This window comes from Pseudoalteromonas sp. T1lg22 (assembly GCF_002964645.1).
Taxonomy (GTDB): Bacteria; Pseudomonadota; Gammaproteobacteria; order Enterobacterales; family Alteromonadaceae; genus Pseudoalteromonas.
In genome coordinates, this window is the sequence record NZ_PQBY01000006.1 from 349,908 (window position 1) to 580,593 (window position 230,686).

A 230,686-nucleotide genomic window follows, 5' to 3' on the forward strand; every position below is an offset into this window, starting at 1 on the left:
ATGTTACTCGCTATGAACATAGAATGACTATGCATCATAACGAGCGTCGTGATCAGAATGCGTTTAGATTGAACATAAAGTAAACCGCAAAGATAAACAGACCCTCGGTAGGAGGCCCAAGCTTAGCATGGGCTCTAAGACAAACCACCGAACAGGGTAAGTAAAGCGATAAGGGCTAAGAAGAAGAGTACATTACGCTTAACCAAACGCATCATGCATTGGGCTTCAATGGTGCAGCCATAATGTTCTATTTCAATTTGTTCCGCGGCCAAGGCAGTTTCTGTGATCACCTGACGGTTTGACACCGAAAAATCAAGCACGTGGCGCAGCCAGCACTGAGTGCCCTTGGAAAAGTTACCTATCACCAGGTAGCCTAGGCTGGCCACCCGCGCCACCGGCCACTCAAGCCAGTAGATAATCTTGCCCAGAGCCTGATGCCAGGATGACAATTCATGTTCGGTTTCTTCACTGAAATCGAGGAAACTGCGCACCAAAGAATAAAACAAGGCGCCCGCCGCACCTAAAAATACAAACCAAAAAATAACCGTACAATAAAAACGAAAGTTTACCCAAGCCAGGGTTTGCGCAAAGGTTTCGCCCCCTTCTTCATCTTCGGTGCGTTTTTGTCCCATTTGCAAGGCATAGAGGGTGGCGGCTTCGCCGTCATCCCGAGTCAGGGCGTTCAAATACCCTTTGTAATAACCGCGCAGGGTGGCACAACCAAAGCAGGTCAAAACCACAGTGGTATTAATAAGCAGTTGCCACAGAACAAAGTCACTGAGATTAGCGAGCGCAAAAACCAACAGACTGGGGATCAGTAACCAGAGGATCATCCCGGCTTCTTTGCCTAGGCCGCTAAAGCGTTTTAACAGCGTCAAACTTTGCCCTTGATACCAGTGGGCATAGGTGGCGATTTGCCAGGTTTTAGAGCGCGCTCCGAGGCGTTCGGCAATAAGCGCAAAAATTATGGCGATCAGGGTCATAGTGGCAAATAAATTAACTTAGATTTCCTTTAGTCTATCGCAATTACTGGTAAATGTAAGGTCAAAAAAGTATGTCCAATCAAACGCTTCCCCCGGATCAGTTTTACGACCTGGGGCAATATCACTGTGCCCAACAATGCGCTCACGGGTGATCTCTGGGTAGCGTTCCATGATGGCCAGGGTCAGTTGCGCCAGGCTCTGATATTGAGCTTGAGTGTACTCACTGCGGTCTGTGCCTTCGAGCTCAATCCCTATGCTGAAATCGTTACAACGCTCGCGCCCGGCAAATTGTGATAACCCGGCATGCCAGGCGCGCTCACTGAAGGGCACGTATTGGCGTACTAGGCCTTCGCGGTCAATTAAGCAATGGGCTGACACCCGAACCCCTTGCAATGAACTAAAGCTAGGATGAGCATCGCAATCGAGGCACCCGGCAAACAAGTCATCGATATAAGGGGTGCCGTAGTGCCCCTCGGGCAAGGAAATGCAGTGGATCACCAGCAGTGAAACTTCCTGCTGTGGTCGCGCATCGAAATGAGGGCAGGAATACTGCTGCGCGCCGGCGTAAATCCCTTGATCATTAATTGCCATAAGCTCTCCCATCACTTTGCCGTCATGTTAAAAGCCTAGGACTGATGGCGCAAGGGCACTTCGGGATAAAAGTCACATTCACCCTGAGCGTCGATAGCCACGAGTTCATGGTTGCGGTGCAATACCGCCAACCGGGGTGGCGGACAATGGGTACGCACAAAATCCAGCTCGTAACCTAATTTTGTCAGGCTGTACACCTTGTCGACCTGCTCACCTGTCAGCCTGGCATAATGTTGGTTGAAAGTCCTTTGGCCGTGGCGGCGCTCAGTGTCCACCTGCTTTGTTGATGCCATGATATCCACCCTTTAGGTATTATACCAATTCACTTAAATAGCTAATCACTCTAGCGGGCTAAATATCATGCTCACTGTGTTGGAGTTTTTCTATGTAGAATAACTACATAAGAAAAATTCCGCCTTGTGATCATATCATTTATCCAGCGCTATCTCTGATCACATACTTAACAGAATTGGTATTCTCCGGATCTTACAGCTTAGAGCATAAAAAAAGCACGGGCAAAAACCGTGCTTTTTTGTGACTGACAGAGCTTGCTCACAAGCTTACTCGGCGCGCTGTTCGCGCCCCAGTAGTGCCATGGCGGCCTCTTTCACGTCTTTGTTTTCATACAGCACCTTATAGATTTGCTCGGTGATCGGCATCTCTATACCACTGCGTTTAGCCAGCATATAGACTTCTTTGGTGTTTCTGTAGCCTTCAACCACCTGGCCAATCTGTTGCTGCGCCGCTTCCACGTCCAGTCCCTGCCCCAAGGCTAAGCCAAAACGGCGGTTACGTGACTGGTTATCGGTGCAGGTGAGGATCAAATCGCCCAGTCCGGCCATCCCCATAAAGGTTTCCGACTTGGCGCCCAGGGCACAGCCCAGGCGACACAATTCCGCCAAACCTCGGGTGATAAGCGCGGTACGGGCATTGGCACCAAAGCCAAAACCATCTGAGATACCAGCGCCTATGGCGATGACGTTCTTAACCGCTCCACCGAGTTGAATACCAATAAAGTCATTATTGCGATACACCCTAAATGAGCGGCCGCAATGAAGCAGACTAGATAAGCGCTCACAGAAGCTGTCGCTGGTCGCCGACACCGAAATTGCTGTCGGTAATCCCGCCGCCATTTCTTTGGCAAAGGTCGGGCCCGACAATACCGCCAGTTCCACCTTATCGCCCAGTTTTTGCGTCGCCACATCCTGTAATAAGCGCCCAGTTTCCGGCTCTAAGCCCTTGGTTGCCCACGCCACCTTGGCATCGCTGCGCAACATGGGTGCAATCGTTTCCAATAGCCCGGCAAAAGCATGGCTCGGCACCACCACTAAAATGATGTCGCTGCTTTGTACCGCTTTTTCTAGCGAGCTTTCCAGGGTCAGGGTTTCGGGAAAAGGAATATCGCCGAGGTACTGTTCGTTTTTGCGTTCGCGAGCGAGCTTTTCTACTTGCTCGGCATCGCGACCCCATAAGGTTACCGGGTGGCCGTTACGGGCGAAACAAATAGCAAGGGCGGTGCCATACGACCCCGCCCCCAGAACAGTTACAGCTGAAGGTGCTGTTGTGCTCATAACTTATGCGTCAGCTTGCTGTGCTTGCTCTGCAGCGCGTTGCTGCATGTATTGGGCAAATAGCGCGTCAAAGTTAACCGGAGCCAGGTTCAACTGCGGGAAAGTACCACGGTTAACCAGGTTAGATACGGCTTCACGAGCGTAAGGGAAAAGTACGTTCGGGCAGAAAGCACCTAGCATATGCGCCGTTTGTAACTCTTCTAGTTCACCGATAGTGAAGATACCAGCCTGTTGGATTTCGCATAGGAAAGCCGTTTCTTCGCCGATAGTCGCGGTTACTGTTAGTGCCAGCACTACTTCGTAGATGCCGTTTTCTAGCTTGTTTGAACGCGTATCTATGTCTAGTTTAACTTCCGGCTTCCACTCTTTTTGGAAAATAGCCGGCGAGTTTGGCGTCTCGAAAGACACATCTTTAGTGTAGATACGTTGAATTGAGAATTGCGCTTGTTGTTGCTCTTGTGCTGCGCCTTGATTTTGCTCTTCCATTGTCGTTCCTTTCAATCTGTTGATGGTAACGAGCCACAGTCGCTGCGGCCCGATACCTAATAAGTTGTTATACGTTAAGTAACGCGTTTAATTCGCCACGAGCTTCGAGTGCCATCATATCGTCGCAGCCACCTATGTGCTGGTCGCCGATAAAGATTTGCGGCACGGTGTAACCACCATTGGCACGCTTGATCATTTCATCGCGTAGCTCAGGCTGAAGGCCGATATCATACTCGGTATAAGTTACACCTTTTTTATCCAGCAATGCCTTGGCACGCTGACAAAAGGGACAATAATCTTTGCTGTATAAAACTACATCGCTCATAACTTGCTCTTACTATTAATTAGCGGCCCGATACCTGAGGTAGACCGGCACTTTGCCAAGACTGCATACCACCAGAAAGGATAAAGACACTCTCAAACCCAGCTTTACCTAGGTTGTTGGCAATACCCGAGGCCGTCATACCCGTAGCGCATACCAATATAATGGGTTGGCTTTTATGCTTTTCAAGCTCTGCAAAGTCACTTTGTTTCGCTTTTTCCGCGCTTAGGTGAACGGCATTGGCAATACGCCCCGCCGTAAAATCTTTCTGGGCGCGAATATCAACCACTACAGCGTTTTCACGATTCACTAACAAGGTGAGTTGTTGTGGATTGATCTGCTTAATGGCCGAAAACTTACTTTTAAACCATCCCGAAATAAGCATAAACACGATAACCAACCAGATAATGCTTAAAATCGGATGATTACCGATAAATTCTATGTATTGTTCCATACGTTTTACTTTGTTAATTCAAACCTTGAGGGCGGCACAAGTATACACATTTGCCTTGCACTTACCAATTAGTGAGATATTTTCTACTGCGATATTGTGCAAAAAACGGTAGGATATTAACAGCACGTGCACATTACCCAGGAGATACAATGACACAGCCCAAAAAGCCGCTCGTTTTGATGATTCTAGACGGATGGGGTTATCGTGAAGAAAGCGAAAGTAACGCCATTTTAGCCGCTAACACCCCGGTTTTAGACAAACTTTGGCAACAATGCCCACATACGTTAATTTCCGGTTCCGGTATGGACGTAGGTCTTCCCGATGGGCAAATGGGTAACTCCGAAGTGGGTCATGTGAATCTCGGTGCCGGTCGCGTTGTGTACCAGGACTTTACCCGTATCACCAAGGCTATTGAAGATGGCACCTTTGCCACCAACCCTGCCCTGGTTAACGCCATTGATGCCGCCGTAAATGCAGGCAAGGCAGTACACCTAATGGGCCTGATGAGCCCAGGCGGCGTACACAGCCATGAAGACCATATTATTGCCGCCATCGAGCTTGCAGCTGAGCGCGGCGCACAAGAAATTTATGTTCATGCCTTCTTAGATGGCCGCGATACGCCGCCACGCAGCGCCGAAGCCACTTTGAAGAATATCGACGCCGCCTTTGCGCGCGTAGGTAAAGGCCGCATTGCCAGTCTGATCGGCCGCTACTATGCCATGGACCGAGACAACCGTTGGGAGCGCATCGAAAGCGCCTATGACTTGATGGTCTTGGGCGAAGCCGAATATCACGCCGCCGATGCCGTAAGCGGATTACAGGCCGCCTATGAGCGCGGTGAAAACGACGAATTCGTAAAAGCGACCGTGATTGGCAATACCGCCGCCACCATTAATGATGGCGATGCTGTGTTGTTTATGAACTTCCGCGCCGACCGTGCCCGTCAAATGACCCGCACCTTTGTCGATGCCGACTTTAAGGGGTTCAACAAAAAGAAAACGCCACAACTGGCCGCCTTTGTTATGCTTACCGAATATGCAGCGGATATCGATGCGCCTGTGGCCTTCCCGCCTGAGCCGCTTAACAATGTACTCGGTGAATGGCTGGCCAAGCATAATAAAACTCAGCTGCGTATTTCCGAAACCGAAAAATATGCACACGTTACCTTCTTCTTCAGTGGTGGTCGCGAGCAGGAATTTGCAGGTGAGAGTCGCGAGCTTATTCCTTCTCCGGATGTAGCCACCTATGACTTACAACCGGAAATGAACTCTGAGCTTCTGACCGACAAGCTGGTTGAAGCCATTCACAGCGGCAAGTATGACGTGATCATCTGTAACTACCCTAATGGCGACATGGTGGGTCACTCGGGTGTATTCGAAGCGGCTGTGAAGGCCTGTGAAGCGGTTGACCATTGTATTGGCCGAGTGCTTGAAGCCCTTGAGCAAAGCGGTGGCGAAGCACTGATCACCGCCGACCATGGTAATGCCGAGCAGATGCAAAATGCACAAACCGGTCAGGCCCATACCGCCCACACCAGTGAGCCGGTGCCCTTTATCTATATCGGCCGCGATGCCGAGCCGGTAGCGGGTAAAACCTTGAGCGACGTGGCGCCGACCATGTTGCATCTACTAGGCATGGAGCAGCCTGCGGAAATGACAGGCTCGCCAATCATGCTGCTGCGTTAATCATTGCATATGTTTAGGTTTATCCACCTAGGCTCGCAAACAAGAGTGTCGCTGCTAAGCGCGGCGCTCTTGTCCTTGTGTGCCCTGCCCGCCAGCAGCAATGAAAACCGCACCAAGCAAGACTTAACCGAGGTTCAGCAGGAGATAAAGAAAAACCAGAATAACCTCTCAAGCCAGAAACAATCTCTGGGCTCGCTGCAACAGCAATTAAAAAAATCAGAGAAGGCCATTGCCAACAACGCCAAAAAGTTAAGAGAACTCGATGGCCAAATAAATACCAACCGCCAGCAACACAACGAATTACAAACGCAGGCGCAGGAATTAGAGCAACACAGAAAAACCTTAGACACAGCTTTGGCGGCGCAGCTTAAAAGCGCCTACATGGTCGGCGGTCACGATTACTCCAAGTTGTTACTCAATCAGCAAAACACCGCAAAATTAGAACGCACCATCAGTTATTACGATTACCTCAATAAGGCGCGTTTAGAACAACTTGATGAGCTTAGAGAAACCCTAGAAGAAATAGAACAAAACCAATTGGCGCTGGCGCAAAACCGCGAACAGCTTGAGCAACTGCGGAGCCAGGAAGAAGAGCAAAGACAGCAATTATTGGCCGCCAAGACCGAGCGTCAGTCTCAGGTAAAGGCGCTGCAAGGCGAATTGAATCAACTGCAAAGCTCCATTGCTTACCTCAAAGACAACGAACAAACCCTGATCACCACCCTAGAAGAGCTTGAAGACTCCAAGGCTCGACAGGTGGCTATGCTTGGCCTGGCCAGCAGCAAGGGCAAACTGGCCTGGCCGACACGAGGGTCGTTAAAACACCGTTTTGGCACCCGCAAACGCCCTGGCTTTAATTGGAAAGGCGTGGTGATCGATGCTAAAGAAGGCAGCAATATTAATAGCATCGAAGACGGTCAGGTGGTATTTGCCGACTGGCTTAAGGGCTTTGGCTGGGTCATGGTGGTTGACCACGGCAAAGGTTATATGAGTCTTTACGGTCACGCCCAAGCCCTGCTTAAGGAAGTGGGCGATCAGGTTTACCAAGGCGAAGCAATAGCCCTGGTTGGTCAGAGCGGCGGCCAGGTTGATCCTGGTCTATACTTCGAGATACGTCACAAAGGACGTGCCGTTAATCCAACCACTTGGTGCAGGTCCTCATAATTGAATAGCGGCTGCGCCACAAGGGGCAGCCTATGTTTGCATATAACGCACTCATTTTTAGGCACTTTTTAAACTGGTGCCTAGCCATAGCGCTAAGCATTTGCAGTGCTTCAGCAGCGGCGCAGGAAAGCCAGCTCGAAGAAGTTTTATTTCATATAAACCACTTTTATGTCGAGGAAGTGGACCGTGCCAAGCTGGATCAACATGTGCTGAGCAGCCTGCTTAGCGAGCTTGACCCCTACAGCGAATACCTGGATGAGCAGGAATTAAAACGCCTGTTTGATGTTACCAATGGCGAATATAAGGGCCTGGGGATCGAGGTCGAAAAACGCCAGGATCATGTGGTCATCGTCTCAGCACTGCCCAATTCTCCGGCTCAGGCTGCCGGCTTGTTAGGCGGTGATATTTTACTGGCTATCAACAATGTAGCTGTGATAGATAAGTCCCTGGAAGATGTCTCCAAGCTGATCAACAGCCGCGAAAATGGTGAAGTGACTTTGGCCATTGCCCGTGCCGGCCATTCACAACGACTCGATTTTCACCTCACCCGCCAACCCATACATATAGAAAGCGTTAAAAGCGAGCTGCAAGCCAATCGCACCGGATACCTGCGCATCAACAGCTTTAATAACCACAGTTTTCATGATGTCGCCCACCATATTACCAAGATGCAGCAGCAAAGCGGCACGGCACTCAAAGGCCTGCTCATTGATTTGCGCGATAATCCGGGCGGCACCTTCGACAGTGCCATCAATATTGCCGACCTGTTTCTCTCCACCGGCACCATAGTCTCGACCCGAGGACGCTTTATCGAAGCCAATCAAAGGTTTGACGCCCAGCCAGGGGATATCTTAGCAGGCGCGCCCATAGTGGTGTTGATCAACCAAGGTTCGGCGTCGGCGGCAGAAATTGTAGCCGGTGCCTTAAAAGACAACCACAGAGCCAAGGTGGTGGGAACCCGCTCTTACGGCAAGGGCTCGGTGCAATCGCTTATCCCATTAGGCGATGGTCGCAGCGCCTTAAAACTGACTACTGCTAAATACTATACGCCGGCCGGTATCTCTATCGAGGGAACTGGGATCACCCCGGATGTCGCTATTTTGCAACCAGACCTTTCCCAATCAAATAAAGAGGTTATAATCAATTTAGCGGCTGGGAAAAGCGCCAATAGTAATTTGACTGCATTATTGGACACGCAGTTAATAAAAGCTCAGCAACTGCTAGAAGAATATTAAAAAATAATAATAGTGAGCCAGTGCGCAAAACATTGGCTCGAATAAAACCAATAGCATTAATGCCTTGGTTAATAACATCAACAGAAGAATAAATATTACTGTGCACATACTAAAATGGATTGCTGTGGTTGTGCTCTTGGCTTGTCTGCTGGCAAGTCCATCGGTACAAGCAAAACAGGTGGCCATCGTTATCGACGATATTGGTTATCAACGTAATGATTTGTCCGCCTTAAACATACCTGGACAGCTTACGTTTGCCATCTTGCCCTTCACTCCCTATGCCGCGCGCTTTGCGACTCAAGCCAATGAGCAACAAAAAGAAATTATGCTTCATGCGCCCATGCAATCGCTCAATGATCTAGCCCTTGGACCCGGCGCCCTGACCATGGATATGCCCAAAGAAGACTTCCAGAGCAGATTAAAAGAAGCCTTGAGCAGCTTGCCCAATATTAAGGGCGTAAATAACCACATGGGCTCACTGCTGACCCAGCAAAATATGCCGATGAATTGGACCATGGAAGTGCTCAAGGAGCAGAAGCTGTATTTTCTCGACAGCAAAACCACGCCGCACTCCAAGGCACAAAGCATAGCCAGCCTCTATGGCGTCGAGAATATAGCGCGACATGTATTTTTAGATAATATCACCAGCGAAAAACAACTGCGTTTTCGTTTTGATCAGCTTAAACGCATTGCCAAGAAGCATGACTATGCGGTGGCCATAGCTCACCCCTACCCAGAAACCTTTGCCTTTTTGCAAAGTGCCCTAGATGAGCTGAAAGCGGAAGGCATTGAGTTGGTGCCCCTGTCACAGCTGGTACAAGAGCGCACCTTACGTTTGGCTCAAGCTAAAAGCACCAAGACCAGCGAATAACAATAGCTCGTTTTTCTAAGGACATAAAAAAACCGCGCCATGCGCGGTTTTTTCTTATGTCTTTAAACAAGCGATTAGAATTGGCTGTTAGCCGCTGCTACCACATTGTCCACGGTGAAACCGAACAGCTTGAACAGCTCATCCGCCGGCGCCGACTCACCAAAGGTAGTCATGCCGATCACCTTGCCGTTAAGGCCTACATACTTGTACCAGAAGTCGGCAATACCAGCTTCAACGGCAACGCGACGAGTCACAGCAGCCGGTAGTACAGATTCTTTATAAGCCGCATCTTGCTCATCGAATAGATCCGTTGACGGCATAGAGACCACACGTACCTGTTTGCCTTGAGCACGTAATTCAGCGGCTGCATCCATGGTCAGTTGAACTTCTGAACCGGTAGCGATCAGGATCACTTCAGGGTTGCCGTCACAGCTTAGTACATAGCCGCCTTTCTTAACGTTGGCCAACTGCTCTGCAGTACGCGCTTGCTGCGCCAGACCCTGACGGGTAAAGACCAGTGACGTTGGACCGTCTTTGCGCTCGATAGCTTGTTGCCAGGCGATAGCCGACTCAACCTGATCACAAGGACGCCAGTTAACTAGGTTAGGGGTATAACGCAAGCTCGCCATTTGCTCTACCGGCTGGTGCGTTGGGCCATCTTCACCCAGACCGATTGAGTCATGGGTATAAACGAAGATGCTTGGCGTTTTCATCAGCGCCGCCATACGTACCGCGTTACGGGCATATTCCATAAACATCAGGAAGGTGGCACCGTAAGGGATAAAGCCCTTGTGCAGCGCGATACCGTTCATGATCGCAGACATACCGAACTCACGCACACCGTAGAAGATGTAGTTACCGTTGGCATCATCGCTGGTCAAGCCTTTAGAACCACTCCAAAGCGTTAGGTTTGAGCCAGCCAGGTCCGCAGAACCACCCATAAACTCAGGCAGCATAGGGCCAAAGGCATTCAGGGCATTTTGTGATGCTTTACGCGTTGCCGGGTTATCCGGGTTTGCTTGTAACTGCTCGATATAGGCTTGTGATTTTTCCGCCCAATCCGCAGGTAGTTCATTGTTTGACGACGCTCAAATTCCGCCGCTAGTTCAGGAAACTCCGCTTTATAAGCAGCGAACTTGTCTTTCCAGCTTTGCTCTTTTTGCTGACCCGCTTCTTTAGCATCCCACTGGCTGTAAACCTCTTGTGGAATTACGAAAGCGTCATGGCTCCAGCCCAGGAATTCACGTGCCGCTTTGATTTCTTCATCACCTAGAGGCGCGCCGTGACAGTCATGGCTGCCCGATTTATTCGGTGAGCCGTAACCGATAACGGTTTTACAACAGATAAGGGTTGGCTTGTCGCCATTGGCACGGCCTTCTTCGATGGCCGCACGAATCGCTTCGCTGTCGTGACCATCAACGCCACGAACTACGTGCCAGCCGTATGCTTCGAAACGAGCAGGCGTATCATCGCTGAACCAGCCTTCTACTTCACCGTCGATTGAAATGCCGTTGTCATCCCAAAACGCGATCAACTTACCAAGACCTAAAGTGCCGGCCAATGAACAGGCTTCGTGTGAGATACCTTCCATCAAGCAGCCATCACCCAAGAAGGTATAAGTGTAGTGATCAACGATATCGTGACCGTCACGGTTAAATTGTGCCGCCAAGGCTTTCTCGGCGATAGCCATACCCACGGCATTGGTAATACCTTGGCCTAGTGGGCCGGTAGTGGTTTCTACGCCCGGCGCATAACCATACTCAGGGTGACCCGGTGTTTTTGAATGCAATTGACGGAAGTTTTTGATTTCTTCCATAGGCAGGTCATAGCCGCTTAGGTGTAACAGCGAATAAATCAGCATTGAACCGTGGCCATTGGACAGGATAAATCGGTCGCGATCAGCCCAATCAGGATTCGTTGGGTTGTGCTTCAAATAGTCGCGCCAAAGGACTTCGGCGATATCGGCCATGCCCATAGGGGCACCCGGGTGACCTGATTTAGCTTGTTGAACGGCGTCCATAGACAAGACGCGAATGGCGTTAGCGAGTTCTTTGCGAGATGGCATGAATTCTCCTACCTTTATATGTATTTGCGCTGGAAGATTCGCCTTTGCTCAAGCTAGCGAAGGCAAAATAGGTGCCCATTTTTACTTATTCATACGCCCCCTGCAAATAAAACTTGCGGCCAAAGTGAGCGACTTTAGAATTACTCATCAACTAGAGTAATTACTTCAGCTGATTTCGGGCAGTTGACGAGTTTGGCGAGTGAAAAGAAGTATTTTGGACGTCTAGGCGTAAAATTGCTATGCAAGGTGTGATCATTTAGCTAGAATATGCGCCTTATTTTTATGCTGCGCTGCGCCCAGAGGTTGGTGACGAGTTTGGGAAGCGCGAGACTTGTGAGAAGAAGCCAATGGCAAAACATTTATTTACTTCTGAGTCAGTATCTGAGGGACACCCGGATAAAATCGCTGACCAAATTTCAGATGCGGTATTAGATGCTATTTTGGAGCAAGACCCGCACGCCCGTGTCGCTTGTGAAACCTATGTAAAGACCGGCATGGTTATGGTTGGCGGTGAGATCACCACCAGCGCTTGGGTTGATATCGAAGAGCTTACGCGTAAAACAGTACGTGAAATTGGCTACACCCACTCAGACATGGGTTTCGATGCCGATTCATGTGCCATCCTAAACACCATTGGTAAACAGTCTCCTGACATCAACCAAGGTGTTGACCGTGCTCGCCCTGAAGATCAAGGCGCCGGTGACCAGGGTCTAATGTTCGGTTACGCGTGTAACGAAACAGACGTATTGATGCCTGCTCCTATTACCTATTCACACCGCCTGGTACAGCGTCAAGCGCACGTACGTAAAAACGGCGAGCTTCCTTGGCTTCGTCCGGATGCAAAATCTCAGGTAACTTTTGCTTATGAAAATGGCAAAGCAGTTGGTATCGACGCAGTTGTACTATCAACGCAGCACTGTGACACCATTTCACAGGACGCTTTAGTAGAAGCCGTGATGGAAACCATCATCAAACCAACGCTTCCGGCTGAGCTTATCACTTCAGCGACTAAGTTCTTTATCAACCCAACAGGCCGTTTCGTAATCGGTGGCCCTATGGGTGACTGTGGTCTGACTGGTCGTAAGATCATCGTTGATACATACGGTGGTATGGCTCGTCACGGTGGTGGTGCCTTCTCTGGTAAGGATCCATCAAAGGTTGACCGTTCAGCAGCCTACGCAGCTCGTTATGTTGCTAAGAACATTGTTGCTGCCGGTCTTGCAGATCGTTGTGAAATCCAAGTTTCTTACGCTATCGGTGTGGCCGAGCCTACCTCTATCAGCGTTGAAACCTTCGGCACAGGTAAACTGGACGAAGAGCACCTAATTGCACTTATCCGCAAGCACTTCGACCTACGTCCTTACGGCCTGATCCAGATGCTTGACCTTGAGCGTCCTATTTATCAGCCTACCGCTGCTTACGGTCACTTCGGTCGCGACGAATTCCCATGGGAAGCGACAGACAAAGTAGAAGCATTAAAAGCAGACGCAGGTTTTTAAGACTGCAACAGCTTAGAAAAAAGCGCTCATTGAGCGCTTTTTTTATGCCTGTCTAAAAGGAGGAGCAATCGCCCTCTTGCAATGGCAAGGGCGACATGACCTGGGTCTTAGGCAGCACTCGGCGTAAATTCATTAGCGTCTTATACACGCTTTTTAACGACACCTTATTACTGAGCCAAGTAGGAATGGCGCCACCGGGGTCGGCCTCGACCTGATATTCCAACACCAAACCATCTGTTCGTGACGTTAGTACCCACAGCGCTTCTAATTCCTTTATCCTTACTCTTCCCTTGCCCACATCCCTATCCGGGTCAACACTGCGAATTAATAATCGCGAACTTTGTTCGTCGAGGGCTTCATAGCAGGACTCGGTATACAGCTCCCTGTCGGCCACCGGCCAGGGCGAATTCAGGTGAGTAAAAACCAGGGTGCGATTGGCGCTGGGACTGTCTAGCAGATTGACCCGCTTAACGCCCTCAAGCCAATCGGACGCATGCTCGGTATCGTGCAACAGGCTGATAAATTGCGCCTTAGTGGCCTTAGCAACAAACAACTTGGCCTTAATAGCATAGTGACCTTGCGCCGTTTGATAATACTGCACCTGGTATTGCTGCGAGTGCTTCCAGGTGCGCCAATTTTCTTGCGCGGCAAAGGCATATGCTTGCGCGCTAAAGAGGCTAATCGCGCCAATAAGGCTGAATATTACGGGTCGCTTCACGACTTTGCTCCATGGCACCGAGTAGACTGTCCGTTTTCTGTGCGAGCCAGGCCTGGATTTTTGCCAGCTCTTCGCTGTCCTTGCCCTGACATAACTGGCCAAGATAATTAAGGGTAAACAGTTCGAAGGTGCCGTGGATGATATCCAGCCAGGGAGCACGGAAATTCATGCGTGCGTTTTCATCGAACAAGGCCCCTAAACAGCACCCGCTCAATAAGTTACGCTCAAGACGGTGTTTTAGGCTTAAGTATTCATCGCTCGACAACTGTGAGTCATTGTCGACCAGGGCGCGCATTTCATGCCAGTCAAACTCCAGCAAGTGAGCAGCGATATCATGGATATTTTTCTCCGCCGCCTGGAACTGAGACTGCCCCCATGACTGTCGCCAGCCGCGCTCGGTCAGCCAAATGGTCAGATCCAGCAGCAAGAGGTTATAGCGCTTGCTGGTAAAGACCTTTTGCACTTCGTCTATGCTCGGCTGAACCGCTTTTAAATCTTCAATCACCTGCGCCAGCTCTGGCGCTGCATTGATTTTTTTGTAGTAGGCGTGCTTTTTCGAGGTAAAGGTTTTCAGTTGGATGGCCGTTTCCACCCAGCTTAATTCGCTTAGTAGCCACTTCAGTTCCGAGCGCAAACGCTCTGTGTCCTGCTTTTCAACGATGTCGCTAAACAACCACAGGCTGTGACGAATAAGGCTGACACCATCGGTAATACGCTTCAGGGTTTTTAAGCTCGGCTTTTGGAAATAGCACTCTTCGTGCTTTTGCACAAAGGTAATGCCATGGTTTAAACACTTCTCCAGCGCCCGCTCCTGCGAGTCGGCGTTGCTCAGTGCAACCATATCGATTTCCTTGCTCGCCACCAGCGGTTGGTCATCGGCCAAGCGATAACCGCGCGCCGCCTTTGAGTAGAGCCCCATGCGCAACGGCAGGTTTTCGATCAGCTTTTCCGCCAGGGAAAAGAGCTCGCTGCGCTCGCCTTTAACCAGCTCGATTTCCAATTCGCAAATAGTCTCAACGCTGGCATTAGCGGCCACCTCTCCTTTATCCAACACCACTTCAATCAAGGTGCCGGCTTGAGTCTCTAACAGCCAGGTACGGCGAATAAAGTTAGTGCTAAACAGTGGATATAAATTGTCGGCAATGGCTTCAACCTGCACCCCGTGCGGCCAAATACTGGCGTCGAATTGACTGAGCTCGGGGCGGTTGCCTTCGATGGGCAAATTATACTCTGGACGCTGATGCAGCCCCCCGACATTCTCGCCGGCAAGCTTAATGGTTTGCTCGCATTGACCATCGCTGCAGCGCGTGCGCAAACCTATATCCAGGGCCCGTAATTCACGGCTGGGAGTATCAAAATAGGCATTTTGCAGATTACGCGAAGGCTTGTTGGTAACGGTTTTTGCAAACTGTGTGATAAGTGCTGGAATCGACGGGATGACCGCCTCAGAAACTAAAAATTTCAGCTCTATTTCAGTGTCCATACGTTCTAGAAGACCAATGAAATTGACAAGAAGACAACATAAACAAAGCCATCAATGAATGCAAACTTTTTGCATTCATTTCCCAGTAATTTAAGCCCTTAGCCGCGGGGTTGGGTTACAAAATCGGCCTTGCCATTCGCCACGCCAGCCAATAATATGCCCCAATCAACATCTTATTTACGTAAACAAGGTTTAGTTGCATGCTAAAACACCTGTGTGTTGCGCTGCTTTTTATTTCCAGCGCACTAATCACCAAAATGGCCATTGCCGCCCCCAGCACCGCTTATATCAGTGATGATCTCTATATTTTCATGCACTCGGGGGCAGGTAAAAACTACCGCATTATCGGCTCAGTAAACGCTGGCACCGAAATCAAGCTGGTTACCGGCACTGAAAATAACGGCTTTTTTGAGGTTGTTGACGACAAAGAACGCCAAGGCTGGGTAGAAAGCAAGTTTATTAATCAGGAGCAAAGCCTCAAGGTTAAACACGAAAACCTTGCCGAAGAGCTGGCCAGCACCCAACAAAAACTACGTGATGTGCAGGCACAGGTGCCACAGCTGCAAAGCATGAACAGCGATTTGAGCACACAAACCGAGCAGTTGCAGGCCCAGCTTGATCAAGCCATTGCCGAACGCGATGCCATTCAAACCAAACAGCAGAATCTGCGGGCAAAAGAAAAGCGCCAGTTACTGACCTATGGCGGTGCCATTGCCTTTATCGGTTTATTCTTAGGTATTATTTTGACCATCTTTCTGTCGCGCCGAAAGCGCTACGATGGTTGGGCGTAAACTCACTTTTACATGAGTTATCGAAAAAAGAGCGCCTAGGCGCTCTTTTTTGTAGCAAAGGGAAGCTGTTATAAGTCGATACGCAGACCGGTATCTTCTTTCACCTTTTCAATCACCATATAGGTATGGTGCGTGCCCACCCCGGGTATATCGACCAGATCACCAAGCACCTGACGGTACTCGTTCATATCACTTACACGCACCTTGAGCAGGTAATCATAGCCCCCGGCCACCATATCGCACTCCACCACTTGTGGGGTTTTAACTATGTGCTCTTTAAATGTTTTAAATACAGAGGTGTTAGAAGTGACCAGTGACACCTGTACATGGGCCAAGAGGCTCTGGTTGAGCTTCTGCTCACTGAGCTTAGCAAAATAGCCTTCGATAAACCCCTCAGCTTCAAGGCGTTTAACCCTGTCCAGGCAGGGGCTTGGACTCAGGTTTACCTGTTTAGCCAGGTTTACATTGGAGATGCGACCATTTTTTTGCAGCTCATCAAGGATGGCTAAATCTATCCTATCTAGGACACGAGACTTGGCTATTAGAGACATAACAGAATTTTATACGGGCAAGCTACAAATATACCCTGTAAATTATCGTAATTGCCAAAATTAAACCAGCATATTCTGCGGTATTTTCTTTAGAATGCCCGCGAATGTGTAGTCATTAAGAGCACAATCTTAACCACATACTGAATATCCACGTAGGTAAAAATCTACACTCTCGCAGTTAGAACCTACAATGTAGTAATTGTCGTAACCGAGGCCCCACCATCCCACCTTATGGTGTTGGGTACAGTTGCTATGTTTAGACTCCGTTATTTTGAGGGTTGCTTATGTTATTTGAAGGCAATTTGATTACAGAATGCCCCATCCGCCAGAAGATCCGTGACTTCTATCGCATTGACGAAAATGAAGTAATTGATCACATTCTTCCATTGGCTGAAGTAGGTGTTACGGCACGAAGCCGCGCATGGGAGCGCGCCCGTCAAATGGTATTGAATATCCGTAAAGACCAAGATGGTCAAAGCGGTGTTGATGCCCTATTAAACGAATTCTCTCTGTCCAGTGAAGAAGGCGTGGTGTTAATGTGTTTGGCCGAAGCGCTACTGCGCGTGCCAGATAAAGCAACACAAGAACAACTTATTCGCGACAAACTAGCCAAGGGCGACTGGAGCTCACACTTAGGTGCAAGTGACTCACTGTTTGTAAATGCATCTTCTTGGGGCCTATTAGTAACCGGTAAAATGGTTAACTACAGTGACAAGAATAAAGAAGACCAGTTCGGCCTGCTAAAGCGTACCGTAGGTCGCCTGGGTGAACCGGTTATTCGTAAGTCTGTAAACTTCGCCATGAAGATCATGGGTAAGCAGTTCGTTATGGGTCAAACCATTGACGAAGCGATTGAGCGTGCTGCAGAAGCTGAAAGCAAGGGTTACGTTTACTCTTACGACATGCTAGGTGAAGGCGCACGCACCATGCGTGATGCTGAACGTTACTACAACAGCTACGTTATGGCGATTCATGCCATAGGCAAAGCGGCCAATGGCCGTGGCCCGGTGAAAAGCCCTGGTATCTCGGTAAAACTTTCGGCTATCCACCCGCGCTATGAGTTCACTCACCGTGACCGCGTCATGGAAGAGATTGTACCTAAGCTAAAAGACCTGGCACTACTTGCCAAGCAATACGACATCGGCCTGACCGTTGATGCCGAAGAAGCAGACCGTCTTGATATCTCACTAGACATTATCGAAGCCGTATTCAGCGACGCCGAGCTTGGCGACTGGCAAGGTTTTGGTCTGGCGGTTCAGGCTTACCAAAAACGTGCAATTTTCGTTATTGAATGGCTAACCAACCTGGCTCGCCGCGTTGGCCGCAAGCTAATGGTACGTTTGGTTAAAGGTGCCTACTGGGATACCGAAATCAAAACCACACAGCAAGATGGTTTAAGCCACTTCCCGGTATTTACCCGTAAAGCGACCACAGACGTATCTTACAAAGCCTGTGCCATTAAATTAATGGATGCACGCGATGCGATTTACCCACAGTTTGCAACGCACAATGCCTACACGGCTGCAACCATTCTGGAAGTAGCCAAGGGTGACAACCAGGGCTTTGAATTCCAGCGTCTTCACGGCATGGGTGAGTCACTGTTCGATCAGGTTGTAACTCAAGAAAAGATTCAGTGTCGTGTGTATGCGCCTGTTGGTCAACACGAAGACCTGCTTGCTTACTTGGTACGTCGCCTGCTTGAAAACGGTGCTAACTCATCGTTTGTTAACGCCATCGTTGATACCACTAAGCCTGTTGAAGAGTTACTGCCGGATCCGGTAGAAACCCTGCAAGGTCTGCGTAACAAATATAACAAGCAAATTAAGCTCCCGATTGAGCTTTATGGTGACGAGCGTCCAAACTCAAAGGGTATGGACTTAACCGACATCAATGTGATCACCCCACTAAAAGCCAATATGGATGCCTGGTTTGCCGAGCACCTTATCTCGGAAGAGCAAGTTGCTGAAGGTAACCTGGCGGTACGCAACCCTGCGAACCACAAAGAGATTATCGGTCAGCACCGCCTACACACAGGCGATGAGATGCAAACCCTGCTGGCAAACGCAGAAAATGCCTTTACCTCTTGGTCGGCAACGCCTGTTAAAGAGCGTGCGGATCTATTACGTCGCATCGCAGATATCCTAGAGCGTCATAATGACGAACTAGTGGCTCTTTGTATTAAAGAAGCCGGTAAGATCACTCAAGACGGTATCGATGAAGTACGTGAAGCGGTGGATTTCTGTCGTTACTATGCCGCACGTGCAGAAGAGTTATCACAGGACGAGCGTTTTGAAGCCCGCGGTGTGGTGCTATGTATCAGCCCGTGGAACTTCCCTCTTGCCATCTTCCTAGGTCAGGTTGTAGCTGCCATTGTGACCGGTAACACGGTTATCGCCAAGCCAGCTGAGCAAACCAGTCTTATCGCATTACGCGCCATCGAGCTAATGCAATATGTAGGTCTGCCTGAGCACGTAGTGCAGCCGGTTATCGCTCGCGGTAGCGAAGTAGGTAAGCACATAGTGCCTGATGAGCGCATTCAAGCAGTGATGTTCACCGGTTCAACGGAAACAGGTACGCTTATTTCACAAACTCTGGCCGCTCGTAACGACATCCAGGTTCCGCTTATCGCCGAAACCGGTGGTCAGAACTGTATGATCGTGGACTCTACCGCTCTGCCTGAGCAGGTAGTAGACGATGTGGTTAAGTCTGGCTTCCAAAGTGCCGGTCAACGCTGTTCTGCACTGCGCGTATTGTTCCTACAAGACGACGTAGCCGACGGCATTATCGAGATGCTTAAAGGTGCTATGGCCGAGCTTCACATTGGCGATCCGGCTTACTTGTCTACGGATATAGGTCCGGTAATCGACGAAAAAGCACTGAAAGCGCTGACGGCTCACGTTGAATACCTAAAAGGCAATGGCACCTTACATTATCAATGTGATATCCCTGACAACAGCGAAAATGGTGCCTTCTTCTTTGCACCGCGCCTGTATGAAATCAAAGACTTGTCTGTGCTTAAGCGCGAAGTATTTGGCCCTATCGTGCATATCGTTCGCTTTAAAGCGGGTGAACTTGATAACGTGATTGATCAAATCAATAACACGGGTTACGGCCTGACTATGGGTGTTCACTCACGTATTGAAGAGCGTTGCGAGTACGTTGCCCGTCAATCTCGTGCCGGTAACGTCTACGTTAACCGTAATATGATCGGTGCTATCGTTGGTGTGCAGCCGTTCGGTGGTCGTGGTCTTTCTGGTACTGGCCCTAAAGCAGGTGGTCCTAACTACCTACTTCGCCTGGTTAAAGAGAAAGCCTCTCCAGAGAACGTGCAGATGACCAACTTACCAGCGGATGAAGCGGATCAACACCACTACTCGGGTGCTGCTGAAAAGGTAGAAGCACTGATGAGTGCCTCAATGCGCGATGAGAAGATCTGGCGTGCAACGGCGCTGAATGACCGTGTATCGGCACTTCGTCAGCTATTGGCGAAAGTGGCTACGGTTGAGATCATCGACGAACTAGCCGATGACCTGGCCAAGACCCTGAGCGATGCGCGTACTCAGCTTAACCGCATTGAAAAGCGTATGAAGCGTCCTAAGGTATTGCCTGGGCCAACGGGTGAATCAAACATCCTGTATCTTGAGCCACGCGGCTGTGTGGTTTGTTACGCAGATAAGAGTACCTCGTTCAACTTCTGGGCGATTTCTATTATCACTGCGCTGGCAGCGGGTAACACGGTTATCACAGTTGCCTCTGAGCTATTCTATGAAGAAGCTCTGGCGTTCCGCGATAAATTCATTGCTACCGGTGTAGCCGAGGGCGTATTACAGGTGGCTAAGCCGAACCAGCTACAAGCCATCTTGGCACACTCTCACCTTGCCGGTGCGGTTGTTGCTGCTCGCTCTTCTCGCTTGGGCTACTTCGCACAGCAGTTAGCAAACCGTAAGGGTGCTATCCTGCCGGTGATCAGTGCCGAGTACTACGATACCCTGATCAACCGTCTATTGACGGAAAAGACCATCAGTATCGATACCACGGCATCCGGTGGTAACACCTCATTGATGACCCTGGTAGAAGACGAAGAATAAGTCGTAAGCTACTGAAAAAGGCGCCAATTGGCGCCTTTTTTTATTACTCTCTCAACGTCTAAACGCCGATAAACCTATGCCTCTTATTAAGGCCAGTCTTGCATTGCCTCAAGGGAAAATTCATAGTTATCAATGCTTAAAATTGTCTGCTCCGGGGTGATCTCCACAACCCGTATGCGACCCACATTATCACCCTCATACAGCTCATAACCATTGAGTTTAATCCAACGTCTATCCTGCGCGGTGGCATAAATATGGGCTTGATAGACCAAGGATGGAATGCGGCTCTGAATCGCCTCCGGCAATAATTCGATGGGCTCTACCATGGCACTGCTGCGCGATGCGGTAGTGACGGAATCTTCATTCTGCATGCCTGCGGTAGCGGCTACGGCATCGGCAAAGGCACGTTTTAAGTCGCTGGAAACTCCTTGTAACTCAGCATCGTTATAACCAGGTGTCGAAGAGTAACCCTGCTGAGGTTGCTGATAAGCATTGTTGCCCTGCTCCATTGGCTTACCCACCACCTTATATTGACTGGTATCGACCGGCTGCGCCCCTGGATTAAAGCCCTGCGGATATTGGCCGGCACTGGCCATCATAGGATTACCATAAGCGGGAACCCATTGCATATAGGTGCCAGGGCCATAGGCCTGGGGCATTTGTCCCATCACATAAACGGGCACCATTTGTTGATAAGGCTGGGCAAATTGCACCGGCACCTGCAGAGCATTCAAGTTAACCTGCCCCTGCGGTAGCCCCTGCGCTACGGATTGACCAACCTGCTGGCCTGTCACTTGATTCTGCGGATTATTAACTGGCTGTGCTTGATTTGAAGCCAGCTCGGCATTCACCTGAGCCGGTGAAGCAGTTTGGGTGGCGGTCACGTTTACCTTGGTAGACTGCTGCTCCTGTGCTTGCATCTGCGCTTGCATCTGGGCCTTGGCCTGTACTAACAATTCATTGCTATTATCCTGCCACCATTTACCGGCGAAATAGCCCACCACCAGAACCACGGCAATCACCACCAGGGCGACTAGGCCCCAGCTTAGGCGGCGATAAAAGTCTAACGCCTCTTGCTGCGATGTATCGGGCTCAGATTCTAGGGCACTCGATTGATTTTGTGATTGTTTTAATGCGTCTAATAACAGCGACATAGTAGAGCCCTAAATAAAGTAAGATAAGCCAATGCCCACGGCGAACAGCATCATAACCCCGCCCAGGGTAAAAACAAAACGTTTGCCTCGGCTCTCTGTGCCGTTATTTTTTTGACTCGGTAAGGTTTCAGGCAAGGCTTCTTTGGCCGCCTGAGTCACTAATTTTTTGCTGACCTGATTAACCTGGGCCGAATAGGCACCGAGTAAGGCGCGTTCGCATAAGAGGTTAATCAAGCGCGGGATACCGCCGGTCAGTTGGTGAATTTGCTTTACCGCAGCACGATCAAAGAGGATCTGCCTGCCACCGGCAATTTTTAAGCGGTGCTTAACGTACGCATCGACCTGGGCCAGCGTCAGTGGCAACAGGTGATAGCGGGCGGTAATACGCTGTGCAAGCTGGCGCAGCTCATTGCGACGCAGTAAGGCCTGCAATTCCGGCTGGCCAACCAAAATAATCTGCAACAGCTTTTTATGGTTGGTTTCTAAGTTGGTAAGTAAACGCAGCTGTTCCAATACCTGAGGCGCCAAATGCTGTGCCTCATCGATGATCAGCATGGTATGACGACCATTAACATGGTTGCTTAGCAAACGCCCCTTAATGCGGTCGGTCAGCGTCTTCAAGGTGGCGTTTTGGTGATCATACTCGATCTCCAGCTCATCGCAGATACTCGCCAACAATTCCAACTCGGACAAGGTGGGATTAAGAATAAAGGCCACCTGGGTCGAATCTGGTACTTGCTCAAGCATGCACCGGGTTACCGTGGTTTTGCCGGTGCCCACCTCGCCGGTTAGCAACACAAAGCCGCCGGACTCACCCAACCCATGCGTCAGGTGTGCCAAGGCTTCATTATGGCGTTCACTGAGATAAAGGTACTCGGGGTTCGGGGCGATGGAAAAGGGTTTTTCGGTTAAGCCAAAGTAATCTAGATACACAAATAGGTCCTTAGTTTTTGCCACAGGCCTTACCCGGAAAACTTCCCTGGTAGGCACTAAGCGCTGCGGTTTAATTAAATTATCACTCGCACTTCTTATAATGGCAAAAAAACCGCCATGATAAAACTCTGTTACAATCATCTTTTTAGCCGCTCGGGAAAACGGATGCAAACATATTTAGTCGGTGGCGCGGTACGCGACCAGTTATTAGGGCGAGTCATCAAAGAGCGCGACTACGTGGTGGTGGGCGCGACAATAGAAGAAATGAAGCGACTTGGTTACACCCAGGTTGGCAAGGATTTCCCGGTATTTTTGCATCCACGCAGCAAGGAAGAATACGCCCTGGCGCGTACCGAGCGCAAACAAGGCCAGGGTTACACCGGCTTTATTTGCGACTTTAATCCGGATATTACCCTAGAGCAGGATTTAGAACGCCGCGACCTGACCGTCAACGCCATAGCCCAAGGTGAAGATGGCCAGCTTATCGACCCTTTTTGTGGCCAGGACGATATTGAAAAACGTTTGTTGCGCCATGTTAGCGCCGCCTTTAGCGAAGACCCTCTGCGGGTATTACGCGTAGCCCGCTTCCGCGCCCGCTATCACTATCTCGGCTTTCATATAGCCGAAGAAACTCTGGCCCTGATGCGCGACATAGCCCACAGCGGTGAGCTTCAGGCACTGACCCCGGAACGTGTTTGGATGGAATGGCAAAAGGCTCTGGATGACGGTTATATTCATATCTTTGTCGATGCGCTGGCTAAGTGCGATGCCCTGAGCGTACTCTGCCCCGAATTAGCAAACATATGGGCGAATGAAAAGCAGGGCCTGGAAGCGAAAATCGACTATGGCCGCAGCCATGATTACACCCCTCCTTGTCAGTTTGCACAGGTGATGCAAGCGCTCGATACCAAGGCGCGCCAGACGTTTTATCAGCACTACCGGGTGCCAAAGCAATATATGGAGATCAGCGAAGCGCTGGCCAAGCATGGCGCCCTTCTCAGCCAAGAGAACTGGCAGGCCAAGGAACTGGTGACGCTTTTTAATGAGTTGGATATTTGGCGTCGCCCACAACGACTGGACGATTTGGTACAGGCTTATACGTGCGCCCAGCTCGGTGATTTTAGCCGCCACGCCCTATTGCTTAAGGCTGCCGAGGCGGCGCAACAGGTGAACGCGCAAACCTATATTGGTCAGGGTATAGAAGGGGCAGCCATTAAAACGGCACTGGCCCAGGGGCGACTTGAAGCTATTGAAAATGTCTTGGCCCCATGAAAGTAGGGGCCAAGTTTATTTCTCACTTTACGAGAAGATAAGAGAAAAGCGCGGGCTATTGATAAAGCAAAAACGCCAGTAAGCCGAAGCCCAGAAGTAAGCGGTAAATCACAAAGGGGAACATGCCCATGCGCTCGATAAACTTAAGGAATAAGAAGATACAGGCATAAGCGGCCATAAAGGATAAACCGGCGCCAAGGATCAGAGCTTGCCAGTCTACCGCTTGCTCACCCGTGGCCAGCTCTATAGTTTTAATAAGCCCCATGCCGCCAATCACGGGCACAGACAGCAAAAACGAAAAACGCGCCGCACTTTCCTTAGTCAAACCTAAAAATAAACCTGCCGTCATGGTGATACCCGAACGTGAAGTACCGGGAATAAGCGCAACGGCCTGGGCACAGCCGATCAGCAAGGCCGATTTCCAATTCAGTTGATAGATGTTCTTTGTTTGTTTGGCCTTAATATCCGCCAGCCATAGCACTAGGCCAAAAAAGATGGTGGTAATGGCGATCACTATGGCCGCGCGTAGATGCTGCTCAATCAGATCTTCAAAGAGCTTGCCGGCCAGGCCTGCAGGAATGGTTGCCAATAAGATATACCAGCCCAGTTTGCTGTCGTCGGTGGCGCCCTGAGAACCGAAGGATTTAAACCAGGCCACCAGGATATCGCCTATTTCCCTGCGAAAATAAATCATCACCGCCATTAAGGAGCCGACATGCACGGCCACATCAAAGGCCAGACCCTGATCCTGCCAGCCCAACAGCTGCGAAGGTAAAATCAGGTGGGCGGAGCTCGAAATGGGGAGAAATTCTGTCAGTCCTTGAATCACTGCCAATACAACAATAGCGAGAATACTCATTCGATAGTGACCTTCCATAGGTTTTGTTTTGATTTATCATAATCTTGCCAGAGTGTGGCAATGGTGGTTTGAGTAACCGGGTGCACCAGCTCTGGAGCCAGTTCAAACAAGGGCCAGAGCACAAAGGCATTTTTGGTGATCTCATCACGGGGCAACTGCGCCGGAGAGTCACAGATCACGTCATCATAAAACAACAGATCCAGATCCAGAGTACGGGGGCTAAACTTTTTATCGTCGGGGGTGCGGCCGTTATCACGCTCAATCTGCTTGAGCAGGCTACAGACCTGAGCCAGGCTCATATCCGTGTCAGCCCCAGCCACAGAATTATAAAAATTACTGCCGTTAAAACCCACGGCTTCGCTTTCATACACATTGGAGTGTTGCAGCACGCCGAAATGTTGGCGCAGCGCACTTAACCCATTCAGAAGGTTTTCGCGCTTATTGATATTGGAGCCTAGGCTAATATAAATGCGGGCCATAACTAGTTTTTACTACGTACGATTTTAACGCCAACGGTTTGCGCCGCAGGCACCGCAGCGGGCTTGCTGACGGTAATGGCCACCTTGGGCGTGTTGAATTCATTAAGAATAAGCGCCGCCAATTGCTCTACCAGAGTCTCCAGCAATTCCACCGGTTTTGCCAAGCAATGCTCGGTGACGCGCTGACTGACCAAGGCATAGTCTATAGTATAAGAGAGATCGTCACTCTGGGCGGCCTGGCGTAAATCGCAGTCCATTTCGATATCGAAATAAAGGCTTTGTTTACTTTCTTTCTCAAAGTCGTACACTCCAATAATGGTGTCCACTCTAAGCTGTGATATATAGACTTTGTCCATGTTTGAAGCTCCAATGTCAGCTGGTCGGATACCCAAAAAGGATTAGAATAAGTACCCTGACCTGGCGTAACCGCGATTTACCTCGCTGCGCCCGGCATGAAATAGCTCGGCGCACACTTATAATGAGCGGCGATAATAGCTTAAAACGTACAATTAAAAAATAAGGATGACAGTGTTAGCGGCGTTAATGTGCATTTTTGCCTACCTTCTCGGTTCGGTCTCTTCGGCAGTACTGATCTGCCACCTTTTTGCGCTGCCCGATCCTCGCCAAGCCGGCTCGAAAAACCCCGGCGCCACCAACGTCTTGCGCATTGGCGGTAAGCTTCCCGCGATCCTGGTACTAGTATTCGATATTCTCAAAGGCACCATCCCGGTGTGGAGCGCCTATTTTATGGGCATAGATCCTATTCACCTGGGACTGGTCGCCGTGGCCGCCTGCTTAGGGCATATCTATCCGCTGTTTTTCGGTTTTAAGGGCGGCAAGGCCGTGGCCACAGCCTTTGGAGCCTTATTACCCATAGGTTTATCCCTTGGCGGCTTGCTGATCCTCACCTGGGCCTGCGTTGTCGCCCTGACCCGCTATTCATCCCTGGCCGCCTTGGTAACCGTTTCCCTGGCTCCTTTGTATACTTGGTGGATCAAGCCCTTGTACACTGAGCCAGTGCTGTTTTTAACCGTGCTGATCATCTTTCGCCATCGCACCAACATGGTACGCTTGCTCAAGGGCAAAGAGCCTAAGGTAGGGAAAAAGAGAGAAAAAGAAGAGGTAGCGCCAGAGAAATAATCGCCGGCGCTTTAGGACCTACTAGCGAATGCTAGGCAAGGTATCTATAGGCCAGCGAGGCTGAACTCGGGTATCCAAGGTAGCCGTTTGCCCCGCCTTAAGACGCTGCATACCCGCATAAGCGATCATCGCGCCGTTATCCGTACAAAATGCCGGACGCGGATAAAATACTTCACCCTGCATGCCCTGCATCACCTGCTCTAATTGCTCACGCAAATAGGTATTGGCACTTACACCACCGGCAATAACTAAACGCTTGATACCGGTTTCCTTAAGGGCGCGCTTACACTTGATAGCCAGGGTGTCGATCACCGCGGTTTGGAAAGCATGGGCAATGTCCGCCTTGGTTTGCAGATCGTCGCCTTCGCTGCGAATGGTATTGGCGGCAAAGGTTTTCAAACCACTGAAGCTAAAGTCCAGACCCGGCCTGTCGGTCATGGGACGGGGGAATTTAAAACGATCCGGGGTGCCCTGCTCGGCCAGTTTCGCCAACAAAGGGCCACCTGGGTAATCCAGGCCCAGTAATTTAGCGGTCTTATCGAAGGCCTCACCGGCGGCGTCATCCACCGACTCACCTAATACTTCGTACTCGCCAATGGCGCTTACCTTGACCAGCAAGGTATGGCCGCCAGAAACCAGCAAGGCCACGAATGGAAATTCGGGTACCTTTTCTTCCAGCATAGGCGCAAGCAGGTGACCTTCCATATGGTGTACGGCCACGGTGGGCAGCTTCCAGCCATAAGCCAGGGATCGTGCGATCGACGATCCTACCAATAATGCACCCACCAAGCCGGGGCCCGCAGTATAGGCCACACCATCGAGATCCTCTGGGCCACAGTTCGCCTCGGCAAAGGCCGCTTCAATCAGGGGCAGAGTCTTACGCACATGATCTCGCGACGCCAGCTCAGGCACCACACCACCGTAGTCGGCGTGCATTTTTACTTGGCTATAGAGTTGGTGGGCCAACAAACCTTGTTCGTCATCATAGATGGCGATCCCGGTCTCGTCACAGGATGATTCAATCCCCAAAATGCGCAATGTCTGTCTCCTCGCAGGGCGATGTGGCTGATAAGGCCGCATATTCTACTCCCTTGCTGCAATTTTACCAGTATTGTGATATTTATTCTTTACACACCGGGGTAACTCGGATTACAATGCCGCACCATTTTTGAACCACATGATCATTATTTGATCGAATGAGTGCAGCTCATTAAGTTAGGTAGGTGAGATTTTAATGCCAGTAATTAAAGTAAGAGAAAACGAGCCGTTTGACGTAGCCCTACGCCGCTTCAAGCGTTCATGTGAAAAAGCAGGTATCCTTTCAGAAGTTCGTCGTCGCGAGCACTATGAAAAGCCAACCGCTGCGCGTAAGCGTAAAAAAGCGGCTGCTGTTAAGCGTCACATGAAAAAGCTTTCTCGCGAAAACGCACGTCGCGTTAAATTATACTAATCACTGTCCGGTCTTGTTGTCATGAGTCTATTAGATTCGTTAAAAGATGCACAAAAAGACGCGATGCGTGCCAAGGACAAATTACGCCTTGGTGCTATTCGTTCAGTACTCGCTGCAGTTAAACAGCGTGAGATCGACGAGCAAATCACGTTAAACGAAGCCGATATTACGTCGGTTGTAGTTAAACTAGTGAAGCAACGCCGCGATTCTTATACTCAGTATAAGGATGCCGGTCGTGACGATCTTGCCGATGTAGAAGCAGCGGAAATGAGTGTTTTGGAAGAGTTTCTACCAAAGCAGCTGAGCGAAGATGAAATCAGTCAACTGATTGATAAAGCCATCGCCGATACTGGTGCACAAGGCATGCAGGACATGGGTAAAGTGATGGGCGTAATTAAGAGTCAAGCTGAAGGCCGTGCCGATATGGGCAAACTCTCAGGCCTTATTAAACAGCGTCTTAACGCCTAATTCGCGAAAGCAAATTCAAGCAAACCGAGCCTAGTGCTCGGTTTCTTCGTTTTTAGAGTCTGTAAAAATCAAGGCGTAAATTTATAACCCCTTTTCCCATCGCCCTTGATATACTAGTGTGATTCTCTTTTCTTCTTAGGTGTTGCGAATGGCAGGTAAGATCCCCCGACAATTTATCGACGATCTTTTAGCGCGTACCGACATAGTCGAGTTGATCGACTCGCGCGTAAACCTGAAAAAAGCAGGCAAGGATTACCAGGCTTGCTGCCCATTTCACAATGAAAAGAGCCCATCCTTCACCGTTTCCCAGGATAAGCAGTTTTATCACTGCTTTGGCTGTGGTGCCAACGGCAACGCCATCAGCTTTGTAATGGAGTACGACAAACTCGACTTTGTTGACGCCATCGAAGAGCTGGCCAGCCTGTTGCACCTGGAAGTTCCCAGAGAGCAAGGCAACCCCAACCAAAGCGATCGTCCGCCGGTCTCCCAGGAGCAAAAGCGATCCGACTACGATTTAATGGAGCAAACCGCGCGCTATTATCAGCAGCAACTGCGCCATCATGCCAATGCTCAACTGGTGATTGACTACCTTAAAGGCCGAGGCTTAAGCGGACAAACGGTAAAAGACTTCGGTATCGGCTATGCGCCCAGCGAATGGGAAGCCCTGTGCCAAACCTTGGGGAAAAATCCGAAACAAAAGCAACAGCTGATCGAGCTCAAGCTGGCAACGCAAAAAGACAATGGCCGCACCTTTGATTTCTTTCGCGATCGTCTTATGTTTCCTATTCGCGATCGTCGTGGCCGTGTTATCGCCTTTGGCGGACGCATTATGGGCCAGGACGATAATGGTCCTAAATACCTGAACTCGCCGGAAACCAGAATCTTCCATAAGGGTTTTGAGTTATATGGCTTTTATGAAGCCAAACAGGCCCATAAAAAGCTTGAGCAACTACTGATTGTTGAAGGCTATATGGATGTGGTGGCGCTGGCGGAGCATGATATTAAATACGCGGTAGCGGCCCTAGGTACGGCGACCACCAACGAACATATGCAGATGCTGCTGCGGGCAACCGACAAGGTCGTGTGTTGCTACGATGGCGACCGCGCCGGTCGCGATGCCGCCTGGCGAGCCTTAGAAAATGCCCTGCCCCATTTAAAAGACGGTAAGGCACTGAAGTTTGTATTTCTGCCCGATGGCGAAGACCCGGATTCCTTGGTGCAGCAAGAAGGCAAGGCCGCGTTTGAACAACGCCTGGTCGATGCCAGAGATTTTAGCGACGTCTTCTTTAGCCGTTTGAGTGACGACATAGATCTTACTCAGGATGCCGGCAAAGCCAAACTGCTGAGCCTGGCTCTGCCTCTGATTGAGAAGATCCCCAGTGAATTCTATCAGGAAAACCTGCTGGAGCGTCTGGCCCGCTTTATCGGTCGCACCCGAGAGCAACTTAATGCCAAGCTTAAAACTCCGCGCCAACAGCACAGGGTGGAAAGCCAATTTAAGATGACGCCAATGCGCACCGCCATCGCCCTCATGCTGCAGCACCCGCAACTGGCGGCCAGCGTTGACTATATGCCAGAGCTGGCCAGCCTCGGCCTGCCCGGTCTGGAATTATTTTTGACCATACAAAAGCATTGTCTCGATAACCCAGGAGCGCGTACCGCGCACCTGCTGGAACACTACCGCGATCGCCCGGAATACGGCGCTTTGACCAAGCTAGCCGCTTGGCCTCACCAAATAAACGATGAGGTGTTGGAACCACATTTCCAACAAACGGTCAAATTCATTGAAGATCAGTGTTTAAATCACCGTTTAGAGTCCTTATTAATAAAGGACAAGACTCAAGGTCTAAGCGTGACAGAGCGGCGTGAATACGCCCTGCTGACTCAAGCACTTAAAGGCAGTGAAGTGCTCGAAAGCTAGCCAGAAATTTCACGGTCTGTTATACTACGCTATTCACCGCGTCAAACCGGCTTGGGGCACCCAGCTTAGGTACTTAAGCTGACGCCTGTTGTATTAATTTATCAGGGTGGAAGAGCAAATCTCTATGGATCCAACTCCTCAGTCACAACTAAAACTTCTGATTCAGAAAGGTAAAGAGCAAGGTTATCTGACATTCGCTGAAGTGAATGATCACCTTCCACAAGACATCATAGATTCGGATCAGGTCGAAGATATCATTAGCATGATCAATGACATGGGTATCAAGGTTTGCGAAAGCGCACCAGATGCTGATGAATTGATGATGGCCGAGACCACCACCGATGAGGATGCGGCAGAAGCTGCCGCTGCGGCACTTGCCACCGTAGAAAAAGAAATCGGCCGTACCACGGATCCGGTGCGCATGTATATGCGCGAAATGGGCACAGTCGAGCTTTTAACGCGCGAAGGTGAGATCGATATCGCCAAGCGTATCGAAGAAGGTATCAACCAGGTACAGATTTCTGTAGCCGAATATCCGGAAGCCATTTCTCACCTGCTTGAGCAATGGGATATGTTTGAAGCGGAAGAGATCCGCCTGAGCGACATTATTACCGGCTTTTTCGATCCTAACGAAGAAGATACACAGATCTCAGCCACCCATATCGGTTCAGAACTAAGTGACGATGACTTAGATGACGAAGACGATGATGGCGATGACAGCGACGACGATAGCTCGGAAGAAGAAACGGATAACGGTCCAGATCCGGAAGAAGCACGTATCCACTTCGAAAATCTACGTACCCTGTACAACGGTGCTCGTGTAATTTTCGAAGAAAAAGGTCGCTCACACCCAGACGCGAAAGCAGCTATTGTTGAGATCGGTGAGCTATTCCGCACCTTTAAACTAGTGCCTAAGCAATTCGACCGCATGGTTAATAACATGCGCGATATGATGGATAAAGTGCGTGTACAAGAGCGCATCATCATGAAGCAGGCGGTACAGGTTGCGAAGATGCCGAAGAAAACCTTCGTTAAGCACTTTGCTAACAATGAAACCGACAGCGCCTGGCTAGACCTTGAAATCGCAGCCGGTGAAAACTACTCAACTATGCTGGCCGAATTGAAGCCAGAAATTGAGCGCTGCATCAATAAGCTTAAGCATATTGAGCAAAGCACAGGTTTATCAATCGAGCGTATTAAAGACATCAACCGTCGCATGAGTATCGGTGAAGCGAAAGCCCGCCGTGCCAAGAAAGAGATGGTTGAAGCCAACTTACGTCTTGTAATTTCAATCGCCAAAAAATACACCAACCGTGGTCTGCAGTTCTTGGATCTAATCCAGGAAGGTAACATAGGTCTGATGAAGGCGGTTGATAAGTTTGAATACCGTCGTGGTTACAAGTTCTCGACTTACGCGACTTGGTGGATCCGTCAGGCTATCACGCGTTCAATCGCTGACCAAGCCCGTACCATACGTATTCCGGTACACATGATTGAGACCATCAACAAGCTAAACCGTATTTCTCGCCAAATGTTGCAGGAAATGGGTCGTGAACCGAATCCGGAAGAACTTGCCGAGCGCATGATGATGCCGGAAGATAAGATCCGCAAGGTACTGAAAATTGCCAAAGAGCCGATCTCGATGGAAACCCCAATCGGTGACGATGAAGATTCGCATCTTGGTGATTTCATTGAGGATACCACCATTGAATCGCCAATCGACTCGGCGACCATGGAAAGCCTCAAGGGTGCAACCCACGAAGTGCTTGCTGGCCTAACTGCTCGTGAAGCGAAAGTACTACGTATGCGTTTTGGTATCGATATGAACACCGACCACACCTTGGAAGAGGTAGGTAAACAGTTCGACGTAACCCGTGAGCGTATCCGTCAGATCGAAGCCAAGGCTCTGCGCAAATTGCGCCACCCTTCACGCTCTGATCTACTGAAAAGCTTCCTAGACGCGAACAAATAACAGGCGTCTTATTAAAGCATTACAAAGGCCGCTTTTTAGCGGCCTTTGCGTATCATTTACAATATTCATCCAACATGGGGACTAACATGGCTTGGATTCAAATTCGCATTCGTGCCACCGAATCAACGGCGGACGCAATCAGTGACCATCTTATGGATGTCGGCTGCCCATCGGTCACCTTTATGGACACCAAAGACACACCCATCTTCGAACCGCAACCAGGCGAAGTAAGATACTGGGCAGAAACCACAGTGATCGGCCTGTTTGAAGCCACACATGATATGCAGGCGGTGGTCGACTACCTTAAGGTTCAGCCCGAGCTACAAGAGCAGTTCCACTACAAAATAGAACAGCTAGAAGATAAAGATTGGGAACGGGAATGGATGAAAAATTTCCAGCCGATTCAGTTTGGCGAACGCCTATGGATTTGCCCAAGCTGGTTAGATGTTCCAGATCCATCTGCGGTCAACGTCATGCTCGACCCGGGTCTGGCCTTCGGTACCGGCACGCATGCCACTACGGCCTTGTGTTTACGTTGGCTTGAGAGCCTGGATTTAAGCGGTAAAACCGTGGTCGACTTCGGCTGTGGTTCAGGCATTTTAGGTATCGCCGCCATTAAACTTGGCGCCGCACGCGTTATAGGTATAGATATCGATCAGCAAGCACTCGATGCCAGTATCGATAATGCCGAGCGCAATGGCGTTGCCGACCAACTTGAAGTTTACCTGCCAGAGAATCAGCCGAGCTTTGAAGCCGATGTGGTCGTTGCTAATATTCTTGCCCAGCCGCTACGCGAGTTAAACGAGGTGATTCTTGGCCTGTTGAAATCAGGAGGCGAGCTTGCTCTTTCCGGAGTACTTGAAGAACAAGCCGAATCCGTGGCCGCTTGCTACGAGCATCAAGTGACTCTAGATCCCATAGCCCAGGAAGGTGAATGGGTGCGGATCAGCGGGATTAAAAAGTAACCGCTTTTGATCCTACCCTGCACAGTGGACAAAAGTCTCTGTGCAGGCCATTTCTCACTCTTTTTACACTGTTTACGCTCCATCAACACCCCGCCATATAAGCCCTGTCAAGCAGGTGTTCATAAAACAGGCAAAAACCTTATTGCCCTCACTCGTTATAAAATGTCAATACAAAAAGTTTAAAAAAAAAGCACTTTTGTTCAATTTCTAGCCTTTGATTTTGCCTCAAAAAACCGTAAACTTAGCGCCCCTTGAAACGAGGTAAATTGTAACGCTGTGCAAATTGGTCCTTACCAGTTAGAAAACAATTTGATGGTTGCACCGATGGCGGGGATCACAGATCGCCCCTTTCGGCAGTTGTGTCGTCGCTTAGGCGCCGGACTGGCCGTCTCTGAAATGTTGTCTTGCAATCCCAAGGTATGGCAAACCGCCAAATCCATGGGACGTATGGATCATAGCGGCGAATCGGGTATTCGCTCCGTGCAAATTGCGGGGGCTGACCCTGAGCTAATGGCGCAAGCGGCGCAGTTTAACGTTTCCAACGGCGCGCAGATCATAGATATAAATATGGGCTGCCCTGCCAAAAAAGTGAATAAAAAGCTCGCAGGCTCTGCCTTGTTGCAGTATCCGGACTTAGTCGAAGCCATAGTGAAAGCTGTGGTGGAAGCGGTAGATGTGCCCGTCACATTAAAAATCCGTACCGGCTGGGATGTGGACAACCGCAACGGCGTCGAGATTGCAGCGATTGCTGAACACAATGGTATTCAGTCATTAGCCGTACATGGGCGTACTCGCGCCTGTATGTACAAAGGCTATGCCGAATACGACACGATCAAAGCGATCAAGAGTTCAGTGTCGATTCCTGTGGTTGCCAACGGTGATATCAGCTCACCGCAAAAGGCGAAACAGGTATTAGAGTATACGGGCGCAGATGCCATCATGATTGGACGAGCCGCTCAAGGTCGCCCCTGGATTTTCCGGGAAATTGACCATTATTTAAAAACTGGAGAAATACTCCCGCCCCCGGCCATTACCGAGGTGCGCAGTATTCTGATGGAGCATTTAATCAATCTCCATCAATTCTACGGTGAGGCCATGGGGCCGCGGATTGCTCGAAAGCATGTTGGATGGTATTTGCAAGCCCACGACGAAGACCGTCAGTTTAGGCGAGTATTTAATGCGCTAGAAACACCTGAGACTCAGGTGGATGCACTGAATGAATACTTTGAAACTTATTGCTAATCCAGAAAGAAAGAGACAATACAACGATGTTTGAACAAAATGTGACTTCTCCTTTTATTACTAACGCTCACGTTCAGTCACAAGAGAAACCACAGCCTCTTCGCGACGCTGTTAAAAAAGCTGTTCACCACTACCTTAAGCAGCTTAACGGCCAGGACGTACAAGACGTTTATGAACTTGTTCTTTCTGAGCTGGAAGCGCCGCTTCTAGAAGAAGTAATGACCTATACACGCGGTAACCAAACCCGTGCAGCCATCTTACTGGGTATCAACCGTGGTACTTTACGTAAGAAGCTGAAAAAGTACGGCATGAACTAATTTATTCGCAGCCTTGAGCTGCACCGAAAAGCACCCTAGGGTGCTTTTTTATTTTCGCCCATACGCGAAAATGACCGATGCGTCGGTCACTGTGTTATACAAAAACATCATCATTGTTTAAAATAGGGTTTCTAAGCAAACCCCTTGTCTAACCCCTAGGTCGAATTCACCAATAACTGGTGCCACCTAAGACAAGATTATCTACTCAACTGAGGTAACAAAAACTACCATGGATACACATCGTCCAATTCGTCGCGCGCTCCTGAGCGTATCTGATAAAACGGGTATCGTTGACTGCGCTCGTGAGCTAGCCGCTCAAGGCGTCGAAATTCTTTCTACCGGTGGCACCTGCAAGCTACTTGCAGACAACGGCATCAAGGTAACTGAAGTATCTGATCACACCGGTCACCCTGAGATCATGGATGGCCGCGTTAAAACATTGCATCCAAAAATTCACGGCGGCATCCTAGCCCGTCGCGGCCAGGACGAAGGCGTTATGGCTGAAAACAACATAGATGCAATCGACATGGTAGTTGTAAACCTATACCCATTCGCACAAACGGTCGCAAAAGAAGACTGCTCGCTTGAAGACGCGATTGAGAACATAGATATCGGTGGCCCAACCATGGTTCGTGCCGCGGCGAAAAACCACAAAGACGTGACCATTATCGTCAATGCCGCCGACTACGGCCGCGTTATCGACGAAATGAAGGCCAATGAAGGTTCTACCTCACACGCCACCCGTTTTGACCTGGCCATTGCCGCATTCGAGCATACGGCTCAGTACGACGGCATGATCGCCAACTACTTCGGTAAAATGGTGCCTGACTACACCGCAGAAGCGGCAACCGATACTAAGTTTCCACGCACAATCAACATGCAGTTCACCAAGAAGCAAGACATGCGCTACGGTGAGAACTCGCACCAGGATGCGGCCTTCTATGTTGAAAACGACATTGAAGAAGCCTCGGTTGCAACGGCTAAGCAAATTCAAGGTAAGGCGCTGTCTTACAACAATATCGCCGACACCGATGCAGCCCTTGAGTGCGTAAAAGAATTCGATGCGCCGGCCTGTGTTATTGTTAAGCACGCAAACCCATGTGGTGTGTCTGTGGGTGAAAACATCCTTGAAGCCTATGACCGTGCCTTTAAAACCGACCCAACGTCGGCATTTGGCGGCATTATCGCCTTCAACCGTGAATTGGATGCGGATACCGCAGAAGCCATCATCGCCCGTCAGTTCGTAGAAGTGATCATCGCCCCTAGCATCAGCGAAGAAGCGGCACAAATCGTCTCTGCTAAACAAAACGTGCGCCTACTTGAGTGTGGTCAATGGCAAGCGCAAACTACAGGCGTTGATATCAAGCGCGTAAACGGCGGTATCCTAGTACAAGACCGTGACCAAGGCATGGTAAGCATGGGCGACCTTAAAGTGGTTTCTAAGCGTCAACCGACCGAGCAAGAACTGAAAGATCTTATGTTCTGCTGGAAAGTAGCCAAGTTTGTTAAATCAAACGCCATCGTATACGCCAAAGACGGCATGACTATCGGTGTGGGCGCCGGCCAAATGAGCCGCGTATACTCGGCGAAAATCGCCGGTATTAAAGCCGCCGATGAGAACCTTGAGGTTAAAGGTTCGGTTATGGCTTCTGATGCCTTCTTCCCATTCCGTGACGGTATCGATGCTGCGGCCGAAGCTGGCATTACTGCGGTGATCCAGCCGGGTGGTTCAATGCGTGATGAAGAAGTAATTGCTGCCGCTGACGAAGCTGGCATGGCAATGGTCTTCACCGGTATGCGCCATTTCCGCCACTAAGAAACTCACCGCCAGGGCCATTTAGGCTCTGGCGTGTTTTCGTAGACTATTCAAATCAATCTGCTATTTTGTGTTAACACATAATAAATATCACAAGGATTCGATTATGAAATTTGGCTTTAAAACCGCGCTAACCGCGGCCATCGCGCTTTCACTAAGCGCCTGCGTAAGCACCAGCACCAGTGAACAACTGACTGAAGCCAGCCAAGGCGAGCTAAGAAGTGCACAAGCACAAGCCAGAGATCAATATCGTCACCCGGTAGAAACTCTGACCTTTTTCGGCATCGAGCCGAATATGACAGTGGTTGAAGTCTCTCCAGGCGGTGGTTGGTACACGGATATTCTCGCTCCTTTACTTAAAGACGAAGGCACCTTGTATGCCGCCCACTTCCCGGCCGACTCGGACGTGAAGTATTACCAGCGCTCATTGGCTGGCTTTAAGGAAAAGATGGCCAATACTCGTGCCTATTCCGACATCCGACTCACCGAGTTCTACCCCGGCACCCACCATAATATCGCCCCGGAAGGCAGTGCCGATATGGTGCTGACATTCCGTAATCTGCATAACTGGTATATGAATGCCGACGAGCAAGGTGTTAAAGATGCCATGCGCGCCTTTTATACCGCCCTTAAACCCGGTGGCGTACTAGGTATAGTGGATCACCGTTTGCCGGAAACCCGTGATAGCGGTAAGGCCAAACGTTCGGGTTATGTTAAAGAGAGCTGGGTGATTGCGCTGGCACAAGAAGCTGGATTTGAACTGGTTGCGAAAAGTGAAATCAATGCCAATCCGAAAGACTTCGCCAACCATCCAAAAGGCGTGTGGACATTGCCACCAAGCCTGAGCTTGGGTGAAGAAGATCGCGCTAAATACGAAGCGATCGGCGAAAGTGACCGGATGACGCTGAAATTCATCAAACCCCTATAGGATTTATAAGCCATGAATGTACTAGTCATTGGCAGTGGCGGCCGCGAACACGCACTTGCGTTTAAGGCCGCTCAATCAAACAAAGTAGAAAAAGTATTTGTTGCTCCGGGTAACGCCGGCACCGCACTTGAGCCAAAGTTAGAAAACGTGGCCATTGGTGTTGAAGACATTGATGCACTTATCACGTTCGCGAAAGAAAATAACGTTGAACTGACTATTGTTGGCCCTGAAGCACCGCTGGTTATTGGTGTTGTTGATGCCTTCCGCGAGCAGGGCCTGGCAATTTTCGGCCCAACGCAAGGTGCGGCGCAACTTGAAGGCTCTAAGTCATTTACTAAGGACTTCTTGGCACGCCACGATATCCCCACTGCGTTTTACAAAACCTTTGAGCAAATTGAGCCAGCGCTTGAGTACATCAAAGAGCAAGGCGCTCCTATCGTAGTTAAGGCCGATGGCCTGGCGGCAGGTAAAGGCGTGATCGTGGCCATGACCGAAGCGGAAGCGGAAGAAGCGGTACGCGATATGCTAGCCGGTAATGCCTTTGGTGAAGCCGGTAGCCGCGTGGTTATCGAAGAGTTCCTTGAGGGTGAAGAAGCCTCTTTCATCGTTATGGTCGACGGTAAGAATGTATTGCCATTTGCCACCAGTCAGGATCATAAGCGCGCCTACAACGGCGATCAGGGCCCTAATACCGGTGGTATGGGTGCCTACTCTCCGGCGCCTGTGGTGACTGCGGAAATTCATGAGCGCATCATGAATGAAGTGATCAACCCGACCGTTGCTGGCATGGCCGCGGAAGGTCACCCTTACACGGGTTTCCTATACGCCGGTCTTATGATTGCTGCAGACGGCACGCCTAAGGTAATTGAGTACAACTGCCGCTTTGGCGACCCTGAAACTCAGCCTATAATGCTGCGTCTACAGTCGGACTTGGTTGAGCTGATTGAAGCCGCTAACCGTGAAGAGCTGGATAAGACAGACATTCAGTTCGACCCGCGTGCAGCGGTAGGTGTCGTTCTTGCAGCCAAAGGCTACCCAGGCTCCTACCCTAAAGGCGACGCCATCTCGGGCCTGCTTGTTGAGTACCCGGAAGGTGAGAAAGTCTTCCACGCTGGTACCAAGCAAGACGGTGACAAGGTAGTGACCGCAGGTGGTCGCGTACTCTGTGCCACCGCCTTAGGTGAAACCGTGACCGCGGCACAACAACGTGCCTACGAGCTGGTCAAAGCCATAGATTGGGACGGTGTTGAATACCGTACCGATATCGCTTATCGCGCCATTGCTCGCGAAAGCTAGTCAGGCCACAAGGCCCATTGAGAAAGCGAAGCTCCGGCTTCGCTTTTTTATTGCCTGAAGTTTATCCGCCCAATAGCTGCAAACCCAGCTAGCCGAAGACAGTGCCGCGGTGGTCTGATACCATAAGCCCATACTTTTGCCATTGGGACGCAATATGCAAGGCACACTAAAGAAAATGAAAACCCAGCTCGGTGATGAGCACAACCCGGCGGTGCAATACCAGCTTCCCGTTGGCGACGAACTATTACCGCTAAATGAGCTGATAGGCAAAACCCTGACCCTGACCTACAGCGGTAACATCTTCTGTTCCAGCTGCGGCAAGAAAACCAAAAAGAGCTACTCTCAGGGCCATTGCTTTGTCTGTATGCGTAAGCTTGCCAGCTGCGATATGTGCATTATGAAACCGGAAACCTGCCACTACGACCAAGGCACCTGTCGCGAGCCGCAGTGGGGCGAAGAAAACTGCATGATCCCCCACTATGTGTATCTGGCAAACACCTCTGGGCTAAAGGTAGGCATTACCCGTCATACTCAGATCCCAACCCGTTGGATAGATCAGGGCGCCACGGCGGCCTTGCCTATTATCAGGGTGCAGACTCGTCTGCAATCCGGCCTGGTGGAAGTCGCCCTGGCGGAGTTTATTGCCGATAAAACCAATTGGCGCAATATGCTCAAGGGCACTCAGGTTGAAGTGGACTTGCTTGCCGCCCGCGATGAACTCTTGCCGCAGATCCAGGCTAAACTGGATGAACTGGCCGAACTGTTTGGCGCCACCGCGGTGGAAGTGCTGGACGAAAAAGTGGTCGAGATCAACTACCCAGTGGACACCTACCCAAGCAAAATCAGCTCCTTTAATTTTGATAAAGAGCCCAAGGTCAGCGGTGTGCTGCTCGGCATCAAGGGGCAATACCTGATCTTTGATACCGGCGTAATCAACATTCGTAAGTTTGGAGCTTATGAGGTTGAGGTAGACTATAGCGCCTAGCAAATTCGTCGCTGCTGCTTGTAACCTAAAGATACTAATGAGTACCGGCCTTATCCTGCTGACCTAGGACAAAATATGCCCAACTTAGATTTTCCGGTACTGGCCGTTGAGTCAGACTTTATCACCCTGTGCAGCGATGCCAGTGAGCTTAAGGCCGCGGATAACGGCCACCTGCTCTTTGTCCTCGATAGCCGTCATCACTACTTTGATGCCGAGGGCCAGCCCATTGATCGTCAATGGTCGCTGCTGTGTACCGCCCTGCAAGATTATTTAAGCGCCGAGGGACATTGCTGTGTGGCTAAGTTACAGCTTCAGGATGAGAGTCAGATCTGGCCTTTGCTCAACGACTAAATGGGTAACGGGCTGCTATTGCCCTTCATACGCCGCCAGTTGCCCACGCAGATAATGCTCAACACCGCGGGCCAGGGCCGATAAATGGTAGCCCCCTTCTAAAAATGACACTATGCCCAGCACCCCATGGGCCTTGGCAAATTCGCCGAGGCGCTGACTAAACCAGGCATAATCCTGCTCAACAAATTTGAGCGCCGACATATCGTCTTCCAGATGCCCGTCAAAGCCGGCAGATACAAATATCAATTGTGGAGCAAAATGGGTCAATGCCGGTAACCATTGGCTTTCAACCAGACGGCGTAAGTCATTACCATCGCTGGCCGGTGGCAGGGGTGATTGGATCAGGTTGGCTCTGTCGACCGGCTCAGGGTTGGGATAAAGAGGATTTTGAAACAAGGAGCACAGCAAGACATTGCGCTCATCGGCAAAGATGCTTTGGGTGCCATCGCCATGGTGTACGTCTATATCCAAAATGGCAATGCGCTGTATCCCTTGCTGCTGCGCATAACGCACGGCGATAGCGAGATTGTTATAAACGCAGAAACCGGCGCTGTGCTCTCGGCTGGCATGGTGACCGGGCGGGCGCACCGCACAAAAGCCAGCGTCTATGTTTCCCGCTAACACCTCATCCACGGCCGTTAAACCGGCACCAACAGCACGCTCTATAGCCTGCAGTGACTCGGGGCACAAACGCGTATCACCATCGAGATCCGCATAGCCAATATCCGGAATGCGTTGCTCCACCAAGGACACCAGCTGTTCACTGTGAGCACTGAGAAAGTCCTTTCGTTCGGCCTTGCGCGCCTGTAATTGTGCTAGCTCTAAATCTAAGCCACTGGCAAGCAGGCGGTCTTGAATTACATCCAGGCGAGCGGGCGAGTCTGGATGATCGCTGCCCATTTGGTGGCGGCGACAGGCGGGGTGAGTGATAACGGCGATACGGGACATAAGCTGGCTGCATTAAACACTTTAATCAAGAGCTTAACAAAGTCGCAGTGCCTTGACCCTGCGACTTTGGTGTTAGCTTGTATGCTTTCAGGACTGGCCTACTTCTTCGGACGTAAATCCAGGTTGCGGAAATCGAAGCTGAAATCTGTGACCTCGGTGGAAACGGCATGCATCCTGGCGCTGCTTACCTTATTTTGCTCATTCAGGGTAAAGTGGATAAAGGCATCCGCTTCGAGCATGGGCTCATCCCACTTAACAATAAAGCTGTTGCCACTGTGATGCTGCAGTTCGCCCTTTAAGCGCTTGGTGTGAGTAAAATCAATACGCAGCTTGCCATCAAGTTGCTCGATAACCACGTCGCCATACCAGGCATCATGAAGCGTGCCGGTATAGTAGATAGGCGGTAAGGCGCTTTGATAATCTTCGACTAAACCCGGCTTGGCATTGGCGTAGGCCTGCTCCTTGTTTTTAAAATGACGCTCGGCAAAACGCTCAACATAATCTTGATCCTCAAGCTCCAGCGCCTGCTCAAAGATTTCTTCGGTCACCGCCGAAAGCGCCGCAAAGGCCTGCTGATTCGACAGCACCACTACACCGAGCTTTTTCTCCGGCAGCAGAGAAACCTGAGACACCATGCCAAGAATACCGCCGCCGTGGCCGACGCGTTTATAGCCATGGTAATCAACAATAGACCAGCCTAAGCCGTAGCCACTGAACTGTTGTCTGGTCGCCGTAAAGGCCGCTTTAGAAACGGCGCGATTAATATGCGGCTGCCACATTTGCTCTTGCTGCTTGGCGCTAAACAGGGTCTCGCCATTGGCCATAACCCCGGCGTTAAGCTGGGTATTCAACCACAGACTCATTTCCTTCACGTTCGAGGCAATGGCACCGGCACCACGGAAGTCTTCAAGATAATTGACGAAGAAGGGGTTCAGCTTGCCGTTAAAGGGAATATGGCCGGTGGCATAGTTATTATTGTCTTCAGCGATACGGGAAAAACCGGCGCGTGACTGCTCCATGCCCAAAGGCATTAGCATCTTTTGCTCGATAAAGTCCTGCCAACTCATGCCGCTGACACGGGCGACCACCTCACCGGCGGTGACAAACATCAGGTTATTGTAGGCATAGGTACTGCGGAAACTGGACTGAGGCTTTAGATACTGCAGGCTCTGGATGATATCGTCCACCGATTTATCCGTGTCCGGCCAAATCATCAGATCGCCCTGTCCTAACCCCAGACCACTGCGATGGCTAAGCAGATCGCGGATGGTCATCTCGCGCGTGGCGTACGCGTCATACAGGCGAAACTCCGGAAGATGGTCAATGACCTTGTCATCCCAGTTTAACTTGCCTTGATCCACCAGCATGGCCAAGGCCGCACTGGTAAAGGCCTTGGTATTTGAAGCTATCCCAAACAGAGTGTCGGCGGTTACCGGCTCCTTGGTATCGAGGTGACGCACACCAAAACCCTTGGCATAAACGATGTCACCCTCGGCAACCACGGCGACGGCCATACCGGGCACATCGAAACGGGCCATGGATTGCTCAATGGCAGCGGTAATTTTTTGTTCTTCCAGCTTGGCTTGCGCCGGGCTATTTAATCCCAGCAGCACGGCGCTGCACAGCAGCAGCGTTTTAAATTTCATTGTTATTATTCCTTTTGAGTTACTTCTAAATCCTGATCTTCCAGCAGCGCCGATTATGCCCTAACAGTCACCCTTCTGGGATTGGCCGGCGTGGATCTGCATCTCCCTCAGGTGCCGCTCGCGATTGAGATCTTCAATACTGGCTTGGCGGGCGATTTCAGCAATATAGTGCTGTGGCAAGCTCGCCTCTTGGGCACCGCGATACACATGCTGGACATACCAATCGAACGGCAAGGCCACCCGATCTAGGGTATTGGCGATATAACAATAGGCTCGGACCTGCTCTTGCTGGTCGACTAAGGTCACCTCAATATGCGCGACGTCATAACGCGGCCCCTCGATTTTATGCAGGTATTCCTGCTGCTCAACATCGAGTATCCACACCACGCCATACACGCTGGCACCAGTTTCACGGTGAATGGTGCACTTTCCCGAGCCGTCGAGGCTAAGCATATCGAAGCTCAGACGATAGTCGGGTAAATGGGCCACCCCGACGCGCCGACATTGGGCAAGCGCTCGCCAAGACGATGCGCCGACATATTGGAGCCGAAAGCAAAATAATATTGTGTCATAACAACACCACCTGAATCGCTAATACTATTAACACCACGCCGATGGCGCGGTCAAACCAGAACCCCTTGGCATTAAAAAAGCCCCGAACCTGCTGCTTAGAAAGCAACAGCGACAACAGAGAAAACCAGGCCCAGGTTGCCAAGGCCATATAGAGACCATAGCCTAATTGCACCATTTTTGGCGTTTGTACCGATACTACCAGGGTAAAGAGCGAGAGAAAAAACAAGGTCGCCTTGGGGTTCAGGGCATTGGTTAAAAAGCCGCGGCGAAAGGCCACCAGCAAGTTCTGATGCAGCTGCGGTTGCGGCTGGGCCTGCTCAAACTCTCCCGCCGCGGGCTTGCTACGCAGCGCCTGCACGCCTAAATAACCAAGGTAGAGAGCGGCCAAGTATTTCAGCACCATAAACAGGGTCGGGGCCTGAGAGATCAATAAGGCAACACCGAGCAAACAATAAAAGATATGCACCAGAATCCCGGCGCCCACGCCGGCACTGGTGGCCAAACCATTAGCGCGACCATAACTGACGCTGTGTTTAAGTACCACGGCAAAGTCCGGGCCTGGGCTGGCAACGGCAAAAAAGTGGGCAATGGCTATGGCGGCAAACTCAGGCCAATAACTCATGCCTGCTCCTTGGTGAGCAGAGAGAGTAACAAGGGGTCGGCACTGGTTTGTCCTAAGGCGCGCAATGTTTTTGTCGCCTTTTTAAAATAGCTGCGCAGGTGCCCTTTTAGATGCGCCGCCCCTTTGTCTATGCCCTTAATATGACAAAACAGCGCCAATAGAAACACCTGTTGCTGCTCGGACAGCTCACTGGAGCGATTGGCATAGGGGTTATAACACTTGCCGCAACCGCCGCGGAATTGATACACGGTGTTACTCAGCATCACGCCAAAACCAAAGAAGCTGGCCACCACCTCAGTGGCGGCATCCAGGTATTGTTCACCACCAGGAGGCAAGTGACCGCCCTGATAAATCATGACCCGCGCCATACCCTGCGCAAAGCTGGCAATCAGATCCTGTGGCTGATTGATCTGTTGCGGGTTGTATGAGAGTTGTACCTGGCCATCACTACTCAGTAATTGAGCCTCTGGGCCGCGTAAACAATTCGCAAACTCCATACGCGGGAAGCGCTGCGGCTGACTCAGCTCAGGTGCGACCAACACCAGGGGCCATTTTTCAAGACCAGCGTACTGTTTTACCTGGGTAAAAACCTGTTCCGCCATTTGCGCCACGCTATGGCTCTGACCGGCAAAAAACGCGTTGGTGGGCAGGACCAATTGGCTTTGCTGGCGAAAATAATCACCATCAAAGTGTTCATAGGCCCATAAAAAAGTATCCAGCAGCCATTGCTGCTCTTGCTCTTCAAGTAAAGGCGAAGGTTTTAACCAGCTTAACATAGTCATTTTTATTGCAACTTAGGTTCTTACCGCCAAGCATACCAATTCAAATAGAAAATAACAGCCGGGTGCGACGACACACGCTCGGTGAACAAGGCACCAAGACTTGGCTCTATAGGCTTTGCGCAGAGGAACTGGCATTTTTCTAAAAATGTGCTAAACCAGATATACCAATTACATTAAAAAGTGCTCGTTAGTTTGAGCATGGTTTTAATAAAATTGGTCTTTTTACTCACTGGCGCTACTTATGTAATGTTAACGAGTGTGACCATGCCCCATATCATCATAGAACATTCCGAAGACCTGCCGGTGTTACCACAAGTATTAGTGGACAAGGTGCACCAGGCCACCTATGCCAGCGGCCTATTCGAACTAGCCACCATTAAGACACGTGCCATTGCCTACCAACATTATGAATTGGGGGATGGTAAGGACGGCTTTATCCATATATGCGCCTACATTATGGCCGGGCGCACTCGCGAGCAAAAGCAGCAACTGAGCAGCCAACTGCTGGAGTGCCTTAGCACCTACTGCCGCCGTTCAGATTGTTTAAGCGTGGATGTGCGTGATTTAGATCCAGAGATCTATCTGAAGTGCTAAGCGTCGGGAGTCCGTGTCTCGGTGCCATATAGACGCTGCGCATTGTCGCAGGCTAAAGAGCTAAAATGGGGTAAATCCATGGCTTGATAGTCCAGCCACAGCTGCTGATAGCTGGTTTTAAATAAGCATAAGGGGAAATTGCTGGCGAGCATTACCCGTTGGAAGCCCAAGTGCAATATTGCTGTGCGGATCACCTTTTGCTGCCAGTTTATATCGCCATCCGGGTGAGTTATTTCCCAGCCGCAACATTTAAGATGAATATTGTCGCACCCTGCGCACAAGCTTAAACCCTCCAACCAGGTATCCCAGGTAGCAGGGGTCACCAAGCCGGCATGATTGATCACTATATCCAGCCTTGGATTGGCCTTGGCATGGGCCACCACAGCGGCCGCTAGCTCGGGCTCACACAGACTAAACTGGGCCTCAAAAAGCAAGCCCTGCTCACAAAGCAAGGTAAGATTTTTTCCTACATTAGGGCTTAACAGGCGCTCTCCATCAAGGCCTTCGGTGATATCGCGAATTCCGCGTAACAAGGGGAATTTTAACCGCTGCAAAGAAGCGGCGAACTGCTCAGGTGCTTGGTCTATGGCCGCATAACTGATTGCCGGGCCTCTAAAGCCCAGCTCTTGCAGCCAGTCCAACTCTTTGGCTGGGTGTTGATTGTCAAACCCCGCCTCAATATGGGCAACGCCTTTTAACTCTAGGCCGTGCCCGAGTATCAGGTCGGCCATGGAGAAGTCACGCTGAATGCACCGCTTTTGTGGCCAAAACGGCGGCCCTTGCTGCTTAAGCCAATAATAATCCCCACGACCATAAGCGAAAAAATGCACATGGGGATCAAACACGGGCGTAGTCATGGACTTAGCCATGGGTGTTGCCAAAGGCTTCTCCATTAAGACTGCCACGGACTCATTACTGCGCCGTATAACCACCATCAATCACCTGCAGGGAGCCGGTGATAAAGCTGGCTTCTTCACTGACCAAAAAGGCCACCAGATTGGCCACATCTTCAGGCTGCCCTAAGCGACCAAGAGGCTGTAGTGCCGACTCCTCGGCCACCACGGTATCCTTATCGGCACCTGTATTGGCGCAGAAGTTGTCGATTGCACTGTGGAACAATGGCGTTTCTATGGTACCCGGACACACGGCATTGGCACGAATGCCAAACTCGGCATAATCCAGCGCTGTGGTTTTCGTCATTGAGGCCAGTGCCGCCTTCGACAGGTTATAGGCGAAGGAATTGCGTTTACCCACCAAGGCCTGATCGGAAGAAATATACACAATAGAACCTCGTTTGGCCTCACGCATCAAGGGCAACACGGATTGCGTCGCGGCAAAGGCACCCTTGATGTTCAGGGCAATCACTTCATCGAGCATGGCCTCAGAGGTTTGCTCAATATTGGCACTGCGGTGAATACCGGCGTTGCAGACCAAGACATCCACACGCTCTTCGCGCTCACAGATGTCGGCGATCACCCGCTGCACACTGGCCACATCGCGCACATCACAATGGCGATACTCGCCTATATCGGAAGTGACAATATCCAAGTTGTAAACTTTATATCCCTGGTTTGCTAACTTTTCTACAATGGCCAGACCAATTCCCTTGCTGCCACCCGTTACAATAGCGACTTCACTCATATTCATTTACGCCTTGATGTACATATCAGCTAATACTAGCATCAGCGCTAAATAAAAATATAGGATTAAAAATAATGACATTTCGTCTTGATATGAAAGTGCGCGACTACGAATGCGATTTGCAAGGGATAGTTAATAACAGCGTGTACTTCAACTACTTGGAACATGCCCGCCATGAGTACCTGTTAGAGCAGAATGTTGACTTTGTGGCTTTGGCCAAAGAGGGTATCAACCTGGTGGTAGTGCGCAGCGAAATGGATTATAAGGCTTCCTTGGTACCCGGCGATAAGTTTTATATTGGCGTTGAGATGGTGCGCGAAAGCCGCCTTAAGTTTGCCTTTATTCAGAATATTTACCGCGCCAGCGACGACAAACTGGTGCTTAAAGCCAAAGTTATCGGCACCTCAGTCAATGCCGAAGGACGCCCCTTCTTGCCAGCGCAGTTAGAGCGTTTATTTGCGGCCTAGGACTCAGGTTCCAGGCGCAACACCAACGACAAAGGTAAGGGTATGAGCCCCTGTTAAGGTCAGGGTCTCTTTATCCATCTGTAGCAGTGGCGATGACTTTAGGGTGCTTAACAAGGCACTTTCATTGCGCTGCACTTCCCCCTCACAGACCCTGTAAGTCATGCCCAGATTAGTGACCTGCAACCTTTGTTCTTCCACCTTGCTGCTGGCGAAAAAGTGATTGCAACCGGTGTGGCCGTTTAACTGCAGTGCGTCGATAAAACCCACATAGGTATTATCGGTTTTTACCGCTTGTCCATCTATGCTGGTTAAATACCAGTGTTGAAATTTGAGTGCATCGGCTGTGCGCTGATCTTGTGCGGCACAAGCCGTTAATCCGGTTATTAACACCATCGCCAATATTAAATTCTTTCTCACCCTTGTGACCTTGAACTCACAGCTGCTAATGCCCTCAATGCTAAAGCAAAGACAGTAAATTTGCACCGATAACGACTTAATAAAGTGCCATAAAACTTAACTTTTAACTTCCTTTTTACACCCACATACGCTTTAGTATAGAGTTAGTAACAGAGCACCTAAAAAATGGATTTCGACATGACGACCCAGCTTATAAAACCTTTACTTATTAGCGCCCTGAGCGCTTCGCTTCTGGCCTGTGGTGGTGGTAGCACAGATGACAATGGTGGCGACACCCCATCCAGTTGGACCCAAGGCGTTTTTGCGCCGTCTAGTCAGTTCAAAGGACAATGCAGCGCCATCAACGAGAAAAACTGGCTGCGTTCTTGGAGCAATGAAACCTATTTATGGTATGACGAAATCATCGACCGAAACCCGGCTTCCGTTGCCGGAGTTATCGACTACTTTAATACCTTAAAGACCAATGCCACTACCGCCTCCGGCGCGGCTAAGGATAACTTTCACTTCAGCTTGCCCACCGACGAATACCAGAAAATGCAGGAAAGCGGCGCCGTGATGGGCTATGGCTTTAATTTCAAGTTAATTCGCAGTGCACCACCTCGCGAAGTGGTGGTTAGCTACACCGACCCTGGCACCCCTGCAAGTGCAGCGGGAGTGAGACGCGGCTGGGAAATCATTGCCGTAAATGGCGTCGATATGATCAACAGCGATGACGTAGAGACGCTCAATAGCGCCCTATTCCCAAGTGTTAAGGGCGTACAAAACACCTTTACGTTTAAATTGGTCGGTTCAAACGAGGAGCGCAACATCACCCTGACCACAGGTGAATTTATCCAAGATCCTGTGATGAATGTGAGCACCATAGCCACCAACAGTGGCAATGTCGGTTATGTTCAGTTTAACGATCACAATGCCCCGGCGGAGCGCCAATTGTATGATGCCTTTAATCAGTTGGCAGGAAGCAACATTAGCGATCTGGTAATCGATATGCGCTATAACGGCGGCGGCTATTTAAACATGGCGGCGCAGCTGGGTTATATGGTCGCGGGGCCATATAATACAGACGGCCTTATTTTTGAAAAAACCATTTTCAACGACAAATACCCAAACACCAACCCTGTGACCGGCAGAGCGCTCACGCCCATCCCCTTTATTGATGAGTACCTGGCTTTCGATCCCGACTCAGGGATCCGCAAGGGTACCAAGTTACCCAGCCTCAACCTGGATCGCGTCTTTGTCCTGTCATCCAGCAGTACCTGCTCGGCCAGTGAGGCGCTGATCAACGGCTTAAACGGCATCCCTGCCGCGCGCGGTTTTGAAGTTATCCTCATTGGCGGTAATACCTGTGGTAAGCCCTACGGCTTTTACCCCACTGATAACTGTGACACCACCTTCTTCACCATTCAGTTTACCGGCGTAAACCATGCCGGCTTTGGTGAGTACTCCGATGGTTTTGCTCCAGAAAACACACCGTACGTCGAACTGGCCCCCGTCTATGTAAAAGGGTGTGCGGTGGCCGATGACTTCACCCACCTCTTGGGTGATCAAAACGAAGCCATGCTGGCAGCGGCGTTAAACTACCGCACTACAGGCTTTTGCCCGGCCCCCACTACGGCAGCAGGCTTAAAAGGTTATGCAGTGCAAAGCACTGTTTCAGAGGTGGGACTGAGTATTAGCGACAACCGCTGGCAAACCCAGTTGAAAAACAACCGCGTAGTAACCCCCTTACCCAAGGAGCTTAACTAATGCGTAAGTTTTGGTCTCACAGCCTGCTGGCGGCGCTCACACTGGCCACCAGCAGTGGCTGTAACAGTACGGTGAATCAGGACGACTTGCGTCCGGCGCTGCTGAGCGAACCAAACCAGCAAGAGGTTGCAACCCTGGTTGCCCAGGCCCTTAACATCAAGGAAGTGAAGGTGCGCGAAGACGTGTTTATGCAAAAAAGCTCATTGGTATTGGAATCACCGCCCTTTAGCGATGCGCAAGGAAACCCCTTAATGGGCAAGCAACTGGAAATGCCACAGCGCTTTATGCTGCTCACCGATGGTCAGTTGTGCTACTTGCAGCACCTTAATAGCGAGCAGATATTGCCCGCCCCGACCCTGACTTGTCGTTAACAAAAAAAGCGCCGGCTAATGTCGGCGCTTTTTTCTTACCCATTTATTAATATCTATTTTATCTCTACCCGAGCCGAGCGCATCACCACCTCATCGTTAAGCTCGATACCTATACCCGGCTCCTCACTGACCTTAAACTTGCCGTTGACCGGCTGCGGATCTTGAATACACAACTCGCGGTTCCATTTTTTAATGGCATAGGTGTGGTGTTCATGGATTAAGAAGTTGGGGATCGCCGTCTCCAGATGCAATGACGCCGCGGTCGCTACCGGGCCGCCGCAGACATGAGCCTGAATGCGTACATCGAAAATATCGGCGTAATCACACACCTTTTTGGTTTCGGTAAAACCGCCACACAGGCCGATATCCGGCTGTAATACGTCGATACTCTGATCTTCCAGATAAGGGCGTACGCCCCAACGGTTATACAAGCGCTCGCCACCGGCAATGGGCACGGCAACCTTGTCGGCCACCTTGGCATGCAAGGAATGATTCAAGTAATTCACCGGCTCTTCGTAATACATGCAGTCGAATTCCTCGGCAATTTCACCGATTTGAATCGCAGACGTAGCACCGGGCAGGCTATGACATTCAAAAATAATATCTACCTCATCGCCCACGGCTTCGCGGATTGCCTGCATACGAGCGCGATACAGTTTCATTTCCGCGCGGGAAATTATCTTGGTGCGATCATAATAGGTGTTGCCGTGCTTATCGTATTGAATGGGATCCACCTTCACCGCATCATAGCCTTCGGCTATGGCCTTAAGTGCTGCCTCGGCATATTCTTGCGGCTGCACCAGGGCTTTAAACTCGCTGTCCCAGTCAAACTGCAGTTGCGACGCATAGGTACGCAGCTCATCGTTTACCTTACCACCGAGCAGCTGATACACAGGTAAGCCCAAGGCCTTGCCCTTGATATCCCAAAGCGCCGTATCTATGGCGCTCATGGCTGCATAGACTACCGGGCCGCCGCCCAAGCCCCAGAAGCTCTCACGCAACATGCGCGACCACAGTAGCTCAGTTTGAAACGGGTCGTGACCGATCAAAAAGGCCTCGGCCATTTCCTTAATCATGGCCGCCGCAGCGCTGTGGCCTAGATCATAAGCTAGACCAGCCTCACCGACACCACTGATCCCTTCATCGGTGTGAATACGAACAAAAACGGGTGTCCAGGCAGGACGGTCTGGGCAGTGAATGTCGAAAACTTCAACGCGATTAACTTTCATATTCTTTCCTTCTTACTCGGCAAAACCCGGGTCTAAACGATACGCTTTGCGTAACATTGCAGGCCATGCTAACTGCCCGCCAGTACTGCCGCTGTGTACCACATTGGCTTGATGATAAATGTTGTCGATAATGGCTTGCGGCACCCGAATCGGGTTCTGCTTCATGCTTTGCATCGCCACCTGAATTTCACAGGCACGTTGCAAGTCATAAAAACGCATAAAAGCATCCCCCACCGTAGGGCCGACGGTTAAGCCGCCATGATTCACCAGCAGCATATGGTTGGTGGTGCCTAAATCACGCTGCAAACGAGCCTTTTCATCCTCGTTCACCGCTAACCCTTCATAGTCGTGATACGACAAGGATGGCAGGGAGAACATAGAGTGTTGTGAATAAGGCTGAAGCCCGCCTTCAACGCTGGCCACGGCAATGGTTTCCTTGGTGTGCAGATGGATCACGCAATGGGCATCGTCACGCACTTCATGAATGGCGCTGTGAATGGTAAAGCCGGCAGGGTTAATCTCATGCGGGGTATCATCTAAGATCTCGCCGTTAAGATTTACCTTCACCAGATTCGAGGCGGTCACCTCATCAAAACTCAGCCCAAAGGCATTAACCAGATACTCGTCGGTGCCAGCAATACGCGCCGACATATGAGTGTAAATCAGATCGCCCCAACGCATATGGTCAACCAAGCGGTAACAGGCCGCCAGGTCGACGCGCAGGCGCCATTCTTGTTCGCTGACCTTATCTTTAAGGTTTAATTTAGGTAACTGGGGGATCAGGGTCATGCACTACTCCGCACACTTTATAGATGGATAGAAGTCTAAACACTTATCAACTGCCATTCAACAAAAAACCACCGCAGAGTAAAACTCATACGGTGGTTTTTTATCTAAATTTGTACCTGACGTTATTTAACGCCAGCAAGGTACTCGGCAATCGCAGCAAATTCTTCGTCAGAAACGGTCGCTACCATGGCTTTCATCGCCATTGACATGCCGTTGGCACGAGCGCCAGACTTGATGTCTTTCATTTGCGCCACTAGGTATTCTTTGTTCTGGCCAGCCAGCTTAGGATAAAGCGGCATAATTGGCGCGTTGCCGTCGGCACCATGACAGGTGTGACAGTTTTTCTCTGTGTATAACGCCTTGCCGTCTGCCGCTTGCGCATTCATCGCCATTGCAGAAACAGCAATCGCACCGGCTCCCATAAGTACTTTAGTGAACTTTTTCATAATATTTACTCTTATAATTGACGGTAAAATTTGGGGAGGTTCCCCCCCACTAGCAATGAGTGTAGACCCTTGTTCTTTACTGTAGCAACTAAGAATTAACAGACGCTGAGCATCCGGCAATCAAAAAATGGCGTCTTACCACATCAGATCATCAGGAACTTCGTAGCCTGCATAAGGATCGTCCTCATCGACATCTTTATCATCGCTTTCAACATGGAAAACAATATATTTTTCATCTACTTCAGCAATCTTACGCGCAGGCTCGTCCTGCAATACATAAAATTTTCCTTCCAGCACACAAATGGCCAAGCGACCATTGGCCAGGGCTTTTTGCGTTTGTGCATTCACCTCAATTTCCTTCACCTTGTTTTCATAGGTGAAGTTAAAGGTCAGTGGACCGCGAATTTCGTCCTGGTTGTGATGCTCTAAAATCTGCTTCACACGGGCTACCTGTTCACGCTCTTTGAGCTCTTCCTGGCGTTGCTCATTAAGTTGCGTCGCTTTTTCCTGCTGCGCCTTTTTGGTTTGCTCGATATGCTTTTGCAAATCGCTTTGATCGCTCGTGGCACCTTTTTTCTTCTTTTTCTTTTGCGCTTTGCGCTTTTCTGTTTTTGCCACCTTGGCCTTGTGCTCGGTGGTTAAGCCTGCTTTTAGCAGTTGATCTTGTAAAGAACCCATAATTGTCACTTTCAACAAACTAACTTAATAAGGTTATTTTACCCATCCTTTGACGAAATGACAGTAGCATGGCCGAACTGATGCCACTTTGATTAATCGCAAGCTTTATCCCTCTCTTTGAGGCTATGATACACTCCCTCGCGCCTGGTCTCTGACGTCCGTTATTATGCCCTATTGGTTGTTGCTCTGTTGCTCTGTGGTGATATTTTTTGTGCTGTATGGGGTGCAGCCTCTGCTTGCGCTTTTTGCCCAGCAATATCAGGTCAGCCCCGCCAGTGCCGGGTCGCTAATGACCTTAACCATGCTTCCCTTGGCCATAGCCCCTTTGTTTTATGGCGTTTTTCTCAATCGTCGTAACCTCTATCGGGTGCTGCAAATTGTGATGCTGGTGCTGGCCGTTAGCAATGCCCTGGTCCCCCTGTGCACCGAGTTTTGGCAGTTACAATCCCTGCGCCTGTTACAAGGCCTGGCACTACCCGCCGCCCTCACGGCCATGACCGCCAGCATAGCTTTGCGCTTTAAAGGGGAAGATATCAACACCAAAATGAGTGGCTATATCGGCAGTACCATAGCCGGCGGCTTTTTAGGTCGCGCCCTGGCGGCGGGTTTTGCCGAATACCTGAGCTGGCAGAGCTTCTTTTGGCTAAATTCCTTCCTCTTGATCTTGTTGGCTTTACTGATTCGCGCCAAGACCGAGCCAGTCTATCAGGCCCACACGCCTTGGCGGGGCAATATTAAGGCGCTGGCCACAACGCGTATTCTCAGCCTCTATGGGGCGGTGTTTTGCATGTTCTTTTGCTTTGCCGCACTGCTGAATTACCTGCCCTTTATTCTGCGCAGCACCTATGCCATGAGCAGCACCAAAAATATTGGCTTAGTCTATAGCGGCTATTTACTTGGCGCCTTAGCGACCTTGATCACCCCCTATCTGCACAGGCGCTTTAGGAATGTGTTTGCCTTGCTCGGCGGCGTATTTATATTCTATTGCGCCACCATAGTACTGATGTTCTATCAGCACCTGAGCGTGTTCCTTATCGCCTTTACCTGCTTCTGCGCCGCCATGTTTATTATTCATGCCAGTGCCGCACCGCTGGTGAATCGCCTCAGTAGCGCCAGTGCCAGTCTGACCAATGGTGTCTATGTGTCGTTTTATTACAGCGGCGGCGCCCTGGGCTCATTTTTACCCGGGCTGCTTTATCAGGAATATGGCGAGTATGCGTTTTTGACCTGTATTTTGCTTGTCTGCTTAATGGGTTATGGCTTGATAGTGTTGCCGCAACGCTTAGCCACGGGCAACACCAAGGGCTGACGCTGCCAGTGCTTAAACAAACTGTTGAGCCCGGCCTTGGGCATAAGCCAGGTTTGTTCATTATCGAAGGGGTGACAATGGTACAAGGTTTCGTCTTGGTTAATGTTTTGGGAATCATCCCAAATAGCCGCATCCAGCCATAACTCCACCTCCTGCTGAGGGTCGTTCATCAGGGCCAGCATGGACACACAACCGGGGCGCACACCCAAATAGCGCAGTAAGCGATCATCGGAAGCAAAACCCAAACGAGACACCTGCTGCGCCTTCGACAGCGCCTTAAGATCCACCAGCGCATCATGGGCGGTGATCAGCAAAAAGTGACGACGGCCGTAATTGTCGCGCAAAAACAGGTTTTTCAAACGCACGCCGGGTCGGTGCAGGGCTATTTCATCGGCGGCACTGGCGGTGGCCAGCGGCGGATGGGTGACCTTTTCACAATCGATATTCAGCTGCGACAACAGCGCAGCCAACTCTTCTATACTTGCCGCCATTACAAACAAACGCCACGCAACTGCACGCTAAAGTCGCGCCAGAGAACCTGGTTTATCTCATAGGCATCGGGGCAATAATCGCGCTCTTTTAACTCTTTTTTCAGCGCCGCTGCTGCTTCATCTTCAAGTTGTAACTTAAGCACCCTGGATTCATCAAAATGCTCGCGTTCGATATAAGTTTTCATTTGCTTGCGACTGATGGGCTTGTTGAGATCCAAGGCGGCACGCTTACTGGCTTTAACCGTCATCACATAGGCAAAAATCTTGCGCCCCTGATCATCAAGCTTGGCGTAAAAATCCTGACTATGAATTTCATATTGACGCTCATCCGGGGCGGACGAGCAGCCCAGTAACAAGGCGGTAAATAATAAAAGGGGCAGAGCGCTTTTCATAACTTCGACTATTGTTCTTATACTTACCAGCTACTGTAACAAAGCCCGCACACATTTGGTCAATTTATCGCAGTTTTTTCTGTTCCCATGCTTGACCAGCATCTAATAATTTATAAAATGATCAGCATTCCTTCGGGAGTCCACCTAAGAAGTGGGGCTATAGCTCAGCTGGGAGAGCGCCTGCCTTGCACGCAGGAGGTCAGCAGTTCGATCCTGCTTAGCTCCACCACTTTCTTTCTATATCTAATTTATTGGTTAGCATCCCTGCGACCACCCAGCTCGGTATCCTTACCTCGCGTTCAAAACTAAAAAAGCAGTGCTTTTTTCGAGCGTTTTTCACCCTGCTTAGCTCCACCACTTTCTTTCTATATCTAATTTATTGGTTAGCATCCCTGCGACCACCCAGCTCGGTATCCTTACCTCGCGTTCAAAACTAAAAAAGCTGTGCTTTTTTCGGGCGTTTTTCACCCTGCTTAGCTCCACCACTTTCTTTCTAAATAGACTTTTGTGTTAGCCTGGCATCCAAGCCCATCCCTAGCTAATTATCCCCCTAGATTAGCCCTTGGTCGCATTTACACGAAAATGCCCGACTCCTTCATTTCTCTGCCTTAATTGCCATGATATGCTGAAAAAAAATTCAGCCTTGCCGTTATGAATCCCCATAAACAAAGCCTTATTTATCTGCACGTTGCCGTACTCTTATTTGGCGGCACCGCCCTGTTTGCCAAGTTGATCAATCTCTCGGCCTTAGACATCACCGTCTATCGCACCGCGGTGGCCGCAGCCGTCCTGGCCTTGCTGCTTGGTTTTCAGGGTCAGCGTATACGTTTAAGTAACCGTAAAGATTATGCTATTGCCATTGGGCTAGGCATGATAGTTGGCATACATTGGGTCACTTACTTTGCCGGCATGCAGCTGGCGGGGATCACCATAGGCATAATCGCGTTTTTCAGTTATCCGGTACTGACCGTCTTAATAGAACCCTTGTTTCATCGCCAGTGGCCAAAAGCCAAGGATATAGTCAGCGCCTTAGTGGTGAGTGGGGGCATTTATCTCCTGGTGCCCGAAGCGAATTTAGGCAACGATATTACTTTGGGAATAGTTACCGGGGTGTTTTCGGCGCTGTGCTTTGCCCTGCGCAATATTTTCCAAAAGCGTTATTTCACCCATTACAGTGGCCCGCAAACCATGTTTTACCAAACCCTGGTTGCGGCGCTGATGCTGTGCGCTTTTGTCGAGGTGCCGGTGACAGACATCCCCGAGCGTGACATTGCCCTCTTGCTCCTAGTAGCCATTGTTTTTACCGCCGCGCCCCATGCCTTATTTGCAGCTTCTCTGCGAGGGCTCAGCGCCACCACCGCCGGGCTTATCTCTTGTTTACAGCCCTTGTACGCAACCATTTTGGCGTTTATGCTGCTGCAAGAGCGTCCCGATACGGCGACGTTAATCGGCGGTCTGATGATAGTCAGCGCTGCCCTTTTTGAAACCTGGTCAGTCTCGAGGCAACCAAAATGAAGGTTTTTGCACACCGCGGAGCCAGCGGCAACCACCCGGAAAACACCGAAATCGCCATTAACTCGGCGTTAGACATAGGTGTCGATGGCATTGAAGTAGATCTGCAAAGCTGTTTGGATGACTACGTTATCATCCACGACTCCTGGTTGGACAGAACCACCTCGGGGCAAGGCAAGGTTAATGCCACCGCCTTTGCCGATATTAGGCGGGTGGATGCCGGAAATGGACAAAAGGTGCCGGGCTTACAAGATGTGATTGACTGGGTAGGCAATAAGACCCTGCTGAACCTGGAGTTAAAACACACCTTTTCCCTCGATAAGCTGGTCAGCACCTTGGAGCACAATGTCGACCAAGGCCGACTCAACCGCGATCAACTTATTGTTTCTTCTTTTGATCACCACCAACTGCAATGGTTGAAGCAACATCTGCCCTGGGTCAAAATTGGCGCATTAACATCGTCTATTCCCTTAGGCTATGCGGAATTTGCGCAGCGTCTTAATGCCTATAGCCTGCACTTGGATAAAAACTTTGTTAATCATCAGTTTGTCGCCGATGCAAAGGCGCGGGGGCTGGAGGTCTATGCCTACACGGTAGATAAAGACGAAGATATTTTAACCATGCAGGCACTGGGGGTAGATGGCGTCTTTACCAACTTCCCATGCAATACCAAGAAAGTCTTGGCACAGCATGGAGATAACCAAGCAGGCATGGCTTAAAGCGCTTTGTCAGCTAAGCTTTGTCAGCCGAGTCGCAACACGCATAAAAAAAGCCGCTATCAAGCGGCTTCTTATTTAAGAGGAATCCTTATTAGTCACGCACCTGACCAATACCATTGACCAGGTATTTTTCCGTGGTAAGGGATTCCAGCCCCATAGGACCGTAGGCATGCAACTTGGTAGTGGCAATACCAATTTCGGCACCTAAGCCTAACTGTGAACCATCTGAGAAGCGTGATGATGCATTCACCATAACCACAGACGCATCCACACTGCGTTGGAACAGCGCCGCCGTTTGCTCATTTTGGGTGCAGATCACCTCGGTATGAAAGCTGCCAAAACGATCTATATGGGCCACCGCAGCGTTAAAGTCTTCTACCATGCGCACGGCAATTTCTAAGTCCAGGTATTCCTCACCGAACTCGTCTTCACCTATCACCTTGGCGCCATCAAAGTACTGTGCCGCCTGGCTGTCGGCGTTAATACGCACGCCTTTTTCGGCCAAGGCCTTGGCAGCCATAGGTAAAAATTGCGGGGCAATAGCCTGATGCACCACTAGACCTTCTAGGGCATTACATACCCCAGTGCGCTGCGTTTTACCGTTCAACAGCAGATTTAGGGCAATATCCAAATCTGCGTCCTTATCCACATAAAGGTGACATACGCCCTTAAAGTGCTGGATCACCGGAATGGTGCTGTTCTCGGTGACAAAGTTAATCAGGCCTTCACCACCGCGAGGAATAATAAGGTCAATGGTCTCGCGCTGGCGCATCAGCTCCATCAGCAGACCACGGTCTGGATCTGGGATCACCGAGATCAACGCCGTTGGTAAATTATGCTGCTCTAATACCTGATGCAGCACCTCGGCGATGGCCATGCTTGAGGCCAGTGCCTCTTTACCACCACGTAAAATTACCGCGTTACCTGATTTAAAACACAAGGCACCGGCATCGGCGGTGACGTTCGGGCGCGCCTCATAAATCATGCAGATTACCCCAAGCGGCACCCGCATCTTAGTAATTTTGATGCCATTGGGACGCTCGCCTAACGAGCGTAATTGACCCACAGGATCGTCAAGCTCGGCAATGGTTTCAATACCAACGGCCATATCTTCGATACGGGCATCGGTCAGGGTCAGACGGTCAACCATGGCCGGGGCCAGGTTATTGTCACGGGCCTGGGCAAGGTCTTGTTCATTGCGCGTTTTAATCTGCTCTTTATTGTCGCGCAACGCCTTGGCCATATCGCGCAATACGGTATTTTTACTCTCGGTATCAAGCAAGGCCAGTACCTTGGCGGCCTTGGCTGCTTGGGCGGAAATATCCTTAACTAAACTCATGATTTCTCCAATACTGCGATGTCTTCATCTGAAATAATCGGGCCGATTGAATCTTGCACCTCATCGCTGAATTCTGTGCTTTCGTTCTCGGCTATAAAGTTCAGCAAACAACTGCTGTAGTTAGCCCTGGCCTTGGCCAGCTTAGTGCCATCGTCGCTGCGCACTAAAATGGTGTCGCCGACCGCAAACTCGCCCCGCACCTCAACTATCTCATGGGGATTAAGCTGTTTGCTATTTTTATCCAGAGGCTCGGTAAAATTCCCTTCAACTACAAGTTCACCCTGCTCGCTGGCGGTGTGTGTGCGCCAGTGAATCGCTTCCTGCATCGGCTTTTCATACGGCATAAAGATAGTGCCCGGATTCTCCCCCTCAAGCAAACGATTAAAAGTTTGTTCCTTAAAACCATTTAGAATAAAGGTGGTGATCCCGTGCGACGTTGCCTTCTCTGCCGCTTCAATTTTGGTTTTCATGCCACCTGTGCCCACGGCACTGGTTGCGCATCCGGCCATGGCATAAATCGAATCGTCGATCTTGTCTATCTCGGGCAACAACACAGCATCACTGTGTAAATTCGGGTTTTTATCGAATAAGCCATCGACGTCGGAGCAAATCATCAGGGCATCCGCATCGGCGGCCCCCGCAACCATGGCGGACAGGTTATCGTTGTCGCCCACCCTAAGGTCATCCGTGGTCACAGTGTCGTTTTCATTAATAATCGGCAGTACACCGTGATCAAGCAGGGTGAAAATGGTTTCACGAATACTCTTATAACGCTCACGGTCACGTAAGTCACCATGAGTCAGTAAGATTTGCGCCGAAGGAAAATCGAAAAATCGGTCCCAGGCCGCCATCATCTCAGTTTGTCCCGCCGCGGCCATGGCTTTTTTCATCGCCACTGAGCGCGCTTTATCGGCCGGAAACAGGTGTGAGCCGGCGGCTACCGAGCCGGAGGAGACCAAGATCACCTCAATGCCTTGCGCCCGACAACGAACAATAAACTGCGCAATGCTGAGCAGATAGCGGGAGCTGCAACCATTTTGCTCCGGCGCAATTAAGGCGCTGCCCACTTTAAGTACGATACGTTGCCATTTAAACGTTTGCATGTGCTTCACATCCTTACCAACAGGGTTTTAGGTGATAAACCAACTCATAGCCTCGCCTATCGCCGTGGCGATATCACGAAGAAAAAAGGGCCTAATTTAAACAATAAAAAAGCCGCTATGGAGCGGACCGTGATTAACTAGGGTTGGCCAGCACAGCGACTGACGCATAAGGCTTAGCCACAACCCAAGGGAGTTAAGAAAAAGCACTAACAGTTGTGGTTTGCTTGGCTCCATAAAGCACAAAACCACAATTAATTAGCACTCTAATATTTTATGTACGAAGGTTATTATGCGGATCTGTCACTAAATATCAAGGATAAAGGGGTAATAAAGAACATAAAGCCTATTTATATTACGTACAACCACCACTTTACAATGAAAGGGTAGAATTTAAAACCAAAACAAAAACATTAGACCTGATACTAATTTTCAATCAGACGATAAACAGCTGGAAAGGCTCAGCTGAAGGTTAGGATTTTGCCGAGCGACATTGTCATCGATGCTCACTTACCTCATACTTAAATTTCACGGATAGATTAAAAGGGTTTTTATGTCAGCTGTTTATATTGCAGGAATTGCGCTATGCAGCGTTATTGCACAGTGGCTCGCCTGGGCCTTTCGCGTTCCCGCGATTTTATTCCTCCTTCTTACCGGTCTTCTACTCGGACCTGCCACTTCCTTACTCAAACCCGATGAGCTATTGGGTGAACTGCTTTTCCCCGTGGTCTCCTTATCGGTGGCGGTGATCCTGTTCGAAGGCGCATTAACCCTGCACTTTCGAGAGCTAAAAGGCATAGGCAAAGTAGTACGAAACCTGTGCTCTGTGGGCATGCTGGTGACCTTTGCGGTGATCAGCACCAGCGCTTACTTACTGCTTGAGCTGGACTGGCGGGTGGCCGCGGTACTGGGTGCCGTATTAGTGGTAACCGGGCCGACCGTGATTGCGCCGCTGCTCAATGCCATGCGCCCAACCCAGGATATTGACCGAGTGCTGCGCTGGGAAGGCATAGTGATTGACCCCATTGGCGCCTTATTTGCTGTCTTGGTGTTTGAGGCCGTAATGCTGGTAGGTCAAAGCGATGTCTTTAGCCATACTTTGGGCGCCCTGGTGACCACCTTAGGCGTTGGCTTCTCACTTGGCGCCGCCGCAGGTTGGATCACCACTCAGCTTATTCGTCGTGAATGGCTGCCCTACGATCTACATAAATTCTTTACCCTTGCTTTGGTGCTGATCAGCTTCACCGTATCCAATCATCTCAGTCATGAGTCGGGCCTGCTGGCAGTGACAGTATTTGGGATCTGGTTAGCAAATCAGGATGACTTGGAAATAGACTCGGTGCTGGAGTTTAAAGAAGATTTGTCCATGATCCTTATCTCCACCCTGTTTATCCTCTTGGCGGCGCGCCTGGAGTTATCAGATTTACTGGCTCTGGATGCGCAGGTGTTTTTCTTCCTCGCCATAGTGCTGTTTGTAGCGCGTCCTTTGAATATCTTGCTTTCCACCTATGGCAGCGACTTGCCGATAAAGTCCCGTATTATGCTGGCCTGGATAGCACCACGAGGCATAGTCGCCGCAGCCGTGGGCTCGGTATTCGCCCTCAGTATGGCCGAAGCCGGTATCCTCGATGCCGATAAAATGGTGCCGCTGATCTTTACCGTGATCATAGTGACAGTCGTGCTTAACAGTCTCAGTGCCGTACCCTTAGCAAAACTGCTGGAAGTGCGCCAACCGGCGCCATCAACCCTGCTGTTTATTGGTGCCAACCATGTTTCTCGCGCCATTGCCCGTGGCCTAAAAGATCAGGACATAGATGTGCATCTCTCCGATCCGGCCTGGGAAAACTGCAAAATGGCACGCATGGATGGCCTGCCCTGCTACTACGGCAACCCGCAATCCGAGCATGCCGAGCGTTACCTCCCTCTTGGCAATCTCAATAAGGTATTGGCCCTGTCGCCAAACCGCCATCACAATGCCTTGGGTATTCAATACTTTAGCCATTTGCTGGGGGAGAATAAGGTGTTCTCTTTAAAGTCTTCGCAAAACCACGCCAAAGCCAATAAAGACAGTGCAACCTTCTTATCACGGCAGATCCTCTTTGGCGATAATGGCTCCTACGCCAAGCTCAGCAGCCTGATAGCCAAGGGCGGCAAGGTCAGTGCAACACGCTTAAGTGAAGAATTTGACTGGCAGCAATACCAGGAATTTAATGCCGAGGCCATTCCCTTATTTATTATTGGTGCCGAGAAATCTGTGCGTATCATTACCGAGGATATGGAGCGACCGCCGGAGCAAGGGGAGAAAATTGTCGCGTTGCAGCCGCCGAAAATGTCGCTGATCAAAGATGCTCAACAAAACGGTTCAAGCAAAAATCCGCAGTTGCAGGCAACGAAGAATCCGAATTAAAGGAATAAAAATCAGGCAACAAAAAACCCGACATAAAGTCGGGTTTTTTAGCATATGCTGTAAAAGCTAAGAATCAAATTACTTGATTTTCGCTTCTTTGAAGATCACGTGCTTACGAACTTTAGGATCGTATTTTTTGATCTCCATTTTTTCAGGCATGTTACGCTTGTTTTTGTCGGTAGTGTAGAAGTAACCAGTACCGGCAGTTGAAACTAGACGAATCTTATCGCGCATGACTTAGGTTCCTTAAACTTTTTCGCCGCGAGCACGGACTTCTGCTAGAACCGCGTCGATGCCTTTCTTATCGATAATACGCATACCTTTAGTAGTAGTACGTAGTGATACAAAGCGTTTTTCGCTTTCAACCCAAAAACGGTGAGTTTGTAGGTTAGGTAGGAAACGACGCTTAGTCGCATTGCGCGCGTGTGAGCGGTGATTACCTACCACTGGGCGCTTACCTGTAACTTGACAGACTTTAGACATGTCTATTTATCTCCAATAACTTCGCTCGAGCTTAATTTTCCCTTATGGCCTTTTTGTATACTGCCCCGGGATAAATCGAAGGGCGCTCTTTATACAGCATAGACAGGCAAAGATCAAGAAACCTGATCTCAGAATCAGCTCATGTATGAATTTTGATAGCGGCCAATTATAGAGATCTAGGCGGCAAAGGGAAAGCAAAAACTGCATTTAAATTGCACTAAAGGCGTTTATTTTTGCGCTTTACTCTGAGCACCATCTAAACGCCTTCTGCTCGCGGTGTGAACTAAGTACATACTCTGAAAGGAACAACAAATAACGGAAAGCGTTTAGAGCAGTCCCTGCTCGGCAAAAGACACGCATTGACTGCCGCCTACAACCAGGTGATCCAGCACCCGAATATCCACCAGCGCCAACCCCTGAGTGAGTTTATGGGTGATCAGTTTATCCGCCTGGCTGGGCTCGGCCACGCCGCTGGGATGATTATGAGCCAAGATCACCGCTGCCGCATTGTGTTTAAGCGCCGCCTTTACCACCTCGCGAGGATAGACGGACGCTGCATCTATGGTGCCCTGAAACAAGACTTCCCTGGTGATTAAGCGGTGCTGCGCATCTAAAAACAGCACTAAAAACTGCTCCCGCTGCTGAGTTTTTAGCTCAAGCAGCAAAAAATCACGCACCGCCTGCGGCGAATCAAACAAGGTGTCGCGCTCTAAGGCGCTGAGCAAATGTCGTCTTGCCAACTCGATGGCCGCCTGTAATTGCACATACTTAGCCGTGCCCATACCGCGCCAGCGGCAAAAATCATCATGCTCGGCGCTCAACAAGGGCGACAGCCCCTGGCTGTGGCTTAACACCTGCTGCGCCAGCTCCACGGCATTGGCGCCGGGCACACCGGTACGAAAGAAAATGGCCAGTAATTCGGCATCGGATAAGCTGTGAGCGCCGCTGGCAAGCAGCTTCTCACGCGGCCTTTGCGCCTGGGGGATGTCGGTGATACGCATAAGCACTCCTTGCTTTGCTAATTGCTAAACTATAGTGCAAGGGGCCGACATCTGGTATCTTTTACCCCAGTTTGGGGCGTTATACCCGTTTAAATATCAACTGAATTATTGTTCGCTATGCAAAACAAAAAAGTGGTCCTTGGGATCAGCGGCGGCATTGCCGCCTACAAATGTGCCGAGTTAACACGTCGCCTTAAAGAGCGCGGTTGTGAGGTTAAAGTGGTGATGACCGACAGTGCCAAACACTTTATCACGCCACTGACCATGCAGGCGGTGTCCGGTGAAATGGTGTCGGACTCCCTGCTCGACCCTCAAGCCGAAGCGGCCATGGGCCATATCGAATTTGCCAAATGGGCGGATCTGATTTTAGTTGCCCCAGCAACGGCGAACATCATTGCCAAAATGGCTGCCGGCATTGCCGATGATCTTCTCACCACCTTATTGCTGGCCACGGATGCCGACGTTGCCATCGCTCCAGCGATGAATCAACAAATGTATGCCCACCCGGCCACCAAAGCGAATTTAACCACCTTGGCTCAACGCGGTGTCGCCATTTGGGGCCCGGGCAGCGGCGAGCAGGCCTGTGGCGATGTGGGTGCCGGACGTATGCTGGAGCCAATGGAATTGGTAGAGCTTATCTGCACACCCGCCCACGAGCCGGTGTTGGCGGGCAAAACCGTCACCATCACCGCCGGACCAACCCGCGAGGCGCTCGATCCGGTGCGCTATATTACCAATCACAGCTCGGGGAAAATGGGCTATGCCCTGGCCGAAGCGGCACTGGCTCTGGGCGCTAAGGTGAATTTGATCTCCGGCCCGGTGAGCCTGACGCCACCGGCGCAATGCCAGGTGTATGGTGTTCAAAGCGCACTGGAAATGCACCAACAAGCATTGGCCTTGGCGCCGCAGTCGGATATTTTTATTGGCTGTGCCGCGGTTGCAGATTATCGCGCCGCCGATATCGCCGAACAAAAAATGAAGAAACAAGGGGAGGAGCTGACCCTGACTTTGGTGAAAAACCCGGACATTATTGCCGACGTGGCCGCCTTAACAAAGCAGCGTCCGTTTACCGTAGGTTTTGCCGCCGAAACTCAGGATGTTGCTACTTATGCCAAGGGCAAATTGCGCAATAAAAACCTGGATATGATCTGTGCCAACGACGTGGCGAAACAGGGACAAGGCTTTAACAGCGACAGCAATGCTCTGACCTTGTTTAGCGCCGACAGCGAACTAAGCCTGCCATTAACCGACAAGCATAAGTTAGCGCTCACTGTCATGGAAAATATTGCTGCAAAGTTGATTTAAAGCATGCAAAAGACTGGAAAGGGATTTCAGAAAGCATTAAGATGGCGTTCATAATAAAGGTCAAAGACCACTAAAGAGCTTTAAAAAGGAACGCCATGGCTGCCACACGCCGCACTAATCGCAAAGAGCAGATTCTCCAATCACTAGCGCAAATGTTAGAGACTAGCCCGGGTCAACGTATTACCACCGCCAAGCTGGCAGCTGAGGTGGGGGTATCGGAAGCGGCGCTGTATCGTCACTTTCCAAGCAAGGCACGTATGTTCGAAGGCTTAATCGAGTTTATCGAAGACACCCTGCTCTCACGCATCAACATCATTTTAGAAAACGAAAAAGAAACGCAAAGCCGCGTGTATAACATGCTGATGCTGGTGTTGGCTTTTGCCGAGAAGAATCCGGGCATCACCCGCATCCTGACCGGCGACGCCCTGCAAGGGGAAAATGAGCGTCTGCGCGAGCGCATCCAAAGCCTGTTTGAAAAGCTGGAAACCCAGTTTAAGCAAGTTCTACGTGAACGTAAGCTGCGCGAAGGTAAGGCTTTTGCCAGCGACGAAGCCACATTAGCCAACCTGTTCCTTGCCTATGTGGAAGGCAAGATGAACCAGTTTGTGCGCTCTAACTTTACCGCCAAGCCCAGTTCTCAGTTTGAGAAGCAGTGGCAAGAGCTGCAAAAGATCTGGTTGTAGCTCCTCCCCTCGCACCTTATAGGTCGGTGCTTTGCGCCGACATATCAAAAAATGGTGCATCTTTGTCGGGGTGAACCCCGACCTACAGGGGTAATGGCCAGCGCTGCATCTCGATCAAACGCGACTGGGTACGGGCAAATTCAAACGCCAAACGCTCACCCTGGTATAAATGCGTCAGCCCTCCTTGAGCGGCAATGACAATCAACTTACCCGTGTCGTAGAACTCGTCCACCAGCGCGATAAACCTTCTTGCCTCATCGTCAAACAGAGCATGGCTGATCTGCTCCCGCTCACGAATGTAGCCCTCTTCAATGCCTTGAGCGGTAAAGTGTTGTACTTTTTCCACGCCCATCAAGGGTACCTTATCCACGTAGAGCACATCGAAACGCCGGGCGAGAAACATATAATCGGCACTGGAGCGCCCCAACCCACATAGCTCAAGGAAATCGATACAGGCGGCGCGCTCACCGAGGGCTTGAAAACGCACGGCCCTATGGTGGATAAATAAGGCCTGGCTGTGGGCAGCTTGTTTTTGCTCCTTGCTAAAACGCTGCAACAGGCGCTCCGGCTGATACTCGATAAAATGCCGAAAGCCGTTAAACCCGTGCAGACGATAATCTTGCTCGCCGCTGACATCACAGACCTGACAATGCGCTTCAATTAAGGCAATTGTCGGCTCAAAACGGGCGCGCTGCAGGCCATTGCGGTATAACTCACGGGGCTGGCAGTTACTGGTTGCCACCAGTACCACGCCTTCGGCAAACAGGGCTTCGAACAGGCGTGCCATGATCATGGCATCACCGATATCGCTGACAAAGAATTCATCAAAGCAGAGCAAGCGTGTCTGCGACGCATAGTCATTGGCAAGTTGTCGCATGGGATTTTTAGTCCCTTGCAATGCCCGCAAGCGCTCATGCACCCAGGCCATAAAGTGATGAAAGTGTAGGCGCTGTTTATTTGCTATCGCTATCTGCTCATAAAATAAGTCCATCAGCATGGACTTGCCCCGCCCTACCGGACCATGTAAATAAAGCCCGTGAATAAGGCGTTTGCGCTGCCAGAAAAAGCGAGGGGATGCTTGGTCTACCTCCAGTTCCGCAGCCAGCTTTGCCAACGCCTTGATCGCACGCAACTGCACGGGATCGGCGAGGATCTCTTTATTGCCAATAAGCTGGCTGTATTGGTCGAGGATTTTACTCAAGGTGGCTGTTTTCACTATGCGGCATGGGCTATACTCGCGCCATTGTAACCAAGTTTAAGCCCGTCCCCAATGAAGTTCCCCTGCCGATTAGACAAGTTTATTAGCAACCTGGCGGAAATTCCGCGCACTCACGCCAAAGCCGCCATTAAGAAAAAGCGTGTCACCGTCAACGGAGAAGTCACAAGGCAGCTTGATCAAGCAGTGACTGAACAAGATGAAATTATGCTCGATGGTGAGATTCTCACCTATCAAGGGATACGCTACTTTATGCTCAATAAGCCGGAAGGTTATGTGTGCGCCAATAGCGATGAGCTTCACGCCACTGTGTTTGAACTGCTCGATGAGCCCAACCTGAGCGAGTTACACATTGCCGGACGCTTGGACATAGACACCACGGGTCTGGTGTTGATCAGCAATGATGGTCAATGGAGCCACCAGATCACCAGCCCGAAAAAGCAAAAATTCAAAACCTATCTGGTCGAGCTGGCTGAGCCGCTTTCAGAGCAAGCGGTTAGCGAGCTAGAGCAAGGCGTACAGCTCCATGGTGAGCGCGACCTCACCCTGCCGGCCAAGGTGGAAGTGTTGGCGCCATACCAAATTCGCCTGCATATAGTCGAAGGCAAATACCATCAGGTTAAGCGCATGCTGGCCGCGGTTGGTAACAAGGTGGTGACCTTGCACCGCGAAGCCATTGCCGGCATAGAGCTTGACCCTAATCTGGCGCCGGGTGAGTATCGCCTCCTGAGCGAAGAGGAAATCGCACTCTAGCGCTAAGTGTTCGATAGATAAGCCCATTGCACTGGTGTGCGGTTCACCTATAGTAATAGGTATGTACCGATTAAGCCTATGAGTAGCAATGGAAATCATTCACCACGGAGCGGTAAATGGCGTGACCGGCTCTTGCCACCAGTTGAAGGTGAGCGAGAGCGAGTCCTTATTGGTCGACTGCGGCCTGTTTCAAGGGCTTGAAGCGCGCCAGGATCTCGGCATCGAATTTGATATCAGTACGGTGCGGGCACTCCTAGTAACCCACTGCCATATCGACCATGTGGGTCGTATCCCCTATATACTTGCCGCCGGTTTTAGCGGCCCGATTTACGCCTCCGAAGCCACCGCAGCCCTGCTTCCCCTCGTCATAGAAGATGCTCTCAAACTTGGCGTCACCGAAGATGAGCAACTGGTTGCCACCTGCCTGCGCCTTATTCACCAGCAACTGGTACCCATCCCCTTTAAACAGTGGCAGATGCTGGACCAATTTAAGACCCCAGTTCGCTTTCGCCTGCAACGGGCCGGACATATTCTCGGCTCCGCCTATATCGAAATCGACGTAGGCCAAGGAAAGCAGGCACAACGAGTGGTGTTTTCCGGAGACTTAGGCGCGCCTCACACGCCCTTGCTGCCAGCACCTAAACCACCCTATAAGGCCGACACCCTGGTGATTGAGTCTACCTATGGCGATACCCTGCATCAGGGGCGGAAAAACCGCAGTAAACGACTTAAGGAAGTGATTGAAAAGGCGGTACGCGATAACGGCGTGGTGCTTATTCCCGCCTTTAGCATAGGCCGAACTCAGGAGCTGCTGTATGAGCTGGAGCAGATCATCCACAGCGCTCCAAGACGCTCTTTTTGGCGGGATATTGAGGTGATAATCGACTCCCCAATGGCCGCCAATTTCACCAGCGAATATAGACACTTTAAATCGCTCTGGGATAAAGAAGCCAAGGCACGTGTGGCCAAGGGCCGCCATCCTCTTAACTTTGAACACCTGTATACCCTGGATAGTCATCAGGAGCATGTGCAAACCCTGAATTATCTTAAGCAGAGGCAAAAACCGGCAATTGTGATTGCCGCCAGTGGCATGTGCAGCGGCGGGCGCATAGTGAATTATCTGGAAGCCTTTTTAGAGGACCCCCGTACCGATGTGATCTTTGTCGGCTATCAGGGCCAGGGAACTCCCGGACGTGATATTCAAAAATACGGCCCGCGCGGTGGTTATGTGGTGTTAAATAAGCAAAGGATCGATATTAAAGCACAGATACATACCATTAGCGGTTACAGCGCCCATGCGGATCAGGCCAATTTAGTGCGATTTGTTAGCGGCATGACGAAGAAGCCCGAGCATATCAAAATAGTGCATGGCGATACAGAGGCAAAGCAAGCGCTGGCGGATAAACTAAAAGAAAGCCTCAAAGGCGAAGTGAAGATAGAAATCGCGACCTAAGGCGTTGTAGGTCGGCCTTTAGGCCGACAAATATGCACATAATTAGTTTTGTCGGCGCATAGCACCAACCTACAAAGGGGGCGCAAATGCACGTTGTAGGTCGGCCTTTAGGCCGACAAATATGCACATAGTTAGCTTTGTCGGCGCAGAGCACCGACCTACAGGTTATTACTCATAACCATTGGGGTTTTGGCTTTGCCAGCGCCAAGCATCCTGCATCATTTGCATTAAGCCGCGCTCTGCCTGCCATCCCAGCTCATTCAAAGCTTTTTGCGCACTGGCATAACAGGTGGCGATATCGCCATCGCGACGCGGGGCGATTTGATAGGGTACGGGTTTATCCGCCGCCTGCTCAAAGGCCTGCACCATTTCCAATACCGAGTAACCGTTGCCGGTTCCCAGGTTATAAATATGCACACCGCTGTGTTCAGCAAGCCAGTCCAGGGCTTTAAGGTGACCCAAGGCCAGGTCGACAACATGAATGTAATCGCGCACTCCAGTGCCGTCTTTGGTTGGGTAATCATCCCCAAATACCGCCAGTTTCTCCAGCTTACCTACGGCTACCTGAGAGATATAAGGCAAGAGGTTATTGGGAATGCCGTTAGGGTCTTCACCTATTTGCCCACTGTGGTGGGCGCCAACCGGGTTAAAGTAGCGCAAGATAGCAAAACGCCAACGAGGGTCGGACTTGGCTACATCTTCTAGAATCTGCTCCACCATCAATTTAGAGGTGCCGTAAGGGTTGGTGGTACCGCCTACCGGAGCGTTTTCATCTATGGGTAAGGTTTGCGGGTCGCCATAAACCGTGGCGGATGAGCTAAATACCAAAGAGAACACTCCGGCATCACGCATCGCTTCAATCAGGGTAAGCGACCCTTGAACATTATTTTGATAATACATCACCGGCTTGCTCACCGACTCGCCCACAGCCTTAAGGCCGGCAAAATGTACCACGGCGGTGATATGATGATCGCTAAACACCTTATCCAAGGCCGCTTTATCGCGAATATCGCCCTGAACAAAGGTCACCGCCTTACCAGTAAGCGCCTCGACGCGAAGCAGCGACTCCTGCGAGCTGTTGCTCAGGTTATCAAAGACCACCACTTCGCTGCCCTGTTCGAGCAGCTCAAGTACCGTGTGTGAGCCGATATAGCCAGCTCCTCCGGTGACCAAGATAGCCATACCTTTCCCTGCTTTAAATTAGGCGTAAAAGCCTTTGTACCATTTAACCAACTGCTTCACCCCGGAGGTAACATCGACCTCTGGACGATAACCGGTCGCAGAAAAAAGGTCTTCGGTATCGGCATAGGTTTTATACACATCGCCCGGCTGCATTTCGCGGAAGTTTTTCACCGCTTCGATACCCAGCTCGTCTTCAATGGCCTTTATAAAGTCCATCAAATTAATCGGGCTACCGTGGCCGATATTGTAAACCTTGTAAGGAGCAGAGCTAGTGGCCGGTGAGCCAGACTCAACCTTCCATTCTAGGTTCGGCTCGGGCACCACATCGGCAATACGCACCACACCTTCGACAATATCGTCGATATAGGTGAAGTCGCGCCACATATCACCGTGGTTATTCACATCTATGGTTTCGCCGTTGAGGATTTTCTTGGTAAAAATATAAGGCGCCATATCCGGGCGACCCCAGGGGCCATACACGGTAAAGAAGCGCAGCCCGGTAGTTGGCAACGCATATAAATGAGAATAGCTATGAGCCATGACTTCGTTGGACTTTTTGGTGGCCGCATAGAGTGAAACCGGGTGGTCAACGGAATCACTGGTAGAAAAAGGCGTGGTTTCATTTAAACCATAGACAGAGCTGGATGACGCATATACTAAGTGCCCAATCCGGTTATGACGGCAAGCTTCCAAGATATTGAGGTGGCCAACCAGGTTACTCTCGGCATAGGCATGCGGATTATCAATGGAATAACGCACACCGGCCTGTGCCGCCAAATGAATAACGCGGTCAAACTTTTCCTGCTCGAACAGTTGCGCCAGCGCCTGCTGCTGAACAAGATCCAACTCAACAAAGTTAAAACGTTCGTGCTTTATGTGCTCAAGGCGCGCCGTTTTTAAGGCAACATCATAATAATCATTAAGGTTATCTATACCAACAACCTCATGGCCCTGTGCCAATAGCTTGTCACTTACCGCGGCGCCGATAAAACCCGCGGCGCCCGTTACTAAATACTTCATAGCTACCCTTATTAATCACTGCCAAATAAGTCGCGAGTGTACACCTTATCCGCGACATCACTCAATTCATCGGTCATACGATTGGAGATTATGACATCAGAGCACTGCTTGAGTTCCTCAAGCGAGGTGGTGACCTTAGAATGGAAAAAGGTGTCCGACTCGAGTGTAGGCTCATATATCAGCACTTCGATACCCTTGGCTTTAATACGCTTCATTACGCCTTGAATCGCCGATGCCCTGAAATTATCCGATCCGGCCTTCATTACCAGGCGATACACACCCACAACCTTAGGTGCGCGTTTAATGATTGAATCGGCGATAAAATCCTTACGGGTAGTGTTGGCATCTACTATGGCGCGGATCATGTTATTCGGCACATCTTTATAGTTGGCCAATAGCTGCTTGGTATCTTTTGGCAAGCAGTAACCGCCGTAGCCAAACGAAGGATTATTATAATGACTGCCGATACGCGGGTCTAAACCCACCCCTTCAATAACCTGACGGGCATCCAAACCATGAGACTCAGCATAGCTGTCCAGCTCATTAAAATAGGCCACACGCATGGCAAGGTAAGTGTTGGAGAATAGCTTTATGGCTTCCGCTTCGGTGGAATTTGTCAGTAATACATCCACATCGGGCTTTTCTGCACCTTGCTGTAAAAGAGCCGCAAACTTAGCTGCACGCTCGCTTTGCTCACCAACAATAATACGCGATGGATATAGGTTGTCGTGTAGCGCCTTGCCCTCACGCAGAAACTCAGGCGAAAAGAGAATATTATCGACGCCAAACCTTTCCTTGATACTTTTAGTGTAACCCACGGGCACGGTTGATTTGATAACAATCAGCGCGGCCGGGTTAATGTGCAGCACATCTTCAATCACCTTTTCCACGGTTTGAGTGTTAAAGTAATTGGTCTCTGGGTCATAGTCGGTGGGCGTGGCTATCACTACGAACTCAGCCCCCTGCAGTGCCATTTCTTTATCCGTGGTGGCAACCAGGTTAAGCGGTTTATTTTGCAAAAAGTGGCTTATTTCGTTATCGACTATGGGGGATTCTTGCTTATTCAGCAGGTCAACTTTTTTACTGTCGATATCCAGGGCAACCACTTCATTGTGTTGCGCCAAAAGTACTGCATTAGACAGACCGACGTAGCCGGTACCAACTATAGTAATTTTCATAACAATCTTCTGCGAAAACTAGGTTCAAAAATAATTTCGTATTAGGTAAACACTATCGTATAGATATGAATGTTAGATTAAGTTCTGCGAAGGGAAGCTTATGAGGTATAAGCTATCTAAGCCGGCTGTAAGCTTAGCCTACAGCCCATGCCTTAGAGGCTTTTTAGATGCGCGGTAAACGCATCACCTAAATCTGGGTGCTGCTGTGCGTAACGTACAAACGCCTTGAGATAACCCAGCTTATCGCCGCAATCATGAGATATACCGCTCATGCGAAACGCCTCAACCGGCTCTTGCTCGATCAGCATATCGATGGCGTCGGTAAGTTGAATCTCTCCACCCGCACCTATGGGCGTTTTCTTCAATAGCGGCCAGATATTATGAGATAGCACATAGCGACCTACCACGGCCAGGTTTGAAGGTGCTTCTTCCACCTTAGGCTTTTCCACCATGTGTTTAATTACAGCGCTTTCACCTGGTTCAATTTGCGCACCATTAATATCAGCAATACCGTATTTGCTTACGTCCTGCGTAGCTACCGCCTCAAGCATGATTTGGCTGGTCTGAGTGTCTTTAAAGCGCTTGATCATGGCGGCCAGGTTTTCACTGCGTTGATCGGCGCTAAATTCATCGAGGATTACATCCGGCAAAATCACCGCAAAGGGGTTATCGCCGACAATTGGTCTGGCACACATAATGGCATGGCCCAAACCTTTTGCTTCACCCTGACGCACATGCATAACAGTCACATCTTCTGGGCAAATAGAGCGCACCTCATCAAGCAACTGGCGCTTCACCCGCTTCTCTAGGGTTGCCTCAAGCTCGAAGCTGGTATCAAAATGGTTTTCAATGGCATTTTTAGAAGAGTGAGTTACCAGCACTATCTCTTTAATGCCCGCCCGTACACACTCGCTCACTATATATTGAATCAGTGGCTTATCAACGAGGGGAAGCATTTCTTTAGGAATGGCTTTGGTCGCCGGCAACATGCGTGTACCAAGACCGGCTACAGGGATAACAGCTTTCATATGATTTTTACGTAAGTATTTGAGCAACCTTGATAGCTAGCATACAAACTCGCTACCAAGATTACTATGACAAGTTTATTAACGTTTAATTTTAACGATATCCGCCATCGGCGATTGCTGTTTTTGTCGCTCTAACCAAACGAGATCGCAAATGCCGTCTGTGGGGGTAAAGGCGGTAGGCGCTTTTAATAACGTTTCTCGGATTTGTTTGTGATCAAAGTTATGGCAAGCCTCGTCTAAGCGCTTAATAATGACTTCTAACTCGCTCCAATCCAGCATAACTTCTTGTGCCGTCATGATGCGCTCATGAGTAGTGCCTTCAACGTTATCACCAATCAACAGCTCCTCGTAAAGCTTTTCACCCGGGCGCAAACCGGTACAGATAACTTCAATATCACCTTCTGGGTTAGAATCCGAGCGCACCGTCAGGCCGGATAAACGGATCATCTTGGTAGCAAGATCCTTAATTTTAACGGGCTCTCCCATATCCAACACAAACACATCGCCACCACAGCCCATGGCACCGGCTTGAATCACCAACTGTGCAGCTTCCGGAATGGTCATAAAATAGCGAGTGATATCGGGATGCGTCAGGGTGACTGGACCGCCTTGCTTAATCTGCTTGCGAAACAGCGGCACAACGGAGCCTGAAGAACCTAATACATTACCAAAACGAACCATGCAAAAACGAGTGTCAGACTGCTTTTTAGCTAGTGCCTGCAGTACCAACTCAGCCATACGTTTACTGGTACCCATCACATTGGTTGGTCGTACAGCCTTGTCCGTAGAGATAAGCACAAAGGTTTCCACACCACACTTGATTGCCGCTTGGGCACAATAAAGAGTACCAAAGACGTTATTACGTACACCTTCAACAACATTGTGCTCAACTAAGGGCACATGCTTGTATGCCGCAGCGTGATACACGGTTTGTACACCAAAGCTTTCCATAACCGCCTCTACACGGTTTTGCCTTTGCACCGAGCCCATAATAGGCAGCAATTCTAAAAGAAGATCATTCTCTTCAATATATTGGCGCAGCTCTCTTTCAATTGCATAAAGGCCGAATTCCGAAAGCTCGAATAAGATTAACTTACTAGGCTTGTTGCGGACAATTTGTCGGCACAACTCTGAACCGATAGAGCCGCCAGCGCCGGTTACCATGACCACCTTTTCGGTAATGTCCGCCTGCATTAACATGGGCTTCGGAGCAACTGGGTCACGACCAAGTAAATCCTCCACCGCCACATCCTGAACTTGCTCCAAAATAGTGCTTCCAGAAACCAGATCAGCCATCCCTGGAATAGACTGAACCTCAACGGCCAAGGGCTCAAGCTGATTTAAAATACGCTTACGCACCGAAATAGGAGAACTGGGTAAGGCCAGCAATACCTTTTCTATATGTTCATTACTAAGCAGGGTTTGTAATTGCGCGGGAGGAAAAACAGGGTAACCCTGAATAAGAGTTTCTTGTTTGTGAGAGTCATCATCAAGAAAGCCCACGACACGATATTCTGGACCATGGGTCAACGCGGTTGCCAACTGACGCCCGGCTGAGCCGGCACCATAAATAAGTACTGGAGTTTTACGATAGCCATTAAAACGACCTACAAGCGCCCTAACCACAACGCGACTTCCGCCAACCAGTAATAAGGCAAAGGTACCGTAAATAACGGGTACAGTACGAGGAAGGCTAACCCCAGTGAAGAAAGCTAAAGCGACTAAGGCGATACAGGACAACAACACGCCGCCAATAATGGCCCCAAGCGCCTGCACCGACATATAACGCAATACAGCCCTATAAAGACCAAGCTTAACAAAGGCAAAAATGCTGATAGGCGCTAGAAGTGCTAATACCCCCCACAATCCCCCTTCTGAGATAGGGCTCAAAGTATCTAAACGTATTAGAATTGATGCCCAAAAAGCGACAGCAATAAAAACAGCGTCAATCGTAAGAGTAACAAGCCGCTTCTGCGGACGAGGCAAGGAAAAAATGTAATTTAAAAATTTGCTCACTGATTGGCCTTTGTTTATTCCTTTATAAAGCGCTTATATTGTATCAGTAATCGGGGCCACAATTATTTAAAATTGTAACCCCGATTAATTTAGGCCTGTGCTTGTTCAAGAGTTGTCATTATCGCTTTAGTCGTTAATTCCATTTCGTCCTCTGTTAAGGTTGGGTGAACTAAAAACATTAACGAGGTTTCGCCAAGCAACTGAGCTTTAGTTAAGCGCTTTTCTGGACGCCAAGGCGTGTTATCAAAAGCTTTCTCCATGTAAACCTCTGAACAACTTCCCTGCATACAGGGAACACCTTGCTTCGCAATATCTTCGAAATCCGATCTCGCGACCAATCAGCTTTTAGGTGTTCAGGTTCAACAAACAAATAGTGTTTATACTCGGCATGTTCACTATATTCGGGCACTACTACTGTTCGCACACAACTAAATTGCTTTGCTACCTGATCGATCATGGCACCGTATTGCTGGCGCTTAGCTGTCCATTCAGGCATGCGCTTCAGCTGAATTCGCCCTATTACTGCCTGCATTTCTGTCATGCGCCAGTTGGTACCAAAGCTCTCGTGCAGCCATCTAAAACCTGGAGGATGTTCACGATTGTAAATAGCATCAAAGCTCTTACCGTGATCCTTGTAGCTCCACATCTTTTGCCACAACTCTTCACTGTTGCTAGTAACCATACCGCCTTCACCGCCCGTGGTCATAATCTTGTCCTGACAAAAACTCCAGGCTCCAATATGACCAATGCTGCCAACCGATTTGCCTTTATACTTAGCACCATGAGCCTGAGCACAGTCTTCTATCACATAGAAGCCATGCTTCTCACTCAAAGCCATAATTTCATCCATTTCTGCTGGCATACCAGCCAAATGAACAACGATGACCGCTTTAGTGCTAGGAGTTAGGACTTTTTCTATCGATTCGGCAGTAATTGCTTGGCTGTTCAAATCAACATCAGCAAATACAGGATCTGCCCCTGCTGTGACAATACTCGATGCAGAAGCCAAGAAAGTACGCGGAGTAGTGATCACTTGATCACCTGTTCCAATTCCTAGTGCTTTCAGTGCAACGTCTAATGCAAGGGTTCCATTAGCAAGTGCAACTGCATACTCAGCGCCACACCAAGCAGCAAACTCATTCTCAAATTCACGACACTGGGTTCCAGTCCAATAATTAACTTTATTAGAGAGTAGTACTTTACTAACGGCATCAGCTTCTTCTTGAGTGAAGCTCGGCCAAGGAGAAAAAGAGGTATTTAACATAGTTTCCTTTAATCTTTAATAACGGCGGGGACACCATAAGCAATAACGTTAGAAGGAAGATCACGCACAACAACACTTCCTGCGCCCACTACCGTATTATCACCTATTTTAATCAATTGCCTTACAGATGTCCCTAAGCCGACCCAAGATTTGGTTCCAACAACAACTCCACCGGCCAAAGATGCATTTGGTGATATATGAGCAAAGTCTGAAATTCCACAATCGTGTTCAATAACAGCACAGGTATTAACGATACAACCTTCCCCCAACGAAGCGAAGGGGTTAATAACAGCGTTAGCCATAACCACTGTCCCTGGCTTTAATGTGGCATAGCGACTAACAACTCCCGCTGGGTGGATTAGAGTTGCAATTTTACAGCCTTTCTTTTGAAGATCTAGCTGAATACGCTCTCGAATATTATTATTACCGATAGAGACAAATACAGACTCAAAATTATCCAAGTTAGAATTTAAGGATTTAACTGAGCCTCTTATTTCCCAGGGCCCTAAATTACCACCATCTGGATAAGCGTCATCGTAAAATACAACCGAATAACTATTCAGCTCTGCTATTTCAGCAACCACTTCACCATGACCACTGGCGCCAATAAGAGCGATTTTTTTCAACGTTTATTTCCTTTGAATGGCTCGATAGTGACATGGTCACTGGCGCTAATCCCTTCCCGTACAAAAACCTTTTTAATAGTTAAAAATAGAATTTTTATATCAAGCCACATGGAATGATTATCCACATACCATACATCTAACTTGAACTTATCTTCCCAACCAATAGCATTGCGGCCATTCACTTGGGCCCAACCCGTTATCCCCGGACGCACATTATGTCTTCTAGCCTGCTCATCATTATACAGAGGCAAATATTGAACGAGAAGAGGACGCGGACCAACCAAGCTCATATCTCCCTTTAAGACATTTAGTAACCCGGGTAATTCATCTAAGCTGGTAGAACGAAGAAAAGCTCCAAACTTTGTCATCCGCTGATCATCGGGTAGTAAGTTACCGTATTTGTCTTTGGCATCTAACATAGTGCGAAACTTCATCATTCTGAAAATTGTCCCATTAAGACCCGGCCTATCCTGCTTAAATAAAACTGGAGATCCTAATTTCAATCTGATGAGTACGGCTACAATCAAAATAATTGGGAATAAAACGACAAGAACAGTAAAGCTTAGCGTCAAATCAAACACTCTTTTCACGGAACCAACCCCATTATTTTAATAATTTCGGCGTTAACTTTGTGTACATCAAACTTTTCTTTGACTAGTTCAAGACTTTTAGTTGCCATTTTTTCAATTTGCTTTGGGTGTTCAATCATCCAAATCATTTTTTCAGCCAATTGCCATGCATTAGCTTTTTCAACCAACCAACCATTTTCACCATTGACTACCGTTTCGCGACAACCAGGAACATCTGTAGTTAATATTGGTCTTTGCATGGCCATTGCTTCAAGCACTGTGCGGGGTACTCCTTCATGATACGAAGGTAGGACAAAAAAACGTGAAGCGGCTATTGAAGGCCGAACATCAGATAAAGCACCTCGATAATTAATAACCCCTTCAATAACCCACTGATTAACTTCAGTTAGTTGAATACCGTTAGGAGATGGATCTTCTGGACCAACCAACGTGAACGTAGCATGAGGATATTTATCTTTAACGATTTTCGCCGCTTCATAATACTCTCGTATTCCTTTGTCACCCAACAACCTCGCAATAAGTAAAAAATGGTTGGTGTTAGGCAAAGAAACGGGAGTAAATTTGTCTAAATTCACTCCAGAACCATTTACAAGGTGACACTTTTCCAGAGGCACAATACCGCAATCAACGAAAACTTTCATGTTATCAGGATTTTGAAAAATAACTGCTTTTGAGTCCCTTAAAGCTGCTTTATACAGGGTCTTCACTAACATAGCCAAAGAGTTTCTTAGCACTCCTCCGGATTGGAATGCATAACCCAAACCGGTTACCATGGCATAATGCTCTACATTTTTACCTCTAGAAGCAAGCCCCCCCCAAATAATGGGCTTTATAGTGTAACTAAGCACCTTTAATGGCTCTATTTGCGTAAGCAAACTTTTCAAGTCCTTCAGCGTTTTTAAATCCTCTATTGGATCCAAGCCATTTCTAGATACTCTGTAATCTAAGCTTGTACAACCTAATGAACTTATTTTTACAACTTCCTCATCTGTAGCTCCACTAGATAAAGCAAAAACGTGCTCAACCTTAGAAGAAAGCTCTTTCAACAAATCACCACGAAAATTTGTCAATGATGATGGGAGAACCCCTATTACGAAAATTTTCATTTAATTCTTCGCTCTCGAGATTTATCTGCATCAAACCAAGCTTGAACCATCAAAACATCCCATAACTTTGCAGAGTTATTTTCTTCGTTTGATATATGTTTCTCAAGAGATTTATTAATCACGCTTGGGTTGTAGATGCCCTGCCGTTTTATCCGTTCATAAGATAAAAGATCCTGAGCCCACTCTTTCAGTTCATCTTTAAGCCACTCATGTATTGGTACCCCAAAGCCCATTTTGGGCCTATCCATGAGTTCTCGAGGCAAATATTTATACATGACTTGTTTTAGAGGCCATTTACCCATAGAGCCCTTTTGCTTCATGCTATATGGCATTCTCCAAGCTAACTCAAAAACATTGTGATCAAGCATTGGGATACGCCCCTCGAGACTGACATGCATGGCGGTACGATCAACTTTGGTAAGAATATCGCCTGGTAAATAATTTATTGTATCTAAATACAACATAAATTCCCCAAACTCCAAAGCTATCTCTATGTCTTTCTTATATGCACATTTATCACTTGTGGTAAAATCGTCTAAGAACAAGTCGTCATGCAATTTCCAATGCGTAATCGATGCCTCATAAAAATCGGTAATTGACGATGCATCTAACCACCCAGCAAAGTTTTTAATTTTCGGACCAACCGCACCTTGTCGCCCGTACTCTTCAGCTCTAGAGCTTAAAAAGAAAAATAACTTATTAAGTATAGAAGTAGGTGTATTTTTTATGAGCGCTGAGATTCCTTTTTTTGCTGGTATTTTAGAAATTTTTGACCACATATCGACAGTTGCAATGTAACGTTTATAACCGCTAAACAACTCATCCCCACCATCACCGCTAAGTGCGACCGTCACTTTTTCTTTGGCCATTCTACTGACAAGTAATGTTGGTATTTGAGATGCGTCTGAAAAAGGTTCGTCAAATATACCGGCGATTGTAGGCACTATATCTAATACGTCCTCCCTAGAAAAATATCTCTCATGGTGTGTCGTACCTAAATAATTAGCAACTTCTTTTGCAAATTCAGCCTCGTTGTAGCCTGGCACATTAAAGCCTATAGAAAATGTATTGATAGGTTTATCTGACTGAGACTGCATTAACGCAACAACTGTACTGGAATCAACCCCTCCCGATAAAAAAGCTCCTAAAGGAACATCTGCAGCCATTCTCAACTTCACTGCCTTTTTTAATGCTTCATCTAAGAGATTTACAGCTTCTTTTTCGTCTGTAACCAGATCCTGTCGAGATTCAGCTATGACGGACTCAACTTTCCAATAAGAAATTGATTTACTTAGCGAGTGCCCGCGAAGCTTCACAAAGCAACCAGGCTCAATTTTTTTTATTTCATTATATATAGACAAAGGAGCTGGGATATAGGAAAAGGACGCTTGCTCGCTCAGCGCATTAGCGTCAACTGATAAGTAATCTCCAAATCCCGACTCAATAGATGTTAGTTCAGATGCGAATACAAATTGACCGTTTACATACCCATAATATAATGGCTTTTCCCCAAATCGATCTCTAGCCAATGTGAGGGATTGCTCGATGTTATCCCAAAGAGCAAAAGCAAACATGCCATTAAATTGCTTAAGAGCCTCTTTTAGTCCCAACTTTTCAATGGCATGTAACATAACTTCTGTGTCTGAGTGACCTCTCCAGCTTACTGATGGTAAAACCTCTCTTAGTTCTTCAAAATTATAAATTTCACCGTTAAATACTATTGTATAGCGGCCTGAGTTGCTATGCATGGGTTGGTGACCTGCACCTGAAAGGTCATGTATAGCAAGGCGACGATGACCTAAATAAACTCCCGTCATACTGGACCACACACCAAAATCATCGGGACCCCTATGGGAGATCCTATCAAGCATTTTTAAAAGAGTAGGTTCACCATAACTCTCATGTTTAGAAATAAAACCCGCAAACCCACACATACTTAACCTCGTAACAACCTGTTATAACTTTGAGCAACTTTATCGATAGAATAGTTGTTTCTTACATGATTCATTTGTTGCTTTGTGATATTCAATTTATCTTCTACGCTTAAATTAAGAAAACGCATTACGGCTTGCTCAAGCTTTTCACTAGAGCAAGCAGGAACAACCCAAGAGTGATCTACCACAATTTCTTTTGCATCACCGACATCAGTACTAATGACAGCACAGCCATAGGCTGAAGCTTCAGCCAATACATTTGGGAACCCCTCTGTTTTAGAGCTTAAGAGGAACAAATCAATAATCCCATAAAACTGACTCATATCAGATACCTCTCCTAACAGATCAATTCTATTCAGAGGAAACCTAGCTTGCTCTAAAATACCTATCAGATCACTATTGTCTGGTGACATTCCTCGGCCACACACCTTCAGTGTTAATGAGGCATTAGAACTGACTATAGGTGCTAGAGCGCTAAATAAGTTCAGGTAATCCTTAGATGGGTGAAACCGCCCAGCAGCTCCAATTACAATCGATTGACTGGAAAAAGTACGAACCTCTGAGTGTTCAAATAAATAACCATTAGGAATATAGTGAGAGCCAAGAGCTGTGTTATAACCAAAAGCTAAATGCTGCTTTTGACTACGCTTAGAACAGTGGACAACGCTATCAGGGGTGGATTTTAAAAGGCCCCCCAAGCGAATAGCTAATCGAGTACTAAAGCTTTCACCTTCAAAGTCATCTAGGGAGTGACGAACCCCCCATATCAAATTTAGCCTACCTAGATGAGCGCACTTCAATAATGAGCCAACTACATTAGCGTGATACATCCAACAATATAGATTTGAATAAGAAGGAATTATTGAACGCAATTTTAAAACAGCCACTAACATTCCCGCGGCAGTTTTGACATTTAACGCAATAACTCTGACATTTGACGGTAGACGATCGATTAGGTTTGATGAAGCCCCCATTAAAGATATTACGATTATTTCACTATTTAAATCCTGATTGAGAAGCCTTATCAGCATTGACTCAGCTCCGCCGAGCTCAGAAAAATTAGTAATTAAGTGGAAAATTTTCATTAATTCAAAGCTCTCTTACTTGCCTCGCAGGGACTCCAGCGTAAACACCTGGCGAGTCTATACTTTTTGTCACCACAGCTCCCGATGCAATGACAACTCTGCTACAAATCTTCACTCCAGGCAAAATAACCGCACGCGCTCCAATCCAACAATCATTGCCAATTTCAACTGGAGCTATAGTTATTTTCTGCTCCCTGAGCAATAAGTCCGGCCGCTGATACTCATGCCCCCCGGTAAGAATCATAACTTGGGGAGCGATCATAACATCGTTACCAATTACAACCTCATCCATTGCCACAATATATGAGTCTTCACCTATACCCGAATTATTTCCAATATGCACTTTGCTTCCCAAACCAAACCTAACTCCGGAAGCCACATTGACATTATATCCAACACTAGCGAATATATACCTTAAAATTAAACACCTCATTTTAACACAAAAAGAACACATAGAATTTGATGGTAAATGTTTAAAAAAAGAGTAATAAAGCAGCAAAGAAAAATATTTTAAAATTTTATTTTTCATCAAAAAACAACTCCTTTACATAAGCTTCCGCGTCAATACTATTGGTATACTTTCTCATAGCCCTTACACTACTTAGAAAATCACGCTTACTTTGTTTCAAAGAACAAAGGATAGCCGCACACAACTCGTCACTAGATTCAGTTTTACACGTAACTACCCCCGGCAAAGACCGAATGCCATCAGCACACTCAGTTGAAACAACTCGCCTCCCTACAGCCATCATTTCGAGTAAAGTGTTAGGAAATCCTTCTATTTTGGAAGAAACAACACACGCACATGCGCCTTTCATATAAGGTATGGGATTTGGACTGAAACCGTGAAATATTACTTTGTCACCGAGCTCGAGCTGAGATACAAGCCCCTCTAAATATAGTTTTTCGGGTCCGTCACCAATCAATCTCAAAGTTAGATTGCTGTGTACCTTTACCAACTCGGAAAAAGCTGTTATTAAATTGCCAAAATCCTTTTCTTTTACCAAGCGACCCACAGCTACAATCTCATCGCCAGAAGGGCTAAAACTAAACTCTAGCAACCCTCTCTTCAGACTGTTTTTATCTATACAGTTAGGAACTACATTGATATTTACCGCAGGGAGGTTTGGCACAATTCCGTATTAACTCCTCTTTCATTTCATTGGTCTGGCAAACAAGAACTTTTGGGTGATTATAAAACTTATACATCACCTTAAAGGAAAACAACCTAGCGCCTTTATACCAATCAAATGGAATTGTCGACTCTCTATATACTGACTCATTACACTGCAATAACTTTACCATTCGAGCCAACCCTACAAAGGCATTACAATGAATATGTGAAGTAAAACTGTAGCGAAATCGTTTTCCACTAATTCTCCACCAAATTAACAAAAAAATACTCTTTAAAAAGCCTAAAGCTTCTCGGGAGGAATTTAAAAAAAACATTTCCTCACCATCAAACTCAGCCCATAGACCATTATCACCTTTGGACAAAACGACAATATGAACTTTTAGCCCTTGCCGCTTCAGCTCTAACGCAACTTTTTTTACTGTAGATTCAGCACCTGACAAAGTCGCCGTTGGAGTTATGAGCAAAACATTACCTTTCATCATACCCTCTCTCGCTTCAAAAGTAATAGCGACATAAAAACATAAAAAACATAAAAATATTTAAAAATAAAAGGCTCTTTTACCTCAATAAAGAAAGTCAAAAATATAATAAAAAAGGCGAACTTTTCGTCATTACATCCTTTAGCATAAGATGAAAGGAAACAAAAAAGTAAAGAGTAGAATAAACAAGAGATTATCAACCCAAGAGAGAAGATAGATTGGACATATCCAATATCGCTACCCGAAGCATTTAATCCAGTTGGCAGTACTACAGAACCAGTACCAAGAAGCAATTGTGAGATACTCATTTTGGGCAATCCCATTGCTAACAAGGCCGAAGCCGTACCATCTCCAGACAAACCAGAAAGTGCCCACTTCAATGTATATTGTAAAAATTGTTCGTTTTGAATCAAAAAATCAGCAATAAATAACCAAAAAACGAATGCTAATAATAAAAACATAAGCATTGATCGCATATTAACTCGCGAACGAGTAAAAAACATCATTAGAGCAAAAAGTGATAATATCAAGCCCGTGCGACCCACAATAATATTAGAAAAGCAGATAAGAATAAGCACGGGAAGATGCCAAGAACTCATGCCAAACTTTGCCAATCGAACTATAGAAAAAGCTCCTAGTGAAATAATGACTGACAAGGTAGCCCCGCCAGAACTTGATAGCCCAGGAGCTCTTCCTAAACTTTCACCAAAATTATTATTAGCGAGTACAACTGAAAAAAGTACGTCATTAAAGCTCCTACTTGTATAAGTAAGAAAAACGAAAAAAATTTGAGCAATAGTTGCGAATACAACAGCCAAATGGAACTCATATTCGTTATTAAGCATCCTAAAAAGCATCAATGGCGCTAAAATAGAGAACAAAGCGAAATGAAACAACCTGCTAAACTGAGTGGTATCTCCAATGTTTAAAACAGAAACAACCATGGAGTAACAAGCAAGAGAAAGCAAAAAGAACAACAATAAAATCTCTTTTTGCTTAAAAACAAAGCGATATCTAAGTATAAAAAAAATAGTTAGAGCCAGAAAAGCTAAGCGATTCGTGGTAAAACTCGGGAAAAAATTGAAAGATATCGCATTGATAAAAAGGAAAACCCACAAAACCTTGAGGGGCAACGCTGATAGTAGATTCATTATTATAATTATCTATTAAATTCAAGCTATTTTAAGGCTTGCATTTCCATTTTCTGCCGGAAGAGTCTGTCACAGTATTCATGTTGAGGAGCATCGTCTTCTTCTCCTCTTCCCCCAAATGACCGGTTTCAGAACTCCTTTCTAGCAGCTTATTTTCAAAGTCTTGAGTAGTGGTTATAACTTTTGCTGGATTTCCTGCTATGACACTCCCACTTGGAACTGAGCGCGTGACCACCGACATAGCACCGACTATACAATTATCTCCTATTTTAACTCCCGGCATAATTATAGAGTTCATTCCAATAAAAGTGTTATTCCCTATAGTCACAGGACCCATTACATCAATCTTCGGGTGTTTTTGTCTAAATAAGAAGGTGCTACCGTCATGTGTGATTATACGAACTCCGGCAGTAATAGTGACGTCATCACCTATCTCAACTAAATAAGGCTCTGAACCGAACGCCCCTGGGTGTAATGAATAAAATCTGCAGCGTTTACCAACTTTTACGCCTAACCCTTCCAGGTATCCTGCAGGGTTAACTCTTACATTGACATGTCTAACTATTTGCTTTATTAAACTAAAAATCATCTTAAAAACCTATGAACCTGCCTGATAAATTTAAGAACTCGATTATTTTCACTCAATTGCGCCAACAAGAAATGGGTAGCGCTTGCATACTTATTTTTGTAATTCTTTTTTATATAAAATCGAAATGAATCAAAGTCAGATTTCAATAAAAAAGATATAGCCAACTTCTTATTTCTCAACAGCTTAGCCCGTTCAACGGTATCTACGTCGGCACCGAGCTCTTTGGCTCTATCATAGGCTCTATCATAGCAACTCTGGATTTGCTCAAAAAACCTACTATCCTTTGATATTCCAGCTTCATGTATTCTGTACATACCTAAAACGTCGTCGCAAAGGTAAATTTTTCCGACAGCACTTAGCTCAATAAACCTATTAAAATCGACGACCTCCATCTCACAATTATTATTAAGCGAACCATTCCTATACATCGTACTTGAATTAACAAAGTAAGGTCCAAACATTAGCAAATCGTCAATCGTTCCAACTTTTGGATAGTTTTTTGAGGCACCAATCAATAACTCTTGCCCAATTACCCTTACAGGATGAGCCACGAGAGAAATATCAGCGAACTTATCAAGAATTCTGACCTGACTTTTTAGCTTGTTAGGCAACATCACATCATCGCCGTCAATATGGCAAACATATTCTCCTTCTGCTAAGTCATGAGTCATAACAAAATTTTTAAGGGGTCCCAAGTTTGACTCTCGGAGTACCGGTCTAATATTGTTGTAATCTTTAGCAAATGATTTGATAATATCTCTTGTCCCATCAGTTGACATATCATCACTAACTATAATTTCAAAATCAAAGTCAACATCCTGCTCTAAAATACTTACCAAGCAATCTGATATGAAATCCTGCTGATTATATGTAACAACACAAACACTAACCTTGAATTTACTAAACATTAAGAACAAACCTTTTTCTTCTTAGAAAAAAATTCAAACTGAACTCACTCGACAAAGCTACTGAAGAAAACAAAACGAAAGAGAACATTAAAAAAACCTTCACCATTAGAAAAATGCGCCCATCAATAAACAAAAAACTCAACAAGTAATCCACTAAAAAAGCCAACAATAACGTCGGAACTATAATTCTTAAAACATCATTAAAAACCCACTTTACATGTAGGTTTGGCTCAAGCTTTTTATGTATGAATGCGACCCACAACATTAAAAAAGCAAGGTTCGTCGTCAGCCACACCACACCTGCACCCACGCTACCGTATTTTGTTGTGAAAATATAAATCGCAGGAATTAGAATCAAGACAATTGCGATACTGCCGATCAAGTGATATTTCAATACCCCTTTGGCATACTGTAAATAATAAGAAAAAGACGCAATGCTCAAAAAAAGATTACCTATTGCGTACAATCCTAAAATTGGCGAAGCATGATTTGCCAACTCTTCGCTTCCAGTCCAAGCCAATATTAACTCATATGAGGAAACTGCCATAGTAATTGAAATAGCTCCACCTATGATTGCAACTAATTGGGTTGAAGAGCGATAAAGCCCAATAAAGCTTTCCTTGTTTCCTTCGGCGAAAAGCTTTGTTAGTCTGGGAAGAATTGCCTGGCTAATCGGATTGGTGACTATAATAATTCCATTAGCTAAGAGAACAGCTAGTGTAAAATAGCCGTATTCATTAAGAGGCAAAATCCCAGAAAGAATAAGCTTATCCGTTTGGGTGACAAATACCCACACTGACGATGTAAAACCTATAGTAATCGAAAATCTAAGCAGTGGCTTGATTGGCTTTATCGACCAACTAACCCCCCTTCGTAAATTCAAGCGCTTGGGCAATATCGAATTGGATTTAAACATTAAAGTCGCATTTTCAACAAGAGACACAATTAGTTGATGTATAAAGAAAACCTTTAAAGTGAAGCCGAACAAGAACATGCTTAAAAGGACACCAGCAAATTTAGAAGTTGCAACTAGTGCATTAAACGCCCCCAGCCAAACAAGCTTTTCAGCCCCCATCACTAAACCACGATAAAGCCCAGTAACCCATCTAAGAGGGACCAGCAACGCCATTAAAGCCAAAGAGAATGATAAGTCCTCTTGCGAAAGTGAGTTTTGTGTCAGCCAATGCTCTGCAATCCAATTTGTACCCATGCTCAAAAAAACATAGCCAATAACTGCGATACCATAAAACAAGACTCTGAGGAATCTAAAAAGAGAGTAGAAATTATGAGGGGCGATTGCACCAGCCCTATACCTTGCAGTCTCTCGTGCAATTGTTGGTGTCAGCCCCATATCCAGTATAGCAAACCACGCCTGAAGCATAGCAAAAAAGCCTATTATCCCATAAGCTTCAGCGCCTAAAAAATCAATGTAAAATGGGATAAAAAAAATCCCGATAACAGCCACATACGCTTGGCTCATATAATTGGCAATAATATTACCTCTTAAATTTGCCATCAAAAAAATCCATTTTCCAAACATATACTTACGTATATCTTTTCCCCAGCCTTACTTTTAAAAAAAGCATTTTTATATTCACCATGGGTTAAGGCCCTAAGTAAGTCTATGTGCTCACCCAAAGTCCCCTCTCTATTTAAATCCAGCTCGCACAGCATTTTGAAATCATCGATGCTGTTATAATTACCTTCATCACTCATAGGACTTGAAGAATAGTCACCCTCAACGAGCTGATTAAGGTATTTACCAATTAGCTCTTTTTCAGCCTGTTGAACACGATTATATACACTTTGACTATCATCAGACTGGTATATATCAACTTCTTTTTGGTAGATGACTTTCCCATGATCAATATCCTCATCTATTTCATGAATGGTACAACCAACTGGCTGTTTGTTGATAATTGAAAAAACCTGAGGATACCAACCTCTATTATGGGGGTTTAGTCCTGGATGGATATTTACACAACGGACAGATTCCACCAATTTTTTCGGGAATATCTGCTTACAATGTGCCGAGATTACTAGATCAAAAGAACTAATGATCTTGTTTATTACTTTTTCATCTTTTACGTTAACAGAACTCATCCTGAGAGAGTCAAGTTGTGCTGGTTTTTTATTAATTGCGCTATATTTGTACTCAAAATGAGCATCAATGCTTAAACGGCTAACAGTTTCTTGTATACAAGAAACAAGCTCGTAATTATCTGAAATAACTAAAACATTTTTCATTTTCCTTGACACACCTTAGAAATTACAGAAACAACATTTTCAACATCACTAACGCTCATATAATAATGAAGTGGAAGACAAAGTACTCTTTGAGCTAGTGATTTAGAAATTGACATAACTTGATCATCTCCAAAACACTCATCTAATGAAGGTGAGAAATAATCACGACTTTGGATCTCTTGTTCAGCTAGCGCTTTTTTCACATGGTCTTTAAGCTTTGAGCTTTCGAATACAACCGGCATATATGATCCATTGAATGATGAATTTTCATGCCATAATGGTAATTTTACGACCTGGTTTAAATGCCCAATGTAAGTTTCAAAAAGCATCTTACGCTTATCTAATACATTTTCAATTTGATCTAAAAGAGTCAATCCAACGGCACATTGATACTCGTTCAATTTCGCATTTATTCCGGGCTCACCGAGTTTACCATCACTTCCAATACCAAAATTAATTAACTGCTTGGCTTTTAAATAGTCTTCTTTTCGTTTGAAGACGATCGCTCCGCCTTCTACAGTGTGAAATACCTTCGTAGCATGGAAGCTAAGCGTACTTGCATCGCCATAGTTCAGCACAGACTGTCCTAAGCAATCCACCCCAAATGCATGCGCCGCATCATAAACGACCTTAACACCGCATTCACGGCTTAAGTTTTCGAAAGCTTGAACATCACATGGATTCCCATAGACATGGGTCGCGACAATCCCATCAACGTCATTGTCGCGTAGTAACTGCTCTTTCACATTGGATGCACACAAATTAAAACTGTGAGGGTCAATATCGCAATATGAAATATCGATTCCTTGCCACAATAAAGAGCTGGATGTAGCTACAAAGCTAAAAGGAGTTGTGATGGCTTTATTAATACCTAACACCTTACAAGCAACTTGTATTGCGAGTGTTCCGTTTGATACTAATAGTAAATTTTCAACGCCAAGCAAACTCTCTAATCTTGTAGTCAATTCTTGGTGAAGTGGTCCGAAGTTAGTGTACCACCCACTTTCATTAACCTTCTTTAAATATTCAGTTAATATAGTCAAATCAGGAGAGAGTGGATTATTGAGAGCTATTGTCATTTTTGTACCAAAAGACCTTTCAAATACTGTCCGTAACCATTTTTACTCATTAATTGAGACGCGTCTTTTAATTTTTCCTCTGAGAGCCAACCGTTATTGTGTGCAATTTCCTCTAGACAGGCTATTTTGAAACCTTGACGCTTCTCAACTGTCTCAACAAATTGTGCAGCTTCCAAGAGGCTCTCGTGAGTTCCGGTATCCAACCAAGCAAATCCTCTACCTAACATTTCAACATTCAGCGATGATTCCCGCAAATACATCTCGTTGAGGCAAGTTATTTCCAACTCGCCACGTTCAGAAGGTTTTACCTGTTTTGCTTTTCCAATTACTGAGTTATCGTAAAAGTAAAGGCCTGTCACAGCATAGTTTGACTTTGGTGCAGTCGGTTTTTCCTCTATGGAGATCGCTTTTTGCTCATTATCAAACTCTACAACGCCAAAGCGTTCAGGGTCTTTAACTTGATAACCGAAAACGGTAGCACCATTACCTTGTTTTGCATTTTCAACAGCATGTTTTAATTTAGGAGAGAAGCCTTGACCATAAAAAATATTATCTCCCAACACCAGGCAAACATCGTCATCACCGATAAACTCTTCACCGATTATGAACGCTTGAGCTAAACCATCTGGGCTAGGTTGAACAGTGTAATCAAGACTAATACCAAACTGGGAGCCATCACCTAACAACCTTTTAAATGAATCACTGTCTTCTGGTGTAGTTATAATTAGGATTTCGCGGATGCCTGCTAACATCAACACAGAAAGCGGATAGTAGATCATCGGTTTGTCATAGACAGGTAGAAGCTGCTTGGAGACTCCCATAGTAATAGGGTAAAGGCGTGTTCCTGAGCCTCCCGCCAGAATAATTCCTTTCATTATACTTTCCCACCAATTCTCTCAAGATTGTAGCTACCATCTAGAACTCGCTGCCACCATCCTTCGTTTTCTAGGTACCATTGAACCGTTTTCCGAATCCCAGATTCAAAGCTTTCATCCGGGGTCCAACCAAGTTCACGTTCAATTTTGCTAGCATCAATAGCATAACGAACATCGTGACCAGGTCTATCCTTTACAAAAGTTATAAGATCCGCATATTTATCAACACAGTTCGGCTTAGAAGGTACAAGCTCTTCGAGTAGAGCACATATTATTTTCACAACTTCTATATTAGCTTTCTCATTATGACCACCAATATTGTAGGTCTCTCCAACCTCTCCTTTTGTCACCACAAGATGTAGCGCTTTGGCATGGTCTTCTACGAAAAGCCAGTCCCGAATTTGCTGTCCATTCCCATAAATCGGTAATGCTTTACCTTCTAAAGCGTTTAAAATCATGTGCGGAACTAGTTTTTCAGGAAAGTGATATGGCCCATAGTTATTGGAACAATTTGTGACAATTGTAGGGAATCCATAAGTCCTTTTCCATGCTCGAACCAAATGGTCGCTTGAAGCTTTAGAGGCTGAATAGGGAGAACTTGGAGAATAAGGAGTCTCTTCGATAAAAAGGTCACTCGTACCTTCAAGATCTCCATATACCTCGTCCGTAGATATATGATGAAACCGAAAAGAAGCTTTTGCTTGCTCATCAAGCGCTATCCAATAGGTGCGAGCCACCTCTAAAATAGTATAAGTGCCGATGATATTAGTTTGAATAAACTCTGAGGGTCCATCAATTGAGCGGTCAACATGGGATTCAGCTGCTAAATGCATCACGGCATCTGGCTTATACATTTCAAAAACACGAGCAAGTTCAAGCGCATCACAGATATCCACTTGCTCAAATGCATAACGAGATGAGTCTTCAATACTTGCAAGTGATTCAAGGTTACCTGCATATGTTAGCTTATCAACATTTACAACTGAGTCTTGGGTATTGTTGATTATATGGCGAATAACAGCTGACCCTATGAAGCCTGCGCCGCCAGTAACTAAGATCTTCATATTAACTCCTAAGAAAAACGATATACCAAGGCATTGCTTCTTCTATACCCTCGGCAATTCTATAACTAGGAGCATAACCCAGCTTGTTTTCAGCCTTGCTTATATCAGCCTGAGAGTGACGAACATCTCCAGCTCTAAAATCGCGATATATTGGTTGCTTATTAACTTCAATACCATTATCTGATAAAGCATTCCCTATTGCTTTGTGTAAATCATTTAATGTTGTTCTATCACCAACAGCAACATTATAAACTTCATTTTTTGCATCATCAGTGGCTGTAGCCGCTAAAATATTCATTTGCACCGTATTCGCTATGTAACAGAAGTCTCGCGAAGTTTCACCGTCACCGTTTATGAATAAGTCTTCATCTTGGATCATCGCAGCCGTCCATTTGGGGATGACAGCCGCATAAGCGCCGTTAGGGTCTTGACGCTTACCAAACACATTAAAGTAGCGTAAACCGATAGATTTAAATCCATACGTTCTAGCATACACACTCGCATACAGCTCATTAACATATTTGGTCACTGCATAAGGCGAAAGAGGATTACCTATATTTTCCTCTACCTTAGGTAACGCAGGGTGATCACCGTATGTAGAACTACTCGCGGCATAAGTAAAACTAGCGACACCTTCTTCCTTCGCCGCATGGAGCATATTCAAAAAGCCGGTTACATTCGCTGCATTTGATGTAATGGGATCCGCGATTGAACGAGGCACTGAGCCCAAAGCGGCCTGGTGAAGCACATAATCTACTCCGCGAATAACCTCTTGGCACGTATCAAACTCTCGGATGTCTCCTTCAACAAACTTAAAGCGAGTCCACTGCTCTTGCGACACCAAAGATTGGACTTCATTAAGGTTGTGTTGATGGCCCGTAGCAAAGTTATCTAAACCAACTACCCTTTGGTCTAGTTTTAATAAAGCTTCCAATAAGTTCGAACCAATGAAACCTGCAACACCGGTAACAAGCCAAGTTTTCGGTTCACCTTTCAATTTTTCACAAATTTGTGTAAAGCGAGTCATAATTTTTCAGACCTAAATTAAATGTAATTAATGTGCCAGTTATAAACGCATATCAACGCTTGACTTGTCTAACACATACTTTAGGTCATACAACACGTGCTTTTCTTTACCAAACGAACGTATTGCATCTGCACCTAGCTCTTTGAATTCATTGTGTCCAACAGCTAAAATAATCGCATCATATTTTGCGCTTTCGGCTTGCTTTTTAATTTCCAAACCATACTCATGCATCGACTCTTCGTTCGAACACCAAGGGTCAACAATATCCACATTAATGTTGTATTCTTTTAGCTCTCCAACAATGTCTACAACTTTGGTATTTCGAAGGTCTGGGCAGTTTTCTTTAAATGTCAGCCCCATAACCAGCACATTTGCGCCTTCAACATGAATGCGTTCCTTGACCATTCTTTTTACCAACTGCGATACCACGTATTGGCCCATCCCATCGTTTAGGCGTCGTCCAGCTAAGATCATTTCTGGGTGATAGCCAACCGCCTGGGCTTTGTGCGTAAGGTAGTATGGATCTACGCCGATACAGTGCCCACCAACTAGACCTGGGCGGAAGGGTAGGAAATTCCATTTAGTGCCTGCAGCTTCTAAAACCTCCAAGGTATCTATACCTAGCTTATTGAAGATAATTGAGAGCTCGTTAATCAGGGCTATGTTCACGTCACGCTGAGTATTTTCAATCACTTTCGCAGCTTCAGCCACTTTTATGCTAGATGCCTTATGTGTACCAGCAGTAATTATCGATGAGTATAAGTTATCAACAAAATCAGCTACCTCAGGTGTTGAACCAGAAGTTACTTTTAAGATATTGGTTACACGGTGTTCTTTATCACCCGGATTGATACGCTCTGGGGAGTATCCCGCAAAAAAGTCTTTATTGAAAGTAAGGCCCGACACCCGCTCAACAACAGGAATGCAATCCTCCTCTGTAGCACCTGGGTATACAGTTGACTCATAAATTATAACGTCACCTTTACTGATAACAGTGCCCAGCATTTCGCTCGCCTTAACTAATGGCGTTAAATCTGGCTGTTTATAGTCGTCAATTGGAGTGGGCACAGTAACAATATAGACATTGCAAATTTTAAGCGCTTCTTTGTCACAAGAAAAAACCAAGTTTTCTGCCGCCGCTAACTCGGTGTCACTTACTTCCAAAGTGGAGTCAGTCCCTGCTTTCAATTCAGATACGCGCCCCTCGTTAATGTCAAAGCCCAACACATCGTATTTCTTGCTAAATTCTACAGCCAGTGGTAGTCCTACATATCCTAACCCTAAAACTGCAATTTTACTGTTGTTTAAATCCATTACTTTTTACTCTTTGTATACTGGCTTCTAATCAAAATGAATATGGTGGATAACATGCTTCCCAACAGCGCCGCAAAAATACATATTAATGCTCGCTTAGGACCATTTTTTCTCTCCGCGACCACAGCTGGGTCAATAGTCTTCAATGAATATTCATCTCTCACACTTGCTAACATTTTTGTTTGCTGCTGCTGCTCGATAAGTTGATAAAAAACTTTTTGCATGTCTGCGACTGAAGTTTCATTCAACGCACTAGTTAGGTAATCAATGCTTTTCTCAGCATCCGATATATCATTCGAACGCATAGTACTATTAATTTGGGCGATTAATTTGTCAGTCAGCTCCTTGGCGACTGTTGGTGAATAATGCTTGACACCTATTTTAACCAACCCAGTCTCTTTATCTTGTGATACTGACAAAAACTCATTAGTGAACTTTTCATGAACTTCTAGCAAAGATGGCTCTGGCCTTTTGGAGGCTTCAACTTCACGCAACCACACATAATTTTCAACATCATAGATTTCTGGATCAAATAAGACTTTGTTATTGGCTTGATCCCAGCCATTGGCTGCCATAATCAGCGGCTTCAACTCATGCTTTGTAACAAACTCGCCAATAAAAGAGCGACTTTTTAAGAGCTCTAAGGCAATTGTGGTTTTATCGGCGGTGCCACTTCCAAGGTTTACACCGGCAAAAGAGGCCAGGCCGCCGAATTGACCTGCTAACGCCGATAAACCACCACTTTGGCCATCTTCAGCGGGAGCTAATAATGCCTCACTTTTATAGATGTTGGGCAGGCTTAACGCATACACCACGGCAACAACAGCCGCAATTAGGGTTGTGCCAATAATGATCCATTTACCTTGCCAAAGAGCTAAAAACAGCTCTTTTAAATCTATCTCATCATCAGCAATGGCAGCTTGTTGCACCTGGATATTTTGATTATTCATAAGTGCTATTCCTTAAAGGCCACGAATAGCAGCTAAACCTACACCGATCTGATAGAAGATCTGCGTAGCCGTGCTCCATAGCGTGAGGTTGTCCATATGCGCGGTATCCATGGGCACGACTATGGTATCGCCAGGCTCGATTTGATGCCCTGTATTTACCGCAAACCAGCCCTTATTTTGTGGCACATATACCGAGCCATCGGCCTTAATCACATAAATACGATCTTCATCAGCTCGCGCCTTGGTGCCACCACTACGGCGAATATATTCATCTAAGTCGGTCTTATTACTGTAAAGGTGAGAAGTTGCATAGTTAACTTCACCAATCACACTTACCGAATCGCGCTTAGAAGGCACATAGAGGGCATCGCCATTTTGAAGTACCAGCTCTTGCTCATCGGCCAAAATTTCACCCAAATCTATAACTAAACGACCTATCGTTGGCATTGATGATAGATCTGCAATTAACCTGTTCATTTCATCATACGAGAGGTTATTGCTACCCATTGATTGTTCGAAGCTCTTTGAAGCCAAGTCCCTACGCAATTCATTGGTCAAGCGTTGGAGTTGCTTTTGTTCTTGGGCTTTAATCGATACACGAGTAAAAATAGCCGCATTAAGTGCCGCATAACTTGAAAAACCACCGGCGCGCTGAATCACATCTTTGATAGTTTCACCGCGGCGAATGGTATATTGGCCCGGGAATGTGACCTCACCATGCAAGGTCACCTTGATATTTTCCTGCCAATTAGGAATGGTCAACACATTAAGGGTATCTTTACTTTTCAGTAGAGGCAGGCTTTCGGTATTACCGCTCAGTGCATCTTGCAGGTTGAAGGCAATATGCTGCACATCAGTGTTTGTGCCGCTCTCAGAGCGAGTAATCTCCGCTTGCTCTAAATAGGCGGATTCGGTTAAACCACCACTGGCGATAACCAGCTGCGCTATGGTCATATTATTTGCAAGAGGATAGACGCCAGGGAAGCGTACGTTGCCGCTTGCTTCAACCAGCTTAATGCGCTCGCCGGCTCCGGCTTGCATTTGCAACTGATTGACAACTTTTGCTAACAGTTGCTTACGGCTAAAGGTGGCGTAATCTCCCTTATCACCGTCTTGTTTCTCGACAATAACTCGACTCAGGCTATCGCTAGCAACTTCTTCCTCAAGAATAGCGCTCTGGCGAGGCGCACCAACGTGCTTTTCAAACTGGCGCTGTTCAAACAGATGCCATAGTTTTACTTTTTGTTGTAGTTCTTGCTCGGCTTCGGTAAGCGCCAGCTGTTTTAGGGCGTTTTGCTCTGCTTTTTTTGACTCAAAGCGGCTAAACACCATCACCTTATCCCGCGGCTGTAGCGACAAGTTATGCGCACTGTTGCCGGCGATCGCCTCGGCTAAGTTAAACTGATGCACCTCGATATTGCCGTATACATCCACTTCGCGCAGTAGCAGTGCATAGGTTAAATCGGCCTGAGGTAGCAGGGCGCCGCGCACAGACTCAACCATATCAGCAACTCGCTTACCCTTATGCCAGGAATAATCACCCGGGCGCGTTACCGCACCTACCAAGGTTACAGCGTTATTATAAGCTGAGCTACTTTCATCAATCTGTACCACATCACCATCTTGAGGGATGTAACCCGAGTTACCTTTGGAAAAATCGAAAGATAATACTTTTTTATAGTCGCCTTGGCCAGCGCGCTCTACCGTCACTTTCTCACTGTAGGCATTGGCCTTTAAGCCACCCGCCATAGCTAGTAAATCGGCAGTACTTTCGCCTTTTTTCAGCTCGAAAATGGCCGGACGCTTTACTGCACCAGCAACGCTAACCTGAGCACCAACCGGTGGAATAAATACCACATCACCGGGCTTTAAGATGATGTCGTTGCTGCTATCGCCTTTAATAAGCAGGTCATACAGATCGAAACGATTAACAACCTTACCACCGCGCTTAATCTCGATATTACGCAGTGAGGCAATATCGCTTACACCACCGCTGGCAAACAGCGCGTGAGTTACAGTGCTTAGTGAAGACAAGGTGTAACTGCCAGGTTTATAGGCCTCACCCACCACCAATACACGAATGCTGCGCAGTTGACCAAGTGAGACGAAAGCTTTTACGCCGATCATCTCATTGCTAACTTTTTCGCTAACCAGGGACTTTAATTCTTTAAAGGTCATGCCGGCCACATGCACCGGAGCCAGCTTAGGAATGCTTAAACGGCCAGAGCGGTCGATACTCGCATCCACCGTTGCCGACTCTTTACCATACAGGGAAATTTGTACTTGGTCGCCAGGTCGCACTATGTAGTCATCGGGAACTGGCGCACTCTCGCTCGGCATAAAGCTGGTTGGTTCACCGGCGAAGATGTCATAGCCAAATGGTTTTAGCTCTTCTTGCTTTGGTTTAAACTTTTCTTCTGGTGTTTGTGGCTCAGCATTTTCAGCATTAAGCCTACGCTCGCCAATGGTGCTTTCATCTTCTTGGTTGTTTGCACTCGCGTTTGAAGAACCGCCAATTATTGTGTCAAGATCAACACCGTATTGCCGTGCTAAAGCCTCTTGTTGCGCGCGAGGTAGTTTTTTAAACTGCTCAATTTGCGCAGGTGAAGGAGTAAGCGCTTGAGTTATAGTTGTGTAAAACAGTATAAAAATGGCGGAAAAGGCGCCGAGGTAGGTCTTAAACATTTTTCCCTGCATGTTTGACTCCAAAAAGATGCCATATCATACACGACAAAACCCACGAAAAAAATGCGTAAAAAGCAATTTTAACGTGGGTTTTTTGTGAACTTAGAAGTTATAAACTAAGGTCAATGCCGTTTCTGTATCGGTATTATCTTTGTCATCAGCAACATCAGAGTTGTGAACGACATTGAAACCAACCTTCATTTGTAACGAACCATTGATTTTGGTTAACAATGCAGTTTCAGAGCGGGTTTTGGTGTTGGTATCACCATATTCCACCGCCAGCAGCTGAGTAAACTTAGCACCTTCAGAGATCTGCCAGGTGTAATCAGCTTTAGCTAGGGCGATCACTTCACCTTCCCATTCATCGGCAAGCGACTGACCGTTGTCATCAACTTCGGTGCTGTCATCCGGGTATCTAAAATACTTATAACCAGGACCAAATTCGGCATTTAATACCATGGTTTCATTGTCGATTAGGCGTAAACCATAACCGCCCGAAATCACAGCTTCCTCACGATAGGCACCAAAGTAATCGCTCAGATATGAGCCATAGATGAATAAGTGCGCATTCTTCTCGTTTAATTTGTAATTACCCTGTGCAGAACCAAAGTACTTTTCATTGGTGCGCTCGGTAATTTTAGTGCCATCGTCCTGCTCAACTTCATCTTCTTTGTACAGGCCGCTTAATTTGTACTCGTTATTCCACTTTTCTAAATTGTGTTTAACGGTTAGCGCGCCTTTAAAGGTCGTTGTTTCGGTGTTACCACTGGTGATAATGGCACCTAGTTCGGCGTTTGCTTCCCAGGTTTTTTTCTCTTCTGCAACAACATTAGTTGCAGCACAAGCTGCAACTAATAGAGATAGGTACTTCAATTTCATGTTAGCGATATTCCCCTGATTATTCGCCAGTTTTATGTAAGTGCACATCCATTTGTGGGTATGGAATGCCAACATCATTAGCGTCTAGTTCAATCTTAATATTTTCCATTAGATCGAAATACGTTGGCCAGTAATCTGCTGTGTTCACCCAAGGACGAACAACGAAGTTAACGCTTGAATCGGCCAACTCGCTCACAGCCACTGTGTAGGCTGGGTCTTTCAAAATACGGCTCTCGGCATCAAGTACCGACTTTAATACGCTTTTCGCTTTTTTCAGATCCGCGTCGTAGCTTACACCAATTACCAAGTCGATTCGACGAGTCTGTTCGCGAGAATAATTCACGATAGGGCCAGACATAATGGCTGAGTTAGGCATTACGATGATTTTGTTATCTGGTGTATTTAGCTCAGTTGAGAAGATTTCAATCTTGCGTACCGAACCGGCTTTACCACCCGCTTCGATATAGTCGCCTGATTTGAAAGGACGAAGGATGATAATAAGCACGCCTGAAGCGAAGTTTGATAGCGAGCCTTGTAGCGCTAAACCAACCGCTAAGCCAGCGGCACCTAAAATAGCGATAAAGGATGTTGTTTCAATACCAACCTGAGACAAAGCCATCAGTATGGTACCAACAAAAACCAGCGCATAAATAATGCTACCGCAGAATGAACCTACAGCCTTATCGACATTACGCTTTGCAAATGCTTTTTGAGTTAAGTTGCTACACCATTTAGCAATGCGCATACCAACAAAGAAGACAACGAGTGCAAGTACAAATTGTACCGCATAGTGTATTAGTAGATCCGAGTTTTCAGAGATCCAGTTAGTTACAGTTTCCATTAGCGCTCCTATCATCCGCTTTTTGTTTGATACAACGATGAAATTAAACAACTTCGTTGTACCTAATCCGTAATTATCTCAAAACTTTCTCATAAACCGCAACCCAACATTGCTGCGGCTCACCTAATAATAAAAGCAAGTGGTGCTTTTTGCCTATTTTTTATCTAGTTACGTACCTTTAGTGGTTAAATTTACAGCAAACGGAAAAAACTCGCCAATTTACTCTTCACAACCTCAATTAAACTATGTATCATGCGCGCCACACATCGAGAGGTGTGCAACTTCTTTATGGCGGCTGTAGCTCAGTTGGTAGAGCCCTGGATTGTGATTCCGGTTGTCGCGAGTTCAAGTCTCGTCAGTCGCCCCATCTCCCCCTTATTTTTTAAATCTCCATTTGATTACCTAAGTAGATACCTTCTAAGTTGAAGCTCTATTCGAAGCCAAACTGCATTTAAAAAATGCCGACCACCCGGTCGACACCCATACTCTATAGCGACTAAGCTCGATCAACATCGAAACTTACCACTTCCTTGATATGCTGCTTGTTACACGCCAGCATCACCAGGCGATCTATTCCTAATGCCACGCCGGCACAGGCTGGTAAGCCAGCTTCTAGTGCACCCAGCAGATGCTCATCCATATCCACTTGCTTCAAGCCGCGCTCCAGGCGTTTTTTGTTATCCTTTTCAAAACGCTGTCGCTGTTCGCTGGCATCGGTTAATTCATTAAAGCCGTTGGCCAGCTCCAGATTCTGATAATACAGCTCGAAGCGACCGGCAACGCGCGGGTCTTGTTCATTAAGCCGCGCCAGTGCGGCTTGGGATGCAGGAAAGTGATACACAAAACAGGGGCGCTCTTGCCCTATCTGCGGCTCAATCACCATACAGAAAAGTAACTGCAGCAAAGTATCTGCATCGCGCTCCGTAGCGGCAATGTTTCCAAAGCCCTGTGCAGTGGCCACCTGTTTTAGCTCTTCCAGGGTAATGGTCAAAGGATCTATGGCCAGCACCTGAAGAAACGCCTGCTGATAACTGATACGCTCGGCGCGCTCGGTATCGAGCACCAGTTGCATCAGCTCGTCGATTTCATCCATCAGTGCAAACTCATCAAACCCTGGGCGATACCACTCGAGCATGGTAAATTCGGGGTTATGGTGGCGACCATTTTCTTCGTTACGAAACGCCTTGCAAATTTGGTAGATTGCGCCGCTACCCGCCGCTAGTAGACGCTTCATGGCGTATTCCGGCGAGGTTTGCAGATACAGGGGTAAACCTTGGGCGTAGCCCTGGCCGACAAATTCGGTGGCAAAGCCTTGCAAATGCTCATCGGTCACGCTCGCCTGGGACAAAGATGGCGTGTCCACCTCCAACACCTGACGCTCAAAAAAAAATTCGCGAATGGCCCGTAAAATAGCGGCGCGCTGCCTCAGCGTTTCAATACTCGCACTCGGTTGCCATAAAACATCTTGCTGACTCATTCGTTCTTTCCTCACTTTGCAAAACTGAGACATAAAAAATCCCAGCGCGGCTAGCCGGGCTGGGCTTATCCCGAAGGGCTTGTCCCGAAGGGATTGTAACGCTAAAAGCGTTTATTTTACACGGCTTACGTATTCGCCAGAGCGCGTATCAACCTTGATCACTTCACCGATTTGGATGAACAAAGGAACGCGAACTACCGCACCCGTGTTAAGGGTTGCAGGCTTGCCACCGGTACCGGCTGTGTCACCTTTTAGGCCCGGATCCGTTTCAGTTACTTCCAGCTCAACAAAGTTAGGTGGAGTCACAGCAATCGGGTTACCGTTCCATAGGGTGATGGTGCATGAGTCGTTTTCAACTAACCATTTCACGTTGTCGCCAACCGCTTTTTCGTCTGCGGCGATCTGCTCAAAGGTTTCGTTGTTCATGAAGTGCCAGAATTCACCGTCGGTGTACAGATATGCCAGATCGGTATCCATTACATCGGCCCCTTCAACCGTCTCACCTGATTTAAAGGTTTTTTCTAAAACCTTACCAGAGATCAGCTTACGTACCTTTACACGGTTAAACGCTTGACCTTTACCAGGCTTAACAACCTCATTTTCAAGGATGCTGCAAGGCTCGCCGTCCATCATAAATTTAAGGCCACCCTTGAACTCGTTGGTGCTATAATTCGCCATCTTGTCCTCTAATACAATTTCTCGAGTAATTAACCTGTCAATGATACAAAGAATCGAAGTAAATTTGCATAAAAACTGGCAAAAAGAATTGGCCGAGGTGGTTACTCGCCCAGAAGAGCTACTCTCATTACTCGAATTACCCGAAGCGGACTTTCTTCCCGACAACGAGGCAAGAAGCCTGTTTAACCTGCGCGTGCCACGCCCCTTTATTGCCAAAATGCAAAAGGGCGATCCCCGTGACCCATTGTTATTACAGGTTTTACCGCGCCGACAAGAGTTTCAACAGGCCCCCGGCTACAGCACAGATCCACTTGAAGAGCAGGACAATACACAACCCGGTTTACTGCATAAATATCGCTCCCGGGTACTCTTGGTATTTAAATCTGCCTGCGCCATTAATTGCCGCTATTGTTTTCGTCGCCATTTTCCCTACGCAGATAATCAGCTTAATCGCTCCGCTTTGGAGGAAAAGCTAGCGTATATCGCCGCTCATGATGAAGTGAATGAAGTCATCCTAAGCGGCGGCGACCCATTAATGGCCAAGGACGAGCATATCGCCTGGTTTGTCGCGCAATTAGAGGCCTTGCCCAATATTAGGCGCCTGCGCATTCACTCCCGTTTACCGGTGACCATTCCCGCCCGTATCACCGAGGAGTTGTGCGAGACATTCGCCAACACCCGCTTGCAGGTAGTCTTTGTGCACCATATTAATCACGGCAATGAAATAGACGAGCATTTTGCTAAGGCCTGCACTCAGCTTAAAGCCGCTGGCGTGACCCAGTTAAATCAGGCTGTGCTGCTAAAAGAAGTGAATGACAAGATCGAGGCGCAGGTTACGCTCAGCGAACGTTTATTCGAGGCCGGTATTCTTCCTTATTACCTGCATCAGCTCGACAAGGTGCAAGGCGCCGCCCATTTTGAAGTTAGCGATGCCGAAGCTAAGGCGCTGATGGCGCAAATGCTCAGCGCCCTACCCGGCTTTTTAGTGCCCAAGCTGGTAAGAGAAATAGGTGGCGAGCACAGCAAGACACCGATAGATCTTCATCTAGAGCCCTAAGCTATTGTAGGTCGGTGCTATGCGCCGACATTTCAAGCAATGGTGCAAAGGCCATAGCAGGAAATGCGCTCGCCGATATATTCATAGCCCTTACCTGACTTTTAAACCGAATCCACGTACCATATCAGCCAAATGTGTTAGCTCTTTAGCTAATGCGTTTAGATTAAACGTAAAGTAAACCGCAAAGAGAAACAGATCCGGAATATGAACTCGATTATTGAAAAGCTAAACGAAAACCTTAAACTCGCCTACCGACAGGCGCTCGACGCGGATCAAAAATTAGATCAATTGCAAAAAGACGGCCATGGTAAATTCCAGGCTTTGTTTAATGAAGACGCGGGCTTCTCCTTCTCCGCCAAACGGTTCAAGCCGTATGTTCTTGATGTAGCTGCCGATATTGAAGCGCTAAGCGAGGCACAAGAGCTGGACGAAGCCCTGTTGAAAAAAGCCGTGCTTAAGCTGCAAAACCTGCTTGCTCTGCTATCGACCTTTAAATAGTTCGGCCTTTGCCGCCAGGGATGGCGGTAGTAGAGCATGCAGGAGCCTATTGCCGACAAGGTAAGCGTACTATGCCTTTTGTCGGGGTGAACCCCGACCTACAACCTAACTAGCGATAAACCTTTTTCGGCTCTATGCCTAGCTCAGGGTACAGGGTATCCGTAAACCAGGAGCTGAGCAGGCGGAAATCATAGTAAAACTCGTCATCGCCACGTATCGAGCGTATATGATCCATATAGGCCATATCTTTAATGTCTACATCGCCGCTACTTAAAACCTTGCCGTCTTTATCAAGCAGTTGGTAGCTAAATTCTATGCGCGGAAAATAAATAGGCTTCATCACCCGAAACTCGTTCATGCCGTGGCGCACTTCACCAGCCAAATCCAAATCGGTTATTTCGACATTAAACACGCTACCCTCGGGTAAGTTTTGCGCCTCAAAATTAAAGTGCTTGTCAAAATTTTTCATCAAGCGCTCGTGAAAAGGCTTTTTCACATCGTTGCCGGGACGGGCATCCGCGTAGTCATTTAAATCCTGCCACTTAATTTTGGCCTCACCGGCATAGGTCACCGCCGATGCAGCCATGGCCATTAAGGCCACTAATACTGTACGTACTTTCATAATGCTCTCCGTTTAAGTCTGCTATACCTATTCTGTTAAGTATGTGATCAGATATAGCGCTGGATAAATGATGTGATAACAATGCGGAATTTTTCTTATGTAGTTATTCTACATAGAAAAATTTCAACGCAGTTTGCACGATATTTAGCCCGCTAGAATGATTAGCTATTTAAGTGAATTGGTATTTAATATAGACCCGTTCACATGGATTTAGATCACAAATCAATCAACAAGTTCGTTACCAAACGTAATCATCCATTATGGTTTGTACCCTGTCTTTACCCTAATAGTAAAGATCTACCTTCTGAGGAAGGGGGCATTGTCAGCATAACCCTAGGGTTACGCCTTACCTCGCCTTCCTAGGCTGTTATCTGGTCTCATCCATGAGCCCCTCGTTCATTCTTTTTGAGCGACGAAAAAGAATTAACCAAGAAAACGTCGCCCCGACATCACACTCTTTCCTCAAAGTGAAAATTGAAATGTACGCAACCACTATGTACGGCACTTCCCTGTCCCGGACATAGCTTTGCAAACGTCCACGTTTGCTAATTACTCTTCAATTTTTTCTTTTCGGGTGTGATGAAGGGGGGATATGACGTCTGAAACACTGCAAATACCGACTAAGGCCAGCAGTTAATAGGCCAACCTAAATGGATAACAACCTCCTATTGATGTAAGTGGTTGAGGGGCTGAAAATGAAAAAACCCAGCCAAAGCTGGGTTTTTATGAAACTGGATGTTCGGGGGGATGATTACATCATGCCGCCCATGCCACCCATTCCGCCCATGCCGCCCATATCTGGAGCAGTTTCATCTTTAGGAATTTCAGCAACCATGGCTTCTGTGGTGATCATTAGACCGGCAACTGACGCGGCGAACTGTAGTGCAGAACGCGTTACCTTAGTTGGGTCTAGGATACCCATTTCGATCATGTCGTTGTACTCGCCGTTTGCAGCGTTGTAACCATAGTTACCGTCGCCTGCTTTAACTGCGTTAACAACTACCGACGCTTCGTCACCAGCGTTAGAAACGATTTGACGAAGTGGTGCTTCCATGGCACGAAGTGCAACATTGATACCGTGGTTCTGGTCATCGTTGTCCGCTGTCAGTGAAGCAATCTTTGAAGCAACACGTACTAGCGCAACACCACCACCCGGTACTACACCTTCTTCAACCGCAGCGCGAGTTGCGTGTAGTGCATCTTCAACGCGGTCTTTCTTCTCTTTCATTTCAACTTCGGTTGCTGCGCCAACCTTGATAACCGCAACACCGCCGGCAAGTTTAGCCATGCGCTCTTGTAGCTTCTCTTTGTCGTAGTCTGACGTTGCTTCTTCGATTTGCGCCTTGATCTGACCTACGCGGCCGTCGATAGCAACTTGCTCGCCAGCACCATCGATGATGGTTGTGTCGTCTTTAGTGATCACAACGCGCTTAGCAGTACCTAGGTCTTCCAGGGTCGCTTTTTCAAGCTCAAGACCGATTTCTTCAGAAATCACAGTACCGTTAGTCAGGATAGCGATGTCTTGCAGCATGGCTTTACGACGGTCGCCGAAACCAGGTGCTTTAACCGCAGCAACTTTAACGATGCCACGCATGTTGTTCACTACTAGTGTTGCCAGTGCTTCACCTTCAAGGTCTTCGGCAACGATAAGAAGAGGCTTGCTAGTCTTAGCAACCGCTTCAAGAGTTGGAAGTAGCTCACGGATGTTAGAGATTTTCTTATCAACAAGAAGAATATGCGGGTTATCTAGCTCAACCTGGCCTTTCTCTGGGTTGTTGATGAAGTAAGGAGACAGGTAACCACGGTCGAACTGCATGCCTTCTACAACGTCTAGTTCGTTTTGTAGTGACTGGCCTTCTTCAACCGTGATAACGCCTGATTCGCGGCCTACTTTTTCCATTGCTTCAGCAATGATGTCACCGATTTCTGAATCAGAGTTTGCAGAAATAGTACCTACCTGAGCGATTGCTTTAGTGTCTGCACAAGGTACTGAAAGAGCTTTAAGTTCTTCAACGGCTGCGATTACCGCTTTATCGATACCGCGCTTAAGATCCATTGGGTTCATGCCCGCAGCAACGGCTTTAAGGCCTTCGTTGACGATGGCTTGCGCAAGAACGGTTGCAGTAGTGGTACCGTCACCGGCGGCGTCATTGGCTTTAGAAGCAACTTCTTTCACCATTTGTGCGCCCATGTTCTCGAACTTGTCTTCTAATTCGATTTCTTTTGCTACCGATACACCGTCTTTAGTGATAACTGGTGCGCCGAATGACTTGTCTAAAACAACGTTACGGCCTTTAGGACCTAAAGTAACTTTTACCGCATCTGCTAATACGTTTACGCCCTTAAGCATTTTTGCGCGAGCGTCATTTGCAAAACGAACTTCTTTTGCTGCCATTATTCTTTCCTCTAAATTCTGTTTAATCCGGGTATTAATACAACACTAGGGAGGCTAATTTAGCCTACGATACCTAGAATGTTGTCTTCACGCATGATCAGGTATTCCTGGCCTTCGATCTTCTCTGTTTTTTCAACATAAGAGCCGAATAGCACTGTGTCACCCGCTTTTACTTCTAACGCGCGTACTTCGCCGTTATCCAATATACGGCCATTGCCCACTGCAATTACTTCACCACGTGAAGATTTCTCTGCCGCAGAACCGGTAAGCACGATGCCGCCAGCAGACTTGGTTTCTTCTTCTAGACGCTTAACGATCACGCGATCATGTAAAGGACGAATGTTCATTTGTTTAGTTCTCCTAACAGTTTCTGAACAACTACAGAAAATCTTAAAATTTGATTGTGTACTTTTATGGGGGTGAGCAAATTAAAACCCAAGAGTAAAAGTTAAAAATTTTACTCTTTACGTTCAAATTCACCTTCAATTGTGGTGTTTGATTGGCCGCGCTCTGAGTGTACTGAATGCTGCTCTGAGCTGTGATGGCTTGTACGCGCACTATGATAATGTGCGCTGAAGCCACCACCTTGAGTCATATGCACCTGGGCTTGTGAGGCAAAGGCAGCCGACATGCGTTTACGCACCGCCGGAGTTAACAATAAAAAACCGAACACATCGGTCACAATACCCGGTGTTAATAATAAAACTCCGGCGATAATCACGCAGATACCGGTAAACATTTGCTCTGCCGGCATTTGTCCCTGTGCCATTTGTAGCTGAGCATCACGCATAGCACCCATGCCTTGTTGCTTCACTAATTTTGCACCTAGGATGGCGGTCACCACTATCAGGGCTATGGTCGCAAAGCCACCAATAACGTCACTTACCTGGATTAGCAGGGCAATTTCTATGATGGGGATAATGATAAAAAGTAGGAATAATGCTCTAAACATACTGAGTCTCGTTTAATTCAATGAAATAAATGTGCGGCTGACAAGGTCACTTTTCAAGTCTTCTGCCGAGCTTCTATAGGTTTTAACCTTGCTATCGGCTAGTATGGGGTTAGAAAAAGAACGTATAAAAAGGTTCATTATGACTACCCATTATCGGCTGATATTTACTACCTGCGCTAACAAACAAGAGGCGCGGGCCATGGCAGAACAACTGGTGCAGTTAAAGTTGGCGGCGTGTGTGAACATCCTTCCAGAAGTAGAGTCTATCTACATGTGGCAAGATGAGGTGACCAGCGCTACCGAAACCAAACTGCTGATCAAAACAAAATCCGAGAAGATGAACCAAGTGATTCAAACCATTAAAAAATTACACAGCTACGAGGTACCTGAGATTCAGGTAATCGATGTAACAACGGGAAATTTGGCCTACTTCAATTGGATGGACGAGGTACTTAATTAATGCAATTGCTCATGCGTATCTGGCTGATCATATTTACCCTTGCCTTTAGTGCTGGCTCCTGGGCCAATAACTCGGTGCTTGATAGTTTACTCAAGACCCAAGCAACCACCTTTTTACCCGTTGACCAGGCCTTTAAGCTGGACTTTGATCAACAAGGTGAAACCCTGCTTATCAATTGGGATATAGAGCCCGGCTACTACCTCTACAAGCATAAGTTAGAGTTTGTCGGCAAAGGCGCGACCGTGACGCCCCCCGCCCAGTTGCCCGGCGGTGAAATGATTGAAGACGAGTTTTTCGGTCGCACCGAAGTCTATTTTAATGCCGTAAGCTTTAGCTTAAAGGTCAGCGATATTTCCGACGGTGCCTTGGTAAAAATGCGCTATCAAGGCTGTGCGGAAGCCGGGCTTTGCTACCCGCCCGAGGTCATAGAAATTCCACTTTCCCTGGTCGGCGGTGCAGCTCCAGCAACGACCGGGGCTGTAACCGATGCCCTTATGGCGCAAGGCACCCCCGAGACTAAAGCAAAAGATAACGGCAGCAAAAGTAACAACAAAGGTGAGCAATCACTAACCGAGCGTTTGGCCAGTCAAAGCCTGTTTACCAACTTGGTGTTCTTTTTTGTGGTCGGTATTGGCCTGGCCTTTACCCCCTGCGTCTTTCCCATGTTCCCTATTCTGTCCAGTCTTATCGCCGGACAAAAGCACCTCTCGACCCGCAAGGCCTTTAGCCTGTCCTTCGTCTATGTACAGGGTATGGCCATTACTTATGCGCTGCTGGGGTTAGTGGTTGCCTACTTTGGCGGCCATATTCAGGGTTATCTGCAACACCCTTATGTACTGATCAGCTTTAGCCTGCTGTTTGTATTGCTGGCACTGTCTATGTTCGGTTTTTACGAAATTCGCCTGCCACAGGGCATGATGGAGCGTTTAACCAAGGTCAGCAACAAGCAACAGGGCGGTAATTATGCCGGGGTTTTCCTGATGGGCGTGCTGTCGGGTCTTATCGCCTCGCCTTGTACGACCGCACCGCTTTCCGCGGCCTTACTTTATGTGGCGCAAAGTGGCGACTATATGATTGGCGCCCTCACCCTTTATGCCCTCAGCCTGGGCATGGTCTGCCGCTGCTATTACTTGGTACCTCGGGAGGCAAACTTCTGCCTAAGGCCGGTGGCTGGATGGAGCAGGTAAAAACCCTGTTCGGCTTCTTGATGCTATTCGTACCCTTGATTCTACTCGAGCGTATTTTGCCATTCGAGGTGATTTTACTAATGGCCGGGGTGCTAAGCATAGCCACCGCTATTTATCTGCATTACTGGCAAAGCGGCCAAACTCAGGGCCGAGGCAAAACGATTCTTTGGGCCATGGCCATGACCTTGTTTATTAGTGGTTTAATGCTGGTTAAAAACTATGTGTGGCCACCGACTGTGGTTAAGCAGGTTCAAGTACAGCAACAAGCCGCCAGTGGCGAGTTCGTTCATGTTGCCGACCTAACTGAGCTCAATGAGCTGCTGGCCAATACAGAAGGCCTGGTTATGGTCGACCTTTATGCCGATTGGTGTGTGGCCTGTAAGGAGTTTGAGCACTACACCTTCCCCAAGGAGCAGGTGCAACAGCAGTTTAAGCACTTTACCCTAGTGCAAATCGATTTAACCGACACCAATGACAGCTCCATTGAGCTGATGGAAGCATTTACCGTGTTCGGCTTACCCAGCATCTTGTTCTTTAACCAAGATGGTAAAGAACTTCCGGAATTACGGGTCACCGGCTTTATGGGTGCCGACGACTTTGCCGCGCATCTACAAAAAGTACGCGATCAGGCTGGAAGCTAACCAAGCCTAAATAAAGCAAAGTGTCATTTAGGGCACTTTGCTCCTTTCTTTTGCCAACTCTGCAAATTTAACCTCCAAGGTGATTAGACCAGTATTTTGCTGCTATTTTCCTCGAACTCACTATAATAGTTCGCTAAAGTGAGAAAAATTTGCTATTTGCAACTTTTACCCTTAAGTTTACTACTGATATTTGTATAAACGCTTATAACTCACAAGTTAAAGGATTTTAGTCGCATTATGACTGCAAAGTTTAAGATTTTAGTTATCAACGGCCCAAATTTAAATATGCTGGGTCGTCGTGAGCCGGATAAGTACGGTTCCAAGACATTGGTACAAATTACCGATGAACTAAATGATGCAGCCGCGGCACTCAATGTTGAACTAGAGCACTTTCAAAGTAATAGCGAAGCGGCCCTGATTGAGCGTATACATGATGCCTGGCAGCAAGTTGATAGCATTATTATTAACCCTGCCGCATTTACGCACACCAGTGTCGCCCTGCGTGACGCCTTACTAAGCGTTGCCATTCCTTTCTTTGAGGTACACCTGAGCAACATTCATCAACGGGAAGCCTTTCGCCACCACTCTTATTTTTCCGATGTGGCGCAAGGTGTTATCTGTGGTTTTGGTGCAATGGGCTATCACTTCGCGCTGCAAGCAGCGGTTAGCCGGTTGCAAGATTCGAATTAAAAAACTAACTAATAGGCGGGTTTTTCATGGACATTCGCAAAATTAAAAAATTAATCGAGCTTGTTGAAGAAACAGGTATTGCTGAGCTAGAAATCACCGAAGGTGAAGAGTCGGTACGTATTAACCGTCACAGCCCAGCTCCAGTAGCTATGCCACAACATTACACAGCTGCAGCCCCTATGGCCGCTCCTGCTCCAGCAGCAGCTCCTGCCGCTGAAGCACCAGCCGCAGCACCAGCACAACCTGCTGGCCATCAGGTTAAATCACCTATGGTAGGTACTTTCTACTCTGCTTCTTCACCTGAAGCGGCTGCATACGTAGAAGTAGGCACAAAAGTAAACGTAGGCGACACCCTGTGTATCGTTGAAGCGATGAAGATGATGAACCAGATCGAAGCGGACAAAGCCGGTACGGTTAAAGCTATCCTGGTTGAAAATGGCGAGCCAGTTGAGTTCGATCAACCACTTTTCATCATCGAATAATCGCGTCCCCCAAACAAGGCATCAACTATGTTAGATAAAGTTGTTATCGCAAACCGAGGTGAAATTGCACTTCGAGTATTGCGCGCCTGTAAAGAGCTAGGTATTAAAACGGTAGCGGTTCACTCAACCGCGGACCGCGACTTAAAACACGTGCTCCTTGCAGATGAGACTATTTGTATCGGTAAGCCGGCCGCCAGCGAAAGCTACCTGGACATTCCTCGTATTATCGCCGCCGCCGAAGTAACCGACGCGGTAGCCATTCACCCTGGCTACGGTTTCCTTTCTGAAAACGCGGATTTTGCCGACCAAGTCGAGCAAAGTGGCTTTATCTTTATCGGTCCAAAGGGCGACACCATTCGCCTTATGGGTGATAAGGTATCGGCTATCGAAGCCATGCGTAAAGCCGGCGTACCTTGCGTACCGGGTTCAGACGGCCCGCTAACGGAAGATAACGAGCGCAATATGCAAATCGCTAAGCGCATCGGTTATCCGGTGATCATCAAGGCCGCAGGTGGCGGTGGTGGTCGTGGTATGCGTGTGGTTCGCAGCGAGAAAGAGCTTGTAAACTCGATCGCCCTGACTCAGCAAGAAGCCAAGCAGTTCTTTGGTAATGGCATGGTTTACATGGAAAAATTCCTTGAAAACCCACGTCATATCGAAGTTCAGGTACTGGCCGATGGTCAAGGCAATGCTATCCACCTAGGTGAGCGTGACTGTTCAATGCAGCGTCGTCACCAAAAGGTTGTGGAAGAAGCGCCAGCACCGGGTATTACCGCGGAAATGCGTAAGTACATCGGCGACCGCTGTACCCGTGCCTGTATCGAAATCGGCTACCGTGGTGCCGGTACATTCGAATTCCTATATGAAAACGGCGAGTTCTATTTCATCGAAATGAACACCCGTATTCAGGTAGAGCACCCTGTAACTGAGATGGTAACCGGTATTGACTTGATCAAAGAGCAGCTAAAAATTGCTGCCGGTCAGCCACTGTCTATCACTCAGGACGATGTTGTGATCCGTGGTCACGCCATCGAGTGCCGTATCAATGCGGAAGACCCGAAAACCTTTATTCCTTCACCGGGTAAAATCACCCGCTTCCACCCTGCCGGTGGTCTAGGAATTCGTTGGGACAGCCACATTTATGCGGATTACACGGTACCGCCGCATTACGATTCGATGATTGGTAAGCTGATCTGTTACGGTGAAAACCGTGATATAGCCATTGCTCGTGCGCGCAACGCGCTCAATGAGCTGGTGATCGACGGCATCAAGACCAACACCGAACTGCACAAGATTATTTTAGCGGACGAGAACTTCCAAAATGGTGGCACCAACATCCACTATCTAGAGAAGAAACTAGGTCTGTAAATTAAATTGTTAAGCAAAGCCAAAGCCGACATGATGTCGGCTTTTTTTGTATTGAGCCTTTGAAAACAATGGTGAGTGGCTGATAGGCCAATAAGTAAGCAGTTGATTTCTACAAACTTAAATAATCCCCTTCCAGCTAGTGACAAGGCCTGGAAAAGTTTTTATACTGCTCGGCGCTTACTTGAGGATATCTCCTATCCTGTAAAAACAAGGTAAGCATCAAGAATACAAAATGGCCCTATAGCTTAGGTGATAAACGTAAGCCAAAGGCTTTGAGAAGTGACTAAACATCACTTCGAAAGAGAAGAACGCGAGGTCGTGGATGACCGAGCTGAGTGCAGATCATCATGGACGTGTATACTCCGACTGCACCAACAACATAAAATGGCCCTATAGCTCAGTTGGTTAGAGCGCACGACTCATAATCGTTAGGTCCCTGGTTCGAGTCCAGGTGGGGCCACCATTTTTCCTACTTCCCTTGTAAATCATTCCCTGAAATAATCGAACTTTTGTGTCTTTGGCATACAAAAAGCTTAGTTAGCTTTTGTTCCAACTAAGCCTTATAGCTTAAAACCACTTCGATAAACTAATTAAAATCAGTGAGCGCTTCGGCCAGTGAGCCCTCAGGTTTTTCCACCACTCGCACTAGTTCTGTGTCGCCATCGAGGACGATAAAGGTGGGGGTGTATTTAAGCGCAAATTGCTCGGCCAAGCCCCTGTCATCTTTTTTACTGTAATCCACGGCCACCAGCTCAAGTTGGGCGAGTTCAACCTTGCTCAGTGCCAGTAGCTTTAATAAACGCGGTACTTCACGCTCGCTGTCGTGGCACCAGGTGCCGAATAGCACCAACAGAGACTTACCCGTTAGCTTGTGCATCTGCGCCAGCTCGTCATCGCTTGGAGCAAAATCATCGTAGGCGGTGGCAAAGGTTGTATATTCACTCAATAAGCTGGCGCTATCAATCACGCCGATATAGGGCTTATCGTCGGCGCAGGCCGCTGTCGTCGACAAGGCCATAATTAAGAAACAAAGTTTTAAAAAAGTTCGCATAGTTATTAATTCTTAGAGTAAATACCTACGCCATTATGACCTTGTTACCAAGCCTTGTCTTGCCTTATCGAAAGCTGACTCACGAAGCGCTGGCGCCAGTTCCGCTAGCGACAAAGGGGAAATCGACTAAACTTAACATGGTGGTGCGGGGGTTCTATGCTGGGCATAAATGACGATGTTTTTTCACAATTAGAGACGGGCTATAAGCTACCCGTAAGGCCTGCGGCGCTGAATGAATTGCAGGCAGAGCTAAACCGGAGCGATCCCAGCCTGAATAAGGTCAGTGAATTGATCACCGCCGATGTCGCCCTGGCAGCCTTGGTGTTACGCCTTATAAACTTGCCCGAACTCATGTCCGAGCTGGAAATCACGGATGTAAAACAGGCGGTTAAATTACTGGGACTCAATACCATTAGTCACCTCACCTCCGGCTATTTGGTTAAGCAGGTTTTTCCTCAGCCTAGTTGCTGTATCTCCTTAGACAGGTTTTGGGATAGTGCCACCGAGATATCGCGGCTGTGCTTGTATCTGGCTCAAGGACAAAAGCACGGTATCGCTCTCGACAATATACAAACCCTGGGCCTGTTTCATGATATCGGCATTCCGGTTATGGCCATGAATTTTCCAGACTATGTGCAGGTTCTTAGCGCCGCCGATGATAACTGTCAGGCCTCGCTTACCGCACTGGAAGACCAACGTTATCCCTGTAACCACGCCATGCTGGGCTTTTATATGGCGAATTCCTGGCATTTGCCCAGCTCCCTGTGCAGCATAGTATTGCACCATCATGATCTACACTTTCTGGATGAGCCGCATAGCGAAGAAGAAAAGCTGTACTACGCTATTTTGAAGGTCGCCGAGAATATCGCTCATGTGCATAAACGGCATCGTGATATCAATCATTGGCGCCAGCTTGAGGCAAAAGTATTTTCAACCTTAGACTGGCAGCAAAGCGACTACAAACATTGCCTGGAGAATGGCCAGAACCTGCTGCTCCTTGGTGCCCATTAAAGAGTCCTTCGACCTTAACCTCAGACTTCCCCTTGGGCCTGTGTGCCCGTCCCTGCGGCCATGATACAATGGCCAAAAGCACCTAAAAGGACAAGGAAATGGCCATAAGTTCCGCAGCAAAACAACTTAAGTTGATCGTCGGCTCCAAAAACCCGGTTAAAGTAAATGCCGCAAAAGCCACGCTTGCCACCTACTTTCCCGATTACCATATCGACTGCCTAGGTGTCGACGCCCCTTCCGGGGTGGCCGATCAGCCCCTTGGTGAACCAGATACCCTACAAGGTGCCGAAAACCGCGTGCGTTATTGCCAGGAGCATTATCAGGGAGATTTCTATATGGCCATGGAAGGAGGCGCGGCCCGCTTCGACTATGGTGCCGCCACCTTCGCCTATGTGGTGATCGCCGATAATCATCAATTGAGCGTTGGCCGTAGCTGCAACCTCCCTTTACCTGAATCGCTGTTCGAAAAGTTACAACAGGGCCAGGAACTTGGCGATGTGATGGATGCAGCCTTTAATACCACCAATATCAAGCAGCAGGGCGGCGCCATTGGCCTGCTTACCCGCGGCCATGCCACCCGCCAAAGCACCTATCAACAGGCGCTTACCCTGGCCATGGCGCCCTTTAATCACCCCGAACTATTTTCGAGTTAAGTCATGCGTTATCCCTGGATATTATTTGATGCCGATGAAACCCTGTTTCATTTCGATGCCTTTGCCGGCTTACAGGCCATGTTCGCCAAACTCAATGTTGCCTTTAGCGAGCAGGACTACCGCACCTTTGAGCAGATCAATAAGCCGCTGTGGGTGCAATATCAGAATAACGAGATCAGTGCCAAACAATTGCAGGAGAGACGCTTTATGTCCTGGGCCGAGCGCTTGGATATCTCGCCCCAGCAATTAAACTTGTGGTTTATGGAGGCCATGGCGCAAATATGCCAGCCACTGCCAGGCGCTATCGAGCTGTTAAACGCCCTGCAGGGCAAGGCTCGACTGGGGATCATTACCAATGGCTTTACCGAGCTGCAAAGCGCCCGCCTGGAGCAAACGGGTTTAAAGGGCACCTTTGAGTGGTTGGTGATCTCCGAGCAGGTGGGCTATGCCAAGCCGCATATGGCGGTGTTTGAGCACGCCTTTGAGTTGATGGGTAATCCGCCGAAAAACGAGATCCTTATGGTCGGCGATACCCTGGAGTCGGATATTCAGGGTGGTATCAATGCCGGTATCGACACCTGTTGGCTCAATCGCTTGGAAAAATTAGCGCCCGCGCATTTAACCCCGACCTATGAGGTTAAGTCCTTGTGCCAACTGCGCACCCTGCTATTAGACTCTTAGCCATAAAAAATGCCAGCATACGCTGGCATTAACACGGGATGGTTGCCACTAATCTAGATTCCGATCACTTCCAGGAAGTCATCTTATGGCCTTTGATAGCATAGAAAAGAATGAACAGATAACAAGGTAACATGACTAAATAAGCGCTCTGCTGTCCCTGAGCACCGCCATCGCTACCGCTTGCCAAGCCCCAGAATAACGGGCCGAATGCACCACCGGCTATACCCATAATTAAAAGCCCTGACCCCACACTGGTCAGCTTACCCAATCCAGAGAGCGCCAATGGCCACACCGCTGGCCACACAATGGCATTGGCAAAACCAAGCACGGCGATCAGCAATAGAGGATCAGGCAGTGCCACACCGCCAAAAGGCACCAACAGAGCGTTGGCAATCATAGTCGATTGCGCATCGCCAAGGACAATGGCCAAGGTAAGCACACAGCCCAAGATCGCCGAGATAGTCAGCGCCATTTGTTGTGACAGCACTCGTGGGATCAAGAGGATACCCAGAGCATAACCCAGCACCATACAGACCATGGTATAGGAGGTCATCACACTGTATTTTTCAACGCCCAACGCCAGGGCAAAGGTGCCTATGGTGTCGCCGGCAATGACCTCAACGGCCACATACACGAACAAAGCAAGTACACCTAAGGCCAGATTAGGACGCGCCAAGGCGGCTTTCACCATGCCCTTTTCATGGGCTTGGGTGTCGTCATCGATTAGCTCAGGCAGGGGGGAGAATTTAACGGCCAGCGCCAACACACCGATAAACAGTGCCATACCGATGTAAGGGAAGATCAGGCTGTTGGCCATTTGGTCAATTTCTTCCTGGCCTAGATCTTTACCCACTAAGCCGGTAAAGTTACTTAAAATCAATGCCGTAAAGACCATGGGTGCAAGCACACCAGCACTTTTATTTAAGATACCCATAACACTGACCCGTGCTGCCGCCGACTCTTCCGGGCCGATACGCACCACATAAGGGTTAACCGCGGTTTGCAGCAAGGTTTGCCCTATGCCCATCACCAGTTGCGCAAACAAAAACAGGGCAAACACCTGGGTTTTGGCCGCCGGCACATATAAAAAGCCGGCCAGCATCATCACCGCCATACCCAATGCCATGCCATTCTTATAGCCAATCTTCTTGATGATGATCGCCGAAGGCACCGCGGTAAAGGTCACGGCGATATAGAAGGAGAATAAAATAAGTGAGGCCTGCAAAGGCGTTAAATCCAGGATTTGCTTTAGATAAGGCATCAATGAACCATTGAGCCAGGTCGCAAACCCGAGGATAAAGAACAGGGTGGCAACAATAGCCATAGGCACAAAGTTGCTTTGTTTTTTGGTTGTAGACACTGTTGCTTCCATAACACTTTCTCGTTGTCGAATTGTTTACCTTTAAGGCGCTTGCATTGCTTGAGCAAACGGCCATTAAAAGCGCCATTTATTATTATTTTTTAGTCGTAAAAATGAGCAGTTCAGAATACCAATTAATTGATTCTTTTGGCAGCGCTGACATGCTCCCTTGTCTTTACTGTACGAACACCGACGTGGTGCGACTCACCTGATCTTGTACTCGAGTACGAAACAAGACCTCACCACCCTCAGTCAGCGTAAGCGGCTGCTGATAAAGCTGCCAGCTAACGCCCTTATCCAGACTGTATTCTATCGCCAAGCCGGCAAAAGCACTGTTGGCCACCACGCGACCCTCACTCAACTTAGCACCGGGCACCGGCAAATGCAGCGCTATGCCGTCGCGGTCCAGCTTGGCCAACTCTTTGTGCGCCAAGGTAGCAGCAAACTCCTGCCAATCTTGCTCACGTGCGCCCGCATCCACTTGCTCTCCTTCCCAAGGGGCCTTGCTCCAGGCTCGCTCGGCCACGGCCAGCATACGAGGGAACACCATGGCCAGCAGCTGCGCCTCGGTGCGTATGGTTTCTGACCACACCTGACCCTGCATGCCGAGAATATTCTCCGGCTTTTGCAAAGCAGGCATGGGCCTTCCCACCAAGGCTTCAAGGTTGTCTATAGCGGCGCCGGTGCGGGTAAAGTCGGCATTGGCGTAAACGTTATCCGGCATATAGGCAAAGACCTTTTTGGTATCGGTATAGCGAGTCGCCCAGTAATAGCCGCGCTCCTCGGGATGCGGCTCATAGGGATGATCAAAATACAAATGCGTACCATGGGAGAGCACCACCTGATAGCCGTCATTGGCCAGGCGATAGGCCCTGTCGGCCACGCCCCACTCCCAAATATTATCCCAGGCATTGGTAAAGAAGGTTTTGTTCGCGTATTCATCGCGATTAAAAGAGTTCACCTTGTCGTACATAATGCCGTCTTCCCAGATCCCGGGGGCAATGCCGCGTTTGTGCAATAAGTCGGCCACGCGCTTGGTAAAGTAGGGCTTTAAATCAGCAACCCCAGCCACGCCATTATTAGGCTCGGCAAAAAGCGCCTGACAGGCGGGAGAGCCCACCCAGGAGCCCGCGCCGACCTCATCGCCACCGATATGCAAATAGTTCAGCTTGGTGCCAGCCTCGCGGTACATCTGCTGTAATTCATAGGTGACCTTGTCGATAAAGGCATAGGTGGAGTCCATGCACACATTCATCGAGTTATCCGTGTAATTCTGCACCGTAATATAGCTGGAGCTGTCCTTGGGATCGGTCAGCAGGTATTGGGTTGCCTTAGATAAATCAGCGCCTGAAAACTCCTCGTCCCTGTTTTTTGGGGTGAGCAGCGAGTTACTGGCCACGGCTTCTGCCTGCGCTTTCAGTTTACGGTAACGCGCCTCCATGGCCTTAATGGAAGCCCGCGCATGGCCTGGGCCCTCAATTTCCGGAATGATGTCGATATGGCGAGCCTTGGCAAAGCGCAATAACTCTATAAAGTCGGCGCGACTCAAATAGCCGTTACCCGAGCCGGATTTAAAGGGCCCGGTACCCAGCTGCGTCAACAAGCAGCGGTCTTCAGCCAGATCAAAACAGCGGTAGGCGCCGACCTCGGTCAGCTCTTCCAGCCCGGGGATCTGCAGACGCCAGCCCTCATCTTCCGAGAAATGCCAGTGCAAGCGATTCATCTTGTATCGCGCCATTTGCTCGACCAGCTTAAACATGGCCTCTTTACCATGGAAGTTACGACCATTGTCATAATGCATGCCTCGCCATGGATAGCGTGGCGCATCGCTTATCTCCACATTGGCCAGGGTTGGACTGCCCGTTGCCGGCAATAAGGCCAACAGGCTTTGCATGCCATAAAAGGCGCCGGCATTGTCGGCTCCGATAATGCGAATATGCTCGCCATCTATCTCCAGCCGATAGCCTTCTTTGTTACCGATTTTGCTATCAACACCTATGCTGATCACCTTGTTGTTGGGTGCGTCTATATGATCGGCCTGCGCCGCAAGGGTTAGTTGGTACTTCTTCTCTAAATCACTCTGAAACAAGGCCACTTCCGCCTGCAGTTGCCCGGCATAACGAATTTGCCAGGCATCGGAAAGGGTGGTTTTGCCGCGATTAACCTCAAGTTCCTGGGGCTTAGGAACTATGCGCGTTTGCACCTGCTCGTCTTTCACGCTCAAGGGGCTGCTATTAAGCTCATAGCGCAGCTCGGCGGTCATTAAGGGGGTGAGATCTTGAGGCTGATTATAGCGACGCAGCTGCTGCTCCTGGGTAAAAGGAGCAACAAAATCGCCAAAGTCTTCGCTGTTGGTATTGGCAAAAATGGCTGGCTCGGTATTGTGACCCACCATAAAGGCCCGTGGCATAAAGTCGCTGTAGGCAACTACCCAGACCGCCGCCTCAAAAGGAATTTCTAATTGTTCACCGGCCGCCAGGCCGTTGAAGCTGGCCGTCGGACTCAGGCGATGCAAATCGCCATTCACATGCTCAATACGCAGGCCCTGACTGACTCCCTCTTTTATCTTGCGCACACTGTGCAGGTAAATATGCCAGGGCTGCTCGCCGGCAGGCAGGCTGACTCCAGAGCGGTTAGTGAGCCTAATGCTGCCAAGAAAGCTCTTATCCTCATTATGGAAGTTGCTGTTTACCGCAAACATGAACTCGGTGTTTGTGGCAAACGCGTTTATTTGCTCCTGGCTTAGCTTTTCCTGGGCATGGGCCTGTGCAGCCAAGGACATCATTAACGCCGCAATAAGGCTCGCTTTGAACATGCTTACTCCTGGTCCTAGACCTTAGATTCTGATTGTTGCGTGTTAGCATCATATAAAATATAAAATGACAGCGCTATCATTTGTGTTAAATAATCGTCAATTTATGTATAAAAGGCGGCCGTAGCCGCCCTAAAAACCTAGCTGGCTTCTCTAATATCCGGCGGCTTGGCCATCCTTTCTGGATTCGGAAGCGCCATAATAAACGCCGCTTTGCGGGTCTTTGAGAATCGCCTGATAGCCACCATAGGGGCCCACGGCTTCTTGCAGGGTATGGCCTTTTTTCATTAATTCACGGCGCGTTTCCATGCTAAAACCGGACTCCAAGGACACCACACCACCATCGGTCATGATCTCATCGGTGGGCTGGGTTGAGCCAGAGTGCAGAATACGCGGCGCATCCCCCGCCTCTTGCAGGTTCATGCCAAAATCAATCATGTTGATCAGGATCTGCGCATGCATTTGCGGCTGCGTCGCGCCGCCCATCACCCCATAACTCATATAAGGTTTGCCGTTTTTGGTGACAAACGCCGGGATAATGGTGTGAAAGGGCCGCTTACCGGGCTCATACTGATTGAAGTGCCCCTCTTTAAGGGAGAACAACTCACCACGGTTTTGCAGCACAAAGCCAAGCTTTTCCGGTGTCATACCCGAGCCCATGCCACGGTAATTGCTTTGGATCAGCGACACCATGTTGCCGTACTTATCCGCCGTGGTCAGGTAGATGGTATCCCCTTCAACCGGGCCGGCATGGTCGCGCTTGGCCGCCTTATTGGGGTCGATGAGTTTGCGACGCTCGGCGGCATATTCCTTGGAAATCAAACGCTGCACCGGAATATCGTTAAAGGCGGGATCGGCGTAGTACTTGGCCCTATCGGCAAAGGCGAGCTTTTTGGCCTCGACAAAGGTGTGAATATACTCGGGGCTGTCAAAGCCCATGGCGACAAGATCATAGTCTTCGAGGATATTCAGGATCTGCTGGGCGGCGATACCCTGGCCATTGGGCGGTAACTCCCACAGGGTGTGTCCGCGATAGGTGGTGGCCACCGGCTCAACCCATTCGCTGGTGTGGGCCGCCAGGTCTTGATAGCGGATATAGCCGCCATTTTCCTGCATATAACGGTCGATTTCCTTGGCGATATCGCCCTTGTAAAAGGCATCGCGACCATCTTCTGCCAGTTGCTTGTAAGTGTTGGCCAGCGCCGGGTTTTTAAATATCTCCCCCTTTTGCGGCATCGCGCCGTCGGCCATCATAAAGACCTCTTTAAAACCCGGGTATTCGCCCCGAGCACCGACACTGCGCTGCATGTAATAGGCGATCACCTCGCTGACGGGAAAGCCCTTTTCGGCATACTCGATGCTGGGTTTTAAAATTTGCGCCATGGGCAATGAGCCAAACTTTTCGTGTAACTCAAACCAACCATCAACGGCACCGGGCACGGACACAGGCAGTGGTCCATAGGCGGGGATCTTCCCCTGGTCCTTGGTGATTTTCTTAAGCTCTTCAAAGCTCAAACCAAGCGGTGAGCGACCCGAGGCATTCAAGCCATGCAGCTTGCCGTCCTCGGCGGAATAAACAATGGCAAAGAGATCACCGCCGATACCACAGCCGGTAGGCTCAACCAAACCCAGCATGGCATTGGCGGCTATGGCCGCGTCAATGGCATTGCCGCCCTGGCGCAAGATATTCAGCGCAACCTGGGTGGCTAAAGGCTGAGAGGTGGCGGCCATGGCCTCGCTGGCGATGACTTCGGAGCGGGTGGCAAATTCCTTGCCGGTAATGCGGTCGTGGGCAAGCGTGGCTGAAGGTGCCAGTAGACTTAGCGAAATCCCTGCTAGAAAAAACCCTCGTTTTATTCGCTTCATAATTCTCTACTCTTTGCTTTTATTTATTAGATAACAAAGTTAGTAGATAAATAACGACCAAGGCAATGGGTTTGCGTTAACGGGGGAAACAAGTGCGATAAAAAACAAAGGCGCCGCCCCATTACCCTTGCCCTTATTTGGCGAGGATAACAAGACTGGCGCCTTGGCAGTAATTAGCCGAACTTACCAGATCTTAACGCGATCTTCCGGCTTAATGTACATTTCGTCGGTCTCTTTCACGTCGAATGCCTTATAGAACTCAGGCATATTTGGTAGCACACCGATAACACGGTAGTGACTTGGTGAGTGCGAGTCCGTCATCAGGCGGTTGCGCAGCTCTTCATCACGGTACTTACGACGCCAGATCTGCGCCCACCCCATAAAGAAGCGTTGATCGCCGGTGTAACCATCCAGAACCGGGGCTTCTTCGCCACCCAGTGATAACTGGTAGGCTTTATAGGCTACGGTTAGGCCGCCTAGGTCACCGATGTTCTCGCCCAGCGTCAGCTGGCCGTTCACATTAGCGTCTTCAAACGGGGCATATTCGTTGTACTGCGATACCAGTTGCTGACCACGCTCCTGGAACTGCGCCAAATCTTGCTCGCTCCACCAGTTACGCAGGTTACCGTCACCATCGTATTTTGAACCCTGATCGTCGAAGCCATGACCTAGCTCGTGGCCAATTACCGCACCGATGGCGCCGTAGTTCACCGCGTCGTCCGCTTCCAGGTTAAAGAATGGCGGTTGCAGGATGGCCGCAGGGAACACGATTTCGTTGTTCACCGGGTTGTAGTAAGCATTCACCGTTTGTGGTGTCATAAACCACTCGCTGCGATCCACCGGCTTGCCCAGCTTGTTACGCATATCATCGTATGCCCACTCACTGTGACGAATAAAGTTACCCGCCAGGTCGTCCGCTTTGACCTCTAGCGCCGAGTAGTCTTTCCACTTGTCTGGGTAACCAATCTTAGGCGTGAACTTGTTCAGCTTCTCTTTGGCTGCCACTTTGGTTTCGGCACTCATCCACTCAAGACCGTCGATGGCTTGGTCGAAACCCTTGATCAGGTTGGCAACCAACTCTTCCATGCGTGCTTTTGCTTCAGGTGGGAAGTTATCTTTAACGTACACCTTACCAAGCAGCTCACCCAGTACCGAGTTGGCTGAGTCTACCGCTTTTTTCCAACGCGGTTGCTGCTCTTCAACGCCACGTAAGGTGGTGCTGTAGAAAGCAAATTTACGGTCAACAAATTCCTTGCTTAGCTCATCGGCGTAGTTGCTAACAAAATGGAATGTTAGGTAATTCTGCCAAGTAGCCAGGTCGGTTTGCTCATAGATACCACCTAGCTTTTCAAAATAAGAAGGCTGACGTACAACTAAATCTTCGGTGTTGATTTTTGATTGCTTTAAGAACTGGGCAAAGTCGAATGCACCGGTTAGCTCATTGGCTTCGGCAACCGTCATCTTGTTGTATGACTTGGTGGCATCGCGGCTTTCTACTCGGCTCCACTGCGCCGTAGCCAGCTCGGTTTCAAGAGCAAGAATACCCTTTGCCGCTTGGTCTGCGTTTTCAACGCCGGCCTTGGTTAGCATGTCCGTGATATAAGCCAGGTATTGCGTGCGGATGGTAGAGAACTTCTCGTCATCTTTAAGGTAGTAATCACGATCCGGTAAACCTAAGCCCGACTGAGACACATAAAGGGCATACTGGCTTGAGTTCTTGGCATCGTTATTGACATACCAAGCAAACGGCGTGGTGCCCCCTTGAATGCGCAGATCCGCCATCAGCGATACTAGCGCTGATTTATCGGCAACCGTGGCAATCTTATCCAGGTAAGGCTTAAGCGGAGCGATGCCTTTTTCTTCCAGGGCATCGGTATTCATATAGCTGCTGTAGAAGGCGCCCAGCTTTTGCTCATCGCTGCCCGGTGCCGCCTTGGTGTTTTTAGCCGCCGCTTCGATCACTTCTTTCAGTGCCGCTTGTGACTGATCGTATAGGGCGGTGAAAGAGCCATAGTTAGACTTGTCGCCCGGAATTTCGGTGCGCTCTAGCCATTTACCATTGATGTGGTAGTAAAAATCATCTTGTGCACGCACCGCGGTATCGATGTTTTCTAGCTCAATACCCGAGCTAAGTTGTTGCACTTGTTTTGTTTGTTCTGCAGCAACGCTTTGCGCCTGAGTTTCGGTCTTCGCACTTTGTGCTTGCTCACTACAACCGGTAAGTCCTAGTGCCAGCGCCGTTGCGGCCGCTGCTAAGGTTACTTTAAACATATTGTTATCCCATTTTTAATTATGAAAGAGGTGATCCCCAACTAGCCCATATTAAACCTATGGGCGCAGAGCGAGAAACCCAGTTTGTAACAATTTATGAACATAGTTTTTCTAGGATGGCCTGATTTGCTTTGGGGAAGGCATAACGGTGTAAATCGTTGAGTGCCACCCACTCCCCTTGCTGGCCTTCCGCGCCATGAGGCTCACCACTAAAGTCGCTGACCTTATGGATATCCAGGCGCACCTGCTTATCGCCATAGTCATGCTCAATCAGCATAAAGGAGTCGCTGCTGTGCACCTCAATGGCGACTTCTTCCAACAGCTCTCTGGTCAAGGCCGCCGTGGTGGTTTCACCGGCTTCGATTTTACCGCCAGGAAACTCCCACAAGCCGCCTTGGTGTTTGTCGTCCGGGCGCTTACATATGTAGGTTTGCGCGCCGCGAAGAATAATGCCTACGGCAACATTAACCACTTTCTGACTCATTAACTGCTCCATAAAAAAAGCGGCATAGGCCGCTTTTTATTTAACTAAGAGAATGCTTAGCTGAGTTTGCCACAGCATTGCTTGTATTTCATACCCGAGCCACATGGACAAGGCGAATTACGACCCACCTTAGGCTCGACGCGCGCCGATACCGGCGCAGGTGCTTCACCACCAACCTGCTCGGCTTCAGCGTGTTGATACTGACGCGGCGCTTCTTCAGACTTGCGATGTTGTTCTTCAACTCGTTCAACATCTTCCTCGGCACGTACCTGAACCTTGCTTAGGATGTTTACTACATCTGTTTTCAGGTTCTCTAGCATGGCTGAGAATAGCTCGAATGATTCACGCTTATATTCTTGCTTCGGATTCTTCTGCGCATAACCACGTAGGTGGATACCCTGACGCAGGTGATCCATGGCAGCCAGGTGATCTTTCCAATGCTGATCCAGGCTTTGCAGCATAACCGCTTTTTCGAACTGGCGAAGTACTTGTGGACCCACCATTTCTTCTTTTGCTTTATATGCGTTAGTTGCTTCTTCGACGATGCGCTCACGCAGTTTTTCTTCAAACAACTTGTTGTCTTCGGCAAGCCATTGCTGGATAGGCAAATCAAGCAGATAGTCTGCTTTCAAGCGATCTTCCAAAGCAGGCACGTCCCACATTTCCGCCAGCGATTGCGGTGGAATATACTGGTCGATTACGCCGTTGATCACGTCGTTACGGATAGCATCTATGGTTTCTGAGATATCACCCTCTTCCAGCAGCTCGTTACGCTGAGCGTATACCACGCGGCGCTGGTCGTTGGCCACATCATCGTATTCAAGCAACTGCTTACGAATATCGAAGTTACGGGCTTCCACCTTACGCTGGGCGTTTTCAATGGCACGGTTAACCCAAGGGTGCTCGATGGCTTCGCCACGTTGCATGCCTAGTTTACGCATCATGTTAGTCATGCGCTCACCGGCGAAGATACGCATGAGGGCATCTTCCATCGACAGATAGAAGCGGCTTGAACCGGCATCACCCTGACGACCCGAACGACCACGTAGCTGGTTATCGATACGACGAGACTCGTGACGCTCGGTACCGATAATGTGCAGACCACCGGCAGCGATGACATCGTCATGACGCTTTTTCCATTGCTCTTTAATTTTTGCGATTTGCTCTTCACTTGGATTATCAAGCTTTTCGGCTTCGCTCTGCCAGTTACCGCCTAGCATGATATCGGTACCACGACCGGCCATGTTGGTGGCGATAGTCACTTTACCCGGTAGACCCGCATCGGCAACGATGTCGGCTTCCTGAGCGTGGAACTTGGCATTCAATACGTTGTGCTGAATTTTCTCTTTACGCAGGAACTGCGACAGGTATTCCGAGCTTTCGATTGAAATAGTACCCACTAGCACCGGCTGACCGCGCTCTTGGCAGTCTTTAATGTCGGCCAAGATCGCTTCGTATTTTTCTTCCTGAGTCAGATAAACCAGGTCGGCACGATCATCACGGATCATCGGCTTGTTGGTAGGAATAACAACCGTGTCTAGGCCGTAGATAGACTGGAATTCGAACGCTTCGGTGTCCGCCGTACCCGTCATACCGGCTAGCTTGTCGTAAATACGGAAGTAGTTCTGGAAGGTGATTGACGCCAGAGTTTGGTTTTCGTTCTGGATCTTCACGCCTTCTTTGGCTTCTACCGCCTGGTGCAGGCCTTCAGACCAACGACGGCCTTCCATGGTACGACCCGTGTGTTCATCAACAATAATGATTTCATTGTCTTTAACCACGTAATCGACGTCTTTTTGATACAGCATGTGGGCGCGCAGTGCCGCGTAAACATGACTTAGCAGGGTAATGTTACCCGCCGAGTACAGTGAGTCGCCCTCTTCAATCAAGCCGCGCTCGGTAAGAAGCTCTTCAACCTTGATCTGACCGCGCTCGGTCAGGTGAACCTGCTTGCCTTTTTCGTCTATGGTGTAATCACCATCGCCTTCAACGCCTTCCTCATCTTCTTTTTCCTGCTGTACCAGCTCAGGAACTATCTTGTTGATTTGCGTGTAAAGCTCAGATGAATCTTCCGCAGGGCCGGAAATAATCAGCGGCGTACGGGCTTCATCGATAAGGATTGAGTCAACCTCATCCACCACCGCGAAGTTAAGCGGACGCTGCACGCGCTCATCAATACTGAACGCCATGTTGTCGCGCAGGTAGTCGAAGCCAAATTCGTTGTTGGTACCATAGGTAATGTCGGCGCTATAGGCGTCTTTTTTCTGCATTGGCATCATGCCAGGCACATTACAGCCCACGGTTAAGCCCAGGAATTCAAACAGCGGACGGTTGGTTTCGGCGTCACGCTTGGCCAGGTAGTCGTTCACGGTAATTACGTGTACGCCCTTACCCGACAGACCATTAAGGTAGGCTGGTAGGGTTGCGGTCAGGGTTTTACCTTCACCGGTACGCATCTCAGCGATACGGCCTTGGTGCAACACCATGCCGCCTATCATCTGCACATCGAAGTGGCGCATGCCATACACACGCTTTGATGCTTCGCGTACCACCGCGAAGGCTTCTGGTAAGAGGTCATCTAAACTTGTGCCGTTGTCATAACGCTCACGAAATTCAGCGGTTTTTGCTTTTAGTTCTTCATCGCTGAGTGATTCTAGTTGGCCTTCTAAGGCATTGATTAGCGCGACCGTTTTACGTAAGTTTTTAATTGTGCGGTCATTGCGACTACCAAAGATTTTGGTAAATATTTTCGTGATCATGATTTAACCGTTACATTCTCATCTGCGTTAAGCGCTCTGGTTCATCCCCTGGGGTTACCCTTTGGGACACTGCCAAGTCACTTGCGAACTTCGTTTATCCAATTTATACCGCACTCAAGTTACATAAGAGCGACTATTGTGGAGCTATTGAGTGTGACTGCTTGAGCGGTGTACTTTTGAGCGACATCATAACAAACTCAATGAATTGCAGCACCTAATAATACCAATTCCATTAGCACTTCCGGTAACTTGCCTTTACAGCAGAAAGCCTATTAAAAACTAATGGCATTGGTATTATCGCTGGCCTATCATAACGTTCAGAGAAATCTTTGCAAACTTAGCAATATAAAGTGGGTCTAAAGTACAGCAATAGAGACTCAAGCATTGCAATAGAAGTGGTGACGATTCAGTCAAATTCAAGAGGTGGATGCCGTTTATGGCAAAAGATCGCTATGCGCCAAAACAACTTAACGAAGTGCTGGGGCAATTAAACCCGCGGTTCGGCTCGCGCATCGCCAACTATGGCGCCAAAACTCAGGAGCTGGCCTCGCAGCAGCAGACTCTGCACCAAGCGGTGGGGGAAAACCTGGCGAAGAAATGCCGGGTAGCCAATATTCGCGACGGTGCCCTGATCATCGAGGCCCATAGCGCCACGGTGGCGATGAAGCTGAACTATATCAAGATGGATATTCTCTCGGCCTTTCGCCAGCAGGGCTTGGTGGATTTATGCCAGGTTAAAATAGTCACCTCTCCCAATGCGGCGCAGCGCGCACCTTTGGCGCAGGCACAAACGCAAGCGAAAAAGGCCAGCCAGGAACCCAGTAACAAGCGCGCCATGAGCGAGCAAACGGCTCACAATTTAGAATTGCTTGCCGAGCATGCACCGCCCTCTTTGCAGCAAAAATTAATGCGCTTGGCGCAACACGGCAGACAAAAAAAATGACGCTCTAAAGCGTCATTTTTTTATTCGATAGTTTTCTATCTGCAAGCTTAAGCCGTATGCAGTGCCAGAGCCGGAGCTGGCATGGTCACTGACTCTTCAAATGTTGCCCATTCCCATGCCGACTCGGTCGCCATGATTTTGCGCAGCAATTTGTTGTTCAGGTCATGACCCGACTTATAAGCGGTAAGCTTACCGAGAATGTTGTGGCCGGTCATAAACATGTCGCCCACACAGTCCAAGATCTTATGCTTAACGAACTCGTCCGCATAACGTAAGCCGTTTGGATTTAACACCTTAAACTCATCAAGAACAACGGCATTATCCATGCTGCCACCTAGAGCCAGGTTATTGGCATGCATATACTCGATGTCTTTCATAAAGCCGAAGGTACGGGCACGACTGATCTCTTCGATAAAGTTCTGTGCCGTAATATCCAGGGCAATGCGCTGGCGACTGTCGTTAATAGCTGGGTGATCAAAGGCGATTTCGAAATCGATATGAAAACCATCATAAGGTTCGATCTCGGCCCACTTATCACCCTCTTCTACGCGTACCTTTTCTTTGATACGAATAAAACGCTTGGCTACATTCTGCTCGGCGATACCGCCTTTTTGTAGCAGATAAATGAATGGCAAGGCACTGCCATCCATAATAGGTACTTCACCGCTATCAAGCTCAACAATCAGGTTGTCGATGCCTAACGCGGCTACCGCAGCAATCAGGTGCTCGGTAGTAGATAAGCGAACGCCGTCTTTATTAGTTAAACAGGTACACAATTGCGTATCGCCCACCGCTTCCGGGGTCGTTTCGAAATCCACAACCGGATCAAGGTCCACGCGACGAAATACTATCCCAGTATTCGCGCTCGCTGGTCGGAGAGTTAAGGAAACCTTCTCACCCTTGTGGAGACCAACACCCGTGGCTTTGACTACTTCTGCAATCGTACGCTGTTTGATCATAGGCTTTCGCTCACTTACTAAACTAAAATTAGACGGCGGATTCTACCACACATCGCACCAGTTAACAAATTAGTTTGTTTTTTAAACTAGTCTGCTTGCTTACGCAGAAACGCCGGGATATCGAAATAATCACCCGATTCTTCCTGCTTCTTCGGTGCAGCGCTGGCCTTGCTCTCTTGGCTAGTCACTACACTTGCCTGACTCGTAGTCGCACTATTACTGCTAAACGATGGCTCATCTACCGGCTTTGACTCTTCAAAGCTGGTTTGAGTTCCTTGGGTAGCAAAGCTTGGCACAAACATAGAAGTGCTTTGTGTGCTCTGCGTTCCTTGGGCGTTCACATCAGAACCCACGGCGCGCTTAAAGCCGTTGTCTACAACACCGAACTGAGGACGACGATCGCCACCTAGACCGGTTGCTACTACGGTTACGCGCAGCTCATCGCTCATTTCCATATCGATGGCAGTACCCACAACCACGGTGGCATTCTCAGAAGCCAGGGCCTTAACATGGTTACCTACGATCTCGAACTCTTCGATAGACAGGTCCATACCCGCGGTAATATTAACCAGGATACCCTTGGCACCGGTTAGATCCACGTCTTCAAGCAGTGGGCTTGAAATGGCTGCTTCCGCCGCTTCTTGTGCACGGTCTGGGCCAGATGCCGAAGCAGAACCCATCATTGCCGTACCCATGGCCGACATAACAGTACGTACGTCGGCGAAGTCGACGTTAATAAGGCCGGCGCGAGTAATTAGCTCGGCAATGCCTTGTACCGCACCGTAAAGTACGTCATTGGCTTTGGCGAAGGCATCAAGCAGGGTCGTGCCCTTACCCAATACTTTCAATAATTTATTGTTAGGAATGGTGATCAGTGAATCAACGATTTCCGCCAGTTCATTAATGCCGTGATCCGCTGCTGCAGCGCGCTTTTTACCTTCGAAATCGAACGGACGCGTTACTACCGCTACGGTCAAAATACCCAGCTCTTTGGCAATGCGAGCGACAACTGGCGCCGCACCTGTGCCCGTACCACCGCCCATACCGGCAGCGATAAAGACCATATCCGCACCTTGCAGGGCGCTTTTAATGGTTTCCGCATCTTCCTCGGCACTCTTCTTACCGATTTCCGGGTTGGCTCCGGCACCTAGACCTGAAGTGATCTGTGTACCTAGTTGCACCGTGACATCAGCCGATGACTTACGTAGTGCCTGCGCATCGGTATTGGCGGTAATAAATTTCACGCCTTCGATGTGCTGCTGCACCATGTGTTCTACGGCATTACCGCCGCCGCCACCAACACCTATTACCTTGATAACAGCTTCTTCGCTGTGCTCTTCCATCATATCAAACATAGTTTACTCTCCGACTTGAGTACTAAAACTCACCTTGGAACCATTTAGTAATACGGCCCCACCAGTTACCCTCGTCTGCTTTCGCTTTTGTTGCGTTGATCGACTGCATGGTCCGACCATATTGTAACAAACCTACGGCGGTTGCAAATGAGGGATCGCTTACATAATCGGTTAATCCCGTTATCCCTAGTGGACTACCGATACGTACCGGCATTTGGAAGATGTCTTCTGCCACTTCCAAAGCACCGGTCATCTTTGCACTGCCGCCGGTAACAACCAATCCAGCAGCAATTTGATCTTCAAAACCGGAGCGACGAATTTCTTCGAGCGCCAGTTCAAATAATTCTCTAAAGCGCGGCTCAACCACCTCGGATAAGGTGTGGCGCGACATAATACGCGAAGGACGTCCGCCCACGCTAGGTACTTCAATTTGTTCTTCATTACTGGCCATTTGGCTGCTGGCACAGGCGTACTGCACCTTAATGGCTTCGGCATGAGAAATAGGCGTACGGAAAATCTTGGCGATATCGCCGGTTACCTGGTTACCCGCAACCGGGATCACCGCAGAATGACGTAAAGCGCCATTGATATAGATGGTGATATCCATGGTGCCACCACCTATATCCAGTACCGCCACGCCCAGCTCTTTTTCGTCTTCGGTCAATACCGAGTAGCAAGACGCCAGGGCATTGAAGATCAGCTGATCAACCTGCAGGCCACAGCGCTCGACACATTTTTCAATGTTCTTCGCCATGTCGTTGGAACAGGTGATGATATGGGCCTTGGCTTCCATACGCACACCGCTCATGCCCAGTGGGTTCTTAATGCCCTCTTGCATGTCGATGCTGTATTCTTGCGGTAAGGCATGGAGCATTTTGCGCTCCGCAGAAATAGGCACGGAACGAGCAATGTGGATGACGTTGTCTATGTCTTCATCGGTCACTTCGGTGTTGTTAATTGCCACCACACCGGTTTCGTTCTGACATTGAATATGCTTACCGGAAATGCCCAGATACACGGAGCTAATGCGGCAGTCGGCCATCAGCTCGGCTTCGTCTATGGCGCGGCGAATCGACTCGGAAACCAGGTTCAAGTCATTCACGCCACCCTTATCCATACCATGGGATACCTGGCGGCCTACACCAACAATGCTGAGCTTGTTGTCATCGGTGATCTCACCGACCGTAGCCACCACTTTCGAGGTGCCCACATCCAAACCGATAACAAGGTTACGTTCTACTGACTTGGTCATACCTTACTCTTTTGTTCTTCTTCCGTTACTGCCAGCGGCTTAAATTGCACCGCAAGCCCGGTATCATATCGCAAATCAACGACATCTACCTGTACATCTTGACGTTTTTTCAAGTGTGGGTAGACATCAATAAATCTTTGTACGCGTTTTGCTTTATCATCACGCCCTAAATTAAGGCGAATGCCGTTATCTAACCATAATTGCCAGGCGAAACGCTCTGACAGCGCCAGGCTGGATAATTTCAAACCGTTTACCGCAAACAACTCTTCAAAACGATTAAAGGTCTGCCAGGCTTCCAATTCGCTGCCTTCGGGGCCGAACAAGCTAGGCAAGGAGTCCTTTATACCCTCCTGCGGCGCGGTGAATACCTGCCCCTTGCTATTAAGCAGTTGGTCGTCATTCCAAAGCGCTACCGCCTGATGCTCCACCACATACACCTGCAAGGTATCCGGCCATTGCTTGCGCACCGAGGCGCTGGCAACCCAAGGTAAATCGGTGACTAACTCCTGCACCTGCTTTACATCGAGCTCAAAAAAGCTGTCCAAATCCGCCTGTTTAATGGCGTCGATAATGGCGCGCTCGGCGGTATACTTGGGCTCACCCAACACCTGCAGCTGCTTGAGCTGGGCGTCCTTATCGCGAACCAGCCAGTCGGAGAAGTTGAAGGTCAACTTCAACACCATAAACACCACCAGCAGAAAAAAGCTCAAGCCAAACAGCAAGGACCAATTGGTTCCCTGTTTTAGTCCGCTCAGCTTTTCCCTTAATGTCGCCATTTACAGAGTTTGCTCCAAAATCTTCACTACCAGTGCGGTGAAATCTACGCCCGTGGCCTTGGCCGCCATAGGCACCAAGGATTTCTCCGTCATTCCGGGTACCGTATTTACTTCAAGCAGATAGAACTCACCGTCGGCGCCTTGCATGGCATCCACACGTCCCCAGCCCTTAGCACCCACAAGCGAAAAGGCCTGCTCCGCCATCTCTTGCAACTGCGCCGTTTGCGCTTCGCTTAGATCCGCCGGGCAATAATATTCCGTGGTGCTTGATTGGTACTTGGCCTGATAGTCATAGAAACCGCTCGGCGTGCGCATTTCAATCACAGGCAAGGCCTTATCACTCAAGATAGACACGGTAAATTCGCGGCCGCTTAGCCACTGCTCTACCAAGACCTCGTCGTCAAACTTAAAGGCGGCTTCCAGGGCTTGCGCCAGCTCTTCAGCATTGTTGGCCTCGGCCATGCCGATACTCGAACCTTCGTGCGAAGGTTTTACCATCACATGGCCCAGCTGCGCCATAATCTCAGCACAATCAAAGCCTTGGCTTTGCGACACTACTTTATAAGGAGCGGTGCGCAGGCCAGCCACCTGAAACAGGTGCTTACAGCGGATTTTATCCATCGCCAGGGCCGAGCCCAGTACGCTTGAACCTGTGTAGGGCAAGCCCATAAATTCCAATGCCCCTTGCAGGGTGCCATCTTCACCACCGCGACCATGTAGGGCGATAAAGACACGGTCAAAACCCTCTTGTGCAAGCTCATGCAGAGGGCGCTCAGCCGGGTCAAACTGGTGCGCATCGACACCGGCCTCAACCAAAGCCGCGTGCACGGCTGCACCTGATTTAAGCGATACTTCGCGCTCGGCAGATGACCCACCTAGTAAAACTGCTACTTTGCCAAATGCCTGACTCATGAGGATACCTGCTGTAACTTTTCAATCTGTAATTCGGTTGCGGCCAGCTTTTTCACCAACTGACCTATGTTGCCCGCACCTTGGGTGATCACCAGATCATCATCGGCCAAGGTGGTGGCTAATACGCTTGCTAACTCGTTGTTATCCGCCACATGCAAGGGCTCCTTGCCGCGCTGGCGCAGACTGCGGCACAGGCTTTTCGAGTCGGCACCGACAATCGGCTCTTCACCGGCGGCATAGACATCAAGCAAAATAAGCTGGTCGACGTCGCCCAAGACCTTAACGAAGTCTTCGTACAGGTCGCGGGTGCGGCTATAACGGTGCGGCTGATAAATCATCACCAGGCGCTTTTGTGGCCAGCCATCGCGGGCGGCCTTAATGGTGGCGGCAACTTCGCTGGGATGGTGACCATAATCATCCACCAGCATGACCTTACCACGCTCATTGGTAAACTCGCCGTAGTGCTGGAAGCGACGGCCTATGCCTTCGAACTTCTCCAGCGCTTGTAAAATCGCGGTGTCACCTATGCCTTCGTCCTTAGCAACGGCAATGGCCGCGGTGGCATTCAGGGCATTGTGCCTACCCGGCATATTCAAGGTCACCTCTAGGCGCTCGCCCTGCTTCGAAGTCACGGTAAAGGAGCAGGTGCTGGCATCCTGGCTGAAATCCGCCATACGATAGTCCGCATCTTCATGCTCACCATAGGTGATCACCTGACGGGAAAAGCGCGGGATCAGCTCACGAGCCACAGGTGAGTCGATACAAACCACCGCCAAACCATAAAACGGCAGGTTATGAATAAACTCCACATAGGTGTCCTTCATCTTTTCCAGACTGCCCTCATAGGTGTCCATATGATCTTCTTCGATATTAGTGATCACAGACACCATGGGCTGCAGGTGCAAGAAGGAGGCATCACTTTCATCCGCTTCGGCAATTAAGAAACGACTCGAACCCACTCGGGCATTACTGCCGGCGCTATTAAGCAAACCGCCGATAATAAAGGTGGGATCCAGCTTAGCCTCGGCAAAAATACTGGCAACCAAACTGGTTGTCGTGGTTTTACCATGGGTGCCGGCAATGGCAATACCATGGCGAAAACGCATCAGCTCGGCTAACATCTCCGCGCGACGCACAATAGGAATACGGGCGTTGCGGGCGGCGATGATCTCTGGGTTCTGTTCATTGATGGCGGTAGAAACCACCACCACGGAGGCGTCTTTTACATTATTCTGATCATGGCCGATAAACACCTCGGCACCGGCTTTAATCAAACGCTCCGTCATCGCACTTTGGGCGATATCCGAGCCGGTAATACGATAGCCTTCGTAGGCGAGAACTTCGGCAATACCACCCATACCGGCACCACCTATGCCGATAAAATGAATGGTTTCAACGCGGCGCATCGCCGGTCGTTGCCCCTGTTGTTGCGTGCCCTGCTGTTGGGCTGTGCCTGTTGTTACTGTCATTAACTATACTGCTCACATTGTTTTGCAACCGCTGCGGTTGCATCGAGTTTGGCCAGCGCCTTCGCGCGCTTACCCATCTCGGTAATTAATTGGGGCTGCTGAAAATACGGCGCTAGCGCCTCAACCACGGCGGTTTGATAAAAATCGCCTTGCTGCATACACAAGGCTGCATCGCCACCCACCAAATACTGGGCATTGGCGGTTTGATGGTCGTCCACGGCATGTGGAAATGGCACAAACAGGGCCATGCGTCCGGCCGCCGCTACTTCGCTCACGGTCAAAGCACCGGCGCGACAAATAACCAAGTCAGCCCAGGCATAGGCCGCATCCATATCGTCGATAAAGTCGCTCACCTTGGCCTCAAGCTGCTGCGCCTGATATTGCTCCTGCACCTTACTGGAGCGGCCCTTGCCGGTTTGGTGCCACACAGCTAATTCATGCTTTGTCGCCAGTTCGGCAAACACCGTTGGCAAGGTATCATTTAACACCTGTGCTCCCAACGAGCCACCCACCACCAGAATATTGATGGGCGAGCTGACCTCAACCGGGGTAATATTCATCAGCGACTGACGCACCGGGTTACCCACCACCTGAAAATCACTTTGTGGCAGAGCACCGGGAAAGGCACCCAAACAGCTGTTAGCCAGCTTGGCCAAAAGCTTGTTGCTCATGCCGGCCACAGCATTTTGCTCATGGATCACTAAGGGGATCCCTAAGCTTTTCGCCGCTAGGCCCACAGGCCCGGTAACATAGCCACCCATGGCCAACACCGCCGCCGGACGACGTTGCTTTAAAATCTTACGTGCCGCAAAAAAGGCCTTGATGATCATCAAGGGCGCTTGGAAGAGACGTTTTAAGCCATTGCCACGCACGCCCTGAGCACGAATAAAATCGATTTCTATGTCGTGCTTAGGCACCACATCCGCTTCCATTCTGTCGTCCGTGCCAATCCAGGAGACCTGCCAATCCTGCTCGCGCAGGTATTGGGCCACGGCGATGCCGGGAAAAATATGTCCGCCTGTGCCACCGGCAACCACTACCAGGGATTTATTCATACTGCCTCCTGTACTGCTGCGGGGCTAGGTACAACACGACGATGACCCCGGCCGTGACCTCTGGAGGTCGCCTGCTTGGTCGCCATCTTGGTTTCAAAGTCGATACGGAATAACACCCCAGCGGCAATGGCCATCACCAACAAGCTGGAGCCACCGTAAGAGATAAAGGGTAAGGTCAGTCCCTTGGTGGGTAAGATCCCGGCGCTGGCGCCGACATTAACCATGGACTGGAACGCAAACCAAATACCGATTCCCAGAGCTAAATAGCCCTCATATTCTTTATTGGCCTTAAGCGCACGCTGACCAATAAGCAAGGCTCTAAATACCAAGGTGCCCAGTAGCACCAAGACGGTAAACACACCAACAAAACCCAGCTCTTCGGCCACCACGGCAAAAATAAAGTCGTTATGGGCGTGTGGCATATATTGAAGCTTCTGCACGCTGTTACCCAGGCCCTGACCAAACCAGCCACCCTGACCGTAGGCCATCAGCGACTGTACTAATTGATAACCTTTACCAAAGGGGTCGTCCCAAGGCTCTAGAAAGCCCACAACCCGGGCCCAACGATAGGGTTCAAATACGATTAGGGCGATCACCAGACCTATACCAGAAAGCATCAGGACAAAGAACTGCCACAACTTGGCACCGGCCAGAAACAGCAGGCCAACCGTGGTCACAAACATTACTACTACGGTACCAAGATCCGGCTGCAATAGAATCAAACCTGCGTACAGAACAAAGACGCTAATGGGCTTCACAAACCCTTTAATATTCTCCTGCACCTCGTCGCGCTTACGTACCAGGTAACCTGCGAGGTAACTAAAGAAGAACAGCTTGGCCACTTCCGAGGCCTGAATATTGATGGGACCTAGTGGGATCCAGCGCTTCGAACCATTGATTTCACTACCCAAGACCAATACCGCAACCAAGAGGCCTAGGCCTACAAACAAGAGATAAGTATTGGCTACCTTCCACCACTGCATTTTCAAACTGGTTGCCAGGGTAAACAAGAACAGTGCCATCCCCATAAACACCGCCTGGCGCACCATAATATGATACGGATTGTCGAACAGGCGCTCGCCTTCAGGCATGGAGGCGCTGGTCACCATGACAAAACCAATTCCCACTAAACACAGCAGGGTATAAAGCAAGGGCACATCGTATAGCTGACCCGAGGGCTTCAGATGCAGTAGATCTTTAATGCGATCCCAGCTCATGCCTCCCCCTCATGCACTTGTTGTGCAAAGTCGTTACCGCGCACCATATAATTGGCATACATGTCCAGGCTGGCACAGGCTGGCGCCAGTAACACTATGTCGCCATCACGGGCGCAGGCCTTGGCGCAACGAACCGCTTCGGCCATGTCACCGACCAGATGACTACCGGGCTTGAGTGCGGCAATGGCAGCGCCATCTTTACCCAGGCAAATCAGCTCAGCGACCTGATTGAGTAACGGCTCTTGCAAGGGCGTTAAATCGGCGCCCTTGGCATCGCCACCGGCAATTAAAATCAAGCGTCCCGGTTCATCGGCAAAGCCGTTAATCGCGGCTATGGTGGCGCCCACATTGGTGGCCTTGGAATCGTTGAAGTAGCGCACCCCGTTTAGGGTATCTACATACTGACAGCGGTGATCTAAACCTGGGAATTCCTGCAGCGCCCGCTCATACACACCGGCGTCAAAGGCAAAGGAATGACACATGGCCATTACAGCCAACACATTCAAACGGTTGTGACTGCCTGGCAGTAAGCTGCTGGCGCAGGGCAAAATAGGCTGCTGACGAAAGGCAAAGTAGGCTTGACCCTGGTGCATCATAATATGGTAGTCGCCCTGCTCTAACCCAAAGCTGATACGCTCGGCGTTATTGCTCAGCAGCGGCGCCGTGTCGGCGTCTTCACTATTGAAAACGGCCAGCTCACAGCCCTGATAGATACGCTGTTTGGCATCGATATAGCCGCCCATATCCTCGTATCTATCCATATGATCTTCACACAGATTCAAAATACAGGCGCTTTTGGCCGCCAGGCTGGAGGTGGTCTCCAGCTGGAAGCTAGATAATTCTAAAACATAGGCATCGGCGTCCAGGGCCAGTAAATCCAGCACCGCGGTGCCGATATTACCGCCCAAGCCTATATGCAGGCCGCCGCGCTCAAGTACCTTGGCGAGCAAGGAAACCACGGTTGACTTGCCGTTTGAGCCGGTCACCGCCAACACAGGCTTGGTATTGATGCGGGCAAACAACTCGACATCGCCTATCACTTCCACGCCGGCGGCAATGGCTTGCTGCACTTGTGGGGTGGCCAATGCCAGTCCAGGGCCGATCAAGATTAAGTCGAAGGATGTCAGGTCGGCTTCTGCTAAGGGGCCAAAACGCTGCTCCAGATGCGGCACATGAGAGTCTAACCACAACTGAGTAGGCACCTGCTGACGCGAGTCGACAAGCACTGGCGCCAATTTATGAGCATGCAAAAAACGCACTGTGCCCAGACCGGAAACCCCCAGCCCAAGCACCGCGATACGTTTATTTTTAAGCGTCTTTAAATAGCCCATTTACCTGATCTTCAATGTTGCCAATCCAGCAAGTACCAGCACGATGGAAATAATCCAAAAGCGCACGATCACGCGCGGCTCCGGCCAGCCCTTTAATTCATAATGATGGTGAATAGGTGCCATGCGGAAAATCCGCTCGCCCCGTAACTTGTATGAGCCCACCTGCAGGATCACAGACACAGCCTCCATCACGAAGACACCGCCCATAATCACTAGCACCAGTTCCTGACGTACCAGCACGGCGATAATGCCAAGCGCACCGCCTAGAGCCAATGAGCCCACATCGCCCATAAAGACCTGCGCCGGGTAGGTGTTAAACCACAAGAAGCCCAGGCCGGCACCAACGATGGCGGTACAGACCACAACCAGTTCACTGGTCAGTGGCAAATGTGGCAGGTGCAGATAGCTTGAGAAATTCGCATGACCGGTCACATAGGCCATGATCGCCAGCGCCGACGCCACTAAAATGGTTGGCACTATGGCCAGGCCATCAAGACCATCGGTGAGGTTTACGGCATTGGACGTACCCACCACCACAAAATAGGTCATGATGATGTAGAAAAGCCCAAGCTGTGGCATCACATCCTTAAAGAAGGGCACGATCAATGCGGTTTCCGCCGCCTGTTGTGAGCTGGCATACAGGGCAAAGGCTACGATCAGGGCAATCACCGACTGCCAGAAGTATTTCCATTTGGCAATCAGACCCTTAGGGTCTTTGCGTATGACTTTACGATAATCATCGATAAAGCCGACAACGCCCAGAGAGCCAATCACAAACAAGGTGGCCCACACATATTTATTGCTTAAGTCGGCCCATAACAGGGTGCTGACAAAAATGGCGCCCAGAATAAGCAAACCACCCATGGTAGGGGTACCCGACTTGCTTAAATGAGACTGGGGACCATCGTCACGTACGGTTTGACCAATCTGCATGCGCTGCAAGGCGGCGATCAGCTTAGGGCCAAAATACAAAGACAGCATCAGCGCCGTCAGAATTCCCAGGATGGCTCTGAGCGTTAAATAAGAAAATACATTAAACCCGCTGTAAAACTGGGTTAGGTATTCAGCCAGCCACACTAACATTACTTCTCTCCCTCGCCGGCTAACTGTTTGCCATGCGCCACTAAATCTTCCACTAAAAGCTCCATGCGAGAACTGCGCGATCCCTTCACGACTACCGTTATTTTTTGTTGTGTCTGTCGTAAGTCCTTCAGCATTTGCTCAAGAAGTTGGTCGCGCCCAGAAAAGTGGCGTCCGGCTTGTTCATAGACATCACTGGCGTAACGGCTTAATACGCCCAGAGAATAGACGGCTTCAATGCCCTTTTGCTTGGCATATTCACCTACTTGTTGATGGTATTGTCGTGCACCTTCGCCGAGCTCATTCATATCGCCGAGGGCCAATACCCGGAAACCTGGCACTTGCGCCAATAAATCAATGGCCGCTTGTACCGATCTCACGTTGGCATTGTAAGTATCATCAATGACTGTAAGCTGACTTGTTACCTCGATAATGTTCACTCGTCCTTTGACCTGCGCCATATTGGCAAGGCCGCTGGCCACATCAGCCAGGCTGCAGCCCAGGCTGCTGGTTAATGCCGCGGCGATAAGCACATTAGTAACATTGTGCTGACCCGGCATGGCCAGAGTCACGGCAACACGCTCATCCTTATTGCAAAGCATAAAGGAAGCACGAGCCAGGGCATCCAGGGTCACCTCTTCGGCCCACACATCCAGATGTTCTTTGGTTGAAAACTGTTTTACCTGGCGGGTACCCAGACCATCGAGCCATTGTTGTTTAAACTCGCTGTCGGCATTGATCACCGCCACGCCATCCTCGGCCAAACCAGAGAAGATTTCGCCCTTGGCGGTGGCCACGCCCTGCAGGGAGCCAAATCCTTCCAGATGCGCTTCGGCCACATTGCAGACCACGGCCACATCCGGCTTGGTCAACGCCGTGGTATAAGCGATTTCGCCAAGGTGATTAGCACCGAGTTCAATCACAGCATATTGATGTTGTGGCTCAAGGCGTAACAAGGTCAGTGGCACGCCAATATCGTTATTGAAGTTACCCTTAGTAGCCAGCACCGGGCCTTTTTGCGCCAAAATGGCGGCACACATTTCTTTAACCGTGGTTTTACCCACGCTGCCAGTGATAGCGATGGTTTTCGGGGCTACCTCGGCTTTGACCGCGGCGCCTATCTGTCCAAGGGCTATACGAGTGTCGGACACCACCAGCTGAGGCAAGTGAGTTTCTACCGGGTGCGCTACGATCACCGCCACCGCGCCTTGGCGCTCGGCAACATCGATAAAGTTGTGGCCATCAAAGTTAGGGCCTTGCAGCGCTAAAAACACCTCGCCGTCGCATAAGGTGCGGGTATCTGTATTGATATTGCTCAGGCTGCTGTTGCTGCCCTGATAGCTAATACCTAAGGTCTTGGCTAGCCAATCTAAGTCCATACTGATCATGATGCTGCTCCTTGTGCCAATAACTGCTGCACCAGGGTGCGATCACAAAACGGCAATACCTGATCGCCGATAATCTGGTAATCCTCATGACCCTTACCGGCGATAAGCACTATATCGCCTGGCTGCGCCTGAGTAATGGCCAAGGCAATAGCCTTGGCGCGGTCAATTTCATACTGCACATCGAGGTTAGCGCTAAAACCGGCGCGGATATCATCGAGGATGGCTTGCGGGTCTTCACTGCGCGGATTGTCACTGGTGACCACGATACGGTCGGCGTACTTTTGCGCCGCCTTGGCCATCAATGGACGCTTGCCCTTGTCGCGGTCGCCACCACAGCCGAATACGCAGGTGACCTTACCATGGGCATGCTGATGCAGGGCTTGTAGGGCCAACTCGATGGCATCCGGGGTATGCGCATAATCGACCACGCAGGTCAGGCCATTAGCGGCGCTATAGGCCTGCATACGACCTGCAATAGGTTGCAGCTGCTTGCACGCCGCCAACAACTGCTCCAAGGGGTAACCCAACCCCAGCAAGGTGGCCAACGCGGCACCCAGGTTATAGAGGTTAAACTCGCCAAACAGAGGTAAGGTGACTTCGCCCTCACCCCAACTGCTGTCGATATGCGCCTTTAAGCCGTGAGGCAGGAATTCCACCTTGCTGAAATACAGGTAACGGCCATGGGTTGGCGGCAGCGTTTTACGGCCATACACCACCAACTCGGGGAATTCATATTTTTCCAACCAGGTCTGCGCCACCGCATCATCCTGATTAAGTACCACCAGCTCGGCATCACAGTCACGCATCAGGATCAGCTGGCATCGCCGTAGCTTTGCATATCGCCATGATAGTCCAGGTGGTCGCGAGATAGGTTAGTAAACACCGCGGCCTTAAAGCGGCTGTTGGCCACACGCCCCTGGATCAGGCCATGAGAGGATACCTCCATCGCCACCAGCTGTTTGTGCTGCTCTTTTAGCTGAGCAAAAATCTGTTGTAACTCAACGCTCGACGGCGTGGTATTAGCCAGCTCGTTAAGATTATCCAGCTCACCCCAGCCCAAGGTACCGATAATGGCACTGGAATGTTGGCAATGCTGTGCCAGAGTAGCGATCATCGCCGTGGTCGAGGACTTACCATTGGTGCCGGTCACCCCGACCAAATCAAAGGCGTGGCTGGGCTGACCATAAAAGCTCGCCGCCAGCTCGCTCAAACGCAGACTGAGACGATCAATGACGATAATGCGCTCATCGTCGCAATTAAGTTCACAGCGACTGTCGGCAATCACCGCACTGGCACCCTGGGCGAGCGCTTGCTCGGCAAACTGACCACCGTCGAGTTGATGACCTTTGATGGCCACAAACACATCGCCACGTTGAACGCGGCGACTATCTAATTGTAATTCGTTGACCAAGCCTATCTCGGTATCGATTCCCCAAGGGGCGAGTACTTCGCGAAGATTACGCATCTCCACCTCCCTTTACTGCTAGGTTGGCTACCGGTTCTAAATCGGGCGCCACGTTAAGGATACGCAGCGCATTGGAAATTATTTCGGCAAAGGCCGGACCCGCGGTGGCACCGCCATAATACACATCGCCACCGGGTTCATTGACCATGACCACCACGGCCAGGCGCGGGTCGCTTACCGGACCGACGCCGGCAAAATAGCCGACATATTCGTCGCCGTAACCACCGGCGACCGCTTTCTTAGAAGTACCTGTCTTCGCTGCGACGCGATAACCATCGACCTTCACCTTGTTCGCTGTGCCGCCTTTCTCAAATACGCTTTCCATCATTTCGACAACAGCTTTGGCGTCTTGTTCTTGAAAAACGCGCTCTCCAGGTAAGGGTTCTTCTTGTTTTAATATGGTCAGTGGACGTGAAATGCCGCCGGCACCCAAGGTCGCATAAAAACGCGCCAACTGGGCCGTACTTACCGAGATGGCATATCCGAACGACAAGGTGGCAATTTCAAAATCAGACCAGCGACGGTTAGGATAAAACAAACCACTGCTCTCACCCACCATGCCAGTGCCGGTATCGCTGCCGAAGCCTACGCGCTCGAACAGGCCGACAAAGTAGTCTTTAGGCAGGTCTTGTGAAATTTTTGCCACACCCATGTTACTTGAAACCTTAAGGATCTCGCGCAGCGACATCTCGCCACGGTTACGGGTGTCTTGTACCAGACTGCCACCGACGCGCATCCAGCCCGGGTAGGTGTCTATGGTGTCGTTGGCGTCAATATTGCCATAATCCAAACCGGCTAGGATAGTCAGTGGTTTAATGGTTGAACCCGGCTCGAATAAGTCGGTAATGGCGCGGTTACGACGCTTATGCGGCGCCGCATCTTCCAAATTATTGGGGTTAAACGAGGGGCTGTTAACCATGGCGAGGATCTCGCCGGTTTTAACATCCACCACCATGGCGGAGCCTGATGTGGCCTTGTAGGTCAACACCGCAGATTTAAGCGCTTTGTAGGCAATAACCTGGATACGCTGGTCGATAGACAGCTGAATATCTTCCGGTTCCACGCGCTGACGCTCGTCCAGAACGGCAACTTCGCGGCCACGGGCATCCTTACGAATAGTGCGGCGCCCTTCTGTGCCGGTCAGCGCTTCGTCATAGAGCTTTTCAATGCCTTCGATGCCCTGACCGTCGATATTGGTAAAACCAAGAACATGGGCGGTGACTTCACCGGCGGGATAATAGCGTTTGGACTCGTCAAGCAGGTGCACGCCCGGTAGATTCAACTCATTGATATAGTTGGCCACAGCGGGTGTTACCTGACGTTTTAAATAGATAAAGCGACGGTCTTTATCGCCGATTAAGCGGGTGTCGACATTGGTGCGCTCTAAGCGCAGCACATCGGCCAGCTCACGCCAGCGCATATCTTGCTTGTAAAAGGCGGCTTTAAGATCGGCCAGATGCTCTGGACGGTCGAGAATATCCTGCGGATCTTCCCCTTGCTTTTTCGCGCGCTTCACCACCTTGCTTTGCAGGTACTTGTCAATGGCTTTAGGGTCGGCATAAACGCTGACCACGGGCACACTGACCGCCAGCTCTTTGCCCTGACGATCGAAGATCATGCCGCGCTGCACATGGAGCTTTTCTACCCGCACGGTGCGCTTGGCATTTTCGCTGCGTGCCTTATCCGGCTCGATCACCTGCAAATAGGCGGCGCGGGCCACCAAAGTCACAAAAACCAGCAGCACAGCAGCGCATACCAGCACAAAGCGCCAGGTAATTAAATTGTTTGCATTGCTTTTGCGTTTCGCTGCTCTCATGGCACTATCACCACTTCTTCATCTTCGCTGGTTGGTCTTTTCATATTCAGCTGCTCGGTGGCAATTTGCTCTATCCGTGCATGCTGAGAATAAAATTCTTCTTCTACCAATAAATAACGCCAATTTAGGTCAAGCTCGTCACGTTCTTGCAGCAGCTTGTCTTGAGCAATCAGCTGCGCCCGTGATAAGTGCGTCACCTGGACTATGGCTAACGCACTGAACAGAATAGAAAAAAGCAGCCCCAACGTTAGCTTGTTGTCAATCAATCCCCGTATTATCTCGACGAAGAGGTTTGGTTGGCGTTTTACTGGTTGTTGGCTCATCCCAATCTCTCGGCTACACGAAGGACGGAGCTGCGCGCACGGCTATTGCGAGCGATCTCTTCATCGCTCGGCTTAATGGCTTTGCCTACTGCCTTTAACGTCAGTTCTTTATTTAATTGTGCATCGGTTAATGGCAGACCTCTAGGCACAGCCTCTCCCTTGCTCTGCTTCTTGATAAATTGTTTTACGATACGGTCTTCCAACGAATGGAAAGAAATCACTACCAGGCGACCGCCGGGCTTAAGCACCGACAAGGATGCCTGCAACGCGGTTTGAATCTCTTCCAGTTCGCTGTTGATATAAATACGAATGGCCTGGAAGGTACGTGTGGCGGGGTGCTTGTGTTTGTCTTTCACCGGCACCGCCTCGTCAATTAACTGCGCCAATTGTGCCGTGGAGTTAATCTCGGTGTGTGCTCTGGTTTCGATGATCTTGGTGGCGATACGACGGGCAAATTTCTCTTCGCCGTACTTTTTAAACACAAACACCATGTCTTCTAATTCGGCCTCGGCCAACCATTGGGCGGCACTACGCCCCTGGCTTGGGTCCATGCGCATATCCAGCGGGCCGTCTTTCATAAAGCTGAAGCCGCGTCCGGCATCATCTAGCTGCGGTGAAGAAACGCCGATATCCAGCAGGATACCGTCGACCTGACCTGTGATCCCAGCCGCCTCGGCGACCTCATCAAGACGCGAAAAGCGACTATGGGCAATGCTAAAACGAGGATCATCGGCAAAGCGCTTGGCGGCGGCAATGGCCGTAGGGTCCTGATCTATGGCCTGCAAGCGGCCCTTTTCTCCCAAACGGGCAAGAATCTCGCTGGAGTGGCCGCCACGGCCAAAGGTACCATCGATGTAAATGCCGTCTGGCTTAATCGCTAAGGCATCAATGGTTTCCGTCATCAGTACGGAGATATGTTGAAATTCTTCGCTCATGCGTGTGCTCGCGCCCTATAGAGTTAGAATGAAAAATCGCCTAGATCTTCATCCTGATCAAAATCTTGTTCTAATTCGATGGCAATATCTTTGGCCATCCGCTCTTGCCACAACGTCTCATCCCAGATTTCAAACTTGTTCGATTGCCCTACCAAAACGATTTTCTTATCGAGCTTTGCATAATCGCGCAAATGCGGCGCCAGCAACACACGGCCATTCTTATCAAGCTGATAATCCATGGCGTTACCCAGTACCAAGCGCTGCATGCGTTTGGCCCGTTCTTTCATATTCGAGAGGGCGGCGAGACGCTGTTCAACGATTTGCCATTCACTGAGGGAGTAGAGCAACAAACAGGGGTCGCCAATATTGATGGTGCATATAATTTCGCCGCCATTATCCGCAAGCAGCTGATTACGATACTTGGTTGGTATCGCAAACCGGCCCTTGTCATCAAGGCTGAGTGTGCTTGTGCCGCGAAACATGAGTTAAAAATGCCGTCCGTTTGTTGCTTGTTATTGTTTGCGGGTTATAGATCCATAAAGATCCACTTATACCCACAATTTCCCACTGAACTACAGTCTAGGGCTTGACAAGGCTTTTTGTCAAGCAATGAAAGTGTGGAAAATGGCGTCTAACCCTAGATAAAATGCGGCTTTAAGGGAAGTCCCTGAATTAGGTGGAAAAAAGTGGAGTGGATGATTAGAGAGGCATCTTTCGTTCACTTTTTATTCAAGTTTGACATCAAAAAGTTCAGGCTACCCGCCCTCTAGAGCGGATAAAAGCTAGGTATTTTGTATTAACAATTGAGCGTTTAAAAGACAAAAAATGGCTGTTGTGAGCCGCCATTTCTGCCCTCAAAGTGCCTTTATAAGGGACGGAATTGAATGTAAATAATTTTACTCTCACTGGAGCAAGCGGATAAAAAACAGGCAAGAAAATGTCGCGCCGGACAGTTCCGACACGACATAGGTTATCACACGCCTAAGCGAAAAAGCGGCGGTTATGAGGGCGGGTAAAGTCTAGTCTGGGTCCCTTAGGCACCACGCGTGTGGGGTTAATTTGGCCATGACTAAAATAATAGTGACGCTTTATATGGTTAAAGTCTGTGGTATCGGCCACACCCGGGTGCTGATACAGCTCACGCACATATTGAGATAAGTTCGGATAACTCTCTATGCTGCGCAGATTGCACTTAAAGTGGCCGAAGTACACGGCATCAAAGCGGATCAAGGTGGTAAATAAACGCCAGTCAGCCTCGGTGAGCCTGTTGCCCACCAAGTAGCGCTGTTTACTCAAGCGCAGCTCTAGGTGGTCCAGGGCCTTAAACAAAGCATCAAAGGCTTGCTCATAGGCTCGCTGCGTGGTCGCAAACCCAGCGCGATAAACGCCATTATTGATATTTTCGTAAACAAAGGCGTTGATCTCGTCTATTTCACTGCGCAACTCTTGCGGATAAAAATCCTGTTCGTCCCCGGTCAGGGCGTTAAACGCCGAATTAAACATACGTATGATTTCTGCCGATTCATTGCTGACAATGCGGTTGGTTTGTTTGTCCCACAGCACGGGCACGGTCACCCGGCCGCTATAATCCGCTTTATTACGCGTGTAGATCTGGTGCATAAACTCACTGGCAAACAATGCATCGCCGCTGCTGCCCTCTCCTCGATTGAAGGTCCAACCGTTTGAGAGCATATCCGGGCTGACCACGGACACATCTATGTAGTCTTCCAACCCCTTAAGTTGGCGAAATATCAGGGTGCGATGGGCCCAGGGACAGGCCAGAGACACATATAAATGATAGCGCCCCCTTTGTGCCTTAAATCCCGCCTCGCCACTTGGGCCCGCTTCACCATCGGCCGTCACCCAGTTACGCAACTGAGCCGCTTCCCGGTTAAATTCCCCCTGACTCGATTCAGTGTCATACCATTGATCGCGCCATTGACCTTGTACTAATAATCCCATGCTGCTCTCCTATTCGATTGTGCCAAAACGACCGGCCTGATAGTCGCGCACCGCTTGCATCAACTCTTCTTGCGTGGTCATCACGAAGGGCCCCATATGGGCGATCGGCTGCTTCAAAGGTTCACCGGCCAAGATCAAAGCGCCGCCTCCGTGCTCCGAGCTAAGAGCAATGTCACTGCCCGGCTCAAGGATCAAAAGATCACCCGCCTTATATTGGCCCTGCGTCAGGCTTCCCGTATGGATATAGACCATCACCTTAGACTGATGTAGCGGCGCTAAATCCAGCCGCCCACCGGGTTGCAACTCCACATCGGCCAACGCCGCATCTGCCGCCAGATTATTAAGCGGCGACTCGGCAATTTGCTCTGCCACTTGCCAGCTACCACCAAGTGCACGCAAGCGGGCACCAGTGCCATTTTCAATGACCGGCAAGGGTGTAGAGGTAGAATCCTGGTAGCGAGGCGGACGCATTTTCTCGGCACTGGGCATATTGATCCAGATTTGAAAACCATGCAGGCCCTCACTTTCGGCCAAGGGCATTTCACTGTGTATGACCCCACGACCCGTACTCATCCACTGCACATCGCCACTGCGAATGGCCTTTTGATTACCCAGGTGATCCCTGTGCTCAAAGCCGCCTTTTATCAGATAGGTAAAGGTTTCGATGCCGCGGTGGGGATGCGGCGGAAAGCCCCCCATATAATCTTTGCGATCATCGGACTTAAGCTCATCTAACATAAGAAACGGATCAAGATAACGCCCATCGAACCCGGCCACGCGGCGAATATTAACGCCGTCACCATCCTGTGTCGGCAAGGCCTGTAATACTTTTAAAACCTTCATTGAGTCTCTCCAAAGTTCTGTTACAGCCAGTTTAGTGTGCGTTTTTACTAAATGTAATGCGGGAAATCAGCATGGAGGGTGCTAATTTTTAGCATTCAAATTTAGCTGCCGCACAGGCAAGAGTAATCAGTTGTAACTGCCCCGCTCAAAGCGGCTCACCAGGTTAAAAAGCGTGCCCACAATTGACAATTTGTAACCTAAGTTTGCCATACCCGTGTCGGCCGTTGACAGGCCAAGACCCTAAGGCTGATAATTCCCTCGCCTTAAGTGAACGTTCGTTTTGTTATGAGATTAAAAGACGATAATAAAAAGCAAGCCATCTATCGCGCCGCCATGAGCGTGGTTACCGAGCAAGGGCTCGCCGGTGCATCCATGTCGAAAATTGGCCGGGCGGCCGGCGTGTCGGCATCAACCTTATATGTTTATTTCGAAAATAAGGAAGACATGCTGAACAAGCTGTATGTGATGCTCAAGGAAGAATCGGCAAATGCCTATTTCGGCGACGTGAATAGCGACACCTCGGTAAAGAGCGTTTTTTGCCAATATATTCGCAATATGTTTGCTTTTTTTATCGCTAATCCCATTATGTTTTCTTTTCAGGAGCAATTTAAAAATTCGCCTAATGTCAGTGCCCAGGCGCGTGCACGGGGCCTAGAGTGCGATGCACCTTTACATGAGCTTTACACCCGGGCCGTAACCGAAGGATTGGTAGTCAGTTACCCGAAACCAGTTGTGCATGCACTGACCATAGCCCCCATCACTCACCTGATCCAGGCTCATCTGAACCGGGAAATCGAGGTGGATGCGCAATTGCTCGAGGCGACGGTCGATATGGCATGGCGGGCGGTAAGCCGCTAACTCTATTTAGAGCCAAATACACAAGCAGGTAATACACACCTGTTTTTTTACACCCTTTAAAAGAACGAACATTCGATTAAAGAAATTAAATTGCTTACCCAGTCATTGAAAAGTTTTTAACCGTGGAGACACAGAAGTATGAAGATTCAATATTTAGCACCTATCGCCTTTCTAGCCAGTGGCAGTGCCTTCGCCGATTTAGGTGAGGCGGGCTGGAGTGGCGACGTATCCTTTATGGCCAGTGCCCGCAGCCACAAAAGTAACCTCTACAGCGGTGATGATGAGGTCAAAAATGGCACCTTGAATAGCAAGGGCAACAAAGAAGACGACGTAGTTGCCTTCCCTATCGGGTCGGTCAAATACACCTTTGGCGATACCAATAACCAGCAATTTTTTATTAACGGCGAAACCCGTGATGGTGTGCGCACCGGGTTATTCTCCGTTGCCCTGGGTTACCGCGTGGAAGTGGGCGAGAAATCCACCCTGGCCGTGGCTCTGATCCCCAATGTGATCGCCGATGAAGTATGGCGCGACCCCTATATGACCGACGAGCGCCGCCACGACACAGATATGGGTGATGACGCGGTGCGCATTACTTATAACAACATTCTCGATACCAACTTTTACGCCCAATTAACCGGCTTTAACCGCGAGGTAGACGATGAGGATTCGGGCCTCAACAGCTACTCGGCATTTCAGGACCAGCTAGAGCGTGAAGGCGACGGTTACTACCTCGAAGCCGGTTATGTGTTTGATCTAGGCCCACAGTCAAAATTCAAACTAGGCGCCAACTATAACGATTTCGATGCCGATGGCGATGCCATGTCTCTTGATGGTTACGGCGTAGAGCTAACCTACACCGCAGTATTCGGTAATCACTCTTTGGCCCTGTCGGCGCGCTACCGCAGTACGGAAAATGATGTAATGAACCCCATTTTCAATCAGGTACAAGAAGACGATCGTTACTCGGCCATCCTAGCTTACAGCTACGACAAAATTGAGGGCTGGGACAATTGGTCAATTGTCGCCTCCGGTGGTACACGTCGCACCGACTCCAATATTGAGTTTTACGATGAAACCGAAAACTTTGCCGCCATGGGTCTGCGCTACCGTTTTTAAAGCTAAGAGCGATGCACAAGGACGTGACTTAAAGCGAGCTAGATGCTCGCTTTTTTCATTTTTATAGCGCCAAAACCTAAGGCCCGGCTCACACTTAGTCATTTTCCTCACTAAACTCATACTAGAAAAGCGAGTTATTTTGTGAGTTTATTTTATGGCTAAAATTACATTTCATGGCGCGGCGCAAGAAGTAACAGGCTCATGTCATCTGCTCTCCACACCGGCTCTTGGTGAAGTGTTACTCGATTGCGGCATGTTGCAAGGCATGAGAGGCAAACATAAGGTATCCAAAAAGCAGTTTAACTTTAATCCCAGGAGCATAGATGCCGTTATTTTATCCCATGCCCATTTAGACCATTCCGGCCGTTTACCCTCTTTAGTTCATGATGGCTTTGAAGGCCCCATCTATTGCACCGAAGCAACCTCACAGTTACTCCCTGTGATGCTTTTAGACGCCCTGGGTCTGTATGAAAACGATCTGATGCGGGAAAACCGCAGGTTAATGCGCAAGGGCAAGCCAGAAATTGAGCCTCTGTATTCTAAAGCCGACGTGTTAAAGGTGTTCGATTTACTTAAGCCCATCGCTTATAGAGAAAAGAAACAATTAGGGGATGGGGCCTTGCTGTGCTTCTACGATGCCGGACATATTCTCGGCTCGGCCATTGTGGAATTAAAATTCGATGATGAGGGTCTACAAAAAACCTTGGTTTTCTCTGGGGATTTAGGCAACAAGGACACCCTGCTGATGAATGATCCCACCTTGCTTGAACATGCCGATATAGTTCTTATGGAAGGCACCTATGGCGATCGGGAGCATAAGTCACTCGGCGATACCCTAACCCAATTTAAAGAGGTATTACACCAAGCGTTTGAAAATGGCGGTAATGTGATGATCCCAGCCTTTGCCGTGGGCCGTACCCAGGAGCTATTGCTGTATCTGGGTAAATTGCAGATGGCCGGTGAGCTGGATAACTGGCAAATCTTTTTAGACAGCCCCATGGCGATAGAGGTCACGCAAATTTACGATCAGTGGCTGCCTACCTTGGATTGTGAAGGCGTCAAACCCTTATGCACGGGGGAGCAAACCCTGCTGAAAAACTTTCTTTCCACCCTGCATTTAATGGTGAGCGCCGAAGACTCCATGTCCATTAATAAGATCAGCAAGGGCGCGCTTATTATTGCCGGCAGCGGCATGTGTACCGGCGGGCGTATTACCCACCACTTTAAGCACCGTATTTGGGACAGTCGCAACACCTTAATTTTTGTCGGTTTTCAGGCCTACGGTACGCTCGGGCGCATACTGGTTGAAGGTGCGCAGCATATTAAACTCTTTGGTGACGATTTTATTGTTAAGGCCAATGTAGAAACCCTGGGCGGCTTTTCTGCCCACGCTGGACAAAGGGAACTGATTAACTGGGTTGCCAATTTTAAAAGCTTTCCCAAGGTGGTGTTGGTCCATGGCGAACCGGATGCCCTCACGGCTTTGTCAGAAAAACTGCTACACGAACACAATATTAAAGCCGAGATACCCATTTTAGGGCAAAGCATCGAGTTTTAATGGGGTTGTAATTTGTCGAACTAAGGTGAGATCCCAAAAGCCGCCTGAATAATCAGGCGGCCATGGAGTTTGTTGAGTCAGCCTGTAAGCCGGGTTCTGTTCTTTCCCGAGGGAAAGCGATAATCATTCGTCTAGGCCTAAGATCGCTCTTAGGCTCAAGCAACCTACCCGGTTCCGATGTGGGCCACACCATAAGGAACCCTATTTGGTCTTGCTCCGGGTGGAGTTTACCCTGCTGCCAACTGTTACCAGCGGCCCGGTGCGCTCTTACCGCACCCTTTCACCCTTACCGGTCCCGAAGGACTTAGGCGGTCTTCTCTCTGCTGCACTTGTCGTAGGCTTGCGCCCCCCAGCCGTTAGCTGGCACCCTGCCCTGTGGAGCCCGGACTTTCCTCCCCCTGATCATTTTCGTCACAGGCAGCGATTATCTAGCCGACTCGGGCGCTATTATACCTATTTACGCCTAACTAGCCAGCACGATCACTCCTGCTCCAGCATGCTTTTATAGAGGGCATTTTTCTTAAGGCCAAAATAATCGGCGGCAACGCCACAGGCTTTTTTAAGCGGCATATCCGCTTTTAAAAGTTCGATAAGGCGAATGGCCTCAGGATCAATATCTGTTTTGTCCGCAACCTTGCCCGGCAGCATAAGCACTATTTCCCCTTTTTGACGAGCCGGATCTTCTTCCAAGAAGGCGATCAGCTCAACCACAGTGCCGCTGAAAAAGGTTTCAAAGCTTTTGGTCAGCTCCTTGGCCAGTACAACCTGCTGTTGCTCACCCAGAGCCTGCTGTAAATCGTCCAAGCTGGCCATAATCCTGTGCGTGCTCTCATACATTATGCTAGTGATACCCGTGCTATGAGCCTGCTCATAGAACTCTTGGCGAGCCTTGCTCTTAGCTGGTAAAAAGCCAACGAACTGGAATTTATCCGTGGGTAATCCAGAGCAGCTCACCGCGGCAATGGCGGCGCAGGCACCTGGAATAGGCGTGACCCGAGCACCACTGGCGCGACACAGACTCACAAGAGCATAGCCTGGATCACTAATAAGCGGCGTGCCAGCATCGCTGACCAAGGCGACATTCAGCCCCTCTTCAAGCCACTGCAGAATTTGCTGTGCTTTTTGCTTTTCATTATGGTCGTGCAGAGCCATAGTGCGCTTAGTGATCCTTAAGTGAGATAGCAACTTGGCAGTATGACGGGTGTCTTCAGCCGCGATTAAGTCGACCTCGGCTAGGGTTTTGATTGCACGCTGGCTGATGTCATCTAAATTACCTATGGGCGTGGCAACTATATATAAGGTGCCGGCGTTTGTGTGGGGATGATGGGTTGAAATATCCGCATTGGACATTGAGCTCTCCTGCATCAGTCAGTAAGATAAGCGAATCACACTATGGCCAATTGGAACACAAAGACTGTGCGACTCAAATCGATTGCTGGTTTAGTGCTATTGTCAGGCTTATCCGCCTGTAGCACAACACAAAAGCCCCAAGAAAATATAAATACCACGACAAATATCATCGCCCCGGCCGAACCCGAGGTTTTGTCGGCTCAGCAGCTCTATAGTCAGGCGCTGGAATTAAAGGGGGACCAGCAGCGATTTAAACTGGTGGCAGCACAGAAGCAAGCCCTTGCCGAGCAAGATTGGCAAACCTTACAGGATGTCAGCGATACCCTGCTAAAGAAGCATCCACGCTGGCATACACAAGCCTTACTGGTCCGTGCCTATGCACAAATAAAACTAGGCAATCCGAATAACGCCTTACGCGAAAGTGCCTCGGTGCAAGCTCAGCTCAGCACCCCAGAGCATTTTTATTGGCATCAATTGGTGCAGGGAGCAACCTACGCCTATATGCGTTTAAATAATCAGGCCGTGCCTTTTTTACTACGCGCTTCGGAAAGTGCCGACCGTTACGGTATTGATGACGCCGAAGTTAACCCGCTGCTGTGGCAAAGCCTGCAAGGACTTACCACTGAACAACTGCAAGGCTTTAACAACGGCTCCAGTATCCAGCAAGGCTGGATACAGCTGGCGCTTATTAAACAGCTTTATCTTGGCCAACCGGTGGAATTACACAGCGCTTCCAATAATTGGCAGCGTCGTAATCCAGATCACCCAGCCAGCTTTGCCCTGGATGAGAAAGTTGCCCAGCTAATGCAGGTCGAACCTTATAAGGTTGCCAACCTTGGCGTTTTTCTTCCTCTCAGTGGTGGTAACCGCACCCTGGGGGAAGCGGTTAAAAACGGCGTGATTGCGGCGTTGGACAAGCATAAATTTAATGATGTGTATTTTATTGATGCCAATCTTAGCAACGAAGAAATTCAAGCGGCCATCAGTGCTAATAATATCGACTTCGCCATAGGCCCGCTGTTAAAGGGCAATATCAATCGCTTTGAACAACAGGCGCTGCTCGAAGGCATCCCCAGCATCTACCTAAACCGCAGCGATTACCTGCGCCAGTCATCGCAGCACTTTTATTTTGCCTTGGCGCCGGAGCACGAGCTGGATCAAGCCCTGCAACACTTTATGGCTCAAGGCGTTAAAAAGCCGCTGATTTTGGCCAGCAATGATCGCTCGGGCACGCGTTTAAGTGAATACTTCAGCACTCAATGGCTGCGTTATAACGAGCAGGCTCCATTGGTGGGCTTGTTCGATGACAATAAGGCCATGGAGCAGGTGATAAGCGATATCCTTGAAGTTGGCCAAAGTGAAGCCCGCATTGAGCTCATTGAGAGCCTGTTTAAGCAAAAGGTGGAAAGCGAAACCCGCTCACGCCGTGATATCGACGTGATCTACCTGCTTGCCGATGCCACACAAACACGCTTGTTAAAACCTTATTTAGATGTCAATGTCAGCACCTTTGTCGATCGCATTCCCCTGTATGCCAGCTCTAAGAGTCATAGCACGCAAATAGACAGCAGCGACAAGCGCGACCTGAACGGCTTATACTTTACCGAACTGCCCTGGATGCTGCCGACGACAGGCGTAAATAATATGACCAACCGCCAGCTTAAAGAAACTGTGCAAGGGCTGTGGCCAAATCAGGCCGATATAGAGCAACGCCTGTTTGCCATGGGCTATGATGCTATCACTGTTATTCCAGAGCTGCGCCAGTTAAGCATGCTACCGGGTAAAAGCCTGCCAGGATTAACAGGACAATTAAGCGTAAACAGCGAGGGCGAGGTGGTACGTCACCTGGCTTGGGCTCATTATCAGTCGCGGCAAATTGCCCCGGTGAATCTTGAGCATATCAGCCCAACGCCACTGTTAAGGCAAGAGTTAAAGCAGGACCCAGAGCAACAGCCGCAAGAGGAATCAAGCGATGTTTTGGCTACCGAAGGAATGGCGCAACACTAGAGCAAAAGGACAACACTACGAGCTGCTGGCCGAGGACTATTTAAAAAAGCAGGGCCTAACGCCGGTCGCTCGTAATTATAATTGTCGCTACGGCGAGTTAGACCTGATCATGAAGGAAGGGCTAACCTGGGTGTTTGTCGAGGTTAAGTTTCGCCGCCAAGCTGGCTTTGGTGGTGCACTCAATGCCTTAACGGAGCAAAAAAGGCAGCGACTAAGGCGCACCATAGCCCATTATGTACAAAAGCATAATTTGGCGCACTGTATACTCCGCGCCGACTATGTGGCCATTGAAGGCCAGTCGGCACCCCAATTTCACTGGATAAAAAACGTACTATAAATGCAGGAACAAATTAAAGAGCTTTTTACCGAAAGCATCCAAGCGCAAATTGCCGCCGGAGAGGTATTACCCGGAGTTTTGGAATCGGCGTCACTTAGCATTGCCCAAGCACTGATCAATGGCAATAAACTGCTTTGCTGTGGCGCTTCCAGCTGCCATATGCTGAGCGATCATTTTGCCGCCTTGCTGGTAAACTTTTTCGAAACAGAACGCCCTTGTTTGCCAGCCATTTCCTTATCACCACAGGCATTAAACCTAAGCTCACAACCCAGCACTAACCGCAGCCGGGATATTTTTGCAAGGCAGATACGAGCACTGGGTGAGCAAGGTGACCTGCTGCTGGTACTCGCCATTAACGGTAATGAAAAAGCGGTGATCAGCGCCGTTGAAGCCGCCTTAACCAAGGATATGACGGTGATCGCCTTAGTTGGCGATGATGGAGGCGAATTAGCCGGATTACTGAGCGCCAATGACGTGGAAATTCGCATCCCCGCCAAGCGTCCAAGTCGTATTTTAGAATCACACCTTGTCAATTTGCACTGCCTTAGTGAGCTTGTTGACATGACGCTGTTTCCTCAGGGAGAAAACTAAATGAATAATAAGAGTCTTATCGCCGTTCTCGTTGGCACCTTATTGCTGCAAGGCTGTGCCGCCGCCGTAGTCGCCGGTACTGCAGGTGCAGTCACCGCTGCTAATGATCGCCGCACCATAGGCAGTCAGATAGACGATAACAATATAGAAATTAAAGCTACTTTAGCCATCAAGGAACGCATCGGCCAACGAGATGATGCCAATGTCACAGTGGTAAGCTATAACGGCATCGTCTTGCTACTCGGCCAGGTGCCCAGCGAGCAGATGAAGTCACAGGCCCAAAGTGCCGCCGAGGGTGCCGATGGCTTACGTCGCCTTCATAACCAGTTGCGCCTGGGCTCACCGACCAGCATCAGTACACAAAGCCACGACGCCTGGCTCACCTCTAAGGTGAAAACTCAGCTCTTAGCGGCAGACGATGTCAGTGGTAACAATATTAAGGTGGTCACAGAAAATGCCGAGGTCTTCTTAATGGGCCTAGTTAGCAAAACCGAAGCCGAACGTGCGGTGCAAATTGCCCGTAATATCTCCGGTGTTGAGCGCGTCATCAAGGTGTTCGAGTACATCTAAGAGCCTCTAAAATATTCGCCATATTAAAGGCCACTGCAAAGTGGCCTTTTTCATGTCTAACGCTTTATAGCAGGCATAAAAAAAGCCACTCTGATGAGTGGCTTTTTACTAAGCTGTGAGGTTTACAGCGTACTCTCTACCATGATCTTCGGCGTTACGAAGATAAGCAGTTCACGCTTCTCGTTACGCTCACTGGTTGAGCGGAACAGGGCGCCCAGGTAAGGAACGTCGCCCAGTAGCGGTACCTTACGAGCTGAGTTGATGATCTGCTGCTGGTAAATACCACCTAGCACCACGGTTTGACCGTTTTCAACCAGCACCTGAGTCTCGATACGTTGAGTATCGATAGCTACCGCCGGACCCGTTGCCGTGTCTACGGTGTCGCCTCGGGTATCCTGAGTGATTGCCAGGTCAAGGATTACCTTGTTATCAGGAGTGATATGCGGAGTAACCTCCAGGCTTAGCACTGCCTTTTTAAAGGTAACCGTTGTTGCACCACTTGAAGCCGACTGCACATATGGGATTTCAGTACCCTGCTCGATGCGCGCCTTTTTCTGGTTTGCTGTAGTGATACGCGGGCTGGCGATGATCTCACCCTTGTTCTCTTGCTCTAGGGCTGATAGCTCTAGGTCAATCAGCTGACCATTTGCTAACTTAGCCACGTGCATACCAATGCTACCCGCAGGGTTGATAACTGGTAGGTTAACATTGAGTCGGTCGCCAACGCTTGGCGAGGCATTGTTAGCTATGTCAGTAGCACCAATCAGGTTACCCGATACACCTGTTAGTGTACCTGTGGCATTAGCAGGTGAAGTGCCATTTAACCAGCCGCCATTACTATCACTGAAGCCCCAACGAATGCCCAGGTCTTCTTGGATATTATCGCGTACCGTTACCATACGTGATTCGATAACCACCTGCTTAACCGCTACATCCAGGGTCTCAACCATACGACGCACGTTTTCGATGCTCTTAGCCGTATCCTTGATTAATAAGGTGTTGGTACGGGCATCAACCGACACGCTACCACGGTTAGATAGAATGCTGTTTACATCGGTTTGCAGTAGGTCAGCAAATTCCTGTGCCTTGGCATAGTTAAGCTGAATATACTCGCTGTATAGCGGCTCCAGGTCTTCAACCTGTTGCTTGGCTTTTAACTCTTTCGCTTCACGAGCAGCCAATTCTTCGGTTGGAGCAACCATCAGAATCGAACCTTCCATGCGCTTATCCAGGCCTTTTACTCGTAGTACGATATCAAGGGCCTGGTCCCAAGGAACACCGTCTAAACGTAGGGTGATATTACCTGAAACCGAATCGCTCACTACCAGGTTAAAACCATTGTAGTCGGCGATGATCTGCAATACCGCACGGATAGAGATATCTTGGAAGTTCAATGACATAGGACGACCTTGGTAGTCTTTGCCATTGCCAAGGAAGCTGCGCTTCGACTCATCTTTTTCCAAGGTAATGGTAAAGATGTTGTCAAGTTGCTGATAGTTGTAATCGAATGCGTCTGTAGTGTCGATTTCGATGCGGCTGTTAGAACCTTCTTTAAAGGTTTCTACCATGCTCACCACGGTACCGAAGTCCATAACATCCAATTGATACAGCAGGTCGTCAATGATATCCGTATTGTGGAATTCAACAACTACCTTGCCCGCTTGTTCTTGTACGTCGATAGCGGCCATGTTTTCTTGTAAGAATACCAATACGCGCGCTTCACCCTTTTCGCCGCGACGGAAATCCAAGGCTTGAATACGGTTGATGTAGTTAGCACCTTCGTTTTCTTCAGCAATGGTTTGCGATGCGTCTTGTACTGGGTTATCGGAAACGTGTAGATAGAACAGGTTTTTATCGATACGCGTCTGATAAATCTTCAAGCGATCTAGGAATACAGTTACCTTAAAGCCGTCATTAACGAACTCGCTGGTTACCTTCTCTACGCCGGCCTTATTGATCAGTACTTCTTCAAGGCTTTGCTCATAATCAGCCTCATCAAAGAAAAGCTCAATACGCGCTGGCTCACTGAAGACCTGAATTTGCGGTTCGATATAGATTTCTTCATCGAATACAAACTCGACCTCAGTTTCACCTTCCAGCAATGGGTTATAACGAACGTCGTACAACAAGGGTACGGCGGTCGCAAAACTCGACATAAACAGGGTAGCTACTGCGAGTACCAAAGAATAGATACGATTCATTTTGAATGCGTTATTTTGCATTGTGCTGTTACCTTGATTTTTATGAACTGGAATCATCACCTGCCTCCAACATTTCTAGCTTGGTCAGGCGTTCTTTCCAACATCCTGCTCCATCAGGGATTAACTCTAATAATTCTATGTAGTTATTGCGTACCTGAGTCACTTTGCCGTGATACAAGCCAACGTAATTGCCTTTTGAAATACGGTGCAATGTTGCGTCCGATGCCTTGACCAGAGCCCAAGTTGCAGGCCCTGAACCGAGTGTGCCTTTCATCGACAGGTTATCTAAAGGATAACGCTCCAAAGGCTCTTTCTTACGCTGTGGATCCGGGTGTAAACAGTTTTGCACCTGGATCAACTTATCCTGAATCAGCTCAGGTTTTGGCGCCACAAACGGGCTACGTAAGTCTGATGCGCTGTAGGCAAAATGCTCAAACTGGGCAATTTCAGGAATTGGCTCCACCTTGGGCTGCGTACTGGCTTTTACTCGGTTGATAAACTCTCTTTGCTCGGTCGTGTCATCAAAACACCCACTCACTAACAGTGTTAACGAGGCGACTGCGAGGAGTTTTTTCATTATTCATCCCCCTCATAACGGTAAGTCTTAGCGACCACGCTAAACACTAGCTGGTCATCACCTGTAGCTTCGATGTCAAAGTCGTGCAAGCTGATAATACGTGGTAGCTGCGCTACCTTACCTACGAATTCACCAAACTCGTGGTAGCTTCCTTCAACCTCAATCTTGATGGGTAGCTCGGTGTAGAATTCTTTTTTAATCTCCGGCAACCAACCAATTTTAACAAAGGTCAGGCCGCTGGTTGTACCTACATAAGAAAGGTCATCCAGTAATCCGGGAGTTTCATTCGAAGTCGGCAGCTTTTTCAATAGCTGGGAGAATTTCTCTTCCATCTCTTGCATCTGCTGCTTGTAAAGTTCCAAACGACTGGCTTTGGAATACTTCACTCGGTAGCTGTCGCGCAATTCAACTTCTTTCTTTTGCACGCTTTCAAAGCCACTGACTTTATCTTCAACCAGAAGTTTATAGCTAAAGAACAAGACTAAACCGGCGGCTAATAGACAGACCAAACCCTTTACCAAGGCTGGCCATTCGCCTATGTTATCGAGCTCCAGCTCACCCCACTCGATATCACTAAAGGCCTTAAAACCTGAACTCATTGTTGCACCTCGCCAATCTCACCGAAGGACTTCACACTGAATTGCATATTGAAATCACTCAACAAACGAGCTTCTTCTTCCCCGGCAACAATGCCTCGTAGGGATGCTCTTTCTAGTAGGTATGAGCCTTCAACTTGACGAATCATGGTTGATAAGCGGTTATTAGACTCACTCTTACCCGATATCTGAATTGCATCACCGCGACGTTCTAAGGTCGTAAAGTAAACGCCAGAAGGAACGATTTTCGCCACTTCATCCATAATGCGGGTACCCAGGTTACGGTTACTCTGTAGCTCTTCAATCAGGCGCATACGCTGTTGCAAGCTTTCTTTTTTCTTATCAAGCTCACGAATTTCGGCGATACGCTGATCCAGCACTTGAATTTCCCGTACTAGAAAGTTGTTACGCACATTCTGACCATCGATCATGGCGCCGTAGACTTGGCTAAGCGCAAACATGGAAGCAAAGGCAATCACAATCACCGCCACTAAGATGGTGACGAAATTTTGCTGCGCTTCCTTTCGTGCGGCTTCACGCCAAGGCAATAAATTTATATGTGGCATGCTGAGAAGCTCCTCAATGCAAGACCCGTGGCGACGGCGAATTGGGCCTTATGCTTGCTGATCAGCTCCTGATCAACACGCGAACCAATTTCCATATGGGCAAAGGGGTCAACAACAACGGTATGAATACCCAGTTCATCGACAAGCAACCTATCCAGGCCATCGATCATGGTCGTACCGCCAGACAAGACAATGTAATCCACTTGTTCTTTACCACTGGTGGTCAAAAACATTTGCACCGCGCGACGAACCTGCTGCAACAAAGAAGTTTGGAACGGAGCCAATACCTCAAAGGTGTAGTTAGGCGGTAAGTCGCCCGTGCATTTAGCACGTTCGGCTTCATCAAAGTTTTTGTTGTAGTAGGAGACTATGGTGTTGGTGTATTGCTCACCACCAAATACCTGGTCACGGGTATAGATGGTCTCACCTTTTTGCACCACGCTGACCAAGGTCATCATCGCACCGATATCAACCAAAGCCACCACCTTGTCTTTGGCATCTTCTGGCAATGCCCCGTAGGCCACATCCAGACTCCTGCTTAAAGCATAGGTTTCCACATCAACCACCTTGGGTGTGAAACCACCGGCCTCAACCGCTCCGGAACGCGCTTCCACGCTTTCCGTACGCGCTGCCGATAGCAACACATTGACCTTTGACGGGTCGGCTTCGTTGATGTCGAGCTTTTCGAAATCAATGCTGACCTCATCCAGGGGATAAGGGATTAAGCTATCCGCCTCGATTTCGATCTGCGATTCCAGTTCAGCATCACTTAATGACACGTCCATAAAGATCACCTTGGTAATCACCGTCTGACCAGACACAGCAACAACGGCATGACTGACAGACTTTGGAATGCGTCTTCTGAGTTTTGCGATTACGCGGCCAATCGCCTCAATATCTTGTATGTTACGTTCGGCCATAGCCCCTTTGGGCATAGGTTCGATCGCAACAGCATCGAGACGATAACCCTGATCCTGCTGTGTTAATAACACTGCTTTAACAGAGTGTGAGCCGATGTCGATGCCCACCATGGCGGGCACTGACTTTTTGAGAAGTCGATTTAACATAAGAGCAACGTGAAACCTTTTTTTATAATTATAATAGACTTATAAATTATTGATGAAAAAATTTTATTCACTTTCTAATCAAGATATACTAGCAACCTCTGCGCTCAATTGGGAGTCCAAATAGGGAATTATCCGTGAAAATATTCAAAAAATTTTTACAAATCCTTTGCATATGTGGCCTCCTGGGCTGTATTACTCTGGTTGCTTTATACCTTTACGTGAAGCCTGACATCCCCAGCGTAGCGGTATTAAAAGATGTAAAGTTACAAACACCAATGCAAGTTTTTACGCGGGATGGCAAACTGATCAACCAGTTTGGTGAGAAGCGGCGAATCCCTGTAAAAATCAACGACGTCCCGGAACCACTCCGAAAAGCATTCCTGGCTACCGAAGATAATCGTTTTTATGAACACTACGGTATCGACCCTATAGGTATAGTACGTAGTGCTTTAGTACTAATATCCACCGGCGAAAAGCGCCAGGGAGCCAGTACTATTACAATGCAATTGGCTCGAAACTTCTTTTTAACTCGCGAAAAAGCATATATTCGAAAAGTTAAAGAAATATTTATCGCCATTCACATTGAACAATTATTAAGCAAAGATGAAATTTTCGAGCTTTATCTTAATAAAATAGAATTAGGAAACCGCGCTTTTGGTATTGGTGCGGCAGCCCAAGTTTATTATGGTAAGTCGCTCGATGAATTAACTCTAGCACAAATGGCGATGATTGCAGGTTTACCTAAAGCACCTTCGGCATTAAACCCAATTCGTAATCCAGAACGAGCAAAAGCACGCCGTAATGTGGTGCTCTCACGCATGTTGGATGAAGGTTATATCAGCACTTCTGAATATCAGGAAGCAACAAGTGCTCCGATCACTGCCACCTTCCATGGTGCCGAGATAGAACTCTATGCGCCTTATATTTCCGAAATGGCCCGTGCAGAGCTGGTTGCCATGTACGGCACCGAGCAGGCTTATAATTCCGGCATCAAGGTATATACCTCGGTAGAATCGACCATGCAGGCGGCGGCACAAACCGCGTTAAGGGATAACCTTTATGCCTATGATATGCGACACGGTTATCGCGGCCCTGTTGCTTACCTGTGGCAAAATGACAATGAAGAAGCTGTTGCCGAACAAGAGTTAGTGCAATACCTAAAAGGGGTGAATACACAGGCCGATCTTCATGCCGGTGTCGTCATGTCTGTTGAAGAGCAGGCTATAACGGTACTAAACAAAGACAGTGAACGCCTCACCATAGATTGGGAAGGTCTGAAATGGGCACGTACCTATATCACTCAGTCACGCCAGAGCTTTGCCCCCAAGACCGCCGCCGATATCTTGAACCCTGGGGCGCAAATTTGGTATCGCTTCGATAAAAATGACCAGCCTTTACTGGCACAAATTCCCGATGCGTCCAGCGCCTTGGTATCTATCGACCCTAAAGATGGCCGCATCAAAGCCATAGTTGGCGGCTACAGTTTTGAACAAAGCCAGTACAACCGTGCCGTACAGGCCAAGCGTCAGGTCGGTTCAAATATCAAACCCTTTATTTATTCCGCGGCGCTGGAGCATGGCTATTCACTGGCAACCATAATCAATGATGCGCCAATCAACCATTGGGATAAAAGTCAGGGGGTTGCCTGGCGTCCAAAAAACAGCCCGGAAAAATATGTAGGCCCAATTCGCGTACGTCGCGCCCTGGCTCAATCTAAAAACGTGGTCTCGGTACGTCTGATCCGCGGTGTAGGTGTCGACACCACAGCCGATCACCTGCTTAAATTCGGCTTTAAGGACGAAGATATTCCACACAATGAAACCCTGGCCCTGGGTAGCGCCTCGTTAACACCGCTGGAATTAGCACGTGGTATGAGCGCCTTCGCCAATGGCGGTCACTTGGTGGAACCCTACTTTATTAGCTCCATAGTCACCAGCGAAGATGAAGTGCTTTATCAGGCCCAGCCTTTGCTTGCCTGTAGCAATGAACAAAGACGCAAAAATGAAGTGTTGGCCGAGTTTGCCGAGCTTGAAAAATTGATCGCTGAGGAAACCAACACAGATACACAATTAGCAATCGACCCGCAAATCGATGAACTAGAGCAACAGCAAGAGCAAGAGCAAACCATGCCTAGCTGTGCGCCACGGGTGATCTCAGAGCAGAATGCCTTTTTGATTGCCGATGCCATGAATAGCGCCATTTGGGGTGGCGGCAGTTGGCAGCATGGCACCGGCTGGAACGGCACAGGTTGGCGTGCCACCGATTTAAAACGTCGTGATTTATCAGGTAAAACCGGTACCACCAACAACTCGGTAGATACCTGGTTTAGCGGCTTCAATGCCAATGTTATGACCACAATTTGGGTTGGCTTCGATAACCCGGGTAACCCATTAGGGCGAACCAGCTACAACAATAATCTCGACCGCGGTCAGATTTTTGGTGCCGAGTCCGGCGCCAAGACTTCACAACCGGGCTGGATCGACTTTATGCGTGTGGCCCTGGAAGATCAGCCCTATGCGGCGATTGAGCCACCTGAAGGCTTAGAGTCGGTACGTATCGACTTGAAGACCGGACTGCTGAGCCATAACAATGATCATACCAGCCGCTTCGAGTACTTTATTAAAGGCACGGCACCGACCCGTTACGCGGAAAAGGCTCCGCCCGTGCTATTTGAAACTCAAACATCAGGCGATAAACCCCTGCCCTCTGAGGATGAATTGTTCTAACCCAAAAATAAAAAAGCCAGCAAATGCTGGCTTTTTTATTTCTCAACCTGAGTTGGCGTTAGCTTAACTTACTAGCAAGCCAATATAGATCTGAGTGTACTCCCGCGGCGGTCACTTCCTTGCCCGCTCCCGGCCCTTGAATAACCAAGGCATTATCCTGGTACCAGTTGCTGTTAACGACAAAGATATTGTCACCTGGCTGCAAACCCGCCAAAGGATCGCTTGTCGGCACTGCCACCAGTCCTACCTTGGCCTCGACTTTCCCCTGTTCAATACGCAAATCGGCGTTGTAGCGCAGAACCTTCTGCTCCGCTGCCGCTTGCTGCTCCCGCGTCGCCACAAATTCATCGAGCACATCTAAGTTAGTCTGGCACTCCTGCCAACTGCCAGCGGCCAGCTGAGTTGGCATTAAGGCGCTAAGCTCAATATCATCCAGTTCCAGCTCTAAGCCCAGCTCACGGGCGAGTATCAATAGCTTACGCTGTACATCGCGGCCTGATAAGTCTTCACGGGGATCCGGCTCGGTAAAGCCAAGCTCCTGCGCCTTAAGCAAGAGCTGAGAAAAAGACTCGCTGCCATCATATTGGCTGCACAGCCAGGACAAGGTGCCGGAAAAAACGCCCTGTACTCGGGTCACCCGATCGCCGCTATTTTGCAGATCAGCCAGGGCAAAGTTAATAGGTAATCCCGCGCCAACGCTAGTGTTATAACGCCACTGCAAATTACGCTGAGCCAGATCCTGCTTCAAACTCTGATACCAGGAAAAGGGAGCGGTACCGGCATATTTATTGGCGCTGATCAAATGGCAATCGGCCTTGGCAAATTGCGGATAAAGCTGACTAAAGGCCTCACTGGCGGTGATATCGATCACCACCTTATGTTCATAGTCTAGCTGCGCCAGACGCGATAACAGTTCATCCTTGGTATAGGGCTGAGCACCTTGCTCCCAGGCTGTTTGCCATTGCTCGGTATCTAGACCACAAGGGTCAAAAAGCAGGGTTTCACTGCGCACTAAGGCCACCACCCTGACATCAATATGCTGACGTAAGCGCGCCAATTGCTGGGCAAATTGGGCCACGAATACCTCACCAACATTACCCAAACCTGCCACCACCACGGCCAACTGCCGCTGAGCGCCAAGCAAACGCTGATGTAAATAGCTCAAGCTATCGGCACCGATTTCTTCATCGGTTAACTGTAAGCAGTAACCTTCACCCACATGCGTAAAACGGCCATTTAGATTAAGCTCTCTCAAACCCTGCTCTACCTGCTGCTGGCATTTTTCCAGCTCTCGCTGCGGTGCAACCAGGGCGAAACCGTTAACATTGGACTCCAGCAATTGGGCACGCTCACCAAAGTGATGCAATAACTCGGCACTGTGCTGCTGCGGTACCACCAGATGCCACACACTTTTCACATCACAGTCGATAAGGCTGATCTGTAGTTGACGCCGTAGCAGCTCCAGCTCACCCTGCTCTAAGTGAACAAGCTTAATAACGTCTTGCTGCGCCAAGGTGGTAATAAAGTGCTTATGCTTGCACCCCCCCTCGCGCACCACTTCGGTACCTAGGGCATCGCTATCATAAGAGCTGCGCACCGCCAGTTTGATATTGGTGCCATGCAGGGGAGACAAGGTCTTGGCATGTAAAACCGGGTTACCCAGAGCCGCCAATAATTGCGCTTGGGCGCGGCAGATTTTATGGTACTTCTGCGCGCTTGCAACCTTTCTCGGGTCGGTGCTAAACACCCCTTGAGTATCCGTCCAGATACAGACCTCATCGACATCCATATAACGGGCAAATAAAGTGGCACTGTAATCACTGCCATTGCGTCCCAAGGTCACCGTCTGACCTTGTTGATCTGCGGCAATAAAGCCGGTGATCACATTAATCTTATCCGCGCCAATAAGGCGCTGACATTGTTGCTCATTCACACGATGCAACAACTGCCCTTGTTGAGCACAGAGTAGTTGGCGTGCATCTAACGCCTGTGCCTCTACGCCGAGTTGCTGCAAATAGCTGGATAACAAACGCGCCGACCAGAGTTCACCATGAGCCAGCAGCGATGCCTCTTGCAAGTTTCCTTGCTCAAATCCTAGCCATACATGTGTTAATTCTTGTTCCAGCTGAGTTAACACCTGAGCTTTGCGCTCGCCGCTTAGCAGCTCCTGGATCAGCTCCTGCTGGTGATTGCGCAACAGGCTTATCACATCCATACCGCTATGCTGATCTTGCTGCTCGAATGTCTGCCAGAGCTTAACCAGGGTGTCCGTGGTTTTACCGGCGGCAGACACCACCACTATGTCACCGACCTGACTATGAGCGAGAACAATATTAGCAACCGCATGATAACGCGCCGCACTGCTTAGGCTAGAGCCACCAAATTTATGTACTACCTTGGCCATTTTATCTGCTCCAACCTAGCTCTGATGAAGTTGTGCAAAAGCACGTTCAAGGTCGGCGATCAAATCTTCCTGATCTTCAATGCCCACAGAAATACGAATAAGGGTGTCACCCACGCCCGCCGCTAAGCGTGCTTCCTTGTCCATGCCCGCATGAGTCATGGTCGCCGGATGACAAATTAAGCTTTCAACACCACCCAAGGACTCGGCCAGGGTAAATTGCTGCACTGAGGTGAGGAACTTGGCGCTGTCTTTTAGTTCGCCTTTGATATCAAAGCTCACCATGCCGCCAAAACCACTTTGCTGCGCTTTAGCTAATTGGTGCTGTGGGTGACTTGCCAAACCAGGATAGTAAACCTTTTCTACCTCAGGGTGCTGCTGCAGGTATTCGGCGATAGCCTGGGCGTTTTTCTCATGCTGACGCAGACGCACTTTCAGGGTACGTAACCCGCGCAGAATCAGGTAACTGTCAAAAGGCGCACCGGTAATACCAATATTATTGGCCCACCAGGCCAGCTCTTCGCCAAGCTCAGGAGTTTTACAAACCACAGCACCACCGACCACATCCGAGTGGCCGTTGATATACTTGGTTGTTGAATGCACCACGATATCGCAGCCCAGCAATAATGGGTTTTGCAGCGCAGGTGACAAGAAGGTGTTATCCGCTGCCACCAAAGCACCCACTTGAGCTGCGGCCGCGCATACGGCCTTAATATCGGTCAGGCGCAATATTGGGTTACTGGGGGTTTCAATCCATACCAATTTAGGTTTGGCATCGATAAGCTGCTGATAACACTCGGCAGTGGTGAAGTCCACCACCTTCACTTTTAATAAACCGCGCTTGGCCAAGGAGGTAAATAATCGGTAGCTGCCGCCATAACAATCATGGGGGATCACAAGGGTATCTGCGGGCGTCAGCAACTGTGTTACCAGGTGCACCGCCGCCATGCCGGTAGCGGTAATGATGCCACGGGCGCCGCCTTCAAGCTCGGCCAAAGCCTCTGCGAGAATATCGCGATTGGGATTACCGCTGCGGCCATAGTCGTACTGACGTTTGGTATCAAAATCGGCAAAAGAATAGGTAGTGGATAAATAAATTGGGGGCACAACTGCACCATGATGTTGGTCGGCTTCAATGCCGTGGCGCACCGCTATGGTTTGTTTACTTAACTTAGGCATAGTGCCTCCAATCAGAAATGGATGTTTAGACGTCCAAAAGGTTAAAATATCCAAATATAGAAGTCAAAACATTTATACGTCTAAATAGCTATATGAGGAATATTTGACTATCCTTTCCAACACGATAGAATTTCGCCCTTATTGATGCCTAAGTGACCAAAGAACAAGACGCAAATTATGGCCAAGTGGAATGGTGAGTATATTCACCCTTATGCGGAACACGGTAAGAAAGCCCAACAGGTAAAAAAAATTACCGTTTCAATCCCGCTCAACGTTTTAAAAGTATTAACAGATGAACGCACTCGACGCCAGGTGAACAACCTGCGTCATGCCACCAACAGTGAATTGCTCTGCGAAGCATTTTTACATGCTTTTACCGGACAACCGCTGCCTGGCGATGAAGACTTACGTAAGGATAATCCGGAGAAGGTGCCGCAAGAAGTGCGTAAGATCATGGCGGAAATGGGCTTAGAGATCCCAGAGATCGGTGATGATTGATTTTCCAAACACATAAAAAAAGCCCCAAGCAAAACTTGGGGCTTTTTTTTGGCGACAAGGAAATTACTTATCGCTCATATAATCCTCTGGCAGCTCGATTTGCGCTACACCAGTTGCCACTGCGGCTTCGGCTACCGCCTTAGCAACGCGAGGCAATAAACGCGGATCCATTGGCTTAGGAATAATGTACTGCGGGCCAAACTCCAGCTCGGTCACACCTGATGCGGTCAATACCTCTTGTGGTACCGGCTCTTTAGCTATACTACGAATAGCTTCAACAGCGGCAATCTTCATTTCATCATTAATAGCCGTTGCGCGCACATCCAGGGCGCCGCGGAAGATAAACGGGAAGCACAGAACGTTATTTACCTGGTTCGGGTAATCAGAGCGACCGGTTGCCATAATCAAATCTTGACGGGCAGCGTGCGCCACTTCTGGCTTAATTTCAGGATCTGGGTTTGAACAGGCAAATACCACTGGCTTGTCGGCCATCAGCTTTAACTCGTCCGCAGAAAGTAGATCTGGACCAGATACACCCACGAATACATCGGCATCGGCGATCACGTCTTGCAGAGTGCGTTTATCCGTGTTGTTTGCGAACATTTGCTTATATTCGTTCAGGTCGTCACGACGAGTGTGGATCACACCTTTACGGTCAAGCATATAGATGTGCTCGCGCTGGGCGCCACATTTAATCAACAGCTCCATACAGGCCACAGCCGCTGCACCAGCACCTAAACAAACGATCAAGGCATCGTTGATATCTTTACCCTGAATCTCAAGAGCATTAAGCATGCCCGCCGCAGTTACAATGGCGGTACCATGTTGGTCATCGTGGAATACAGGTATATTACAACGCTCGATCAGCGCTTTTTCAATTTCAAAACACTCAGGTGCCTTGATATCTTCAAGGTTAATACCGCCAAAGGTATCGGCAATATTTTCAACCGTGTTGATAAAATCTTCCGTGGTGCGGTGTTTAACTTCGATATCGATTGAATCAAGGCCTGCGAAGCGCTTGAATAATAAGGCTTTACCTTCCATTACAGGTTTTGATGCCAACGGACCTAAATTACCCAAGCCTAAAATTGCCGTGCCGTTAGAAATAACCGCAACCATATTGCCTTTCGCAGTGTATTTATAGGCATTGTTGGCATCGGCGGCAATTTCGCGCACCGGCTCAGCCACACCTGGGCTGTAAGCCAAAGCTAGGTCATTGACCGTTTCCGCACTTTTAGTCAGCTCAACGCTGATTTTGCCTGGAACGGGATAAGCGTGATAATCAAGAGCTTGTTGACGAAAGTCTGACATGAAAAAGTATCCTGCTAGAAATATTGGTGAGAGTTCAGGTATCAGGCAACAATACTGCTTTTCCGGCTATATTCCAAGTAATATCAGGTCTATCCTGTTACGCGAAATTAAGCGGTTTTAGCATCATTATCCCGGTTAATTATTTTAATTTCCCCTAGCATGAGCGATATTCCCATGCCTTTTTTGGGTCAAAAAAAGCAATAAAAACTGCGTTAATCATAACTAAAGATATAAAAAATGCAATTTATATAACAATAGCGAATAAAAACACAAAAAATGCAACGATTTAACTGGATTTACCCAAACATCTACATGTTCATGCTTTTTAGCTGCATTATCGCCGCTTTTCATTAATACCTTTACAAAGAGTAAATGCAAAATGGCTTATATCAATACTGGGAATGGACCAGAGTAATTGTGTTAATCAAGCGATCAGAGAGTAAACAGGATAGGATACCAATTCACTTACTTCTAGCGGGCTAAATATCATGCTCACGGTGTTGGAATTTTTCTATGTAGAAGACAGAATTGGTATTGGATAGGTGCCGTAAAAAGTAAGAGGCACAAAAAAAGCACCCTAGGGTGCTTTTTTCTAATAAGCAATGAATTACTTCTTGCTGCTAAGCGCACCGAAACGCTTATTGAAGCGGTCAACACGACCACCTGTGTCAAGAATCTTCTGCTTACCAGTGTAGAAAGGGTGACACTCTGAACATACGTCAAGGTGAATGTCTTTACACAAAGTTGAACGAGTTTCGAACTTGTTGCCACAAGAGCACGTTGCATTGATTGCTTCGTACTTAGGGTGGATACCTTCTTTCATGGGGATTACCTCTAAATAGGCCGTATCGCTCTCCAAACCCGAAGTTCGGCACCATACGCGTTAGTTTCAATGTGCCAAGACCAATAATATTCGCTCAGCACCCTTAAGGCCGCGTATTTTATTGAACTCCTGTTTAATGTTCAAGCATTAATTGCCGCTATTCACCTTGCCATGAATTTAGTACATTAACAGCATGTCTGATGCTGTGAGTTCACCCTTGTCGTCTTTACCAAGCGCCCTACAAACCGACCTATTGCCAACTCAGGAAGAATGCTATGTGGAAGTGGCAATCAAGGTGCCTCTGCACCGCAGCTTTGACTACCTGGTCGACCCTAAGCTGGCGGCAAGCCTTGAACCCGGTATGCGGGTTTCTGTGCCCTTTGCTAACCGCCAAGTGACCGCCTTGGTCTTGGCTCGTAAGGCCAGAACTGAACTACCCAAAGACAAGGTTAAGGCGGTGCTTGGGGTGCTTGATAGCGCCCCTATTATCGACGCCACTCATATACAATTGCTGAAGTTTACCGCCCGTTATTATCACTACCCCCTAGGTGAGACTATTTTTACCGCTCTGCCTAAGGCGCTGCGCCAGGGCGACGACATAGATAAAACCAGCATTAACTATATTCAGCTTACCGAAAAGGGCCGCGCCTTACCCACCTTAAGGGCGAAAAAACAACAGTCGCTGATGTCGCAGTTAGCACAGTCCGGTAAATCGCCGGTAACCGAGGTAAAAGCCCTGGGCTTTACCAAGGCCACTATCGATGCCCTAGTTAGTAAAGACCTGGCCGAGATAAGCATCGAATTTTCCAGTCATTGGCGGGACAATGAAATAAAGGTAGCAAGCAAGCCACGACTTAACGCCGAGCAGGCGGTGGCCTGCAGCGCCATCAATCAAAGCTCGGGCTTTACCAGCTTTTTACTCGAGGGCGTCACCGGCAGCGGAAAAACCGAAGTCTACCTGCAATGCCTGGAAGAAGTGATAAAACAGGGGAAACAGGCGCTGGTACTGGTGCCGGAAATCGGCCTGACGCCGCAAACGGTTAACCGTTTTCGCCGCCGCTTCCCCGACACTCCTATTATGCTCTGGCACTCGGCACTGACCGATAACGAGCGCCTGCAAACCTGGCGCTTTTGCCAAAAAGGCAGCTGCGCCATAGTCATAGGTACTCGCTCGGCCATTTTTATGCCGTTTTTATCCTTGGGCATGATCATAGTCGATGAGGAGCACGACGCCTCATTCAAACAACAAGACAGCCTGCGTTACCATGCCCGCGATCTGAGCGCCTATCGCGCCCAACAACATAATATTCCGCTGGTTTTAGGCAGTGCCACACCGGCGTTGGAAACCCTTCACCGGGCAATTGAGGGCAAATACCACTTGCTGTCATTAACCCAGCGCGCCCAAACCAGCAGCGATAACCACTTTGAGCTTATCGATATCAAGGGCCAATATCTGCAGGCGGGTTTAAGCCATGCCAGCCTGGCCTATATGCAAAAAGAGCTAAGCCGCCAAAAGCAGGTCATGGTGTTTCTAAACCGCCGCGGCTTTTCACCTTCGCTTATCTGTCACGAATGTGGCTGGCTTAGCGACTGCCCCCGTTGCAGCACCAGCGCCACCTATCATAAATCCATGCGCCGACTGGTCTGCCACCACTGTGGCGAACAAACGCCGCCACCGATGCAATGCCCGGACTGCGGCAGCACACAGATACACCCGGTAGGCCTGGGCACGGAGCAACTGGAAGAAGCCTTAACGACCCAGTTCCCTGACGTTGCCATCAGCCGCATAGACAGGGACTCAACCCGTAAGAAAGGAAGTTTGGAAGAAGAGCTCGAACGTATCAACCAAGGCGGCGCCCGTATTTTAGTGGGCACGCAAATGCTCGCCAAGGGTCACCACTTTGCCGACGTCAGCCTGGTGATTATTCTCGATGTCGATGCCGGACTGCATTCCTGCGATTTTCGCGCCACCGAACATCTGGCGCAGTTGCTTACCCAAGTGGCCGGGCGTGCGGGTCGAAGCGGTGAGCCGGGCACAGTCTTATTGCAAACCCACTTTCCCGAACATCCGCTATTGCAGGATCTGGTTAATAACGGTTATCAACATTTTGCCCGCTACGCCCTGCAGGAACGACAGGAAACTGAGCTGCCACCTTATAGTCATTTGGCCTTATTACGCGCCGAAGCCCACGATTTATCGCTAGTACTTCGTTTTTTAACGGATTTAGTTCCCGCAACCCGCATCCCTAAGATACAATTATTGGGGCCGATCCCCGCCCCCATGGAGCGCGTTGCTGGTAAATTTAGATACCAGCTGCATATTCAGGGTGCCGATCGAGGCGCATTACACGCCTTTGTGGCACAACTTATCGATTACCTAGGTTCGCATAAGCTGGCACAAAAGGTGCGCTGGAACTTAGACATTGACCCTATAGATATGATGTAAAGAGAAGCAACACACAGGTATGGCTCAACACGACTACATAAATCGCAAAAGACCCCAGCGCGGTGCTAAGAAAAAAGCACCGCCGAAAAGGAAGCTGCCTATCTTGCTAATTATCGCCGCCATTATTTTATTCGCGGGCTTTGGTTATGGCCTGTGGTATATCAAGAATAATGCCGACCCACAAGCCGTGGAACAGGTAAAGCAACCGCCCAAGCAAGAGCCGAAAGCCATTATAAACAAACCGGAAACACCGGAGTTTATCAATGAGATAAAGCAGGCCGAGATAGAGGTTGAGGTCAAAGAAGTTGAGCAAAAAGGCCCTTACGTTATGCAGTGCGGTTCATTTAGAACCTATGCTCAGGCGGAAACCTTAAAAGCGAAAATTGCCTTCACCGGCCTGGTCGCCGAAATCCGTCATACCGAAGGCACTAACGGTGTCTGGTATAAAGTACGCTTAGGCCCATACGCCACCAAGCGCGGTGCCGAGAGTGATAAAAACAAACTAAAACGCCAAGCCAAAATCATGGGCTGTGGCATCTGGCTGTGGCAATAAGTCTCAGCCCCCAGCAAAAACACAGCCAATCTGCGGGGTTTTCGCCTTATACCAATTCCAACGCCGTGAGCATGATATTTAGCCCGCTAGAATGCTTAGCTATTCAAGTGAATTGGTATTATACCTTGAAATCCCCGAACCTCGCCCATACTTCCTCGCTATTAGACTCAGCAAAGCCCAGTTTGATTTGGGGCAAAGGATTCACATGACTACGATAGTTTCTGTACGCCGCGAAGGCAAAGTCGTTATTGGCGGCGACGGCCAAGTTTCCCTTGGCAACACGGTAATGAAGGGTAACGCCCGCAAGGTACGCCGCTTGTTTAACGGCAAGGTGATCGCCGGTTTTGCCGGTGGCACAGCAGACGCCTTCACCCTGTTTGAGCGTTTTGAAGCCAAGCTGGAAATGTATCAGGGAAATCTGACCAAGGCAGCGGTGGAAATGGCCAAAGACTGGCGCAGCGACCGTGCTCTCAGACGCCTTGAAGCCCTGTTGGCGGTAGCCGATGAAACAGCCTCACTGATCATTACCGGTAATGGCGACGTGGTACAACCCGAGCACGACCTTATCGCCATCGGCAGCGGCGGCAACTTTGCCCAAGCCGCAGCTATTGCACTGTTAGAGAATACCGAGCTATCAGCACGAGAAATCGTTGAAAAGAGCCTTAAGATAGCCGGTGATATTTGCGTATTCACTAACAACTTCCAAACCATTGAAGAATTGTAATTAAGGAGCAGCCATGTCAGCCATGACTCCCAGAGAAATCGTCCATGAACTTGATCAGCACATTATTGGTCAAGCTAATGCCAAAAAGGCCGTCGCCATCGCCCTTAGAAACCGCTGGCGCCGGATGCAGCTTGATGAAGCCCTGCGCCAGGAAGTGACCCCAAAAAACATCCTATGATAGGTCCAACCGGTGTGGGTAAAACAGAAATTGCCCGCCGTTTGGCCAAGCTTGCCAATGCTCCTTTCTTAAAGGTTGAAGCCACTAAATTCACCGAAGTGGGCTATGTTGGTAAGGAAGTTGAGACGATTATTCGCGATTTGGTCGAAATTGCCTTTAAAATGGTTCGCGACCAACAGGCTAAGAAGCACAGCTTCCGCGCCGAAGAAGCGGCCGAAGAGCGCATTCTTGATACCCTGTTACCACCGGCAAAAGACAGCTGGGGTGAAACACAGCCAAGCGAGAACAACTCAACGCGCCAAGCATTCCGTAAAAAGCTGCGCGAAGGCCAGCTGGATGACAAAGAAATTGAGATCGATATTGCCGAGCAAGGTGCCAACGTTGAGATCATGGCGCCTCCAGGCATGGAAGAGATGACCAATCAGCTACAGAGCATGTTCCAAAACATGTCTGGCGGCAAAACCAAAAAGCGCAAGCTGAAGATCAAGGAAGCCTTTAAGCTCCTGGTTGAAGAAGAAGCGGCGAAATTGGTAAACCTAGAAGATGTGAAAGAGCTGGCCATTGATGCAGTTGAGCAAAACGGCATCGTCTTCCTAGACGAAATCGACAAGATCTGTAAACGTGGTGAGAGCAGTGGTCCGGATGTAAGCCGTGAAGGCGTACAGCGCGATCTGCTACCTCTTATCGAGGGCTCTACGGTGAGCACCAAGTACGGCATGGTAAAAACCGACCATATCCTGTTTATTGCATCGGGTGCATTCCAAATGGCTAGACCGTCGGATCTGATCCCAGAACTCCAGGGTCGTCTGCCGATTCGTGTCGAGCTTGATGCACTAAGCGCGAACGACTTTAAGCGCATTCTCACCGAGCCTCATGCGTCATTAACGGAGCAACAAATCGCCCTGCTAAACACCGAAGAGGTGAGTGTTGAATTTACCGAGGATGCCATTGAAAGCATTGCTCAGGCCGCGTGGCAGGTTAATGAGAAGACCGAAAATATCGGTGCCCGTCGTCTGCATACTGTGATGGAGCGTCTGATGGAGGAGATCTCCTTCGAGGCCAGTGATAAAGCCGGTACAACCCTAATCGTGGATGGCGATTACGTTAACCAGCATCTGGGTAACCTGGTTCAGGATGAAGACTTAAGTCGCTTTATTCTATAAGCGTAGGGGCCTTGCGCCCCTTCTTTGTTTTAAGGGAACAGTATGCTGGTCAAGACGTTACATTATCATCGCCGTACCAAGGTATTGGATATTCATTTTGATAATGGCGAGCAGGTAAGTCTAAGCGCCGAGTTTTTGCGCGTGCACTCGCCCTCTGCCGAGGTGCAGGGGCATCATCAGGGGCCGCCAAAGCTGGTAACCAATAAAAAGGCGGTGGCTATCGGTGAAATTGAGGCCATTGGCCACTACGCGGTACGCCTGCACTTTGATGATGGCCACCAAAGTGGGCTCTATAGCTTTGGTTACCTTGCCGAGCTTTGCAGCCATGCCGAGCAACTCTGGCAAACCTACCTTGAGCGCTTAAAAGCGGCCAATGCCCAGCGCGATGCCAGCATTGCTATTCGCGTCACTCCCTAAGTGAAAGGCACGATACACAAGCATTAAAAAAGTCGCATCTGCGGCTTTTTTGTGTTCAGTGAAGAGCAGTAACAAAACTAGTTCGAGCAATAAAGAGCTAGAGCACGCCCTGCCAGAGTTGCTGATTCAGCCTTTGTCTATCCTGCCATTGTCCCGCCATCAGCCAGGAAATAAGTGGCGCCGGATCATGAGGGAAGTTGATGCGCTCTTTTTTATCCATATTAAGCCAATCATCGAGGGCGTCCTGATCCAGAAAATGCATCACATGGGCGCGTTCCATATTTTGCAGAGTCAGGGCATTAGAGTGCTGTTCAAACTGACCGTTAAGAGGTTTCAACAGCAGTTTTTTACCTAGGGTCAGGGCTTCGCTCGACAATTCAAAACCGGCATTAGCAATAACACCACTGGCACTGGCCAGATCCCGTAAAAAACCCAGCCTGGACGGTTTACGTAAATGGATATGGGCCTCGGATCTATCTTCCGCTTTGGGGTGGTAGCAATAAAACTCCTTGCCCGGGAAGTCCTTGAGATAGGCAATAACCTCATCGAGATCTTCAAAGGGTAGATAAACCAACACCTTGTTATCCACATATTCGCTGTCGACCGGCCCGGCATGCTCAATAAAAGGCGGAATAATGGAGTCATCAAAAGGCTGCCAGTGCACGCCCAGGTAAACATCGGCGGGCGCAAAGTTACGTATCATGGCCTTAGTAAGTATGTTGTCGCCGGTCACAGGCACACTGTTCGAGAGAAACGCGGCCTGATGACTCATGCCCACCACGGGTACCTTTTGGCGCTTGGCGGCCCAGGCAGTAACAGGCTCGAAGTCGTTCATCACCAAATCATACTGCTTAAGGTTTAGCTCGCGTATATCTTTAATTAGCTCGCACACCTTGGCATTTTTCAGCGTTTTTAAACCATTTACACGGCCACGTTCGGTAACAAAGGTTAAGCCTTGACGGGCCTGGAAAGAGCCAAACTCCTGCATATCAAAATATTGGTCGCGACTGCGCCCGGAAAACAAATAATCTACTTCCACACCAGCCTTGGCAAATGCCTTTGCCATCACCCGAGCGCGGGTGGTATGGCCATTCCCTGTGCCTTGTACGCCATAAAGAATCTTCATAAAATCCCTGTGATAAGTAATGCAAATACGGCGCAGCCGTACCCAAGTAACGAGCCTAAAACTATGTCTAACGGGTAATGCACCCCGAGAAACACCCGTGAGCAGGCCACCAGTGTTGCCCAAGCATATAAATAGGGTGCAAGCTGCGGATAAAAATGACCAACAATCACCGCAAATACCCAGGCCCCGGCACTGTGCCCCGAGGGCAGACTAAATTTATCACTGGGACGAATATGGGCATAACGGGTTAACACATCACAGGGACGGACACGCTGGAACAGGTTTTTGGTGAAAAAGTAGATAGGCCGCTCAATGGCATAACCAAGCAGCAAGACCAGCAGCAAGGTAATTTGCTCCGGCGTGCTGTAAATCAACAAATAAAGTCCAAACAAAGCATACAAGATGCCGTCGCCGGATCGCGACATCAAACGAATGCCATGATGCTGCCAACGCCGGTACCTAGCTCGAAACAACACCTTAAATAACGCCCGATCAAAACGATCCAATTGCGCAAGTATCATGCTCTTTCGCCTGAAATATGTTCATAGCTTTGAATATAGTCAGCAAAAATAACAGATACATGACGTTTTTTAGACAGTAATATGTCTAACTTTTTTGTTGCTCTTTATAGGTCAATACCTTAGCTTGCTAAGCCCCATAACCTAGGTATACTTGAGACAACAAAGTCTCTAGGAGAGTCCGATGGAATATAGTACCTCTGAACTGTGTGATCACTTTGCTGATGTAGTCGATGTACTCGAACCTATGTTCATTAATTTTGGTGGCCGCGGCGCCTTTTGCGGGCGTATTCGCACCATCAAGTGTTTTGAAAGTAACCAGCTTATTCGCGAAGTTTTGCAACAAGACGGTACCAATTCGGTACTCTTAGTCGATGGCGGTGGTTCAACCCGTCGCGCCCTAATCGACATAGAACTGGCGGAACTTGCGGTGGAAAACAATTGGGAAGGGATCATTGTCTATGGTGCCGTGCGTCATGTCGATGAGCTCGAAGAATTGGAGCTGGGCATTCAAGCCATTGCCTCCATTCCCGTGGCCGCCGATAACCTCGCCCCTGGCGAAGAAGGCGTTCCGGTTAATTTCGCCGGCGTTTCCTTCTATGAAGATGATTATCTCTACGCCGATAGCACTGGTATTATTATCTCCGCCGAGGAGCTTGAACTCGAATATGTCGAGGACGATGAGCTTATTGGCCTAAACGATTAATGCCGCTATGGAATATGCAGTTAATATCTATGACGAACAGAGCATTGCCGATTTAGTCGCCGCCCGCAGCGCCGAGCAGCGAGTATTTCAGAGCATTGCCCTGCTCGATACCGAGGTGGAATTTAGCCAGGCGCTAAAAGACGCCAAAGATTTCGGTATTCGCTATGTCGTTGTCGGCATTCCCGAAGACATAGGCCCTAGAGCCAATCTCGGCAAAGGCGGCGCAGACCAAGGTTTTCGTGCCTTTTTGTCGAAGTTCCTCAATATCCCGGTGAATGAGTTTACCCCGGTGCAGGACGTCTTACTACTCGGTGAGGTCGACTGTGCCGACTTACAACAGCAAAGTCAGGCCCTCGATAACGGTAATGCCGACGATTTGGCGAAGTTACGCACCTTATGCGGCGAACTGGACCAGCGCATCGAGCCGGTTATTACCGCCATTTTCGAGGCTGGGCTGACGCCCATAGTTATTGGCGGTGGCCATAACAATTGCTACCCACTGCTGGCGGCCAGCGCCAAGCATTACAATACAGCTGTTAATGCCATAAACCTTGATCCACACGGCGATTTCCGCGCCCTTGAAGGTCGCCATAGCGGCAATGGTTTCCACTACGCGGCGACAGAAGGTTACCTTAAGCACTATCATGTGGTGGCGCTGGATCAGCAAAAGAATAATGCTGCCATCCTAGCGGCTATGGCGCAGCATCAAAGCACCTACACCAGCTATCACAGCCTTAAGGTGTTGGCACAAACCTCGATTGTGGAAAGTGTTAATGACGCCCTGGACAGCTTTACCCACCAAGCACCATTGGCCATAGAGCTGGATATAGATGCCATTACTTTGGCACCGGCCAGCGCCTTAAATTATCGTGGTATGTCTTTGAATGATGCCGAGCAATATGTTTATAACGCCACCTGCGACAGCGATGTGGCCTATTTGCATTTATGTGAAGCGGCGCCGAGTCAGGATCCTAATGGCCTTAGCGCCGGCTTTAATGCCGCCGGGCAACTGCTTAGCGCTTTAGTGATCGCCTTTTTACGCGCTCGCTACCACAGCTAAGAGCCTGAGCTAAGCATTTGAGCGCCTCTACCAGCTAGGGGCGCTTTGCTGTTCCACTTTTTGCTGCCATTGACGTGTCCAGCTCAATAAGCCATCTGCCGGCAAGGGGTGGGTAAACACATAACCCTGAGCCCCTTGCACATTAAACTCTTTTACATAGCTTAATTGCGTCGTTGTGCCAACGCCCTGACAAATCACTTGGGCATTTAGGTGGCGGTGCATATCGATTAAGCCGTTTAACAGCGCTTTGTTGTTACTGGTGTAGTCGACATCAGCAGTCAGACTTGGGTCAACTTTAACGTATTCGAGATTGATCTTCGGCAATTTGGCCAAGAACAACGGTGTTTCACCCATGCCATCCAGACACAAGTGTATCCCCTTCTGATGCAAACGGGTCAATAAAGCCAAGCCGCGCTTATCCAGAGACATAAGCACCGTCAGCGGACATTCGATAATTAAATCTCCCGCCTTTAGCCTGTGTTCACGCAGAATACGGCCGGCAAACTCAACAAACTCATCGTGCAGTATTTCTTCACCGAAGAGATTGACGCTCACCGGCATGCCCAGGCCTTCCATCTTCAGTCCCTTAGCCATTTCGGCCGCGCGCTCAAGCACATGGAAGGCCAGCTTATAACCTCGGCCCACGGCACGTAAATCGCGGATAAAGTCTTTCGCTTCAACCATGCCACGCTCCGGATGCTGCCAGCGCAGCAGTAATTCAGCATAAAGGGGCTTATTCTCTTCTAGACCAATCACCGGTTGGAAATACAAAGAGAAGTCTCGCTCAAAGTCTACCGCGCTCAGCAAGCGTAGTTGCTGCTGATGAGCGGCAGCCTGCTGCTCAAGCGAGTCATGATAATGGCAAATACGTTGCTGTGGATGAAATTCGATGGCCCTGTAGCCCTGCTGTAGTAAATCATCCAACGAAGTGTCACCGGCCATACCGGTACTTAGGGCGATATGTGGCTTAAGCTCCACCACCCCGTGACGAGAATTAAAGGGTTTTTGCAGCACCGCTGCTATGTCTTCGGCTAGACGCTCATGGCAATGACTGTCCGGACTGATATCTATCACCAGGCCATAACACAGAGGCGCGACCTGAAAAACTTCAATGGCAAACTGCTCTCGCAGCTGCAGATTCAAAACGCTTGGCTGCGCTGCCACCTTATTAATACGCGCCAGACTTTGCATCAAAACCAGTTCAGCAAACTCCTGACCTAGTGAGCGATTTAACTGCTCATAGCCTTCTACCTGTAATAGCAAGAGGGCAACCTGATGATTATTCTTTTGGCGCCACAGGTTATATTGAGTAACCGCCTGGCCCCAGGAAATAACGGGCAGGCTGCGGGCATTTAGTTCATTATGCTGAGCCTTTAACAGCTGTTCATCATCGTTGCCTTCCAGTTCCATAAAGGCCATAACTTGCAATATCAAAGGCAGGATGCACAGCCAGGAAAAATGCAATGGCCACACCAGATTGAGTGTAACAACCAGTAATTGCAGGGCCACTAGTGCGCCCCGCACCTGCAGTATTTGAGGTGCTTGATGGCGGTAAAACCACCACCAACGTGCGGTAAAGACTAAAATTAAAATACCGCTGGCGACATGCCATTGACCACCGACATAGGCCAATCCCGCGAGCGAATAGCACATCGCACTGATGCCGTCTTTACGTTCGCTGATCAACACCAGGCTGATCAATAAGGCCATTATAAATAAGCCACAAATAAAGGCACCAAGATGAATACTGGTTATCATAAGTTTTTATTATCACTGTGTGAGTGGCCGAGATCCCGGCCACTTAGGATTTAGTCACTTATGATTAAAAAGCCTTACTTAATACCCCCTGAATCCAAAGCTTTTTCAACGGATTTGTACCGAATTCATAACTTAATTGCGATGGGTGTTCAATATCCCATAAGGCGATGTCGGCACGCATATTAGCAGCCAACTGACCACGGTCATTCAGACCCAGAGCCTTAGCAGCATATCGCGTTACTCCGAGCAGGCTTTGCCCTGGCGTTAAGCGGAACAGGGTGCAGGCCATATTCATCATTAATTGCAGCGAACACAGGGGCGAAGTGCCCGGGTTGAAATCGGTAGCAATGGCAATAGGCACCTCATAGCGCTGCAATAGCTCGATAGGTGGGTACTTGGTTTCACGCAGGTAGTAAAAGGCCCCTGGCAACAGCACGGCAACCATGTCTGCGTCCTTCATCGTCTTCACACCTGCTTCATCTAGGTGCTCCAGGTGATCCGCCGACAATGCCTGATAACGCGCGGCCAAGGCCGTGCCATGCATGTTAGATAACTGCTCGGCGTGTAGCTTTACATTAAAACCCAGCTCTTTGGCACGTTTAAATACGCGCTCGGTCTGTGCCTGATTAAAACCGACATTTTCACAAAATACGTCAACCGCGGTGGCTAGTTTTTGCTGCGCTACCGCCGGCAGCATCTGCTCGCATACCAGGTCGATATAACCATCGGCATCGCCCTTGTACTCAGGTGGCAGAGCATGAGCACCCAAGAAAGTGCTTTCGATATGCACTGGGTGGTGCTCCTGAAGCAGCGCTGCCACTTCCAGCAACTTAATCTCGCTGGCCAAATCCAGACCATAGCCCGACTTGGTTTCCACCGTGGTAACACCCTCACGCATAAGTGCATCAAGACGCTGCTTGGCTTTGGTAAAAAGCTCTTGTGGCTCGGCCGCACGCGTGGCGCGTACCGTGGTGGCAATACCGCCGCCTTGTTGAGCGATGCTTTCGTAGCTTTCGCCCTGCAGACGACGCTCAAACTCCTGAGAGCGATTTCCACCGAAGATAATATGGGTGTGACAGTCAACCAAGCCAGGCGTCAACCAGGCACCGCCAGCGGAGTACACGGGTAACGACAGCAGATCCACTTGTGGCATCTCAGCCATGGGGCCCACCCAAGCGATCTTATCGCCGCTTAGCAATACGGCGCCATTTTCGATAATACCGTAGTCATCGTTTTCTGATGCAACCATGGTCGCGATATTGGCATCAATAATAACCTGATCAATTTGCATGCGGTTCTCCAAAATTAGCCCTACTTGTATAGACAAGAAAATATGCGCCATGTTACACAGCGCCCGTGGGCAGCGCAAAATTTATAGGCGCGACATAAAACCTGCGTTTGCCGAGACTGTTAAGTTAATTGTGCAATTATCTTTGCACTTGCCTTTGCGCTTTGCTGCGCACCTTAGATATCGCGGCTGTAGGTAAAGCCAAGGGCCTGGATGGCGTTGCCATTTATCACTCGCGCCACCGCCTTTTCGGCGCTAAATTGTGGCATTTCACTTCCCAAACGCTGGCAATGCCCACGGTAGTAATCCTGTTTTGATGGGTGGCTTGGGTGTACCAAATTATAAATAGGCTGCGCTTGTGTATAGTGTTGAATCAAGGTCAGAATGCCGGCTATTACATCATCGCGATGCACCATATTGACTACATCCTCAGCATGGGAGGATAAGGTTTTACCGGCAACAAAGCGGCCGGGCTCCCGCTGCGGCCCAACCAAGCCACCTAAACGCAAGACCTTGGCACCGCATGCCAACGCAACTTGTTCCGCCTCGCTCAGCCCTTGCTGACGCGCTGTTTCCAGCGTTAACGCACTGTGCTCATCATACTGGCCATTTTGTTGATCATAAATCCCGGTACTGGAGCACAACACAAAGCCTTTGCCCTTAAGTTCTTGAGAGAGGGCCAAGGCCTGTTTCAGACTTTGCTGATAATTACTGGGTTGGCGTCGGGCGCCCGGGCTCATGGCGCATACCCAATAAGCATCGGTGAGCGAGACATTATGTACCAGGGTGCCGTCATCTTGCAGTGCAAACTGGCGCTCATGGGCTTGGGGCCCCAGCTCTCTGTGTGTAGCCTCTACCTGCCAGCCCTGAGCCAGAGCAGCTTGTGCCAAGGCCTCACCGAGCCAACCGGCTCCGATTATCACTAGTTTCTTATCCATTTATTGCCACCATTTGCTGCAGAACCCAAGTCGTACAGCATATCTGAATAGGGTTTATGCACATCATACTATTGCCGCCACAAAGCAAACAAGAGCCCCAATTATTGCTGCAGATCAACAAGCAGCCAGGGACTTTTATTTACACTGCTTCTTATCATTAACCAAAGTGGATATGCGTCGTGATCAAACAAGTGCAATGGCAAAGCCAGCTAATCAACAAATACAATGTCTCCGGGCCAAGATACACCTCTTACCCAACGGCCTTACAGTTGCAGCCCGGGGCCAATACGCAAACCCTGGTGCAAGCCTTACAGCGATGCCCCAGCGGCGGATTATCCCTGTATATTCATATCCCCTTCTGTCATCAGCTGTGCTACTACTGCGGCTGCAACAAGGTAGTTACCCGCCATCAGCATAAAGCCGATTTGTATCTGGATTATCTGGGTAAAGAAATGGCCCTGCTGAGCGAGCATTGTCGCCACTTAAACGTACAGCAACTGCATTTAGGCGGTGGTACACCTACCTTCCTAGACACAGCGCAGATGGCACGTTTAATGGCCATGCTTGACCAGCACTTTCAGTTCGCCCAAGATGGCGAGCGCAGCATAGAGGTTGACCCCAGAGATTTGCCTCTGGAACGCATCGATGAATTGCAGCAGCTGGGCTTTAACCGCATCTCATTCGGCGTCCAGGACTTTAATGATGAGGTACAACTGGCGGTCAACCGCCCGCAATGTGCCAGTGAGGTCGAGGCCTTGGTGCGCCGCGCTAAAGAAGTGGGCTTTAATTCGGTTAATGTGGATATGATCTATGGCCTGCCGCTGCAAACGCCCGAATCCTTTGCCATCTCCATTGAGCGCCTATTGGATATAGGCCCGGATCGGGTATCGGTATTTAACTATGCGCACCTGCCGGACCTTTTCGCCGCACAGCGTAAGATCAAAGACGCCGATCTGCCCGATGCCACGGCCAAACTCACCATGTTTAAACAAACTCTGGAGCACATGATAGCGGCAGATTATCAATTTATCGGCATGGACCACTTTGCCAAGAAGGACGATGAGCTCGCCATAGCCCAGCGCGAAGGACATCTGCATCGCAATTTCCAGGGTTACACCTTGGGTGGCGATCTGCCCTTACTCGGCCTTGGGGTGTCGGCCATTTCGCAATTACACGGACATATCATCCAAAACCAAAAAGAGCTGAAAAGCTACTATGGGGCTTTAGAGCAAAACCAGCTCAGCGCCTGCAAGGAAATCCACTTAAGTGCAGAAGACGAGCTAAGGGCGGCGGTGATCAAGCAGCTTATTTGCCACTTCGAGCTCGATATGGCGGCATTTTCAAAGCGCTATGACTTCGATTTTAAAGAGCATTTTGCCGCTGAATTAGCACAGCTACAGGGCTTTATCGACGACGATATGCTCACTATCGAGGACGATATCATAAGCATTAACGCCTCTGGCGTACTCTTTATTCGCATCATCTGCATGTGTTTCGATGCTTACCTGCAAAACCAGCTCAATCAGCAGCGCTTCTCGCGGGTGATCTGAAAACGCTAGACAGCAAAAAGCCGCCAAGAGGCGGCTTTTTTTGTGAACATGCTTGCCATGTATGGCACAAATAGCTACATAAATACGTGTTTGCTATTTGGGTCTGCATCAAAATGCATGACCAGCTTTTCGCTGTCGGCCAGGATCTGCTCTTCAAGCTCCTGCTCTTTACGCCAGCGGGCACTGTCCTGCTTAAAAATTTCCTTTTTCGAGTACTTCTTGCGGGCCTCATGAGTCGGCAAGTCTTTCACCGCCTCATACATGGCAAACACACCCGGATATTCCTCTTCCAGGTTAGCTTCCTGCGCCTTGCTGTGTTGGCTCATCAACACCCATACTCGCAAGCAACCCTCTGAGTATTCGCACTGCCCCTCTTTCATCGCCCTGGCGATCAGGTTAATGCTATCGCTCAGTTTGGCGTTACGGGCGGCACGTTTTTTTGCGTATTCGGCCTGTTGTTTTGCCAAGCGCTGATTTTGCTCACGCACCTGCCACAATAAGCGACCGGCATAAAAAGCCAGGGCGGCAATGATCAAGGCGCCAAAAATTAGAGCTATGATCCAGGGGCCACTCATTTTTCGTCCTCGTCATCAAGCCATTCATTGGCCAGAGAGTCATTCATATAGTCATCAAGCAAGTCTTCATCATCCTCGAAGTCGTCATCATCCAAACCGAGGATTTCACATAGCTGCTGATGACGCTCAACCTTGGCATTAAAGTACTTAGCATCTTTACCTTGCAGGATCTCGCCATTGTCGTGACGGTCGATCAAGGCCAACAGACGCTCATCGGACTCTAACTGCTCCAATTCTTGTTCAGGCGTCAACTCCGGCTCTTTGTAGGTGCTAAGTACCGCTTGTGGTTTCAGATCTTTACGTACCTGCGGCTTTTGCGGTTGCGCCGTCGCGACCTCAGGGGTCAGGCTTACCGGCTTTTTACTGCCAACGCGATTATCACCGCTGGCACTGCCCTTGGCCTCTGTGGTTTCCACCTTCAGTAGCTGGGAGTTACGGTTACCCGCCTGGGCACCCTTGGTCTTTTTCTTGGCGCGCAGCTCTTTTAGCGCACGAAGCTCTCTTAATTTGTCTTTACTTAAGCGCGCGGTGCCATTATTAATGACTTTGCGTGACTTTTTCTTTCTGGTCATAGCATTCTCTAGCTTGCGGGCTTTGTTAAAAAGATGACATCGGCCGCGATAAATTCAAGGGTTAATCCAAAACGCTCAGCAATATAAGCAAAGGTTTCTTTGCTATAAAAGGCAATGTGCGTTGGATCATTTTTGTAATGCCAGGTAGCAAAGCGTTGTACATCGATCACCAATTTTGTCATTAACGCTAACGTCCCACCTGGGCGTAATAATTCTAGCCACAAGTGCAACTGCTGCTGCGGTTGTGCTAGGTGCTCGATCACTTCGGTACTACAAACGAAGTCATAGCGAGCCTGTAATACCTCTTGTTGAGGCTGGTAGTACAGATCATATAAGGCCACTGTGTGCCCCTGCTCTCGCAGCATGCTTGCCAATAGTGGCGCCGGGCCACAGCCAAAATCCAAACCTGAACTGGCCGTCGACAAACGCTCATTTAAGGGCGTAAAGATCCGTGTCAGAAAGCGGCGATAACCTTCATCATTGAGGTCATTCTCGTGCTGATCATAAATGGCTTTTTCATCCGCTGCGCTGAGGTGCTGAGGTGCAGCCACAAACACTAAGGCGCAACTGGCACATTGCCAATAGTCGCGTACTTTATCTTGATGATAATGGCTGATTTGCGCACTGTTGCACAAGGGGCAGGAGATCGCTTTCATGGTGCGCATTGTAACAGGACAAATAAAAAGGCGGTAGAGCAAAACTCTACCGCCGGATAACTCGAGCGCCAACTACTAATTGGACACTTCTCCCTTCGACTTTTATCAGTCTGTATTTATTATTTTTATTATTATTACTTTCCGTATTGTTGTTATTTTTCTTCCGTGTGGTGTTTTATTTTTCTCGGTCTTCCTAACGCTTTCTACTTCTTCCTTGTGGTGCATCTATTGATGCTCCCCTAGCGCACTAGCTTGTCGCGCTTCCTATGCTCTGATCCCTGTTGTAATTCTTTGTTGCGACAGCAGATAATTTACTGACTCATAAATTAGTTACAACTAATTTATAACTTTTTTATTAAAAAACACTAATTCAGTTATAGCTAACACTAGCTTTTTCATTAGGTTAGCATCACCCGAACATTAAATTTGAGTAATAGCTCACATGCATATATGGTCAATGTCCTACAGGAAAGTAGGAAATATCCCTAGGTTAGACTACCCACAAAAAAAGCAGCTAATGCTGCTTTTTTTAAATACTTAACCAATGCTTAGTGAAGGCCACCAAGATATTTAGAAAGTACTTCAATATCTTTGTCCGTTAGCTTCATAGCGATATCACGCATCATGCCGTTGTGATCATTACCACGAACGCCGCTGCGGAATTTTTCTAACTGGCTCTTGATGTACTCAGGGTGCTGGAATGACACCTTAGGGAAACCTGCCAGTGAGGTACCGTTACCACGAGGACCATGGCAAGCTGCACAAGCTGGAATACCACGCTCGGCATCACCGGCCTTGTAAAGCTGTTGACCAACGGCTACTACGTCTTCAGGAGTCGAGCCTTCAGACATATGTAAAGATGAGAAGTAAGCAGCCAAGTCTTTCATGTCCTGATCGCTTAGCGGCATAGCCATACCGCTCATAACAGGATCCATACGACCCTCTTTGCCCCCAGAGGTCATGCCTACTTTGAATTCTTTCAATTGCTTGTAGATGTACTCGGCATGCTGACCCGCAATCTTGGGGTACATAGTGACAGGCGCGTTACCATCTGGGCCGTGACAAGCAGCACAAGTTGCCGATTTGTCTTTACCAGCGTTAATATCGCCATCGAATGCTGCCGCGTTGTTTGCACTCAACACACCAACCAGCATAGTTAAAGATAAAACTAATTTCTTCATGGTAAATTCTCTGTTCCAGACCCTGTATTCAAATACAATCGTTTCGATGCAATGGCATTATTCTACACGATAAAAATTTCTCTGGCACGTTTTCTACCCATATTAAACTTATAAAAAGCGGGGTTTTAAGGAAAAAAAGTGATGCAAACCAGATTTAAATCAATTTATCCTGCGCTTGTAGAGCCTTTAGGTTCACCCCAATCTGATATAAAATAGCCTTTAGATCAGTTTCGAGCCCCCACTTCAGGAGTCAATGTGGCAAAATCACGTGTCAATTACACCCAAGCGCAATTCATTACCAGCGCTCCGGATATCACTAAGTTACCGGAAGATACTGGTATTGAAATCGCTTTTGCTGGGCGTTCTAACGCAGGTAAATCTAGCTCGCTCAATACCCTGACCGAGCAAAAATTGGCGCGTACCAGTAAAACTCCCGGCCGTACTCAGTTAATCAATGCCTTTGCCTTAGGCGAAGATCAGCGTTTGATCGACTTGCCCGGTTATGGTTTTGCCAAGGTACCGCTGGAAATGAAAAAGAAGTGGCAAAAATCTTTGGGTGAGTACCTGCAAAAACGCCAAAGCCTTAAGGGCCTGGTGGTACTGATGGATATTCGCCACCCGTTAAAAGATTTGGACAGACAGCTTATTGAGTGGGCCAGCGGCAGCGGTATTCCGGTGTTGGCACTGCTTACCAAGGCCGATAAATTCAAACAAGGCAAGCGCAACTCAGAAGTACTTAAGGTACGCCGAGAGCTTGCCGAGGTGTCTGAATTAATCAAGGTGCATGCCTTTTCATCCCTTAAAGGCACAGGCCTGAACGAACTACAAAAACAGCTCGACGAGTGGTTTTTGGGCCCGGTTCAGGTTAATCCGCCGAGCGAAAACGAAGCCGCTCCGGAATAAAGCATAAACTCCTGCTGCGTGGTCTCAATCAATTCCTGAGCCCACGCATAAAATACCGCCCGCGAAATCTTCGCCTCAACATTATGAGGCAACTGCAAATAAGGCACTTGCTGGCCTTGGACATCCTGATGCAACACCAAGGGATGCGTTTCTCCAACAATAAATTCACGGCCTATATTATCGCGGCAGATCAGCAGCGGATGATGTGTGTCATGCTCGGGCAACTCTTGCAGGCGCCAATCAACAATCAACAAAGGCGCATCGGCTACGCTGATGGCCATTTTCTCAACCGGCGTTTTTAGGTAATACTGATCCTGCTCACGACACAGCACCTTGGCAAAAAGTTGTACCAGGGGCAAACGCTTAATCGCACTGCCTTGATGGTGCCAAATGCCGTCGGCGCTGATATGAATATCAATGGCGCCGCAATGCTGCGGCTGCCACTGCTCCATCGGCGCGCTTTGCTGTTCGATCAAGCGCGACAAGGAAGCTAAGGGGTCGTTATTTTGACTCATTCAGGGTCAGCACAAAGGAGACCGGCACGGCGCGGGTAATGGATTTCAGCCCGGCCACTTTTTGCAACTCGTCAATGCCCGAGGTCAGGGCAAAATCAGCAGGCTTTACCAATACAGGTGCCATTGAACTTACCTGGATATTGTTGTTTTTATCCAAGCTGGCCAACAGATCGATATTAACGGTTTGCGTTTTCCCGTGCAGGCTGACGGTCGCATCCAAGTTGGCTTGCGCGCTACCTTGTTGCTTAAGCTTGGCCAAAAGCGCTTTAACATCCGCCTGCAAAGTTAATGCAGGAAATTCTACGGTGTTAAATAACATCTTCTGCATGCGCTCGTTGCGAATAGGGATCTGCGTTTCCACGCTGGCCAGATCGATAGTTAAATTAAACTGACCGGCGTCGCTCAACACCCCGGAAATCTGCTTAAAGTAATGATTTTCTGCTATTTGGTTATTCTTAACGGAAACAAAATTCACACGGCTTTGGTCATTGGCCACCTGCCAATCAGCATGAGCCTGAGCACCAGCAAATAAAGCAGTGGTAACCAAAAGTGTACGAGTAATAGAATTAAACATAACGCAGTTCCTTAATTAGCGGGATGAACCCTGAGTGTAATTCAGTTAACGGCGAAAGTTAATATAGGAAGAAAAAGCCGGCTTACCAAATAGCAAGCCGGATATAGCAATCTGGGGAGAAGCTATCAATACGCTGTACCATCGCTAAGCGAGTGGCACATCATCAACAGGATGTCCTACAGGATGAGGACGCGCGGACTTTAACAAATCACCCCCCATAAATAAACGCCCCAGCAGCCATTACATGCATATTTAATTCCGTATAAACCAAAAAAAACCAAATATTATACAATTTTACAAAAGGTTAACTATTGGAAAGTTTTTTCAATTAATTTGCACAGATACCCGGCCACAGCCGATTAAGTGAGGTTAAGTGAGGTTAAGTGGGCGGACAGAGGCAGAAAGAATAAGGGGAGCCTCTGCTCCCCTTTGATTTTAATTAATGTGCTTGTTGCCAGTTATCACCGCTGTCGGCTTCGGCAATCAAGGGCACATCCAGCTTGGCAGCGGCGGCCATTAGGTTACAGATCTGCTCGGTGTAGGCCGGCACATCCTGCTCCTTGATTTCAAACACCAGTTCATCGTGTACCTGCATCAGTATCTTAATGCTGTCCTTGGGTTGTTCTTTTAACCACTGATGCACGCTGATCATGGCTTTTTTTATGATATCGGCGGCGGTTCCCTGCATAGGCGCATTAATTGCGGCACGCTCAGCGGCCTTACGACGCGCTCCGTTACGGGCATTGATCTCAGGCAGATGCAGACGACGACCAAAGAGGGTTTCCACATAGCCTTTTTCGGCGGCGCTTTCGCGGGTGCGCTCCATATACTCTAAAACGCCGGGGAAGCGTTCAAAGTACTTATCCATATAATGCTGAGCTTCGTGGCGCGGAATATCCAACTGACGGGCTAAACCAAATGCCGACATACCGTAGATCAAACCGAAGTTAACGGCCTTGGCCTTACGACGCATATCGCTGGTCACCTCATCAAGCGGCACGGAGAAAACCTCGCTGGCGGTGGCGCTGTGCACATCCAGCCCCTCGGCAAAGGCACTAAGCAGGCCTTTATCCTGAGACAGGTGCGCCATAATGCGCAGCTCGATTTGCGAGTAGTCGGCAGCGACTATCTTATAACCTGGGCTGGCGACAAAGGCTTCACGGATACGTCGACCTTCTTCCGAACGAATAGGAATATTTTGCAAGTTAGGGTCCGTCGAACTTAAACGCCCTGTAGCCGTAACTGCTTGGTGATACGAGGTATGCACCCGCTTAGTTTTCTCATTGACCATCAGCGGCAGCTTATCCGTGTAGGTGGACTTAAGCTTAGATAAACCGCGATGTTCGATGATCACTTTAGGCAACGGATAATCGTGCGCCAACTCCTGCAACACCTCTTCGGCGGTTGACGGCGCGCCCTTCGGGGTTTTCTTAATAATCGGCAGCTCAAGCTTTTCGAATAAGATGGCCTGGAGCTGCTTGGGTGAGCCAAGGTTAAACTCCTCACCGGCCATATCATAGGCTTCTTTTTCCAGCTCTTGTAAACGCTCACCTAAGCGCTGCGAGTGCTGAGCCAGCATCTGCGAGTCGATCACCACGCCGGTGCGTTCTATATCGGAAAGCACTTCAACCAGGGGCAATTCAATATCGCAGAACACCGACTTTAACTTGTCGTCGGCGGCGACCTTAGGCCATAAATGCTGGTGCAAACGCAGGGTAATATCTGCGTCTTCAGCGGCATAAGGGGCGGCATTCTCCAACTCGATTTGATTAAAGGTCAGCTGCTTTTTACCCTTGCCGGCAATGTCTTCAAAGCTGATATTCTTGTGGCCCAGATATTTTAGCGCCAGCGAGTCCATATCATGGCGGGTACCAACGCTGTTAAATACATAAGACTCAAGCATGGTATCGAAGGCGATGCCGTTAAATTCAATGCCGGCATTGGCTAGTATGCTCTTATCATATTTAAGATTTTGCCCGACCTTGGGCTTATTTTTGTCGCTTAGGATCGGTCCCAGCTTGGCCAGGATCAGTTCTAACGGCAATTGCTCCGGCGCTCCCGGATAGTCATGGGTTATGGGTAAATAGGCAGCCTCGCCCACTTCCACGGCAAAGCTCATACCCACTAACTGCGCCTGCATATAGTCCACACTTGTGGTTTCGGTATCAAAGGCGATCAGCTCGGCATCTTGTAACTTCTTCACCCAGGTATCCAGCTGCGCTTCGGTCAAGATGGTTTCATAATGGGCGTCTGCTTTTGGTACTTCCTGCACCTCGGTAGGAGCGTCCAGGTGAGTGTCTGTGTCCGTGCCCTTATCCAGCAATTCACCAAGCCAACGGCGGAATTCACATTCGCCATAAAGCCTAATCAGTGCATCCGTATCCGGTGCAAGCAACTTAAGCTGCTCTAAGTCTTCTTCCACCTCCACATCAAGCTTGATGGTCGCCAGCTCGTAGCTCAATGGCAGTTGGCCAACGGCATTACGTAACTTTTCACCAATTTTGCCTTTGATCTCATCGGCGTGCTCAATAACCCCTTGCAGGGAGTCGAATTGATCCAACCACTTCACCGCGGTTTTCGGACCACAACCTTCAACACCCGGAATGTTATCAACCTTATCTCCCATCAGCGCCAGGTAATCGATAATGCGCTCAGGGCCAACACCGAACTTCTCTTTCACCGAGTCGGGATCGGAAATACTGTTGGTCATGGTGTTGATCAGGGTGACATGCTCGTTCACCAACTGCGCCATGTCTTTATCACCGGTTGAGATCAACACGTGGCGTTTTTGTTCGCTGGCGATGCGCGCATAGGTGCCGATCACATCATCGGCCTCTACACCTTCAATGCTGATCAGCGGAAAACCCATGGCACGGATAATATCGTGCAAGGGGGCAATCTGGCTGCGCAGATCATCTGGCATAGGCGGACGATGCGCCTTGTATTCGCTGTACATATCGTTGCGGAAGGTTTTGCCCTTGGCATCAAACACCACCACCATGTGCGATGGGTCGTATTGCTTCACCAGACTTTTCAGCATGTTCACCACACCATAGATGGCACCTGTGGCTTCGCCTTTGGAGTTGGTTAAATGCGGTGGCGCATGATAGGCACGAAATAAATAGGAGGAACCGTCAACTAAGATAAGCGGATTTTCAGGGATTTGCGCCATTTTTCAGCACTCAATTAGGGTAATTGCTAATGGCTAAAGGATGCCATAAGGCGACTAAGAAAACGAGCAGCAAAATGGTGCAAACCGTCTTTACGCTGAGTTTTAAGATCTGATCTTGGCCTATTTATTATCTATATGCTGGCCGCCCCCCTAAATGATCGGGGCAAAGCCGCTTAGCAAGCGCCTGAGAAATGCACTATTAGGGCGCAGTTGCACCATGATAAGCTGTGGATAACTTTGTAGATAAAAAGCACGAGAAAATATCCGAAGTCATAAAACTGACATCAGATTAAATTTAACTTTTTGTTTTTTAACGAAAAAAAGAAGAAACTCCGTATCTTATTTTCTTATTATTTTTTATATCCATTGTGGAAACCGGTTATTTGTGGGTCGTTTTTAGAGTAACCCTTCTAAATAACCAGCTAAGCATTCTAGCATAATGGATCAAAGATCCCAGCGATCCTTTATAACTTTTTTCTCATAAGCTATCGTTCATAAAGCATAAATGAGCATTGACGGGAGCTGGCTTAGCTGGCTACCTTACTGTTTTAGTTATTTTTCAGTTAGGAATTCAAAGTTATGACCAAGGTAGCGATCATCCTTAGCGGCTGTGGTGTATTTGATGGGGCCGAAATTCATGAGTCGGTATTAACCCTGCTTTATCTCGATCAAGCCGGAGCCCAGTACCAGTGCTTTGCTCCCAATATCAACCAACATCATGTGCTTAACCACCTAACCGGCGAAGAGCAAGCGCAAACCCGTAACGTGCTTGAAGAAGCGGCGCGTATTGCCCGCGGTGAGATCCTGGATCTAAAAGAACTGAATGTCGATGACTACGATGCCCTGGTGGTGCCCGGCGGCTTTGGCGCCGCAAAAAATCTCTGCGACTTCGCCTTAAAAGGCGTAAACAGCAGCCTTAATAGCGATGTTGAGCGTGTGTGTAAGGCCTTCGCCGAACAGCATAAACCCGCCGCCTACTTATGCATTGCCCCGGCGCTTATCGCCCACATCTACCCCCAGGGTACCAAGGCGACCATAGGTAATGATGCCGATACTGCCGCCGCCCTAACGGCACTCGGCGCCGAACATGTAGCATGCAGTGTTGATAACATAGTGGTTGATGAGCAGGCCAAGGTGGTGTCCACTCCGGCTTATATGTTGGCGGGATCCATTAAAGAAGCGGCCAGCGGCATTGAAAAGGCAATCAACAAGTTGCTTAGCCTGATTTAATCGCTGAGCAAAAAACAAGCAATGGCAAGTTAAAATTTGCGCTAAAGCATAAAATGCCTACTTTTTAACACATTAATAAAGGCTAGGCATTTTATAAATTGTTTGGCGAGGTTATACTTTGCCGATATTTCGTCACCCGGTCACTTTGACCGTTAGCATCCGAATGAGCAAAGAAACATGAAGAAACTATCTGCCGCATTGTTATTGTTATCCACCGCTGTATACGCACAGCCTCAAGACAACGCTATGACCGAAGAAGCGATCAAGAAACGTCTTCAGCCAATTGGCGAGGTTTACCTAGCTGGTCAAACTGCTGCCGTTGATACCGCACCTGCCGGTCCTCGCAGTGGTGAACAAGTGTATCAGGCTTCATGTTTCGCGTGTCACGGCTCGGGCGCACTAGGTGCACCGAAAACAGCGGCCGATTGGGAGCCTCGTCTAGCTAAGGGTGCCGACACTCTGCTTAACCATGCCATCAACGGTTTTAACGCCATGCCACCTCGCGGTACTTGCATGGATTGTTCTGATGATGAGATCCAAGCCGCTATCGATTTTATGACTAAGCAGTAAGCGCTTAGCACCTAACATCTTGTTTAAAGGGAGGCTTTGCCTCCCTTTTTGTTATCTGACTTCCTTGACCTAGGTTACAAAAGGTGAAATATTCAACGGTTAAGATTTGGTCAAAAACCTAGTGATGCGTTCAGTGGATGAGTGTTCAGTAAATAAGTTGCGCAAGCAAAACAAGCGCCTAAAGGAACTGCTGCAAAAATATAAGCATCAGCATCATTTGCAGTATGCACTTATTGGCCTATCTGAGCAGGCCAGCACTCATCCGGATCTTAATTCCTTTTACCCAGCCATTCGGCAGCTCCTGGCCGATTATGTTCCCAGTAAGAACTTCTATGTGGTGTTGCAAAACCCCATTTCAGGGTTACTTGAGCTCTCCTATTTTGTCGATCAAAAAGATGCTCCGTCGCATCCGGAACTTACCGAGCAGCATTTTGAGCAAAGCCTCACCGGCTATGTGTTTCGCTCCCAGGCTACGGCGTACTTTAATCGTGCCACCATGGCAGCGGCGGCGGCAGAAGGTAAATTTAACTTACATGGCACCCGCTCCGAGCACTGGTTAGGTGTGCCCATATATCAAGACACCCAGGTGATTGGTGTCATGGTGTCGCAAAGTTACGAGCAAGAGCTTAGCTATAGTAAGGAACAAATAGAGCTATTCGAGGTGATTGCCCTGTATCTGGCCACCGCCATAGAGCGGGTAAAAAAGCGCGAGCTCTTAGAGCGTCAAGTGGAGCAGCGCACCCTGGCGCTCACACAAAGCAATCACGCCCTCAATGAAGAAATAACCCAGCGTAAAAAAGCGCTGGAGCGCCAACAAACCCTGTTTCAAATTGCCGAGCTGGCCACACAGGCGATCAATATAGATGATGTGTATTACCAGGTGCATCAAATAATGAAGAGCATCACCTATGCCCAAAACCTCTATATCGCCCTCTATGATAACAACAAAAACTGGCTGACCTTTCCCTACGCCGTCGATGAAAGCGACCCTGATTTTAGCCCTCGCGCCTTTGCCAAAGGCTACAGTGAGTTAGTGCTTACCAGTAAAAAATGCCAGTTGATCAGCCGTGAACGTGGCGATCAACTCTGTAAGCAAGGCCTGGTTGAACCCACCCGCGCTCTCACCAGCACAGGGCGCTGCACCAGCTGGCTGGGTGCACCACTAAAAACCGCGCAGGGAGTTATTGGCTTGATCGTCTGTCAGGCCTACAACAATAAATATGAGTTTGTGCAAGAAGATGTTGAGCTGATCGGCTATGTTTCCAATCAGATTGCCAACGTTTTGCAAAACCAGCTATCGCAACAGGCCTTAAGGCTAAGTCACCAGCAATTGGAGCTGCGCGTGGCCGAAAAAACCAAGGAGTTGCGCCAGGCTAATATCCATCTGCAATTGCAAATAGACGAACGCCGTAAAATAGAGCAGCAGCTGTATCATGACGCTCATCATGATGCCCTCACCAGGCTGCCCAATCGCAGCCTCTTTATCGCCCAGCTCGAACGCACCATGGCGCATTCTCAGCACCTACCCGAGCAGAATTTTGCCGTGCTTTTTATCGATCTCGATAAGTTTAAAGAGATCAATGATCAACTCGGGCACCAGTTTGGCGATCAGTTCCTGATAGCCGTGGCCACCAAACTAAAGCAATGCGTACGTGAGCACGATTTGATCGCCCGTTTGGGCGGCGATGAATTTGTTGTCTTACTGTCGCGCTTGCAAGACAGACAACAGGCTGAGGATGTAGCCAAGCGTATTATCGCGGTGATGCAACAGCCTTTTTGCTATCAAGGCAGCTGTATTCAGGGTGGCGCCAGTATCGGCATTACCTATAGCGATGCCGGGTATAGCGATATAGATGAGGTGATCCGCGACGCCGATGCCGCCATGTATTATGCCAAACAAAGTGGTAAAGGGCGCTTTGAGTTTTATCATCCCCTGCTCAATTACGCCGAGGTGCAAGCGCACGGCCAAAGCGAACACCATTTAATGGACTTACACACCCATTTTCAAAGCAGTCAGGTGCTTGATGCCGAGCAGCAACCAATCTGCCACTTGCTCAGCGCCTACGGCGAACATCCGGTGCTCGGCAGCACCAGTTTTGAGCAACTTAAGCGCTTTAGCAGCGACAGCTATATGCTCGCCAAGGTAGAACTCAAGTTACTGCAATATGGTTTTGCCGAGCATAATAACCAGGGCTTAACCCTGCTTAAGTGCTCAACGGTGTTACTTGAAGATGAGCATTTCAAGAGTTTGTATTCTTGGATCAGTCAACTCGATAATATCGAGCATTTATGCCTGTTGTTTGATGAGCCGGAATTGAGTTGTGCCAGTGCCAAGCAACTGCACAATCTTGATGCTTTAAGCCAAAGCGGTGTGTATATCGGCCTGAATAACTTTGCCCAGGAGGGCTGCGAGCTTGGGTTGCTGGCGCAATTCCCCTATTACTGCGTGTTACTGAGCAACAACTTTAGTCGCCGCCTGTTACCAGAGCCAAACTATGCGCTTATGCTGCAAGGCATACTGGCGCTGACCAAAGAGGCGAACTGTAAACTGATGACCAAAAGCCCGGGCTCTCAGGCCGAGCGCGATAAACTGGAGCGCCTGGGCATTGAATACTTTATCGGCCAACGCTCACCACTGACACAGCAAAGGCCGTTAAGTCAGTTTACTTCTTTAACATCGCCCGTAAGTTAGCGACCCGCGCCTGCCCTTGCTGCATACGCTGCTCCTGGTTTTGCGGCGGCTTTCGCGCCTCAAAGGCAAGATCCTGCTGCGGCAATTCCTCAACAAAGCGACTGATCTCCGGGGTGATCACCTCACCGAATTGGCGACGATTTTTGGCATAGGTCATCACCAATTCCTGCTGCGCTCGGGTAATACCCACATAGGCTAAGCGGCGTTCTTCTTCAACATTATCCTCATCGATACTGCTTTGATGCGGCAATAAGCCCTCTTCCATGCCCACCATAAACACATAAGGGAACTCCAACCCCTTGGAGGCATGCAGGGTCAGCAATTGCACCGCATCGCTGTCGTCCTCTTCCTCATTACGCTCCATCATATCGCGCAGCGCCAGCTTGGTGACCACCTCGGGCAAAGTTAAAGGCTCATTATCGGCATCGCCGGTAAGCATATCTGTGATCCAGCGATACAGCTCGGAGACGTTCTTCATACGCATCTCGGCGGCCTTGGCACTGGTCGAGGTTTCGTACAAATAGGCTTCGTAGTTTATCTGGCGCACCAGATCCTTGACCGCCTCCAGGGTGTCGCTGCGCTGGGCATTATCGGCCAGCTCCACCACCCAGCGGGCAAAGCCCATCAAGGCATTAAAGCCACGCCCCTGTAAACGCCCAGCCAGCTCGGGCTCAAAACAGGCGGCAAACAAGCTAATGTGCTTTTCATTGGCCAAGCTACCCAACTTTTCCAAGGTCACCGGGCCGATTTCCCGTTTCGGTGTATTGACGATACGCAAAAACGCATTGTCATCATCCTGATTCACCAGCAGGCGCAGATAGGCCATCATGTCCTTGATTTCCGCACGGGCGAAAAACGACATGCCGCCGCTGATCTTGTAGGGAATACGGTTGCTCATCAGCGCCTTTTCAAATAACCGGGCCTGGTGGTTACCGCGATACAGGATGGCGTAATCCTTGTAATTAGTGCGCTTGGTAAACTTATGGGAGATGATCTCTGCCACCACCCGCTCTGCCTCATGTTCCTCATCCCGGGTGGCGATAACCTTGATCTCCTCGCCATAATTGAGCTCACTAAAGAGTTTTTTATCAAAGACATGAGGGTTATTGGCGATCAGTATATTGGCCGCTTTAAGGATGCGTCCGGCACTGCGGTAGTTTTGTTCCAGCTTGATCAGACGCAAGCCAGGAAAGTCCTTACTGAGCAGCACCAGGTTTTGTGGTTTGGCACCACGCCAGGAATAAATGGATTGGTCGTCGTCGCCTACCACGGTAAAGCGAGCGCGCTGCCCCACCAAGAGTTTTACCAACTGATATTGGCTGGTGTTAGTATCCTGATATTCATCCACCAGCAGATAACGAAACCGGTTTTGCCAGCGCTCACGCACCTCGGCATTGGAGCCCAGCAACAGGGTTGGGATCATAATAAGATCGTCAAAGTCCATGGCATTATAGGCGCGCAACTGGGTTTGATAGCGGGCATAGAGCTGAGCAAACTGCGCCTTTTGCGGCTCCCGCGCCATGGCAATGGCCTGCGGCGGCAGGATCAGCTCGTTTTTCCAATCGCCAATCTGCATTTTCAGCAGATTGAGTAAATCTTTATCCCCTTGCAATTCATCGGCGGTCAGCTCATTAAGCAGCTGATTGGTATCCTGATCATCAAACAGGGAAAAGCCCGCCTTAAAGCCTAAGGTCTTCAGCTCTTTTTTAATGATCTCCAAACCCAAGGTATGAAAGGTCGATACCCACAAACCCTTGGCCTCTTGCTTGCCCAAGGTTTGCGCCACCCGCTCACGCATTTCCCGCGCCGCCTTGTTGGTAAAGGTCACCGCAGCAATATTTCGCGCCTGATACTGACAGTTTTGCACCAGGTGGGCGATTTTATTGGTAATAACCCGGGTTTTACCCGAGCCGGCGCCGGCCAACACCAGGCAGGGTCCGCTAATGTACTTTACCGCTTCATTTTGCTGGGGATTGAGCTTCATAAACACTAATTTAAATCACATGGGACCGGCTATTTTAGCCTATCTGGGAGCGCGATACAGCCATGATAGGCAGGGCTTGGGAAATTAGTTACACTTAGGGCAGATAAAGATAGGAGCCAGAACATGATTAACCCGAGCAAAATTGAAGAAATCGCCCGCCAAATAGGCAGCAACATGCCCAAGGGCATGCGCGATATCGCCGAGAATTTTGAGAACAAAACCAAGCAGGTACTGCAAAACAAACTGGCGGAAATGGACTTTGTCAGCCGCGAAGAATTCGATATTCAAAGCCAGGTGCTGGTGCGCACGCGCGAAAAACTAACCGCACTGGAAGAGAAGGTAGTTGCGCTTGAAGCCCTACTGGCAGCACAAGCGAAAGACGCTGACGCAGAGTAAGCTTTCTCTAGCTTTCGTGGTACATGAACCACTGATGCCGTTGTTAATATCTTGTCGCTGTTGCGACGACACCTTAGGGGCGGTTTACGCCCCCCCTAAGAACCCCAAGACGCCCCAACATTGCATGATTACCTCAACGCGCTACGAGAAATGAACGTAACCAACATGCCCAGGACGTCCATAAATTGTTCCCTTCAACCTAGTTTCTTTCACTTTCCATCTGATTTAACATGAATTTTTACTTTCATTAGTGAAACCCCATTTGTTTAATGCTCCTACCTTACAAGGTAGGCAAGCTTGCAAGGTCTCATTAATACCCTGTTATACGATTTGCAAGTAAGGATGAAACTGAGAATGAAGTTTATTGAATTAGAAGTAAAAACTGCATTTATCGTGCATGGATTTGATGAGAATAACAAAGAAATAATTGAGAACATTTCGGATGAAGTGTTTGTAAAAAAACTTATATCAATTGATAGAATTCAATCAATAAGTGAAGAGTATGTTTTGGTTACTTCATCACATAGTCGAGTGATGTATTGGGAATATAATTGCTCTATGGTCGAGTTAACTAAAAAATTAAAATCTGCTGGATTATTAATCGCATAACAAACCGTTCAAGGGGACTGCCAACGCCTGGCGGTTTTTGTGCAAATCGGCACTTGTGATTACGGTTTGTTATTTTGAGTTCAGTGTTTTACGTTGTCAGCCCCTTAACCGGGCGTTATACATCTTAATAGATGAGAAATTAGATGAAAAAATATAGCCTTAAAACATTATCCATTTTTATCACGCTAGGATTGCTCGCCTCTTGCTCAAGTGTAAAAGAAGCGGGAAGAGATTTTGGCGGTGCTGTCAAAGAAGTGACAACAGAAATTGGTCATGCTTCAAGGGATGCAGCAAAAGCTATTAAGAAAGAGACGAAAAAAGTAGTCTCAGAAATTAATAATAATGAAGAATGATTAGCATAATGTCTTATCAAAACAATCCGAAACTAACAGGTATCGGTCTTCCCGTTTAGATTCGCGGAGTTTCCAAGGGGCGGTTGGCGCAAACCGCCCTTTGGTTATCGTCGCCAACGCGACAAATTCTTTCGAAGCAAAACCCCACTCACAGCTATCACCAATAATCTTACATATTGATTTATTACCGTTTTTAATAGATTTCCCCGCCATCTATTTATAGACTGCCCGCTCTCCATAGGGTGGCACAGCCAATAAAGCCACCAGCTTCTTAAATGAAAAAGGAAACCACATTTATGCTCGAGTCTGATGTTTTTAAAAGACGAGTCACCAGTAGCCAAGAAATCAGCCCGGCGCTTTATAACCTGACAATAGGGCTCTGTTTACTCTGGGGTTTTTCCGTAAACTGGTTTTTGGTCGTTAATATCGACCCACAAACCCTGTGGGCCATCAACCCTTGGGTCTTCTTTATCGGCTATTTTGCTTCCTGCCTTGCCGGGGTCTGGCTTTTTAACGAGTCGAAAAAACCAATAGTCAGCTTTATCGGCTATAACCTAGTGGTAGTGCCCTTTGGCTTAATCGTCAACATGGTGGTGGCGCAATACAATGAGGCTCTGGTTGTTGAGGCGATTCGCCTTACCGCCGGCGTTACCCTGATTATGATGCTGCTGGGTTCTATGTATCCCAAGTTTTTTCAACGCATTGCCGGGGCTCTCAGCATTGCCCTGCTGGCGGTAATAGTGGTCGAGCTATTCCAGATATTTGTCCTGGGGATACATCATGAGTGGATCGATTGGGCCGTTGCGGTGATCTTTTGTGGCTATATAGGCTACGACTGGGGCAGAGCGAACCAAATACCTAAGACTCTGGATAATGCGGTAGACAGCGCCGCGGCTCTGTATATGGATATTATTAACCTGTTTTTACGCATCCTCCGCATTCTAGGGAGAAAGCAGTAACAAAAAAGGGAAGCACTTGGCTTCCCTTTTTTCGCTTCACTTATGTTAGTCAGTAAGCTCGCCACGAACGCGCTTAGCTACGTTCTCCAGCGCTTCCTTATAGCTGTCGCCCAGCTCCTGCTGGCAACGAGCCACAGAATTCATATCGTGCAGGCGGCCATTTTCCAGGCTATAAACCCAGCCATGTACCGTCAATTCCTGGCCACGGGCCCAGGCGTCTTGCACTATATTGGTACGACATACATTACGTACCTGCTCGATAACATTCAGCTCAATTAGGCGGGCAAGACGCTCCTGCTCCGGTGCCTGCTCAAGTAACTCAAGGTGACGCTCTTTAATATCGCCTACATGGCGTAACCAGTTGTCGATCAAGCCAAATTTTGCTTCATCCAGAACCGCTTTAATACCGCCACAACCATAGTGGCCCACCACCATGATGTGTTTCACCTTAAGCACCTCAACGGCATACTGCATGACCGACAAACAGTTATGGTCGGTGTGCACTACTACGTTAGCCACGTTGCGGTGTACGAATAGCTCGCCCGGCATTAGGTCAACGATCTGGTTGGCCGGTACGCGCGAGTCCGAACAGCCAATCCATAAATACTCAGGATTCTGTTGCTCTGAGAGTTTCTTAAAGAACTCAGGATCTTGTTCGGTAGTACGCTTAGCCCACTGCTTATTGTTTTCAAAAAGATGACTTAAGTTTTTCACAACAACTCTCAATTTAATTTCGCTTCTATAAAGATATTTCTGGGTGTCAGTGACGATTCACAGAACTCGAAAATATCCACCCGGTAATTTGCTTGCTGCAAATATAAAGCACGATCGAGCACGAGCCAAACCTCAATTGTCCGACGAAACAGATGTCTTACCAGTTCAATACGGTCGGTCATATGCTTTCGATCAGCACCCAAGGCCAAATAATGCGGGTAATTCAAGCCCTCTGGCAGGGTTAGCCCCTTCTGCTGTGCCGCCCACTGGCAAAAGTCTTTAAACTCACCGCTAAACACCAGCTTACCCACAGAAGGCACTGGGGTATACTCGTTGCGTTTAAATACATCGCGCACCAATTGATCAAAGCCAAGACGCCACTGCACCTCGGTTTGGCGCAGCCGCTGCACCCGCTGCCCGGCGGTTACTGTTTGCTGCAGGGCTAACTTTAAGTCACTGCTATAAAAGCTGTTTTGGCTGGCTTTGGCGGCGCTGCTCATGGCCTGATAATGATCACCGTCGATAAACAAATGATAGCAGCAAGGAGAAATAGACAAACGCTGGGTGCCCAAACGGCTGGCCTGGCGCATAAGTTCCTGATGCAAACCACCGCAGGCATGCAGGGCCACAGCATGATCACACTGCTGCAAGTAGCTCTGGCAATCGTCCTCAAGCACATTGGCGACATTAAAACGTATCGGCAAGGCAAAGCGCTGCGCCAACTCTTCTCCCTGAGCGCATAGCTGTGGCTGAATTTCGACACTCTGTACGCCAATACCGTATTGATGCGCCAACAAACGCCCTAAATGGCCCTTGCCCGCACACCATTCCAATACGGTTTTGGTATTTTCTTGGGGTTGTAAATGAGCGACAAAGGCCTGGAGCTGAGTGAGCTTTCTGCCCTTAATGCCATTACTTAACCAAAAGGGTAAGGTCGGCTGCTCGGCCGCGCCTTGACGCAGCGGCAGAGCACTTAGTTTATCCAGCTGTGCCAGCTCGGGAATATAGGATTGAAAAAAACGCAGCAACTGCTTAGGGTCGGCTTCAAGCTCAGCCACCTGCTCATCGCTTAAGCCATCAAGCACCCCGGCCAGCTCGGGCCAGGGGTATTGGCCACAGGAAAAGGCTACACACTGCCAGTAACGGCGAGTTTGATATAAGAGGTGATCCAGCGCTTCAAAGTGCGCAAGCAAGGCAGGCATAAGGGTACGGCGGTTAACAATTTGCCGGCGATTATAGCAAAGTAAGTGCCGGTACGCCGCAGTAATTCTATGCCTTCTTGGAGTGCCGGGCGCAGAAAAATAAATGAAGATAGGCAGGCACCGCCACCATCATCATCATCAGAGCCAGCACCATCATCCAGGATAAATTCATCGGTGAGTGCGGCGGCGATGGCTGATAAATAAAGCCATCAAAATGCTTCGCCAGCTTATCCGACTCTAAATGGTAGAGCTCAGTGATCACCCGCCAACGGGCATCCGACATAGCCCCTATGGAATTCCCCGACTGCATGATCAAGGGCTTAAGCTGATCCGCCTCAAATGCCAATTGTTCCAAGGATTTATTGGGAGCGTAATGTTGCTGCGTAAGGGCAATGGCATGGTCGAGATTCAGTAAGGCATAGCGCCAGCCGCGCATACTCGCCTGATAAAAGCGTTCAACCACCTCGGGGGAGTGGGTAATCAGGTGTTTCGAGGTAAAAAGCACATCGCCATATACATTCAGGCCATAACGTTTTGGGCACACCAAACGGTAGTCTATGCCCAACTGGCTTAATTGATAGGGTTCATTGGTGACATACACCTGCATGGCATCAATTTCTTGCGCCAGCCAGGCATCTAAATTGGACTTGCCAAGATGCTCTACCACCTCAACATCGACCTGGCGATGATCCAACAAGCTCATCAGCTCGGCATCTTCGCCCTTGGTCAGCAAACTGATACGCTGGCCTTGAAAGTCTTCGGGATTAAAAATGCCAGAGTCTTTACGCACCAGCCAGCAATAGGCTGAGGACTGCAATAAGGCCGCCAGTGCCACCACCGGCTTGCCTTCCAACCTTTGCTTGATAATGCCCGAGTGAGTCACTCCGAAATGAGCCTTGCCACTGAGCACCTTGGCCATGGTATCAGTGTCCGTTGGCGACGCCGGTACTATATTGACCTCTAAACCCACATCGCGGTAATAGCCCAGCTCCTTGGCAACATAATATCCGGCAAACTGAAACTGATGCTGCCACTTAAGCTGTAAGGTTACGTTTGTGGGGGAGTCAGCCCAAGCCCATGGCATAATGCACAGCAGCAAGAAGCAAACACAGTAGCTAGCGAATACGGTGGCTTTGTTCACGATTCATCCCTGATTACGTTAACTACTCCACTATAAGCAAGCTTCGCTGATATTGCCAGTTGCGCCACCTTGGCGATGGGCTAAAAACTGGCGATAACAAGGGTTTTGCGTTTCATCTATGTATTGATAGCCCAAACGCTGCAAATGCTGGTTAAAGGCCCCCTGCTCCACCTCGGGCACCTCAAATGCCGCCAGTACATTGCCGGTGGCAGCACCATGGTTGCGGTAATGAAACAGGCTTATATTCCATTTACTGCCCAGGGTATCCAAAAAGCGCGCTAAGGCGCCAGGATATTCAGGGAACTCGAAGCGCAACAAACGCTCTTCAAGCTGATCGCTGGGCTTGCCGCCGACCATATAACGCACATGCAGCTTAGCCAGCTCGTTCTCCGACATATCAACATAGTCGTAACCTTGCTGATCAAGGGCTGCCAGCAGCTCTTGCAGTTCACTGGCGCCCTGGCGCAGACCGATACCCACAAAGATTTGTGCCTCGCCCGGACCGGCATAACGGTAGTTGAACTCGGTGATGGCACGGCCACCCAAGGACTGACAAAAACGCTTAAAACTGCCCTTTTCTTCCTTAATGGTGACCGCCAGCAGGGCCTCATTTTTCTCACCCAGCGCGGTGCGCTCGGCGACATGGCGTAAACGGTCAAAGTTGAGATTGGCACCGGAAAGCACAGCCGCCAGCTTAAGCCCCTTCACACCCGAGTTATGCACCCATTTTTTCAAACCGGCCAGCGCCAAGGCGCCGGAAGGCTCGGCCACGGCTCGGGTGCCAACAAAAATATCCTGTACCGCGGCACAAATTTCATCACCGCTGACGGTGACTACTTCATCGCAAAACTGCTGCGCCAGCCTAAAGGTTTCGGTGCCGATGATCTTCACCGCCACACCGTCGGCAAAGCTGCCGACGCGCTCCAGTTCCACCGGCTTACCGGCGGCCATGGCCGCTTGCAAGCAGGCACTTTCTTCGGCTTCAACGCCGATAACGCGAATGTCCGGGCGCAAAGACTTGATATAGACCGCCATGCCGGCGAGTAGACCGCCGCCGCCGACCGGCACAAACACAGCATCCAGCTCGGGCAACTGCTGCATCAGTTCGCGGGCTATGGTGCCCTGGCCGACGATCACATCCGGGTCATCAAAGGGGGGCACAAACACCGCCCCCTGACGCTCGGCAAGCGCCAGCGCATAAGCCTTGGCGGCATCGAAATGATGACCATGAAGTATCACCTCGGCACCAAAATTACGCACCGCATCCACCTTGATCTGCGGCGTAGTCAAGGGCATCACGATAGTGGCCTGATGACCCAGCTCGGTGGCACTTAGCGCCACCCCCTGGGCATGGTTGCCCGCCGAGGCGGTAACCACCTTAGAACCCTTGGGTAACTTGCTCAGCTTGTTATAGGCACCGCGCAATTTAAAGGAATATACGGGTTGCTGATCTTCCCGTTTAAGCCAGATTTTTGAACCCAGCTTGGCTTCCAAGGCACTGAGTTCACTGACTTCGGTCACCTTGACCAGGGGCTCCATATTAGCCTGTATGATGGCGCGAAAATAATCGAGTTCAGTGGCCGCCATCAGCTTAACTCCTCAAGCTTTTGCAGATCGCGCACCGCGCCCTTATCGGCACTGGTGGCAAGCAAGGCATAGGCTTTAAGAGCCGGGGTCACCACACGCTCACGAGCAAGCGGCTTATAGGCCTGCTTACCACGAGCCTCTTGCTGGGCGCGTCGCTCTGCAAGTTGCTCTTCGCTCAGCGCCAGGTTGATGCCGCGGTTGGGGATATCTATCATCACCTGGTCACCATCTTCCACCAGGGCAATGGCACCGCCGCTGGCCGCCTCTGGCGAGACATGGCCGATGGATAAGCCTGAGGTGCCGCCGGAAAAGCGGCCATCTGTGATCAGCGCACAGTCTTTATCTAGGGCCATGGACTTAAGATAACTGGTGGGGTAAAGCATTTCCTGCATACCCGGGCCACCTTTAGGGCCTTCGTAGCGAATGATCACCACGTCGCCCTTTTGTACCTTGCCCTCAAGAATGCCATCGACGGCATCATCCTGAGATTCATAAACCCGGGCGGTACCGGTAAATACCAGCATGTCCTCGGCAACGCCGGCGCTTTTTACGATACAGCCGTTTGGCGCCAGGTTACCGTAGAGCACGGCCAAACCGCCATCCTGACTAAAGGCATGTTCAACACTGCGGATACAGCCCTGCTGGCATCCAGATCTAGCTCCTTCCAGCGATAATCCTGACTCATAGCCTTTGTAGTACGAATACCCGCCGGGCCGGCGCGATAGAAGGTTTGCGCCTGAGTATTTTCCGAGTCAGTAGCATCGAAACGGGCGATCACTTCGGCCAAATTCTTGCCAGCCACATGACCTACGGATAAGTCGAGCTTATCGGCCTTGGCCAGCTCATTGAGTATGGCCATGATGCCACCGGCACGGTGCACATCTTCAATATGGTATTGCTGGGTGGCCGGTGCCACCTTACAAAGGAATGGCGTGCTACGAGACAGTCTGTCTATGTCCGTCATATCAAAGTCAACGCCGGCTTCTTGCGCCGCGGCCAGCAGGTGCAACACGGTATTCGATGAACCGCCCATGGCGATATCCAGGGTCATGGCATTCATAAAGGCCGCCTGATTAGCGATATTGCGCGGCAGTACAGACGCATCATCATCACCATAAAAACGGTTACATAAATCGACGATACGCTGACCGGCCTCCACATAAAGCTGCATACGATCCTTGTGGGTTGCAAGCGTAGTGCCATTACCAGGCAGGGCCAGACCTAAGGCTTCGAGCAAGCAGTTCATGGAGTTGGCGGTAAACATGCCGGAGCAGGAACCACAGGTAGGGCAGGCGGAACGTTCAACCTGCTCCGAGTCTTCATCGCTAACCGTAGGATCGGCGCCCTTGACCATGGCATCCACCAAATCCAGCTTGATATCTATGTTGGCCAAACGGGTTTTCCCCGCTTCCATGGGGCCGCCGGAGACAAAGATCACCGGAATATTTAAACGCAGCGCCGCCAACATCATGCCCGGGGTGATCTTATCGCAGTTAGAGATACACACCATGGCATCGGCACAGTGGGCATTCACCATGTATTCCACCGAGTCGGCAATGAGGTCACGCGAGGGAAGCGAATAGAGCATGCCGCCATGGCCCATGGCGATGCCGTCGTCTATGGCTATGGTGTTAAACTCGCGAGGTACGCCGCCGGCGTCGCGAATGGTCTGCGCCATCAGATCGCTGAGCTGGTTAAGATGCACGTGCCCGGGCACAAATTGCGTGTAGGAGTTGACCACGGCGATTATTGGTTTTTTAAAATCGCTGTCGGTCATCCCGGTTGCTCGCCACAGGGCACGGGCGCCCGCTCTTTTACGTCCTTCGGTTGTTGTTGCACTGCGTAATTTAGCCATGGTTACCTCGATATTTTTTGCGATTCACTGAATCGGCTTTCCTCATTCCCAAAAATTCGGCAACGCCCATGCGCTGCCCTCATTATTAGTCGTTTACGTATTCCAACCAGCCGCGAGGGTCTGGGCTTTGTCCTTTAACCAAAGCAAAATATGCTGCTTGCAGCTCTTCGGTGATAGGGCCTCGCGCACCTTGACCAACGGGGATCTGATCCACGCTGCGCACCGGAACGATTTCTGCCGCTGTGCCTGTCATAAAAAACTCATCGGCCAGATATAAGGCTTCACGAGCAATTGCCTCTTCGCGTACCTCAAAACCACGCTCTTTAGCCAGCGTCATTATGGTGTCGCGCGTCAGGCCAGGCAGGATACAGGCTGTGGTCGGCGGGGTATAAAGCACACCCTTTTTGATCACGAAGAGGTTTTCACCAGCACCTTCACTCAGCAAGCCATTGGTGTCCAAGGCGATGCCTTCAACATAACCGTTACGCTTGGCTTCACCCGAGATAAGCTGTGATGACAAGTAGTTACCACCTGCTTTAGCGGCGGTTGGCATGGTATTCGGAGCCAGACGGTTCCAAGAAGAAATACACACATCCACGCCCTGCGCCAATGAGTCTTCGCCCAGATAGGCACCCCATTGCATCGCCGCAACTGTGACATCGGCAACACGGGATTTAGGGTTGATCCCCAGGCCCACATGACCCAAAAATGCAAACGGACGCAAGTAAGCATCGCTAAAGCCATTTTGCTTTACCGCATCCTTACAGGCCTGGGTGAGTTGCTCTAAGGTAAAGGGAATTTCCATACGGTATATCTTGGCCGAATCATAAAGACGCTTAAGGTGATCGGTTAAACGGAAAATTGCCGGACCGTTTGGCGTGTCATAGGCGCGAACACCTTCAAATACCGAGCTGCCATAGTGCAGCGCATGGCTTAATACGTGCGTCGTTGCTTGCTGATAGGGGATCATTTCGCCGTTATGCCAAATCAGTTCAGAGCTTTGTGTCATGTTTTGTACCTTCTTTAAAATTCAATTCTCGCGTTGCCATTGGACGCGGACTAACTTGCTTGTTGCTGTAGCTGCGCCGTGGTGACACTGTGCACATCTACTAATTTATTGAGCTGCTGTGTTAAAAGATAGATAGGTTTATCGCTATCTACCGTGATATTGACCGCAAATTGATCTTGGTCACAGGCCAATTCCAGGGCGGTCAGTTTAAAACCACGGTGACGAGCCACTCGCAGGAAACGCTCCACGGCCACGGTTTGATTCGCTAAGTTTAGGGTTAAACGGTGTTTCATGGTTTTTTCTCGCTATTGGCTTGGGTCATCATTTGGTCATTGGCGGCACCCGGTGGAACCAGGGGCCAAACATTGTCTTTATCGTCTATGCATACATGCAGTAAATACGGGCCCTTACTGCTGAGCATGGCATCTAACGCTTCATCTACCTGCTCCTGATGGGTGATGCACTGTCCATCGATACCGAATACTCGCGCCAAAGCGACAAAATCCGGGTTATCCGAAAGATTAGTTTCACTGTAGCGCTCGGCGAAAAATAACTGCTGCCACTGGCGTACCATGCCAAGACGCTGGTTATCTATCACCACAATTTTCACATCCAAATTATTGCGGCGTATGGTGGCCAGCTCTTGGATATTCATCATGATTGAGCCATCGCCGGATACCGTCAGCACCATATCGTTCGGGCGCGCTATTTTGGCGCCTATGGCCGCCGGCAGGCCAAAGCCCATGGTGCCAGCACCGCCACTGCTTAAGTGATTGCTGGGGTGAGAGAACTGCATATGCTGGGCCACCCACATCTGATGCTGACCCACATCACAACAAACCACCGCATCGGCACTTAAGCGCTGTGACAGTTTGTTCAACAAGGCTGGGGCGTAAACCGTTTCGCCAGGATAGTCATAGCGCCATGCATGCTGCTGTGCCAAGGCGGTGATATGCGCGCACCAATTCGGCTCGGTGACAAAACAGTGCAGCTGCGGCAAAGAGGCTTTTAAATCAGCCACCAAAGAGGCGGCGGCAGGCTTGCGTTTACCCACCTCGGCGGCATCTATATCCAGGTGAACAACCTGGGCATTGGGGGCAAATTTAGTCAGGTTACCGGTCACCCGGTCGTCGAAGCGTGCGCCGATACACAACAATAGATCGCATTGCTGCACCGCCAGGTTGGCTGCTTCACCGCCGTGCATGCCTAGCATGCCAAGGTTCAGTTCATAGTCTGGTGTCACACTGCCCAGGGCTTTTAGCGTTTGTACCGCCGGCATCTGGGTTTTATACAAAAACTGCATCAGTTGGGCTTGCGCATCCGCGGCCTGAACGCCGCCACCGATATACGCGACCGGGCGCTGGCATTCGCTGAGTAGCTGATTGGCCTTGTTCACCTGTTCCTGACACGGCTGCTGTCGCGCCTCGCTATCGGCCAGCCAGGGCTGATATCGAGCTTCACCCATTTGGATATCTTTGGGGATATCCACCAGCACAGGGCCGGGACGACCGCTTTGAGCAAGATGAATGGCCTGTTGCAGTATGGGCGCCAAATCTTCGCTGCGCTCAACCATAAAGCTGTGCTTGGTGCAGGACAGCGACATGCCCAAAACGTCCACCTCTTGGAAGGCATCGGAGCCGATGGCGGCGGTGGGAACCTGACCTGTGATCGCCAACAGAGGCACAGAGTCCATCATGGCGTCGGCTAAAGCGGTGATCAAATTGGTTGCGCCCGGGCCACTAGTGGCCATACAAACTCCCAACTTGCCACTGCTACGGGCGTAGCCTACTGCGGCAAAACCGGCACCTTGCTCGTGACGAGTAAGATAGTGAGTTACCTGAGATTCATACAAGGCGTCATAAATGGGCATGATGGCTCCGCCTGGGTAACCAAATACCTCATTTATTCCTTCCCTTGCCAATATCTCTACTACTAATTCTGCGCCGGTCATTGTTCCTCATTCCTCAATGTGTTGGCCCTGAAACGAAAAAGCCCCCCGAACTTTTCAGTGCGGGGGGCCTTAAGCGTGTTAATTTTTTAACGCACTACGAAGCCCCCGCGGTAATAATAATCACCACGGTGTTAATCACTAGGACTAGGCTTGATAGCAGGTTAAGCATAAATTAATTCGTTCTAAGTCTAATTAAAAAATCTAATGGACGGCTGGGCCGTCGCTCTTTTTCTATTAGTACCGCGAGCACCCGCGCAAGTCAACTACAAAAACAATGCAAAATTCCAAGAAAAGAAGGAGTGAGAAGCATAAAAAATCCCTTAAACAACCTAAAATTTAAACCTATTAACCTCACAGCCCTCAACTGCATATAACTTACCTTCACTTACCGATAGCACTAGCTGATTAATTTCTAGCAATTATTTTTCGGTCAATGGGTTTTATGAGTTAACTCGGGTACACTCAGAGGCGACTCTAGTTTAAGGATGACACGATGAAAAAATTAACTGCATTTTGGCTCTTTTGCCTGTTTATTATTTTTACCCAGCCCGCTTTCGCCGAACTGACACCGGCTTTGTGGCAGGTGGAAAAGCAGGGAAAAACCTCGTACTTATTCGGCACAGTACATGTTGGCGACACCAGCATGAAGGGCCTGCCACAAAAGATAGAAAAAGCCATAAGCAACAGCGATGCTGTGGTGGTGGAAGTTGATTTAACTGCCCTGTCTGCGGTGCAAATTCAACAGCGCTCCATGCCGTTTTTAATGCTGCAAAATGGCCGTACTCTGGACTCGGAGCTAAGCCCGCAAAGCTACCAGAAGCTGGACCAATACTTTGGCGAAAAAAATATTAATATCAAGATGTTTTCCTCGTTAAAACCCTGGGCCGTGCTACTGACAATGATGCAGATTGAGCTGCAAAATGCCGGTTATTCAGACGAATTCGGCATAGATAAGCAAGTACTGGCCAGCGCCAAACAAAAAAACAAGGCCATTATCGAGCTGGAATCTCTCGAACAACAACTGGAAATGTTTACCGTACTAGAAGAGCATTCGGACCTCATGGTTGCCGATACCTTCCGCCAGCTCAATCAATTTGATGAGAGTTTTTTACGTCTGATCAATGGCTGGAAAAAGGGCGAAACATCCGTGCTCACCGAGGCCTATGAACAGTCCTTTGACGACTCCGAATATGGCCAGCTTAATGAACATGTACTCTTAATTGAGCGCAACCATAAGTGGATAAAACAATTGGAAAAAACACTGCATAAGCAATCATTATTTATCGCCGTTGGCGCCCTGCATCTGGGTGAAGAAAACGGCTTAATCAAGCTGCTACAGGCACAAGGTTTTAAGGTCTCACGCATCTAATTTCAAACCCATGCGCGCCAAACAACATGGGGAGGCGTGAAAATTTGTGTCGCCATGGGCGTTGACAGCGTGGCATGGAAAGTGTTTGAATAAAAAAGCACCCTATTGATTCGGCCATTTAGATGGCCGCAAGGGCTAGAAGAGGTGCGTCATCCAGGTAGTTATGATGAGGAGAGCAAACTCCAACGACTCATAATGAGGGGGATGTACGCCGAGAGGTGAGGTAAATTGCTTAATACTCCCTCGGGCGCTTGGGTTGAATCCCAGCGACTGTCACCAATAGCACACATTGCTATATATTTGGTGGAGAGCTTCTGGTCTTAACATAACAGGCCGGCAGGCTTTGTTACGTCTAAGCCCATTCGCTCTTCGAATTTAACCTGTTCGAGTCGGCGAATGCGGAAACCACTTCCCTTTGTTGCTCTCGAACTCGCACTAAGTTCGGATGAGATGACAACTACTCAATCGTTATCACACACTGTGCTGTGGACAGCACTGATCACCCCGCTGCTTGAAGATGGCGGTATAGACTTTGACGCCCTAAGCGCGCTGGCACAAGAGCAAGCGGCAGCCGGTAATGGCGTGTTGATCCTGGGCTCCACAGGCGAAGCCCTTGCCCTAGATCTGGCCGAGCAACAAGCCGTGGTGCAACACATTTGCGCCCTGGAACTGAACACCCCGATTATGGTCGGTGTAGGTGGCTACAACCTTGAAGCACAGCGCCAATGGCTGACCTTTTGCAATGACTACCCGATAGACGCCTATTTGCTTGGCGCCCCCTTGTATGCCAAACCAGGTCCAGTAGGACAAGAGCTATGGTTTCGCGCTCTGCTTGATGCCAGCAAACACCCCTGCATGCTTTACAACGTCCCCGGCCGCGCCGCGGTCAGCCTGGACCCGCAGGTACTCGGCAAGTTGCAAGATCACCCGCGCTGCTGGGCATTGAAAGAAGCCAGCGGCAGCATCGACTGCTTTGAGCAATATCGTCTTGCGGCACCGCAACTGGCTATTTTCAGCGGCGACGATGCACTGATCCCCTATTACGCTCAGGCCGGCGCCGCCGGTTTGGTCTCGGTTGCTGCCAACGTGTGGCCGCAAGCAACGCACCGTTTTGTGCAGTTAAGCTTGCAAGGGCAAAGCCACAATGCCTTTTTGCATTGGCGCGAGGCGGTGGCGGCGCTCTTTCATGTTAGCAACCCGATTCCGACAAAGTACTTGTTACACGCCCTTGGGCGCATCAATACGCCAACTCTGCGCGCCCCGTTAACTCATGCGGAGCTAAGCGATTTACGACCACTTTTACGCGTACACGACAGCATCACATCTTGGCATTCAACACAGGTTTAATATTTTCATGAGCTGGTTAGAACTTCTTAATAATTTAGAAACGGGCGCCGTTCGCGCCGCATCACAAGACGAAAATGGTCAATGGCAGGCCAATATCGAGGTTAAGCAAGGCATTCTTGAAGCCTTTAAAAACGGCACCAATACCGAATTCCCTGGCGGTTTTGTCGATAAAGACAACCTGGCACCGCGCGGTTTTAGCGCCGAAGACAATGTTCGCATGGTACCGGGCGGTACCTCGGTGCGTCGCGGCGCCTATGTGGCCCCTGGCACCATCATAATGCCACCGGCCTATGTCAATATTGGCGCCTTTGTCGATGAAGGCACCATGGTCGACAGCCATGCGCTTGTGGGCTCTTGTGCTCAGGTGGGTAAAAATGTGCACCTTAGCGCCGCGGTGCAACTCGGTGGCGTATTAGAGCCTATCGGTGCCAGCCCTGTGGTGATCGAAGACGACGCCTTTATTGGCGCCGGCTGCGTTATCGTTGAAGGCGTAGTAGTGAAAAAAGGCGCAGTACTGGCGCCAGGTGTGCGCCTAAGTGCCACCATTCCGGTGTACGACTGTGTCAATGAGCGTCAGCTCAACAAGGGGGAACCCATCCCGGAAAACGCCATAGTGATCCCGGGCTCACGTCCAAGCTCAAGCGCCTGGGGGCGTGAACAAGGCCTGTCGATGAGTTGTGCCCTAATCGTGAAATACCGCGATGAGCAAAGCGATGCATCACTCGCGCTGGAAGAGGTATTACGCTAATGCTTCCTGTCGGTACCGAGCTGCAAACGCACCTCGAGTGCATCGCCCAAGAGCAGATGGAGCCATGCTTTGTCTACGATCTTGACGCCTTACGCCAGCACTTGGATAAGCTGATGGCCCAAGACGTGGTCAAGCTCTGGTATGCGGTTAAAGCCAACCCTTTATCGCGCATCATACGCACCCTGGCCGAGGCGGGCTTTCAGTTTGACGTGGCCAGCAGTGGCGAATTGCATCAGGTACTGGCACAACAAATTAACCCGGAGCAGGTGTTGAATACCGGCCCGGCGAAATCAAAGCGACAAATCGATGAATTTATCGCCCTTGGCGTGCGCACCTTTGTGGCCGAAAGCCTTAATCAGGTGCGCTGGCTAAACCAAGCGGCGCAGACTCATAAGGTACAGCTTAAACTGCTACTGCGGGTGCAATTGCGCTGGCCCACGGGTGAAAAAAACCCCTTGGGCGGTGATACCCTCACCCCTTTTGGTCTCGACCCGCAACAGTGGCATGGCCTTTACCTGGCGGACTATCCGGCACTGACCTGTATCGGCGTGCATATTTTCCAATGGGGCAATATGCTTAGCGCCGACAAGCTATTACATCTATGGCAACAGATGCTGCCGCCACTTCAGGCCCTAAGTGAGCAGCTTGGCTTTGCCATGCAGGTGCTGGACTTAGGCGGTGGTCTGGGCGTGCCCTATGACGACGAAAGTGAGCCCCTGGCCTGGCAGGATGTACTGACGGCGCTTGAGCAAATCAAGCGCGAAAGCGGCGTGCAGGAACTATGGATGGAGCTAGGTCGTTATGCGGTGGCCGAATGTGGCTATTACCTCAATCCCGTAGTCGAGCAAAAGGAGAACTATGGCGAGCAGCAGTTAATTGTCAGCGGTGGCATCAATCATATACTGCGCCCTGCTGTGGCAGGCCAGGCTTTCCCTTGCGCCCTATTGCGAACAAGTACAGCGCCGACCCGGGCCTTCAATATTCACGGTCCCTTATGTACGGCATTGGATTCTTTGGGCACGCACATGCTCCCCGAAGATATTAACGAGCAAGACTGGCTGGTGTTTTTTCAGGCTGGTGCTTATGGCTTTACCGAGAGTATGCCGTTTTTCCTCTGCCACCCGCTGGCGGCCGAGTATGTAATAGCCGACGGCAATTTACACCTATTGCGCGAAAGCGCTGCGCCCAGTAGTTATTTGAGATAGTCGCATGAACAAAATTGAGCAACAAAATATTCAGGTTGGTGAAATCGCCAATGGTTTACCCCTGACCATTCCCGTGTACCGCCTAAAAGGCGATGGCAGTGGCAAGAGCGTCTATATTCAGGCCAATATGCATGGCGCCGAGGTACAGGGAAATGCGGTTATTTATCAGCTGCTTGAGCAACTTAAAAACTTAGGGTTACGGGGCGATATCACCCTGGTGCCTTATGCCAACCCCATCGGCTGTAACCAAAAGTCGGGCGAATTTACCCTAGGTCGTTTCGACCCCATTACCGGCGTAAACTGGAACCGCTTATATCATTACAATCCCGAGCTGGTAAGGCGTTTTGCCGAGCAAAGCGACGGCCTGTCCGATCAAGAATTGCGGGACGCCTTTAAAGCGGCCTTGGTTGAGGAAGCGGAGCAGCGTTTAAACGGCCCACAGCATGCCTTAACTACCGGTAAGCGTATTGCCCTGAATCTACAACGCCTAGCGCATCAGGCGGATATAGTACTCGACCTGCACACAGGTCCTATTTCCGCCAAGCACCTGTATTGCCCCGAGTATGCCCGTGCCAGCGCCCGTTATTTTAATATTGAGCACGTGCTCTTGATCCCCAATGAATTCGACGGCGCCATGGATGAAGCGGCATTTTGCCCCTGGTGGCAGCTGCAAACCCAGCTAAAACGTCAGGGCCGCGACTTCGAAGTACCAGTAGAAGCCTACACGGTGGAGCTGGGCTCACAGGAGCGCATTGATTTGACCGAAGCCTTGGACGATGCACAAAGCATACTAAGCTATTTGAATTATCAGGGCGTGTTTGTGGATGCGGCCTATCAGCCTAAAACCATGCAGCGCCACGCCTGTTATCTGAAAGACTATGTGGCCTATTATGCGCCCATGGGCGGGATGATCGAATATCTGGCAGGATTGGGCGAGCACCTGAAGGCGGGTGATGCCTTTGCCCGCATTCTTCGAATGGAGCGCTATTTAAGTGAAGAGCCGCTGCATACCCTGCGTTTCGACCAGGATGCCATCGCTATTTTGCACTTTGCCTCGGCCAGTGTGAATCAGGGCACCGAACTCTACAAATTCTTTACTAATACCTTCGAGTTATAGGGTCTGTTGACCTTTTCTGTTTGTTTCTGCAGCAGTTTGTAGTGTATTTATACAAGGCGGCACATGTGTGGTGTAGTTATTCTACATGAACATGTAACAACACAGTAGAAATGCGCTACAAGCGCTGCCCTGCGGGTTCATCTAAACGCATCCTGCTCTGTGTTACTCGCTATGAACATAGAATGCTATGCATCATAACGAGCGTCGTGATCAGAATGCGTTTAGATTGAACATAAAGTAAACCGCAAAGATAAACAGACCCTACCAATTGCGTGAGAGTCAGTGAGAGGTACTCACTGCTAATGGGCGGCCTAGCCGCCCATTTTTTCAGCCTAAATTCACGCAAGTGCTGCGAAAGTATCGCACTAACAGTATAATTCCTTGTACCTTATACAATTAAATAACAGGTAAGTTATGGATTGGCGCTATCTTATTGCCGGTTTAGCCACGAGCACACAGCTCTGGGCCGCTCAACCGGAAGCTGAAGAAAAAAGTTACCAGCAAGAAGAACTCAATATCGTTAAGCAATGTATTCTCAATGAAGCCATTGCCGGGGATGGCGAGCAAACTCTCGCCCAGTTGCGAGAAAAATGCACTGCACTTGAGGTAAGCAAACAACTCAGCGCCATAGATAAACGCAAGGCTCGCGAGCAGGTGACGGAAAAAAACCGTAACGTGATAACCCCGCACAATCGTAACTATATTTTGCCCGTCACCTATATCAAGCATCCCAACGAGGAGCCCTTTGGTGCTGATCTTGAAAACCTCTCCACAAATGACGAGGGCGAAAACCTAGATAACGTCGAAATTAAATACCAGCTTTCGCTTAAAGTTCCAGTTTTCGACGATTTTAGCGACAAGGATCAAGCCGTTTATTTCGCCGTCACCCTGCAATCGTACTGGCAGTTTTATAACGACGATATTTCCTCGCCGTTTCGCGAGACCAACTATGAGCCGGAAATCTTCTGGATTAACTACCTGGATGAAGAAAACGTCTGGTGGGGCGATGAGCTTGCCGTAGCTTTGGGGATTTCACACCAGTCTAACGGCCGCAGCCAGCCTTACTCGCGCTCCTGGAACCGCGTCTATGCCAACTTTATCTGGGAACAAAACGGCTATGTATTTAGCTTCAAGCCCTGGTACCGCCTTCCCGAAGACGAAAAAGACGATCCGATGGAAGCCAAGGGCGATGATAACCCGGATATTCACAAGTACATGGGTTACTTTGAGTTTCGCGGAGTGCGCCGCTTTGAAGACCACGAGGTCAGCTTTATGCTGCGCAATAACCTAAACTCGGACAACCGTGGTGCCTTACAGCTTGATTGGTCCTTCCCGCTTTGGGGCCGCCTGCGTGGCTATGCCCAATACTTCAACGGTTATGGCGAGAGTATGATCGACTATAACGCCGATATCGAACGCTTTGGCGTGGGTATCCTGTTGACTGACTTGCTGTAAAAAGCAGCCATTATCATTAAAAAAGCCAGCATTATGCTGGCTTTTTTGTCGATATTATCGAGTTAACGAGGTAAAGGCTATTTCGCTATAACAACAAAGCGCCCTTCAAACTCGCCAACCAGGGTGTCGCCATCATAAATCTTCACCGGTACCTTATAACTGGCTTTACCATCACTTTCCAGCTGCTCAAAGCAACCTTCACATACCTGTTGATCTACATGCGCTCTGGGCTGTGACTTAATTGGCTTGAGGTATTTAATATTGGCATCGGCTAAAACAATGTCGCCCTCTTTACCTGCCTCTCTCAAGGCAAGATAAGTGCCCCCCCATCCAGCCAGGGTTGCCATGGAATACACAGAACCGGCAAACATGGTGTTGTGCACATTGATATTGGCATCCAGATCGGCCACCACACTGAACTGCCAATCCGTGTAGGATTCCACCTTAATGCCCATCTTATCGCTGATGGGGATGGATTCACGCCAGGTATTTTGCAGCACCTGAGTCCAGTCCGGATGACGGAACCAACCGGGCTCGCTAGGGCGTTGCTTAACCATGCGCCAATGCTGCACATCGCCATAAGCCAGATGCGCTTTTTCTTTTAATTCATAGCCATGACGCTTATAGAATTCAAGTGCTCGCTCGCGGGCAAAGAGCACCAACTCATCGGCATTTTGCGTCCAGGCAATCTTCTCTAATTCATGTAATAAACGGCTGCCTAAATGCTGGCCTCGGTGCTCTTCAGCCACCGCCATATAGCGCACCTGAGCCTGCTGGCCATTGTTAAAATGTAATCGGGCGACGGCAAGCACCTCACCTTCTTTATTTTTAATAAAGCGATGTTCTGATTCCTGCTCTAAATCATCCTGCTCACTGCCACGAGGCTGATCCCATGGCGCTCGTAAAACCTGCCAGCGCAGTTGGTAATACGCCTGCCAATCATCACTACTTTGTGGGGTGGTTACCTGGAACATACTTCCTCCAATCACTTTTTTGCCATCCACCTTACAAGATTTAACGCTTAGGGCAAATAACACTAAAGCACAACTAGCCAAACAAGCGTAAATGATTATGCACGGCTAACAGTATGGGTCTATGCTGAGCTAATGAAAGCTGCACTTATACACAATGATGCCGCATCCAGGCACTTTATTACCAATTGCGCCCACCTGGGGCATTTACTTTATTGGTATCGCCAAGGGGGCACCCGCCTTGAGGTGCGACAACAGCAAGAGTTTCGCTGGCTGTTGCTCAATCACACCCTGCAATCCGTCATTGTCGCCAATCAACCACAAAGATTGCTGCTCCCCCATCTGCATATCCTGGCCCAATACTGGCAAACCCTTAAAAAGCCGCAAAGGGTGCTGGAGCTGGGCCTTGGTGGCGGCGCCATTCGTAATTACCTGCAATATTCCTATCCCGAGGCCGAGCTGGTGTCGGTGGAACATAATGCCCAGGTGATCCACTGCTATAAACGCTTTTTTAGTGCCGGGCAAAGCGACAACCTCTGCTGCCTTGATGCCGAGCAAGCGCTTAACCGCTGCGGTCGTTTTGATTGGTTGATCTTGGATTTATTTAGTGAGCTGGATGCGCCGATGTTTTTATTCCAGCAGCGCTTTTACGAGCTTTTGAGTGCAGCATTGGCGCCACACGGATATGTTTTTATTAACTTTCTAGCCCATCATCACAGCCAGTTAACACGCTTAGAACAGCTGCTTGCAGCCACCTTTGGCAAGGCGGCAAAAGTTATTACTGTGCCCGGCTACGCCAATCATTTGCTCTTTATCAGTCGCTAAACCGTTAGGTTAAAAGTGACCGGACCATCATTGGTTAAACTCACCTGCATATCGGCGGCAAACTGGCCGGTGGCTACGCTGATCCCTTGCTCCTGCGCCTTGGCGACAAAATATTCATACAGGTGGGTAGCCTGATCTGGAGTTGCGGCACTGGAAAAACTCGGGCGCATGCCCTTTTTCGTATCCGCTGCCAGGGTAAATTGCGACACTACCATAAGCTGGCCGCCTATATCCTTAAGGCTGAGGTTCATCTTGCCCTGCTCATCGGTGAAAATCCGGTAATTGCTGACCTTGTGCAGCAACTTATCCGCCTGGGCTTCGTCATCGGCTTTCTCTACCCCAAGCAACAATAAAATGCCCTGGCCTATTTCCCCGACTAGCTTGCCTTCCACTTCCACTTTGGCGCCACTTACACGCTGAATTAATCCTTGCACTAAGACCTCTTTAACTGCAGATACAAATGGTCGGTCGCCCGACATAGAGCCTGACAATATACCTCATTTTCGAGAGTGCAACCAAGCTCGGCGACTATCTGCAATTGGGCCTGAAGCGCATTTGCCAAACGCTGTGCCTGGGCAAAGGAGCAGCGTAAATCATAACGGCCATGAACCATATAAGTTGGCATCTTGTTGAGGCTGTAAGCCCCTTTCAGCAGCTGCTCTTCCGCTAAGAAAAAGCGGTTCACCCGATAGTGCAGATGCAATTTTGTCAGCTGCAGATGATTATCATGCTCCATGGTTTGCCGCCCCAATTGCTGCTGCCAGGCTCCCCAAGCTTTGGCGGCTTCTATTTGAACCAGCTCATTGGCATCGAAAAGGCGTTGATAGTAGTCATCTACCAACTCGTCCGGGGCAAGCAGTTTTGGATTAAAGAGGTGATACTGCTGCGGATAAAATTGTGCCGCCGCCCCAGATGAGCCCAAGCTCCATGCACAATCCTCGCGGGTACCTAATAAGCTCGCCCATAACAATAACGCGGACACCTGCTGAGGATGCGCTAAGGCATAGCTCAGCGCCAACATGGCGCCAAAACCTTCACCGGCAAGAATTACACGGCTTAAACCGAAATGCTCACGTATCAGCTCCAGATCGGCAATCAATAAATCGAGATTGTTGTGCTCGCAGGTATGCGGGGTGGAGTTACCACAGCCGCGCTGGCTGTAGAGAAAGATACGATAATGACGGGGATTAAAATAGGCACAAGGAGCGCGATTAAGGCCTGCACCGGGGCCATCATGGCAGACAAGCACAGGAAAGCCGTCGCGATTACCATGCTCTTCAATTTCGAGTTGGTGGCCATGAGCCACGGCAAGATGATAAACCTGCCGCGGCGCGTCTATAGGATAGCTGAACGCCATGCTCACTCCTTGCGAGCGGCAACCTCCTCGGCAACGATATCGTCAATGGGTGGCCGACTCACACTAATACATACGGTAAATTCCGCGCCCAGCAAGACCACAATCCACGACAGATAAACCCAGACAAACAAAATAGGCACGGTAGCCAAGGCGCCATATATCAGTTCGTACGAGGGAAAATGACTGATATACAGTGCAAAGCCTTTCTTAGTCAGCTCAAACAGCAGCGCCGCAAAAATAGCGCCGGGGATCGCCGCCCTAAAGGGAACGCGGGTGTTAGGTACTAGAGTATAGAGCATTATAAAGCCCGCGGTGGACATCACATAAGGCAGCGACTTAATCACAAAGCCGCTGAACCCGGGGATCCCTTCATCGGCAAAGGACACCAGAGACACTATATAAGACGTCGCGCCTATGCTTAGACCAAGCAGCACGGGGCCAAGGCTGAGCACCATCCAATAAACGGCGAAGGAAATCATCGCCGGGCGCTTTTTCTTAATGCGCCAGATACGATTTAAGGTGGCATCTATATTGCGAATCAAAAACAGCGCCACAACCGCCAAAAAGCTTATCCCCACCGCGGTCATCTTATTGGCATTACCGGTAAAGGCACCTATATGCTCTTTGATCACATCCGTAGAGGTAGGCACCATGTTAGTGAAGATAAAGTTTTCGATATTAATACGTATGTCTTCAAAGCCGGGAAAGGCGGAAAAAATAGCCACACCCACCGCGATTAAAGGCACCAGGGATAATAAGGTAACATAAGCCAGGTAGCCGGCATTCACGGCGATCTGGTCTTCACCACAACGGGTAAAAAAGTAGCGCCACCAGCGCGGCTGAGCTTTAACCCAAATTGCCAGGGTTGTTTTTATTTTGTCACTATCCCACTTCATTACGAACTCAAAGAAGAAAATCTTTTGCTTATCATAGCAATCAGCCACATAATTTACAGTATCAAGTTTAGAGACAGGACACTCAAATGCTCAAAAAAATAGCCCTAGCAACGGCTTTTCTCTCCCTTAGCGCATGCCAATCTGCCTACTATTCGGCCATGGAATCCGTAGGCGTACACAAGCGCGATATTCTTGTCGACCGAGTGGAAGAAACCAAGGAATCGCAACAAGAGTCTCAAGAAGAGTTTCAGTCTGCCCTTGAGCGCCTAAGCACCCTGATAAACTTTGACGGTGGCGATCTGCAAGACGCCTATGAGCAACTGAACGATGATTATGAGGCAAGTTTGGCGGCCGCTGAAGAGGTCAGCACCAATATCGATAAGGTTGAAGATGTGGCCGAAGCCTTGTTTGAGGAATGGGCCGACGAACTCGAAGAATACAAAAGTGCATCTTTAAAACGCGAAAGCACGAAAAAGCTGCGCGCCACTGAGCGTCAGTTCGCCCAGTTGCTGCGCTCCATGCGTGCCAGCGAAGCAAAAATGCAGCCGGTGCTGGAATCGCTGCAAGACAATGTGCTTTATCTGAAGCATAACCTGAATGCTCAGGCCATTGCCGCCATCAAGGGCGAATTTGCCAACCTGCAGCGCGATATCAAGGTACTGATCGACGATATGAATCGCTCTATCGCCGACTCCAACCGCTTTATCGAGCAAATGAACCAGGGTTAAGCCTGATACCAATTCACTTAAACAGCTCATCATTCTAGCGGGCTAAATATTGTGCTCACATACTTAACTGAATTGGTATTAAAAAAAGGAGTCTTACGACTCCTTTTTTACTTTTATCGGCTAATTAGCTTGCGCTTTCACTGGTTTGACCGCAGCCACCGCAACATGAATCCTTCTCACTTTCTTGCAGTTCTGCGCCCGCGAAGGCAGCAGAAGCTCCCCCTACAGTCACAGGCAAGGCTTCATCCTTATCTAGGCCAAAGACCCCTTTAACCACCTGCCAGGTAACCGCAACGGCACCAATAATGAATACCACATCGCCAATGGTACGGATCCAACGCAATGCCACCAAGACATCGCTTTGTAATAATGCCTCTGAGCGGGCATACCACAGACCTTGAGAAGCGCTAGCATAAAATTGAATTAAGCCCACAGGCAGTAAACTGGTAAACAACATTAGAGCAAGGCCTGTATTCATCCACCAGAATGACGTTTTCATCAGCTTTTCATCAAACTGCATGCTTGGGCGGATATAGCGCAGTACCAACAGGGTAAAGCCCAGAGCAAGGAAACCATACACGCCAAATAGTGCTGCATGAGCATGCGTTGCCGTAGTGTTTAAGCCCTGCACATAGTACAAGGAAATAGGCGGATTGATGGCAAAGCCCAGCACGCCCGCGCCCAACATATTCCAAAATGCCACGGCAATGAAGAACATCAAGGGCCACTTTACGTTTGCCATCCAAGGGCTACGTTCTTTCAGCTTGTACTGCTCCCACGCCTCATGACCTAGCACTATCAAGGGCACTACTTCCAGCGCACTAAAGGTTGCACCAACCGCCATCACAGGTGTGGTTGTGCCAGAGAAATACAAGTGGTGGAATGTACCGGGCACGCCTCCAAGCATAAAGAGCGATGCAGACGCCAAAGAAGCTATTGTTGCAGAGCGCTTAGAAACCAAGCCCATGCTGTGGAAGATAAAGGCCAATGCCGCAGTTGCGAACACCTCAAAGAAGCCTTCAACCCAAAGGTGGACAATCCACCAGCGCCAGTACTCCATTACCGAGATATGGGTGCGTTCACCATAGAAGAAACCGGCACCATAGAATAAGCCAATAGCCACTACCGAGGCGCAGAATAAAGCCAACAGGTTTTTATCACCTTCTTGCTTAAACACAGGAAGAATCGCTCGCAACATCAGTACCAGCCAAAAGACTATGCCGGTAAATTTACCTATCTGCCATAAGCGACCCAGATCAACAAACTCATAACCCTGATGCCCTAACCAGAAGTTTAAATGCGCAGGCATAATTTGTGCGATAGCCAGGTAGTTACCAACAAATGAGCCAACGACAACGACCACTAAGGCCCAGAATAAGATATCTACCCCCAGCTTTTGGTATTTGGGGTCTCGCCCACCATTGATAATGGGAGCGAGGAAAAGGCCGGCAGCCAAAAACCCGGTGGCTATCCAAAACAGTGCTGCTTGAATATGCCATGTACGCACTAGGCTGTATGGGAACCATTGTGATGTTTCAATGCCATAAAAGCCCTGCCCTTCGACCGTGTAGTGTGCCGTAAAGCCACCCAGTAAGACCTGGAAAGTAAATAAGGACACCACCAGAAATAGATACTTACCCAAAGCTTTTTGCGATGCTGTTAGGGAAAATGATGCTATGGGGTCTTGCTTAGGCGGAGTCGGTGCTTCTTCATCTTTATGCAGGAAGGACCAGGCCCAAACGAGCGCTCCAACACCGGCGATCAGCAAGATAACGCTAACAATCGACCACACCAAGTTTTCCGCAGTGGGTTCATTATCGATCAGCGGCTCATGAGGCCAGTTATTGGTATAAGTAGACGAACCATCGGGGCGCTCTGTGGCCGCAGCCCAAGCCGTCCAAAAGAAGAACTCGGTGAGTTTTTCGCGACGCTCTGCACTGGGCAAAGTGTTTTCTTTCATCGCATAATGTTTACGGGTTTGCTGTAATAACGGGTCGCTACCGAACAGCGCATGGTAATAAGCCGCCGTTTGCTCAATGGCAGCCAGGCGACGGGAAGACAGAGTGACCGTACCCGTATTTTGATCATAGGTATTGGTCCTGTACTCTTTTTTAAGTGCCCAGAGTAAAGGCTGTTGTAGCTCTTCAGACAGGTCATCAAAGCTTACTCCATGTGCCTCTTGAGCAGCAATATCCAGCCACTGGACGAGTTCACGATGCAGCCAATCGGCGGTCCAATCTGGCGCCTGATAGGCACCATGCCCCCAAATTGAGCCGAGTTGCATCCCCCCGACCGACTGCCAGGCCGTTTGCCCATCTAAAATCGCATCCTTAGAGGTGTAAACCTGACCATCCTGACTAACAAACTGCTCGGCAATAGGCGGCGCAACACGATAAACCTCACGACCAAAATAGCCGAGAATGGCGAAAGTAACGGCGAGCACCCCAAGCAGCGTCCACCACAGTTTTTTATATTCTCTCATCGTCTTTCTTCCTTAAACCCTTGTGAATAAGGTCTTGTTTTCAAAGTTAATTCGGTTAGCGAATAAAAGAGCTGCAACCCTGGGTATAGGGTCGACGGGCCAACTCAGATAAGCTTCCAACGGAACCTCAATAACATGCATTCAAAATGAATCTTCAGAAAGTTTACACATCACAAGCAAAGATGTAAAATAAATACATGTTTAAATATCATCAAAGGCGCTTTGACGCTAAGGTCTTTCGTTAATGAATATCACCCGCTTTACCGATTATTCGCTGCGCACCCTGATCTATGCAGCCTTGCATCAGGACGAGACACTCACCATACAGGCGGTGGCCGATAAGTATCAGATCTCCAAAAACCACCTGATGAAGGTGGTGCAGGTGCTGAGTAATAAGGATTACCTCACTGCCACCCGAGGTAAAAATGGCGGTATTCGCCTTAGCCGCGATCCGGCGCAAATCAATATAGGCGAACTGGTGCGCCTGCATGAGCAGGACTCGACCCTGGTAGAGTGTTTTGGCGCAGATAATCACTGCGTGATCTCTCCCGCCTGCCAGCTTAAGGGGATTTTGGCGCAGGCCATGGAGTGCTTTTTTGCCCATTTAGATAATTTCACCCTGGCCGATTTGGTGAATGCGAACACGGATTCAGAGCTCAAGCAGTTACTACAGATAAGCGAACCATCTAAATTTTGAGATAACAAAGAGAGGATGTCATGGCCGTGTTACTACCCAGTGGACAAATTGCAGAACCCGATGAAAAGGCCCGTGGTTGGGCCTTTATGCGCTTAGCGTTTCGACCTCTATTTTGGCTTGGCGCCCTGTTTGGCATGCTCAGCATAATCACCTGGAGCCTTACCTATACGGGTCACCTAGCGTTTTCACCTTATGGCGGCGGCTATTTCTGGCATACCCATGAAATGCTGTTTGGCTTTGCCGTGGCCATTATGTCGGGCTTTTTATTGACCGCGGTGCAGAATTGGACCGGAGTGCCCAGCATTAAGGGCAAGCCCTTGGCAGCCCTGGTGTTACTCTGGTTAAGTGCGCGAATACTGATGGCCCTGCCCGGTTCATGGGTCCCCAGCGCCCTAGTGATTGCCGTGGATATCGCCTTTCTACCCGCCGCGGCACTGTGTTTTGCCTTACCCATTATCAAGGCTCAGCTAGTGCGCAACCTGTTTTTTGTGCCCCTGTTACTGGTGATGGCGGCTCTTAACCTGTTAATGCACTTATCCCAGCTTCAGTGGGTAGCGCTGAACTTTATTACCCTCAGCCATACCATGGTGTTAATGGTGGCCTTGGTAATGGTAATCATCGGTGGTCGGGTATTCCCCATGTTTACCGCTAATGGCACACAAACTCCAAAAGTAGACAATTTCCTGTGGCTGGATAAGGCCGCTATCATCTCGGTATTGGTGTGCGCTTTGCTGACCCTGGTCAACAGCGAACAAGGTATTGCACTGCAAGCTATGGCCTTTATCGCTGCGGCCTTGATTAACTTTGTGCGCGCCTGGCGCTGGCGCATCTGGGTTACCTTTGGGACCGCCTTAGTATGGCCGCTGCATCTCAGCTACTGGGCCATTTGTATTGGCCTGTTGATGCTGGGGCTGATGAGACTGGAAGTATTAAGCAACCCTTCTTTGGCCTATCATGCCATTACCGTTGGCGGCATGGGATTAATGATATTGGCTATGATATCTCGGGTGTCTCTCGGTCATACCGGACGCATGATCAAGGTAGGCTGGGTGATCAATAGCGCCTTTATCGCCCTGTTTAGCGCCTTTGTGATCCGGGTGTTTGCGCCCCTGGTGAGTGACCAGTATCAAAGCCTAATCTTGGTGTCTGCACTCTTGTGGACCCTTGCCTACCTGATTTATATCATCGCCTATGCCCCCGTGGTATTTAAGCCCCGCGTGGATGGCCGCGATGGTTAAGCATGACATAAACAAGACGGCGTCAATACGCCGTCTCTGCCTAACGCTTTTTCCTTCGCCCATTTAAGACAGGCGTTACGGCCAGCATCACGCCGCTGACAAAAGCAAACACAGCGATAAAGGTCAGCACACCGTTTATCGTCCTTGGGTGTTCAATCACGGTACTATGGAAAAACACCCGTCTTCCACCATCAACCTGCTCTTCAAATTTTATCCCTAGCATATCAAAACTGTATCTATAGGTTTTATCGGCTCGCAGAGACATTTCCTTTCGCTTTTTATCCACTGCTACGTGGTCTTGCTCATCAGGTATTAAATGGCGCCATCTTGAAAAAACATCGTCCGGCTCAGAGTCTTTTATCACCCCTTGCGACTCGTAAACGATTTGTCGCTCCGGAAACAGTAAGGCATTGTGGGCGCAATAAAAAAGTGCGCAACCTAATGCAACCAGGGCGATGGCCCAAATCTGTATCTGTGCTCGGCGGCGCTGTATCGCACTTTGCTGCTGTTGCAGATATTGCTTGGTTTGCGTGATTTGGTTCAGCTGCCCGAGGTCTATGTCTTCACCCCACTGCGCCATAAATTGCTCCAAGGTAAGATTGAATGCACTTAATAAGCGTTCAAAAATATCTTGAGAAGGGGTCGATTTATCATTTTCAATTTTGGATAAATAGCTTTGCTCAATGCCTACCTTGACCGCCAGCTCGGGCTGGCTTAATTGATACTGCTGACGCAAATTTTTTATTGCAGTTCCTAAACTCATTGCTGCTCTCCATGTTAATAGTCAGCTCAAGTCTTTCTAATTCCTTAAAGAATAAGAACATGAATAGTGATGAATACTCAAGAATATTCAATGGGCTACACAAGCATCTAGAAATTAACTGACATTTGCGGCGACAACTTTTCAAGGCGCACAAAAAAGCCCGCAGCAATGTGCGGGCTTTTCATCATGAACTGTAATTAGCTTTTTTTGCTTTCGCGTGAAGCGCGCTTACGTTCGTTTTCCGTTAGGAAACGCTTACGAATACGAATGCTTTCAGGCGTTACTTCCACTAATTCGTCATCATCGATGAACTCAAGCGCTTGCTCTAGCGTCATCTTGATAGGCGGCACAAGTGTTTGTGCTTCGTCAGTACCTGATGCACGAACGTTGGTTAACTGCTTACCTTTAAGGGCGTTAACAGTTAGGTCATTGTCACGGCTGTGAATACCGATAACCATACCTTCATACACTTCAACACCATGACCGATAAATAGTTTACCGCGCTCTTGTAGGTTGAATAGGGCGTTAGTTAACGCTTTACCTTGCGCGTTAGCAATCAATACACCGTTTTTACGTTGACCAATCTTACCGCCTTTATGAGGACCGTAGTGATCGAATGTGTGATACATCAGACCTGAACCAGACGTCAACGTCATAAAGTCAGTTTGGAAACCGATTAGACCACGGCTAGGAACTATAAAGTCCATACGAATACGGCCTTTACCATCTGGAGACATGTCGGTCATTTCCGCTTTACGCAGACCAAGTTGTTCCATGATTGAGCCTTGGTGCTCGTCTTCACAGTCGATTGTTACTGTTTCATACGGTTCTTCAAGAACACCATCCACTTCGCGAAGGATTACTTCAGGACGTGAAACTGCAAGCTCGTAACCTTCACGACGCATATTTTCAATCAATACGCCTAAGTGAAGTTCACCACGACCTGATACACGGAAGCTATCAGGGTTGTCAGTGTCTTCTACACGCAGTGCTACGTTGTGAACAAGCTCAGCGTCAAGACGCTCGCGGATATTACGTGAAGTCACGTATTTACCTTCTTGGCCAGCAAACGGTGAAGTGTTTACAGAGAAGGTCATGGTTACTGTTGGCTCGTCAACGCTTAACGGAGGAAGCGCTTCAACATTGTTTACGTCACAGATAGTGTCTGAGATTTTCAGCTCACCAAGACCCGTGATAGCTATGATATCGCCCGCAGTTGCTTCTTGCGCTTCGTGACGATCTAGACCCAAGTAAGTCAATACCTGGCCAACTTTACCGTTGCGTGTTTTACCGTCAGCACCGATAACAGTGACTTGCTGGTTCACTTTAACGGTACCGCGCTTGATACGACCAACACCGATTACGCCTACGTATGAGTTGTAATCAAGCTGAGAGATCTGCATCTGCAATGGACCTTCAGGATCAGCATCCGGCGCTTCAACTTCGTTAACGATCGCTTGGAACATAGGTTCCATGTTGTCTGAAGGCTCATCTAAATCTAATGTTGCCCAACCGTTGATAGCTGACGCGTAGATTACTTTGAAGTCTAGCTGTTCGTCAGTTGCACCCAGGTTATCGAATAGATCGAATACTTGGTCCATAACCCAATCAGGACGAGCACCTGGCTTGTCGATTTTGTTGATAACAACGATTGGCTTCAAACCCTGTGCGAACGCTTTCTGCGTAACGAAACGCGTTTGCGGCATAGGACCTTCTTGAGCATCTACAAGAAGAAGTACTGAATCAGCCATCGATAGAACGCGCTCTACTTCACCACCGAAGTCGGCGTGTCCTGGAGTATCTACGATGTTGATGTGGTAATCGTTCCAGTTGATTGCCGTATTTTTAGCTAAGATGGTAATTCCACGCTCTTTTTCAATGTCGTTAGAATCCATCACTCGCTCTTCGTTACCACCGCGAGTTTGCAGTGTGCCCGATTGCTCAAGCAATTTATCAACCAGAGTCGTTTTACCATGGTCAACGTGCGCGATGATCGCGATATTTCTTAACTTTTCGATGCTCATATATCTACTTAAGAGGCAAGCCTCATTGTTCCTAGAGGATCCACGCTCGGCAAACAACTACCTGCGTTGGGTTTAAAAGGGCGCGTATTATCCCTTATAACGTCACTAGATGAAAGTTTATCCAACATTATTTTTCTGTGACTGTGACCTAATTGTCATAACGCACCGTTAGTATGGATAAAAATCAACCACAGAAAAATCTTAGCAGGTATTTTTCAGCTAACCTATTGCACCTTGCACAAGGTAAGCGCTTTAATCTAAAGCAAGCCTTGAGTGAGCCGTAAACCATGGCTTAAAAA

General features: G+C 49.0%; 207 protein-coding genes, 3 tRNA genes, 1 other RNA gene, 6 pseudogenes and 1 riboswitch. Of the genes and pseudogenes, 82 read left to right on the top strand and 135 right to left on the bottom strand.

Translation table 11 applies throughout. The annotated features are described in order from the left end of the window. Positions 1 to 134 precede the first annotated feature (134 nt). The 7 genes from ampE to C2M24_RS03850 form a co-directional block, all read right to left on the bottom strand. A complete protein-coding gene (gene ampE / locus C2M24_RS03820) occupies positions 135 to 983 on the bottom strand; it encodes a beta-lactamase regulator AmpE (protein WP_105213366.1) in 849 nt (282 codons plus the stop codon). Positions 984 to 1,001: 18 nt separating this feature from the next. Continuing rightward, positions 1,002 to 1,574 carry a 1,6-anhydro-N-acetylmuramyl-L-alanine amidase AmpD gene (gene ampD / locus C2M24_RS03825; RefSeq protein ID WP_105213367.1) on the bottom strand — a complete coding sequence of 191 codons (573 nt, stop codon included), beginning with the start codon at positions 1,572 to 1,574 and terminating at the stop codon, positions 1,002 to 1,004. Between the two features lie 35 nt (positions 1,575 to 1,609). Next, positions 1,610 to 1,867 carry a hypothetical protein gene (locus C2M24_RS03830; RefSeq protein WP_105213368.1) on the bottom strand — a complete coding sequence of 86 codons (258 nt, stop codon included), beginning with the start codon at positions 1,865 to 1,867 and terminating at the stop codon, positions 1,610 to 1,612. A 267-nt stretch (positions 1,868 to 2,134) separates the two neighbouring features. Beyond that, entirely contained in the window at positions 2,135 to 3,145 is a 1,011-nt protein-coding gene (gene gpsA / locus C2M24_RS03835) for an NAD(P)H-dependent glycerol-3-phosphate dehydrogenase (RefSeq protein WP_105199472.1), read from the bottom strand. A 3-nt stretch (positions 3,146 to 3,148) separates the two neighbouring features. Then, the gene (gene secB / locus C2M24_RS03840) at positions 3,149 to 3,631 is read right to left on the bottom strand and encodes a protein-export chaperone SecB (protein WP_105199471.1); all 483 of its coding nucleotides are present in this window, start codon (positions 3,629 to 3,631) and stop codon (positions 3,149 to 3,151) included. A gap of 67 nt (positions 3,632 to 3,698) precedes the next feature. Next, entirely contained in the window at positions 3,699 to 3,956 is a 258-nt protein-coding gene (gene grxC, locus C2M24_RS03845; RefSeq protein WP_105199470.1) for a glutaredoxin 3, read from the bottom strand. Positions 3,957 to 3,975: 19 nt separating this feature from the next. Continuing rightward, positions 3,976 to 4,407: a rhodanese-like domain-containing protein gene (locus C2M24_RS03850; RefSeq protein ID WP_105199469.1), complete on the bottom strand. Its 432-nt coding sequence runs from the start codon at positions 4,405 to 4,407 to the stop codon at positions 3,976 to 3,978. Between the two features lie 149 nt (positions 4,408 to 4,556). Between C2M24_RS03850 and gpmM the strand changes: the two genes are divergently transcribed. The 4 genes from gpmM (at position 4,557) to C2M24_RS03870 (ending at position 9,362) form a co-directional block, all read left to right on the top strand. Next, a complete protein-coding gene (gene gpmM / locus C2M24_RS03855) occupies positions 4,557 to 6,092 on the top strand; it encodes a 2,3-bisphosphoglycerate-independent phosphoglycerate mutase (protein ID WP_105213369.1) in 1,536 nt (511 codons plus the stop codon). A gap of 9 nt (positions 6,093 to 6,101) precedes the next feature. After that, positions 6,102 to 7,256 (top strand): peptidoglycan DD-metalloendopeptidase family protein, encoded by a 1,155-nt coding sequence (locus tag C2M24_RS03860; protein ID WP_105213370.1) that lies wholly within the window; start codon positions 6,102 to 6,104, stop codon positions 7,254 to 7,256. Positions 7,257 to 7,288: 32 nt separating this feature from the next. Beyond that, the gene (locus C2M24_RS03865; protein ID WP_105213371.1) at positions 7,289 to 8,491 is read left to right on the top strand and encodes a S41 family peptidase; all 1,203 of its coding nucleotides are present in this window, start codon (positions 7,289 to 7,291) and stop codon (positions 8,489 to 8,491) included. A 100-nt stretch (positions 8,492 to 8,591) separates the two neighbouring features. Beyond that, positions 8,592 to 9,362, top strand: a complete 771-nt coding sequence (locus C2M24_RS03870) for a divergent polysaccharide deacetylase family protein (RefSeq protein ID WP_233999491.1) — start codon at positions 8,592 to 8,594, stop codon at positions 9,360 to 9,362. 74 nt (positions 9,363 to 9,436) lie between these two features. Here the strand turns inward: C2M24_RS03870 and tkt are convergent. Then, positions 9,437 to 11,427 (bottom strand): annotated as a pseudogene (gene tkt / locus C2M24_RS03875) (transketolase). A gap of 347 nt (positions 11,428 to 11,774) precedes the next feature. Here tkt and metK point away from each other — a divergent pair. After that, positions 11,775 to 12,926 (top strand): methionine adenosyltransferase, encoded by a 1,152-nt coding sequence (metK, locus tag C2M24_RS03880; RefSeq protein ID WP_105188405.1) that lies wholly within the window; start codon positions 11,775 to 11,777, stop codon positions 12,924 to 12,926. 52 nt (positions 12,927 to 12,978) lie between these two features. Here metK and C2M24_RS03885 read toward each other — a convergent pair whose 3' ends face one another. Together C2M24_RS03885 and C2M24_RS03890 are read right to left on the bottom strand one after the other, a co-directional pair. Beyond that, the gene (locus C2M24_RS03885) at positions 12,979 to 13,644 is read right to left on the bottom strand and encodes an START domain-containing protein (protein ID WP_158683686.1); all 666 of its coding nucleotides are present in this window, start codon (positions 13,642 to 13,644) and stop codon (positions 12,979 to 12,981) included. Continuing rightward, on the bottom strand, positions 13,604 to 15,127 hold the full coding sequence (locus C2M24_RS03890; RefSeq protein ID WP_105199463.1) for a CYTH and CHAD domain-containing protein: 1,524 nt from the start codon (positions 15,125 to 15,127) through the stop codon (positions 13,604 to 13,606). Before C2M24_RS03890 ends, C2M24_RS03885 begins: the two co-directional genes overlap by 41 nt. Before the next feature lie 200 nt (positions 15,128 to 15,327). Here C2M24_RS03890 and C2M24_RS03895 point away from each other — a divergent pair, with 200 nt between their 5' ends. Further along, positions 15,328 to 15,918: a TIGR04211 family SH3 domain-containing protein gene (locus C2M24_RS03895; protein ID WP_105199462.1), complete on the top strand. Its 591-nt coding sequence runs from the start codon at positions 15,328 to 15,330 to the stop codon at positions 15,916 to 15,918. 68 nt (positions 15,919 to 15,986) lie between these two features. Here C2M24_RS03895 and C2M24_RS03900 read toward each other — a convergent pair whose 3' ends face one another. Beyond that, entirely contained in the window at positions 15,987 to 16,469 is a 483-nt protein-coding gene (locus tag C2M24_RS03900; RefSeq protein WP_105199461.1) for a winged helix-turn-helix transcriptional regulator, read from the bottom strand. Positions 16,470 to 16,753: 284 nt separating this feature from the next. On the opposite strand from C2M24_RS03900, the gene putA reads away from it, so the two are divergent. After that, positions 16,754 to 20,557 (top strand): bifunctional proline dehydrogenase/L-glutamate gamma-semialdehyde dehydrogenase PutA, encoded by a 3,804-nt coding sequence (putA, locus tag C2M24_RS03905; RefSeq protein ID WP_105199460.1) that lies wholly within the window; start codon positions 16,754 to 16,756, stop codon positions 20,555 to 20,557. Positions 20,558 to 20,643: 86 nt separating this feature from the next. Here putA and C2M24_RS03910 read toward each other — a convergent pair whose 3' ends face one another. After that, positions 20,644 to 21,711: a general secretion pathway protein GspB gene (locus C2M24_RS03910; protein WP_105213373.1), complete on the bottom strand. Its 1,068-nt coding sequence runs from the start codon at positions 21,709 to 21,711 to the stop codon at positions 20,644 to 20,646. A 9-nt stretch (positions 21,712 to 21,720) separates the two neighbouring features. After that, positions 21,721 to 22,644 carry an ExeA family protein gene (locus C2M24_RS03915; RefSeq protein ID WP_105199756.1) on the bottom strand — a complete coding sequence of 308 codons (924 nt, stop codon included), beginning with the start codon at positions 22,642 to 22,644 and terminating at the stop codon, positions 21,721 to 21,723. 165 nt (positions 22,645 to 22,809) lie between these two features. On the opposite strand from C2M24_RS03915, the gene C2M24_RS03920 reads away from it, so the two are divergent. Continuing rightward, a complete protein-coding gene (locus C2M24_RS03920) occupies positions 22,810 to 23,916 on the top strand; it encodes a tRNA nucleotidyltransferase (RefSeq protein ID WP_105213374.1) in 1,107 nt (368 codons plus the stop codon). A 55-nt stretch (positions 23,917 to 23,971) separates the two neighbouring features. Here C2M24_RS03920 and C2M24_RS03925 read toward each other — a convergent pair whose 3' ends face one another. From C2M24_RS03925 to folB, 3 genes are read right to left on the bottom strand one after another with little or no spacing between them, the layout of a single operon-like run. Then, positions 23,972 to 24,775 carry an undecaprenyl-diphosphate phosphatase gene (locus C2M24_RS03925; protein ID WP_105199457.1) on the bottom strand — a complete coding sequence of 268 codons (804 nt, stop codon included), beginning with the start codon at positions 24,773 to 24,775 and terminating at the stop codon, positions 23,972 to 23,974. Beyond that, positions 24,772 to 25,254 carry a 2-amino-4-hydroxy-6-hydroxymethyldihydropteridine diphosphokinase gene (gene folK / locus C2M24_RS03930; protein WP_105199456.1) on the bottom strand — a complete coding sequence of 161 codons (483 nt, stop codon included), beginning with the start codon at positions 25,252 to 25,254 and terminating at the stop codon, positions 24,772 to 24,774. The genes C2M24_RS03925 and folK overlap by 4 nt, the downstream gene beginning before the upstream one ends. A gap of 2 nt (positions 25,255 to 25,256) precedes the next feature. Continuing rightward, a complete protein-coding gene (gene folB / locus C2M24_RS03935; protein ID WP_105199455.1) occupies positions 25,257 to 25,610 on the bottom strand; it encodes a dihydroneopterin aldolase in 354 nt (117 codons plus the stop codon). 172 nt (positions 25,611 to 25,782) lie between these two features. On the opposite strand from folB, the gene plsY reads away from it, so the two are divergent. Continuing rightward, positions 25,783 to 26,394, top strand: a complete 612-nt coding sequence (plsY, locus tag C2M24_RS03940; RefSeq protein WP_158681382.1) for a glycerol-3-phosphate 1-O-acyltransferase PlsY — start codon at positions 25,783 to 25,785, stop codon at positions 26,392 to 26,394. A gap of 21 nt (positions 26,395 to 26,415) precedes the next feature. On the opposite strand, the gene tsaD is transcribed toward plsY, so the two are convergent. Next, on the bottom strand, positions 26,416 to 27,432 hold the full coding sequence (gene tsaD, locus C2M24_RS03945; protein ID WP_105199453.1) for a tRNA (adenosine(37)-N6)-threonylcarbamoyltransferase complex transferase subunit TsaD: 1,017 nt from the start codon (positions 27,430 to 27,432) through the stop codon (positions 26,416 to 26,418). 196 nt (positions 27,433 to 27,628) lie between these two features. Between tsaD and rpsU the strand changes: the two genes are divergently transcribed. The 12 genes from rpsU (at position 27,629) to C2M24_RS04005 (ending at position 40,105) form a co-directional block, all read left to right on the top strand. Then, positions 27,629 to 27,844: a 30S ribosomal protein S21 gene (rpsU, locus tag C2M24_RS03950; protein WP_105188416.1), complete on the top strand. Its 216-nt coding sequence runs from the start codon at positions 27,629 to 27,631 to the stop codon at positions 27,842 to 27,844. 21 nt (positions 27,845 to 27,865) lie between these two features. After that, positions 27,866 to 28,312: a GatB/YqeY domain-containing protein gene (locus C2M24_RS03955; RefSeq protein WP_105199452.1), complete on the top strand. Its 447-nt coding sequence runs from the start codon at positions 27,866 to 27,868 to the stop codon at positions 28,310 to 28,312. A gap of 148 nt (positions 28,313 to 28,460) precedes the next feature. Next, positions 28,461 to 30,233, top strand: coding sequence for a DNA primase (gene dnaG, locus C2M24_RS03960; protein WP_105199451.1), 1,773 nt, complete (start codon positions 28,461 to 28,463; stop codon positions 30,231 to 30,233). A gap of 124 nt (positions 30,234 to 30,357) precedes the next feature. Beyond that, positions 30,358 to 32,205, top strand: a complete 1,848-nt coding sequence (gene rpoD / locus C2M24_RS03965) for an RNA polymerase sigma factor RpoD (RefSeq protein WP_105199450.1) — start codon at positions 30,358 to 30,360, stop codon at positions 32,203 to 32,205. A gap of 86 nt (positions 32,206 to 32,291) precedes the next feature. Beyond that, positions 32,292 to 33,170: a 50S ribosomal protein L11 methyltransferase gene (prmA, locus tag C2M24_RS03970; RefSeq protein WP_105213376.1), complete on the top strand. Its 879-nt coding sequence runs from the start codon at positions 32,292 to 32,294 to the stop codon at positions 33,168 to 33,170. A gap of 276 nt (positions 33,171 to 33,446) precedes the next feature. Beyond that, a complete protein-coding gene (gene dusB, locus C2M24_RS03975; RefSeq protein WP_105199448.1) occupies positions 33,447 to 34,412 on the top strand; it encodes a tRNA dihydrouridine synthase DusB in 966 nt (321 codons plus the stop codon). 26 nt (positions 34,413 to 34,438) lie between these two features. After that, a complete protein-coding gene (gene fis / locus C2M24_RS03980) occupies positions 34,439 to 34,729 on the top strand; it encodes a DNA-binding transcriptional regulator Fis (protein WP_010374122.1) in 291 nt (96 codons plus the stop codon). A 229-nt stretch (positions 34,730 to 34,958) separates the two neighbouring features. Continuing rightward, positions 34,959 to 36,545: a bifunctional phosphoribosylaminoimidazolecarboxamide formyltransferase/IMP cyclohydrolase gene (gene purH / locus C2M24_RS03985; protein ID WP_105213377.1), complete on the top strand. Its 1,587-nt coding sequence runs from the start codon at positions 34,959 to 34,961 to the stop codon at positions 36,543 to 36,545. 106 nt (positions 36,546 to 36,651) lie between these two features. Continuing rightward, positions 36,652 to 37,473 (top strand): class I SAM-dependent methyltransferase, encoded by an 822-nt coding sequence (locus C2M24_RS03990; protein ID WP_105199446.1) that lies wholly within the window; start codon positions 36,652 to 36,654, stop codon positions 37,471 to 37,473. Between the two features lie 12 nt (positions 37,474 to 37,485). Next, complete coding sequence (purD, locus tag C2M24_RS03995) at positions 37,486 to 38,769, top strand: phosphoribosylamine--glycine ligase (protein ID WP_105199445.1); 1,284 nt, start codon at positions 37,486 to 37,488, stop codon at positions 38,767 to 38,769. A 154-nt stretch (positions 38,770 to 38,923) separates the two neighbouring features. After that, entirely contained in the window at positions 38,924 to 39,754 is an 831-nt protein-coding gene (locus C2M24_RS04000; RefSeq protein WP_105213378.1) for a DUF2797 domain-containing protein, read from the top strand. A 75-nt stretch (positions 39,755 to 39,829) separates the two neighbouring features. Then, on the top strand, positions 39,830 to 40,105 hold the full coding sequence (locus tag C2M24_RS04005; RefSeq protein ID WP_105199443.1) for a hypothetical protein: 276 nt from the start codon (positions 39,830 to 39,832) through the stop codon (positions 40,103 to 40,105). 15 nt (positions 40,106 to 40,120) lie between these two features. Here the strand turns inward: C2M24_RS04005 and C2M24_RS04010 are convergent, their stop codons facing one another. From C2M24_RS04010 to C2M24_RS04030, 5 genes are all read right to left on the bottom strand, one after another. Further along, the gene (locus C2M24_RS04010; RefSeq protein ID WP_105213379.1) at positions 40,121 to 41,053 is read right to left on the bottom strand and encodes a histone deacetylase family protein; all 933 of its coding nucleotides are present in this window, start codon (positions 41,051 to 41,053) and stop codon (positions 40,121 to 40,123) included. Positions 41,054 to 41,151: 98 nt separating this feature from the next. Next, a complete protein-coding gene (locus C2M24_RS04015) occupies positions 41,152 to 42,699 on the bottom strand; it encodes a serine hydrolase (RefSeq protein WP_105213380.1) in 1,548 nt (515 codons plus the stop codon). Positions 42,700 to 42,759: 60 nt separating this feature from the next. Next, positions 42,760 to 43,188, bottom strand: coding sequence for a gamma-glutamylcyclotransferase family protein (locus C2M24_RS04020; RefSeq protein WP_158683687.1), 429 nt, complete (start codon positions 43,186 to 43,188; stop codon positions 42,760 to 42,762). A gap of 79 nt (positions 43,189 to 43,267) precedes the next feature. Further along, a complete protein-coding gene (locus C2M24_RS04025) occupies positions 43,268 to 43,894 on the bottom strand; it encodes a LysE family transporter (protein ID WP_105213382.1) in 627 nt (208 codons plus the stop codon). After that, positions 43,891 to 44,670, bottom strand: a complete 780-nt coding sequence (locus C2M24_RS04030) for a hypothetical protein (RefSeq protein WP_105213506.1) — start codon at positions 44,668 to 44,670, stop codon at positions 43,891 to 43,893. The genes C2M24_RS04025 and C2M24_RS04030 overlap by 4 nt, the downstream gene beginning before the upstream one ends. A 270-nt stretch (positions 44,671 to 44,940) precedes the next feature. On the opposite strand from C2M24_RS04030, the gene C2M24_RS04035 reads away from it, so the two are divergent. Further along, positions 44,941 to 45,270, top strand: a complete 330-nt coding sequence (locus tag C2M24_RS04035) for a 5-carboxymethyl-2-hydroxymuconate Delta-isomerase (RefSeq protein WP_105199755.1) — start codon at positions 44,941 to 44,943, stop codon at positions 45,268 to 45,270. On the opposite strand, the gene C2M24_RS04040 is transcribed toward C2M24_RS04035, so the two are convergent. Then, a complete protein-coding gene (locus tag C2M24_RS04040) occupies positions 45,267 to 46,151 on the bottom strand; it encodes an amidohydrolase family protein (RefSeq protein ID WP_158683688.1) in 885 nt (294 codons plus the stop codon). The two genes, C2M24_RS04035 and C2M24_RS04040, sit on opposite strands and share 4 nt — an antisense overlap. A 31-nt stretch (positions 46,152 to 46,182) precedes the next feature. Next, on the bottom strand, positions 46,183 to 46,911 hold the full coding sequence (locus tag C2M24_RS04045) for an SDR family NAD(P)-dependent oxidoreductase (protein WP_105199437.1): 729 nt from the start codon (positions 46,909 to 46,911) through the stop codon (positions 46,183 to 46,185). Between the two features lie 74 nt (positions 46,912 to 46,985). Here C2M24_RS04045 and C2M24_RS04050 point away from each other — a divergent pair, with 74 nt between their 5' ends. Continuing rightward, the gene (locus C2M24_RS04050) at positions 46,986 to 47,378 is read left to right on the top strand and encodes an acyl-CoA thioesterase (protein WP_105213384.1); all 393 of its coding nucleotides are present in this window, start codon (positions 46,986 to 46,988) and stop codon (positions 47,376 to 47,378) included. 3 nt (positions 47,379 to 47,381) lie between these two features. On the opposite strand, the gene C2M24_RS04055 is transcribed toward C2M24_RS04050, so the two are convergent. Then, on the bottom strand, positions 47,382 to 47,795 hold the full coding sequence (locus C2M24_RS04055) for an META domain-containing protein (RefSeq protein WP_158677898.1): 414 nt from the start codon (positions 47,793 to 47,795) through the stop codon (positions 47,382 to 47,384). Between the two features lie 177 nt (positions 47,796 to 47,972). Between C2M24_RS04055 and C2M24_RS04060 the strand changes: the two genes are divergently transcribed. After that, positions 47,973 to 49,541, top strand: coding sequence for a S41 family peptidase (locus tag C2M24_RS04060; RefSeq protein ID WP_233999492.1), 1,569 nt, complete (start codon positions 47,973 to 47,975; stop codon positions 49,539 to 49,541). Continuing rightward, on the top strand, positions 49,541 to 49,912 hold the full coding sequence (locus C2M24_RS04065) for a hypothetical protein (RefSeq protein ID WP_105213386.1): 372 nt from the start codon (positions 49,541 to 49,543) through the stop codon (positions 49,910 to 49,912). The genes C2M24_RS04060 and C2M24_RS04065 overlap by 1 nt, the downstream gene beginning before the upstream one ends. Before the next feature lie 53 nt (positions 49,913 to 49,965). Here C2M24_RS04065 and C2M24_RS04070 read toward each other — a convergent pair whose 3' ends face one another. The 4 genes from C2M24_RS04070 to C2M24_RS04085 form a co-directional block, all read right to left on the bottom strand. After that, positions 49,966 to 51,141, bottom strand: a complete 1,176-nt coding sequence (locus C2M24_RS04070; protein ID WP_105199432.1) for a mandelate racemase/muconate lactonizing enzyme family protein — start codon at positions 51,139 to 51,141, stop codon at positions 49,966 to 49,968. A gap of 12 nt (positions 51,142 to 51,153) precedes the next feature. Next, complete coding sequence (locus C2M24_RS04075; protein ID WP_105213507.1) at positions 51,154 to 51,921, bottom strand: class II aldolase/adducin family protein; 768 nt, start codon at positions 51,919 to 51,921, stop codon at positions 51,154 to 51,156. Positions 51,922 to 52,052: 131 nt separating this feature from the next. Beyond that, complete coding sequence (locus C2M24_RS04080) at positions 52,053 to 52,352, bottom strand: c-type cytochrome (RefSeq protein WP_442792501.1); 300 nt, start codon at positions 52,350 to 52,352, stop codon at positions 52,053 to 52,055. Positions 52,353 to 52,511: 159 nt separating this feature from the next. After that, positions 52,512 to 53,054, bottom strand: coding sequence for a DUF2058 domain-containing protein (locus C2M24_RS04085; RefSeq protein WP_105199430.1), 543 nt, complete (start codon positions 53,052 to 53,054; stop codon positions 52,512 to 52,514). A gap of 166 nt (positions 53,055 to 53,220) precedes the next feature. On the opposite strand from C2M24_RS04085, the gene C2M24_RS04090 reads away from it, so the two are divergent. After that, entirely contained in the window at positions 53,221 to 54,363 is a 1,143-nt protein-coding gene (locus C2M24_RS04090) for an MFS transporter (RefSeq protein ID WP_105213387.1), read from the top strand. Here C2M24_RS04090 and C2M24_RS04095 read toward each other — a convergent pair. Together C2M24_RS04095 and C2M24_RS04100 are read right to left on the bottom strand one after the other, a co-directional pair. Continuing rightward, positions 54,309 to 54,854 (bottom strand): prolyl-tRNA synthetase associated domain-containing protein, encoded by a 546-nt coding sequence (locus C2M24_RS04095; RefSeq protein WP_105213388.1) that lies wholly within the window; start codon positions 54,852 to 54,854, stop codon positions 54,309 to 54,311. The genes C2M24_RS04090 and C2M24_RS04095 overlap by 55 nt on opposite strands. Then, complete coding sequence (locus C2M24_RS04100; protein WP_105213389.1) at positions 54,854 to 55,246, bottom strand: hypothetical protein; 393 nt, start codon at positions 55,244 to 55,246, stop codon at positions 54,854 to 54,856. The genes C2M24_RS04095 and C2M24_RS04100 overlap by 1 nt, the downstream gene beginning before the upstream one ends. Before the next feature lie 153 nt (positions 55,247 to 55,399). On the opposite strand from C2M24_RS04100, the gene C2M24_RS04105 reads away from it, so the two are divergent. From C2M24_RS04105 to C2M24_RS04115, 3 genes are all read left to right on the top strand, one after another. Further along, positions 55,400 to 55,475 (top strand) — tRNA-Ala (locus tag C2M24_RS04105). A 422-nt stretch (positions 55,476 to 55,897) separates the two neighbouring features. Continuing rightward, the gene (locus C2M24_RS04110; RefSeq protein ID WP_105213390.1) at positions 55,898 to 56,761 is read left to right on the top strand and encodes a DMT family transporter; all 864 of its coding nucleotides are present in this window, start codon (positions 55,898 to 55,900) and stop codon (positions 56,759 to 56,761) included. Beyond that, positions 56,758 to 57,477, top strand: coding sequence for a glycerophosphodiester phosphodiesterase (locus C2M24_RS04115; protein WP_105213391.1), 720 nt, complete (start codon positions 56,758 to 56,760; stop codon positions 57,475 to 57,477). The genes C2M24_RS04110 and C2M24_RS04115 overlap by 4 nt, the downstream gene beginning before the upstream one ends. A gap of 91 nt (positions 57,478 to 57,568) precedes the next feature. Here the strand turns inward: C2M24_RS04115 and C2M24_RS04120 are convergent, their stop codons facing one another. Both C2M24_RS04120 and proB read right to left on the bottom strand, forming a co-directional pair. Further along, entirely contained in the window at positions 57,569 to 58,816 is a 1,248-nt protein-coding gene (locus C2M24_RS04120; protein WP_105213392.1) for a glutamate-5-semialdehyde dehydrogenase, read from the bottom strand. Continuing rightward, positions 58,813 to 59,919, bottom strand: coding sequence for a glutamate 5-kinase (gene proB / locus C2M24_RS04125; RefSeq protein WP_105213393.1), 1,107 nt, complete (start codon positions 59,917 to 59,919; stop codon positions 58,813 to 58,815). The genes C2M24_RS04120 and proB overlap by 4 nt, the downstream gene beginning before the upstream one ends. Positions 59,920 to 60,469: 550 nt before the next feature. Between proB and C2M24_RS04130 the strand changes: the two genes are divergently transcribed. After that, a complete protein-coding gene (locus C2M24_RS04130) occupies positions 60,470 to 62,323 on the top strand; it encodes a cation:proton antiporter (protein ID WP_105213394.1) in 1,854 nt (617 codons plus the stop codon). A 78-nt stretch (positions 62,324 to 62,401) separates the two neighbouring features. On the opposite strand, the gene rpmG is transcribed toward C2M24_RS04130, so the two are convergent. The 3 genes from rpmG to radC all read right to left on the bottom strand — a co-directional run bounded on the left by rpmG (position 62,402) and on the right by radC (position 63,807). Continuing rightward, on the bottom strand, positions 62,402 to 62,557 hold the full coding sequence (rpmG, locus tag C2M24_RS04135; RefSeq protein WP_005493124.1) for a 50S ribosomal protein L33: 156 nt from the start codon (positions 62,555 to 62,557) through the stop codon (positions 62,402 to 62,404). 12 nt (positions 62,558 to 62,569) lie between these two features. Further along, on the bottom strand, positions 62,570 to 62,806 hold the full coding sequence (rpmB, locus tag C2M24_RS04140; RefSeq protein WP_105199421.1) for a 50S ribosomal protein L28: 237 nt from the start codon (positions 62,804 to 62,806) through the stop codon (positions 62,570 to 62,572). Positions 62,807 to 63,132: 326 nt separating this feature from the next. Beyond that, positions 63,133 to 63,807 carry a RadC family protein gene (gene radC, locus C2M24_RS04145; RefSeq protein ID WP_105199420.1) on the bottom strand — a complete coding sequence of 225 codons (675 nt, stop codon included), beginning with the start codon at positions 63,805 to 63,807 and terminating at the stop codon, positions 63,133 to 63,135. Between the two features lie 117 nt (positions 63,808 to 63,924). On the opposite strand from radC, the gene coaBC reads away from it, so the two are divergent. Continuing rightward, a complete protein-coding gene (gene coaBC, locus C2M24_RS04150) occupies positions 63,925 to 65,112 on the top strand; it encodes a bifunctional phosphopantothenoylcysteine decarboxylase/phosphopantothenate--cysteine ligase CoaBC (RefSeq protein ID WP_442792500.1) in 1,188 nt (395 codons plus the stop codon). Positions 65,113 to 65,207: 95 nt separating this feature from the next. Continuing rightward, the gene (gene slmA / locus C2M24_RS04155; protein ID WP_105213396.1) at positions 65,208 to 65,795 is read left to right on the top strand and encodes a nucleoid occlusion factor SlmA; all 588 of its coding nucleotides are present in this window, start codon (positions 65,208 to 65,210) and stop codon (positions 65,793 to 65,795) included. A gap of 82 nt (positions 65,796 to 65,877) precedes the next feature. Here slmA and zapE read toward each other — a convergent pair whose 3' ends face one another. Beyond that, entirely contained in the window at positions 65,878 to 67,011 is a 1,134-nt protein-coding gene (zapE, locus tag C2M24_RS04160; RefSeq protein WP_233999493.1) for a cell division protein ZapE, read from the bottom strand. A 54-nt stretch (positions 67,012 to 67,065) separates the two neighbouring features. Here zapE and rsuA point away from each other — a divergent pair, with 54 nt between their 5' ends. Then, positions 67,066 to 67,764 (top strand): 16S rRNA pseudouridine(516) synthase RsuA, encoded by a 699-nt coding sequence (gene rsuA, locus C2M24_RS04165; RefSeq protein ID WP_105213397.1) that lies wholly within the window; start codon positions 67,066 to 67,068, stop codon positions 67,762 to 67,764. An 88-nt stretch (positions 67,765 to 67,852) separates the two neighbouring features. Further along, the gene (locus tag C2M24_RS04170) at positions 67,853 to 69,217 is read left to right on the top strand and encodes an MBL fold metallo-hydrolase RNA specificity domain-containing protein (protein WP_105213398.1); all 1,365 of its coding nucleotides are present in this window, start codon (positions 67,853 to 67,855) and stop codon (positions 69,215 to 69,217) included. Between the two features lie 168 nt (positions 69,218 to 69,385). Here the strand turns inward: C2M24_RS04170 and galE are convergent, their stop codons facing one another. From galE to C2M24_RS04310, 28 genes and pseudogenes are all read right to left on the bottom strand, one after another. After that, on the bottom strand, positions 69,386 to 70,399 hold the full coding sequence (gene galE, locus C2M24_RS04175; protein WP_105213399.1) for a UDP-glucose 4-epimerase GalE: 1,014 nt from the start codon (positions 70,397 to 70,399) through the stop codon (positions 69,386 to 69,388). An 18-nt stretch (positions 70,400 to 70,417) separates the two neighbouring features. Beyond that, positions 70,418 to 71,419, bottom strand: coding sequence for an NAD-dependent epimerase (locus C2M24_RS04180; RefSeq protein WP_105213400.1), 1,002 nt, complete (start codon positions 71,417 to 71,419; stop codon positions 70,418 to 70,420). A gap of 11 nt (positions 71,420 to 71,430) precedes the next feature. After that, positions 71,431 to 72,597, bottom strand: a complete 1,167-nt coding sequence (locus tag C2M24_RS04185) for a nucleotide sugar dehydrogenase (RefSeq protein WP_105213401.1) — start codon at positions 72,595 to 72,597, stop codon at positions 71,431 to 71,433. Between the two features lie 152 nt (positions 72,598 to 72,749). Next, positions 72,750 to 73,625 carry a UTP--glucose-1-phosphate uridylyltransferase GalU gene (gene galU, locus C2M24_RS04190; RefSeq protein ID WP_105213402.1) on the bottom strand — a complete coding sequence of 292 codons (876 nt, stop codon included), beginning with the start codon at positions 73,623 to 73,625 and terminating at the stop codon, positions 72,750 to 72,752. A 78-nt stretch (positions 73,626 to 73,703) separates the two neighbouring features. Further along, positions 73,704 to 75,641 (bottom strand): polysaccharide biosynthesis protein, encoded by a 1,938-nt coding sequence (locus C2M24_RS04195; RefSeq protein ID WP_105213403.1) that lies wholly within the window; start codon positions 75,639 to 75,641, stop codon positions 73,704 to 73,706. Between the two features lie 89 nt (positions 75,642 to 75,730). Then, a pseudogene (locus C2M24_RS04200) lies at positions 75,731 to 76,905 on the bottom strand (DegT/DnrJ/EryC1/StrS family aminotransferase). 8 nt (positions 76,906 to 76,913) lie between these two features. Beyond that, positions 76,914 to 77,531 (bottom strand): acetyltransferase, encoded by a 618-nt coding sequence (locus C2M24_RS04205; protein WP_105213404.1) that lies wholly within the window; start codon positions 77,529 to 77,531, stop codon positions 76,914 to 76,916. After that, positions 77,528 to 78,121, bottom strand: coding sequence for a sugar transferase (locus C2M24_RS04210; RefSeq protein ID WP_105213405.1), 594 nt, complete (start codon positions 78,119 to 78,121; stop codon positions 77,528 to 77,530). The genes C2M24_RS04205 and C2M24_RS04210 overlap by 4 nt, the downstream gene beginning before the upstream one ends. Next, a complete protein-coding gene (locus tag C2M24_RS04215) occupies positions 78,118 to 79,227 on the bottom strand; it encodes a glycosyltransferase family 4 protein (protein ID WP_105213406.1) in 1,110 nt (369 codons plus the stop codon). The genes C2M24_RS04210 and C2M24_RS04215 overlap by 4 nt, the downstream gene beginning before the upstream one ends. After that, entirely contained in the window at positions 79,224 to 81,161 is a 1,938-nt protein-coding gene (asnB, locus tag C2M24_RS04220) for an asparagine synthase (glutamine-hydrolyzing) (protein WP_105213407.1), read from the bottom strand. Before asnB ends, C2M24_RS04215 begins: the two co-directional genes overlap by 4 nt. A gap of 2 nt (positions 81,162 to 81,163) precedes the next feature. Beyond that, complete coding sequence (locus C2M24_RS04225) at positions 81,164 to 82,246, bottom strand: glycosyltransferase (RefSeq protein WP_105213408.1); 1,083 nt, start codon at positions 82,244 to 82,246, stop codon at positions 81,164 to 81,166. Positions 82,247 to 82,250: 4 nt separating this feature from the next. Beyond that, positions 82,251 to 82,775 carry an acyltransferase gene (locus C2M24_RS04230; RefSeq protein WP_105213409.1) on the bottom strand — a complete coding sequence of 175 codons (525 nt, stop codon included), beginning with the start codon at positions 82,773 to 82,775 and terminating at the stop codon, positions 82,251 to 82,253. Beyond that, on the bottom strand, positions 82,765 to 83,307 hold the full coding sequence (locus C2M24_RS04235; RefSeq protein WP_233999494.1) for a glycosyltransferase: 543 nt from the start codon (positions 83,305 to 83,307) through the stop codon (positions 82,765 to 82,767). Before C2M24_RS04235 ends, C2M24_RS04230 begins: the two co-directional genes overlap by 11 nt. Before the next feature lie 31 nt (positions 83,308 to 83,338). Further along, positions 83,339 to 83,863: a hypothetical protein gene (locus C2M24_RS04240; RefSeq protein ID WP_105213411.1), complete on the bottom strand. Its 525-nt coding sequence runs from the start codon at positions 83,861 to 83,863 to the stop codon at positions 83,339 to 83,341. Beyond that, positions 83,860 to 85,011, bottom strand: a complete 1,152-nt coding sequence (locus tag C2M24_RS04245) for a hypothetical protein (RefSeq protein WP_105213412.1) — start codon at positions 85,009 to 85,011, stop codon at positions 83,860 to 83,862. Before C2M24_RS04245 ends, C2M24_RS04240 begins: the two co-directional genes overlap by 4 nt. 31 nt (positions 85,012 to 85,042) lie before the next feature. Beyond that, complete coding sequence (locus C2M24_RS16270; protein WP_105213413.1) at positions 85,043 to 85,600, bottom strand: acyltransferase; 558 nt, start codon at positions 85,598 to 85,600, stop codon at positions 85,043 to 85,045. Then, complete coding sequence (locus tag C2M24_RS04255) at positions 85,597 to 86,508, bottom strand: glycosyltransferase (RefSeq protein ID WP_105213414.1); 912 nt, start codon at positions 86,506 to 86,508, stop codon at positions 85,597 to 85,599. The genes C2M24_RS16270 and C2M24_RS04255 overlap by 4 nt, the downstream gene beginning before the upstream one ends. Continuing rightward, entirely contained in the window at positions 86,501 to 88,024 is a 1,524-nt protein-coding gene (locus C2M24_RS04260) for an oligosaccharide flippase family protein (RefSeq protein WP_105213415.1), read from the bottom strand. The genes C2M24_RS04255 and C2M24_RS04260 overlap by 8 nt, the downstream gene beginning before the upstream one ends. After that, positions 88,024 to 88,755 carry a dTDP-4-amino-4,6-dideoxyglucose formyltransferase gene (locus C2M24_RS04265; protein ID WP_105213416.1) on the bottom strand — a complete coding sequence of 244 codons (732 nt, stop codon included), beginning with the start codon at positions 88,753 to 88,755 and terminating at the stop codon, positions 88,024 to 88,026. Before C2M24_RS04265 ends, C2M24_RS04260 begins: the two co-directional genes overlap by 1 nt. Next, the gene (locus tag C2M24_RS04270) at positions 88,752 to 89,834 is read right to left on the bottom strand and encodes a DegT/DnrJ/EryC1/StrS family aminotransferase (protein ID WP_105213417.1); all 1,083 of its coding nucleotides are present in this window, start codon (positions 89,832 to 89,834) and stop codon (positions 88,752 to 88,754) included. Before C2M24_RS04270 ends, C2M24_RS04265 begins: the two co-directional genes overlap by 4 nt. Further along, complete coding sequence (rfbA, locus tag C2M24_RS04275) at positions 89,831 to 90,709, bottom strand: glucose-1-phosphate thymidylyltransferase RfbA (RefSeq protein WP_105213418.1); 879 nt, start codon at positions 90,707 to 90,709, stop codon at positions 89,831 to 89,833. Before rfbA ends, C2M24_RS04270 begins: the two co-directional genes overlap by 4 nt. Continuing rightward, positions 90,709 to 91,773, bottom strand: a complete 1,065-nt coding sequence (gene rfbB, locus C2M24_RS04280; protein WP_105213419.1) for a dTDP-glucose 4,6-dehydratase — start codon at positions 91,771 to 91,773, stop codon at positions 90,709 to 90,711. Before rfbB ends, rfbA begins: the two co-directional genes overlap by 1 nt. 1 nt (position 91,774) lies before the next feature. Further along, a complete protein-coding gene (locus C2M24_RS04285) occupies positions 91,775 to 92,800 on the bottom strand; it encodes an NAD-dependent epimerase/dehydratase family protein (RefSeq protein WP_105213420.1) in 1,026 nt (341 codons plus the stop codon). 39 nt (positions 92,801 to 92,839) lie between these two features. Continuing rightward, positions 92,840 to 94,114, bottom strand: coding sequence for a Vi polysaccharide biosynthesis UDP-N-acetylglucosamine C-6 dehydrogenase TviB (tviB, locus tag C2M24_RS04290; RefSeq protein WP_105213421.1), 1,275 nt, complete (start codon positions 94,112 to 94,114; stop codon positions 92,840 to 92,842). Continuing rightward, positions 94,114 to 95,064 (bottom strand): Wzz/FepE/Etk N-terminal domain-containing protein, encoded by a 951-nt coding sequence (locus C2M24_RS04295; protein ID WP_105213422.1) that lies wholly within the window; start codon positions 95,062 to 95,064, stop codon positions 94,114 to 94,116. Before C2M24_RS04295 ends, tviB begins: the two co-directional genes overlap by 1 nt. A gap of 12 nt (positions 95,065 to 95,076) precedes the next feature. Further along, positions 95,077 to 97,749 carry an SLBB domain-containing protein gene (locus C2M24_RS04300; RefSeq protein WP_105213509.1) on the bottom strand — a complete coding sequence of 891 codons (2,673 nt, stop codon included), beginning with the start codon at positions 97,747 to 97,749 and terminating at the stop codon, positions 95,077 to 95,079. Between the two features lie 102 nt (positions 97,750 to 97,851). Continuing rightward, positions 97,852 to 98,628 (bottom strand): DUF481 domain-containing protein, encoded by a 777-nt coding sequence (locus C2M24_RS04305; protein WP_105199396.1) that lies wholly within the window; start codon positions 98,626 to 98,628, stop codon positions 97,852 to 97,854. Between the two features lie 19 nt (positions 98,629 to 98,647). Beyond that, on the bottom strand, positions 98,648 to 99,469 hold the full coding sequence (locus tag C2M24_RS04310; RefSeq protein WP_105199395.1) for a mechanosensitive ion channel domain-containing protein: 822 nt from the start codon (positions 99,467 to 99,469) through the stop codon (positions 98,648 to 98,650). A gap of 291 nt (positions 99,470 to 99,760) precedes the next feature. Here C2M24_RS04310 and C2M24_RS04315 point away from each other — a divergent pair. Then, positions 99,761 to 99,836, top strand: a tRNA-His gene (locus C2M24_RS04315). A 129-nt stretch (positions 99,837 to 99,965) separates the two neighbouring features. On the opposite strand, the gene epmA is transcribed toward C2M24_RS04315, so the two are convergent. Next, positions 99,966 to 100,946, bottom strand: a complete 981-nt coding sequence (epmA, locus tag C2M24_RS04320; RefSeq protein ID WP_105213423.1) for an elongation factor P--(R)-beta-lysine ligase — start codon at positions 100,944 to 100,946, stop codon at positions 99,966 to 99,968. Between the two features lie 111 nt (positions 100,947 to 101,057). Then, positions 101,058 to 101,624 carry an elongation factor P gene (efp, locus tag C2M24_RS04325; protein ID WP_105213424.1) on the bottom strand — a complete coding sequence of 189 codons (567 nt, stop codon included), beginning with the start codon at positions 101,622 to 101,624 and terminating at the stop codon, positions 101,058 to 101,060. A 40-nt stretch (positions 101,625 to 101,664) separates the two neighbouring features. Between efp and epmB the strand changes: the two genes are divergently transcribed. Then, positions 101,665 to 102,681 carry an EF-P beta-lysylation protein EpmB gene (epmB, locus tag C2M24_RS04330; RefSeq protein WP_105213425.1) on the top strand — a complete coding sequence of 339 codons (1,017 nt, stop codon included), beginning with the start codon at positions 101,665 to 101,667 and terminating at the stop codon, positions 102,679 to 102,681. Positions 102,682 to 102,885: 204 nt separating this feature from the next. Then, entirely contained in the window at positions 102,886 to 103,179 is a 294-nt protein-coding gene (locus C2M24_RS04335) for a prephenate dehydrogenase (protein WP_105213426.1), read from the top strand. A gap of 109 nt (positions 103,180 to 103,288) precedes the next feature. Here the strand turns inward: C2M24_RS04335 and C2M24_RS04340 are convergent, their stop codons facing one another. The 4 genes from C2M24_RS04340 to C2M24_RS04355 form a co-directional block, all read right to left on the bottom strand. Further along, entirely contained in the window at positions 103,289 to 103,801 is a 513-nt protein-coding gene (locus tag C2M24_RS04340; protein ID WP_105199390.1) for a DUF3016 domain-containing protein, read from the bottom strand. 751 nt (positions 103,802 to 104,552) lie between these two features. Next, positions 104,553 to 106,196, bottom strand: a complete 1,644-nt coding sequence (gene groL / locus C2M24_RS04345) for a chaperonin GroEL (RefSeq protein WP_105213427.1) — start codon at positions 106,194 to 106,196, stop codon at positions 104,553 to 104,555. A 59-nt stretch (positions 106,197 to 106,255) separates the two neighbouring features. Beyond that, positions 106,256 to 106,543, bottom strand: coding sequence for a co-chaperone GroES (locus C2M24_RS04350; protein ID WP_105213428.1), 288 nt, complete (start codon positions 106,541 to 106,543; stop codon positions 106,256 to 106,258). A 110-nt stretch (positions 106,544 to 106,653) separates the two neighbouring features. Beyond that, positions 106,654 to 107,148 carry an FxsA family protein gene (locus C2M24_RS04355; protein ID WP_105213429.1) on the bottom strand — a complete coding sequence of 165 codons (495 nt, stop codon included), beginning with the start codon at positions 107,146 to 107,148 and terminating at the stop codon, positions 106,654 to 106,656. A 139-nt stretch (positions 107,149 to 107,287) separates the two neighbouring features. Here C2M24_RS04355 and cutA point away from each other — a divergent pair, with 139 nt between their 5' ends. From cutA to C2M24_RS04385, 6 genes and pseudogenes are all read left to right on the top strand, one after another. Beyond that, complete coding sequence (gene cutA, locus C2M24_RS04360; protein WP_105199386.1) at positions 107,288 to 107,608, top strand: divalent-cation tolerance protein CutA; 321 nt, start codon at positions 107,288 to 107,290, stop codon at positions 107,606 to 107,608. A gap of 11 nt (positions 107,609 to 107,619) precedes the next feature. Next, positions 107,620 to 109,436, top strand: a pseudogene (locus C2M24_RS04365) (protein-disulfide reductase DsbD). A gap of 237 nt (positions 109,437 to 109,673) precedes the next feature. Next, a complete protein-coding gene (gene aroQ, locus C2M24_RS04370; protein ID WP_105213430.1) occupies positions 109,674 to 110,126 on the top strand; it encodes a type II 3-dehydroquinate dehydratase in 453 nt (150 codons plus the stop codon). Positions 110,127 to 110,152: 26 nt separating this feature from the next. After that, positions 110,153 to 110,608, top strand: a complete 456-nt coding sequence (gene accB, locus C2M24_RS04375; protein WP_105213431.1) for an acetyl-CoA carboxylase biotin carboxyl carrier protein — start codon at positions 110,153 to 110,155, stop codon at positions 110,606 to 110,608. A gap of 27 nt (positions 110,609 to 110,635) precedes the next feature. Continuing rightward, positions 110,636 to 111,976 (top strand): acetyl-CoA carboxylase biotin carboxylase subunit, encoded by a 1,341-nt coding sequence (gene accC / locus C2M24_RS04380; protein ID WP_105199383.1) that lies wholly within the window; start codon positions 110,636 to 110,638, stop codon positions 111,974 to 111,976. Positions 111,977 to 112,362: 386 nt separating this feature from the next. After that, positions 112,363 to 112,439 (top strand) — tRNA-Ile (locus tag C2M24_RS04385). A 123-nt stretch (positions 112,440 to 112,562) separates the two neighbouring features. Here C2M24_RS04385 and C2M24_RS04390 read toward each other — a convergent pair. Next, on the bottom strand, positions 112,563 to 113,027 hold the full coding sequence (locus C2M24_RS04390) for a thioredoxin (protein ID WP_105213432.1): 465 nt from the start codon (positions 113,025 to 113,027) through the stop codon (positions 112,563 to 112,565). A gap of 156 nt (positions 113,028 to 113,183) precedes the next feature. On the opposite strand from C2M24_RS04390, the gene C2M24_RS04395 reads away from it, so the two are divergent. The 3 genes from C2M24_RS04395 to yjjG all read left to right on the top strand — a co-directional run bounded on the left by C2M24_RS04395 (position 113,184) and on the right by yjjG (position 115,372). Beyond that, entirely contained in the window at positions 113,184 to 114,038 is an 855-nt protein-coding gene (locus C2M24_RS04395; RefSeq protein WP_105213433.1) for an HDOD domain-containing protein, read from the top strand. A 98-nt stretch (positions 114,039 to 114,136) separates the two neighbouring features. Continuing rightward, positions 114,137 to 114,691: an inosine/xanthosine triphosphatase gene (gene yjjX / locus C2M24_RS04400; protein WP_105199380.1), complete on the top strand. Its 555-nt coding sequence runs from the start codon at positions 114,137 to 114,139 to the stop codon at positions 114,689 to 114,691. A gap of 3 nt (positions 114,692 to 114,694) precedes the next feature. After that, positions 114,695 to 115,372: a pyrimidine 5'-nucleotidase gene (gene yjjG, locus C2M24_RS04405; RefSeq protein ID WP_105199379.1), complete on the top strand. Its 678-nt coding sequence runs from the start codon at positions 114,695 to 114,697 to the stop codon at positions 115,370 to 115,372. A gap of 64 nt (positions 115,373 to 115,436) precedes the next feature. Here yjjG and nagP read toward each other — a convergent pair whose 3' ends face one another. The 6 genes from nagP to secA all read right to left on the bottom strand — a co-directional run bounded on the left by nagP (position 115,437) and on the right by secA (position 126,924). Continuing rightward, positions 115,437 to 116,744 carry an N-acetylglucosamine MFS transporter NagP gene (nagP, locus tag C2M24_RS04410; protein WP_105213434.1) on the bottom strand — a complete coding sequence of 436 codons (1,308 nt, stop codon included), beginning with the start codon at positions 116,742 to 116,744 and terminating at the stop codon, positions 115,437 to 115,439. Positions 116,745 to 116,907: 163 nt separating this feature from the next. Further along, positions 116,908 to 119,547: a family 20 glycosylhydrolase gene (locus C2M24_RS04415; protein ID WP_199775686.1), complete on the bottom strand. Its 2,640-nt coding sequence runs from the start codon at positions 119,545 to 119,547 to the stop codon at positions 116,908 to 116,910. A 150-nt stretch (positions 119,548 to 119,697) separates the two neighbouring features. Then, on the bottom strand, positions 119,698 to 121,410 hold the full coding sequence (ggt, locus tag C2M24_RS04420) for a gamma-glutamyltransferase (RefSeq protein ID WP_105213435.1): 1,713 nt from the start codon (positions 121,408 to 121,410) through the stop codon (positions 119,698 to 119,700). A 183-nt stretch (positions 121,411 to 121,593) separates the two neighbouring features. Then, positions 121,594 to 123,681, bottom strand: coding sequence for a M13 family metallopeptidase (locus C2M24_RS04425; protein WP_105213436.1), 2,088 nt, complete (start codon positions 123,679 to 123,681; stop codon positions 121,594 to 121,596). 94 nt (positions 123,682 to 123,775) lie between these two features. Then, entirely contained in the window at positions 123,776 to 124,165 is a 390-nt protein-coding gene (mutT, locus tag C2M24_RS04430) for an 8-oxo-dGTP diphosphatase MutT (RefSeq protein ID WP_105213437.1), read from the bottom strand. A 56-nt stretch (positions 124,166 to 124,221) separates the two neighbouring features. Continuing rightward, the gene (secA, locus tag C2M24_RS04435; protein ID WP_105213438.1) at positions 124,222 to 126,924 is read right to left on the bottom strand and encodes a preprotein translocase subunit SecA; all 2,703 of its coding nucleotides are present in this window, start codon (positions 126,922 to 126,924) and stop codon (positions 124,222 to 124,224) included. Between the two features lie 436 nt (positions 126,925 to 127,360). Between secA and C2M24_RS04440 the strand changes: the two genes are divergently transcribed. Further along, positions 127,361 to 127,867 (top strand): DUF721 domain-containing protein, encoded by a 507-nt coding sequence (locus C2M24_RS04440; protein ID WP_105199749.1) that lies wholly within the window; start codon positions 127,361 to 127,363, stop codon positions 127,865 to 127,867. A gap of 47 nt (positions 127,868 to 127,914) precedes the next feature. On the opposite strand, the gene lpxC is transcribed toward C2M24_RS04440, so the two are convergent. The 18 genes and pseudogenes from lpxC to C2M24_RS04530 form a co-directional block, all read right to left on the bottom strand. After that, complete coding sequence (lpxC, locus tag C2M24_RS04445; RefSeq protein ID WP_105199373.1) at positions 127,915 to 128,826, bottom strand: UDP-3-O-acyl-N-acetylglucosamine deacetylase; 912 nt, start codon at positions 128,824 to 128,826, stop codon at positions 127,915 to 127,917. 86 nt (positions 128,827 to 128,912) lie between these two features. Further along, positions 128,913 to 130,181 (bottom strand): cell division protein FtsZ, encoded by a 1,269-nt coding sequence (gene ftsZ, locus C2M24_RS04450; protein WP_105199372.1) that lies wholly within the window; start codon positions 130,179 to 130,181, stop codon positions 128,913 to 128,915. A gap of 22 nt (positions 130,182 to 130,203) precedes the next feature. Beyond that, positions 130,204 to 131,433, bottom strand: coding sequence for a cell division protein FtsA (ftsA, locus tag C2M24_RS04455; protein ID WP_105199371.1), 1,230 nt, complete (start codon positions 131,431 to 131,433; stop codon positions 130,204 to 130,206). Next, positions 131,430 to 132,209, bottom strand: coding sequence for a cell division protein FtsQ/DivIB (locus tag C2M24_RS04460; protein WP_105199370.1), 780 nt, complete (start codon positions 132,207 to 132,209; stop codon positions 131,430 to 131,432). The genes ftsA and C2M24_RS04460 overlap by 4 nt, the downstream gene beginning before the upstream one ends. Further along, positions 132,210 to 133,121, bottom strand: coding sequence for a D-alanine--D-alanine ligase (locus tag C2M24_RS04465; protein ID WP_105199369.1), 912 nt, complete (start codon positions 133,119 to 133,121; stop codon positions 132,210 to 132,212). It lies immediately after the preceding gene. Continuing rightward, a complete protein-coding gene (gene murC, locus C2M24_RS04470; RefSeq protein WP_105213439.1) occupies positions 133,118 to 134,590 on the bottom strand; it encodes a UDP-N-acetylmuramate--L-alanine ligase in 1,473 nt (490 codons plus the stop codon). The genes C2M24_RS04465 and murC overlap by 4 nt, the downstream gene beginning before the upstream one ends. After that, positions 134,590 to 135,645 (bottom strand): undecaprenyldiphospho-muramoylpentapeptide beta-N-acetylglucosaminyltransferase, encoded by a 1,056-nt coding sequence (gene murG / locus C2M24_RS04475; protein WP_105213440.1) that lies wholly within the window; start codon positions 135,643 to 135,645, stop codon positions 134,590 to 134,592. Before murG ends, murC begins: the two co-directional genes overlap by 1 nt. Continuing rightward, positions 135,642 to 136,862, bottom strand: a complete 1,221-nt coding sequence (gene ftsW, locus C2M24_RS04480) for a cell division protein FtsW (protein ID WP_105213441.1) — start codon at positions 136,860 to 136,862, stop codon at positions 135,642 to 135,644. The genes murG and ftsW overlap by 4 nt, the downstream gene beginning before the upstream one ends. Beyond that, positions 136,859 to 138,193, bottom strand: a complete 1,335-nt coding sequence (murD, locus tag C2M24_RS04485; RefSeq protein WP_105213442.1) for a UDP-N-acetylmuramoyl-L-alanine--D-glutamate ligase — start codon at positions 138,191 to 138,193, stop codon at positions 136,859 to 136,861. The genes ftsW and murD overlap by 4 nt, the downstream gene beginning before the upstream one ends. Then, positions 138,194 to 139,276 carry a phospho-N-acetylmuramoyl-pentapeptide-transferase gene (gene mraY, locus C2M24_RS04490; protein ID WP_105199364.1) on the bottom strand — a complete coding sequence of 361 codons (1,083 nt, stop codon included), beginning with the start codon at positions 139,274 to 139,276 and terminating at the stop codon, positions 138,194 to 138,196. Then, entirely contained in the window at positions 139,276 to 140,661 is a 1,386-nt protein-coding gene (locus C2M24_RS04495) for a UDP-N-acetylmuramoyl-tripeptide--D-alanyl-D-alanine ligase (RefSeq protein ID WP_105199363.1), read from the bottom strand. The genes mraY and C2M24_RS04495 overlap by 1 nt, the downstream gene beginning before the upstream one ends. Beyond that, positions 140,658 to 142,126: pseudogene (gene murE, locus C2M24_RS04500) on the bottom strand (UDP-N-acetylmuramoyl-L-alanyl-D-glutamate--2,6-diaminopimelate ligase). The gene C2M24_RS04495 and the pseudogene murE overlap by 4 nt, the downstream one beginning before the upstream one ends. Beyond that, on the bottom strand, positions 142,119 to 143,942 hold the full coding sequence (locus tag C2M24_RS04505; protein ID WP_105213443.1) for a peptidoglycan D,D-transpeptidase FtsI family protein: 1,824 nt from the start codon (positions 143,940 to 143,942) through the stop codon (positions 142,119 to 142,121). Before C2M24_RS04505 ends, murE begins: the two are co-directional and overlap by 8 nt. Further along, positions 143,939 to 144,265: a cell division protein FtsL gene (gene ftsL / locus C2M24_RS04510; protein WP_105188517.1), complete on the bottom strand. Its 327-nt coding sequence runs from the start codon at positions 144,263 to 144,265 to the stop codon at positions 143,939 to 143,941. Before ftsL ends, C2M24_RS04505 begins: the two co-directional genes overlap by 4 nt. Continuing rightward, positions 144,262 to 145,200 carry a 16S rRNA (cytosine(1402)-N(4))-methyltransferase RsmH gene (gene rsmH / locus C2M24_RS04515; RefSeq protein WP_105199360.1) on the bottom strand — a complete coding sequence of 313 codons (939 nt, stop codon included), beginning with the start codon at positions 145,198 to 145,200 and terminating at the stop codon, positions 144,262 to 144,264. The genes ftsL and rsmH overlap by 4 nt, the downstream gene beginning before the upstream one ends. Positions 145,201 to 145,223: 23 nt before the next feature. Further along, entirely contained in the window at positions 145,224 to 145,682 is a 459-nt protein-coding gene (gene mraZ, locus C2M24_RS04520) for a division/cell wall cluster transcriptional repressor MraZ (RefSeq protein ID WP_105213444.1), read from the bottom strand. Between the two features lie 499 nt (positions 145,683 to 146,181). Then, entirely contained in the window at positions 146,182 to 147,162 is a 981-nt protein-coding gene (locus C2M24_RS04525; protein ID WP_105213445.1) for a glutathione S-transferase family protein, read from the bottom strand. Positions 147,163 to 147,171: 9 nt separating this feature from the next. Then, the gene (locus tag C2M24_RS04530; RefSeq protein ID WP_105213446.1) at positions 147,172 to 148,005 is read right to left on the bottom strand and encodes a pirin family protein; all 834 of its coding nucleotides are present in this window, start codon (positions 148,003 to 148,005) and stop codon (positions 147,172 to 147,174) included. Between the two features lie 285 nt (positions 148,006 to 148,290). On the opposite strand from C2M24_RS04530, the gene C2M24_RS04535 reads away from it, so the two are divergent. The 3 genes from C2M24_RS04535 to C2M24_RS04545 all read left to right on the top strand — a co-directional run bounded on the left by C2M24_RS04535 (position 148,291) and on the right by C2M24_RS04545 (position 151,540). Next, positions 148,291 to 148,863, top strand: a complete 573-nt coding sequence (locus C2M24_RS04535) for a TetR/AcrR family transcriptional regulator (protein ID WP_105213447.1) — start codon at positions 148,291 to 148,293, stop codon at positions 148,861 to 148,863. Positions 148,864 to 149,001: 138 nt separating this feature from the next. Next, positions 149,002 to 149,982 carry a DUF2860 family protein gene (locus tag C2M24_RS04540; RefSeq protein ID WP_105213448.1) on the top strand — a complete coding sequence of 327 codons (981 nt, stop codon included), beginning with the start codon at positions 149,002 to 149,004 and terminating at the stop codon, positions 149,980 to 149,982. Positions 149,983 to 150,136: 154 nt separating this feature from the next. Further along, entirely contained in the window at positions 150,137 to 151,540 is a 1,404-nt protein-coding gene (locus C2M24_RS04545) for an MBL fold metallo-hydrolase RNA specificity domain-containing protein (RefSeq protein ID WP_105213449.1), read from the top strand. A gap of 69 nt (positions 151,541 to 151,609) precedes the next feature. Here C2M24_RS04545 and rnpB read toward each other — a convergent pair. Then, an RNA gene (gene rnpB, locus C2M24_RS04550) (RNase P RNA component class A) lies at positions 151,610 to 151,980 on the bottom strand. Between the two features lie 40 nt (positions 151,981 to 152,020). Further along, positions 152,021 to 152,890, bottom strand: coding sequence for a 16S rRNA (cytidine(1402)-2'-O)-methyltransferase (rsmI, locus tag C2M24_RS04555; protein ID WP_105213450.1), 870 nt, complete (start codon positions 152,888 to 152,890; stop codon positions 152,021 to 152,023). Between the two features lie 66 nt (positions 152,891 to 152,956). Here rsmI and C2M24_RS04560 point away from each other — a divergent pair, with 66 nt between their 5' ends. From C2M24_RS04560 to dolP, 4 genes are read left to right on the top strand one after another with little or no spacing between them, the layout of a single operon-like run. After that, complete coding sequence (locus C2M24_RS04560) at positions 152,957 to 154,897, top strand: penicillin-binding protein activator (protein ID WP_158683690.1); 1,941 nt, start codon at positions 152,957 to 152,959, stop codon at positions 154,895 to 154,897. Then, on the top strand, positions 154,863 to 155,234 hold the full coding sequence (locus C2M24_RS04565; protein WP_105213452.1) for a YraN family protein: 372 nt from the start codon (positions 154,863 to 154,865) through the stop codon (positions 155,232 to 155,234). Before C2M24_RS04560 ends, C2M24_RS04565 begins: the two co-directional genes overlap by 35 nt. After that, positions 155,235 to 155,825, top strand: a complete 591-nt coding sequence (locus C2M24_RS04570) for an SIS domain-containing protein (protein WP_105213453.1) — start codon at positions 155,235 to 155,237, stop codon at positions 155,823 to 155,825. Further along, positions 155,826 to 156,395, top strand: a complete 570-nt coding sequence (dolP, locus tag C2M24_RS04575; protein WP_105213454.1) for a division/outer membrane stress-associated lipid-binding lipoprotein — start codon at positions 155,826 to 155,828, stop codon at positions 156,393 to 156,395. Between the two features lie 122 nt (positions 156,396 to 156,517). On the opposite strand, the gene C2M24_RS04580 is transcribed toward dolP, so the two are convergent. The 5 genes from C2M24_RS04580 to C2M24_RS04600 are packed head-to-tail and all read right to left on the bottom strand — an operon-like array spanning position 156,518 to position 161,402. Beyond that, complete coding sequence (locus C2M24_RS04580) at positions 156,518 to 158,653, bottom strand: type IV pilus secretin PilQ (protein WP_105213455.1); 2,136 nt, start codon at positions 158,651 to 158,653, stop codon at positions 156,518 to 156,520. Continuing rightward, positions 158,637 to 159,173 carry a pilus assembly protein PilP gene (locus C2M24_RS04585; protein WP_105199348.1) on the bottom strand — a complete coding sequence of 179 codons (537 nt, stop codon included), beginning with the start codon at positions 159,171 to 159,173 and terminating at the stop codon, positions 158,637 to 158,639. The genes C2M24_RS04580 and C2M24_RS04585 overlap by 17 nt, the downstream gene beginning before the upstream one ends. After that, positions 159,173 to 159,772, bottom strand: a complete 600-nt coding sequence (locus C2M24_RS04590) for a type 4a pilus biogenesis protein PilO (protein WP_105213456.1) — start codon at positions 159,770 to 159,772, stop codon at positions 159,173 to 159,175. The genes C2M24_RS04585 and C2M24_RS04590 overlap by 1 nt, the downstream gene beginning before the upstream one ends. Further along, positions 159,769 to 160,335, bottom strand: a complete 567-nt coding sequence (locus C2M24_RS04595) for a PilN domain-containing protein (RefSeq protein ID WP_105199346.1) — start codon at positions 160,333 to 160,335, stop codon at positions 159,769 to 159,771. The genes C2M24_RS04590 and C2M24_RS04595 overlap by 4 nt, the downstream gene beginning before the upstream one ends. Next, positions 160,323 to 161,402, bottom strand: a complete 1,080-nt coding sequence (locus tag C2M24_RS04600; RefSeq protein WP_105213457.1) for a pilus assembly protein PilM — start codon at positions 161,400 to 161,402, stop codon at positions 160,323 to 160,325. The genes C2M24_RS04595 and C2M24_RS04600 overlap by 13 nt, the downstream gene beginning before the upstream one ends. Positions 161,403 to 161,536: 134 nt before the next feature. Between C2M24_RS04600 and C2M24_RS04605 the strand changes: the two genes are divergently transcribed. After that, positions 161,537 to 164,128 (top strand): penicillin-binding protein 1A, encoded by a 2,592-nt coding sequence (locus tag C2M24_RS04605; protein ID WP_105213458.1) that lies wholly within the window; start codon positions 161,537 to 161,539, stop codon positions 164,126 to 164,128. Between the two features lie 58 nt (positions 164,129 to 164,186). Here the strand turns inward: C2M24_RS04605 and metL are convergent, their stop codons facing one another. Both metL and metB read right to left on the bottom strand, forming a co-directional pair. Then, entirely contained in the window at positions 164,187 to 166,532 is a 2,346-nt protein-coding gene (gene metL / locus C2M24_RS04610) for a bifunctional aspartate kinase/homoserine dehydrogenase II (RefSeq protein WP_105213459.1), read from the bottom strand. A gap of 15 nt (positions 166,533 to 166,547) precedes the next feature. Beyond that, the gene (gene metB, locus C2M24_RS04615; protein ID WP_105213460.1) at positions 166,548 to 167,708 is read right to left on the bottom strand and encodes a cystathionine gamma-synthase; all 1,161 of its coding nucleotides are present in this window, start codon (positions 167,706 to 167,708) and stop codon (positions 166,548 to 166,550) included. A gap of 177 nt (positions 167,709 to 167,885) precedes the next feature. On the opposite strand from metB, the gene metJ reads away from it, so the two are divergent. After that, on the top strand, positions 167,886 to 168,206 hold the full coding sequence (gene metJ / locus C2M24_RS04620) for a met regulon transcriptional regulator MetJ (protein WP_105199341.1): 321 nt from the start codon (positions 167,886 to 167,888) through the stop codon (positions 168,204 to 168,206). Between the two features lie 63 nt (positions 168,207 to 168,269). Here metJ and C2M24_RS04625 read toward each other — a convergent pair whose 3' ends face one another. Next, on the bottom strand, positions 168,270 to 169,517 hold the full coding sequence (locus C2M24_RS04625; protein WP_105199340.1) for a malic enzyme-like NAD(P)-binding protein: 1,248 nt from the start codon (positions 169,515 to 169,517) through the stop codon (positions 168,270 to 168,272). Between the two features lie 607 nt (positions 169,518 to 170,124). Then, positions 170,125 to 170,340: a 50S ribosomal protein L31 gene (gene rpmE / locus C2M24_RS04630; protein ID WP_105188542.1), complete on the bottom strand. Its 216-nt coding sequence runs from the start codon at positions 170,338 to 170,340 to the stop codon at positions 170,125 to 170,127. Positions 170,341 to 170,533: 193 nt separating this feature from the next. Between rpmE and priA the strand changes: the two genes are divergently transcribed. From priA to C2M24_RS04655, 5 genes and pseudogenes are all read left to right on the top strand, one after another. Next, on the top strand, positions 170,534 to 172,786 hold the full coding sequence (priA, locus tag C2M24_RS04635; RefSeq protein ID WP_105213461.1) for a primosomal protein N': 2,253 nt from the start codon (positions 170,534 to 170,536) through the stop codon (positions 172,784 to 172,786). A gap of 19 nt (positions 172,787 to 172,805) precedes the next feature. Further along, the gene (locus tag C2M24_RS04640; RefSeq protein WP_105213462.1) at positions 172,806 to 173,339 is read left to right on the top strand and encodes an SPOR domain-containing protein; all 534 of its coding nucleotides are present in this window, start codon (positions 172,806 to 172,808) and stop codon (positions 173,337 to 173,339) included. 205 nt (positions 173,340 to 173,544) lie between these two features. Further along, positions 173,545 to 174,063 (top strand): ATP-dependent protease subunit HslV, encoded by a 519-nt coding sequence (gene hslV / locus C2M24_RS04645; protein WP_105199337.1) that lies wholly within the window; start codon positions 173,545 to 173,547, stop codon positions 174,061 to 174,063. A 13-nt stretch (positions 174,064 to 174,076) separates the two neighbouring features. Continuing rightward, positions 174,077 to 175,404: pseudogene (gene hslU / locus C2M24_RS04650) on the top strand (HslU--HslV peptidase ATPase subunit). A 42-nt stretch (positions 175,405 to 175,446) separates the two neighbouring features. After that, positions 175,447 to 175,821 carry a gamma-butyrobetaine hydroxylase-like domain-containing protein gene (locus C2M24_RS04655; RefSeq protein WP_105199335.1) on the top strand — a complete coding sequence of 125 codons (375 nt, stop codon included), beginning with the start codon at positions 175,447 to 175,449 and terminating at the stop codon, positions 175,819 to 175,821. A 97-nt stretch (positions 175,822 to 175,918) separates the two neighbouring features. On the opposite strand, the gene C2M24_RS04660 is transcribed toward C2M24_RS04655, so the two are convergent. Beyond that, complete coding sequence (locus tag C2M24_RS04660) at positions 175,919 to 176,947, bottom strand: MJ1255/VC2487 family glycosyltransferase (RefSeq protein WP_105199334.1); 1,029 nt, start codon at positions 176,945 to 176,947, stop codon at positions 175,919 to 175,921. Further along, positions 176,944 to 177,468, bottom strand: a complete 525-nt coding sequence (locus C2M24_RS04665; RefSeq protein ID WP_105199333.1) for a phosphatase PAP2 family protein — start codon at positions 177,466 to 177,468, stop codon at positions 176,944 to 176,946. Before C2M24_RS04665 ends, C2M24_RS04660 begins: the two co-directional genes overlap by 4 nt. Before the next feature lie 181 nt (positions 177,469 to 177,649). On the opposite strand from C2M24_RS04665, the gene rraA reads away from it, so the two are divergent. Continuing rightward, positions 177,650 to 178,171, top strand: a complete 522-nt coding sequence (gene rraA, locus C2M24_RS04670) for a ribonuclease E activity regulator RraA (protein WP_105199332.1) — start codon at positions 177,650 to 177,652, stop codon at positions 178,169 to 178,171. Between the two features lie 7 nt (positions 178,172 to 178,178). Next, positions 178,179 to 179,231 (top strand): formimidoylglutamase, encoded by a 1,053-nt coding sequence (locus C2M24_RS04675; RefSeq protein ID WP_105213463.1) that lies wholly within the window; start codon positions 178,179 to 178,181, stop codon positions 179,229 to 179,231. A gap of 27 nt (positions 179,232 to 179,258) precedes the next feature. Here the strand turns inward: C2M24_RS04675 and C2M24_RS04680 are convergent, their stop codons facing one another. The 3 genes from C2M24_RS04680 to C2M24_RS04690 form a co-directional block, all read right to left on the bottom strand. Then, positions 179,259 to 180,989, bottom strand: coding sequence for an EAL domain-containing protein (locus tag C2M24_RS04680; protein WP_105213464.1), 1,731 nt, complete (start codon positions 180,987 to 180,989; stop codon positions 179,259 to 179,261). A gap of 64 nt (positions 180,990 to 181,053) precedes the next feature. Further along, positions 181,054 to 182,280, bottom strand: coding sequence for an imidazolonepropionase (hutI, locus tag C2M24_RS04685; RefSeq protein ID WP_105213465.1), 1,227 nt, complete (start codon positions 182,278 to 182,280; stop codon positions 181,054 to 181,056). 173 nt (positions 182,281 to 182,453) lie between these two features. Further along, a complete protein-coding gene (locus tag C2M24_RS04690) occupies positions 182,454 to 183,215 on the bottom strand; it encodes an NADP-binding protein (RefSeq protein ID WP_105213466.1) in 762 nt (253 codons plus the stop codon). A gap of 179 nt (positions 183,216 to 183,394) precedes the next feature. On the opposite strand from C2M24_RS04690, the gene hemN reads away from it, so the two are divergent. After that, positions 183,395 to 184,765, top strand: a complete 1,371-nt coding sequence (gene hemN, locus C2M24_RS04695) for an oxygen-independent coproporphyrinogen III oxidase (protein ID WP_105213467.1) — start codon at positions 183,395 to 183,397, stop codon at positions 184,763 to 184,765. Between the two features lie 74 nt (positions 184,766 to 184,839). Here the strand turns inward: hemN and C2M24_RS04700 are convergent, their stop codons facing one another. The 4 genes from C2M24_RS04700 to C2M24_RS04715 all read right to left on the bottom strand — a co-directional run bounded on the left by C2M24_RS04700 (position 184,840) and on the right by C2M24_RS04715 (position 187,749). Further along, positions 184,840 to 185,340, bottom strand: a complete 501-nt coding sequence (locus C2M24_RS04700; RefSeq protein WP_105213468.1) for a DUF2489 domain-containing protein — start codon at positions 185,338 to 185,340, stop codon at positions 184,840 to 184,842. After that, entirely contained in the window at positions 185,337 to 185,912 is a 576-nt protein-coding gene (yihI, locus tag C2M24_RS04705; RefSeq protein ID WP_105213469.1) for a Der GTPase-activating protein YihI, read from the bottom strand. Before yihI ends, C2M24_RS04700 begins: the two co-directional genes overlap by 4 nt. A gap of 8 nt (positions 185,913 to 185,920) precedes the next feature. Next, the gene (locus C2M24_RS04710) at positions 185,921 to 186,577 is read right to left on the bottom strand and encodes a class I SAM-dependent methyltransferase (protein ID WP_105199324.1); all 657 of its coding nucleotides are present in this window, start codon (positions 186,575 to 186,577) and stop codon (positions 185,921 to 185,923) included. A 539-nt stretch (positions 186,578 to 187,116) separates the two neighbouring features. Beyond that, positions 187,117 to 187,749 (bottom strand): c-type cytochrome, encoded by a 633-nt coding sequence (locus C2M24_RS04715; protein WP_105199323.1) that lies wholly within the window; start codon positions 187,747 to 187,749, stop codon positions 187,117 to 187,119. Between the two features lie 255 nt (positions 187,750 to 188,004). On the opposite strand from C2M24_RS04715, the gene yihA reads away from it, so the two are divergent. Then, positions 188,005 to 188,652, top strand: coding sequence for a ribosome biogenesis GTP-binding protein YihA/YsxC (yihA, locus tag C2M24_RS04720; RefSeq protein WP_105199322.1), 648 nt, complete (start codon positions 188,005 to 188,007; stop codon positions 188,650 to 188,652). On the opposite strand, the gene C2M24_RS04725 is transcribed toward yihA, so the two are convergent. The 3 genes from C2M24_RS04725 to polA all read right to left on the bottom strand — a co-directional run bounded on the left by C2M24_RS04725 (position 188,610) and on the right by polA (position 192,913). Further along, complete coding sequence (locus C2M24_RS04725) at positions 188,610 to 189,167, bottom strand: DUF1285 domain-containing protein (protein ID WP_105213470.1); 558 nt, start codon at positions 189,165 to 189,167, stop codon at positions 188,610 to 188,612. The genes yihA and C2M24_RS04725 overlap by 43 nt on opposite strands. Further along, positions 189,154 to 189,741: a YceI family protein gene (locus tag C2M24_RS04730; RefSeq protein WP_105213471.1), complete on the bottom strand. Its 588-nt coding sequence runs from the start codon at positions 189,739 to 189,741 to the stop codon at positions 189,154 to 189,156. The genes C2M24_RS04725 and C2M24_RS04730 overlap by 14 nt, the downstream gene beginning before the upstream one ends. Positions 189,742 to 190,180: 439 nt before the next feature. Continuing rightward, the gene (polA, locus tag C2M24_RS04735) at positions 190,181 to 192,913 is read right to left on the bottom strand and encodes a DNA polymerase I (RefSeq protein WP_105213472.1); all 2,733 of its coding nucleotides are present in this window, start codon (positions 192,911 to 192,913) and stop codon (positions 190,181 to 190,183) included. 579 nt (positions 192,914 to 193,492) lie between these two features. Here polA and elbB point away from each other — a divergent pair. The 3 genes from elbB to C2M24_RS04750 all read left to right on the top strand — a co-directional run bounded on the left by elbB (position 193,493) and on the right by C2M24_RS04750 (position 197,405). Continuing rightward, positions 193,493 to 194,143, top strand: coding sequence for an isoprenoid biosynthesis glyoxalase ElbB (gene elbB, locus C2M24_RS04740; protein WP_105213473.1), 651 nt, complete (start codon positions 193,493 to 193,495; stop codon positions 194,141 to 194,143). Between the two features lie 177 nt (positions 194,144 to 194,320). Next, positions 194,321 to 194,713, top strand: coding sequence for a c-type cytochrome (locus tag C2M24_RS04745; protein ID WP_105199317.1), 393 nt, complete (start codon positions 194,321 to 194,323; stop codon positions 194,711 to 194,713). Between the two features lie 124 nt (positions 194,714 to 194,837). Next, positions 194,838 to 197,405 (top strand): diguanylate cyclase domain-containing protein, encoded by a 2,568-nt coding sequence (locus C2M24_RS04750; RefSeq protein ID WP_105213511.1) that lies wholly within the window; start codon positions 194,838 to 194,840, stop codon positions 197,403 to 197,405. On the opposite strand, the gene rep is transcribed toward C2M24_RS04750, so the two are convergent. Beyond that, positions 197,377 to 199,389: a DNA helicase Rep gene (gene rep, locus C2M24_RS04755; RefSeq protein WP_105213474.1), complete on the bottom strand. Its 2,013-nt coding sequence runs from the start codon at positions 199,387 to 199,389 to the stop codon at positions 197,377 to 197,379. The genes C2M24_RS04750 and rep overlap by 29 nt on opposite strands. A gap of 123 nt (positions 199,390 to 199,512) precedes the next feature. Here rep and ubiK point away from each other — a divergent pair, with 123 nt between their 5' ends. The 4 genes from ubiK to C2M24_RS04780 all read left to right on the top strand — a co-directional run bounded on the left by ubiK (position 199,513) and on the right by C2M24_RS04780 (position 201,706). Beyond that, entirely contained in the window at positions 199,513 to 199,785 is a 273-nt protein-coding gene (gene ubiK, locus C2M24_RS04760) for a ubiquinone biosynthesis accessory factor UbiK (RefSeq protein WP_105213475.1), read from the top strand. A gap of 354 nt (positions 199,786 to 200,139) precedes the next feature. Beyond that, positions 200,140 to 200,394 carry a hypothetical protein gene (locus C2M24_RS04765; RefSeq protein ID WP_105199748.1) on the top strand — a complete coding sequence of 85 codons (255 nt, stop codon included), beginning with the start codon at positions 200,140 to 200,142 and terminating at the stop codon, positions 200,392 to 200,394. A 143-nt stretch (positions 200,395 to 200,537) separates the two neighbouring features. After that, positions 200,538 to 200,747 carry a hypothetical protein gene (locus tag C2M24_RS04770; protein WP_105199313.1) on the top strand — a complete coding sequence of 70 codons (210 nt, stop codon included), beginning with the start codon at positions 200,538 to 200,540 and terminating at the stop codon, positions 200,745 to 200,747. A gap of 296 nt (positions 200,748 to 201,043) precedes the next feature. Beyond that, a complete protein-coding gene (locus C2M24_RS04780) occupies positions 201,044 to 201,706 on the top strand; it encodes a Bax inhibitor-1 family protein (protein WP_105213512.1) in 663 nt (220 codons plus the stop codon). A 45-nt stretch (positions 201,707 to 201,751) separates the two neighbouring features. On the opposite strand, the gene can is transcribed toward C2M24_RS04780, so the two are convergent. The 8 genes and pseudogenes from can to ilvG form a co-directional block, all read right to left on the bottom strand. Beyond that, positions 201,752 to 202,420, bottom strand: coding sequence for a carbonate dehydratase (gene can / locus C2M24_RS04785; protein WP_105199311.1), 669 nt, complete (start codon positions 202,418 to 202,420; stop codon positions 201,752 to 201,754). An 8-nt stretch (positions 202,421 to 202,428) separates the two neighbouring features. Further along, positions 202,429 to 203,622, bottom strand: a complete 1,194-nt coding sequence (locus C2M24_RS04790; protein WP_105213477.1) for a methyltransferase — start codon at positions 203,620 to 203,622, stop codon at positions 202,429 to 202,431. 67 nt (positions 203,623 to 203,689) lie between these two features. Further along, positions 203,690 to 204,763 (bottom strand): ABC transporter substrate-binding protein, encoded by a 1,074-nt coding sequence (locus C2M24_RS04795; protein WP_233999495.1) that lies wholly within the window; start codon positions 204,761 to 204,763, stop codon positions 203,690 to 203,692. A 30-nt stretch (positions 204,764 to 204,793) separates the two neighbouring features. Beyond that, positions 204,794 to 206,350: a threonine ammonia-lyase, biosynthetic gene (gene ilvA, locus C2M24_RS04800; RefSeq protein ID WP_105213478.1), complete on the bottom strand. Its 1,557-nt coding sequence runs from the start codon at positions 206,348 to 206,350 to the stop codon at positions 204,794 to 204,796. Further along, positions 206,350 to 208,205 (bottom strand): annotated as a pseudogene (gene ilvD, locus C2M24_RS04805) (dihydroxy-acid dehydratase). Before ilvD ends, ilvA begins: the two are co-directional and overlap by 1 nt. A gap of 85 nt (positions 208,206 to 208,290) precedes the next feature. Continuing rightward, the gene (locus C2M24_RS04810) at positions 208,291 to 209,214 is read right to left on the bottom strand and encodes a branched-chain amino acid transaminase (RefSeq protein ID WP_105213479.1); all 924 of its coding nucleotides are present in this window, start codon (positions 209,212 to 209,214) and stop codon (positions 208,291 to 208,293) included. Between the two features lie 50 nt (positions 209,215 to 209,264). Continuing rightward, positions 209,265 to 209,507: an acetolactate synthase 2 small subunit gene (gene ilvM, locus C2M24_RS04815; protein ID WP_105199307.1), complete on the bottom strand. Its 243-nt coding sequence runs from the start codon at positions 209,505 to 209,507 to the stop codon at positions 209,265 to 209,267. Next, a complete protein-coding gene (ilvG, locus tag C2M24_RS04820) occupies positions 209,504 to 211,165 on the bottom strand; it encodes an acetolactate synthase 2 catalytic subunit (protein WP_105213480.1) in 1,662 nt (553 codons plus the stop codon). Before ilvG ends, ilvM begins: the two co-directional genes overlap by 4 nt. A gap of 493 nt (positions 211,166 to 211,658) precedes the next feature. On the opposite strand from ilvG, the gene C2M24_RS04825 reads away from it, so the two are divergent. The 6 genes from C2M24_RS04825 (at position 211,659) to C2M24_RS04850 (ending at position 218,406) form a co-directional block, all read left to right on the top strand. Then, a complete protein-coding gene (locus C2M24_RS04825; protein ID WP_105213481.1) occupies positions 211,659 to 212,534 on the top strand; it encodes a TraB/GumN family protein in 876 nt (291 codons plus the stop codon). A 131-nt stretch (positions 212,535 to 212,665) separates the two neighbouring features. Continuing rightward, a riboswitch (Lysine riboswitch) is annotated at positions 212,666 to 212,856 on the top strand. A gap of 128 nt (positions 212,857 to 212,984) precedes the next feature. Continuing rightward, positions 212,985 to 213,881, top strand: a complete 897-nt coding sequence (gene dapA, locus C2M24_RS04830) for a 4-hydroxy-tetrahydrodipicolinate synthase (protein WP_105213482.1) — start codon at positions 212,985 to 212,987, stop codon at positions 213,879 to 213,881. Positions 213,882 to 213,888: 7 nt separating this feature from the next. Beyond that, entirely contained in the window at positions 213,889 to 214,629 is a 741-nt protein-coding gene (locus tag C2M24_RS04835; RefSeq protein ID WP_105199303.1) for a 2,3,4,5-tetrahydropyridine-2,6-dicarboxylate N-succinyltransferase, read from the top strand. Next, on the top strand, positions 214,629 to 215,834 hold the full coding sequence (locus C2M24_RS04840) for a PLP-dependent decarboxylase (protein ID WP_105213483.1): 1,206 nt from the start codon (positions 214,629 to 214,631) through the stop codon (positions 215,832 to 215,834). Before C2M24_RS04835 ends, C2M24_RS04840 begins: the two co-directional genes overlap by 1 nt. A gap of 4 nt (positions 215,835 to 215,838) precedes the next feature. Beyond that, positions 215,839 to 216,951, top strand: coding sequence for a succinylglutamate desuccinylase/aspartoacylase family protein (locus C2M24_RS04845; protein ID WP_105213484.1), 1,113 nt, complete (start codon positions 215,839 to 215,841; stop codon positions 216,949 to 216,951). A 414-nt stretch (positions 216,952 to 217,365) separates the two neighbouring features. Continuing rightward, entirely contained in the window at positions 217,366 to 218,406 is a 1,041-nt protein-coding gene (locus C2M24_RS04850) for a phospholipase A (RefSeq protein ID WP_105199300.1), read from the top strand. Positions 218,407 to 218,483: 77 nt separating this feature from the next. On the opposite strand, the gene C2M24_RS04855 is transcribed toward C2M24_RS04850, so the two are convergent. After that, the gene (locus C2M24_RS04855; protein WP_105213485.1) at positions 218,484 to 219,380 is read right to left on the bottom strand and encodes a bifunctional GNAT family N-acetyltransferase/hotdog fold thioesterase; all 897 of its coding nucleotides are present in this window, start codon (positions 219,378 to 219,380) and stop codon (positions 218,484 to 218,486) included. Positions 219,381 to 219,512: 132 nt separating this feature from the next. Here C2M24_RS04855 and C2M24_RS04860 point away from each other — a divergent pair, with 132 nt between their 5' ends. Beyond that, positions 219,513 to 220,202 (top strand): spermidine synthase, encoded by a 690-nt coding sequence (locus C2M24_RS04860; protein ID WP_105199298.1) that lies wholly within the window; start codon positions 219,513 to 219,515, stop codon positions 220,200 to 220,202. Here C2M24_RS04860 and dtd read toward each other — a convergent pair. The 3 genes from dtd to C2M24_RS04875 are packed head-to-tail and all read right to left on the bottom strand — an operon-like array spanning position 220,199 to position 222,455. Next, positions 220,199 to 220,636, bottom strand: coding sequence for a D-aminoacyl-tRNA deacylase (gene dtd / locus C2M24_RS04865; RefSeq protein WP_105199297.1), 438 nt, complete (start codon positions 220,634 to 220,636; stop codon positions 220,199 to 220,201). The genes C2M24_RS04860 and dtd overlap by 4 nt on opposite strands. Then, on the bottom strand, positions 220,636 to 221,559 hold the full coding sequence (locus C2M24_RS04870; RefSeq protein WP_105213486.1) for an alpha/beta fold hydrolase: 924 nt from the start codon (positions 221,557 to 221,559) through the stop codon (positions 220,636 to 220,638). Before C2M24_RS04870 ends, dtd begins: the two co-directional genes overlap by 1 nt. Before the next feature lie 2 nt (positions 221,560 to 221,561). Then, positions 221,562 to 222,455, bottom strand: coding sequence for a virulence factor BrkB family protein (locus C2M24_RS04875; protein ID WP_105199295.1), 894 nt, complete (start codon positions 222,453 to 222,455; stop codon positions 221,562 to 221,564). 86 nt (positions 222,456 to 222,541) lie between these two features. Between C2M24_RS04875 and C2M24_RS04880 the strand changes: the two genes are divergently transcribed. Next, on the top strand, positions 222,542 to 223,183 hold the full coding sequence (locus C2M24_RS04880) for a DUF2959 domain-containing protein (RefSeq protein WP_105199294.1): 642 nt from the start codon (positions 222,542 to 222,544) through the stop codon (positions 223,181 to 223,183). A 124-nt stretch (positions 223,184 to 223,307) separates the two neighbouring features. Here the strand turns inward: C2M24_RS04880 and C2M24_RS04885 are convergent, their stop codons facing one another. Then, positions 223,308 to 225,665 (bottom strand): nitric-oxide reductase large subunit, encoded by a 2,358-nt coding sequence (locus C2M24_RS04885; RefSeq protein WP_105213487.1) that lies wholly within the window; start codon positions 225,663 to 225,665, stop codon positions 223,308 to 223,310. A 244-nt stretch (positions 225,666 to 225,909) separates the two neighbouring features. Here C2M24_RS04885 and C2M24_RS04890 point away from each other — a divergent pair, with 244 nt between their 5' ends. Together C2M24_RS04890 and C2M24_RS04895 are read left to right on the top strand one after the other, a co-directional pair. Then, positions 225,910 to 226,362, top strand: a complete 453-nt coding sequence (locus C2M24_RS04890; protein ID WP_105213488.1) for an Rrf2 family transcriptional regulator — start codon at positions 225,910 to 225,912, stop codon at positions 226,360 to 226,362. 20 nt (positions 226,363 to 226,382) lie between these two features. Continuing rightward, positions 226,383 to 227,600 (top strand): NnrS family protein, encoded by a 1,218-nt coding sequence (locus C2M24_RS04895; protein WP_199775687.1) that lies wholly within the window; start codon positions 226,383 to 226,385, stop codon positions 227,598 to 227,600. A 40-nt stretch (positions 227,601 to 227,640) separates the two neighbouring features. Here C2M24_RS04895 and C2M24_RS04900 read toward each other — a convergent pair whose 3' ends face one another. Together C2M24_RS04900 and typA are read right to left on the bottom strand one after the other, a co-directional pair. Continuing rightward, positions 227,641 to 228,363, bottom strand: coding sequence for a helix-turn-helix domain-containing protein (locus C2M24_RS04900; RefSeq protein ID WP_105213489.1), 723 nt, complete (start codon positions 228,361 to 228,363; stop codon positions 227,641 to 227,643). Between the two features lie 197 nt (positions 228,364 to 228,560). Beyond that, complete coding sequence (typA, locus tag C2M24_RS04905; RefSeq protein WP_105199290.1) at positions 228,561 to 230,387, bottom strand: translational GTPase TypA; 1,827 nt, start codon at positions 230,385 to 230,387, stop codon at positions 228,561 to 228,563. Positions 230,388 to 230,686: the final 299 nt, after the last annotated feature.

Bases quoted from the DNA above. Each gene is read 5' to 3' on its own strand.
- ampE (WP_105213366.1), bottom strand. From the start codon at position 983: ATGACCCTGATCGCCATAATTTTTGCGCTTATTGCCGAACGCCTCGGA.
- ampD (WP_105213367.1), bottom strand. From the start codon at position 1,574: ATGGCAATTAATGATCAAGGGATTTACGCCGGCGCGCAGCAGTATTCC.
- C2M24_RS03830 (WP_105213368.1), bottom strand. From the start codon at position 1,867: ATGGCATCAACAAAGCAGGTGGACACTGAGCGCCGCCACGGCCAAAGG.
- gpsA (WP_105199472.1), bottom strand. From the start codon at position 3,145: ATGAGCACAACAGCACCTTCAGCTGTAACTGTTCTGGGGGCGGGGTCG.
- secB (WP_105199471.1), bottom strand. From the start codon at position 3,631: ATGGAAGAGCAAAATCAAGGCGCAGCACAAGAGCAACAACAAGCGCAA.
- grxC (WP_105199470.1), bottom strand. From the start codon at position 3,956: ATGAGCGATGTAGTTTTATACAGCAAAGATTATTGTCCCTTTTGTCAG.
- C2M24_RS03850 (WP_105199469.1), bottom strand. From the start codon at position 4,407: ATGGAACAATACATAGAATTTATCGGTAATCATCCGATTTTAAGCATT.
- gpmM (WP_105213369.1), top strand. From the start codon at position 4,557: ATGACACAGCCCAAAAAGCCGCTCGTTTTGATGATTCTAGACGGATGG.
- C2M24_RS03860 (WP_105213370.1), top strand. From the start codon at position 6,102: ATGTTTAGGTTTATCCACCTAGGCTCGCAAACAAGAGTGTCGCTGCTA.
- C2M24_RS03865 (WP_105213371.1), top strand. From the start codon at position 7,289: ATGTTTGCATATAACGCACTCATTTTTAGGCACTTTTTAAACTGGTGC.
- metK (WP_105188405.1), top strand. From the start codon at position 11,775: ATGGCAAAACATTTATTTACTTCTGAGTCAGTATCTGAGGGACACCCG.
- C2M24_RS03890 (WP_105199463.1), bottom strand. From the start codon at position 15,127: ATGGACACTGAAATAGAGCTGAAATTTTTAGTTTCTGAGGCGGTCATC.
- C2M24_RS03895 (WP_105199462.1), top strand. From the start codon at position 15,328: ATGCTAAAACACCTGTGTGTTGCGCTGCTTTTTATTTCCAGCGCACTA.
- C2M24_RS03900 (WP_105199461.1), bottom strand. From the start codon at position 16,469: ATGTCTCTAATAGCCAAGTCTCGTGTCCTAGATAGGATAGATTTAGCC.
- putA (WP_105199460.1), top strand. From the start codon at position 16,754: ATGTTATTTGAAGGCAATTTGATTACAGAATGCCCCATCCGCCAGAAG.
- C2M24_RS03910 (WP_105213373.1), bottom strand. From the start codon at position 21,711: ATGTCGCTGTTATTAGACGCATTAAAACAATCACAAAATCAATCGAGT.
- C2M24_RS03920 (WP_105213374.1), top strand. From the start codon at position 22,810: ATGCAAACATATTTAGTCGGTGGCGCGGTACGCGACCAGTTATTAGGG.
- C2M24_RS03925 (WP_105199457.1), bottom strand. From the start codon at position 24,775: ATGAGTATTCTCGCTATTGTTGTATTGGCAGTGATTCAAGGACTGACA.
- folK (WP_105199456.1), bottom strand. From the start codon at position 25,254: ATGGCCCGCATTTATATTAGCCTAGGCTCCAATATCAATAAGCGCGAA.
- folB (WP_105199455.1), bottom strand. From the start codon at position 25,610: ATGGACAAAGTCTATATATCACAGCTTAGAGTGGACACCATTATTGGA.
- rpsU (WP_105188416.1), top strand. From the start codon at position 27,629: ATGCCAGTAATTAAAGTAAGAGAAAACGAGCCGTTTGACGTAGCCCTA.
- C2M24_RS03955 (WP_105199452.1), top strand. From the start codon at position 27,866: ATGAGTCTATTAGATTCGTTAAAAGATGCACAAAAAGACGCGATGCGT.
- dnaG (WP_105199451.1), top strand. From the start codon at position 28,461: ATGGCAGGTAAGATCCCCCGACAATTTATCGACGATCTTTTAGCGCGT.
- rpoD (WP_105199450.1), top strand. From the start codon at position 30,358: ATGGATCCAACTCCTCAGTCACAACTAAAACTTCTGATTCAGAAAGGT.
- prmA (WP_105213376.1), top strand. From the start codon at position 32,292: ATGGCTTGGATTCAAATTCGCATTCGTGCCACCGAATCAACGGCGGAC.
- fis (WP_010374122.1), top strand. From the start codon at position 34,439: ATGTTTGAACAAAATGTGACTTCTCCTTTTATTACTAACGCTCACGTT.
- purH (WP_105213377.1), top strand. From the start codon at position 34,959: ATGGATACACATCGTCCAATTCGTCGCGCGCTCCTGAGCGTATCTGAT.
- C2M24_RS03990 (WP_105199446.1), top strand. From the start codon at position 36,652: ATGAAATTTGGCTTTAAAACCGCGCTAACCGCGGCCATCGCGCTTTCA.
- purD (WP_105199445.1), top strand. From the start codon at position 37,486: ATGAATGTACTAGTCATTGGCAGTGGCGGCCGCGAACACGCACTTGCG.
- C2M24_RS04000 (WP_105213378.1), top strand. From the start codon at position 38,924: ATGCAAGGCACACTAAAGAAAATGAAAACCCAGCTCGGTGATGAGCAC.
- C2M24_RS04005 (WP_105199443.1), top strand. From the start codon at position 39,830: ATGCCCAACTTAGATTTTCCGGTACTGGCCGTTGAGTCAGACTTTATC.
- C2M24_RS04010 (WP_105213379.1), bottom strand. From the start codon at position 41,053: ATGTCCCGTATCGCCGTTATCACTCACCCCGCCTGTCGCCGCCACCAA.
- C2M24_RS04015 (WP_105213380.1), bottom strand. From the start codon at position 42,699: ATGAAATTTAAAACGCTGCTGCTGTGCAGCGCCGTGCTGCTGGGATTA.
- C2M24_RS04025 (WP_105213382.1), bottom strand. From the start codon at position 43,894: ATGAGTTATTGGCCTGAGTTTGCCGCCATAGCCATTGCCCACTTTTTT.
- C2M24_RS04030 (WP_105213506.1), bottom strand. From the start codon at position 44,670: ATGTTAAGCTGGTTAAAACCTTCGCCTTTACTTGAAGAGCAAGAGCAG.
- C2M24_RS04035 (WP_105199755.1), top strand. From the start codon at position 44,941: ATGCCCCATATCATCATAGAACATTCCGAAGACCTGCCGGTGTTACCA.
- C2M24_RS04045 (WP_105199437.1), bottom strand. From the start codon at position 46,911: ATGAGTGAAGTCGCTATTGTAACGGGTGGCAGCAAGGGAATTGGTCTG.
- C2M24_RS04050 (WP_105213384.1), top strand. From the start codon at position 46,986: ATGACATTTCGTCTTGATATGAAAGTGCGCGACTACGAATGCGATTTG.
- C2M24_RS04060 (WP_233999492.1), top strand. From the start codon at position 47,973: ATGACGACCCAGCTTATAAAACCTTTACTTATTAGCGCCCTGAGCGCT.
- C2M24_RS04065 (WP_105213386.1), top strand. From the start codon at position 49,541: ATGCGTAAGTTTTGGTCTCACAGCCTGCTGGCGGCGCTCACACTGGCC.
- C2M24_RS04070 (WP_105199432.1), bottom strand. From the start codon at position 51,141: ATGAAAGTTAATCGCGTTGAAGTTTTCGACATTCACTGCCCAGACCGT.
- C2M24_RS04080 (WP_442792501.1), bottom strand. From the start codon at position 52,352: ATGGGAGCCGGTGCGATTGCTGTTTCTGCAATGGCGATGAATGCGCAA.
- C2M24_RS04085 (WP_105199430.1), bottom strand. From the start codon at position 53,054: ATGGGTTCTTTACAAGATCAACTGCTAAAAGCAGGCTTAACCACCGAG.
- C2M24_RS04090 (WP_105213387.1), top strand. From the start codon at position 53,221: ATGCCCTATTGGTTGTTGCTCTGTTGCTCTGTGGTGATATTTTTTGTG.
- C2M24_RS04095 (WP_105213388.1), bottom strand. From the start codon at position 54,854: ATGGCGGCAAGTATAGAAGAGTTGGCTGCGCTGTTGTCGCAGCTGAAT.
- C2M24_RS04100 (WP_105213389.1), bottom strand. From the start codon at position 55,246: ATGAAAAGCGCTCTGCCCCTTTTATTATTTACCGCCTTGTTACTGGGC.
- C2M24_RS04110 (WP_105213390.1), top strand. From the start codon at position 55,898: ATGAATCCCCATAAACAAAGCCTTATTTATCTGCACGTTGCCGTACTC.
- C2M24_RS04115 (WP_105213391.1), top strand. From the start codon at position 56,758: ATGAAGGTTTTTGCACACCGCGGAGCCAGCGGCAACCACCCGGAAAAC.
- C2M24_RS04120 (WP_105213392.1), bottom strand. From the start codon at position 58,816: ATGAGTTTAGTTAAGGATATTTCCGCCCAAGCAGCCAAGGCCGCCAAG.
- proB (WP_105213393.1), bottom strand. From the start codon at position 59,919: ATGCAAACGTTTAAATGGCAACGTATCGTACTTAAAGTGGGCAGCGCC.
- C2M24_RS04130 (WP_105213394.1), top strand. From the start codon at position 60,470: ATGTCAGCTGTTTATATTGCAGGAATTGCGCTATGCAGCGTTATTGCA.
- rpmG (WP_005493124.1), bottom strand. From the start codon at position 62,557: ATGCGCGATAAGATTCGTCTAGTTTCAACTGCCGGTACTGGTTACTTC.
- rpmB (WP_105199421.1), bottom strand. From the start codon at position 62,806: ATGTCTAAAGTCTGTCAAGTTACAGGTAAGCGCCCAGTGGTAGGTAAT.
- radC (WP_105199420.1), bottom strand. From the start codon at position 63,807: ATGCGTATCACCGACATCCCCCAGGCGCAAAGGCCGCGTGAGAAGCTG.
- coaBC (WP_442792500.1), top strand. From the start codon at position 63,925: ATGCAAAACAAAAAAGTGGTCCTTGGGATCAGCGGCGGCATTGCCGCC.
- slmA (WP_105213396.1), top strand. From the start codon at position 65,208: ATGGCTGCCACACGCCGCACTAATCGCAAAGAGCAGATTCTCCAATCA.
- rsuA (WP_105213397.1), top strand. From the start codon at position 67,066: ATGAAGTTCCCCTGCCGATTAGACAAGTTTATTAGCAACCTGGCGGAA.
- C2M24_RS04170 (WP_105213398.1), top strand. From the start codon at position 67,853: ATGGAAATCATTCACCACGGAGCGGTAAATGGCGTGACCGGCTCTTGC.
- galE (WP_105213399.1), bottom strand. From the start codon at position 70,399: ATGGCTATCTTGGTCACCGGAGGAGCTGGCTATATCGGCTCACACACG.
- C2M24_RS04180 (WP_105213400.1), bottom strand. From the start codon at position 71,419: ATGAAGTATTTAGTAACGGGCGCCGCGGGTTTTATCGGCGCCGCGGTA.
- C2M24_RS04185 (WP_105213401.1), bottom strand. From the start codon at position 72,597: ATGAAAATTACTATAGTTGGTACCGGCTACGTCGGTCTGTCTAATGCA.
- galU (WP_105213402.1), bottom strand. From the start codon at position 73,625: ATGAAAGCTGTTATCCCTGTAGCCGGTCTTGGTACACGCATGTTGCCG.
- C2M24_RS04215 (WP_105213406.1), bottom strand. From the start codon at position 79,227: ATGAAAATTTTCGTAATAGGGGTTCTCCCATCATCATTGACAAATTTT.
- asnB (WP_105213407.1), bottom strand. From the start codon at position 81,161: ATGTGTGGGTTTGCGGGTTTTATTTCTAAACATGAGAGTTATGGTGAA.
- C2M24_RS04225 (WP_105213408.1), bottom strand. From the start codon at position 82,246: ATGAAAATTTTCCACTTAATTACTAATTTTTCTGAGCTCGGCGGAGCT.
- C2M24_RS04230 (WP_105213409.1), bottom strand. From the start codon at position 82,775: ATGAAAAATAAAATTTTAAAATATTTTTCTTTGCTGCTTTATTACTCT.
- C2M24_RS04240 (WP_105213411.1), bottom strand. From the start codon at position 83,863: ATGATGAAAGGTAATGTTTTGCTCATAACTCCAACGGCGACTTTGTCA.
- C2M24_RS04245 (WP_105213412.1), bottom strand. From the start codon at position 85,011: ATGAATCTACTATCAGCGTTGCCCCTCAAGGTTTTGTGGGTTTTCCTT.
- C2M24_RS16270 (WP_105213413.1), bottom strand. From the start codon at position 85,600: ATGATTTTTAGTTTAATAAAGCAAATAGTTAGACATGTCAATGTAAGA.
- C2M24_RS04255 (WP_105213414.1), bottom strand. From the start codon at position 86,508: ATGTTTAGTAAATTCAAGGTTAGTGTTTGTGTTGTTACATATAATCAG.
- C2M24_RS04260 (WP_105213415.1), bottom strand. From the start codon at position 88,024: ATGGCAAATTTAAGAGGTAATATTATTGCCAATTATATGAGCCAAGCG.
- C2M24_RS04265 (WP_105213416.1), bottom strand. From the start codon at position 88,755: ATGAAAAATGTTTTAGTTATTTCAGATAATTACGAGCTTGTTTCTTGT.
- C2M24_RS04270 (WP_105213417.1), bottom strand. From the start codon at position 89,834: ATGACAATAGCTCTCAATAATCCACTCTCTCCTGATTTGACTATATTA.
- rfbA (WP_105213418.1), bottom strand. From the start codon at position 90,709: ATGAAAGGAATTATTCTGGCGGGAGGCTCAGGAACACGCCTTTACCCT.
- rfbB (WP_105213419.1), bottom strand. From the start codon at position 91,773: ATGAAGATCTTAGTTACTGGCGGCGCAGGCTTCATAGGGTCAGCTGTT.
- C2M24_RS04285 (WP_105213420.1), bottom strand. From the start codon at position 92,800: ATGACTCGCTTTACACAAATTTGTGAAAAATTGAAAGGTGAACCGAAA.
- tviB (WP_105213421.1), bottom strand. From the start codon at position 94,114: ATGGATTTAAACAACAGTAAAATTGCAGTTTTAGGGTTAGGATATGTA.
- C2M24_RS04295 (WP_105213422.1), bottom strand. From the start codon at position 95,064: ATGAATAATCAAAATATCCAGGTGCAACAAGCTGCCATTGCTGATGAT.
- C2M24_RS04300 (WP_105213509.1), bottom strand. From the start codon at position 97,749: ATGTTTAAGACCTACCTCGGCGCCTTTTCCGCCATTTTTATACTGTTT.
- C2M24_RS04305 (WP_105199396.1), bottom strand. From the start codon at position 98,628: ATGAAATTGAAGTACCTATCTCTATTAGTTGCAGCTTGTGCTGCAACT.
- C2M24_RS04310 (WP_105199395.1), bottom strand. From the start codon at position 99,469: ATGGAAACTGTAACTAACTGGATCTCTGAAAACTCGGATCTACTAATA.
- epmA (WP_105213423.1), bottom strand. From the start codon at position 100,946: ATGAGTCAGCAAGATGTTTTATGGCAACCGAGTGCGAGTATTGAAACG.
- efp (WP_105213424.1), bottom strand. From the start codon at position 101,624: ATGGCGAATTATAGCACCAACGAGTTCAAGGGTGGCCTTAAATTTATG.
- epmB (WP_105213425.1), top strand. From the start codon at position 101,665: ATGATACAAAGAATCGAAGTAAATTTGCATAAAAACTGGCAAAAAGAA.
- C2M24_RS04335 (WP_105213426.1), top strand. From the start codon at position 102,886: ATGAACTCGATTATTGAAAAGCTAAACGAAAACCTTAAACTCGCCTAC.
- C2M24_RS04340 (WP_105199390.1), bottom strand. From the start codon at position 103,801: ATGAAAGTACGTACAGTATTAGTGGCCTTAATGGCCATGGCTGCATCG.
- groL (WP_105213427.1), bottom strand. From the start codon at position 106,196: ATGGCAGCAAAAGAAGTTCGTTTTGCAAATGACGCTCGCGCAAAAATG.
- C2M24_RS04350 (WP_105213428.1), bottom strand. From the start codon at position 106,543: ATGAACATTCGTCCTTTACATGATCGCGTGATCGTTAAGCGTCTAGAA.
- C2M24_RS04355 (WP_105213429.1), bottom strand. From the start codon at position 107,148: ATGTTTAGAGCATTATTCCTACTTTTTATCATTATCCCCATCATAGAA.
- cutA (WP_105199386.1), top strand. From the start codon at position 107,288: ATGACTACCCATTATCGGCTGATATTTACTACCTGCGCTAACAAACAA.
- aroQ (WP_105213430.1), top strand. From the start codon at position 109,674: ATGACTGCAAAGTTTAAGATTTTAGTTATCAACGGCCCAAATTTAAAT.
- accB (WP_105213431.1), top strand. From the start codon at position 110,153: ATGGACATTCGCAAAATTAAAAAATTAATCGAGCTTGTTGAAGAAACA.
- accC (WP_105199383.1), top strand. From the start codon at position 110,636: ATGTTAGATAAAGTTGTTATCGCAAACCGAGGTGAAATTGCACTTCGA.
- C2M24_RS04390 (WP_105213432.1), bottom strand. From the start codon at position 113,027: ATGCGAACTTTTTTAAAACTTTGTTTCTTAATTATGGCCTTGTCGACG.
- C2M24_RS04395 (WP_105213433.1), top strand. From the start codon at position 113,184: ATGCTGGGCATAAATGACGATGTTTTTTCACAATTAGAGACGGGCTAT.
- yjjX (WP_105199380.1), top strand. From the start codon at position 114,137: ATGGCCATAAGTTCCGCAGCAAAACAACTTAAGTTGATCGTCGGCTCC.
- yjjG (WP_105199379.1), top strand. From the start codon at position 114,695: ATGCGTTATCCCTGGATATTATTTGATGCCGATGAAACCCTGTTTCAT.
- nagP (WP_105213434.1), bottom strand. From the start codon at position 116,744: ATGGAAGCAACAGTGTCTACAACCAAAAAACAAAGCAACTTTGTGCCT.
- C2M24_RS04415 (WP_199775686.1), bottom strand. From the start codon at position 119,547: ATGTTCAAAGCGAGCCTTATTGCGGCGTTAATGATGTCCTTGGCTGCA.
- ggt (WP_105213435.1), bottom strand. From the start codon at position 121,410: ATGAAGCGAATAAAACGAGGGTTTTTTCTAGCAGGGATTTCGCTAAGT.
- C2M24_RS04425 (WP_105213436.1), bottom strand. From the start codon at position 123,681: ATGTTTAAAGTAACCTTAGCAGCGGCCGCAACGGCGCTGGCACTAGGA.
- mutT (WP_105213437.1), bottom strand. From the start codon at position 124,165: ATGAGTCAGAAAGTGGTTAATGTTGCCGTAGGCATTATTCTTCGCGGC.
- secA (WP_105213438.1), bottom strand. From the start codon at position 126,924: ATGATCACGAAAATATTTACCAAAATCTTTGGTAGTCGCAATGACCGC.
- C2M24_RS04440 (WP_105199749.1), top strand. From the start codon at position 127,361: ATGGCAAAAGATCGCTATGCGCCAAAACAACTTAACGAAGTGCTGGGG.
- lpxC (WP_105199373.1), bottom strand. From the start codon at position 128,826: ATGATCAAACAGCGTACGATTGCAGAAGTAGTCAAAGCCACGGGTGTT.
- ftsZ (WP_105199372.1), bottom strand. From the start codon at position 130,181: ATGTTTGATATGATGGAAGAGCACAGCGAAGAAGCTGTTATCAAGGTA.
- ftsA (WP_105199371.1), bottom strand. From the start codon at position 131,433: ATGACCAAGTCAGTAGAACGTAACCTTGTTATCGGTTTGGATGTGGGC.
- C2M24_RS04460 (WP_105199370.1), bottom strand. From the start codon at position 132,209: ATGGCGACATTAAGGGAAAAGCTGAGCGGACTAAAACAGGGAACCAAT.
- C2M24_RS04465 (WP_105199369.1), bottom strand. From the start codon at position 133,121: ATGAGTCAGGCATTTGGCAAAGTAGCAGTTTTACTAGGTGGGTCATCT.
- murC (WP_105213439.1), bottom strand. From the start codon at position 134,590: ATGACAGTAACAACAGGCACAGCCCAACAGCAGGGCACGCAACAACAG.
- murG (WP_105213440.1), bottom strand. From the start codon at position 135,645: ATGAATAAATCCCTGGTAGTGGTTGCCGGTGGCACAGGCGGACATATT.
- ftsW (WP_105213441.1), bottom strand. From the start codon at position 136,862: ATGAGCTGGGATCGCATTAAAGATCTACTGCATCTGAAGCCCTCGGGT.
- murD (WP_105213442.1), bottom strand. From the start codon at position 138,193: ATGGGCTATTTAAAGACGCTTAAAAATAAACGTATCGCGGTGCTTGGG.
- mraY (WP_105199364.1), bottom strand. From the start codon at position 139,276: ATGTTAGTGTGGCTGGCTGAATACCTAACCCAGTTTTACAGCGGGTTT.
- C2M24_RS04495 (WP_105199363.1), bottom strand. From the start codon at position 140,661: ATGATCAGTATGGACTTAGATTGGCTAGCCAAGACCTTAGGTATTAGC.
- C2M24_RS04505 (WP_105213443.1), bottom strand. From the start codon at position 143,942: ATGAGAGCAGCGAAACGCAAAAGCAATGCAAACAATTTAATTACCTGG.
- ftsL (WP_105188517.1), bottom strand. From the start codon at position 144,265: ATGAGCCAACAACCAGTAAAACGCCAACCAAACCTCTTCGTCGAGATA.
- rsmH (WP_105199360.1), bottom strand. From the start codon at position 145,200: ATGAGCGAAGAATTTCAACATATCTCCGTACTGATGACGGAAACCATT.
- mraZ (WP_105213444.1), bottom strand. From the start codon at position 145,682: ATGTTTCGCGGCACAAGCACACTCAGCCTTGATGACAAGGGCCGGTTT.
- C2M24_RS04525 (WP_105213445.1), bottom strand. From the start codon at position 147,162: ATGGGATTATTAGTACAAGGTCAATGGCGCGATCAATGGTATGACACT.
- C2M24_RS04530 (WP_105213446.1), bottom strand. From the start codon at position 148,005: ATGAAGGTTTTAAAAGTATTACAGGCCTTGCCGACACAGGATGGTGAC.
- C2M24_RS04535 (WP_105213447.1), top strand. From the start codon at position 148,291: ATGAGATTAAAAGACGATAATAAAAAGCAAGCCATCTATCGCGCCGCC.
- C2M24_RS04540 (WP_105213448.1), top strand. From the start codon at position 149,002: ATGAAGATTCAATATTTAGCACCTATCGCCTTTCTAGCCAGTGGCAGT.
- C2M24_RS04545 (WP_105213449.1), top strand. From the start codon at position 150,137: ATGGCTAAAATTACATTTCATGGCGCGGCGCAAGAAGTAACAGGCTCA.
- rsmI (WP_105213450.1), bottom strand. From the start codon at position 152,890: ATGTCCAATGCGGATATTTCAACCCATCATCCCCACACAAACGCCGGC.
- C2M24_RS04565 (WP_105213452.1), top strand. From the start codon at position 154,863: ATGTTTTGGCTACCGAAGGAATGGCGCAACACTAGAGCAAAAGGACAA.
- C2M24_RS04570 (WP_105213453.1), top strand. From the start codon at position 155,235: ATGCAGGAACAAATTAAAGAGCTTTTTACCGAAAGCATCCAAGCGCAA.
- dolP (WP_105213454.1), top strand. From the start codon at position 155,826: ATGAATAATAAGAGTCTTATCGCCGTTCTCGTTGGCACCTTATTGCTG.
- C2M24_RS04580 (WP_105213455.1), bottom strand. From the start codon at position 158,653: ATGATTCCAGTTCATAAAAATCAAGGTAACAGCACAATGCAAAATAAC.
- C2M24_RS04585 (WP_105199348.1), bottom strand. From the start codon at position 159,173: ATGAAAAAACTCCTCGCAGTCGCCTCGTTAACACTGTTAGTGAGTGGG.
- C2M24_RS04590 (WP_105213456.1), bottom strand. From the start codon at position 159,772: ATGAGTTCAGGTTTTAAGGCCTTTAGTGATATCGAGTGGGGTGAGCTG.
- C2M24_RS04595 (WP_105199346.1), bottom strand. From the start codon at position 160,335: ATGCCACATATAAATTTATTGCCTTGGCGTGAAGCCGCACGAAAGGAA.
- C2M24_RS04600 (WP_105213457.1), bottom strand. From the start codon at position 161,402: ATGTTAAATCGACTTCTCAAAAAGTCAGTGCCCGCCATGGTGGGCATC.
- metL (WP_105213459.1), bottom strand. From the start codon at position 166,532: ATGGCCAAGGTAGTACATAAATTTGGTGGCTCTAGCCTAAGCAGTGCG.
- metB (WP_105213460.1), bottom strand. From the start codon at position 167,708: ATGCCTAAGTTAAGTAAACAAACCATAGCGGTGCGCCACGGCATTGAA.
- metJ (WP_105199341.1), top strand. From the start codon at position 167,886: ATGGCCAAGTGGAATGGTGAGTATATTCACCCTTATGCGGAACACGGT.
- C2M24_RS04625 (WP_105199340.1), bottom strand. From the start codon at position 169,517: ATGTCAGACTTTCGTCAACAAGCTCTTGATTATCACGCTTATCCCGTT.
- rpmE (WP_105188542.1), bottom strand. From the start codon at position 170,340: ATGAAAGAAGGTATCCACCCTAAGTACGAAGCAATCAATGCAACGTGC.
- priA (WP_105213461.1), top strand. From the start codon at position 170,534: ATGTCTGATGCTGTGAGTTCACCCTTGTCGTCTTTACCAAGCGCCCTA.
- C2M24_RS04640 (WP_105213462.1), top strand. From the start codon at position 172,806: ATGGCTCAACACGACTACATAAATCGCAAAAGACCCCAGCGCGGTGCT.
- hslV (WP_105199337.1), top strand. From the start codon at position 173,545: ATGACTACGATAGTTTCTGTACGCCGCGAAGGCAAAGTCGTTATTGGC.
- C2M24_RS04655 (WP_105199335.1), top strand. From the start codon at position 175,447: ATGCTGGTCAAGACGTTACATTATCATCGCCGTACCAAGGTATTGGAT.
- C2M24_RS04660 (WP_105199334.1), bottom strand. From the start codon at position 176,947: ATGAAGATTCTTTATGGCGTACAAGGCACAGGGAATGGCCATACCACC.
- C2M24_RS04665 (WP_105199333.1), bottom strand. From the start codon at position 177,468: ATGATACTTGCGCAATTGGATCGTTTTGATCGGGCGTTATTTAAGGTG.
- rraA (WP_105199332.1), top strand. From the start codon at position 177,650: ATGGAATATAGTACCTCTGAACTGTGTGATCACTTTGCTGATGTAGTC.
- C2M24_RS04675 (WP_105213463.1), top strand. From the start codon at position 178,179: ATGGAATATGCAGTTAATATCTATGACGAACAGAGCATTGCCGATTTA.
- C2M24_RS04680 (WP_105213464.1), bottom strand. From the start codon at position 180,989: ATGATAACCAGTATTCATCTTGGTGCCTTTATTTGTGGCTTATTTATA.
- hutI (WP_105213465.1), bottom strand. From the start codon at position 182,280: ATGCAAATTGATCAGGTTATTATTGATGCCAATATCGCGACCATGGTT.
- C2M24_RS04690 (WP_105213466.1), bottom strand. From the start codon at position 183,215: ATGGATAAGAAACTAGTGATAATCGGAGCCGGTTGGCTCGGTGAGGCC.
- C2M24_RS04700 (WP_105213468.1), bottom strand. From the start codon at position 185,340: ATGAGTGGCCCCTGGATCATAGCTCTAATTTTTGGCGCCTTGATCATT.
- yihI (WP_105213469.1), bottom strand. From the start codon at position 185,912: ATGACCAGAAAGAAAAAGTCACGCAAAGTCATTAATAATGGCACCGCG.
- C2M24_RS04710 (WP_105199324.1), bottom strand. From the start codon at position 186,577: ATGCGCACCATGAAAGCGATCTCCTGCCCCTTGTGCAACAGTGCGCAA.
- C2M24_RS04715 (WP_105199323.1), bottom strand. From the start codon at position 187,749: ATGAAGAAATTAGTTTTATCTTTAACTATGCTGGTTGGTGTGTTGAGT.
- C2M24_RS04725 (WP_105213470.1), bottom strand. From the start codon at position 189,167: ATGAGTCAAAATAACGACCCCTTAGCTTCCTTGTCGCGCTTGATCGAA.
- C2M24_RS04730 (WP_105213471.1), bottom strand. From the start codon at position 189,741: ATGTTTAATTCTATTACTCGTACACTTTTGGTTACCACTGCTTTATTT.
- polA (WP_105213472.1), bottom strand. From the start codon at position 192,913: ATGGCGCAAATCCCTGAAAATCCGCTTATCTTAGTTGACGGTTCCTCC.
- elbB (WP_105213473.1), top strand. From the start codon at position 193,493: ATGACCAAGGTAGCGATCATCCTTAGCGGCTGTGGTGTATTTGATGGG.
- C2M24_RS04745 (WP_105199317.1), top strand. From the start codon at position 194,321: ATGAAGAAACTATCTGCCGCATTGTTATTGTTATCCACCGCTGTATAC.
- C2M24_RS04750 (WP_105213511.1), top strand. From the start codon at position 194,838: ATGCGTTCAGTGGATGAGTGTTCAGTAAATAAGTTGCGCAAGCAAAAC.
- rep (WP_105213474.1), bottom strand. From the start codon at position 199,389: ATGAAGCTCAATCCCCAGCAAAATGAAGCGGTAAAGTACATTAGCGGA.
- ubiK (WP_105213475.1), top strand. From the start codon at position 199,513: ATGATTAACCCGAGCAAAATTGAAGAAATCGCCCGCCAAATAGGCAGC.
- C2M24_RS04765 (WP_105199748.1), top strand. From the start codon at position 200,140: ATGAAGTTTATTGAATTAGAAGTAAAAACTGCATTTATCGTGCATGGA.
- C2M24_RS04770 (WP_105199313.1), top strand. From the start codon at position 200,538: ATGAAAAAATATAGCCTTAAAACATTATCCATTTTTATCACGCTAGGA.
- C2M24_RS04780 (WP_105213512.1), top strand. From the start codon at position 201,044: ATGCTCGAGTCTGATGTTTTTAAAAGACGAGTCACCAGTAGCCAAGAA.
- C2M24_RS04790 (WP_105213477.1), bottom strand. From the start codon at position 203,622: ATGCCTGCCTTGCTTGCGCACTTTGAAGCGCTGGATCACCTCTTATAT.
- ilvA (WP_105213478.1), bottom strand. From the start codon at position 206,350: ATGGCGGCCACTGAACTCGATTATTTTCGCGCCATCATACAGGCTAAT.
- C2M24_RS04810 (WP_105213479.1), bottom strand. From the start codon at position 209,214: ATGACACAAAGCTCTGAACTGATTTGGCATAACGGCGAAATGATCCCC.
- ilvM (WP_105199307.1), bottom strand. From the start codon at position 209,507: ATGAAACACCGTTTAACCCTAAACTTAGCGAATCAAACCGTGGCCGTG.
- ilvG (WP_105213480.1), bottom strand. From the start codon at position 211,165: ATGACCGGCGCAGAATTAGTAGTAGAGATATTGGCAAGGGAAGGAATA.
- C2M24_RS04825 (WP_105213481.1), top strand. From the start codon at position 211,659: ATGAAAAAATTAACTGCATTTTGGCTCTTTTGCCTGTTTATTATTTTT.
- dapA (WP_105213482.1), top strand. From the start codon at position 212,985: ATGACAACTACTCAATCGTTATCACACACTGTGCTGTGGACAGCACTG.
- C2M24_RS04835 (WP_105199303.1), top strand. From the start codon at position 213,889: ATGAGCTGGTTAGAACTTCTTAATAATTTAGAAACGGGCGCCGTTCGC.
- C2M24_RS04840 (WP_105213483.1), top strand. From the start codon at position 214,629: ATGCTTCCTGTCGGTACCGAGCTGCAAACGCACCTCGAGTGCATCGCC.
- C2M24_RS04845 (WP_105213484.1), top strand. From the start codon at position 215,839: ATGAACAAAATTGAGCAACAAAATATTCAGGTTGGTGAAATCGCCAAT.
- C2M24_RS04850 (WP_105199300.1), top strand. From the start codon at position 217,366: ATGGATTGGCGCTATCTTATTGCCGGTTTAGCCACGAGCACACAGCTC.
- C2M24_RS04855 (WP_105213485.1), bottom strand. From the start codon at position 219,380: ATGTTCCAGGTAACCACCCCACAAAGTAGTGATGATTGGCAGGCGTAT.
- C2M24_RS04860 (WP_105199298.1), top strand. From the start codon at position 219,513: ATGAAAGCTGCACTTATACACAATGATGCCGCATCCAGGCACTTTATT.
- C2M24_RS04870 (WP_105213486.1), bottom strand. From the start codon at position 221,559: ATGGCGTTCAGCTATCCTATAGACGCGCCGCGGCAGGTTTATCATCTT.
- C2M24_RS04875 (WP_105199295.1), bottom strand. From the start codon at position 222,455: ATGAAGTGGGATAGTGACAAAATAAAAACAACCCTGGCAATTTGGGTT.
- C2M24_RS04880 (WP_105199294.1), top strand. From the start codon at position 222,542: ATGCTCAAAAAAATAGCCCTAGCAACGGCTTTTCTCTCCCTTAGCGCA.
- C2M24_RS04885 (WP_105213487.1), bottom strand. From the start codon at position 225,665: ATGAGAGAATATAAAAAACTGTGGTGGACGCTGCTTGGGGTGCTCGCC.
- C2M24_RS04890 (WP_105213488.1), top strand. From the start codon at position 225,910: ATGAATATCACCCGCTTTACCGATTATTCGCTGCGCACCCTGATCTAT.
- C2M24_RS04895 (WP_199775687.1), top strand. From the start codon at position 226,383: ATGGCCGTGTTACTACCCAGTGGACAAATTGCAGAACCCGATGAAAAG.
- C2M24_RS04900 (WP_105213489.1), bottom strand. From the start codon at position 228,363: ATGAGTTTAGGAACTGCAATAAAAAATTTGCGTCAGCAGTATCAATTA.
- typA (WP_105199290.1), bottom strand. From the start codon at position 230,387: ATGAGCATCGAAAAGTTAAGAAATATCGCGATCATCGCGCACGTTGAC.